Origin of the sequence: Thalassovita sp., assembly GCF_965218685.1 — a bacterium.
Taxonomy (GTDB): Bacteria; Pseudomonadota; Alphaproteobacteria; order Rhodobacterales; family Rhodobacteraceae; genus Thalassobius.
Genome location: NZ_OZ244657.1, coordinates 2,728,227 through 2,953,313, shown reverse-complemented (window position 1 = coordinate 2,953,313; position 225,087 = coordinate 2,728,227). Strand labels below are relative to the sequence as shown.

General features: G+C 60.2%; 211 protein-coding genes, 1 tRNA gene and 2 riboswitches (2 of these 214 running past the window's edge). Of the genes, 99 read left to right on the top strand and 113 right to left on the bottom strand.

Translation table 11 applies throughout. The annotated features are described in order from the left end of the window. The 4 genes from ACOQOQ_RS14495 to ACOQOQ_RS14480 all read left to right on the top strand — a co-directional run. Window positions 1-533, top strand: partial view of a hypothetical protein gene (locus ACOQOQ_RS14495; protein WP_420567702.1) — the 3' portion only. 301 nt of this gene lie to the left of the window's left edge; 533 of the gene's 834 nt are visible here — the last part of the coding sequence; its start codon lies beyond the left edge, outside the window; its stop codon occupies window positions 531-533. Then, window positions 526-951, top strand: a complete 426-nt coding sequence (locus tag ACOQOQ_RS14490) for a hypothetical protein (protein WP_420567701.1) — start codon at window positions 526-528, stop codon at window positions 949-951. The genes ACOQOQ_RS14495 and ACOQOQ_RS14490 overlap by 8 nt, the downstream gene beginning before the upstream one ends. Before the next feature lie 5 nt (window positions 952-956). After that, window positions 957-1,466: a GNAT family N-acetyltransferase gene (locus tag ACOQOQ_RS14485; protein ID WP_420567700.1), complete on the top strand. Its 510-nt coding sequence runs from the start codon at window positions 957-959 to the stop codon at window positions 1,464-1,466. Between the two features lie 410 nt (window positions 1,467-1,876). Further along, window positions 1,877-2,083, top strand: a complete 207-nt coding sequence (locus tag ACOQOQ_RS14480; RefSeq protein ID WP_420567699.1) for a hypothetical protein — start codon at window positions 1,877-1,879, stop codon at window positions 2,081-2,083. Window positions 2,084-2,125: 42 nt separating this feature from the next. Here ACOQOQ_RS14480 and ACOQOQ_RS14475 read toward each other — a convergent pair whose 3' ends face one another. From ACOQOQ_RS14475 to ACOQOQ_RS14450, 6 genes are read right to left on the bottom strand one after another with little or no spacing between them, the layout of a single operon-like run. Further along, window positions 2,126-3,922: a GmrSD restriction endonuclease domain-containing protein gene (locus tag ACOQOQ_RS14475; protein WP_420567698.1), complete on the bottom strand. Its 1,797-nt coding sequence runs from the start codon at window positions 3,920-3,922 to the stop codon at window positions 2,126-2,128. Between the two features lie 9 nt (window positions 3,923-3,931). Continuing rightward, window positions 3,932-4,684, bottom strand: coding sequence for an HNH endonuclease (locus tag ACOQOQ_RS14470; protein WP_420567697.1), 753 nt, complete (start codon window positions 4,682-4,684; stop codon window positions 3,932-3,934). Continuing rightward, the gene (locus ACOQOQ_RS14465; RefSeq protein WP_420567696.1) at window positions 4,684-8,688 is read right to left on the bottom strand and encodes an Eco57I restriction-modification methylase domain-containing protein; all 4,005 of its coding nucleotides are present in this window, start codon (window positions 8,686-8,688) and stop codon (window positions 4,684-4,686) included. The genes ACOQOQ_RS14470 and ACOQOQ_RS14465 overlap by 1 nt, the downstream gene beginning before the upstream one ends. Window positions 8,689-8,690: 2 nt before the next feature. Then, window positions 8,691-11,402, bottom strand: a complete 2,712-nt coding sequence (locus ACOQOQ_RS14460) for a DEAD/DEAH box helicase (RefSeq protein ID WP_420567695.1) — start codon at window positions 11,400-11,402, stop codon at window positions 8,691-8,693. 56 nt (window positions 11,403-11,458) lie between these two features. Beyond that, window positions 11,459-16,639: a DEAD/DEAH box helicase gene (locus ACOQOQ_RS14455; protein WP_420567694.1), complete on the bottom strand. Its 5,181-nt coding sequence runs from the start codon at window positions 16,637-16,639 to the stop codon at window positions 11,459-11,461. Then, window positions 16,636-17,523, bottom strand: a complete 888-nt coding sequence (locus ACOQOQ_RS14450) for a WYL domain-containing protein (protein WP_420567693.1) — start codon at window positions 17,521-17,523, stop codon at window positions 16,636-16,638. The genes ACOQOQ_RS14455 and ACOQOQ_RS14450 overlap by 4 nt, the downstream gene beginning before the upstream one ends. A gap of 601 nt (window positions 17,524-18,124) precedes the next feature. Here ACOQOQ_RS14450 and ACOQOQ_RS14445 point away from each other — a divergent pair. The 6 genes from ACOQOQ_RS14445 (at window position 18,125) to ACOQOQ_RS14420 (ending at window position 26,988) form a co-directional block, all read left to right on the top strand. Then, window positions 18,125-18,493, top strand: a complete 369-nt coding sequence (locus ACOQOQ_RS14445) for a hypothetical protein (RefSeq protein ID WP_420567692.1) — start codon at window positions 18,125-18,127, stop codon at window positions 18,491-18,493. Beyond that, window positions 18,490-20,982: an Hsp70 family protein gene (locus ACOQOQ_RS14440; protein WP_420567691.1), complete on the top strand. Its 2,493-nt coding sequence runs from the start codon at window positions 18,490-18,492 to the stop codon at window positions 20,980-20,982. Before ACOQOQ_RS14445 ends, ACOQOQ_RS14440 begins: the two co-directional genes overlap by 4 nt. Before the next feature lie 4 nt (window positions 20,983-20,986). After that, complete coding sequence (locus tag ACOQOQ_RS14435) at window positions 20,987-22,423, top strand: ATP-binding protein (RefSeq protein WP_420567690.1); 1,437 nt, start codon at window positions 20,987-20,989, stop codon at window positions 22,421-22,423. Between the two features lie 555 nt (window positions 22,424-22,978). Next, entirely contained in the window at window positions 22,979-25,129 is a 2,151-nt protein-coding gene (locus ACOQOQ_RS14430) for a hypothetical protein (RefSeq protein ID WP_420567689.1), read from the top strand. A 17-nt stretch (window positions 25,130-25,146) separates the two neighbouring features. Then, complete coding sequence (locus tag ACOQOQ_RS14425) at window positions 25,147-25,797, top strand: hypothetical protein (RefSeq protein WP_420567688.1); 651 nt, start codon at window positions 25,147-25,149, stop codon at window positions 25,795-25,797. Window positions 25,798-26,058: 261 nt separating this feature from the next. Next, a complete protein-coding gene (locus ACOQOQ_RS14420; RefSeq protein ID WP_420567687.1) occupies window positions 26,059-26,988 on the top strand; it encodes a hypothetical protein in 930 nt (309 codons plus the stop codon). Window positions 26,989-27,009: 21 nt separating this feature from the next. On the opposite strand, the gene ACOQOQ_RS14415 is transcribed toward ACOQOQ_RS14420, so the two are convergent. The 6 genes from ACOQOQ_RS14415 to ACOQOQ_RS14390 all read right to left on the bottom strand — a co-directional run bounded on the left by ACOQOQ_RS14415 (window position 27,010) and on the right by ACOQOQ_RS14390 (window position 32,824). Further along, entirely contained in the window at window positions 27,010-27,924 is a 915-nt protein-coding gene (locus tag ACOQOQ_RS14415) for a metallophosphoesterase (RefSeq protein ID WP_420567686.1), read from the bottom strand. Between the two features lie 54 nt (window positions 27,925-27,978). Beyond that, window positions 27,979-28,608, bottom strand: coding sequence for a hypothetical protein (locus ACOQOQ_RS14410; protein WP_420567685.1), 630 nt, complete (start codon window positions 28,606-28,608; stop codon window positions 27,979-27,981). A gap of 274 nt (window positions 28,609-28,882) precedes the next feature. After that, window positions 28,883-29,485: a hypothetical protein gene (locus ACOQOQ_RS14405; protein WP_420567684.1), complete on the bottom strand. Its 603-nt coding sequence runs from the start codon at window positions 29,483-29,485 to the stop codon at window positions 28,883-28,885. 46 nt (window positions 29,486-29,531) lie between these two features. Further along, window positions 29,532-29,634, bottom strand: a riboswitch (SAM-I-IV-variant riboswitch). A 276-nt stretch (window positions 29,635-29,910) separates the two neighbouring features. Then, on the bottom strand, window positions 29,911-30,783 hold the full coding sequence (locus tag ACOQOQ_RS14400) for a substrate-binding periplasmic protein (RefSeq protein WP_420567683.1): 873 nt from the start codon (window positions 30,781-30,783) through the stop codon (window positions 29,911-29,913). Further along, window positions 30,774-31,127, bottom strand: a complete 354-nt coding sequence (locus ACOQOQ_RS14395; protein WP_420567682.1) for a c-type cytochrome — start codon at window positions 31,125-31,127, stop codon at window positions 30,774-30,776. Before ACOQOQ_RS14395 ends, ACOQOQ_RS14400 begins: the two co-directional genes overlap by 10 nt. Before the next feature lie 56 nt (window positions 31,128-31,183). After that, window positions 31,184-32,824, bottom strand: coding sequence for a pyrroloquinoline quinone-dependent dehydrogenase (locus tag ACOQOQ_RS14390; RefSeq protein ID WP_420567681.1), 1,641 nt, complete (start codon window positions 32,822-32,824; stop codon window positions 31,184-31,186). Between the two features lie 231 nt (window positions 32,825-33,055). On the opposite strand from ACOQOQ_RS14390, the gene ACOQOQ_RS14385 reads away from it, so the two are divergent. Beyond that, window positions 33,056-33,805: an SDR family NAD(P)-dependent oxidoreductase gene (locus tag ACOQOQ_RS14385; protein ID WP_420567680.1), complete on the top strand. Its 750-nt coding sequence runs from the start codon at window positions 33,056-33,058 to the stop codon at window positions 33,803-33,805. 34 nt (window positions 33,806-33,839) lie between these two features. Here ACOQOQ_RS14385 and ACOQOQ_RS14380 read toward each other — a convergent pair whose 3' ends face one another. From ACOQOQ_RS14380 to ACOQOQ_RS14260, 25 genes are all read right to left on the bottom strand, one after another. After that, window positions 33,840-34,196, bottom strand: coding sequence for a Lin0512 family protein (locus tag ACOQOQ_RS14380; RefSeq protein ID WP_420567679.1), 357 nt, complete (start codon window positions 34,194-34,196; stop codon window positions 33,840-33,842). A 1-nt stretch (window position 34,197) separates the two neighbouring features. After that, window positions 34,198-34,542 (bottom strand): Lin0512 family protein, encoded by a 345-nt coding sequence (locus tag ACOQOQ_RS14375; RefSeq protein ID WP_420567678.1) that lies wholly within the window; start codon window positions 34,540-34,542, stop codon window positions 34,198-34,200. A gap of 35 nt (window positions 34,543-34,577) precedes the next feature. Beyond that, window positions 34,578-35,312, bottom strand: coding sequence for an ABC transporter permease (locus tag ACOQOQ_RS14370; protein ID WP_420567677.1), 735 nt, complete (start codon window positions 35,310-35,312; stop codon window positions 34,578-34,580). Continuing rightward, window positions 35,309-35,974 carry a TenA family protein gene (locus ACOQOQ_RS14365; protein WP_420567676.1) on the bottom strand — a complete coding sequence of 222 codons (666 nt, stop codon included), beginning with the start codon at window positions 35,972-35,974 and terminating at the stop codon, window positions 35,309-35,311. The genes ACOQOQ_RS14370 and ACOQOQ_RS14365 overlap by 4 nt, the downstream gene beginning before the upstream one ends. Then, window positions 35,974-36,696 (bottom strand): ABC transporter ATP-binding protein, encoded by a 723-nt coding sequence (locus ACOQOQ_RS14360; RefSeq protein WP_420567675.1) that lies wholly within the window; start codon window positions 36,694-36,696, stop codon window positions 35,974-35,976. The genes ACOQOQ_RS14365 and ACOQOQ_RS14360 overlap by 1 nt, the downstream gene beginning before the upstream one ends. Continuing rightward, window positions 36,693-37,364, bottom strand: coding sequence for a thiaminase II (tenA, locus tag ACOQOQ_RS14355; RefSeq protein ID WP_420567674.1), 672 nt, complete (start codon window positions 37,362-37,364; stop codon window positions 36,693-36,695). Before tenA ends, ACOQOQ_RS14360 begins: the two co-directional genes overlap by 4 nt. Next, on the bottom strand, window positions 37,361-38,299 hold the full coding sequence (locus tag ACOQOQ_RS14350) for an ABC transporter substrate-binding protein (protein ID WP_420567673.1): 939 nt from the start codon (window positions 38,297-38,299) through the stop codon (window positions 37,361-37,363). The genes tenA and ACOQOQ_RS14350 overlap by 4 nt, the downstream gene beginning before the upstream one ends. A 15-nt stretch (window positions 38,300-38,314) precedes the next feature. Further along, entirely contained in the window at window positions 38,315-39,289 is a 975-nt protein-coding gene (locus ACOQOQ_RS14345) for a ThiF family adenylyltransferase (protein WP_420567672.1), read from the bottom strand. Next, the gene (locus tag ACOQOQ_RS14340; protein ID WP_420567671.1) at window positions 39,268-39,864 is read right to left on the bottom strand and encodes a thiamine phosphate synthase; all 597 of its coding nucleotides are present in this window, start codon (window positions 39,862-39,864) and stop codon (window positions 39,268-39,270) included. The genes ACOQOQ_RS14345 and ACOQOQ_RS14340 overlap by 22 nt, the downstream gene beginning before the upstream one ends. Then, window positions 39,861-40,634, bottom strand: a complete 774-nt coding sequence (locus ACOQOQ_RS14335; protein WP_420567670.1) for a thiazole synthase — start codon at window positions 40,632-40,634, stop codon at window positions 39,861-39,863. Before ACOQOQ_RS14335 ends, ACOQOQ_RS14340 begins: the two co-directional genes overlap by 4 nt. A 1-nt stretch (window position 40,635) precedes the next feature. Continuing rightward, entirely contained in the window at window positions 40,636-40,833 is a 198-nt protein-coding gene (gene thiS / locus ACOQOQ_RS14330; protein WP_420567669.1) for a sulfur carrier protein ThiS, read from the bottom strand. Further along, window positions 40,817-41,797 (bottom strand): FAD-dependent oxidoreductase, encoded by a 981-nt coding sequence (locus tag ACOQOQ_RS14325; RefSeq protein ID WP_420567668.1) that lies wholly within the window; start codon window positions 41,795-41,797, stop codon window positions 40,817-40,819. The genes thiS and ACOQOQ_RS14325 overlap by 17 nt, the downstream gene beginning before the upstream one ends. Then, a complete protein-coding gene (thiD, locus tag ACOQOQ_RS14320; RefSeq protein ID WP_420567667.1) occupies window positions 41,794-42,591 on the bottom strand; it encodes a bifunctional hydroxymethylpyrimidine kinase/phosphomethylpyrimidine kinase in 798 nt (265 codons plus the stop codon). Before thiD ends, ACOQOQ_RS14325 begins: the two co-directional genes overlap by 4 nt. 62 nt (window positions 42,592-42,653) lie before the next feature. Next, window positions 42,654-42,754: riboswitch (TPP riboswitch) on the bottom strand. A gap of 6 nt (window positions 42,755-42,760) precedes the next feature. Beyond that, on the bottom strand, window positions 42,761-43,822 hold the full coding sequence (locus ACOQOQ_RS14315; RefSeq protein WP_420567666.1) for an ABC transporter ATP-binding protein: 1,062 nt from the start codon (window positions 43,820-43,822) through the stop codon (window positions 42,761-42,763). Further along, window positions 43,822-44,940, bottom strand: coding sequence for an ABC transporter ATP-binding protein (locus ACOQOQ_RS14310; protein WP_420567665.1), 1,119 nt, complete (start codon window positions 44,938-44,940; stop codon window positions 43,822-43,824). Before ACOQOQ_RS14310 ends, ACOQOQ_RS14315 begins: the two co-directional genes overlap by 1 nt. Window position 44,941: 1 nt before the next feature. Beyond that, entirely contained in the window at window positions 44,942-45,883 is a 942-nt protein-coding gene (locus ACOQOQ_RS14305) for a carbohydrate ABC transporter permease (RefSeq protein WP_420567664.1), read from the bottom strand. Continuing rightward, window positions 45,880-46,737 (bottom strand): carbohydrate ABC transporter permease, encoded by an 858-nt coding sequence (locus ACOQOQ_RS14300; protein ID WP_420567663.1) that lies wholly within the window; start codon window positions 46,735-46,737, stop codon window positions 45,880-45,882. Before ACOQOQ_RS14300 ends, ACOQOQ_RS14305 begins: the two co-directional genes overlap by 4 nt. Window positions 46,738-46,814: 77 nt before the next feature. Continuing rightward, window positions 46,815-48,440 (bottom strand): ABC transporter substrate-binding protein, encoded by a 1,626-nt coding sequence (locus ACOQOQ_RS14295; RefSeq protein WP_420567662.1) that lies wholly within the window; start codon window positions 48,438-48,440, stop codon window positions 46,815-46,817. A 136-nt stretch (window positions 48,441-48,576) separates the two neighbouring features. Continuing rightward, a complete protein-coding gene (locus ACOQOQ_RS14290; RefSeq protein WP_420567661.1) occupies window positions 48,577-50,307 on the bottom strand; it encodes a sigma-54-dependent Fis family transcriptional regulator in 1,731 nt (576 codons plus the stop codon). Between the two features lie 206 nt (window positions 50,308-50,513). Continuing rightward, window positions 50,514-50,993 (bottom strand): redoxin family protein, encoded by a 480-nt coding sequence (locus ACOQOQ_RS14285; RefSeq protein ID WP_420567660.1) that lies wholly within the window; start codon window positions 50,991-50,993, stop codon window positions 50,514-50,516. Between the two features lie 9 nt (window positions 50,994-51,002). Then, the gene (locus tag ACOQOQ_RS14280; RefSeq protein WP_420567659.1) at window positions 51,003-51,335 is read right to left on the bottom strand and encodes a carboxymuconolactone decarboxylase family protein; all 333 of its coding nucleotides are present in this window, start codon (window positions 51,333-51,335) and stop codon (window positions 51,003-51,005) included. Between the two features lie 58 nt (window positions 51,336-51,393). Continuing rightward, entirely contained in the window at window positions 51,394-52,494 is a 1,101-nt protein-coding gene (locus ACOQOQ_RS14275; protein WP_420567658.1) for an acetoin dehydrogenase dihydrolipoyllysine-residue acetyltransferase subunit, read from the bottom strand. Beyond that, window positions 52,491-53,522: an alpha-ketoacid dehydrogenase subunit beta gene (locus ACOQOQ_RS14270; RefSeq protein ID WP_420567657.1), complete on the bottom strand. Its 1,032-nt coding sequence runs from the start codon at window positions 53,520-53,522 to the stop codon at window positions 52,491-52,493. The genes ACOQOQ_RS14275 and ACOQOQ_RS14270 overlap by 4 nt, the downstream gene beginning before the upstream one ends. Window positions 53,523-53,549: 27 nt before the next feature. Then, on the bottom strand, window positions 53,550-54,530 hold the full coding sequence (locus ACOQOQ_RS14265; RefSeq protein ID WP_420567656.1) for a thiamine pyrophosphate-dependent dehydrogenase E1 component subunit alpha: 981 nt from the start codon (window positions 54,528-54,530) through the stop codon (window positions 53,550-53,552). A 26-nt stretch (window positions 54,531-54,556) separates the two neighbouring features. Continuing rightward, on the bottom strand, window positions 54,557-55,585 hold the full coding sequence (locus tag ACOQOQ_RS14260) for an ATP-NAD kinase family protein (RefSeq protein WP_420567655.1): 1,029 nt from the start codon (window positions 55,583-55,585) through the stop codon (window positions 54,557-54,559). 136 nt (window positions 55,586-55,721) lie between these two features. On the opposite strand from ACOQOQ_RS14260, the gene ACOQOQ_RS14255 reads away from it, so the two are divergent. The 3 genes from ACOQOQ_RS14255 (at window position 55,722) to ACOQOQ_RS14245 (ending at window position 60,540) form a co-directional block, all read left to right on the top strand. Further along, the gene (locus ACOQOQ_RS14255) at window positions 55,722-56,999 is read left to right on the top strand and encodes a hypothetical protein (protein WP_420567654.1); all 1,278 of its coding nucleotides are present in this window, start codon (window positions 55,722-55,724) and stop codon (window positions 56,997-56,999) included. 179 nt (window positions 57,000-57,178) lie between these two features. Next, a complete protein-coding gene (locus ACOQOQ_RS14250; RefSeq protein ID WP_420567653.1) occupies window positions 57,179-59,164 on the top strand; it encodes a CRTAC1 family protein in 1,986 nt (661 codons plus the stop codon). A gap of 41 nt (window positions 59,165-59,205) precedes the next feature. Continuing rightward, window positions 59,206-60,540 carry a cytochrome-c peroxidase gene (locus tag ACOQOQ_RS14245; protein ID WP_420567652.1) on the top strand — a complete coding sequence of 445 codons (1,335 nt, stop codon included), beginning with the start codon at window positions 59,206-59,208 and terminating at the stop codon, window positions 60,538-60,540. Window positions 60,541-60,697: 157 nt separating this feature from the next. On the opposite strand, the gene ACOQOQ_RS14240 is transcribed toward ACOQOQ_RS14245, so the two are convergent. Next, entirely contained in the window at window positions 60,698-61,570 is an 873-nt protein-coding gene (locus ACOQOQ_RS14240) for a cytochrome c3 family protein (protein WP_420567651.1), read from the bottom strand. A gap of 336 nt (window positions 61,571-61,906) precedes the next feature. Here ACOQOQ_RS14240 and ACOQOQ_RS14235 point away from each other — a divergent pair, with 336 nt between their 5' ends. The 3 genes from ACOQOQ_RS14235 (at window position 61,907) to ACOQOQ_RS14225 (ending at window position 65,540) form a co-directional block, all read left to right on the top strand. Further along, window positions 61,907-63,400, top strand: coding sequence for a ferric reductase-like transmembrane domain-containing protein (locus ACOQOQ_RS14235; protein ID WP_420567650.1), 1,494 nt, complete (start codon window positions 61,907-61,909; stop codon window positions 63,398-63,400). 285 nt (window positions 63,401-63,685) lie between these two features. Next, entirely contained in the window at window positions 63,686-64,651 is a 966-nt protein-coding gene (gene dusA, locus ACOQOQ_RS14230; protein ID WP_420567649.1) for a tRNA dihydrouridine(20/20a) synthase DusA, read from the top strand. A gap of 67 nt (window positions 64,652-64,718) precedes the next feature. Then, on the top strand, window positions 64,719-65,540 hold the full coding sequence (locus ACOQOQ_RS14225; RefSeq protein WP_420567648.1) for a sulfite exporter TauE/SafE family protein: 822 nt from the start codon (window positions 64,719-64,721) through the stop codon (window positions 65,538-65,540). On the opposite strand, the gene ACOQOQ_RS14220 is transcribed toward ACOQOQ_RS14225, so the two are convergent. Genes ACOQOQ_RS14220 through ccmI form a run of 3 tightly spaced genes read right to left on the bottom strand, consistent with a single transcriptional unit; the run spans window position 65,537 to window position 67,469 of the window. Beyond that, window positions 65,537-65,767 carry a DUF1289 domain-containing protein gene (locus ACOQOQ_RS14220; RefSeq protein WP_420567647.1) on the bottom strand — a complete coding sequence of 77 codons (231 nt, stop codon included), beginning with the start codon at window positions 65,765-65,767 and terminating at the stop codon, window positions 65,537-65,539. The genes ACOQOQ_RS14225 and ACOQOQ_RS14220 overlap by 4 nt on opposite strands. Further along, a complete protein-coding gene (ruvX, locus tag ACOQOQ_RS14215; protein ID WP_420567646.1) occupies window positions 65,764-66,240 on the bottom strand; it encodes a Holliday junction resolvase RuvX in 477 nt (158 codons plus the stop codon). The genes ACOQOQ_RS14220 and ruvX overlap by 4 nt, the downstream gene beginning before the upstream one ends. Next, a complete protein-coding gene (ccmI, locus tag ACOQOQ_RS14210) occupies window positions 66,240-67,469 on the bottom strand; it encodes a c-type cytochrome biogenesis protein CcmI (RefSeq protein ID WP_420567645.1) in 1,230 nt (409 codons plus the stop codon). Before ccmI ends, ruvX begins: the two co-directional genes overlap by 1 nt. Before the next feature lie 189 nt (window positions 67,470-67,658). Here ccmI and ACOQOQ_RS14205 point away from each other — a divergent pair, with 189 nt between their 5' ends. The 5 genes from ACOQOQ_RS14205 to ACOQOQ_RS14185 are packed head-to-tail and all read left to right on the top strand — an operon-like array spanning window position 67,659 to window position 73,285. Next, window positions 67,659-68,903: a sarcosine oxidase subunit beta family protein gene (locus ACOQOQ_RS14205; RefSeq protein ID WP_420567644.1), complete on the top strand. Its 1,245-nt coding sequence runs from the start codon at window positions 67,659-67,661 to the stop codon at window positions 68,901-68,903. Further along, window positions 68,903-69,385, top strand: coding sequence for a hypothetical protein (locus ACOQOQ_RS14200; protein WP_420567643.1), 483 nt, complete (start codon window positions 68,903-68,905; stop codon window positions 69,383-69,385). Before ACOQOQ_RS14205 ends, ACOQOQ_RS14200 begins: the two co-directional genes overlap by 1 nt. Window positions 69,386-69,427: 42 nt before the next feature. Beyond that, on the top strand, window positions 69,428-69,757 hold the full coding sequence (locus ACOQOQ_RS14195) for a sarcosine oxidase subunit delta (RefSeq protein ID WP_420567642.1): 330 nt from the start codon (window positions 69,428-69,430) through the stop codon (window positions 69,755-69,757). Beyond that, window positions 69,754-72,732: a sarcosine oxidase subunit alpha family protein gene (locus ACOQOQ_RS14190; protein ID WP_420567641.1), complete on the top strand. Its 2,979-nt coding sequence runs from the start codon at window positions 69,754-69,756 to the stop codon at window positions 72,730-72,732. Before ACOQOQ_RS14195 ends, ACOQOQ_RS14190 begins: the two co-directional genes overlap by 4 nt. Beyond that, window positions 72,725-73,285, top strand: a complete 561-nt coding sequence (locus ACOQOQ_RS14185; RefSeq protein ID WP_420567640.1) for a sarcosine oxidase subunit gamma — start codon at window positions 72,725-72,727, stop codon at window positions 73,283-73,285. Before ACOQOQ_RS14190 ends, ACOQOQ_RS14185 begins: the two co-directional genes overlap by 8 nt. A gap of 4 nt (window positions 73,286-73,289) precedes the next feature. Here the strand turns inward: ACOQOQ_RS14185 and ACOQOQ_RS14180 are convergent, their stop codons facing one another. Further along, window positions 73,290-73,568, bottom strand: coding sequence for a lipocalin-like domain-containing protein (locus ACOQOQ_RS14180; RefSeq protein WP_420567639.1), 279 nt, complete (start codon window positions 73,566-73,568; stop codon window positions 73,290-73,292). A 246-nt stretch (window positions 73,569-73,814) separates the two neighbouring features. Between ACOQOQ_RS14180 and ACOQOQ_RS14175 the strand changes: the two genes are divergently transcribed. Further along, entirely contained in the window at window positions 73,815-74,414 is a 600-nt protein-coding gene (locus tag ACOQOQ_RS14175) for a superoxide dismutase (RefSeq protein ID WP_420567638.1), read from the top strand. Window positions 74,415-74,562: 148 nt separating this feature from the next. Then, a complete protein-coding gene (gene rarD, locus ACOQOQ_RS14170) occupies window positions 74,563-75,513 on the top strand; it encodes an EamA family transporter RarD (protein ID WP_420567637.1) in 951 nt (316 codons plus the stop codon). On the opposite strand, the gene ACOQOQ_RS14165 is transcribed toward rarD, so the two are convergent. Beyond that, window positions 75,420-75,971 carry a TIGR00730 family Rossman fold protein gene (locus ACOQOQ_RS14165; RefSeq protein ID WP_420567636.1) on the bottom strand — a complete coding sequence of 184 codons (552 nt, stop codon included), beginning with the start codon at window positions 75,969-75,971 and terminating at the stop codon, window positions 75,420-75,422. The genes rarD and ACOQOQ_RS14165 overlap by 94 nt on opposite strands. A 103-nt stretch (window positions 75,972-76,074) precedes the next feature. On the opposite strand from ACOQOQ_RS14165, the gene ACOQOQ_RS14160 reads away from it, so the two are divergent. Both ACOQOQ_RS14160 and ACOQOQ_RS14155 read left to right on the top strand, forming a co-directional pair. Continuing rightward, window positions 76,075-77,415, top strand: a complete 1,341-nt coding sequence (locus ACOQOQ_RS14160) for a LysM peptidoglycan-binding domain-containing protein (protein WP_420567635.1) — start codon at window positions 76,075-76,077, stop codon at window positions 77,413-77,415. A gap of 168 nt (window positions 77,416-77,583) precedes the next feature. Next, window positions 77,584-79,404 carry an ABCB family ABC transporter ATP-binding protein/permease gene (locus tag ACOQOQ_RS14155; protein ID WP_420567634.1) on the top strand — a complete coding sequence of 607 codons (1,821 nt, stop codon included), beginning with the start codon at window positions 77,584-77,586 and terminating at the stop codon, window positions 79,402-79,404. Between the two features lie 55 nt (window positions 79,405-79,459). Here ACOQOQ_RS14155 and ACOQOQ_RS14150 read toward each other — a convergent pair whose 3' ends face one another. Together ACOQOQ_RS14150 and ACOQOQ_RS14145 are read right to left on the bottom strand one after the other, a co-directional pair. Further along, window positions 79,460-83,050 carry an efflux RND transporter permease subunit gene (locus ACOQOQ_RS14150; RefSeq protein ID WP_420567633.1) on the bottom strand — a complete coding sequence of 1,197 codons (3,591 nt, stop codon included), beginning with the start codon at window positions 83,048-83,050 and terminating at the stop codon, window positions 79,460-79,462. Beyond that, window positions 83,050-84,312 (bottom strand): efflux RND transporter periplasmic adaptor subunit, encoded by a 1,263-nt coding sequence (locus tag ACOQOQ_RS14145; RefSeq protein WP_420567632.1) that lies wholly within the window; start codon window positions 84,310-84,312, stop codon window positions 83,050-83,052. The genes ACOQOQ_RS14150 and ACOQOQ_RS14145 overlap by 1 nt, the downstream gene beginning before the upstream one ends. 246 nt (window positions 84,313-84,558) lie before the next feature. Here ACOQOQ_RS14145 and ACOQOQ_RS14140 point away from each other — a divergent pair, with 246 nt between their 5' ends. The 3 genes from ACOQOQ_RS14140 (at window position 84,559) to der (ending at window position 88,126) form a co-directional block, all read left to right on the top strand. Next, window positions 84,559-85,230: a hypothetical protein gene (locus ACOQOQ_RS14140; protein ID WP_420567631.1), complete on the top strand. Its 672-nt coding sequence runs from the start codon at window positions 84,559-84,561 to the stop codon at window positions 85,228-85,230. A 95-nt stretch (window positions 85,231-85,325) separates the two neighbouring features. Continuing rightward, the gene (locus tag ACOQOQ_RS14135; protein WP_420567630.1) at window positions 85,326-86,612 is read left to right on the top strand and encodes a PQQ-binding-like beta-propeller repeat protein; all 1,287 of its coding nucleotides are present in this window, start codon (window positions 85,326-85,328) and stop codon (window positions 86,610-86,612) included. 50 nt (window positions 86,613-86,662) lie between these two features. Beyond that, the gene (gene der / locus ACOQOQ_RS14130; RefSeq protein ID WP_420567629.1) at window positions 86,663-88,126 is read left to right on the top strand and encodes a ribosome biogenesis GTPase Der; all 1,464 of its coding nucleotides are present in this window, start codon (window positions 86,663-86,665) and stop codon (window positions 88,124-88,126) included. A 173-nt stretch (window positions 88,127-88,299) separates the two neighbouring features. On the opposite strand, the gene serS is transcribed toward der, so the two are convergent. Both serS and ACOQOQ_RS14120 read right to left on the bottom strand, forming a co-directional pair. Continuing rightward, window positions 88,300-89,592, bottom strand: coding sequence for a serine--tRNA ligase (serS, locus tag ACOQOQ_RS14125; RefSeq protein ID WP_420567628.1), 1,293 nt, complete (start codon window positions 89,590-89,592; stop codon window positions 88,300-88,302). A gap of 39 nt (window positions 89,593-89,631) precedes the next feature. Beyond that, the gene (locus ACOQOQ_RS14120) at window positions 89,632-90,840 is read right to left on the bottom strand and encodes a pentapeptide repeat-containing protein (protein ID WP_420567627.1); all 1,209 of its coding nucleotides are present in this window, start codon (window positions 90,838-90,840) and stop codon (window positions 89,632-89,634) included. A 77-nt stretch (window positions 90,841-90,917) separates the two neighbouring features. Here ACOQOQ_RS14120 and yajC point away from each other — a divergent pair, with 77 nt between their 5' ends. The 11 genes from yajC (at window position 90,918) to ACOQOQ_RS14065 (ending at window position 98,641) form a co-directional block, all read left to right on the top strand. After that, on the top strand, window positions 90,918-91,199 hold the full coding sequence (gene yajC, locus ACOQOQ_RS14115) for a preprotein translocase subunit YajC (protein WP_420567626.1): 282 nt from the start codon (window positions 90,918-90,920) through the stop codon (window positions 91,197-91,199). A gap of 69 nt (window positions 91,200-91,268) precedes the next feature. Next, the gene (gene secD / locus ACOQOQ_RS14110; RefSeq protein WP_420567625.1) at window positions 91,269-92,933 is read left to right on the top strand and encodes a protein translocase subunit SecD; all 1,665 of its coding nucleotides are present in this window, start codon (window positions 91,269-91,271) and stop codon (window positions 92,931-92,933) included. A 1-nt stretch (window position 92,934) separates the two neighbouring features. Then, window positions 92,935-93,903: a protein translocase subunit SecF gene (gene secF / locus ACOQOQ_RS14105; RefSeq protein ID WP_420567624.1), complete on the top strand. Its 969-nt coding sequence runs from the start codon at window positions 92,935-92,937 to the stop codon at window positions 93,901-93,903. After that, a complete protein-coding gene (locus tag ACOQOQ_RS14100) occupies window positions 93,896-94,648 on the top strand; it encodes a sulfite exporter TauE/SafE family protein (RefSeq protein WP_420567623.1) in 753 nt (250 codons plus the stop codon). The genes secF and ACOQOQ_RS14100 overlap by 8 nt, the downstream gene beginning before the upstream one ends. Window positions 94,649-94,666: 18 nt before the next feature. Beyond that, window positions 94,667-95,020, top strand: a complete 354-nt coding sequence (locus tag ACOQOQ_RS14095; protein WP_420567622.1) for an Mth938-like domain-containing protein — start codon at window positions 94,667-94,669, stop codon at window positions 95,018-95,020. 81 nt (window positions 95,021-95,101) lie between these two features. Beyond that, a complete protein-coding gene (gene ccmA, locus ACOQOQ_RS14090; RefSeq protein WP_420567621.1) occupies window positions 95,102-95,719 on the top strand; it encodes a heme ABC exporter ATP-binding protein CcmA in 618 nt (205 codons plus the stop codon). Next, entirely contained in the window at window positions 95,716-96,372 is a 657-nt protein-coding gene (ccmB, locus tag ACOQOQ_RS14085; RefSeq protein WP_420567620.1) for a heme exporter protein CcmB, read from the top strand. The genes ccmA and ccmB overlap by 4 nt, the downstream gene beginning before the upstream one ends. A gap of 46 nt (window positions 96,373-96,418) precedes the next feature. Continuing rightward, entirely contained in the window at window positions 96,419-97,153 is a 735-nt protein-coding gene (locus ACOQOQ_RS14080; RefSeq protein WP_420567619.1) for a heme ABC transporter permease, read from the top strand. Beyond that, window positions 97,150-97,308, top strand: a complete 159-nt coding sequence (gene ccmD / locus ACOQOQ_RS14075; protein ID WP_420567618.1) for a heme exporter protein CcmD — start codon at window positions 97,150-97,152, stop codon at window positions 97,306-97,308. The genes ACOQOQ_RS14080 and ccmD overlap by 4 nt, the downstream gene beginning before the upstream one ends. Further along, window positions 97,301-97,843, top strand: coding sequence for a DsbE family thiol:disulfide interchange protein (locus ACOQOQ_RS14070; RefSeq protein WP_420567617.1), 543 nt, complete (start codon window positions 97,301-97,303; stop codon window positions 97,841-97,843). Before ccmD ends, ACOQOQ_RS14070 begins: the two co-directional genes overlap by 8 nt. A gap of 96 nt (window positions 97,844-97,939) precedes the next feature. Then, window positions 97,940-98,641, top strand: a complete 702-nt coding sequence (locus ACOQOQ_RS14065) for a DUF1223 domain-containing protein (RefSeq protein ID WP_420567616.1) — start codon at window positions 97,940-97,942, stop codon at window positions 98,639-98,641. On the opposite strand, the gene ACOQOQ_RS14060 is transcribed toward ACOQOQ_RS14065, so the two are convergent. The 9 genes from ACOQOQ_RS14060 to ACOQOQ_RS14020 all read right to left on the bottom strand — a co-directional run bounded on the left by ACOQOQ_RS14060 (window position 98,638) and on the right by ACOQOQ_RS14020 (window position 107,811). Further along, window positions 98,638-99,519, bottom strand: coding sequence for a lysophospholipid acyltransferase family protein (locus ACOQOQ_RS14060; protein WP_420567615.1), 882 nt, complete (start codon window positions 99,517-99,519; stop codon window positions 98,638-98,640). The genes ACOQOQ_RS14065 and ACOQOQ_RS14060 overlap by 4 nt on opposite strands. A 7-nt stretch (window positions 99,520-99,526) precedes the next feature. Continuing rightward, window positions 99,527-100,384 carry a DMT family transporter gene (locus ACOQOQ_RS14055; protein WP_420567614.1) on the bottom strand — a complete coding sequence of 286 codons (858 nt, stop codon included), beginning with the start codon at window positions 100,382-100,384 and terminating at the stop codon, window positions 99,527-99,529. A 78-nt stretch (window positions 100,385-100,462) separates the two neighbouring features. Beyond that, window positions 100,463-101,560 (bottom strand): flagellar motor switch protein FliG, encoded by a 1,098-nt coding sequence (locus tag ACOQOQ_RS14050; protein ID WP_420567613.1) that lies wholly within the window; start codon window positions 101,558-101,560, stop codon window positions 100,463-100,465. 69 nt (window positions 101,561-101,629) lie between these two features. Then, window positions 101,630-101,782: a carbohydrate-binding module family 14 protein gene (locus tag ACOQOQ_RS14045; protein ID WP_420567612.1), complete on the bottom strand. Its 153-nt coding sequence runs from the start codon at window positions 101,780-101,782 to the stop codon at window positions 101,630-101,632. Between the two features lie 65 nt (window positions 101,783-101,847). Beyond that, window positions 101,848-103,155 (bottom strand): adenylosuccinate lyase, encoded by a 1,308-nt coding sequence (gene purB / locus ACOQOQ_RS14040; protein WP_420567611.1) that lies wholly within the window; start codon window positions 103,153-103,155, stop codon window positions 101,848-101,850. Window positions 103,156-103,248: 93 nt separating this feature from the next. Continuing rightward, window positions 103,249-104,457 (bottom strand): alpha/beta fold hydrolase, encoded by a 1,209-nt coding sequence (locus ACOQOQ_RS14035; RefSeq protein ID WP_420567610.1) that lies wholly within the window; start codon window positions 104,455-104,457, stop codon window positions 103,249-103,251. Window positions 104,458-104,642: 185 nt separating this feature from the next. Next, window positions 104,643-105,692, bottom strand: a complete 1,050-nt coding sequence (locus tag ACOQOQ_RS14030) for a hypothetical protein (protein WP_420567609.1) — start codon at window positions 105,690-105,692, stop codon at window positions 104,643-104,645. A 340-nt stretch (window positions 105,693-106,032) separates the two neighbouring features. Continuing rightward, window positions 106,033-107,439 (bottom strand): type I glutamate--ammonia ligase, encoded by a 1,407-nt coding sequence (glnA, locus tag ACOQOQ_RS14025; protein ID WP_420567608.1) that lies wholly within the window; start codon window positions 107,437-107,439, stop codon window positions 106,033-106,035. Between the two features lie 33 nt (window positions 107,440-107,472). Then, a complete protein-coding gene (locus ACOQOQ_RS14020; RefSeq protein WP_420567607.1) occupies window positions 107,473-107,811 on the bottom strand; it encodes a P-II family nitrogen regulator in 339 nt (112 codons plus the stop codon). Window positions 107,812-107,985: 174 nt separating this feature from the next. Here ACOQOQ_RS14020 and ACOQOQ_RS14015 point away from each other — a divergent pair, with 174 nt between their 5' ends. Together ACOQOQ_RS14015 and ACOQOQ_RS14010 are read left to right on the top strand one after the other, a co-directional pair. Continuing rightward, a complete protein-coding gene (locus ACOQOQ_RS14015; protein ID WP_420567606.1) occupies window positions 107,986-109,650 on the top strand; it encodes an NAD(P)H-hydrate dehydratase in 1,665 nt (554 codons plus the stop codon). Between the two features lie 73 nt (window positions 109,651-109,723). After that, a tRNA-Leu gene (locus tag ACOQOQ_RS14010) sits at window positions 109,724-109,808 on the top strand. 441 nt (window positions 109,809-110,249) lie between these two features. Here ACOQOQ_RS14010 and ACOQOQ_RS14005 read toward each other — a convergent pair. The 12 genes from ACOQOQ_RS14005 to ACOQOQ_RS13950 form a co-directional block, all read right to left on the bottom strand. After that, window positions 110,250-111,263 carry an ABC transporter substrate-binding protein gene (locus tag ACOQOQ_RS14005; protein WP_420567605.1) on the bottom strand — a complete coding sequence of 338 codons (1,014 nt, stop codon included), beginning with the start codon at window positions 111,261-111,263 and terminating at the stop codon, window positions 110,250-110,252. 55 nt (window positions 111,264-111,318) lie between these two features. After that, complete coding sequence (locus ACOQOQ_RS14000; RefSeq protein ID WP_420567604.1) at window positions 111,319-112,119, bottom strand: ABC transporter permease; 801 nt, start codon at window positions 112,117-112,119, stop codon at window positions 111,319-111,321. Then, window positions 112,116-112,991: an ABC transporter permease gene (locus ACOQOQ_RS13995; protein WP_420567603.1), complete on the bottom strand. Its 876-nt coding sequence runs from the start codon at window positions 112,989-112,991 to the stop codon at window positions 112,116-112,118. Before ACOQOQ_RS13995 ends, ACOQOQ_RS14000 begins: the two co-directional genes overlap by 4 nt. Next, window positions 112,988-114,061, bottom strand: coding sequence for an ABC transporter ATP-binding protein (locus ACOQOQ_RS13990; RefSeq protein ID WP_420567602.1), 1,074 nt, complete (start codon window positions 114,059-114,061; stop codon window positions 112,988-112,990). The genes ACOQOQ_RS13995 and ACOQOQ_RS13990 overlap by 4 nt, the downstream gene beginning before the upstream one ends. A 54-nt stretch (window positions 114,062-114,115) precedes the next feature. After that, window positions 114,116-115,714, bottom strand: coding sequence for a GMC family oxidoreductase (locus ACOQOQ_RS13985; protein ID WP_420567601.1), 1,599 nt, complete (start codon window positions 115,712-115,714; stop codon window positions 114,116-114,118). A 369-nt stretch (window positions 115,715-116,083) separates the two neighbouring features. After that, the gene (gene argE, locus ACOQOQ_RS13980) at window positions 116,084-117,229 is read right to left on the bottom strand and encodes an acetylornithine deacetylase (protein WP_420567600.1); all 1,146 of its coding nucleotides are present in this window, start codon (window positions 117,227-117,229) and stop codon (window positions 116,084-116,086) included. A gap of 12 nt (window positions 117,230-117,241) precedes the next feature. Then, window positions 117,242-118,177 (bottom strand): LysR family transcriptional regulator, encoded by a 936-nt coding sequence (locus ACOQOQ_RS13975; protein ID WP_420567599.1) that lies wholly within the window; start codon window positions 118,175-118,177, stop codon window positions 117,242-117,244. A gap of 28 nt (window positions 118,178-118,205) precedes the next feature. Then, window positions 118,206-119,702 (bottom strand): aldehyde dehydrogenase, encoded by a 1,497-nt coding sequence (locus tag ACOQOQ_RS13970; protein ID WP_420567598.1) that lies wholly within the window; start codon window positions 119,700-119,702, stop codon window positions 118,206-118,208. Window positions 119,703-119,715: 13 nt separating this feature from the next. Next, window positions 119,716-120,390 (bottom strand): DUF1028 domain-containing protein, encoded by a 675-nt coding sequence (locus ACOQOQ_RS13965; protein ID WP_420567597.1) that lies wholly within the window; start codon window positions 120,388-120,390, stop codon window positions 119,716-119,718. Window positions 120,391-120,435: 45 nt separating this feature from the next. Next, complete coding sequence (locus ACOQOQ_RS13960) at window positions 120,436-120,852, bottom strand: RidA family protein (RefSeq protein ID WP_420567596.1); 417 nt, start codon at window positions 120,850-120,852, stop codon at window positions 120,436-120,438. A gap of 17 nt (window positions 120,853-120,869) precedes the next feature. After that, a complete protein-coding gene (locus ACOQOQ_RS13955; protein WP_420567595.1) occupies window positions 120,870-122,147 on the bottom strand; it encodes a flavin-containing monooxygenase in 1,278 nt (425 codons plus the stop codon). Between the two features lie 197 nt (window positions 122,148-122,344). Beyond that, window positions 122,345-123,127 (bottom strand): helix-turn-helix transcriptional regulator, encoded by a 783-nt coding sequence (locus ACOQOQ_RS13950; protein ID WP_420567594.1) that lies wholly within the window; start codon window positions 123,125-123,127, stop codon window positions 122,345-122,347. Window positions 123,128-123,241: 114 nt separating this feature from the next. Here ACOQOQ_RS13950 and ACOQOQ_RS13945 point away from each other — a divergent pair, with 114 nt between their 5' ends. Continuing rightward, window positions 123,242-124,624, top strand: coding sequence for an aminotransferase class III-fold pyridoxal phosphate-dependent enzyme (locus ACOQOQ_RS13945; RefSeq protein WP_420567593.1), 1,383 nt, complete (start codon window positions 123,242-123,244; stop codon window positions 124,622-124,624). Window positions 124,625-124,637: 13 nt separating this feature from the next. Here the strand turns inward: ACOQOQ_RS13945 and ACOQOQ_RS13940 are convergent, their stop codons facing one another. Further along, window positions 124,638-125,489 (bottom strand): 1-acyl-sn-glycerol-3-phosphate acyltransferase, encoded by an 852-nt coding sequence (locus ACOQOQ_RS13940; RefSeq protein ID WP_420567592.1) that lies wholly within the window; start codon window positions 125,487-125,489, stop codon window positions 124,638-124,640. A gap of 166 nt (window positions 125,490-125,655) precedes the next feature. On the opposite strand from ACOQOQ_RS13940, the gene ACOQOQ_RS13935 reads away from it, so the two are divergent. Beyond that, window positions 125,656-126,573: a bile acid:sodium symporter family protein gene (locus ACOQOQ_RS13935; RefSeq protein WP_420567591.1), complete on the top strand. Its 918-nt coding sequence runs from the start codon at window positions 125,656-125,658 to the stop codon at window positions 126,571-126,573. A gap of 3 nt (window positions 126,574-126,576) precedes the next feature. On the opposite strand, the gene ACOQOQ_RS13930 is transcribed toward ACOQOQ_RS13935, so the two are convergent. From ACOQOQ_RS13930 to ACOQOQ_RS13905, 6 genes are all read right to left on the bottom strand, one after another. After that, on the bottom strand, window positions 126,577-127,425 hold the full coding sequence (locus ACOQOQ_RS13930) for an energy transducer TonB (protein ID WP_420567590.1): 849 nt from the start codon (window positions 127,423-127,425) through the stop codon (window positions 126,577-126,579). After that, complete coding sequence (exbD, locus tag ACOQOQ_RS13925) at window positions 127,422-127,868, bottom strand: TonB system transport protein ExbD (RefSeq protein WP_420567589.1); 447 nt, start codon at window positions 127,866-127,868, stop codon at window positions 127,422-127,424. The genes ACOQOQ_RS13930 and exbD overlap by 4 nt, the downstream gene beginning before the upstream one ends. Window positions 127,869-127,871: 3 nt before the next feature. Continuing rightward, complete coding sequence (exbB, locus tag ACOQOQ_RS13920) at window positions 127,872-128,696, bottom strand: tonB-system energizer ExbB (RefSeq protein WP_420567588.1); 825 nt, start codon at window positions 128,694-128,696, stop codon at window positions 127,872-127,874. A gap of 2 nt (window positions 128,697-128,698) precedes the next feature. Next, the gene (locus ACOQOQ_RS13915; RefSeq protein WP_420567587.1) at window positions 128,699-129,382 is read right to left on the bottom strand and encodes a Fe2+-dependent dioxygenase; all 684 of its coding nucleotides are present in this window, start codon (window positions 129,380-129,382) and stop codon (window positions 128,699-128,701) included. Between the two features lie 68 nt (window positions 129,383-129,450). Then, window positions 129,451-131,862 carry a TonB-dependent receptor gene (locus ACOQOQ_RS13910; protein WP_420567586.1) on the bottom strand — a complete coding sequence of 804 codons (2,412 nt, stop codon included), beginning with the start codon at window positions 131,860-131,862 and terminating at the stop codon, window positions 129,451-129,453. Window positions 131,863-132,024: 162 nt separating this feature from the next. Continuing rightward, on the bottom strand, window positions 132,025-132,936 hold the full coding sequence (locus ACOQOQ_RS13905; protein ID WP_420567585.1) for a LysR family transcriptional regulator: 912 nt from the start codon (window positions 132,934-132,936) through the stop codon (window positions 132,025-132,027). Between the two features lie 171 nt (window positions 132,937-133,107). On the opposite strand from ACOQOQ_RS13905, the gene ACOQOQ_RS13900 reads away from it, so the two are divergent. The 4 genes from ACOQOQ_RS13900 to ACOQOQ_RS13885 all read left to right on the top strand — a co-directional run bounded on the left by ACOQOQ_RS13900 (window position 133,108) and on the right by ACOQOQ_RS13885 (window position 139,831). Beyond that, window positions 133,108-134,772: a GMC family oxidoreductase gene (locus ACOQOQ_RS13900; protein WP_420567584.1), complete on the top strand. Its 1,665-nt coding sequence runs from the start codon at window positions 133,108-133,110 to the stop codon at window positions 134,770-134,772. A gap of 73 nt (window positions 134,773-134,845) precedes the next feature. Continuing rightward, window positions 134,846-137,821 carry a CHAT domain-containing protein gene (locus tag ACOQOQ_RS13895; protein WP_420567583.1) on the top strand — a complete coding sequence of 992 codons (2,976 nt, stop codon included), beginning with the start codon at window positions 134,846-134,848 and terminating at the stop codon, window positions 137,819-137,821. A 136-nt stretch (window positions 137,822-137,957) separates the two neighbouring features. After that, the gene (gene tig / locus ACOQOQ_RS13890; RefSeq protein WP_420567582.1) at window positions 137,958-139,292 is read left to right on the top strand and encodes a trigger factor; all 1,335 of its coding nucleotides are present in this window, start codon (window positions 137,958-137,960) and stop codon (window positions 139,290-139,292) included. Window positions 139,293-139,414: 122 nt separating this feature from the next. Then, window positions 139,415-139,831 (top strand): DUF1330 domain-containing protein, encoded by a 417-nt coding sequence (locus ACOQOQ_RS13885; RefSeq protein ID WP_420567581.1) that lies wholly within the window; start codon window positions 139,415-139,417, stop codon window positions 139,829-139,831. 74 nt (window positions 139,832-139,905) lie between these two features. Here ACOQOQ_RS13885 and rplI read toward each other — a convergent pair whose 3' ends face one another. The 3 genes from rplI to rpsF are packed head-to-tail and all read right to left on the bottom strand — an operon-like array spanning window position 139,906 to window position 141,142. Next, the gene (rplI, locus tag ACOQOQ_RS13880; protein WP_420567580.1) at window positions 139,906-140,523 is read right to left on the bottom strand and encodes a 50S ribosomal protein L9; all 618 of its coding nucleotides are present in this window, start codon (window positions 140,521-140,523) and stop codon (window positions 139,906-139,908) included. Between the two features lie 12 nt (window positions 140,524-140,535). Further along, window positions 140,536-140,763 (bottom strand): 30S ribosomal protein S18, encoded by a 228-nt coding sequence (gene rpsR, locus ACOQOQ_RS13875; protein WP_026756163.1) that lies wholly within the window; start codon window positions 140,761-140,763, stop codon window positions 140,536-140,538. Window positions 140,764-140,788: 25 nt separating this feature from the next. Next, the gene (gene rpsF / locus ACOQOQ_RS13870) at window positions 140,789-141,142 is read right to left on the bottom strand and encodes a 30S ribosomal protein S6 (protein ID WP_420567579.1); all 354 of its coding nucleotides are present in this window, start codon (window positions 141,140-141,142) and stop codon (window positions 140,789-140,791) included. 247 nt (window positions 141,143-141,389) lie between these two features. Here rpsF and ACOQOQ_RS13865 point away from each other — a divergent pair, with 247 nt between their 5' ends. Together ACOQOQ_RS13865 and ACOQOQ_RS13860 are read left to right on the top strand one after the other, a co-directional pair. After that, window positions 141,390-141,857, top strand: coding sequence for a hypothetical protein (locus ACOQOQ_RS13865; protein ID WP_420567578.1), 468 nt, complete (start codon window positions 141,390-141,392; stop codon window positions 141,855-141,857). A gap of 126 nt (window positions 141,858-141,983) precedes the next feature. Continuing rightward, window positions 141,984-142,562 (top strand): YceI family protein, encoded by a 579-nt coding sequence (locus ACOQOQ_RS13860; protein ID WP_420567577.1) that lies wholly within the window; start codon window positions 141,984-141,986, stop codon window positions 142,560-142,562. A gap of 71 nt (window positions 142,563-142,633) precedes the next feature. On the opposite strand, the gene ACOQOQ_RS13855 is transcribed toward ACOQOQ_RS13860, so the two are convergent. Beyond that, complete coding sequence (locus ACOQOQ_RS13855; RefSeq protein ID WP_420567576.1) at window positions 142,634-143,842, bottom strand: cytochrome b/b6 domain-containing protein; 1,209 nt, start codon at window positions 143,840-143,842, stop codon at window positions 142,634-142,636. A 197-nt stretch (window positions 143,843-144,039) separates the two neighbouring features. Between ACOQOQ_RS13855 and fabD the strand changes: the two genes are divergently transcribed. From fabD to ACOQOQ_RS13825, 6 genes are all read left to right on the top strand, one after another. After that, window positions 144,040-144,984 carry an ACP S-malonyltransferase gene (gene fabD, locus ACOQOQ_RS13850; RefSeq protein WP_420567575.1) on the top strand — a complete coding sequence of 315 codons (945 nt, stop codon included), beginning with the start codon at window positions 144,040-144,042 and terminating at the stop codon, window positions 144,982-144,984. A 51-nt stretch (window positions 144,985-145,035) separates the two neighbouring features. Beyond that, a complete protein-coding gene (gene fabG / locus ACOQOQ_RS13845; RefSeq protein WP_420567574.1) occupies window positions 145,036-145,773 on the top strand; it encodes a 3-oxoacyl-[acyl-carrier-protein] reductase in 738 nt (245 codons plus the stop codon). 367 nt (window positions 145,774-146,140) lie between these two features. Next, window positions 146,141-146,374 (top strand): acyl carrier protein, encoded by a 234-nt coding sequence (locus ACOQOQ_RS13840; RefSeq protein WP_420567573.1) that lies wholly within the window; start codon window positions 146,141-146,143, stop codon window positions 146,372-146,374. 227 nt (window positions 146,375-146,601) lie between these two features. After that, window positions 146,602-147,861 (top strand): beta-ketoacyl-ACP synthase II, encoded by a 1,260-nt coding sequence (gene fabF, locus ACOQOQ_RS13835; RefSeq protein WP_420567572.1) that lies wholly within the window; start codon window positions 146,602-146,604, stop codon window positions 147,859-147,861. A 4-nt stretch (window positions 147,862-147,865) separates the two neighbouring features. Continuing rightward, complete coding sequence (mltG, locus tag ACOQOQ_RS13830; protein WP_420567571.1) at window positions 147,866-149,020, top strand: endolytic transglycosylase MltG; 1,155 nt, start codon at window positions 147,866-147,868, stop codon at window positions 149,018-149,020. A 190-nt stretch (window positions 149,021-149,210) separates the two neighbouring features. Further along, a complete protein-coding gene (locus tag ACOQOQ_RS13825) occupies window positions 149,211-149,471 on the top strand; it encodes a DnaJ family domain-containing protein (RefSeq protein WP_420569775.1) in 261 nt (86 codons plus the stop codon). 69 nt (window positions 149,472-149,540) lie between these two features. On the opposite strand, the gene ACOQOQ_RS13820 is transcribed toward ACOQOQ_RS13825, so the two are convergent. Both ACOQOQ_RS13820 and ACOQOQ_RS13815 read right to left on the bottom strand, forming a co-directional pair. After that, entirely contained in the window at window positions 149,541-150,785 is a 1,245-nt protein-coding gene (locus ACOQOQ_RS13820; protein WP_420567570.1) for a saccharopine dehydrogenase NADP-binding domain-containing protein, read from the bottom strand. 36 nt (window positions 150,786-150,821) lie between these two features. Further along, entirely contained in the window at window positions 150,822-151,913 is a 1,092-nt protein-coding gene (locus ACOQOQ_RS13815) for a carboxynorspermidine decarboxylase (RefSeq protein ID WP_420567569.1), read from the bottom strand. Between the two features lie 328 nt (window positions 151,914-152,241). Between ACOQOQ_RS13815 and ACOQOQ_RS13810 the strand changes: the two genes are divergently transcribed. The 19 genes from ACOQOQ_RS13810 to cysK all read left to right on the top strand — a co-directional run bounded on the left by ACOQOQ_RS13810 (window position 152,242) and on the right by cysK (window position 168,303). Then, a complete protein-coding gene (locus ACOQOQ_RS13810; RefSeq protein WP_420567568.1) occupies window positions 152,242-152,583 on the top strand; it encodes a hypothetical protein in 342 nt (113 codons plus the stop codon). Between the two features lie 19 nt (window positions 152,584-152,602). Continuing rightward, window positions 152,603-153,859: a DNA-packaging protein gene (locus ACOQOQ_RS13805; protein ID WP_420567567.1), complete on the top strand. Its 1,257-nt coding sequence runs from the start codon at window positions 152,603-152,605 to the stop codon at window positions 153,857-153,859. Between the two features lie 94 nt (window positions 153,860-153,953). Continuing rightward, window positions 153,954-155,141, top strand: a complete 1,188-nt coding sequence (locus ACOQOQ_RS13800; RefSeq protein WP_420567566.1) for a phage portal protein — start codon at window positions 153,954-153,956, stop codon at window positions 155,139-155,141. Continuing rightward, on the top strand, window positions 155,131-155,358 hold the full coding sequence (locus ACOQOQ_RS13795; protein WP_420567565.1) for a GTA head formation protein, RCAP_rcc01685 family: 228 nt from the start codon (window positions 155,131-155,133) through the stop codon (window positions 155,356-155,358). Before ACOQOQ_RS13800 ends, ACOQOQ_RS13795 begins: the two co-directional genes overlap by 11 nt. 13 nt (window positions 155,359-155,371) lie before the next feature. Further along, entirely contained in the window at window positions 155,372-155,914 is a 543-nt protein-coding gene (locus ACOQOQ_RS13790) for an HK97 family phage prohead protease (RefSeq protein WP_420567564.1), read from the top strand. A 32-nt stretch (window positions 155,915-155,946) separates the two neighbouring features. Then, a complete protein-coding gene (locus tag ACOQOQ_RS13785; protein WP_420567563.1) occupies window positions 155,947-157,128 on the top strand; it encodes a phage major capsid protein in 1,182 nt (393 codons plus the stop codon). A gap of 151 nt (window positions 157,129-157,279) precedes the next feature. Further along, complete coding sequence (locus ACOQOQ_RS13780; RefSeq protein WP_420567562.1) at window positions 157,280-157,879, top strand: head-tail connector protein; 600 nt, start codon at window positions 157,280-157,282, stop codon at window positions 157,877-157,879. Next, window positions 157,876-158,214: a head-tail adaptor protein gene (locus ACOQOQ_RS13775; RefSeq protein WP_420567561.1), complete on the top strand. Its 339-nt coding sequence runs from the start codon at window positions 157,876-157,878 to the stop codon at window positions 158,212-158,214. Before ACOQOQ_RS13780 ends, ACOQOQ_RS13775 begins: the two co-directional genes overlap by 4 nt. After that, window positions 158,211-158,621 (top strand): DUF3168 domain-containing protein, encoded by a 411-nt coding sequence (locus tag ACOQOQ_RS13770; protein WP_420567560.1) that lies wholly within the window; start codon window positions 158,211-158,213, stop codon window positions 158,619-158,621. The genes ACOQOQ_RS13775 and ACOQOQ_RS13770 overlap by 4 nt, the downstream gene beginning before the upstream one ends. Window positions 158,622-158,646: 25 nt before the next feature. Then, window positions 158,647-159,063: a phage major tail protein, TP901-1 family gene (locus ACOQOQ_RS13765; RefSeq protein WP_420567559.1), complete on the top strand. Its 417-nt coding sequence runs from the start codon at window positions 158,647-158,649 to the stop codon at window positions 159,061-159,063. Window position 159,064: 1 nt separating this feature from the next. After that, the gene (locus ACOQOQ_RS13760) at window positions 159,065-159,388 is read left to right on the top strand and encodes a gene transfer agent family protein (protein WP_420567558.1); all 324 of its coding nucleotides are present in this window, start codon (window positions 159,065-159,067) and stop codon (window positions 159,386-159,388) included. Beyond that, window positions 159,385-159,594 carry a rcc01693 family protein gene (locus ACOQOQ_RS13755; protein ID WP_420567557.1) on the top strand — a complete coding sequence of 70 codons (210 nt, stop codon included), beginning with the start codon at window positions 159,385-159,387 and terminating at the stop codon, window positions 159,592-159,594. The genes ACOQOQ_RS13760 and ACOQOQ_RS13755 overlap by 4 nt, the downstream gene beginning before the upstream one ends. After that, entirely contained in the window at window positions 159,581-160,240 is a 660-nt protein-coding gene (locus ACOQOQ_RS13750) for a phage tail tape measure protein (protein ID WP_420567556.1), read from the top strand. Before ACOQOQ_RS13755 ends, ACOQOQ_RS13750 begins: the two co-directional genes overlap by 14 nt. A 15-nt stretch (window positions 160,241-160,255) precedes the next feature. Beyond that, window positions 160,256-160,888 carry a phage distal tail protein, Rcc01695 family gene (locus tag ACOQOQ_RS13745; protein ID WP_420567555.1) on the top strand — a complete coding sequence of 211 codons (633 nt, stop codon included), beginning with the start codon at window positions 160,256-160,258 and terminating at the stop codon, window positions 160,886-160,888. Further along, on the top strand, window positions 160,885-161,763 hold the full coding sequence (locus ACOQOQ_RS13740) for a DUF2163 domain-containing protein (protein WP_420567554.1): 879 nt from the start codon (window positions 160,885-160,887) through the stop codon (window positions 161,761-161,763). The genes ACOQOQ_RS13745 and ACOQOQ_RS13740 overlap by 4 nt, the downstream gene beginning before the upstream one ends. Next, the gene (locus ACOQOQ_RS13735; RefSeq protein WP_420567553.1) at window positions 161,760-162,200 is read left to right on the top strand and encodes an NlpC/P60 family protein; all 441 of its coding nucleotides are present in this window, start codon (window positions 161,760-161,762) and stop codon (window positions 162,198-162,200) included. Before ACOQOQ_RS13740 ends, ACOQOQ_RS13735 begins: the two co-directional genes overlap by 4 nt. Next, window positions 162,200-166,108 (top strand): baseplate multidomain protein megatron, encoded by a 3,909-nt coding sequence (locus ACOQOQ_RS13730; protein ID WP_420567552.1) that lies wholly within the window; start codon window positions 162,200-162,202, stop codon window positions 166,106-166,108. Before ACOQOQ_RS13735 ends, ACOQOQ_RS13730 begins: the two co-directional genes overlap by 1 nt. A 117-nt stretch (window positions 166,109-166,225) precedes the next feature. Continuing rightward, window positions 166,226-167,032 (top strand): serine O-acetyltransferase, encoded by an 807-nt coding sequence (gene cysE / locus ACOQOQ_RS13725; protein ID WP_420567551.1) that lies wholly within the window; start codon window positions 166,226-166,228, stop codon window positions 167,030-167,032. A 203-nt stretch (window positions 167,033-167,235) separates the two neighbouring features. Beyond that, a complete protein-coding gene (gene cysK, locus ACOQOQ_RS13720; protein WP_420567550.1) occupies window positions 167,236-168,303 on the top strand; it encodes a cysteine synthase A in 1,068 nt (355 codons plus the stop codon). 65 nt (window positions 168,304-168,368) lie between these two features. Here cysK and ACOQOQ_RS13715 read toward each other — a convergent pair whose 3' ends face one another. From ACOQOQ_RS13715 to ACOQOQ_RS13700, 4 genes are all read right to left on the bottom strand, one after another. After that, entirely contained in the window at window positions 168,369-169,682 is a 1,314-nt protein-coding gene (locus ACOQOQ_RS13715; RefSeq protein WP_420567549.1) for a pyruvate dehydrogenase complex dihydrolipoamide acetyltransferase, read from the bottom strand. A 12-nt stretch (window positions 169,683-169,694) separates the two neighbouring features. Next, window positions 169,695-171,071, bottom strand: coding sequence for a pyruvate dehydrogenase complex E1 component subunit beta (locus ACOQOQ_RS13710; RefSeq protein WP_420567548.1), 1,377 nt, complete (start codon window positions 171,069-171,071; stop codon window positions 169,695-169,697). 12 nt (window positions 171,072-171,083) lie between these two features. Then, complete coding sequence (pdhA, locus tag ACOQOQ_RS13705; RefSeq protein ID WP_420567547.1) at window positions 171,084-172,073, bottom strand: pyruvate dehydrogenase (acetyl-transferring) E1 component subunit alpha; 990 nt, start codon at window positions 172,071-172,073, stop codon at window positions 171,084-171,086. Window positions 172,074-172,224: 151 nt separating this feature from the next. Next, entirely contained in the window at window positions 172,225-172,524 is a 300-nt protein-coding gene (locus tag ACOQOQ_RS13700; protein ID WP_420567546.1) for an FtsB family cell division protein, read from the bottom strand. Between the two features lie 193 nt (window positions 172,525-172,717). Between ACOQOQ_RS13700 and ACOQOQ_RS13695 the strand changes: the two genes are divergently transcribed. After that, window positions 172,718-174,334, top strand: a complete 1,617-nt coding sequence (locus tag ACOQOQ_RS13695; protein ID WP_420567545.1) for an acyl-CoA dehydrogenase family protein — start codon at window positions 172,718-172,720, stop codon at window positions 174,332-174,334. A 9-nt stretch (window positions 174,335-174,343) separates the two neighbouring features. Here the strand turns inward: ACOQOQ_RS13695 and ACOQOQ_RS13690 are convergent, their stop codons facing one another. The 3 genes from ACOQOQ_RS13690 to ACOQOQ_RS13680 all read right to left on the bottom strand — a co-directional run bounded on the left by ACOQOQ_RS13690 (window position 174,344) and on the right by ACOQOQ_RS13680 (window position 177,121). Then, window positions 174,344-174,844 carry a GNAT family N-acetyltransferase gene (locus ACOQOQ_RS13690; protein ID WP_420567544.1) on the bottom strand — a complete coding sequence of 167 codons (501 nt, stop codon included), beginning with the start codon at window positions 174,842-174,844 and terminating at the stop codon, window positions 174,344-174,346. A gap of 65 nt (window positions 174,845-174,909) precedes the next feature. After that, complete coding sequence (locus ACOQOQ_RS13685; protein ID WP_420567543.1) at window positions 174,910-175,803, bottom strand: fructose bisphosphate aldolase; 894 nt, start codon at window positions 175,801-175,803, stop codon at window positions 174,910-174,912. A 124-nt stretch (window positions 175,804-175,927) separates the two neighbouring features. Further along, complete coding sequence (locus ACOQOQ_RS13680) at window positions 175,928-177,121, bottom strand: phosphoglycerate kinase (RefSeq protein WP_420567542.1); 1,194 nt, start codon at window positions 177,119-177,121, stop codon at window positions 175,928-175,930. Window positions 177,122-177,247: 126 nt separating this feature from the next. Here ACOQOQ_RS13680 and ACOQOQ_RS13675 point away from each other — a divergent pair, with 126 nt between their 5' ends. From ACOQOQ_RS13675 to ACOQOQ_RS13645, 7 genes are all read left to right on the top strand, one after another. Next, entirely contained in the window at window positions 177,248-177,754 is a 507-nt protein-coding gene (locus ACOQOQ_RS13675) for a peptidylprolyl isomerase (RefSeq protein WP_420567541.1), read from the top strand. Then, on the top strand, window positions 177,747-178,295 hold the full coding sequence (locus ACOQOQ_RS13670; RefSeq protein WP_420567540.1) for a peptidylprolyl isomerase: 549 nt from the start codon (window positions 177,747-177,749) through the stop codon (window positions 178,293-178,295). Before ACOQOQ_RS13675 ends, ACOQOQ_RS13670 begins: the two co-directional genes overlap by 8 nt. Before the next feature lie 146 nt (window positions 178,296-178,441). Continuing rightward, entirely contained in the window at window positions 178,442-179,413 is a 972-nt protein-coding gene (locus ACOQOQ_RS13665) for a DUF3179 domain-containing protein (RefSeq protein ID WP_420567539.1), read from the top strand. 185 nt (window positions 179,414-179,598) lie between these two features. Continuing rightward, a complete protein-coding gene (cysS, locus tag ACOQOQ_RS13660; protein ID WP_420567538.1) occupies window positions 179,599-180,981 on the top strand; it encodes a cysteine--tRNA ligase in 1,383 nt (460 codons plus the stop codon). Continuing rightward, window positions 180,978-182,594, top strand: coding sequence for a citramalate synthase (gene cimA, locus ACOQOQ_RS13655; protein WP_420567537.1), 1,617 nt, complete (start codon window positions 180,978-180,980; stop codon window positions 182,592-182,594). The genes cysS and cimA overlap by 4 nt, the downstream gene beginning before the upstream one ends. Before the next feature lie 17 nt (window positions 182,595-182,611). Then, window positions 182,612-183,589 (top strand): alpha/beta hydrolase, encoded by a 978-nt coding sequence (locus ACOQOQ_RS13650; protein WP_420567536.1) that lies wholly within the window; start codon window positions 182,612-182,614, stop codon window positions 183,587-183,589. Then, window positions 183,579-184,358: a squalene/phytoene synthase family protein gene (locus tag ACOQOQ_RS13645; protein ID WP_420567535.1), complete on the top strand. Its 780-nt coding sequence runs from the start codon at window positions 183,579-183,581 to the stop codon at window positions 184,356-184,358. Before ACOQOQ_RS13650 ends, ACOQOQ_RS13645 begins: the two co-directional genes overlap by 11 nt. Here the strand turns inward: ACOQOQ_RS13645 and ACOQOQ_RS13640 are convergent, their stop codons facing one another. Together ACOQOQ_RS13640 and cobA are read right to left on the bottom strand one after the other, a co-directional pair. Then, window positions 184,359-185,576: an MFS transporter gene (locus ACOQOQ_RS13640; protein WP_420567534.1), complete on the bottom strand. Its 1,218-nt coding sequence runs from the start codon at window positions 185,574-185,576 to the stop codon at window positions 184,359-184,361. A gap of 57 nt (window positions 185,577-185,633) precedes the next feature. Then, complete coding sequence (gene cobA, locus ACOQOQ_RS13635; protein WP_420569774.1) at window positions 185,634-186,485, bottom strand: uroporphyrinogen-III C-methyltransferase; 852 nt, start codon at window positions 186,483-186,485, stop codon at window positions 185,634-185,636. A gap of 67 nt (window positions 186,486-186,552) precedes the next feature. Here cobA and ACOQOQ_RS13630 point away from each other — a divergent pair, with 67 nt between their 5' ends. Both ACOQOQ_RS13630 and ACOQOQ_RS13625 read left to right on the top strand, forming a co-directional pair. Continuing rightward, window positions 186,553-187,182 carry a DNA-3-methyladenine glycosylase family protein gene (locus ACOQOQ_RS13630; RefSeq protein ID WP_420567533.1) on the top strand — a complete coding sequence of 210 codons (630 nt, stop codon included), beginning with the start codon at window positions 186,553-186,555 and terminating at the stop codon, window positions 187,180-187,182. Further along, complete coding sequence (locus tag ACOQOQ_RS13625; protein ID WP_420567532.1) at window positions 187,179-187,844, top strand: alpha/beta hydrolase; 666 nt, start codon at window positions 187,179-187,181, stop codon at window positions 187,842-187,844. Before ACOQOQ_RS13630 ends, ACOQOQ_RS13625 begins: the two co-directional genes overlap by 4 nt. Here the strand turns inward: ACOQOQ_RS13625 and ACOQOQ_RS13620 are convergent. Further along, on the bottom strand, window positions 187,841-188,251 hold the full coding sequence (locus ACOQOQ_RS13620) for a VOC family protein (protein ID WP_420567531.1): 411 nt from the start codon (window positions 188,249-188,251) through the stop codon (window positions 187,841-187,843). The two genes, ACOQOQ_RS13625 and ACOQOQ_RS13620, sit on opposite strands and share 4 nt — an antisense overlap. Before the next feature lie 203 nt (window positions 188,252-188,454). On the opposite strand from ACOQOQ_RS13620, the gene ACOQOQ_RS13615 reads away from it, so the two are divergent. Further along, on the top strand, window positions 188,455-189,039 hold the full coding sequence (locus tag ACOQOQ_RS13615; protein ID WP_420567530.1) for an HNH endonuclease: 585 nt from the start codon (window positions 188,455-188,457) through the stop codon (window positions 189,037-189,039). Window positions 189,040-189,102: 63 nt separating this feature from the next. Here ACOQOQ_RS13615 and ACOQOQ_RS13610 read toward each other — a convergent pair whose 3' ends face one another. From ACOQOQ_RS13610 to ACOQOQ_RS13595, 4 genes are all read right to left on the bottom strand, one after another. After that, window positions 189,103-189,588, bottom strand: coding sequence for a bactofilin family protein (locus tag ACOQOQ_RS13610; protein WP_420567529.1), 486 nt, complete (start codon window positions 189,586-189,588; stop codon window positions 189,103-189,105). Beyond that, on the bottom strand, window positions 189,578-190,915 hold the full coding sequence (locus ACOQOQ_RS13605; RefSeq protein WP_420567528.1) for a DUF5930 domain-containing protein: 1,338 nt from the start codon (window positions 190,913-190,915) through the stop codon (window positions 189,578-189,580). Before ACOQOQ_RS13605 ends, ACOQOQ_RS13610 begins: the two co-directional genes overlap by 11 nt. A 180-nt stretch (window positions 190,916-191,095) precedes the next feature. Further along, window positions 191,096-191,926, bottom strand: a complete 831-nt coding sequence (locus ACOQOQ_RS13600) for a ferritin-like domain-containing protein (protein WP_420567527.1) — start codon at window positions 191,924-191,926, stop codon at window positions 191,096-191,098. Then, the gene (locus ACOQOQ_RS13595) at window positions 191,923-192,384 is read right to left on the bottom strand and encodes a peroxiredoxin (RefSeq protein WP_420567526.1); all 462 of its coding nucleotides are present in this window, start codon (window positions 192,382-192,384) and stop codon (window positions 191,923-191,925) included. The genes ACOQOQ_RS13600 and ACOQOQ_RS13595 overlap by 4 nt, the downstream gene beginning before the upstream one ends. Window positions 192,385-192,502: 118 nt before the next feature. Between ACOQOQ_RS13595 and ACOQOQ_RS13590 the strand changes: the two genes are divergently transcribed. The 5 genes from ACOQOQ_RS13590 (at window position 192,503) to lpdA (ending at window position 200,448) form a co-directional block, all read left to right on the top strand. Beyond that, entirely contained in the window at window positions 192,503-195,793 is a 3,291-nt protein-coding gene (locus tag ACOQOQ_RS13590; RefSeq protein ID WP_420567525.1) for an AsmA-like C-terminal region-containing protein, read from the top strand. A gap of 5 nt (window positions 195,794-195,798) precedes the next feature. Next, entirely contained in the window at window positions 195,799-196,851 is a 1,053-nt protein-coding gene (gene queA, locus ACOQOQ_RS13585) for a tRNA preQ1(34) S-adenosylmethionine ribosyltransferase-isomerase QueA (RefSeq protein ID WP_420567524.1), read from the top strand. A gap of 116 nt (window positions 196,852-196,967) precedes the next feature. Beyond that, window positions 196,968-198,233 (top strand): MFS transporter, encoded by a 1,266-nt coding sequence (locus ACOQOQ_RS13580; protein ID WP_420567523.1) that lies wholly within the window; start codon window positions 196,968-196,970, stop codon window positions 198,231-198,233. A 96-nt stretch (window positions 198,234-198,329) separates the two neighbouring features. After that, entirely contained in the window at window positions 198,330-198,905 is a 576-nt protein-coding gene (locus tag ACOQOQ_RS13575; RefSeq protein ID WP_420567522.1) for a DUF924 family protein, read from the top strand. Window positions 198,906-199,053: 148 nt separating this feature from the next. Beyond that, on the top strand, window positions 199,054-200,448 hold the full coding sequence (gene lpdA, locus ACOQOQ_RS13570) for a dihydrolipoyl dehydrogenase (RefSeq protein WP_420567521.1): 1,395 nt from the start codon (window positions 199,054-199,056) through the stop codon (window positions 200,446-200,448). A gap of 59 nt (window positions 200,449-200,507) precedes the next feature. Here lpdA and ACOQOQ_RS13565 read toward each other — a convergent pair whose 3' ends face one another. Then, window positions 200,508-200,867, bottom strand: a complete 360-nt coding sequence (locus ACOQOQ_RS13565; RefSeq protein WP_420567520.1) for a rhodanese-like domain-containing protein — start codon at window positions 200,865-200,867, stop codon at window positions 200,508-200,510. A 221-nt stretch (window positions 200,868-201,088) separates the two neighbouring features. On the opposite strand from ACOQOQ_RS13565, the gene uvrA reads away from it, so the two are divergent. After that, window positions 201,089-203,947, top strand: coding sequence for an excinuclease ABC subunit UvrA (gene uvrA / locus ACOQOQ_RS13560; protein WP_420567519.1), 2,859 nt, complete (start codon window positions 201,089-201,091; stop codon window positions 203,945-203,947). Between the two features lie 34 nt (window positions 203,948-203,981). On the opposite strand, the gene ACOQOQ_RS13555 is transcribed toward uvrA, so the two are convergent. The 7 genes from ACOQOQ_RS13555 to ACOQOQ_RS13525 all read right to left on the bottom strand — a co-directional run bounded on the left by ACOQOQ_RS13555 (window position 203,982) and on the right by ACOQOQ_RS13525 (window position 210,863). Beyond that, entirely contained in the window at window positions 203,982-204,164 is a 183-nt protein-coding gene (locus tag ACOQOQ_RS13555) for a YgaP family membrane protein (protein ID WP_420567518.1), read from the bottom strand. A 67-nt stretch (window positions 204,165-204,231) separates the two neighbouring features. After that, on the bottom strand, window positions 204,232-204,891 hold the full coding sequence (locus tag ACOQOQ_RS13550) for a Crp/Fnr family transcriptional regulator (RefSeq protein WP_420567517.1): 660 nt from the start codon (window positions 204,889-204,891) through the stop codon (window positions 204,232-204,234). Continuing rightward, on the bottom strand, window positions 204,888-205,763 hold the full coding sequence (gene mmsB / locus ACOQOQ_RS13545; RefSeq protein ID WP_420567516.1) for a 3-hydroxyisobutyrate dehydrogenase: 876 nt from the start codon (window positions 205,761-205,763) through the stop codon (window positions 204,888-204,890). Before mmsB ends, ACOQOQ_RS13550 begins: the two co-directional genes overlap by 4 nt. A gap of 3 nt (window positions 205,764-205,766) precedes the next feature. Further along, the gene (locus tag ACOQOQ_RS13540) at window positions 205,767-206,807 is read right to left on the bottom strand and encodes an enoyl-CoA hydratase/isomerase family protein (protein ID WP_420567515.1); all 1,041 of its coding nucleotides are present in this window, start codon (window positions 206,805-206,807) and stop codon (window positions 205,767-205,769) included. A gap of 7 nt (window positions 206,808-206,814) precedes the next feature. Then, entirely contained in the window at window positions 206,815-207,960 is a 1,146-nt protein-coding gene (locus ACOQOQ_RS13535; protein WP_420567514.1) for an acyl-CoA dehydrogenase family protein, read from the bottom strand. A gap of 83 nt (window positions 207,961-208,043) precedes the next feature. After that, window positions 208,044-209,177, bottom strand: coding sequence for a carboxylate-amine ligase (locus tag ACOQOQ_RS13530; protein WP_420567513.1), 1,134 nt, complete (start codon window positions 209,175-209,177; stop codon window positions 208,044-208,046). A gap of 186 nt (window positions 209,178-209,363) precedes the next feature. Beyond that, the gene (locus ACOQOQ_RS13525; protein WP_420567512.1) at window positions 209,364-210,863 is read right to left on the bottom strand and encodes a CoA-acylating methylmalonate-semialdehyde dehydrogenase; all 1,500 of its coding nucleotides are present in this window, start codon (window positions 210,861-210,863) and stop codon (window positions 209,364-209,366) included. Window positions 210,864-210,968: 105 nt separating this feature from the next. On the opposite strand from ACOQOQ_RS13525, the gene ACOQOQ_RS13520 reads away from it, so the two are divergent. The 3 genes from ACOQOQ_RS13520 (at window position 210,969) to coaD (ending at window position 212,981) form a co-directional block, all read left to right on the top strand. Next, a complete protein-coding gene (locus ACOQOQ_RS13520) occupies window positions 210,969-211,859 on the top strand; it encodes a LysR family transcriptional regulator (RefSeq protein WP_420567511.1) in 891 nt (296 codons plus the stop codon). 120 nt (window positions 211,860-211,979) lie between these two features. Then, a complete protein-coding gene (locus tag ACOQOQ_RS13515; RefSeq protein WP_420567510.1) occupies window positions 211,980-212,414 on the top strand; it encodes a CBS domain-containing protein in 435 nt (144 codons plus the stop codon). Between the two features lie 72 nt (window positions 212,415-212,486). Continuing rightward, a complete protein-coding gene (coaD, locus tag ACOQOQ_RS13510; RefSeq protein WP_420567509.1) occupies window positions 212,487-212,981 on the top strand; it encodes a pantetheine-phosphate adenylyltransferase in 495 nt (164 codons plus the stop codon). A 49-nt stretch (window positions 212,982-213,030) separates the two neighbouring features. Here coaD and ACOQOQ_RS13505 read toward each other — a convergent pair whose 3' ends face one another. The 3 genes from ACOQOQ_RS13505 to gap all read right to left on the bottom strand — a co-directional run bounded on the left by ACOQOQ_RS13505 (window position 213,031) and on the right by gap (window position 215,270). Beyond that, a complete protein-coding gene (locus ACOQOQ_RS13505; protein ID WP_420567508.1) occupies window positions 213,031-213,975 on the bottom strand; it encodes an alpha/beta fold hydrolase in 945 nt (314 codons plus the stop codon). A gap of 78 nt (window positions 213,976-214,053) precedes the next feature. Then, complete coding sequence (locus ACOQOQ_RS13500) at window positions 214,054-214,197, bottom strand: hypothetical protein (RefSeq protein WP_420567507.1); 144 nt, start codon at window positions 214,195-214,197, stop codon at window positions 214,054-214,056. Between the two features lie 71 nt (window positions 214,198-214,268). Continuing rightward, window positions 214,269-215,270: a type I glyceraldehyde-3-phosphate dehydrogenase gene (gene gap / locus ACOQOQ_RS13495; RefSeq protein ID WP_420567506.1), complete on the bottom strand. Its 1,002-nt coding sequence runs from the start codon at window positions 215,268-215,270 to the stop codon at window positions 214,269-214,271. A 199-nt stretch (window positions 215,271-215,469) separates the two neighbouring features. Between gap and ACOQOQ_RS13490 the strand changes: the two genes are divergently transcribed. Further along, entirely contained in the window at window positions 215,470-216,438 is a 969-nt protein-coding gene (locus tag ACOQOQ_RS13490) for a DUF808 domain-containing protein (RefSeq protein WP_420567505.1), read from the top strand. An 81-nt stretch (window positions 216,439-216,519) separates the two neighbouring features. Here ACOQOQ_RS13490 and tkt read toward each other — a convergent pair whose 3' ends face one another. Next, entirely contained in the window at window positions 216,520-218,538 is a 2,019-nt protein-coding gene (gene tkt / locus ACOQOQ_RS13485; RefSeq protein WP_420567504.1) for a transketolase, read from the bottom strand. A 203-nt stretch (window positions 218,539-218,741) separates the two neighbouring features. On the opposite strand from tkt, the gene ACOQOQ_RS13480 reads away from it, so the two are divergent. Then, window positions 218,742-219,266, top strand: a complete 525-nt coding sequence (locus ACOQOQ_RS13480) for a hypothetical protein (protein ID WP_420567503.1) — start codon at window positions 218,742-218,744, stop codon at window positions 219,264-219,266. After that, entirely contained in the window at window positions 219,259-219,654 is a 396-nt protein-coding gene (locus tag ACOQOQ_RS13475) for a cell division protein ZapA (protein WP_420567502.1), read from the top strand. Before ACOQOQ_RS13480 ends, ACOQOQ_RS13475 begins: the two co-directional genes overlap by 8 nt. On the opposite strand, the gene ACOQOQ_RS13470 is transcribed toward ACOQOQ_RS13475, so the two are convergent. The 6 genes from ACOQOQ_RS13470 to ACOQOQ_RS13445 all read right to left on the bottom strand — a co-directional run bounded on the left by ACOQOQ_RS13470 (window position 219,651) and on the right by ACOQOQ_RS13445 (window position 224,833). Continuing rightward, window positions 219,651-220,268 (bottom strand): DedA family protein, encoded by a 618-nt coding sequence (locus tag ACOQOQ_RS13470; RefSeq protein WP_420567501.1) that lies wholly within the window; start codon window positions 220,266-220,268, stop codon window positions 219,651-219,653. The genes ACOQOQ_RS13475 and ACOQOQ_RS13470 overlap by 4 nt on opposite strands. Further along, window positions 220,265-220,618, bottom strand: a complete 354-nt coding sequence (locus ACOQOQ_RS13465) for a hypothetical protein (RefSeq protein WP_420567500.1) — start codon at window positions 220,616-220,618, stop codon at window positions 220,265-220,267. The genes ACOQOQ_RS13470 and ACOQOQ_RS13465 overlap by 4 nt, the downstream gene beginning before the upstream one ends. A 41-nt stretch (window positions 220,619-220,659) precedes the next feature. Then, a complete protein-coding gene (gene grxD / locus ACOQOQ_RS13460; RefSeq protein ID WP_420567499.1) occupies window positions 220,660-221,022 on the bottom strand; it encodes a Grx4 family monothiol glutaredoxin in 363 nt (120 codons plus the stop codon). 41 nt (window positions 221,023-221,063) lie between these two features. Beyond that, a complete protein-coding gene (locus tag ACOQOQ_RS13455) occupies window positions 221,064-221,300 on the bottom strand; it encodes a BolA/IbaG family iron-sulfur metabolism protein (RefSeq protein WP_420567498.1) in 237 nt (78 codons plus the stop codon). Window positions 221,301-221,451: 151 nt separating this feature from the next. Next, window positions 221,452-223,611 carry a phosphoribosylformylglycinamidine synthase subunit PurL gene (gene purL / locus ACOQOQ_RS13450; protein WP_420567497.1) on the bottom strand — a complete coding sequence of 720 codons (2,160 nt, stop codon included), beginning with the start codon at window positions 223,609-223,611 and terminating at the stop codon, window positions 221,452-221,454. Window positions 223,612-223,924: 313 nt separating this feature from the next. Continuing rightward, window positions 223,925-224,833, bottom strand: a complete 909-nt coding sequence (locus tag ACOQOQ_RS13445; RefSeq protein ID WP_420567496.1) for a LysR family transcriptional regulator — start codon at window positions 224,831-224,833, stop codon at window positions 223,925-223,927. Between the two features lie 169 nt (window positions 224,834-225,002). On the opposite strand from ACOQOQ_RS13445, the gene ACOQOQ_RS13440 reads away from it, so the two are divergent. Continuing rightward, a protein-coding gene (locus ACOQOQ_RS13440; RefSeq protein ID WP_420567495.1) for an indolepyruvate ferredoxin oxidoreductase family protein crosses the window boundary here: on the top strand, window positions 225,003-225,087 show its 5' end (the start). It continues 3,335 nt past the right edge of the window; the window shows 85 of its 3,420 coding nt (coding positions 1-85); the start codon lies at window positions 225,003-225,005; its stop codon lies beyond the right edge, outside the window.

The following is a 225,087-nucleotide window of genomic DNA, read 5'->3' as shown; positions in this document are numbered from 1 at the left end:
CAGTCACGGTTCTTGACGGGGCGAACATCGAGGCGGGTGACGGTATTGCCATCACCAATACGGGGCTGGGGGGCACCGGCACTCAGAAGTTCACCTTCAGCGCGACATCCGGTTTGCCATCGCTTACGGCGGGCGCGAACATTCGAAGTCGCGTCGATGGGCAAACCAATACCACCAGTACCAGTTGGATCACCCGTCATACGTTCGAGTTTCTTCAAGGGGGTACGATCCGCGTCGTGCATGATCTGATGCGGTCTGGAAGCTCCGGGCCACAAACCCGTATCAGGCGTTTACGCAATGGGTCTTGGACCACAATCGCCACCTATACCGCGACGACCAGTTGGGTCACGAAAACTGCCGATGTCGCCGTGAAAATGGGGGACCAGGTGGCCGTTCAGTACAAGGGAGCGACCACCGGGACCGGAAAAGACATTCAGTATCACAACATCTACATCCGCAATGTCCGGTTCCAGACAGGAGGTGCAGATCTCTACCCCGGCATCTCGAAAGCAGTGGAGGGCAACAGTGTATAATCCGCGTTTCTTGACGGAAGATGGTGACTTGATCGCTGTCGATGTCGATCCCGACACGATTGCGACATTCGAAAAGGGAGTGAATCCGGAATACGATTCCGCCTTGGTAGGCGGCTTCGGATCTGTCGCGCCATATGCACCGGTGGCGGATGATGGTCCCGCCACGCCAGACCCGGTCGTTTCCCGTTTCCAGGCCAAGGCAGCGCTTCTTCAGATGGGACTCCTTGATCAGGTTGAGAATTTAATGGCGGGCATGGACCCTATGACCCGGCTTGCCTGGACAGAGGCGGTAGAGTTCCGTCGTTCAAGTCCGCTCCTCAATAGCCTTGCGCCGTATTTGACATGGCCGGATGGAGCAGCGCTCACCGAGCCCGATTTGGACGAACTGTTCAATCTTGCCCAAACCATCGAGGTGTAATCCAGATGCGCTATGAACAGATCCGGCTTGCTGAGGCCGCGCCGCATTTTGAGGCGATCGCAGAGATCGTGACCGCCGTGCGCGAAACCAAGACCTTACCGCCCATCGACGCTCTGGCGGCGCTGCTGAGTTTTGCCAAACGTGGCGACACTGCTGCGCTGGCTTGGGAGGGAGACCGCATTGTCGGTTGCGTCTGCCTTGCGGCTTGTCATCACTTTATCACAGACCCCGACTGGGTGCCGGTCAAGGTTCGGCTTGTCCGTGACGGAATTGATCTCGCAAAAGTTGGATGCACGCATTTCGTCTATTTGCATCCCGATTATTGGAGGCAGGGAGTGACGCTGGCGCTTACGGACCATGCGCGACGATCGAACCCGATGTTTACCCATACGTTGCTGCATGGGTTTGCGACGAAGGAACTTCAGAATTGGGCTGCGGGTCTTGATGGGGTGGTCGACGTTGGTACGCGGCAGGGGAGAAGCGTATTCGTGCGCGGTATTGCCAGGGCATCCTAGAACCGGGTTTTCGGTGACCAGTCTATTGCTCGCACTCAGACTTAGTTCCAATGATCTCGGGCCAATTCGCTATCCTGGTTGTCGCCGAGAGCCGGTTGACAGGCTGCGGTGATGACGGGTTTTCAAGCAGGTGGCGAGGGGCAAGCACGCCGATCTTGGCGTATAGCGGGGAGTTTGAGGCGCTGGCGACTGAGAAGTTAGTGCAGCTTCCGGAGGGATTGGTCGGTTTCGGGATAATGGGCGACTTCGCGGTGATGCGAGATCAGTCGCCGGCATGCAGCGTGTAAACGGACATCCTATTCATCTGCAAAATGTTGCCTTCGCAACCACGGTTGACGGCTGGAGTTAGAGAGGGTGTTCGCTTGCGCCTCGTTTATGTGCTTGAATCTAAATATAAAAAGAGCGTCATTATGGCCATGAAGCCCAAATACCCCGAACTACGCGTTCTTTTGTCCGAACAGAATGGCAATGCCTTCCTGATCATGGGCGCCTGCCTAAAGGCCGCCAGGGATGGCGGCTTGCCGCAACACGAAATCGATGAGTTCTTGAAGGAAGCGACCAGCGGAACATACGAGGAACTGCTTCAAACAGCCATTCGGTGGTTCAGCTGCCACTAGCCCAAACGCAGCGGTGATCTGCGATTTCGGAATGCGCTATCGCTACAGGGATTTGAAAAAGAGGTGGATTTTTCCCGCCATCATCTTTCTGCGCTCTTCCAGGAAATCATCATATTCTGGAATCGGGCCGTTCAGCACCGAAGATGGAACGCAATTTGTTTGAAGGTTGGCTTGCAACTCGTCGATGTCCGTGATGCCACCATAACGTTGGGGTCCACCGGAACATTGATCGGCCAATTCAGAGAAGTAGACGTCGGGCGCCTTGTCGCCGATCGCAATGTTGATTTCGCTTTGCGCGATCACGAAATTCGCGACCTGATTGTACCGAGCAGCCGTAAATCCGCGCCCCTTCAGATAATTCTTGGGAAAAACATGGTGGACATCGCTGCGGTTCAATAGCAGGTCTCGCACTGTTATGTCCCTGGACAAGAAACCGAGATCCCCCAGCTTTGCTTGCGCCGCCTTGAAAACCACAAAGGACGGGGTCGTGGACGCAGAGGAGTTGAATTGCTGCGGCAGAAGGGCTGACCAGTAGTCCTCCGACAGTTCAGATTGAATGACAGCGTTGGCATATTTCGCCAACCCGTTCATCTCGATTTGCCGAATGTCGTAGTCGAAAGAGCTTTCAGCATTCCCCGAGTAACGTCCTCGAAGAACAGACATGACGTACCAGCGTCGAACAAGGCGTTCGAGTGACGCGGCATCCATGTTTTCGGCTCGACCGCGCAGGTAGATGATGTACGCAAAATTGACCGCGTTCTTTGAACGGATCAGATTTGACGTCACGAAGCCGGCCGAGCGAAGGATCATCGTTAGCCGGTCGAAATGGGTCTTGCTCATGAAGTTGAAGACGCCTTTCTTGAGACGCTCGAACGACGCCTCCGCGATCTCCTCCTCATAATCCCGGGTCTCGAAGTTACGACCGGACAGCAAGGCCACAAGATCCTGCAGTTTCCCGCGTCCGAACTCCGAGGTGAAGGCAACCCTCAGCATGTCCGTGTAGGACGGGTCGTAAAGATCGTCGTTGACGTTGCTCAGCCAACGCATCTTCTGGAAGTATTCGGATTTCACAAATTCCGTATCATTCTTCTCGATCCTCGGCATCGCTTCGGGGGCAACGGCCAGATGGCAGAAATAGTCGATCGCCTTGCGCAGCTGATTGCCGCCATTCCGTTCGTCCGCAGCGATCTTTGACATGACGAAATCCGCCTGGCTCAGCTGCGCGCCGGCCGAATTCACTCGGATGAAAATCTCGGTCACCGTTTCAATGTCCAGGTCCTCGGCCAGTTCGATCACCCCGACATGGTTGTTCGTGATCTGCCACAATCGTTGCAAGATGCCCGAAATCTCTTTCCGGTCCGCTTCAGGGTTCCGAGCGAGATAATCGTCCATCACGCCGATCAGCCCAATCTCGGGCGAAAACACGTCGGCAATGTCGGCAATCCAGGTGGAATCCTTCTGGATCGCCGGGTTCGTCACCTCGAACTTCTGCTCAAGTGGGTTGAAGGCGATCCGGATCCGCCGCGTGCGGTAATCCTTGTCGACGACTTCCTGCCCTAGAAGCGCCGCCATCAGCGCCGTTACCCGTTGCTGCCCGTCGATCAGAATCCGCTTGCCCGACGAGGTCGTGCCATCCTTCAGCCGCACCGTCGGGTTGCGCCAGGCGATCAGATAGCCGACCGGATAGCCATTATAGAGCGAATCCAGCAGGTTCCGCACCTTGGTCGCATCCCACACGAAAGGGCGCTGGATCTCGGGGATGGCGATCTCGCCAGACTTGACCCAGGTCAGCAGGGTTTCGATCGGATGCGGGGTGACGGAATAACGTTGGGTGGCCAAGGGTCTTTCCTATTGCTGATCTTGCTGAAAAAGTGTGGCGCGGTGCCAGGCGAGCCGCTTGCGGTGCTCGGGGCCGAGCGGGATCGGGGCGTTCCAGAGCAGTGCCTCGCGGGCGCCGTCGCTGAGGCCAGGCGAAAACGTCGGTCGCCCGTCGTCGTCGAAGCTGACCAGCCCCTTGTCAAAGGCCGCGTCCCACAGCGCCGACAGCAAGAGCCCGTTATGCACGTTCAGCCGCTCGGCATCCGTGTCGCATTGCTTCCACGGGATGATGTGGCTGGCGCGCAAAAGCGCCGCGTCGGAAATCCCGGTCAGCGGGCAGCAACCTTGCCAATAATCCATCAGCGAGGCGCGAAAGATGTCCTGGCCCACGCGTTGCATCACCAACCGCTCGGCCTCGGTGCTGTGCGGCAAGTTTTTCACCCTTTCGCGGAACACTGCCAGCGGCGCGTCGGGCAGGCTGGCGGCAAGCTGATAGAGGCGGGGCATCACCGCATAAAGCGCGCCGAGCTCGCCAAAGGCAAAACGCGCAAGGCCGGGGCCATCGACATCGGTGGGCGGCAGCCCGATTTCGGCGATCACGCCGCCATGGTCGAGCGCCAGCAGCCAGTCGCCGCCCCGCGCAAGCCAGATCGACCCTTGCGCAGTGGTTGAGGTATAATGCCGCCAGCCGTCAGTTTCGCCATGCGTCCGGCGAAACCCGTTCTGGAATGCAATCTTGTCGCACTCTTGCCGCGTGACAAAGGTTTGGGGCGCTTCGACCATCACATCCCCATCGCCGTGAATTCGCCGTTGGCTTCCATCCGGTCCCAGGCGGCGAGGACGAGGCGGCGGGTGCGGTATTCGCCGTGTTGGCGGATTTCCTTTTCCTTGAGGACGCGGAAGGTTTCCGAGGGGTAGTCTGGGCCCTTCACGTCGGCGGGGTCGAGGATGTAGCACAGCTCGTCGCGGGTCAGGCCGTAGGCCCGGGCGTAGAAGGCGTCGAGCTCGGCGCGGAGGAGCGCGCGTCGGTCCTCGTCCCAAGCGAAGGGCGGGCCGTCATGGCCTAGATCGCGGGCAAAGGGAGCGAGGCTGTGCGAGGTGTAGGTGAGTTCCAGCACCTTGGGCACAATGAACCCAATTTGATTTTCTGAATAGAAGTCTGGTGGCAGCACCGGGAGTTGTTTCACGATATTATACTTAAGGTGCACATATGCGATCTTTTGCCGGGTCGCATAATCAAAGGTCAAAGAGGCCCAATTCGCGTACATGCACGCCAGTTCGCTTGTTGATCTTTCCGAAAAAGCCAGGAGAAACGTATCACCCACAGCTGCCCTCGGGATGATGCACGGAACCATTGTTCTTTCGGCGCGGGCAGTCGTTACATCCCTCCAGCCGAAAAGGAAATTCCGCTTTCCAGCCTTTTCAGCAACCTTTGCTTCAACGTCTGACTTGGCGAGCCAGTAGAAAGGCTCGACCTCGAAATCGGGATTGATGTAGTCCTTCAGTTCCGTTGGTGGCAGAACGCGATGTCCTCGCTCGTCACCCCGAGTGTGGTACGATGTTGCCCGGTGGTCGAAATGCCAAGTCATCTTCGCTTCGTAGAGCGGGACATAGCGATTCCGGCTGTGTGGTCCGCCACTCTGAAGATTGAAAGAGCCAGCGCCCCCGCCTTCTACAGCCAATGTTGCTTGTGCGGGACGCACACCTTCAGCGACCCAGTCCATGCCATCACGCACAAATCCTGCGGCTTGTAGATCTGCTGCAGAACGGAACAGCTCGCTGTCCGTCGACATGTCGAAGAGACGCGCAAAGCTTATCCCCCAAGCGTTTCCGCTGGGCCCTTTGCCATCCTCAATCAATACAACAGAATTTTCGTAGATCTTCGCCGTTAGTTCAGCATCTGCTCTTGATCTAAATACCGGCGCCGTCTTCGTATTAGGGTTGATGGCAGAAATTTGCTCCGGAGCCAGGGTGAAGTTTCGCTCCGGTTCAGAAAGTTGAGCAGTCACAGTCAAAAAGAATGCGAAGCGGGCCTCGGGCTCATTACGACCCAATGTAAGAAGGCAAAACTTAAAGCTTCGGTGTACTGATGGAAAGACGGGAGCGGAGTTTTCGAAGTCCACAAGGCTTGCGATCCGCTTCTCTTCGACGAGCCAAGCGAAGAATGGTGCAGTGGTCGCATCTGTTGCAATGCCCGTGGGCACAATCACTCCGGATCGACCTTTGGGGCCAACCAATCGTGCAAACAGTTCGGCAAAAAGTGCATAGGTGTTGACGTCACCAGTGCCGGTCAATGCGAAACGTCCGCCTTCTTCACCCTTGACGCGAACGAAAGTGGAAGTCGCTTCGCTTAAACGCTTTTCCTTCTGGAACTCTTCAAAAAGGGCCCGTTTGGCCGTGCCCTTCTCTGCGGCGCGCAATGATTTAATCAGTTTGTCGCGCGCTGCTTTGTTCGCTGCCGTTGCTATTTCTGCATCGCGGGCAGCAAAAAATTCTTTCTCTTGCAGCTTGATCCGCTCCCATGGTGGATTGCCAAGCACCACGTTAAACCCGCCGCGCCCGATGATGTCCGGAAACTCCAAAGGCCAGTGTAATGCCCGCGCCTGCGTCGCCGCCTTTGCGTTCTCCATGATGGGCTTCCGCCCTTTGCCCTGACCGACCGCGAGCCAGACATCCTGCGAGGTCGGCACGGTCCGTTCGGAATCGCCGCTCGGCACCTCTCCCGTCTTCGGCAGCAGGAATGCGGCCGTGTAAAGGTTGCAGCCCATGCGCGCGCGCAGGAAGGCGTCCTGCTTGCGGAGCGAGCGGTAGGCCTTTGCTTTGGCTTCGACGTCTTCCACCGTGTCTTCGGGCAGATCGCGCAGATCGGAGAACTCGGCCGAGAGCGGCGCGGTGGGCAGGTCGGACCGGCCACCGGTGAAGTCGAATGTGCCCTGGCCCATTTTCGCGTCCTTGTTGGCGCGGTCGTAGAACTTGGCGACATCCTTGTCGTCGCCGGTCAGCGGCTTGTAGGCGGCATCGGGGATGCCATCCTCCAGCACCTTCAGATCGAAGACCCCCAGCAACGCATCGCCGCAGCGGATCTGCGCATCGAAGAAGCCGAGGGGAAGGCCCGGGTCCACCGTCTCGATCCAGAGCGCGACCTTGGTCAGTTCCACGGCCATCGGGTTGCGGTCCACCCCGTGGATGCAGCAGCGCGCGACATCGCGCAGGGCGTGGCGGAAGTCGGCTAGCGAGGGCGTGCCCTCGGCCCGGATGCGGGCAAGCCGCGTGGCGATGCGGCGGGCGGCGGCCAGCAGGAAGTGGCCCGAGCCGCAGGCGGGGTCGATAACCGAAAGCTTCAGCAGCGCCTTGGCGGGATCGTCTGCCTCGGCCTCGGTCTTGTCGAGCACGGGGTCGAGTGCTGTGTCGAGCAGCGCCTGCACGAGGCTGTCGGGCGTGTAGTAGGAGCCGGTGGTCTTGCGCTGGTTGCCCTTTTGCTCGGCCGCCTCGGAGGCAAAGACGAGCGTCTTGCCGTCGTCCCCCAGCTGGGGCTGAAGTTCGAGGAGGGATTCATAGACCGAGCCCAGTTCCTCGGTCTCCATCGCGCGCCAGTTGACGGGGACCATGCCAGTCTTGTCGGCAAGCCAGGAGAGGCGATAGAGCGCCTCCATGAAGGCGCGGTTGCGCAGACGGGCGGTCTCGAGGTGGGGCAGCCTGTCGTCGGCGAAGAGGCCGCCAAGCGCCGGGAGGGCGAGCGCCTCCTGCCCGTGGGCGAGTGCTCGGAAGACGATCTTGATGCCCTCGTAGCGGTCGTGGTGCTTGTCCCACGTGGCGGCGCGGTAGCACTGCTTGCGCAACGCCGCGAGGCTGTAGCCCTCGGCGTAGAGCGCCCGGGCCTCGGCCTTCGACTTCGCCGGGTGGAGGAGGTTTCTGTCCTCGCCGACCATCAGGAAGATCAGCCGGTAGACGAGGCGGAGGAGTTCGTTGAACCAGGTGGTGAGGTTCACCTCGCCGGATTTCAGTTTGGCCGCGAGCTCGGGGTTGGCCTCGAGGAAGCCCGAGCCCAGCACCTTGAGCGCGATCTGGACCTGGTCAGCCAGGCGGTCACGCGCGGCCTCGCCCTCGCGAGAGCCTGCCTCACGCCACCGCTCGAGCGGACAGTCGGTGGCCGGGGTGTTGGCGGCGCCGAAGCGTGACCGGTGAATGATGAGCCAGAGCGCGGCAAACGACGCGATGTCCTCGGTCGAGAAGATCTGGGCGAGGTCCGCTTCGATGTAGGCGGGGCGAGTAAGGGAAGCGTTGTCACGCATGAGGCGCAGGTGGGAGCCGTTGGTGACGATGCCCCATAGTGCTTCCTCGGAGTCGTTGAGGTAGTCCTGAAGCGCGAAGGCGGGCGAGCGGGAGCGATCGACGGAAAGGGTCGGGCTGCGGCGGTCCAACGTCTCGCTCGGCGGCACGACTACCAGCGGAACCCTCCCGCTGGCGATCAAGGCGAGCGGCGCATCGGCCGGTGTCAGGTCGTGGAACCCGAAGGTCTCCTTGAAGAGGCCGACGATGAAACGCCGTGTGGCGTCCTGCGAAGGAGCCTCGAGCTTCGCGAAGGCATCGAAATGAGATTGGCCGACCCGGAATGCCGTCGAGATTTCCTCGCGGATCGTGAGGCCCTTGCGGACGGCGTAGTCCTCCGGCGCCTGTTCCGGGGCATCCCGCTGGTCGATCCTGGCGATCATCGCGGGCGCGATCAGGTTGCCCTCAAGGCCGAGCGAGGGCCATGCAGACATGTCTGAGATTGGTTTGCGCGCCATGATCACACCTCGCCCGGCATGAGGACGAACAAGCCGATCACGTCCGGCGGAAGGACCGCTTCGACGCTGACGCGGGAGATGGATCCGGCCGCAGCACGCAGACGAGCGTGATCCTCGACGAGTTCCGCGGCCCGCTGTTTGACGAAGTCCGCCAAGGGTCCATTGAGCAAATCGGGCAGGTCCGCCTTGGCGGCATTGATCATCCGATCTCGTGCGATCGCCGCGAGATCGGCAGTGGCCGGCGTGCTGAGCATGTTGCGGACGTCTTCGCCGGTCGCCACGACGCCTGTGCCCTGGAGGGCAACCAGCGCTGCTTCTTCGGCCAGAAGCAGCCGCTCCTTTCTGGCGTGGATCGTGAGCTTGTACCGAACACGCAGCAGGGCAACGCGCGTCATCGCCGAGACCGCTGTTGTCGGCCAAGCACCGACGCGGCCAATGCCAAGGTCTGGAAGTGCCTCCTGATCCAACGACGCCTCGACAAGGCTCTCGGCGAGCGATGCTGTCAGCGGATGCGTTCTCGTCAAGAGTGAAGTGCCAGAGGGAGCAGGCTCCGCGGTTGCGAGCCTCACGGATTTCTCAAGGCCGCGCTGTTCAAGCTTCTCCTTCAAGGTCTGCTGTAGCGCGTGCACGTGAGCGATGTAGATGTGCCGTTTCTTCTCGAGCGGGACACCGAACCGCGACATCGCGCGCTCAATGAAAAGCTTAGTGTCCTCGGGTGAGCCGAGCAGGCTTCTGACCTTGTCCCACTCCGGCGCCACCTCAGCGGGCTTCATCGCGTTCTGCGCGAATCTAGCACGCGATTTTTTCTCGTTCTCGCTGGCATCGCGCCAACGCGCTTCCATGACCTTCGTGCCATCCTCGAGGCGAAGGTCGAGAGTCAACTGCTTGTGCCCACCACGGCGGAGCATCATTGCGGACATCAGCGCGTCTGTGACCGGTCCGCGCTCGTCAGGCAGAGGAACCGTCACCCCGGTAGCCTTCCTGATTTCCTCGGCTTTCCGCAGGATCACATCGAGGACGGCACCATCGATGGCACTGTCCGGCGAGAACATCATGATCGAACGGACCAGCTCGGCCGGTTGACCGAAGCGGTCCACCCGTCCTTCACGCTGTTGATGTCGGGTCGGATTCCACGAAAGATCGTAATGAACAACCATATCGAAAAGTTGCTGCAGGTTGATGCCTTCTGAGAGGCAGTCAGTCGCCACTAGAACTCTCTGCGCACTTTTTTCCGCATCCTCCAGCGCCATCTCCGCGACGCGATCGCGGCGCTCGTCCGGGGTCAGCTCTCCAGTTACGGACTCGATGATCAGCTTTGGGAAAGCTTTCCGCAGGCCTGATTTCACGTGTTCGGCGGTGGCCAAGTACCTGCAGAAGACGACCGGGTTTGCACCACTCTTGATCAGCGGCTTGAGCGCACCGACGAGAGCATCGAGTTTCGGATCCTTCGCTTCGAAGAGATCGCCAGCCTGATCGATGAGTGCATGGAGTGCGGGATCATCCGAGAATGCCGTGCTCGGTTCGATGTCCACGGCATCTTCGTCGTCACCGTCCTCGTCATAGATCTGCGGTTCGAGACGCTCTGCTTCGTTGGCGGCACGATTTCTCAGCGCACTCAACGCCGCGGCGGGCGAGGAACCGACGCAGCGCATGAGAGCGAGAGTGCCCCAGAACGCCAGACGCTGATCCCTCTTTTGCTCTCCCGCTTTCGAGACAACCTCGAGGCAATAGTCCAGAACGGCTTCCTGGAACGCCAGGTGCTCTGGCGAGAGCCGATAGGCGTGCTCAGTAGTTTCGTGTTTCGGGAATGATCGGTCCTCGTGCCAATCGCCCTCGACGAGGTCCACGCGACGCCGCTGGACAAAGTGCCTCGCAAGGCGCTCTCGGTATCTCGCGCTTTCGAAATCCAGCGTGGCGAAGTCCTGGTCGATCAGTGAGAGCAGTCTTGCAAATGCTTCCTCATCGCCCGAATGCGGTGTGGCCGTGAGCATGATGAACCGGCGCTCCGCGTCCTTAGCGAGTCCCTGTAGCAAATCGAAACGCTGCTGTTTGCCTTTGTGGGTGCCCACACAAGCGTGGGCTTCATCAACGATCACGAAGTCGGGACAGGCCCGCGCGAACCCCTCCCGTCGCTTCTCGGCCTTAATGTAATCGAGACTGACAACCGTGTAAGGGTAAGCGTCGAAAAGGGTCTGAGCGAGCGGCAGATTTCGCTCGAGACGTGCCGCTGTGCCGGAAGTCACCGCGGCTGCGTCGATTCCGAACCGATCCTTGAGCTCGATGATCCACTGATCCACGAGGTGGGGCGGGCAAAGAACCGTGAATGCATCAACTTCTCCGCGGTCCATGAACTCTCGCAGGATCAAGCCTGCTTCTATGGTCTTGCCGATGCCAACATCGTCCGCGATCAGCAGACGTGGCACCTGCAGCCTGAGCGCCATGAGCAATGGCACAAGTTGATACGTGCGAGGTTCGAATGCGAGCTGCGCGGCAGATCGGAATGGGCCAGCGCCACGGCGAAGTGTGAGCCGCAGCGCGTCCGCCAAGAGCGCAGCCTTGGCCTGGACAGTGGTGCGCGCGTCCTCGGGGAGGTCGAACCGCGCCGCTTCAACCGACGCGATTTCCAGTTTGGGATCAAGGACAACAATGTCGTTTTCGTTTCCCGACAGCGGCCGAAGCGCAAGAACCCCCGCGCGTGGGGCGGGAAGGGCCACCCATTCTCGGCCTCGAGCCCGAACCAAATCACCTGGTGAGAAACTCAGCACAAGGATTACCCTTTCAATAGATCAAGTAGCTGTTTGGGGACGCCGGCCTCGGCCGATGCTGGAAGAGCGACCAATTCCCAGCCTTTGTTGGCTGCTTCACTGGCCATGTCTGCGGAAACCGCCTGGCTCGTTGCGGCGACAAAGTGCCCGCGCCATACGAATTCCGCTTCCGCACCGGCAAAGCTGAGGCCAATGGTGTCGACCTGCGGGAGACCAGCAGCCTCAAACGCCTTCAGCCACGGTGACGACGCGCCGTCTGGCGCGGCACGCCGCTCAAGGACCGTGCGACCGCGCGCAAGGTCAACCAACAGCTGGGTAACCTCTTCGCTGCCGCGGTCAATCTGCTCATGGTCCGGCTGGTTGAAGTACGACAACAGGCAGCGGTAGCACCCTCTGACGCAGGCATCGTCGGCTTTCTCCGTCAGCATGCTAGCGTCTCCGCTTGCGACAGCCGCATCGATGTTTTCGAAGTGCATGAGCCCGAGTGCCGTCCGCGCGACCTCGCTGATCGCTTCTGGATTATCCATCAAGCGCGTAAGAACACCGGCCCCTCCTTCCGTGGCTTCGTAGGCAAGGATGGCGCGGCGGTTATCGCGAGCTGGAAGCGGCTCACTTAGAACTTCGCCTTCTTCAAGCTGGTAGACGACCTCGATCCCACGCAAGAGCGCATGCTGAACGGTGGTGATCGTGCTTGGGTCAAAGTTTTCCGGCTTCTTGAAGCGGAATAGAAGCGCGTTCTTGCGGTCCCTGACGATCGGCACGATCCGCACTGGCTTGACTACATCGGGCGGAGTGTCGGTCTCCGCATCCTCGTCCTCAGATTTTGCCCAGTAGCCTGTACGGGGATCGATATTGAAACCGAAAACCGTCTGGTCCTTTCGGCGCTTCAGACCCTTGTTCAGCCGACTAATCTCGGCGCTGTTGGCGTATTGCAGTGCGAGCAGAGAAGTCTCGCCACATTTGAATTCTGCGTTCGTGACCTGTAACTGATCGTCCTTCTTCGGCCACGAAAATACGGTCTGGATGTCGAAGCCCTGTCGCACGCGCTCTTCATCGTTCGCGGTGATGCGTTCAGTGGGGGCGGCTTCCACATTGTCGATGCGGAGCGTGCGCTTAATGGGCACCTCTCCGGCCATGTGTGCGTCGCAGCCATGGCAGCGCTCTACCTCTCCTTCGTGGCAGGCTCCGCAGTTGGCGCAAATGTAGATGTCCTTGGTCGCGAGTTCCGATCCGTCGCCTTCGCGAACCTCTGGAGGGAGCTTTGCCTTCATCACCCGGTAGGCGCGACCTTCGTGGTAGATCAGACTGCGCGGTCCAAATTCCGATATCGCAAGAAAGCGCGCGCGAGAGAGGAACGAGCCGGTTTTTCCCTCGCCAGGCACGAATGCATAGAGCGGCAGGCGCGGGAAATTGTAGCCGGGAAGGAAGCCCTCCGTCGCGAGGTAGCGATACGAATAGAAGTCCGATCCGTTCGATGCCTTTCCTTGTTCCAGGATCGCAATCTGGTCGCTGGCCTGCATCTGTGCGGCCTTGATCTTGCGGCGGTCGACAGCCGAGAGCCCTGTTATCTCTGATCGGGCATTGGCTTCGGCCAGCTGAGTGCGAGCAGAATTGTAGAGCTCGCGCCAACGGTCAAACGCGCGGTCGAATTCCTTCGGCGCGTTCATTGCCACGTGAAGCACAAACTCTTCCGGATCCTCCATCCAGACAGGCAACACTCCTTGATCGGCGGCCAAAATCTGCTCGAGCACCCGCTGCATTGGTGCGCGCGCGCGGGAGACAAGATCCGATTTGGAAATGGTGGTTAGGATCTCTTCCTTCAGCGGATAGCGGTCGCCACCAAGGTCGAGGATATCCGGGATGTCTGGTTTGAGGGCCAGGCGGCTCTCAGCAAGCCAAACCGCATGCAGGTGCGAACGCACCAGTTCCTCGTTCGTGATGTCCAGCGCAGGTGGCCGCACGACACCCGCCACCATGTCATTGCGACGCTCGAAGAAGTATTGGTCGTGTGGAGAACCCGATGCGCAGTACGTCACCACAACCGCTGCCTGGCCAGACCGGCCCGAGCGGCCAGCGCGTTGCGCGTAGTTGGCGGGCGTTGGGGGGACGTTCCTGAGATAAACTGCATTGAGCGCCGAGATGTCGACCCCAAGCTCCATGGTCGGCGAGCAGAACAGCGCTGGAAGGAACTGGTCGGATTCACCGGTGGTCTTGATTTCGGTCCGATACTCCGAGGTGTTGAGATTTTCGAGGTCGTCGTCTTCATACCTGAACCGCCACTCACGCCATTCACGCTGCCTTTGGGAAACCTGCGCGGTGTGCTCGCGCCCCTCCAGCCCCCAATAAGCACTATGACCCGATGCCAGATCGTCCGCAATCGATGCGTACAGATCGTGGAAGTATCGGTTTCCCCGCTGGCTTTCGTCGGAAAGCGCGGGACCGGGCACAAGGCGGACGGCAGAGGGTGTCAGCCTCCAGCCTACGAGATCAGCGTCGAGCTCAACCGGGACTATCAAGCCCTCATCGGCGAATAGCTCAAGGAGGCGCGAGAAGAACTCGAGGTAGTCGTCCCGCCCGAGCTTTGCACCCAGCACGCTTTTCTTGTTGATCAGCCGAGCTATGCGCGAGTTGTGGCCAGCGCGCAGTAGCGTCTGCTCCTCCCGAAGTCCCACGGCGTTCTTGCCTGGCGCGCGCAGAAGCAGCGACGACCGTCCGCGCGGGTTCTCCTTGGCATCTATCGCCCACGGAGCGCGCAACAGCGAACGTGATTTCTGCGCGACGCCGTCCAGGACAGTCAGGTCGAGGGCTTCCGTATTTACGGCCAGCCCTTCGAGCATTGCGCCCAGCACGGTCTTTAGCAGGATGGCTCTCTGTTCTTCTGATTGATCGCCGAGCTCGGGCAGGGCTGTCATCAGCCTTCCCCGGTCTGATGCCATGTCGGCGACGCCGACGAACTCAACATCGAGAAGCTTCAGAACGGAGAGGCTGGGGTTGGTGTAGCGCCAACCCCTTCGGAGATCAGTCCAGACTCGGTGGGCCAGGACTTTTGCGAGAGCGCGCTGGGCATCTTCGCGAATTACGGCACCAGCCGATGGGTCGAGCATCCAATGAGCGCGCGCGTCCTTGTTAGCAGACGTGAAGCCGAGTGCCTTGACGACGCTGAGACCGAACTCGTCCTCGGCCAGCCCATCGGAGCCTGCTGCCATTATCGCCCGCAGAATGGCCCCACGCAGGAGGCTCACGAACAGAAAATCGTTGAAGTGGCCGGACTGAAGCGCCGCGTCTTGCCGATTGTCCGTAAACCCCAGCAGCTTGCGCTTTGTCTTTGGAACACCGCTCGTCGGCTTGTTCATCCACTCGAGAGCACTGGACACGAGAAGGGTCGTCGCGGAGCTCCTCCCTTCGCCAGAGAGGCCCGCCAGCTTACTGCGCTCACGCATCCCCTGGTTAGGCTCGTCCTTGCAGCAGAGGCAGAATGCAAATTTACCGGGGATGAACCAGAACGCTCTCCCACCGGCGCCATGCCGGCCGTCTGGCGTCACTACATAGGAGATGGGCGCGCGCTTCTTGCGATAGGACCGCAGCCGTTCGATGCCATTGCGCTCTTCGAGCCAGCTCTCCGGGTAGCCGTTCAAGTCGCCATCGAAGGCGAAATCAGGATAGTTGTCTGGAGCCGGGCAGAGATATCCCGCCACATCATCGTCGTCTTCGGTTTCCAGCGGCGTATCGTCGATATTGCGGGGGAGAAACCTGATGTGGCCGTCATCCTCGTTCTTGGTGACGACGTGGTATTCGTGTCCGCAGTTTCTGCAGAAGCGTGTTGGGTAAAGCCGGTTACCCGGAGCATCGGGATCCTCGAGTTGACCCTCGAAAAGAACGGTGCGCGGCTTGTCCGTAAGCGTGGTGAAGACCTCGCCAGCGCCGGAGATGAACCTGTGCAACTTGAATGCGAGAAACGCTCCGTCCCCCGTCCCACCGCGCTGATCTGCGGGAAGGCTTACCAGCGTCAGGAAGCCTTCTAGCTGTGTCCGACACCGCTCCGCGTCGACCCCACTGTCGTCGGCCAATCGTCTGACGGCGTCCTCGAAGGGGATGGGCTTCTTTCGTTTCAGCTCCAGCCCGTCATCGAGTCCGAGCGCAAGCTCGGCCCATACCGCGAGCGGGTGCTTCTTGAGTTGCTCGTCATCCAAGCTCGTCGGGAGAGGCTGTCGCAACGCATCAGCCAGCGCGGCGGTCGCTTGCGCGAGAGTGATGTTGTCGTCGGTGGCCCGTTGCAGGGACTCGTCGATTACGGCATCCGGGCCGATCTCGGAGCCGAAGAGCCTTGTCGCGACTTTGGCCACGGCGACCGCTCGGCTTTCTTCGGTGCCTTCTGAAGCCATCGTCGCCGATGTACCTATGCAGATCGGAGCCTTGTCAGGGGAGCAACGGTCGCGCAGCCGCCGAACGAGCACCGCCACATCCGCACCTTGGCGCCCTCTATAGGTGTGGAGTTCGTCGAGGATGATGAATTCAAGACCGGTCGCGTTCTTGACCACTTGGGCGTCCAGGTCGTCTTGGCGGGTCAGCAGGAGCTCCGCCATCATGTAGTTCGTGAGCAGGATATCTGGCGGATTGGCCGCGATCCGTTGACGTTCCTCTTGGCTTTCTTGCCCAGTGTAGCGTTTGACAACTGGCTTGAGGGCGTCCGGAAGCCCTGACTGCCCGATGAATTTCTCGATTTCCTTCATCTGGCTGTTCGCCAGAGCATTCATTGGATAGACTATAATTGCGCGAGTTGTTCGAGGCTTACCGATGCGCAGAGCCCGAATGATGGAATCGACCACCGGCACGAAGAAGCATAGCGATTTGCCAGAGCCCGTGCCCGTTGTGACCACATAGCTTTTCCCCGACTTCGCCTTGGCAATAGACTCCGCCTGGTGTCTGTGAAACCGCAGAGGTGTTTCGCCAAAGCGGAATACTCTGCCGGTCCCTTCGTCCAAATCGCCAGACAGGACGAGATCATCCACGGTGGGGCCTGAGAGGTACCGCGGGTTCAACGACAAGAGCGCGTCCGGCCAAAATCGTCCAGCATCATACTGCGCGTCGATTTCTGTACGAAGATCTTCGGCACGAATGGCGCTGAAAGAACGCGAGAAACGCTCATAGGACCCGATTAGGTGATGGTCAAAATCGAAGGCCTTCATGTCTGATCCTTGAAGCTACTTGCTGCTTCGCTGTGGGCAAAGATGGCTTTGCGGTTCAGAAGAACAATCTGCTGGTCTTGCGGCATCCTCGCCGCCGGATCCGTGTCGAGGCCAAGCCTTTTCAGCGCGTAATAGAGAAGTGCGCGCCTGACCTTGATCATCGCCTTGCCGCTTCGCATGCCGTAGTCGAGCGCGATAACCTTTGCTTGCGTATCCGAGAGGTCGGGGTGGGGGGCGATCTCCAGCGTGACATCGGAGTGCCAGTCGCTGTCGTCGGCGGCCGAGGCTTCGGTCTCCTGTGCACCTCGGATCTTCAGCATCCGGGACAATAGGAAGTCCTTGAAGCACTCATCGTTCAGACAGAACGCTCGCGTGTGCCAGCGGAAGCCGTCGAACGCGATGGCGTGGGGCGCAATCCAGCGCCAGCGGGGCTCCGGGTTGGACAGAGACTGGTACTTCACCTCGACCGCCTCTGACCGACGTATGGCGCCAACGACCGAGCGGAGGGTCACCGGGTTGACGCGACGCACTGGCGTTGGGGCAGAAGCGTAGGGCGGGAGATTGGCTATCCAGGAATCCTCGCGGTCGAGGATTCCGTCAGAGAGTGACCGCAGCTGCGCGAGGTAGCGGCTCGCATCGGGCTCTAGGAACTGCGCCTCGAAGTCCAAGCCGCGGACATAGGTCCGAGCGCTCTTATCGTAGACCATGTTGTCCGGCGCGAAGCCGATGTAGCGGTTCAGATCGGCGGACGCTTGGTTCACCGACAGTCCAAACTGCTCCATCAAATCGCTTCGGTTCACATGCCCCTCCCAAAACAAACGGAACTCGATGAATTCGAGGCGCTGCGCGACTCCCCAACGAAGCTCTGGCTTGACGTTTTCCACTTCGCACTCCCAACTCGGCGCGTACGATTATTGTACGCGCCCATTTTTTGTGCTGACTTCACGCTAGCGGGTAGTCGTCTAGGGTTCAATCGAAATGCTTCGAAATCAAGGGAAGGATGTCGTCGAATGCGCGGTTTTTGCATGGAAACGGCAATTGCTGGGGCGGCCAGTCACCGGACCAGACCACAGCGCAATTCGCTCACCTCGACGCAGAGCTTATGCGGATAGCGACGGATGCATTGGCTGCAATCCTCGACAGAACTTGGGAAAATCGCGAGCCAATGCGCTTCTTTACGATTGCTCGCGCTGTCCCGCGTAGCTACAGTACAGGACAGAACAGAAATTGGACGCGCACAGTTCGAGTGCGCACAGGGCTGGGCGGGAGCGGAGCATGGACAGGAGCAAGACTGAACTATGCCGGGGGATCGAACAGCGTCTCAAGTTCGTTGAACCTCGATTGTTCTGGGAGGGGCGTTTAAGCATTACATGCTGCTGAGAGTGCAATGACCATATGCAAGGAAATGCATCGATAGAAAAAAGTGACTCGAGAATGAATACTCTTGGATCAGAAAGCGTAAGGAAAGCGTAGGAGCGAGAAGTGGTGGAAATTTCGGAAAGAGAAGAAAAAATGCGCTCCTCGCTGATCGAGATGGCAATTGAGGGTTGGAGGTTTTCAAGAACATTCTCTCGAATGATAGAAAAGCTCGATGCTGGAGAATCCAATCGATACGTGAATCAACTTAGATACTACCAGAAACGATTGGCAGAAAATTTGGAGGGTAACGGCTTACGGATCGTTAACCTAGAAGGTCAGCCGTATGACCCAGGTCTTCCCGCTTCCGCCCTCAACATAACAGATTTTGGACCAGACGACGTATTGATTGTCGATCAAATGGTGGAGCCGATTGTAATGGATGAAGAGGGGGTGCGGAAGTCTGGTACCGTGATGGTGAGGAAAGTGGAACAATGAAGTATGTCGGGATCGATCTGGGCACCACGAACAGTGCCATTTGCTCTTATGACGGCGAAGTCGTCCGGCTCTATAAGAGCCCAGAGCAACATGACGTTACACCTTCAGCAATCTTTATAGATCGGCGCGGCAATAAATATGTGGGCTCCAGGGCTTACAATAATGCTGCCCGTAATCCTGATAACGCCGCAACACTCTTTAAGCGGCTGATGGGAACCAGCACCCCTATCAAGCTTCCAGCTGTTGACATTGTTTTAACGCCTGAGGAATGCTCTGCCGAAATTCTCCGTGTTCTGTTCGGCTATCTTCCAGAAGAAATCCGAGGCGATGGCGATACGGGGACCGTGATTACTGTGCCCGCTGCATTTAATCAGATGCAGAAGGATGCGACAATGTCAGCTGCGGACTCAGCTGGGATAGGGCGAGTGGCTTTGATGCAAGAGCCCGTCGCTGCGGTGATGAGCGTCATGCAGCAGCGAAAGTCCGACGGCATTTTTGTGGTTTATGACATCGGCGGTGGTACTTTGGACGTCGCTATCGCGGAAAGCATTGCTGGCCGGGTAAATCTCCTGGCGCATGGCGGGATCGCCATGTGTGGAGGACGTGACTTTGACCGGATTCTCTTTGACAGTGTTATAAAGCCATGGCTCTTTGAGAATTTCAGCCTTCCCGACGACCTTGTCGTCAACGGCAAATACAAATCGCTATTACGGATGGCGACTTGGGCCGCAGAAAAGGCTAAGATCGAACTTTCACAGAGAGAAAGTGCGATAATAAGTCTTCCCGAAACAGAGCTTGGCGTTCGGGATGAAGCGGACGAAGAGATGTACATCGATATTACCGTCGGGCGCGACCTCTACGATTCCCTGATTGCGCCAAAGGTTGATGAATCAATCATGGCAACTCGGGAAACGCTCGAAAAAGCGGGATTATCGCCCCATGATGTGGAAAGAATAGTATTTGTTGGTGGCCCTGCACAATACAAGCCACTGCGCGACAAGGTTGCATTCGAGCTCGGCATTGCGGCATCGACTGAGGTGAACCCAATGGCTGCAGTCGCTGAGGGAGCGGCCGTTTTCGCGGAGTCGATTGACTGGTCGTCACAGGGGCGGGGACGAAAGAGCTCAAGAGGCGCAATTAGCGCTGGTGCGCAGCTGGATCTCAATTTCAATTATATTGCTCGGACGCCCGACACCCGCGCACGTGTCGTCACGAAGGTTGGAAGTGTTTCGCCGGACGGCCTCGAATTTCAGATTGATAGTCTCGACACCGGCTGGTCATCGGGGCGTCAATCACTGACTGACGGTGCATCGGTAGAACTGTCGCTTTCGAAGCCCGGTCAAAATGCCTTCAAGGTATTTGTTTTCGATTCAAATGGTGCGCCGATAGCCCTGCAAGAAGACAGGATCATAATTACGAGGACCGCGGCGAGTGTTGATGCTATTCCTGCATCTCACTCGATTGGAGTTGAGGCGAGAGAGAAGGTCGGCGGCCGTGCAGTACTTGACTACCTAGTGCGAGAAGGTGATCAGCTTCCGAAGAGAGGCAGAAAGGCCTTTAAGGCTGCGGAGTCATTAAAATCGGGCAGCTCAAGTTCGATCAAATTCAAAATTTGGGAAGGGGATATTTCGGAGCCAATCACCGACAATCGATTTGTAGGCATGTTAGAAATTAAGGGTTCAGATTTCGATGATGGAGTGATTGCGGCTGGAGCTGAGCTCATTTGTGAGTACGAAATGTTGGATTCGGGTGGTATCCGCTTAGAGGTGGAGGTTCCATCAATTGGGGCATCATTTGAAAATACTCGCAACTTCTACTCGAGCCAGGAAGGGAGAATTGACTACACCAATCAAGCCAAGAACATCCAAGAGCAGACTGATCAAACTTTGGATCGCTTGAATGAGATTGCTTCCACGGTCGCTGATGAGAGATTGGATCAGGCGCGGCAAAAGCTTGAAAGCGCTACTTCAGCGCAGAGCAACCAAGGGGATCCTGAAGCCGCAAAGCAAGCGATGGACGATGTGCAGGAAGCTCGGAGGCTCTTGGCGCAGACCCGCAATAGCCATCGCAGGGAGATACGCCAGCTTGACTTGGACAAAACGATCGGAGTTTTTGACTCTGTAGTTCGGGGCATGGCTCGTCCGACCGAAGTGTCCAGTTTCGATAACCTAGCCAGAACGGCGCAAAGATCGATCGACAATGGAAGTAGCGATTTTGAGAGTCTACTCGACGATCTACGTGGCCGTGTGGCTGCGATCTTGTGGCGGCAAGACGGTTTCGTAATCGATCGATTTAGGTGGATGAGCCAAGAGCCCCACCTCTTCCCTGACCAAGAAAAACATGCAGAACTCGTGGCAGAAGGGACGGCAGCACTTAACGCTGACGATATGGATATGTTGCGTGCGGTGGTCGCCCGATTGGACGGCGAGCGTATTGGGGCCGGTCCTGAGGATGATATGCTGGCAAGCGCAAATATCCTTAGGAGTTAACGCGATGACGAAGGACGCTTGGCTCCCCGTGGGATTTCGTTTGGTGGACGGTACTTGTGTCCAGAATGTGCAGTTCCAAGGAGCTGACTGGCAAATTGTTGGCTTAGTCGATGGGGGGCGCGGCCTTCTTGCTCGCGACGAACTTTTTAGAAAATGGCTCGAAGGCGGTTTGGTAGATGAAGGTGTGTTCAGTTGTTTTGAATTCGGTCACGAAAGGATCTGGTTCGCCTCAAGTGGATGGGAGCAAACGTTGCGGCCTGTTACCGAGCCCTCGGCGATCAAGTCGAAGTCAGATGCTTTGTCATTCGCGCTTGCTCTGAAAGCTACGAGGCAGGCAGGTTGCGAAGATGGGCTGCAAGATGCCATATTCTTTGAAAAAATAACGAGGTTGCTTCCAACCTATAGCATTTCTGCAATGACTTCAGATGATTTTGTCCTTGGTTATTGGATGACCGGAGGCCGAAATATTTCCGCATCATCAATAAGGCGGCTGGACCAGTCAATTGTTTGGTTGAGCGCCTCCCAAATACGCGATGTTGTAGTTTCAGCGGGCTTCCAGCCGAATGAAGTAGTAATTAATGAGGTCGATAAAGGCGGCGTTGATGCGGTTAGCAACAAGAACCTGACATATGCGAAAAAAGATGATGAAGAGAATCTGCCAGCCGCGGCGGAGTTTGAACTTCCCGGACGCCCGGAATTGGCGAAATTCTTCAACGAACACATTGTCGATCTGATAAGGCATCAGGAGAGATATCGAGCGCTGGGGATAGATTTTCCTTCAGCGGTTATCCTTCATGGCCCCCCTGGATGTGGCAAAACCTATGCGGTCGAGCAGCTCGTTGAGTTTCTGGGCTGGCCGAGCTTTCAAGTAGATGCCTCCAGTATTGCCAGTCCATATATCCATGAGACCAGCAAGAAGGTCGCCGAGGTATTTGAGAGGGCGATGGATAGTGCGCCATCAGTTCTCGTTATTGATGAAATGGAGGCTTTCCTGGCGGATCGTGACATGGGCTCAGGGCATCACCGCGTTGAGGAGGTTTCGGAGTTTCTGCGACGAATCCCAGAAGCGGTTGCGCACCGGGTCCTAATCATTGCCATGACAAACCGGATTGACATGATTGATCCTGCGATCCAGCGGAGAGGTCGTTTTGATCACATTGTGAAGGTTGATTTTGCGAGTGAAACTGAAGTTTTGGCACTTATGGAGAAGCTAGTTGGCTCGTTGCCCGTCGCTGAAGATGTAAACGTAGCGCCATTGGCTAAAGAGCTGCAAGGTCGCCCCTTGTCAGACGTAGCATTTGTCGTGAGGGAGGCAGCGCGCCTTTCTGCCAAGTCTGGAAGAGCAGACATCGATCAAGCAAGCCTTGTCCAAGCTTTGAACTCAGTACCAGCGCGTGAACGTGAGGGTGGTGAGCAAAAACGAAAGATTGGATTTATCTGAGGAGGAAGCTCTTGAGCGAAAATGGCGACGAAAAGAAGCCCGGCAAGAGAGGATTTTCCGGCCTCAACTCTTTGGTCTCCGAGGTAGACCAAAAGGCACTGGAGTCCTCGAGTGCCAGAAAGAAGCAATCGGCTCCATCTCCAGGAGTTCAGAAACCCCATAGGCAAAACCCTGAGCCCAACCGATCTTCGGAAGAAGGACGTTTGCCAGCCAGTCCCAGATCGGGAAAACCTGCCTCAACTTCGTCTACAAAAAAGTGGCTCGTTGGAGTAGCCTGCCTGGTTGGTATTATCTGGTGGATAAACGAGTCCTCTGTCGGACCAACATCGCCATCCGGAGGGTACCAGACTTCGCCAAGACCGACGGTCGCGAGCCCATCAACTCTAAGTACGCCGAGTCGCCCCGCAGAAGTGCGTCCTCCCGTTGGCGACAACAACGTGCTTTCCGTCACACAGTTACATTATTGCCTAGCAGAGGACATCCGATTGGAAGGAGCACGAAGTTCGGTGAACAACTACGACGGTGCCGCGGTTGATCGTTTCAATGCGATGATAAGTGACTACAACATCAGATGTGGAAGCTTTCGCTACCGTGCTGGAAGCCTCGAGCGCGCCCGTCGTGCAGTGGAAGCGTTCCGGGCACAGTATGTTTCCGAAGGTCGGAACAGATTCTGATGGCAGGAAAGAACAGAATTATATGAGCTTCGCAATTTGCTATAAATGTGGTGCAAGAAAATCCGGGGCACTCGTCGCCTGCTCTCAATGTCAAGCGGTGCCGCGTAATATTCAAGAAGCTTCCCTATCGCTGGCGCTGTCGGATTCTCTATCAAGCGAACACGAGCTCTCTGTTTACTCAGGGGCCATTAAGAGCGGAGAACGCTTGTCGATTCCTGGTGATGTCTTGTCACGCGCTTCCGATGCGATGTCTGACCCGCAGCTGAAGTCAATGATACTCGGTGAAACACGTGAAGCGGCAGCCGCAGATATGGTGCCGGCAACCAAAAGCCGAACCACGCCAGCACTTGAGGCCAGTTCGGTCGCGAAGGTGACCAAGCCTCAATATCATCTTGAGACTACCGACCTGCATCAATCTCCGTTTGCGATCCTCGGCGCAACAATACGAGATGATCGTCGCCGCATTGTCGAACTTGCTGAAAACAAATCCTTGGAGCTTGACTATGACGTTTGTCAAAAGGCTCGTGGTGATCTGACCAATACTCGTACCCGATTGAATGCAGAGATGGCATGGCTGCCCGGCGTCTCGCCAAGAAGAGCAGAGCAGTGCTTGCAGCAGTTGTTGAATGACCCAATGGCCATTCGTGAGGAGTTCGGGCTGCCGACACTCTCTAGCTTGAATCTGCAATCAGCAGCATTTTCCGCGGTTGACGAGGATCACGATCCCGATGACTTGGTCGATTTTATCGTGGATTTCGCGCATTTGGCCGAGGATTTGGACGCGGAAGAACTAATTCGGGACATAAATGAAGAGCGGGCGGTATCTGGCTTTCCCCAAATTAACAATATTACTCAGATCGAATCCGAATTGCTGGAGCGGCGGCGTTATTATCGAAATACAGTGAAAGACTGTCTTAATCGCCTTCCGCCACGATCTTTGATCAGCGTGATGACTAAGCTTCTCGAAGAAACAACATTTGGGGGTGAGGAGCACGCGCCGCACTTGGTGGACGATCTGGTGGATAGTTATGAAACAGAAACGCAGGGAGTGCTTGAGGCGGAAGCGGACAATATTCAGAAGCTGTTGGATAGTGCAAATAGGGCTGCTCCTACTGGCGAGGTTGCCACTAAACCTATCATCGACAATCTTCTTGAGGTGGCTCGGAACTGGGATAGCATCGCGCAGCCAATTCAATTGAGTGCAAAGGCAAGAGGTATCGATCACATCCCAAGTATGGATATTGCATATAGCATTCGGGGATTGGCCATTGATCTATTCAACGAGTACGGCATGCTCGAGCAGTCGCGAAGACTGACAACGCTGCTACAGGAACTGTTTGTTGAACTGCCAGAGGTTTCAGAGCACCTAGAAAACGACGCTGACGCTCTGGCCGACATCGCGTCCGCACAAGCTCAAGCCAAGGCGAACAGGGCGCAGTGGGAGCGCGATATTGCCTACCAAGTTGATGTGGGTGCGGTTTTCAAGGAAACTTTGAGCATCTCATCTACGGGAGTTTCGTGGAAAGGAAAGAACTACCCGCTTGAAGCAATCACTCGCATCCGATGGGGCGGCGTTCGTCACTCCGTCAATGGAATTCCTACTGGCACCAATTTTTCGGTGGCCTTCGGTGACAGGAGGTCGGAAGCTGTTGTCAATATCCGTAGAAAGGAGACCTACGGCACATTCGTGGACAAGCTTTGGCGCGCCGTCGGTGTCCGGCTCATTTCGGAAATGATGGAGGATCTCAAGGCTGGACGTACGATTACGATTGGTGCGGCCGTGATCCATGATGACGGTGTGCTTCTAGAAAAGCACAAGTTTTGGGGCGCCAACGAGAAGGTTAAGTGCTCGTGGTCGCAAGTTAAGATTTGGAGTGCGGACGGATCATTTTGTATAGGCTCGAAGCAGGACGAGAAGACTTATGTTGCGCTTTCTTACATTGATGTCGCGAACACTCATTTGCTTGAGCAGATTATCCGTATGGCATTCAAAAAACCTGGCATGAAGAGAATAAGCGATCTGCTAACGTAGCGAACAGGGAGGCGTACATGAAGTTCCTTTCCAAGATTTTTGGTGGCGGCGAGGCAAAGAGGGATGACGCAGCTCTGCGAGCTGCATTTGATCGCATCCAGCGCATTCTGGAAGATGAAGATTTTCAGCTTGAAATGGTTAATCCCGCAATTCGAGATATGCTTAAAACTGCTCCCGCCTACGATAAAAAGCCGGGTGGAACAGGAGAGTTTGGATACTCAGAGACTAACCCAGTGCCAGTGAATGGTCCTATTGGCGAACTCGCCTATCTTTCAAGATTAGAGGCCGGGCCTGGAAAGCGATTGATGTTTCACCGTCTGGGGTCATTGGACACGCTGGATGTTTTTGAGGCGGTTACTTTTGATGGCAGCCAGTGGTTCATTCTCTATCTCGACATGTATCACTCTAAGAGATCGAAGCTGGCTCCCGAGGGGCTGCACTTCACCAGCGAAGTTCCGCAATTCTCTGGATTCCACACATACTGTAAAGGCTTCCCTTATGATTTTATTGAAATGAAGGGTGCGGAACAGAGTTCCGATCTCAGTTTTGCGTACATTCCTATCAGCAAGGTATCACGCTATCTGGAGGAAAGAGTGTTTAACAGGCCTCTCGCGCACAAAGCGAAACTGGAACTGCTGGAGCCGCGCTTATCGAGGTTCATTGCATAACGGCTCGCGGTTGCTAAAGATACCGCCACCCACACTCGTCGAGCGGACAAGCGGATCAGTGCGACGATATTCGACTCTCCACGAGGCTGTTGCAGTTGTAGAGGCCAGCTATTGCGAATCCTTGCTATAATCGGCCTCTCAACATTCCTTTCACTTTGGGCAAAAAACACCAACGTGACCGCAATGAAACGGTCGGAAAATTAGCCAAAGATCCTACCAGAGTTTACGCGATGCAAGTTATCGGCAAATTCCTGAGGTCCCATGTTCCCCAAAAAGCCATCCCCTAAACCACGCGGCGTTCCTCTCGACGACCTGGAAGCTGCTCTGGCACCGACGACACTAAAGGCAACGAGGAAGGGGGACGCACTCATCGTCGTGAACGACAATCTCACGACGCGAGTAGAGGTCGAGGCTCCCGATAACCCCGATGCCGGGGATGCCGTGATATCTGCGATCGTGACGATCAAGACGCAGCTGCCGTCACAGCTTGCTGCGCTGACAGGGAAGCCGGGCTTCGCAAACATGATCAATCGGATGGCTACTCTTGGCGCCGTGACTGAGGAGAGCGGCCAATTCTATATTGGTTCTCGGCTTACAGTCTATGAGGGAGAAAACGCGTGGGACGTGCAGTTCGGCCTCATTCTGTTTACGATTATCGCAGCCGCGGACACCATGCTGGGTGCAATGCGTCGCACGTTTTCAAGTGAACCACCTCGCAAGTCCGAGCCCTCTTCTTGGACTGAGCAAGACTTTCGCTTCGCACAAGAACAGCTCTCAAGGATTTGTGTCTGCACTCCTGGTGGCCTCAGTTTGACCGCCGAATTTGGCCTTCGTTCGGGCGAACTCAGCGCCGCAGTCGGCGACAGGCATACCGCTCTTTGGCAGATGATGGCGGACCAACCTCACCCTGAAATGGGCAGCGGGCTCTTCTGCCTTCTGAATATGCCGCAGACTTTTGAGGACGAAAACAAGCTAAGCTCTGTCCTCGCTGAGTTGAATCGCATGGAAATGAAGGGGCACGATCTTCCACCGCACTTCGGCGCTTGGTGCGTTGGTGGTAGGCAGAATAACCCAGCCTACGTAGCCTTTCTGCCAAACGCGTTGCATTCATCGCGCGGGATTGCACTCAACATGTCGATTTGGGCGATGAATCGGGCTCAGATCGCTGATGCGATGTTGCGGACATTGTAAAATTGTTGAGCTAATAGGCAGCTAATGCACCCGAAGGTGCTCAAGCGAAATGGAATTTTGCCCCGGCCGAGCATGATAGGTGACGAGGGGCCCATCGAGTCCTGCGGAGTAGTCCAGACAAAGTGCATTTTCAGCCTGCATAAGCGGGCTACCCGTCATCCAGTAATGGCCAAAAAATACGGGTGCTGCGTCGCTTGGGTAGGCGGAGGTCAAAACATCGTCAGGCAGTTCACGGTCTGGTAGCTGTTCTGGATTTGGCACCGAGATTGCAATGTCGCGCCATGAAACCGCTCTTCCGTCCCACCACTTCCTGCGAACCTCTCGTCTCTCGTGACCACCCTTGTCGACGAAGAAGAAGCCATCGGGCAGCTGAAGTTCAGGGCCTTTGAGAGCGGTTTCGACAAACTCGAACAGCGCATGCCCTTTGTCCGCGGCCTTGATCAGCTGATCCTCTGACATGACGCCGTTCCTGGTCAGCGCTTTCAATTCTTGGATGCCTGCTTCGTTCCAGCACGCATGTACCGCGCGGAAACCGTCGAACTCGAGATAAAGAGGAAGGGTTCGCATCCAGGCGATGGCTTCATGGGCGTCTGACGACCCCAATGGGAACTCCTGCAGAAATGACGCGTGCTGAGCCATGTTCTTTTCGGAGTGAGCCCTGAGAGGCCCGTTCTCATCCCAGGTGTGGAAATGTATCGCGTTCAGTTCATGGTTTCCCATCACAGCAGACGCAGAGCCGGCATCGATCATTCCCCGAACGATACGGATGACCTCCCGGTTGTCGGGTCCACGGTCAATGAAATCACCAAGAAAGACCGCATGACGCTTCGGGTCACGATGCCGCCACGCACCGCGCCTTTCGGAGTATCCAAGACCGCGGAGAGCCCCTCTCAGTTTTCCTGCCTGTCCGTGAATGTCAGGAATTATATCGTACATTCAGCGTTCCTTTCATTATTTTTGGTTTCTGCTCAACGCCCTAATTGACGCTTCTCATTCGTCGTCATCGTTTGAAGACTGTCTGATTTGCTCTTCGAGCCATTTTTCATTTTGGTGATCGAAGTATGCTGCGAGCTCGGGGTAAAACTCTGAGGACGCTGTCGCAAAATTGAAGATTTCGTCGGCATTGGACCCATCGAAGTTCAAATCCCTGTAGTCATTGATGAGCCCGTTTTCGTCGATGATGGAAATCACCTGGCGCATCGACAGTGGGCTCTTGGCCCATCGCGGCTTGACGACGAACCGTTCTGGCGGTTCCTGCTCCATGTATTCATCGACCAGTCGGAAATAGATCCGTTCCCCAGAGCGCCGTGCCCTTATCGAAAAGACGTCCATCGTTACCGATCGCAAGGTGACCCGCGCTATCTCCACTTCATCCGGGCGGAGAGGGGGGAGATACTCCCCGCCCATGAGCCAGGGATGGATTGAACCTTGTATTGATCGGGCCGTGCTATCGAGCGTTGGTTCGGTGGGCACGGCGAGGTCTGATCCCGAGGCAGCCTCATTCTTGGCTGCTTGCCTCCGAAGCTCTCCGGTGATGTGGCTTCCGAAGTAGGAAGCCAGGCTTTGTGGGCCCCAGTAGGATTTTGGTCTGAAATCGAGATCGAACTCTTCGAACATCATGGATTCTCCAGCATTTTTTGCATCTTTTCCAAATTTCAATGTTCAGGCAGCCAGCCTTGCTGTCTGGCGTACGTGGCGGCGCCTACAGCCGGCAGATGGGCCCAGTTGAGATCCGACGGCCGCATCTCGATGCCGTATTCTTCGTTCCAGGCCCGCCCACATCGGTTGCACTTGTGGCCATCGGTCAAGCCGTGCATCCAGATCATCTCGACGTCCCAGCTTCCGCAAATACACAACGCCCGCGGGGGAAGGGTGCCTTTTCGTACACAGCAGGTCATCGTTCCGCCTCGCCGAAAGCGTTGCCGTCGTCGATGACGAGCCAACTCGTACGCTCAGCCACTTCAGCCCGGAGATGAGGCAGACACCAGTCACCATCGAGCTTGGCCGTCGCGTATCGCGGTGTGCTCGGGTGTTCTCCCAGTTCAAGCCCTACGTCCGGGATACGGGCGCCAAAGGGGCCGGTGATTTGATCCCTGAAGAGATCGTAGAGAAGGTCGTGAGCTTCTGTCTCGGGCCTGTAGTTTGCATGCCAGATACGAAAGGCGGGATCTTCGAATTCGGTCGGCTCGTAGAGATCGTCTTCCGCAAACCAGCCCTCTTCGATCATTCGCCAGTGATCCGGCTGTTGCAGGACGAGTTCAGTGCCGGGGCCGAAAGCCCGCTCAAGGGCCTCTGGCTTGATCAGTTTCGATGGCGATTCTGAGCCGTCGCTGAAAAGCAGTAACCGGCCGTCACCAGTTGGCTTCGTGAACAGTGTCCGTACCCGCGGCTGGGCCTTCAGAGGCAAACGGACGTCCCGTTCGTTCGCCGCATGAACAGCCAATGGGCTCGATGCCGTTGCAGCAGTTGTGACGATAAAATCTCGACGTGTAATCATAGCGGTCTCCTCGTTCGAGACCGGCAGGACAATCGCTTGTGGATGAGGCCAACCCATTCGTTGCCGATCTGGCCGCATCCCCTTTCGGGCGACCACCTTGCCGGGTTTGGCAGGTTGGCGGAGGCATAGCCTCACTCTTGATGCACTACTTGATCTATGCGCGATCGCTCCGAATTTCAATGGTCGGGTGCCGATCGATATGTTTCTTTCCGCAGCTTTTCGAAAGGATACGCAGTAGAGGACACTGGCAGCGGAGAGAGTTCGCTACTAGTTCGATTCCCACCGCCATCCACCCCGAACGGCATTTTCTTAATTGAACATATGTGCTGCTGTTATGCGGTGCGCCTTCGGCGCGCTGGATGTCTCGTCGCCCGCCGGTGGCGGGCTCCTCGGGGCTGGGGGCGGTGCCCCCAGGGTGCGCGTGGTCAGCGGGACTGCCTGCGCACGCGGTCTTGCAGCTCTTCTATGATGTCCCGGCGGACGGTGACGCCCTGGGGTTCTGACAGGCTGTCGGGGACCTTGGCGTAGGGGTCGTCGAAACTGGCGCTGAGGGTTTGACCATAGCGTGTCAGGATTTGTTGCAGGCTGCCATCGTTGCGCATTTGGGTCAGAAGCTCTTGGAAATCGCTTTCGGCCAGGCTGTCCATGTGGCGCAGGGCGATGGTCAGGGGATAGCGCGCTTCGATGTCCAGAATGTCCGTCGAACGGGTGTCAAAACGCAAGTCCGGGTGTTGGCTGCGGAACCAGCCGAGTGCGAGTGAGCTGACGACCCCGGCCTGCACCTTACCAGCAGCGATCGCGGACAGGATGGCGCTGTCAGACCGATAGGCGACTCGCGGGTCCGCGCCCAGATCCAGCAGGCGGAAATGCGCCAGCGTGGTCGAGGGCACGGCCACAAGCATGCCCGCCAGGTCCTGCGGTGTGTCCAGCCGGGTGCCGGGCGCGAAGGCGAGCAGAATCTCGACATCTGTTAGGCTTTGCAAGTAGCGCGCAAACCCGCCCGGTTTGGGGTCGCGCGCGACGCCCAGGATCATGTCGCATTCAGTATAGCGCGCCTGATAGCCCGCCCAGATCCACTCGATCCGCAATCGGACGCCCAGCCGCTTGGCCATTTCCTGGGTGATTTCCAGCTGATAGCCGGGGTTTTCGCCATCGCTGCTGACGGGCAGGGCATCGCGGTTGGCGCAGACGGTCAGCACGCCGGCTTGCTGGATGTCCTTGGCGTCACGCGCTGCCAAAGGCTTGGCCATTGGTGTGGCCAGCGTCAGGATCAGGGCGGTCAGAAACGCTAGTCGCATGTTTCCAGCCGTCCCAGCGACATCAGGAAGGCGACCAGCTCCCAGCGTTTTTCCTCGCTGAACGCATCCGCCCATGGGGGCATGAAGAACGAGCCGCTCTCTAGACCTTCAGAGATGGTGAAGAACAGATACTCGGGGTCGAAATCGCGGCATTGCAGTTTGCGGTGTTTGCCGCCGATGCCGTTGGCGCCATGGCAATAGGTACAGTTCTGGGCAAAGCGCAGGCTGCCGTTGTCGATATGATCTTGGGCCATCAGGTCGATGGGGCTGTTGGCCTGTGCGGGCAGGGCAGGGGTCGTCGCGGTGACCAGCGCCATGCCAAGGGTTGCGATCAGGTTTTTCATGGTGGGGCCTCTGGTGTTGGGAAGGGGCGGGCCGCATGTGGCCCGCCCCGTTGTCATCAATTCAGGGCAAAGGCGATCAGAGCCGCACCGCCCGGCAGGCCGACAATGTCGGGGAAAGCCGAGGCCATAAAGCCGGGCGCATGGCTGCCAAGACCCGACGGGACCAGCAGATATTGCTTGCCATCCGCGCCATAGCTGACGATGCCCGAGCGGATGCCCGATCCGGTGTTGAAGCTCCAGACTTCGTCGCCGGTCTGGTCGTTATAGGCACGCACAACACCGTGCACGTCGCCGTTGAAGACCAGCCCGCCAGCCGTGGCCAGAACCGAGCCCAGACCGGGGATGTCATAGTCAACCGACCATTTGACCTCGCCGGTGATCGGATCGCGCGCGTCCAGACGGGCGCTGGCTTTCTGACCCGGAGGATCAACGGCTTCCAGCACGGAAACACCCAGGTACAGACCAGCCAGGCCGACCTCTTCGTGGTCCTGGGCCGAGGCGACGATGCGGTTACAAACCTCCATCGCGTTGGTGTACCAAAGCCCGGTATCGGGGCTATAGGCGCCGTGGTTCCAGCTGCGAACGCCCAGCAGATAAGGGCACAGAGTGATTTCTTCGCCCTCTTTGGGTTCGTTGCGGCCGTGCAGCTCGCCGGTTTTGGGATCAATGCTTTCGACCCAGTTATAGGTCTGAGACAGCGGCCAGACATTGACAACCGAGCCGTCCTCTTTGTTCAGCACAGACACGAAACCACCTTTGTTCAGGTGAAAGATCACATCCTTGCCATCATGTTGGATGGTCACGGCCTCGTAGGCGGAATCGTAGTCCCAAACGTCGTGCGGCACCTCTTGGTGGAACCATTTCAGATCGCCCGAGGGCGCGTCGATGGCCAGAACCGAGGCGGTGTATTTGTTGTCGCCTTTGCGGGCCTTTCCGAAAAAGTCAGGCGCCGCGTTCGAGGTGCCGATGATGATCGCGTCACGCTTGGCGTCATACTGGCCGGGCATCCATGCGCCGCCGCCGCCAACCTCGCCGGTATCACCGGGCCAGCTTTCAGGATCATCGGAAATGGTGTCGAAGGTCCAGGCCGGTTCACCCGTCAGGGCATTCACGGCATAGATCTTACCACGCTGAGGCTGGTCGCCCCCGGTGGTGCCGCCATAAAGGATGTCGCCTGCCAACTGGGGCGGCGACGAGAACAGGCAGCCATAGCATTCTTTCAGGTTGGTGATCTGGCTGGACCACACGACCTTGCCGGTTTTCTGGTCCAGCGCGATGAAACGCCCATCAAGCGAGCCCAGATAGACCTTGCCATGGCCTACCGTCACCCCGCGCGAGGCGGCCTGGTAGAACACCCGGCGCACGATCGGGTCCAGATCGGGCTGATAGTGCCAGATGGTTTCGCCCGTGGTGCCGTTCACGGCATAGACGTTGTTGTTGGGGCCAACGTAATACACGATGCCATCCACCACGATGGGCGTGGCCTGCAACCCGTGCTGGATGTCGCCGGGTTGGTGAATCCAGGCGACCTTCAGGTCCTTGATCGTGTCGGCGTTGATCTGGTCCAGCGGGCTGTAGCGCCAGCCATCATCGGTGCGGTGATACTTGGGCCAGTCCGCGGCGTTGTCGGCGCTGGCCACCAACGGCACCAGCGCGGTAAGGGCCGCGGCTGCGGTGCCGATTATACGGTTCAACATAGTTTCCTCCCTATGGTTTCGCGGCCCCGCTGGGTGCAGGTCCGCGTCAATAGGGCAAGCAACAGCCGTGCCACGCCGCATCTAATCAGGGTAATGCGTCTTTAAAAGCAAAGACTTGTGCCTGGTGATCCGGTGCCAGAAGGCTGTTGGCACAACTGTTGCTCGTACTCGCCTGACGGGTTTTGTCTGCGAAACATGCAGCCCGACCCGTCGCCAATTGGGAGGAAAAGAATGAATCAATCAGAAACTCAATCGCAAAGCCTGGCCGGAAAGACAGCCCTTGTCACCGGGGGCAGTCGTGGGATCGGCGCCGCCATCGCGCAGCGCCTGGCGCAGGCTGGGGCGAATGTTGTGATCACCTATCAATCCAACGCCGAAGCCGCAGACAAGGTTGTGGCCGCGTGCAAGGGTTCTGGCGCTCAGGCGCGTGCGGTGCAATGCGATGCGGGGGACGTCAAATCCGGGCAAGCCTTGGTGGCCGATCTGGGCTCGCTGGATATCCTGGTGAACAATGCGGCCGTGCTGACGGCGGTGGACCTGAAAGAATGCGACGAGGCCGCCTTTGACCAAAACATTGCGGTCAATCAGAAGGGTGTTTTCTTTCTGACGCAAGCAGCGGCCAAGGCGATGGGCCCGGGCGGGCGGATCGTCAACATCGGCTCGATTTTCGGAGAAACCGTGCCCTTTCCGGGGATTGACCTGTATTCAATGACCAAGTTTGCCATGGCCGGGCTGACCCGTGCCTGGGCGCGCGATCTGGCCGAGGATGGGATCACCGTGAACTGCATCCAGCCGGGGCCGATCAATACGGACATGAACCCCGAGGACGGTGCCCTGGCCGAGGCGATGCTGCCGCGCAGCCCCATCGGCCGCTATGGACGCCCCGAGGAGATTGCCGAGATGGTTGCTTATCTGTGTGGGCCCAACACCGATAATGTCACGGGATCCGTGCTTAACAATGATGGGGCGTGGAACGCGTGACCTAAAAAGAGGGCGCAGGAAACTGCGCCCTTCGTCATTTCAGCCGGAACGGATGTCCCGAGGTGTCCAGACGCGCTTTGACAGCGGCGGTGACAAGGGTGATATCCTCGGCCCCGCCCATGCCGACATCGGTCAGACCGCCTTTGACCACGGTCACGTCCACGCTGCCAAAGGGCAGGGCATCTGCCACGGCCTGACGGTCCAGACCATCGGGATCGGGCGTGCCAATCGTTACTTCGACCTGCATTTCCGAGGGGTGTTTGTAGCTGTAGAACACGGTTAAAGAGCTGTGCCGGATCGCGTCAGAGATCGCGCGCAGCGCGGCTTTGGTCTGGTCTTTGCCATGAACATCGGCGCCCATGCCCAGCTCCAGGATCAAGGGTTCTGTCATCTCAGCTCTCCTTTTCGACATCGAAGGACACCGAGACGATGGCATTGGCCACGATGGTCACGCCGCCTCGCATCTCGACATCCAGACCGCCCTGAACCGCCTGGGCGCTGACGGTACCAACAGGGGCACGGGCGCGGACGGCCTCAAGATCGACCAGGTCCGGCTGGCCAACGCCGACGCGGATATCCACGATCATCGCCTCGTGCGGAAACCCAAAGGCGGGGGCGACGGACAGGAAATTGCGGTGCAGGGCATCGTCAACAGCGCGGCAGGCAGCCTTGGTATAATCCTGCCCCTTCAGATCCGTGCCCATGCCCATCTCAACAGCGAATTGTGTTTTCGGCATCTCTCTCCTCCGGTTTGGACGCCGCAAATGGGCGTCTACTCTTTTTCCAGCAACACTCGTGCCAAGTGGTGAACGGCCGTGTGAAGCAGTACCGAAAACAGCGCCAGAACGATCAACGCGGCGAACATCAGGTCGATTTTTGCCCGTCCATTGGCCAGCAACATCAGATAGCCCAGCCCCTTGCTGGCGCCGACCCATTCACCGATCACCGCGCCGATGGGGGCATAGACCGCCGCCAGACGCAGCCCCGAGGCAAAGCCGGGCAGCGCGGCGGGAATGCGGATGTGCCACATCATTCGCCAGGGGCTGGCGCCCATCACCTTGGCCAGCCCCAGCCAGCCGGGGTTGGGCCGCATCAACGCATCAAAGAACGAGGACGTGACCGGGAAATAGATGATGATCAGCGCCATCAGAACCTTGGACCAGAGGCCAAAGCCGAACCAAAGCGTCAGGATCGGGGCCAAGGCAAAGACAGGGATCGCCTGGCTGAACACCAGCATTGGCCGCACCAGCGCCCGCGCCATGGGCGAGGCCGCCAATGCGATGGCAGACAACCCGCCCAGGATTGCGCCCAAGGCCAGTCCGATCAGCACCTCGGTCAGGGTGACAAGACTGTGCTCCCATATCAGGGCGCGGCTTTTCCACAGGGTTTCGGCCACCAGCAGGGGGCCGGGCAGGATAAAGCGCGGCAGCTCGCCGATCCAGACGATGGCTTGCCACAGCGCGATCGCGATCAGGGCCGAGGCCGCACCGGCCTGCCAGGGTTTCATGCGGGCACCATGCCGGCAACAGGAAAGCCCGCCCAAGCGGCGTCAAAGAAGTCCCGCTCCAGCCGAACGGCCGTTTGGAAGGTCTGTTCGACCTCTGCTTTGGCTGCGTCATCCAGCGTGGGCCAGACCTGGTCCAATTGGCCGCGCAGATACTCGACTACGCTTTCAAACCCTTTGCCCGCGTGCAGCGTGATCCACTCGCCCAGCCAGAAAGGAAGTTCGTCCGCGCGGTCCTCGAACGGGCTGGCCCAGTCCAGATAGATCCATTCGGCCACCACCAGAACGGCCAGCATAATCTCGTACCGGCCCGAGTGGCGGGCGTCCGCCATCAGCTGTTGGAAAGCCAGGGTCTGAGGTTCGGGCAAAGCATCAGATTCGGCTGACAATTCTTTGAAACTTCGTAAAAAATAGGTGTTTTCAGGGCCGGTAATGACGGCCAGAAATTGCGCGGCGGGAACACTGTCGGCCAGCGTGGGCGCATGGGCAATGGCCGAGGCCAGCAGGCGCACAAATCCGTCGATAAACAGGTAATCTTGTTGCAAGTACCCCACCATCCGTTCGCGCGGGATCGAGCCATCAACCAGCGCATTGGTGAATGCATGAGTGCTCGCGGCCTGCCAATCCTCGGCGGCCAGGGATTTCAGGTGGTCGGTCGGGCGCATCAGTCGTCCTCTCTTAGGCGTGTCAACAGGCGGGCCTGGGTTTGCAATACTTCGGGCGCGTCCACGGCGCGGGGAACGGGGCCGGGCGGCGGCTGGAATTCCTGCATAGCGTCAGGGGACATCAACAGGATCTGGTGGCCCAGACGCGCTGCCTCGGCCGGGTCATGGGTGACCAACAGAACGGTGCGGTCCTGCAAAAGTTCGGCAGCCAATTCCTGCATCCGGGCGCGAGTGCGGGCGTCCAGCGCCGAAAAGGGCTCGTCAAGCAGGACCACCGGGCGGTCCTCCATCAGGGTGCGGGCCAGGGCCACGCGCTGGCGTTGCCCGCCAGATAATTGCGAGGGTTTGGCCATGGCACGATCCCCCAGCCCGACACGGGCCAGAACGTCGGAAACGCGGGCCGGGTCAGCACGGTCGCCGCGCAGTTTCGCGCCCAGACCCACATTGCCGGCAACAGTCAACCAGGGCATCAGCAGATCATCCTGCGCCATCAGCGCCACGCGGCCAGCCAGCGGGCCATCTGTGGCGCCCAGATCGCCCTTGAACGTGATGGCCTGCGCCAGGTCTGCAAACAGGTTCAGCACCGTGGATTTGCCCACCCCGGACGAGCCCAGAAGGCAGGTCCACTGACCCGCGGGGATGGATAGATCCAGCCCCGAGAACAGCGGCGTGCCGTCATACCACGCCGATCCACGCAAGAAGAGGCCGGGGGGCTGGGTCATGGTTTCAGCCCCATGTCCCAGAATCCGACTTCAAGTCGTGTGGCCGTGGTAAAACGGTCGCACAGGGCCTGCCAGCGTGGCGATTGCTCGGGGGTGTCCCCGATACGGTTGGCGACAGCCATGTCGATCAGGGCGCCCACTTCGGTGCAGACCCCTTGGTATTCAGCGCCGCCATAGGTGCGGATCCAGTCGCCATACGCCGAGCTGTCCGCATGGGGCAGCAGCGCCGCGCCGATCTCTCCATAGCCCAGAACGCAAGGGGCCAGGGCGGCCAGCAGGTCAAGAAAATCACCTGAATGGCCTGCATCCAGCACATAGCGCGTATAGGCCAGGTTTTCGGTGTGTTCTTCGGTGGCGAACAGCTGATCCTCGGAGATGCCAGCCGCCGCGCAGGTCTGAATATGCAGGGCGATTTCTTCGTTGATCAGCGCGTTCACCGTGCCAGCGCACAGACGCATTTCCTCGACCGTCTGCGCCTTGGTGATCGCCAGCGCCCAGGCGCGCGAGAAATGGATCAGGAAAACGTAATCCTGTTTCAGATAGTGCAGGAAAGCGTCACGCGGCAGCGATCCATCCTGAAGCCCCTGAACAAAGGCATGGCGGGTGTAGGCGGGCCACTGGGGACCCGCCGCATCGCGCCATTTGGGAAAGACGGTGCCGTAGCTCATTCCGCCCCCAGATCCACGGCCAGATCAGACACCGCGCGGGTGCCCTCGACCAGACCAGCCTCGGCCAGGAAGGCCTCGAAGCGGGTATAGCGGCCCTCGTCCAGCGCCTCGGGGCGCAGGGCAAAGCGGGGCAGGGTGTCGGCCCAGGCCATCTCGTTCAGCTGGTCCTGCAGCTCGGTCGAGGTGCCCGAGAAAATCTCCCAGCTTTCTTGCGGGTGGTTGACGATGAACTGGGTGGCCAGTTCGGTTGCGCGCAGGAAACGGCGCAGCTGATCGGCGTCCATTTTGTCGGGGTTGGCGACATAGATCAGCTCGTCATAGGTGGGCACGCCTTCCTCTTCGATGTAGAAACACTTGCCCTCGACGCCCTCAATGGTCATCTGGTTCAGCTCGAAATTTCGGTAAGCGCCCAGAACGGCGTCAACCTGCCCCGACATCAGCGAGGGCGACAGCGACCAGTTCACGTTCACCAGTTCGATGTCCGACATGGTCAGCCCGTGCTTTTCCAGGATCGCGGTCAGCAGGGCCTCTTCCACGCCGGCAACCGAATAGCCGATCTTGCCGCCCTTCAGATCGGCGATGTTTTTGATCGGACCATCCTCAAGCACCAGCAGACAGTTCAGCGGGGTCGCGACCAGCGTGCCAACGCGTTTCAGCGGCAGGCCTTGGGCGACTTGCAGGTGCAGCTGCGGCTGATAGGAAATCGCCAGTTCAGCCTTACCCGCAGCCACCAGTTTCGGCGGGTCGGACGGATCAGCGGGGGCCACGATCTCGACCTCAAGGCCCTGATCGGCGAAATAGCCCTTTTCCTGCGCCACGATGATCGGCCCGTGATCGGGGTTGACGAACCAGTCCAGCAGGACGGTCATCTTGTCGGCCGCAAAGGCCGGGGTCGCGGCCAGCAGGGCGGCGCTTGTCAGTAGGTGTTTCAGCATGGGGTCTTCTCCTGTTTAGTCGGTGCTGTCGCCAAGGGCGATCAGCGCGATGTTTCCGTCCCAGTTTTGTCTAAGCCGTTCCGCAGCCTGCCAGGCACGCAGACCCGAGCGGCAGGCCAGAACGATACGTTCTGCATTGGGGGTCAGGTGGTCGAAATCGCTCACCTCGTGGCGGGTGGCACCGCGCAGGGCGGGGCCGGGCTCGTCCGCGGCGCGCAGGTCCACCAGAAAATCGGTTTGGGTAATGTCACGGGCGGCGATGAAGCTATGGCCCATGGGCGGCTCTTCGGCCTTGTCAAAGCGGAAACCGCCAAAGCGCAAGGCAGTGGCGTCATAGCTGACGAGCTTGCCCATCGGGGTGCGGTCGCCGGTCAGAACGGACATGGCCATCTGTACCTGCAGGCTGCCGATCACCCCGACCGAGGCGCCCATCACCCCATCCGCATCGCAGCTGCCCAGCCGGGCGGGCAGATCGGGGAACACCGCCCGCAACGAGGGCGCGCCGCCGCAAAATCCGCCGCAATAGCCCTCGGTTCCCACAACCGAGGCGCTGATCAGCGGGATGCCCGCGCCAAGGCAATGGTCCGAGGCCACGTATGAGGCGGCGAAACTGTCGGCGCAGTCCAGCACCAGGTTCATGCCATCGCACAGATCGGCCGCGCTTTCGGGGTCAAAGGCGGTAACAAGCGCCTCGACCCGGCTGTCGGCATTCAACTGCCGCAGATGCGCCGCGGCGGCCAGCGCCTTGGGTTGGCCGATGTCGCCCGCGCGAAACAGGGTCTGGCGGTGCAGATTGCTGAGCTCGACCCGATCAGGATCGACCAGACGGATATGGCCCACGCCAGCGCCAACAAGGTATTGCAGCGCCGGCGCACCCAAGCCGCCCGCACCGATCACCAGCACACGGGCGCGGCGCAGGGCGTCGTGCCCATCTGGGCCAATAACGGCGATCTGTCGGGCATAGCGGCTCAAGATGTTGCCCTCAGCCATTCACGGACGCGATCCTCGGGGGCGTCATTCAGGGTGATGTCGGTCACGGCCGAAACCACGTCCGCGCCAGCATCAAAAGCGCCTTGGGCGCGGTCCACCGACATGCCGCCGATGGCGATCAGGGGGATATCGCCGATGATCTGTTTCCACTCGGTCAGCTTTTCCAGCCCCTGCTGGTGCCATTTCATTTTCTTCAGGATCGTCGGATAGACAGGGCCAAGCGCGACATAGTCGGGGTTCAGGGCAAGCGCGCGGTCCAGCTCGGCCCGGTCATGGGTGGAAATGCCCAGTTTCAGGCCCGCTGCGCGGATCGCGTCAACGTCAGCTTCGTCCAGATCCTCTTGGCCCAGATGCAGCCAGTCGCAGCCCAGCTCGATCGCCAGTTGCCAATAATCATTCACCACCAGTGTGGCCCCATGTTGCGCGCACAAATCGCGCGCCTCGGCCAGTTGGGTGCGCACCCCGTCCAGGGGCTGATTCTTGATCCGCAGCTGTACCAGTTTCACGCCCAAGGGCAGCATCCGGTGCAGCCATTTGACGTCGTCAAAGATCGGATAGAAGGGATGCAAGCTCATGCCAGGAACGCCTTTCCCAAAACGGGGGTCGAGGGCGCGGCCATGTCGCGCGGGGTCATCGGATCGGCCTCGTATGCCAGCCGACCAGCGTCCACCGCACGCCCGAATGCCTCGGCCATCGCCGCGGGATCACCCGCCTTGGCAACGGCGGTGTTCAGCAGCACTGCGTCAAAGCCCATCTCCATCGCGTGGGCCGCCTGGCTGGGCAGGCCAAGGCCCGCATCAATCACCAGGGGCACGTCCGGGTAATGCGCGCGCAGGCTGCGCAGCCCGTATTTGTTGTTCAGCCCCAACCCGGTGCCGATGGGTGCGCCCCAGGGCATCAGAACCTGGCACCCGGCTTCCAGCAGGCGGTCACACAGAACCAGATCCTCGGTGCAATAGGGGAAGACCTGAAACCCATCGTCGGTCAGGATTTTCGCTGCCTCGACCAGTCCGAACGGATCGGGTTGCAGGGTGTCGGCATGGCCGATCACCTCGAGCTTGATCCAGGGCGTGTCGAACAGCTCGCGCGCCATCTGGGCGGTGGTCACGGCCTCGCGCACGGAATGGCAGCCAGCGGTGTTGGGCAGAACGGCGACGTCCAAGTCTTTGATCAGTTGCCAGAAATCCTGACCGGCGCGGTCGCCGCCAGCCTCGCGCCGGACCGATACCGTGGCGATCCCTGCGCCCGAGCGGCGGAAGGCATCGGCCAGAATGGCGGGCGAGGGGTACTGCGCCGTGCCCAGCATCATGGGCGATTGGATCGTGGTTCCGTAGAATGTGGGCATGTTATCCTCCTTGTCGCGGGGCGACGATTTCCACGCGATCCCCGGCTTCCAGCGGGGTGTCGGCGCGGGCGGTGGTGGGGACGAAATCCTCGTTCAGGGCGGTGGCCAGCTTGGCGCCTGCATGGCCCAGTTCGACCAGCAGATCGGCCATATTCGTGGCCGCAACTTCGGTTTTTTCGCCGTTAATCGTGATCTTCATGCCAAATCTCCGGAAGTTTGCCGTCCAGCTGCCAATCGGCCAGCATCACCGCGAGCGCGGGCGCCAGAAGATAGCCGTGGCGGAACAGGCCGTTCACGTAAACCACCCCGTTTTTCTTGCGGATACGGGGCATGTTGTCAGGAAAGGCGGGGCGCGCATCAACGCCTGTTTCCAGGATCTCGGCCTCGCCAAAGGCGGGGGTCAGGGCATAGGCCGCGGATAGCAGCTCCATTACCGAGCGCACCGTGGCACGAGAGCGTTCACCGCTTTCGATCTGGGTCGCGCCCAGCATGAACACACCGTCACCGCGCGGCACGATATACAGCGGAAAGCGCGGATGCAGCAGACGCACGGGCCGGTCCAGCGACACGTCGGGGGCGTGCAGGATCACCATCTCGCCTTTTACTCCGCGCAAATCGGGCAGGGCGTCCTTGGCGGCCAGACCGCGGCAGTCGATCACCTGACCGCTGGGTGTGCCTTGCGATTGGACATGGACGCCGCGCGCCTCAAGCTGATCGCGCAGGTGGGTCAGGGCAAGGCGCGGGGTCACGTGGCCCTCGGCCGTCATGTGCAGGGCGGTGCCAAACCGTTCAGCCAGCTGAGGTTCCAGTTCGGTCAGACCGGCGCGATCCAGCGTGACGTGATTTTCCGTGCGGCGTTGAAAGCGTTGCAACTCAGCCGTGTCGCGCGACAGGGCCACCACGACCGAGCCGTTATAGGTGACCTGAACCCCCTGATCCTGCCACCACGCGGCGGCGTTGCGGCCATGGGCGACGACAGCAGGTTCGGCAGTCTCGCCCTCGCAATCGGGGGCCAGCATGCCGCCCGCCCACCATGAACAGCCATGCGGGCCGGGGCCGCCATAGGGGTCGATCATGGTGACCGAGGCGCCGCGTTTGCTGAGCTCGGATGCGACGCACAGGCCGGCGACGCCTGCGCCCAGAATGGTGAATTCGGTGCTCATGCCCAGACCCCGTGAAAGTGATGCACCGGGCCGTGACCATGCCCCACGCTCAGATCATCCGCGTGCAAAATCGCCTGATGCAGCCAGCCATGGGCGGCATGCACGGCGGTTTCCAGCGATTTGCCCCGCGCCAGCCCTGCCGCAATGGCCGAGGACAGGGTGCAGCCGGTGCCGTGGGTGTTCTTGGTGGTGATCCGGTCCGCCTTCAGTGCCTGTGCACCTGCAGCAGAGATCAGCCAATCGGTACATACAGCGCCCAGCCCGTGCCCGCCCTTCATCAGCACCGCGCCGGGACCCATGTCGAACAGCGCCTGGCCCTGACGTTGCAGCCCGCAGGCCGTCAGTTCCTCGGGCTGGTCCAACAGTTTGGCAGCCTCGGGGATGTTGGGGGTCAGCACTGTGGCCAGCGGCAAAAGATGGGTGCGCAGGGCCTCGAGCGCCTCGTCCGCCAGCAGAGTGGCGCCGGATTTGGCGACCATCACCGGGTCCAGCACGATGGGGCCGTCAAAGCCATGCAATCGTGCGGCCACGGCCCGGATCAGGTCAGGCGTGCCCAGCATCCCGATCTTGATCGCCTTGACGTCCAGATCGCCCAGCACCGCATCGATCTGCGCCTCGACCACGTCAATCGGCACGGGATGCACGGCGGTGACATCGCGGGTGTTCTGCGCGGTGATGGCGGTGATGACGCTGGCGCCATAAACGCCAAGCGCCGAGAATGTCTTCAGATCTGCCTGGATACCGGCGCCGCCGCCGCTATCCGATCCGGCTATGGTCAGGGCAATTGGGGCCACTGTATCTTCCTTAGGTGCGTGGTCAGGACCGAAAAGGAAGAGAATGGTCCCCGGATGTCAGATGGATCCGAGGTACTGTTCCCTCCGCCGGTCCTAACCGGTTCAGGTTCAATGGGTTCGCTTGCGCATCTCAGCCCCGCAAAGGGCACCCCAACAGAATGCGGTCAGCCTACAGGCGCTGACCGTCGGCGTCAAACAGATGCAAGCGCCGTTGATCGAACGAAGCCTGCACCGTGTCGCCCGGTGCCAGGTCGGTCTGACCGGGGGCACGGACCTTGAGGATCTGGTTGCCCAGCATCACGTTGACGATGGTGTAACCGCCCAACGGCTCGATCGAGCTGACGGTGACGGCGACACTGAAATCCTGAGCGTCAGCATTCAGCCAGATATCCTCGGGGCGGATGCCCAGGGTGCCTTCGCCGCCCTGTTGCACCGCTTGGTCCAGGGGGCAGCTAAGCTGGGGCGAAGTGCTTTCGAACCGTGATCCATCCGCCGAGAAACGGCCATGAAACAGGTTCATCGGCGGCGAGCCGATCACCTGCGCTACGGCCAGCGCGTTGGGGCGGCTGTACACGTCATCCGGCGTGCCGATCTGGGCGATCTGTCCGTCAATCACAACCGCCACCCGGTCCGAGATCGCCATGACCTCTTCTTCGTCGTGGCTGACATAGACGAAGGTCTGGTTGTTCTCGCGTTGCAGGCGCTTCAGCTCGACTCGCATTTCCTCGCGCAGACGGGCGTCCAGTGCCGCAATGGGTTCGTCAAGCAGCATGGCGCGGCTGTCGGCGGCAAAAGCGCGGCCAAGCGCGATCCGCTGACGTTCCCCGCCCGACATCTGCGAGGGGTTTTTGTGCAGGATATGGCTGACATGCAGCACCTCGGACACGAAATCCAGACGTTCGGCAATCTCGGCCTCGGGCGCACCGCGTTCGGTCAGCGGAAAGATAATGTTCTCGCGCCCTGTCATGTGGGGAAACAGCGCAAGGTTCTGGAACACCATGGAAATGTCGCGTTCAGCCACGTCCAGATCGGCCCCGTCGCGGCCCGACAGGACCACCTGGCCGTCATCGGGATCCAGCAATCCAAGGATCAATTTCAGGATCGAGGTCTTGCCCGTGGACGGAGGGCCAAAAATCCCGAAAAATTCCCCTTGACGTATGGTCATGTTGATCGGGCCCAGATCAAAGCCCGGATAGGACTTGGTGGCGTTCTTGATCTCGATGGCGTTCATCAGTTCACTCCTTGGAATTGGTCGCCCAGACGGCGGCCCGATTGCAGGTCGAAGGCCATGCTTTTCTGCGGCGGCAGGAAGAACGGAACCTCGGCCCCCAGTTGCAGCTGATCCTGATCGTCAAAGGCCAGGAACATGGTTTCCAGCACTTGCAGATAGGCCAGACGCTTGGGACCGACGCGTTCCAGAACCTCGACGACGCCGTGCAGCTCGATGTCCTCGGACGAGCGGCGCTGCCCAAAGTAGATATCCTGCGGGCGAATACCGAACGAGCCGCTGTGCACTTTGGCATCACCGGTAAAGTCCTGACGGATTTTCCCGGTCAGAGGGATTTCTGCCCCTCCATGCACCATCAGTTTCAGCTTGCCGGCCTCGTCGCGCAATTCCCCGTCGATCAGGTTCATGCGCGGGCTGCCGACGAAATTGGCCACAAAGCGGTTCGCCGGGTTGTTGTAAATCTCCAGCGGGGTGCCGTATTGCATCAGCTTGCCCTGATCGATGATGGCGATCTTGTCGGCCAGGCTCATGGCCTCGATCTGGTCATGGGTGACATAGATCATCGTCTGGCCGAACTCGTGTTGCAGCACTTTCAGCTCGGCCCGCATATAGGCGCGGAACCCGGCGTCGAGGTTGGACAGCGGCTCGTCCAGCAGGAAAATCCGCGGCTCGACGATGGCCGAGCGGCCGATCGCCAGTTTCTGCATCTCGTTGACCGACAGGCTGGAGGCGGGCTGATCCAGACGATGCGTGATGCTCATCCGGTCGGCCATGGCGCGGACACGGCGGTCGATCTCGGGCTTGGGGACCTTCTTGACCTCCAGCCCATAGGACAGGTTCTTGTAGACCGTCAGATGCGTGAAGATCGCATAGTTCTGGAACACGAAGCCGATGTTGCGGTCCTGGATCTTGGTGCCGGACAGGTCCTGTCCGTCGAACAGGATCGACCCTTCGGTCACGTCCTCTAGTCCGGCGATCATGTTCATCGTAGTGGTCTTGCCGCAGCCCGAGGGGCCAAGCAGCGCGACGAACTCGCCTTCCTGGATATCCAGGCTGATGTTGTCGACGGCGGTGAAGTCGCCAAAGCGCTTGGTGACGTTGTTGATTTGGATGGATGACATGTTAGCCTCCGTTCTTCTTGGCCATGTAGGACAGGCCTTTTGCTGCGATGACGCTCAGGACAAACAGGATGGTCAGGCCGATCGCGGCCACATAGGCCCATTCCAGCTCGCCAAAGGTTTGCTTGTAGAGGAAGAGCGAGATGGTTTCGGTTTGAACACCGGGTCCGCCCTTGGTCATGATGAAGATCAGGTCGAAGATCTTGAAGCATTCAACAGCGCGCAGCACCAGGGCGATGATGATCACGGTTTTCATGCGCGGCAGAACGATCTTGATAAAGTTCTGCCAGTTCGATCCGCCCAAAAGGCGCGCGGCCAGCAACTGATCGGACGGCACCCCCAGCATCCCGGCCAACAGGATCAGGAACATAAGGGGCGTCCACTGCCAGATATCGGCAATGATGACCGAGATCATCGCGCGGTTCACATCCGTCAGCCACGAGAAATCCGTAGGCAGGCCAAGGTGGTCATTGACCGGCCCGGTGCCCTGGAACAGCAGGAAAAACATCAGGCCAACCACGGCGGGGACCACCATCATCGGTGTCAGCATGATCGAGTAGAAGATCTTGCGCCCTGCGAAATTGTCCACGAACAGATAGGCCAGCGCCATGCCCAGAAAGAACTGGATCGGAACGGCGATGCCCATGATCACCACGGTGCGCCACAGGGCACCCCACAGGCGGCTGTCGGTCAGCAGGAACCAATAGTTTTCGCCCCAGTTAAAGACCTCCCAGGCGCGGTACCAGGCGATCCCTTCCAGCGGGGTCCACCAGGTGATGGACAGGTACAGCTGCATGAGCAGCGGAAAGACCACGATGAACAGAAGCAGCAGCAAGGCGGGCAGAACGAACCAGAAGCCCATTTTGTTGCCATCTCGGGCCACCTGCGCCCAATAGCCTTGGCGCTTGGAGGAGGGAGCGGGGGTGTTAAGCTTGGTATCGGTCATTGTTTCAGTGCTCCGAAGGTCAGGCCGCGGACAAGGTGTTTCTGGATCATCAGGCCAAAGACGACGGGGGGGATGGCGGCAATGACGCCCAGGGCGGCTTTCATCCCGTACATCTGGCCTCCCATGGCCGAGGTCAGCGTCGCCATATAGACGGGCAGGGTGACCCATTCCTTCTGCGTCAACAGCAGGGCCAGAAGGTAGTCCGACCAGTTCAGGATGAAGACGAACAGCGCGCAGGTCGCAAGGCCGGGTTTCACGATCGGCAGGGTGATGCGATAGAACACGCGCCAGTAGGAACAGCCGGACACGCGGGCGGCATCCTCGATCTCAACCGGGACCTCCTCGAAGAAGGTTTTCATCAGCCAGAAGGCAAAGGGCAGCGTCACGATCCCATAGATCAGCGACAGCCCCCACCAGGTGTCAACGGCGCCAATAAAGGCCCACATCACCATGACGGGGATCATCACCGCCAGAGGCGGGAACAGGCGCAATTGCAAAACCGACAGGGGCAGCGATTGCGCCAACCCGAACCGCACCACCGCGTAGGATGACAGGGTGCCGGTGACCACGGCAAGCAGCGTGCCACAAATGCTGGTGACAAGGCTTGCGATCAACGGGCTTACGATGGTGCGGTCCAGGCTGACAACCAATCCTTCGGCCTGGCCGAAGAATATGAACTCAAAGTTTTGCAGCGTGGGATTCTTCGGGAACCAGGTCAGCCCCGATACCGTTGTCCATTCCGGGTATGGCTTGAAGGCCATCGTGACCATCCACAGCAGCGGATACAGTACGACCGCACTGGCCAGAAGGACAAAGAAATATTTCAGCGCCAGGGCGCTTGGGGACGTCTTCACCGGACTCCCTCCCATGTTGAATGTTCAGGGGGCCGGACCAGCGAGGAGGCGCTGGTCCGGCGGGGTTTGGGTTTGGATCAGGCCGGATCGACGATGGTGGGCCAGGTCGTACGGCTTGCTTTGATGGCGTCGATGATGCCATTGCGCTTTTGCCGTTTGATGATCCGCTCCCATTTGCGCTGGGCGCCGTCCATGGCCTCGCGGGCGGTCTTCTGCCCGGTGATTGCGGCCTGGATTTCTTCGTCCAGTGCATTGTCCAGCGCGGTTTGGCCGGCGAAGTTGATCGACGGGACCGAGCGGGCGATGGTCGCGGGAATGGTCTCCATCGCATAGGGGTGGTAGGTCGAGGCGACCAGCGGTTCCTTGAAGTTGGCCTGCTGCATCGGATCGAAGTACCCGCCGGGGTTGCCGGCCATCCAGGTATAGGTCCGGGTCGAGCTGAGCCATTGCAGGAACAGGTACACGGCCTCGGGGTGTTCGGACTTGGACGAGATCCAAGCCGTGATGTGATAGTACAGCACCGAGCGGCGGTTGATCTTGTCGCCATAGCGGCGGCCCACCGGCAGGTGGCTGTCGATCATGCCCGTGGCCTTGGATTTGGCGGTGCCATCGGCATTATAGCCATCCCCGAATTTCACCAGGTTGGTATAGATCGCGGTGTGCGGGATCTGCAGGTTCCACATGCTGGCATAGGCCTCGGCCCAGGTGAAGGTCAGCGCATCCGGCGGGCACCATTCGAACGAGCGTACGTGCTCTTCGGCGCATTGAATACCCAGATCGCTGTTCAGGTTCGGGTTCCCGTCTTCGTCAAAGAAGTGGTAGTTCGGGAAATCCATCGAGGCAAAGCGCGCATAGAACGTGGCCAGACCCCAGAACGGGCTCATCAGGTTGCCGTTGCCATACATGGTGCCATTGCCGAAATCCTTGCCGGTGAAGAACTTCGAGATCCGGTCAACCTCGTCCCAGGTGTCCGGGACAGTCAGCGCGTGGCCGGTTTCCTTCATGAAGGCTTCTTGAACGTCTTCACGCTCGTAGATGCCTTTCAGGTAGAACCAGGTCTGGAAATCGCCATCCAGCGAGAAGGAATAGTAATCGTCTGCATAGGTATACAGCAGCTTTTCCATCTCGGGGGTGGGGGTGCCGCGTTCGGGATCACCCCAGTCGGGCTGGTACTTGGCCACGAAATCCGAGCAATTGGCCGCGCCGCCCGACGACACCAGATCGCCGGTGGAATTCCACGGGCCGGTATAGATATCGAACGAGCCGTCACCGGTGGTGACGTCCTGCATCACCTTCTTAAAGATGTCCTCGGCGGGGGCGCCAATGATGTCGATTTCGATCCCGGTTTCACGTTCCCAAACCTCTTTGGCCGAGGGCGCGCCTTCGGGGAAGGGTTTGGTGATCTGGCCGATGGCGCCGTCCGTCAGCAGCATCGAGATTTTCTTGGGCGCCTTGCCCGCTGCCTGAAGCGCCTTGATGCCTTCAATGGCGCGGCCTTCGGACATGGTGTTGTTGTACTGGAAACGTTCGGCCCCGTCGAAGCCGGTCGGCCCGCCGGTCATCCCGGCCGCATATGCGTTGGCAAAGGCCGGTGCGGCGATGAATGATCCCAGCCCTCCCAAGCCGGTTGCAGCCGCCGCTGCGGTGGTGGATTTCAGAAACTCGCGTCGCGTTGGGCTTTGGCCCAGGTTGGTCTTGGTCATATTTTCCTCCCATGTGGGCAGTTTTGGTGCCCGCTTGGAATAAGCAACGACCGTGCCATGTGGATCAGAAGGCTGAATACAAAAGAAAAACCGCCCCAAATCGGGGCGGCCTTGGAGTCATCGCGCTGGGCGGGGATCAGCCCAGAATGTTGTCCGGCAAGTCCTCAAGCTCGACCACGCCGCTTTCGCACAGGGCGACGCACAGCTCGAATACGTTGATCATCTCGCGCACGTTGCCGGGCCAGTCATAGGCGCACAGCGCGGCCTCGGCTTCCTTGCTGAAACGCAGCGGCTGATCTTCGGAGACAAGCGCCGCGATCTGCCGGATGATCCAGCTTTTGTCCTCGCGGTCGCGCAGGGCAGGGATGGATAACACGACGCCGTTCAGACGGTAGTACAAGTCCTGCCGGAACTGGCCCTTGTCGACCAGTTCCTTTAGATTCCGGTGCGAGGCCGAGATCACCCGGATGTCCACCGGAACGGGCTTGGTGGCGCCCACGGCCATGACCTCGTGCTCGGCCAGAACGCGCAGCAAACGGGCCTGCAGAACCAGGGGCATGTCGCCGATCTCGTCCAGGAAAACGGTGCCGCCATTGGCCTGTTCGATCAGGCCCTTCTTCCCCTTGGCGTGGGCCCCGGTGAACGAGTTGGGCGCATAGCCGAAAAGCTCGCTTTCGATCAGGGCCTCGGGCAGGGCGGCGCAGTTGATAGCCACGAAGGGCCCCTTTTTCTTGCGGGCCTCGTGCAGGGCCTGGGCCACGAATTCCTTGCCCACACCGGTTTCGCCCTCGAGGATGATGCTGATCTGTTTGTCCACCACACGTGCGGCCCGTGTTGTCAGCCGTTCCATCCGGCTGTCGCCCCCGTGTACGCGGGCCAGCGGGGCGGGCAGGCGAGTCGAGTTCGCGTGTTTCACCGGGGCCACGGGCGCTTGAACGTCGGCAAACAGGATCTGCCCGTCGCGCGTTTCCAACGCTTGCTCGCCGGGGGTGCTGGCTCCGATCAGGCAGGGCAGGTCGTTGAAATCAAACTCGAAAACGTCCTCGAAATTGCGGCCAACCAGCGATCCAGGGGCCTTCCAGTCCACGCCCAAGGTCTGCGCGATCATCCGGTAAGCCCCGTGTGTCAGCCCCGAGATCGTGCCGTCATCGGCGATCGATACGGCGCAGTTGGGATCGACGCCCAGAAACTCGGACGAGCTGTTCAGGCGCAAGATCCAGTCGCTTTTGCGCGAGGCCATGAGGTTGGCCAGCTCGATCCGACGCACGCAGGATTTCACCACCTCCAGTGTCAGCGCCTGACTGTATTTTTCTGTGGGTGACATCAGCAGCGACACGTCCAGAACGCCCTGTAAAACGCCAGACGGATTATAGATCGGTGCGGCGGTACAGCTGAGCGGTGTATGGGCCATATCGAAGTGGTCGGTCTGATGGATGGTGATCGCCTCGCCCGAGGTCAGGCAGGCGCCCACACCGCAGGTTCCGGCGTTCTTCTCGCTCCATTCCGAACCGATATACAGCCCCGCGCGTTTCAGCTCGTGATCGACCTTTTCATCGCCGATAAAGTCAACGGTCACGCCTTTTGCGTCCGTTAACAACAGGACGTAACCCATTGAATTCACGCGGCGATAAAGATCTTCCATACCAAAGCGAGCGATCGACAGAAGGTCTTCGGCTTCTTGTTGGTGTTCCTTGAGGACATATTCGGGAACGATACGCGCCTCGCCCTTGTGTTCGGGGTCAAGGTTGTAATCGTTCAGGCATCTAAGCCAGGATTGAACCACACCGGGATCGCGACCTGTGGTCCCTCCCTCGGCGGCGGTGACGATTTCTTGTACGTGTTGCGCGAAAGCGCCTGCGACGGCCATTGCTGCACTCCTCCCAAAGTAGCGGCAATCCGGGGTTCCACCGGTTTTCCAGCTGTGCAAGCCTAGTCCATCCGCGCGGTTTCACCAAGCATTTCTGTGAGAAATGGCCTTATTTTTATAGGTACTTTAGTCGATATATACTTCAGGTTGACCTTGGGGCAATCCGGTCGCGCCGGATTGCCCCATTGAGGGTCAAACGAGGTGGCTTACAGGTGGGACAGTACCGCCTCGGCGCCCGAAATTGTCACTTCGGTCGCGACAGGTTCGACCCAAAGATCAGTGATTTGACCGTCCGACAGTACGGCGGCGTAGCGCTCGGTGCGGACGCCCAGACCCATGTCCGTAAGATCCAAATCCTGTCCCATGGCCTTGGTGAAACCACCGCTGCCATCAGCCAGGAACCGCAGCTTCCCGTCAGGGTTCATCTGGTCCGACCAAGCCTTCATGACGAAGAAATCATTGGGGGCGACAACCAGTATTTCATCTGCTCCCTTGGCCTTCAACGCGTCGGCCTGAGCCAGGTATCCGGGTACGTGGACCTCGCCGCAGGGCGGGGTAAAGGCGCCGGGCACCGCGATAAGCAGCAGTTTGCGGCCTTGGCTAAGGGCATTCAGGTCGACCTGAACAACGTCGCCATCGACCAGTTCCTGAACCGGTGTTGCGGGGATGGATGTGTTCGCGCTCATATCCGTCCCCTACAGGTTATCAAAGGCGTCCAGCGCCTTGGCGGCATAGACCGCGCCGGGGCCACCAGACATTTCGATGGTGACAGCGATGACTTCTAGCAGAGTTTCGCGGTCGGCGCCGTGTTTCTTGGCCTCTTCGACGTGGTAGACGATGCAATCATCACAGCCACGCGCAGCAGCGATAGCCACGGCGATCAGCTCTTTCATCGCGGTGGACACGTTGCCCTCGCGCACGGCGGAATCGCTAAGCGATTTGAAGGCCAGCATGGTTTTCTGATCGGCCTTGAACAGGTTCATCAGACGGCCGTTGGCCTCGGCCAGTTTTTGTTTTGCAGTAGTCATTGGGTCCTCGAATTCATAATTGGTGCGCCCGTACGGGAGCGCGGGCGCACCATGCGGGTCAGAGTCGCGCTTTGATTAACTCATTGACCCGGTTCGCATTTTCCATCTGAACCATGTGGCCCGCATCGTCGATCACGACGACATCGGCGCCAGTGATGGCCTTTGCGTGGGCGACGGGGATGACAGCATCCTCGGCCCCCCAGATCACCAGGATCGGCAGGTCCATCGCTTCCAGACCGCTGGCCACGCTGACCGCTTGCTGCCCGTCATCGAACAGGGCGGCTTTGAGCGCTTCCAGATAGGCCTGCACGCCGTCGATCCGCTTGTATTTTAGCAGATCATCCACCATCGAGCGGTTCACCAGGCTCTTGTCGGCAAACAGGTGATGCAGCTTGGGCTTCAGCTCTTTGCGGCTGGCGGCCGAGACGAAACCGTCGATGTAATCGGCGTTGATTTCGGTGCCCAGGCCGGCCGAACAGATCAGCGTCAGGGACGACACGCGCCCCGGATGGCTGATCGCCGTTTGACCGGATACGAGCCCGCCTTTCGAGTGACCCACCAGATGCGCCGTGTCGATCTTCAAGTGATCCATGAAGTCGATGATCGTCGCGACCAGTTTGTCCAGATCAGGCTGATCCACGGTTTTCACCGATTGGCCGTGTCCGGGCAGGTCCAGCGCATAGACGGGCGCGTGTTCTGCCAGTGCGTCGATGTTGAACAGCCAGTTGTCCAGATCCCCGCCGAAGCCATGGATCAGGATGATGGGCGTGCCTTCACCGGGGCGCTCGGCATAGCGGATCTTGCCAATCGGCAGGTCCGCGAACTCGTAGGTCGGGCCGGTGTCTTCGTCCTCTTCGACCACGGGCAAAACGTAGGCCTCGATATAGGCGTCGATCTCGGCGTCGCTGACCTCTTCGGGGGCCAGAACCCCCAGCAAGGCGCGCACCGGATAGACTTCGCCCGCGTCGCCGACGCGCCGCCGCAAGAGGCCACCATCGGCGGCCTCCACGACATTTGCGATCTTGTCGGTTTCGACATCCATGATCTCATCACCGGGATTGATCTGGGTGCCTTCCTCGACATGCCATGCCGCCAGGGTGCCTTCGGCCATCGAAAGCCCCCATTTTGGCATGAGGATTGGGGTGATCAGGTCGCTCATTGTGCGGCCACCCCAGCCTGGCCTGCGCCCATCGTCCTGCGCACGGCGTCAGCGATGCGGTCAGGCGAGGGGATGTACAGGTCTTCCAGAGACGGGCTGAACGGCACCGGCGCGTGGGGCGCGGTCACCATTTCGATCGGCGCCTTCAGTGCACCAAACGCATCCTGAGCCACCACCGACGAGACGTCCGATGCGATCGAGCAGCGCGGGTTTGCCTCGTCCACACAGACCAGACGGCCGGTTTCCTCGACGCTTTCGATCACGGTGTCCATGTCGATGGGCGACAGGGTCCGCAGGTCGATCACCTCGACATCGATGCCCTCTTTCTTCAGCGTTTCGGCTGCTGTCAGCGAGTTCGCCACCATCAGACCATAGGTCACGATGGTCACGTCGCTGCCTTCGCGGGCGATGTTCGCCTCGCCGAACGGGATGGCATAAGGTTCCTCGGGGACGTCGCATTCGGACGCATAGAGGTTCTTGTGCTCCAGGAAGATCACCGGATCATTGTCGCGGATCGCCTGGATCAGCAGCCCCTTGGTGTCATAGGCGTTCGAGGGGCAGACGACCTTGATGCCGGGGATATGGGTCAGCATCGGGGTCAGCATCTGGCTGTGTTGAGCCGCCGCGCGGAACCCAGCGCCACACATGGCGCGGATCACGACAGGGGTTTCCGCCTTGCCGCCGAACATATAGCGGAACTTAGCCGCCTGGTTATAGATCTGGTCCAGACAGACGCCCATGAAGTCGATGAACATCAGCTCGGCCACGGGACGCAGGCCGCAGGTTGCAGCGCCAATCGCCGCGCCGACATAGGCGCTTTCGGACAGAGGCGTGTCGATCATCTGCTTGGGGTGCTTGGCATAGAGCCCTTTCGAGACCCCCAGAACACCGCCCCAGGCGTCGTCTTCGCCCGCAGCGCCGGCACCGCCGACAATGTCTTCGCCCATCATGATCACCGTGGGGTCGCGGGACATTTCCTGGTCCAGTGCCTCGTTGATCGCGTCTTTCATGCTCAATGTACGTGCCATGATAATTCTCCTTTCTTTTCAGTCGTGTCAGTAGGACACGTACACGTCCGTGGTCAGTTCTTCGGGGGCGGGCAGCGGGGCGGCCTTGGCCTCTTCCACGGCTTCCTCGATCAGTTGCAGAACCTCTGCGTCGATGGCGTCCAGTTCGGCATCGGTCAGTACACCGGCCTCGGTCACCTTGGCGCGGAAGATCTTCAGACAGTCGCGGTTCTTGCGGTTGTCTTCGTTTTCGCCGGGCGCGCGATAGGTCTGCGCGTCGCCTTCGAAGTGGCCGAAGAAGCGGATCATCTTGCATTCCAGCAGGGTCGGGCCAGCGCCTTCGCGGGCACGTTTGACGACCTCGCCGGCGGCTTCGTAGACGGCGAAGAAATCGGTGCCGTCAACGGTGATGCCGGGCATGCCAAAGCCGGTCGCGCGGTCCACATAGCTGTCCGAGGCCACGGCGTAGTCCACCGAGGTCGATTCCGCATAGCCGTTGTTTTCCACGACAAAGATCGCGGGCAGGTTCCAGATAGCGGCCAGGTTCATCGATTCCAGGACCGTGCCCTGGTTCGAGGCACCGTCACCGAAGAAGGTGATGCCGACGCCGTCGTGGCCCAGTTTCTGTGCGGCCAGTGCAGCGCCGCAAACCAGCGGTGCGCCAGCGCCCAGGATGCCGTTGGCACCCATCATGCCCTTGGACAGATCAGCGATGTGCATCGAGCCGCCCTTACCAGCACAAGAGCCGGTGGATTTGCCGTAGATCTCGGCCATCATGCCTTTGACGTCGACGCCCTTGGCAATGCAGTGGCCGTGGCCACGGTGGGTCGAGGCGATGCGATCATGGTCTTCCAGATGCATCATGATGCCGACACCTGCGGCCTCTTCGCCCGCATAAAGGTGCACAAAGCCGGGGATGTCCCCGCGGCCAAAATCGACATGCAGACGCTCTTCGAATTCGCGGATCGTCTTCATGCGGCGATAGGCTTCCAAAAGCCCATCTTTCTTAAGTGGGAACGGGTTGCTCATTATGTCCTCCCTTGGTTTTCAGAGCGTCACGAGGCGGTCGCCGCCTCGCGGGTTAGAAGCCCGCGCTTGGCCGCATAGGCCATGCACGCGGGCACGTTGATGGTGCGGAATGCGTCGGTCAGCAGGCGGATGCTGACATCGTCGATTTCCGAGAAAGTAAGCTCGCGTTCGCCGTCCACCGCGATCGATCCGGCAGAAACGCTGGGCAGGAAAACCGCGCCGGGCTGCATTGCCTCGACTGTGCCGACACCGACTTTTTCGATCAGGCCGGGGGCAATGGGGGCCACGATCTGTACGCGGGCCTGTTCAGGCGGCAGCAGATGAACGTGGCGGCCCTCGGGGGTCTCTCGGTCCAGCGGGGCCAGCAATCCGACGATCGAGGACATGCCAATGCCCTCGGGCAGGCCGAAGGTGGTATACAGATCGCGGAAGTTGGCGGTTTTCCAGATCGCCCGCGCGCCGATAAACCGCTCGGCCACCACGGCGACGTCAACCAGCGCGATCTCGCGCTGATCGTTGACCTTTACCTCAAGGATCTTGTTGTCCGAAAAGCCAAACTCATGCGGCACCTGCCCGGTGACAGCCAGCCCCACGGCCAGACCTGTGATCGTCGGCTCGCGCAGTTCTGGAAATGCGTTGTTGGTGCCGGTGGACACGCCCGAGATTGGCGTGTTCCCGCAGTTCTGTACCACCACGCGGTTGGTGCCATCCCCGCCCAGAACGACGATGGCGCCAACACCGGCCTTGTGCATCTTGCGCGCGGCAAGGGCGCTGTCGTCAGCGGTGCAGGTAACAGGCATGTCCAGATAAGTGATCTTGGGGAAACGCAGCCCGCCCATATTGGTCTCGCGGGTGATGGTGCGCATTAGCTGGGTGCGGATGCCGCCGTTTTCCGGCATGATCAGCACTTCGTCCACACCAGCCGTGGCAAGCCCCGTCAACATCCGCAGAACGATGTTAGCGCGGTCGTTGATGGGCAGGTTCCCTGCATGAGATACAATGCGGCGGATGTCCCGCGCAGATACCGGATTGGCGATGATCCCGACTTTGGTCACGTTTCTCACTCCCTTTGGCGGATTGACAAGCAACGATCGTGCCAACAGGATCGGGGTCTGCGACCAAGGGCCAATTTGACGGAACGGGAAGGGCTGGCTCAGTATATATGCGTCGCTTGGGGAGAGGCGGCACGTCATGAAGCAGACCCAGACTCAGACGATCCGGCAGAAGATGGCGCTGACGCAGCATATGCGCAGCTCGCTATCGCTGTTGCAGATGGGCGCGGACGAGGTGGTGCGCGCGGTCGAGGAAGAAACCCGCCGCAATCCGTTCCTGAAACCTGTGCCTGCTGCGCCCTCAGGCGGGGGGGCAGCGCCCGACCAGACGGCACCGGATGTTGCTGCGGCCCAGAGCGTGTCTGATGACTTGATCCGCCAGATCGGTTTGGTGCGCTGGGGTACAGGACAACAACAACTGGCCGAGGAACTGGTGCATTGTCTGGACCCGCGCGGATTTTTCGAGGACCCACCAGAAGAGATGTGTGGCTATCTGAATACGCAGCCCGGCGCCCTGCATGCGGTCGTCGCTAAACTGCAAGAAGCGGTGGAGCCCGCCGGAATTTTCGCCTGGGGCCTGGCCGACAGCTTTGCCGCTCAGCTGCGGGCAAAAAACCTCTATGACCCTCTGATTGCACAGCTTTTAGGTCGGTTGGATCTTGTCGCCACGCAGGATATCCCCGCGATTTGCGCGCTGTGTGAAGTTGATGCAGAGGACGCGGCCGATATGCTGTCAGACATCCGCGCCCTGACGCCAGCGCCGTTGTCTCCTCCCCCCGATCTGGCCACCGAGGCCCGCGCCCCCGACCTGATCATGCGGCCTACGCAAGACGGGGTTGAAGTCGCGCTGAACCCTGCGGCATTGCCCGATATGCTGACGGATGATGCACTGTTCAGCGCGGTGAAAACCACCGAAACAGATGTCGAGGCGCTGGCTTATTATCGCGATTGCTATCGTGGGGCAGGGTCCTTTGTCGTGGCGATGCAAAAACGCGCGAACACGCTGTTACGCTTGGGTCGGCACATGGCCGAAGTGCAAGAGAAATACCTGCGCACCGGGCGCGCTTTGGATCGGTGCCCGTTGACCATGGGCAGCCTGGCAGAGGCGCTGGGTCTGAACAAAAGCACGGTCAGCCGCGCCCTGAACAATTGCCTGATCGATGGGCCGAACGGGGTTTTTGCAGCGACTGATTTGCTGGTGCGGCCCCTGAATGACGGGGCGGGACAGAAAACCCGCGACCACGTGTTGCGCCGTCTGTCCCTACTGATCAAGACCGAGGATAAAGGTGCGCCTTTGTCTGATCAGGACCTGTGCGAACAACTGGCGCGGCTGAACCTTTCGGTCTCGCGACGGACCGTTGCCAAGTATCGCGGCTTGATGGAGATCCCCAATGCTCAGGGGCGACGCAAACGTTAAAAACGCTTGCTGTCCGCCATTGCAACAGCTTGGGATCGCACGGGGTGATCGCGCCCGTATGCGCCATACGACAGGAATTTTCGGTTGAAATCCAAACCTGATTGACAAATGGTTGCGGCATTACCGATAGCATGCAGTTGCCTCTCCGGATTTGAGTAGAGAGCGCCAGGGGAGAATTGATGGCCCGAAATTTCTTTCACAGAGCCCATCTGGGCCCTGTCCATGCCCTGATACTTGTCACCGTTTCAATTTTTGGCGCCGGCCCTACGGCGGTTGAGGCCGAGGAAATCGTGTCAGATCGCGTGGTCACCGTCACCTCGCGCCCCTTTGCCGCTCGTTCACCGGCCCACGAAACAGTCTTTTCTCGCGTCGAGGGCTGGACCCATGGCATCGACAAACCGCTTGAGTTTTCGATCAAGGACATGTGGCCGCCGTTCTGGGAGGGGCGCAGCGTTTCGACCGGTGACATTGATGATGACGGCGATCTTGACCTGGCAATCGCGTCGACCGAGCGGGGCGTTTACATCTATGAAAACGACGGCGCGGGCCATTTTGCCCGCTGGCAGGGTAACCTGGGCCCGGTCGGCGATCTGGATGTGTTCAATGCCGCGTTGGTCGATATCGACAATGATGGTTGGCTTGACCTCTTTCTTACCACCTATCTGGACGGCAACTTCGTTGTTCTGAACCGGCAAGGTGAGTTCGATATGGCCAACCCGATACCAGTGGCCAACCGCGATGATGCGATGCTTTCGATCTCGATGAGTTTTGCCGATGTCGATCGCGATGGCGATCTTGACGCAGCGCTTGGCAACTGGGCGGCGGGCTGGTACCGGCGCATTCCCGGTGAAGAGTCGCGCAACCGGCTGATTTTCAACGATAATGGGGTCATGGATGGCAGCCATTTCGCAGATCTTCCAGGGCTGCCGGGTGAAACGCTTGTTACGCTGTTCAGCGATATTGATTTGAACGGCACCGCCGATCTGCTGATTGGCAACGATTTCGAATTGCCGGACTACGTGTATCTTGGCGATGGTAAAGGTGGCTTTACCGCTGTGACACGGGATGACAAGCTGATCCCGCACACCACCAACACCACCATGGCCATCAAGACTGCGGACCTGCACAATGACGGCGGCCCGCCCGAGATTTACTTTGCGCAGATCGCCGGGCGATCCTCGCGCGTGTCCGAGCGGCTTAAGATGCAACCCCTTTCGCAGTACTGCGATGGTATCCAGCACGCCGAGACCAAGGCGCTTTGCATCCGCAACATGGAGATCAAGGGTTGGTACAAATCCGGCAACCGGTTCGACCCCAGCTATTCCGAAAAATGTCAGCAACTGACAGGGACATTGCAGACCGAATGCAAGGCGATGCTGGTCAAGGACCTTGCGATCCAAAAGCAGGACCCCTCGATCTGTGCCTTGATCCCGGTCGAGCAGAAGACAACCCGCGCCCTCTGCGACATCCACTTCAAAACCTTTACGTCTCCGTTGATGGAGGTTTTTGACACCACGATCCGGCAGATCATGCGGACCAATGTTCTGTTGAACATGCAAGGCGACGCTTATGTTGATACCGCCCGCGACGCCGGGCTTGAGATCGGAGGCTGGTCCTGGGACACCAAGATCGCGGATTTCGACAATGACGGCTGGCAGGATGTCTATATCGTCAATGGCACCTGGGTTCCGAACGAGGTAAGCCCGACGAACCTGTTCTTCCGAAACAACGGTGATGGAACCTTTGCCGCCGAGACCTTTTCGTTCGGTTTGGACGACTACTTGATGACAGCGTCTGCGGTCGCCTTTGACATGGACCATGATGGCGACTTGGATATCCTGACGCACACTGTGAACGGGCCATTGTCGTTGTTTGTGAATGGATCGCAGACCGGCAATGCCATCGCGTTTGAATTGCGCGACAAGCACGGCAACAGTCACGGGGTGGGCGCGCGTTTGGTCGCTGAATTGCCTGACGGCACGACAATGATGCGCGAGCTGCAGTCGGGCGGCGGGTTCATGTCCTTCGATGCGCCGGTCGCGCATTTCGGCCTTGGGGATGCGCGCGAAATCACCGGGCTTACCGTTCATTGGCCCGACGGAGGCCAAACCGACATCACCGGCCCGCTGGCGGCTGGCGCCAGCTATCTTATTGCGCGCGAATAGCGGCAAATGACCCTCTGGAGCACATTCATGGGAACGATCAGGTGAAACACGCTCGACATAAGTTTATTGCGTCTCTGCTTTCTTTGATGCTGGCAACACCGGCCTTGGCGCTGGACGATTTGCCGGATCCGTTGACACTGAATGATTTCATTCAGTTCGATCAGGCGCAGGTCAAACTGGGTCAGTTGCTGTTTTACGACAAGATCCTGTCAGGCAATCAGAATATCGCCTGTGCCACCTGTCACCACCACGATTTCAACAGCGCCGACGGTGTCAGCCTTGGTATCGGCGAGGGCGGAACCGGGCTGGGAATTAAGCGCACCGGGGGGACGGGCGCCGACCAGATCGAGGAGCGTGTGCCACGGAACGCGCCTGCGCTTTGGAACCTGGGGCACAGGGACATCCAGTTCATGTTCCATGATGGCCGGGTCGAGGTCTCGGACGATTTCGGCAACGGGTTCAGAACCCCTGCGTGGATCTTTTTGCCCGAGGGGCTGAATTCCGCCATGGCGGCACAGGCGCTTTTCCCGATCACCTCGGAAATCGAGATGGCGGGGCAGCCGTATGAAAACGCTATCGGCGGGGCCGCCTATGATGCTCCGCATTATGTCTGGCCGCTTGTCGCCGACCGTGTGCGTGGCATCGACGCCTATGTGCCGATGTTCATTGACGCCTTTGACGATGTGAGCAACGCCGAAGACATCACGATTGTTCATATCGCCAACGCCATTGCCGCCTTTGAAGGCACCGAGTTTCGCAACTTTGACAGCCCGTTCGACAAATACCTTAGCGGTGACGAAACCGCTTTGAGTGAGCCACAAAAACGCGGGATGGAGCTGTTTTACGGCAAAATCGGCTGCTCGGATTGTCATGCAGGTCCGCTTTTGTCGAACCAAAGCTTCATGGCGTTGGGGCTGCCGACCTTTGGTCCGGGCCTTACACCGTTGAACGACCCGATCCCACGCGATGTTGGCCGCATGGCTGTGTCCGACGATATGGAAGACGCCTACAGGTTTCGTGTGCCATTTTTGCGCAATGTCGCGTTGACCGCGCCTTATGGCCATAACGGGGCGATGCCGACGCTTGAGGCGATGGTGCGCCACCACTTCAACCCGCGGCAAAGCAATACCAACTGGCAGACCGAAATGGCCCAGCTGCCGCCGGTTCCATGGCTTGCCTCGGGGGATTTCGCCTTGCGCGAAAACACGGCCGAGAACGACCGGATCCTATCCAAAATCGATATCGAGCTTCCACCTGCGACCGATGCCGAAATCGCCGACATCGTGGCCTTCCTGAATGCCTTGACCGGGGAAACCGCGTTGGACCGCCCGATGGGTCGGCCTGATACAGTGCCCAGCGGCTTACCGGTAGATTAGGACTGTTCGAGTGTCGACGCCGAGGATTTCGATCCCTTCTGTGATCTGGCGCTGCTCATTTGCCAGCGCCTTGCCCCAAGTTTCCCGTTAATCGGTAAGGGGGGGCAGTTGATCCGGCGGACACTTTTCACATCACGTCGCTGACGCTTAAGAAACGTCACGGACGAAGCAATCGCCCGTGGTCGATCTCGATCCGCTCCTCAAGGCTTGCGATGCTGTCGTGAAGCAGTTGGAGGGCGTAGGCCGGGTTGTGCGCCCATGCTCCGCCATCCTTGGCGACGACCTGGTAATTATAGGCAGCCATCAGCAGTCGCGGGGTCCATGTCGCGTACCGGTTCGGAAAAATGGCCTCATCGGGTCCAATGCTTCCGTCATTGTCGCTGTCGTTGAAGAAGTAGGGATACCGATCCGCAGCATAGCCGATTGGCGCATCAGCAATCTTGCGGGCATATGTGGTGATCGCATCACCCAGGATGGCGTGCAGGCCGTCGATCTCGGTGATGATACCCCCGCTGGACGTGCCGTCGCCGTTGAAGTCTGCGTGACGCGTGCGGATGGCGGTGATCTTGTTGACGCCCTGGTGACAAGCAAAGCATCCCTCGCTCTTGACCTCGGTCGTGTGCGGATCGTGGCAGGCGACACAGGTGCCCGCGCGAGGCACATGGGTAAAGCGCCCGGCATAGGCAAGGTTCGGATACTGGAAACCGCCCCGCACGTCGGCGCCATGCATCATGGCGGCGGCCACGCCGTAATGAACGTTGATGAAGCCAAGATCAGGCGACACGGTATCAAGATCCATCCCGCCGGTTGCGGAAAGAACGGTATCCGTCGAAGCACGGCCCTGATGGCACATCGTGCAGGTCGCAGAGGCGCCCAGACCATCAACCGTCACACCAGAGACGAACGGAACGGCGTCAAGGGCCTCGGCCTGGGAAACATGGCACGAGGCGCAGCCGATCACGGTGTTGATCGTGCCGGGATGTTCTACCGTCAGGGGTGCGCTTTTGTCGGCGCCAAGCCAGTCAAGCATGCCCGTCTCGGAATGACAGGCGGCGCAGGCTTGCGGAACCTCTCCGTCCTCGTTCCAGTGGGTAAATGACGGTGAATTATAATCGCTGTGCGGCCCTTCGAGCCACGCTTCGGTGGTCTGTGTGAGGTCGGACTCTTGGGCGGCAAGCGGGCTGGCGGCCACAATCACGGACGCCGCGAGTTGAAAGAGCAAGCGGGCTATGGTCATGACGGTCTCCCTCACACAAGATACGGGGGCAAATGTTTCACATACTGGCCGGACGACCTTAACCCAGATCATTGACACGGACCACGTAGCGAGAGAACGAATCGTGTGAGGCCACCAAGGAGCAGCCCTATGCAGAACGCACGGACGGGAACCGAAACGGCGAATGCGCGCCAGATGCCGCGCCCGCCAGCGGGCGTTGTGACGGTTTCTTATCTCGCGATCTGTATCGCGCCGCTTGTGCTGGCATCAACGCGCAGCGTCGCGCCATCGGTCGCTTGGGACCTTTTCGCGGCTGGTCTTGGGCTTGTCGGTCTGGCCACGCTGGCCGTGCAGTTCGTGACGTCAGGGCGTTTCCAAATCGTTTCCGGGAAAATTGGGATCGATCATGTCATGGCCTTTCACAAGACTGCCGCCTGGTGGGTCCTGCTGGCCCTTGTGCTTCATCCGGTGGTCTATGTCGTCCCGACCTTTCTGGCCGAGCCCGCGCTTGGGTACGAGAGGCTCTGGGCCTATCTCACGCTGCCGCACTACCGCGGCGGTGTCATCGCGGCTTCGGCGCTGATCCTGCTTGTCCTGAGCGCGGGCTTCCGCCGTCGTCTTCCGCTGCGCTACGAGATATGGCGCGGCGCCCATCTGGTGCTTGCGGCCGTGGCGCTTGGCGCTGGGCTGCACCATGCGGTCACCGTGGGCCGTTTCAGCGCCGCAGGGTTTCTCAATGGCTATTGGTGGGCTTTGGGTATCGCTGCCGCGGGCGTCATTGCCGTCCTCTATGGCTGGCGCTGGGCGCGATTGCATTTGCGGCCTTGGCGGCTTGTGTCTGTCAGCAAACTGGCCGACCGGACGTGGGAGCTCGATATCCAGCCAGGGCCAAGAACTCCACCGCTTGGCTACCGCGCAGGTCAGTTCGTCTGGATGACGGAAGGAGCGCGGCGCTTTCCGTTGTTCGACCATCCGTTTTCCATCGCAGATAACCCCGCACGTCCGGGCCTGAGCCTGATCGTCAAAGAAGCGGGCGATTTCACCAACCGCATCGACGAACTGTCCCCAGGCACGTTGATCGGGATCGACGGGCCCTATGGCCATTTTATCATCGAAAATCACGCCGACGACGCTGTCCTGCTGATTGCTGGCGGTGTGGGCATCGCGCCGATCATGGGGCTTCTGCGTGATCTGGTGGCACGCGGGTATCGGCATCCCGTAAGGCTGGCCTACGCCGCCGGCGCACCCGAGAACTTTGCCTGCATTGACGAGATCTCGGCGGCCGGAGCAACGCTTGATCTTCGGACACTTCTGCTAAGCGAGACGCCGGGCCAAGGCTGGACGGGCGAGACAGGTATGCTGGATCGGGACAGGCTATCGAATATGCTGGAAGGCCTCGACCGGCAGCGCACGGTCGCGCTTATTTGCGGACCGGGCCCGATGATCACAGCGGTCGCGGACGGCCTGATCGACCTTGGAATGCCGATGGACCGGATCAAATACGAACGGTTCGACTATTCAGCCGGCGCCTCGCGGCTTGACCGTCGGATGCAGCGGCGTTTCATGCTTCTGGCGCTCGGGCTTGCGGTCGGCATCGCGGGCTTTGTCCTCATCATGATCGAGGATCTGGTGCTCGCGCTGTGACGCAGGGCAGGGGTATTCACGTGCAGCTTCCAAGACATTCGATTTGGGGCTTATCGCTTTCTGGTGAAGGTCAACTCTTTCTTTGGCCAACATAAACACGACTTTGCGCATGGCGATCTTGATCAATTAACGGCTTATCCAATCGCTGCGGGGAATGCTGGCCAAGTGCTCTTCGGGACTGATCTAGGAGAGTGCGCCCGCCCTCTTTCTTTTCCTTCATTTTTTTGAGAATGAAGGGATTGAAAGGTCTCGCGCGTGCCCGAATCAGCTAGAAAACATGACAGTATGCGACTTAGCGTTGCGCCGATGATGGACTGGACCGACCGTCATTGCCGGTATCTGCATCGGCTGCTGTCGGCCCGGACGTTGCTGTACACAGAAATGGTGACCTCGCCCGCGCTGGTGCGCGGAGGGGCGTTGCATTTGCTGGACTATTCGCCCGCAGAACATCCGGTTGCGCTGCAACTGGGGGGCTCGGACCCAGAGGAATTGGCCAAGGCGGCCAGGTTCGGCGCGGATGCGGGCTATGATGAGATCAACCTGAATGTTGGCTGTCCCTCGGATCGGGTGCAATCGGGCACGTTTGGCGCAGTGCTGATGCGCCAGCCCGATCTGGTGGCTGACTGCGTGAAGGCCATGCAGGACGCCGTGGATGTCGAGGTGACGGTAAAATGCCGGATCGGCGTGGATGATCAGGATCCCCAGCAGGTGTTGCCCGCATTTCTGGAAACCGTCAGCGCGGCGGGGTGCCAACGGTTCTCCATCCATGCGCGCAAGGCGTGGCTGCAAGGGCTGAGCCCGAAAGAAAACCGCGATATACCGCCGTTGGATTATCCGCTGGTGCTGCGGATGAAAGAGCAGTTTCCCCATTTGCACCTGTCGATCAACGGAGGCATCACCAGCCTGCAGCAAGCTCAAGAGCTGCTAAAGGCCGGAATGGACGGTGTGATGATCGGGCGGGCGGCCTATCACCAGCCCGCCGATATTCTGTGTCAGGCCGATCCGCTGATCTACGGCACAGGGCAGGCCAGCGATCCGGTGCAAGCCGTTCAGCAGATGCTTCCCTATATCGAGGCGCATCTGTCCGGGGGCGGCAAGCTGGGCCAGGTGACGCGCCATATGCTGGGCCTGTTCGCCGGGCGTCCGGGCGCGCGGCAGTGGCGGCGTATCTTGTCCGAAGGCGCCCACAAACCCGGTGCTGGCCCCGAGCTGGTGCAACAGGCGCTGGACCAAATTCCCCAAGCTGCGTGAATTTCCCTGTCGCCCTGCGTGCCTATGGGGCTAAGTAGGCGCGGGTGAGACACAAAGGAGAGCCGCGATGGACCTGACCCTGCTGGCCATGTTGGTCGTGATGCTGATGGCAATTGGCGCCTTCGCCGGGGTGCTGGCCGGGCTGCTGGGCGTCGGAGGCGGCATTGTTCTGGTGCCCTCGTTCTTCTATGCGTTCAAGGCTTTGGGCTATGACGGCCCGCAGCTAATGCAGATCTGTCTGGCAACGTCGCTTGCAACGATCATCGTGACGTCGGTCCGTTCTGTGCTGAGCCACAATAAGAAAGGCGCGGTCGATTGGGAAATCCTCAGGACATGGGCGCCGGGCATTGCCGTTGGCGCGGTGCTGGGGATGCTGACGGTGGCTTCGCTCCGTTCGTCCACGCTACAGGGGATCTTTGGCGGGCTGGCTTTCGTGATCGGGCTGTATATGGGCTTTGGCCGGTCGGAATGGCGATTGGGCCAAGCGATGCCCAAGGGGCCGCTGCGGATCGCTTTGTCGCCCGCGGTCGGATTCCTGTCGGTGCTGATGGGGATCGGAGGGGGCAGCTTTGGCGTGCCGCTCATGAGCCTTTATAACACGGCCATCCATCGCGCCGTCGCCACCGCCGCAGGGTTCGGAGTGATCATTGCCGTACCCTCGGTCATTGGGTTCCTGATGGTGCAAATCGACCCGGCCCATCGTCCGCCCTTTACCGTGGGGGCCGTGAATCTGCCGGCGTTTGGGCTGATCATCATGATGACGCTGCTGACGGCCCCGCTGGGGGTCAGGCTGGCGCATGCGATGGACCCCAAGCCGCTAAAGCGGGTGTTCGCGTTCTTCCTGATCCTGGTTGCGCTGAACATGCTGCGTAAGACGATCTGGGCCTAGCGCGAAAGGCGTGCGGCCCGTCCGCCGCGGCGTTTTTTTAGCAGGCTTTCCCGCGAGGGCAGCTCGTCCATAACCGCGCGGCGTTGGTCATCGGACATGCGTGACCAGCCGGTGATTTCCTCGATCGAGCGCAGGCACCCCGTGCACAGGCGGGCTTCGGGGTGCATCACGCAGATTTTCACGCAAGGGGATTGGACCTCGTCGCGTTTCCAGACGGCGTCGCTCATGCCGGGCCTCCCATGTGGCGCATCCGGTCCAGAGCGCCCTGCAGGATATAGCTGGCCGCGACATTATCGATCAGCTCGGCCCGCCGCTTGCGCGAGGTGTCCGATTCCAGCAAAGCGCGTTCGGCAGCGACGGTGGACAGGCGCTCGTCCCAAAAGCCAATTGGCAATTCGGTCAGTTGAGACAGGTTGCGCGCGAAGGCGCGGGTCGACTGGCAGCGCGGGCCCTCGGACCCATCCATGTTGCGCGGCAGACCCAGCAGAATACCTGTGGCGTTGCGGTTTTGGGCAATCTCCAGCAGTCGGGCGGCATCCACGCCGAATTTCTTGCGCTTGACGGTCTCCAGCGGCGTAGCCACCCCGCGCAGCACGTCCGACAGGGCGACGCCGATGGTCTTGGTGCCCAGATCCAGCCCCATCAGCGCTCCGTTTGGAGGCAGCGAGGTGGCAAAGGCTTCAAACTCGTCCAGAACCATTATTCCAATCCTGCGCGCGCGGCGCCTGCACGGACGGTGGCCAGCGCCTGCGGGCGGTCTTTGAAGACCTGCTGAGCCTCGGTCCAGATAGCCGAGGCACGCTCGGGTTCGCCCATAACGCCATAGGCGGCGATCAGGCGGGCCCATTCTTCGGGGGTGCCGCCCTCGTTGGCCAGACGGTCCGACAATTGCGCGACCATGCCACGGATCATTTCCTGCCGCTCCTCGGGCGTCATGTCCTGCGCGGCCTGCATGTCATCGGCCGAGGGACCGGCCAGGGCGGGCGCGTCGGCGGGCAGGGTATAGTTCACGTTCCCGGCCAGGGCGGCAATTTCCTCGATCTGAGCCCGGATGGGGGCGATCCAGGGCGCGTCGGCGGGCCCTTCGCGCAGCAATGCGTCCCATGTGCGGAAAGCGCGGTCAGGCCGGCCGGTCTGGGCCATCATCAACCCGATGTAATAACGCGCCGAGGCATTGCGCGGCTCCAGCGCCAGAGCGTCCAGCAATGCCTTTTCCGCCTCGGGCGAGACATAGCCGTTGGTCGCCAGGATCAGCAGGTCGGCATGGTCTACGTGGTCACGTGCGGTGGCGGTATCGCCCTTCAGCGCCAGCACTTTGGCCTGAGCTTGATGCGCGGCGGTGAAATTGCCCAGCTGTGCCTCGTTGCGGGCCAGCAGCATATAGCCCTGAACCTCGTCGGGGCGGCTGGCCACGGCCTGACGCAGTTTCTCGACCAGTTCCATGTATTCAGGCGCGGGATCGCCCATCGGCGGCGAGGGGGGAAGCTGCGCCTCCATCTCGGCCTGGGTGGGGCGGGTGTCGTGCCGTTCCTTGGCCTTTTCGATCCGGGTTTGCAGGCTCAGATCGCTATAACCCGGCGCGCCCAGTTTCCAGTACAGCCCCAACGAGCCCGCGACCAGCGCCAGCCCCAGCACCACGGCCAGACCTTGGCCCAGCCCCTTGGGTTGACCGCCCGTTTCATCGCCTGCCTTGATCTGGGCGTCGGCTGTCAGGATCCGCCGGCCAATCTCGGCCTTGGTGCGCTCGGCGTCCTCGGCGTTGATCACGCCGCGGGCCAGATCCTTTTCAACCTCTTTGAGCTGATCGCGATACACGCGCAGATCATAGGCGGCAGGCGGCTCGGCGCCGGTGCGGCCCAGAACAAGAGCCCGCGCCAACAGTGCTGCAGCCACGAATGCAAGAACGCCGATGATGATCCAGAACAGCATGAGATCTCCTATTGCTTGAGGCAAACATGTATATCCCGCGCCGCATTGGAAAAAGGGCAAACTGACGCAATGCCCCACCATGTCGCAATCGTGACCGAAAATGACGCTTCAAAACGGGGGTGAATCCGCAGATCAGTCCAGTAAGGTACTAAGCAACAGACATTTCCGGTATTAAGGTCCCGTTCCACGATGAGACGCTACTCTGCTTTTGCCATTGCCCGCGAGGCCGCCCGGTACCATTCGGGCTGGGAACGCGCCTGGGCGTCGCCCCAGCCCAAGAAGAAATACGATGTGATTATCGTTGGTGCAGGCGGGCATGGGCTGGCGACGGCCTATTACCTGGGCAAAAACTTCGGCATCACCAATGTGGCGGTGATCGAAAAGGGCTGGCTGGGCGGCGGCAATACCGGGCGGAATACCACGATCATCCGCTCGAACTATCTTCAGGATCCCTCGGCTGCGATCTATGAAAAAGCCCGCTCGCTTTATGAAACCATGAGCCAGGATCTGAACTATAACGTCATGTTCAGCCCGCGTGGCGTGATCATGCTGGCCCAGACCCATCACGAGGTCCGCGGGTATCAGCGCACGGCACATGCCAATGCCTTGCAAGGGGTTTCGACCGAATTCATCGCGCCCGAAAAGGTCAAGGAACTGGTGCCGATCATCAACATCGACGGGCCGCGCTATCCGGTACTGGGTGGACTGTGGCAGCCGCGTGGGGGCACTGCGCGTCATGATGCGGTGGCCTGGGGCTATGCGCGGGCGTGCTCGGACATGGGGATGGACATCATCCAGCAATGCGAGGTCACCGGCGTTCGGCGTGACGGTGACAAGGTCGTGGGCGTGGATACCACCAAGGGCGCGATTGATTGCGATAAGCTGGGCATCGTCGTAGCCGGCCATTCAAGCGTGATGGCCGATCTGGCCGGTTTCCGTCTGCCGATTGAATCGCTGGCCCTGCAGGCGCTGGTCAGCGAGCCGATCAAACCCTGCATGGACGTGGTGGTGATGGCAAACACCGTGCATGGCTACATGAGCCAATCGGACAAGGGCGAGATGGTCATTGGCGGTGGCACCGATGGGTTCAACAACTACACTCAGCGTGGCAGCTTCCATCATATCGAGGAAACGGTGCGCGCCCTGATCGAAACCTTCCCGATGATCAGCCGCCTGAAGATGCTGCGCCAGTGGGGCGGGATCGTGGATATGACCGGTGACCGCTCGCCGATCATCTCGAAAACGCCGGTGGATGGTATCTTCGTCAACTGCGGCTGGGGCACCGGCGGGTTCAAGGCGATCCCCGGGTCCGGGTGGGCCATGGCAGAACTGATGGCGAAAGGTTATTCCCCTCTTGCAGATGAATTTGGTCTCAATCGCTTTGCCGAGGGCCGCTTCATCGACGAAAGCGTTGCAGCAGGAGTGGCCCACTAATGAAGCTTATTACCCTTTTCGCCCTATCCATGTCCTTGCTGAGCGTGTCCGCTCCGGCCATGGCCGAGCCCTTTGAGTATGTCCTGCGTGCGGACGCCCATTCGAAAACCTGTGTGGCGCGTCACGATGGCCGAACCCAGGCCGGGCGCGCGGTAAGGGTGCAGTTTTTTGCGTTACCCAACGGACGGTTCGTTCTGCAGATGATGCCCGAAGGGCTGGAGAGTAACCGGATTGCCCGACGGCCCGTCATTTTTTCCTTCGAGGATACGCTGAAAATCGACGCCAAGGCCATGCTGCACAAGGGCACCTACCAGGTGGATCTGCGCACGGGCGATGGCTCGTCCGATCTGCTGGTGGGGCTGGTCAATCGCGTGCGCATGGAGACCCGCTTTCCCGACGCGCCAGATGATGCGCTGATCCTGTATCTGGAAGGCGTACCACAAATGATCGAACGGGTGCTGAGCTGTCAGGAACAACTCTGACAACGCACCCCAGTCGCAACTTTAACCGGCACGGAGCTGCCCATGCTGACCCTCAAATGCCCCTATTGCGGCGTTCAGGCCGATGAAACCGAGCTGCACGCAGGCGGCGAAGCCCACCTGAAACGCTTTGGCCCCGGTGCTTCGGATGCCGAGTTCGAGGCCTACATGTTCCAGCGGGAAAACCCCAAGGGCGTGCATTTCGAACGTTGGCGGCATGTCTATGGCTGCGGCAAGTGGTTCCACGCCGCGCGCTGCACCATGACGCTGGAGGTGTTCGGCACCTATGGCGCGCAGGTCAGCGAGCCTCCGCAGGACATCAAAGACGCCATCACCGCCAAAAGACCCGGCTGGCGCTGGAGGGACATCGCATGAGCACTCGATTGGCCAATGGCGGCCGTCTGCTGAACACCGGCAAACCGCTGCGCTTTACCTTCAACGGCAAACACTACAAGGGTTACGAGGGCGATACGCTGGCCTCGGCCCTGCTGGCCAATGACCAGATGCTGGTGGGCCGCTCGTTCAAGTATCACCGTCCGCGCGGCATCATCGCCAGCGGCGCCGAGGAACCCAATGCCCTGGTGGGGCTGGGCCGCGGCCCCGGTTTCGAGCCAAACCAGCGCGCCACCACGACCGAGCTTTTCGACGGGCTGGAAAGCGAAAGCCAGAACCACTGGCCGTCGCTGGAATTCGACGTGGGCGTGGTGAACAATTATGCGGCGCGGTTCTTGCCCGCGGGCTTCTATTACAAGACATTCATGGCACCTCGTGCCGCGTGGAAACATCTGTTCGAACCCATCGTTCGCCAGTCCGCAGGTCTGGGTAAAGTGCCACGCGATCGCGACGGCGATACTTACGAGCATTTCTACGCCCATGTGGATGTGTTGGTGATCGGCGGCGGTGTTGCCGGTCTGCAGGCGGCTAAAATTGCTGCCCAGGGTGGTCAGAAAGTGCTGCTGCTGGAGCAGACAGCCCATTGGGGTGGCCGCGCGCCGGTGGATGGCGGTCAGGTGGATGGTCAGGACGTGGCCGAATGGATCGCGCAGACCGTTTCGGACCTTAAACAGATGTCCAATGTCACTTTGCGCAGCCGTTGCATGGGGGCGGGTGTCTATGACCATGGCTATGTGCTGGGTTATGAACGTCTGACCGATCACGCGCCCGCGCAGGGCGGCCCGCGTCACCGTCTGTGGCGCATCCGTGCGGGCAAGATCATCACCGCCACAGGTGCAATCGAGCGTCCGCTGAGTTTCGCGGGCAATGATGTGCCCGGCGTGATGCTGGCCTCGGCCGTGCGGGACTATGTGGTGAACTACGGCGTCTCGATCGGGGACCGTACGGTGGTCGTGACCAACAACGATGACGCCTATCGCACTGCGATCGCGCTGCATCGGGCCGGGCTGATCGTGCCCGCCATTCTGGACGCGCGTCCCGGGGGCGGTGGCGCACTGGCCGCCGAAGCACGCGAGCTGGGAATCCGTGTGGAAACCGGCAAGGCCATCGCCAAGGTGCACGGCGGCAAGCGGGTCTCGGGCGTTTCGATCTGCTTGCAAGCAGGCGAAGGTGCGACCCTGGAAGAGATCAAATGCGACGCGGTTGCCATGTCCGGTGGCTGGTCCCCCGTGGTGCACTTGTGGTCGCATTGCGGTGGCAAGCTGCTGTGGGACGAAGGCTTGGCCATGTTCCGCCCCGATCCGGCGCGTCCGCCATTGGGCGCGGACGGGCAGGGGTTCGTGACTACGGCTGGCGCGGCCTCGGGGGCGATGCAGCTGGCGGATGTGATGGCTGATGCGGTAGTTGCGGCCGGCGGCACACAGGCCCCCGACGTGCCCTCAACCACCGATGCGCCGATGTTGCCGGTGTGGATCATGCCGCAAGGTGCGAACGCCAAATTGCGGATGAAATCCTGGCTGGATTATCAGAATGACGTGAAGGTCAGCGATGTTCAGCTGGCCGCCCGTGAGGGCTATGAAAGCGTTGAACACACCAAGCGCTACACCACATTGGGAATGGCGACGGATCAGGGTAAGCTGAGTAATATCAACGGACTGGCGGTGCTTTCTGATGCATTGGATCAAGAGATTCCGCGCACCGGCACCACCACGTTCCGTCCGCCCTATACCCCCATCAGCATGGGCGCGATTGCCGGTGAGGCGCGGGACGAGATTTTCCAGCCCTTGCGCCGCACGCCGATGCATGACTGGCACGAAACGCACGGTGCGCATTGGGAACCTGTCGGCCATTGGCGGCGGCCCTATTGCTATCAGCGCGCGGGGGAATCCGTGGAAACCGCTGTGAACCGCGAGATCCTGCAAGTGCGAAACTCGGTCGGGATGCTGGATGCTTCGACCCTTGGGAAAATCATCGTCAAAGGGCCGGACGCGGGCAAGTTCCTGAACCTGATGTACACCAACGCGATGGCCGGTCTGAAGCCGGGCAAATGCCGCTATGGGCTGATGTGCAGCGAAAACGGTTTCTTGTCCGATGACGGCGTTGTGGCGCGGATCGACGAGGATACCTTCCTGTGTCACACCACCACCGGCGGCGCGGATCGCATCCATGCCCATATGGAGGAATGGCTGCAGACCGAATGGTGGGACATGCAGGTCTATACCGCCAACGTGACCGAGCAATACGCGCAGATCGCGGTGGTCGGCCCCAACGCCCGCAAAGTGCTGGAGAAACTGGGCGGCATGGATGTCTCGCGCGAGGCACTGGCCTTTATGGAATGGAAAGACGGCGAACTGGCGGGCATTCCGGTGCGGGTTTACCGGATCTCATTCTCGGGCGAGCTGAGCTATGAAATCGCCGTGGATGCAGGCCGCGGGCAGGAACTCTGGGACAAGATCGCCGAGGCCGGGGCCGAGTTCGATATCATGCCTTACGGGACCGAGGCGCTGCACGTGCTGCGCGCCGAAAAGGGCTTTATCATGATTGGCGATGAAACTGACGGCACGGTGATCCCGCAGGATCTGGGGCTGGACTGGGCGATTTCCAAGAAGAAGGATGACTTCATCGGCAAACGCGCGCAGGAACGCAGCCATATGACCGATCCCAAGCGCTGGAAACTGGTGGGGCTGGAGACGCTGGATGGCTCGGTTCTGCCGGATGGGGCCTATGCGGTGGCGGACGGCACCAACGCCAACGGACAGCGCAACATGCAGGGGCGCGTGACCTCGACCTACTATTCGCCGACGCTGGGAAAGGGGATTGCCATGGGGCTGGTGCTGAACGGCCCGGACCGCATGGGCGAGGTGATCGACTTCCCCAAGGTGGACGGCCACATCGTCAAGGCGCGGATTTGCGATCCGGTTTTCTATGACAAGGACGGGGAGAAGCAGAATGTCTGAGGCCATCACCGCATTGCAGGGGGCCCAGACCCATGGCGCCGTCACCCTGACCGAGATCGGGCCGCAAGGGATGATCACCCTGCGCGGCGAGCTGCCTGCCTTGGGGGACGTGCTGAGGCAAGTCGGGCTTACGCTGCCCGGCAAGCGCCAGATTGTGCATGCAAAGGACCGTTCTGTCGCGTGGATGTCCCCGGACGAGCTGTTAATCCTGCTGCCTTATGCCCAGGTCCCCGAGGCGCTGCAGACGTTGGAAACGACCCTTTCGGGCACGCATTTCCTTGCTGCCAATGTGTCGGATGCACGGGCGATGTTCACACTAAGCGGTACTGCAGAGGCGGTGCGGGAAACATTGGCCAAGCTGGCCCCGGCTGACCTGTCGCCGGGAACATTTGAGCCGGGTGAGATTTCCCGCACGCGCATCGCTCAAGTCCCGGCCGCATTGTGGCTGACCCAGGACGGTGAGGGCCGGGTGGTCTGCTTCCGATCAGTTGCGCAATACGCTTTTGACGTGCTTAGCGCAGCCTCAGAGGGGGGCAGGGTCGGCTACTTCTGAATGCCTACTTGATGGTATAGGTGTTTGCGCGGCCATTTTTGCTGTGGAAGGTGGCCGTGTTGCCCTCCAGATCGACCTTCTGGCATTCCGTGCCGGCAAATTTCTTGGGCTCGGTCAGGGTGCGGCACCATTTATTGCCCTTGATCTTCCACGAGCCTGAAAGTCCTTTGCCCTGGATCGTGCCATCAGCGTTGATCTTGATCGTCTGCTTATTCTTGACGTGAACAATGGTTTTGCCTGATAGCGCGGCTTTTAATTCCTTGCCGGTGGCAGCTTCGGCCATTCCAATTGGAATGACTACGCTCAAGGCAGTGGTAGTAAAATCTTATGCATGGATATTCTCCAATATGAACGAAAAATACTCGCGCATAGACTGTATCATATTTTGGCGCATCGCATAAGCCGAGCCCAGATGGTCGGCTGCTTATCCGAGTAAATCCCTCAATTTCGCGTTTTCGCTCTTGACCTTTGCGCACTGCGGCAGACATTTAGAGCCAGTCTAAAACGCATTTGAACAGGGAGCCCCACAATGGCTTTTGAACTTCCCGATCTGCCCTATGCCCACGACGCGCTGGAATCGCTGGGCATGTCCAAAGAGACGCTGGAATACCACCACGACCTGCACCACAACGCCTATGTGACCAACGGTAACGCGGCCATCGCGGGCACCGAGTGGGAAAACAAGTCGATGGAAGAGATCATCGTTGGCACGTACGACGCAAACGCTGTTGCCCAGAACGGGATCTTCAACAACATCAGCCAGCTGTGGAACCACAACCAGTTCTGGGAAATGATGGGCCCCAACCAGACCGCCATGCCCGGCGAGCTGGAAAAAGCCATCGTGGAATCCTTTGGTTCGGTTGACGAATTCAAATCGCAGTTCGCTGCTGCTGGCGCTGGTCAGTTTGGCTCGGGCTGGTGCTGGCTGGTCAAGGACGCCGATGGCGGCCTGAAAGTCACCAAGACCGAGAACGGCGTGAACCCGCTGTGCTTTGGCCAGACCGCTCTGCTGGGCTGTGACGTGTGGGAACACTCCTACTACATCGATTTCCGCAACAAGCGTCCGGTTTACCTGACCAACTTCCTGGACAAGCTGGTGAACTGGGAAAACGTGGCCTCGCGCCTGTAATTTTCCCTTCAGTTACAGGCTGCTGTCAGTATGACAAGTTTCTAAACCTCGCCCATCTGGGCGGGGTTTTTCTTTTTGGTCAAATTTCTCTTGTGGCCATGATCGCTCCGCGCCACTGTGGCCTTGAAGGCGCAAGGGACAAGGTGACATGAGCGACGGAAAAAGCGGTATCCTGGCGCTGGTCGGCGCCTGCACGATCTGGGGCCTGTCGCCGCTGTATTACAAGCTGCTGGCGCATATCCCCCCGATCGAGGTTCTGGCCCATCGAACCCTTTGGTCCTGCCTGTTCTTCGCCATCGTTCTGGCCGGGCAGGGGCGGCTTAGGCAACTGCGTGGGGCGCTTGGCTCGGTCAGGTCCACGCTGCTGGTGGGGGCGGCGGCGCTGCTGATCTCGACCAACTGGTTTTTCTTCATCATGTCCATCCAGATTGGCAAGGCGGTCGAGGCCTCGTTGGGGTATTACATCTTCCCGCTGGTGGCCGTGCTGATCGGAGTCGTTGTGTTCCGCGAAAGCCTGGGCAGACTGCAAATCCTGGCGGTGTCCTTGGCTTTGCTGGCGGTTGTCGTGCTGACGCTGGGGCTGGGGGTGGCGCCGTGGATCGCGCTGGTGCTGTCGGGAACGTTTGGCCTGTATGGATTGATCAAGAAACGTCTGCCCGTGGCGCCCCTTGTGTCCGTCACGGCCGAGGTTTTGCTGCTAAGCCCCATCGCCCTTGTCGTTCTGGCTTATGGCTGGGATCAGGGTCACGCGGCCTTTGGTCAGGGGACGCAGGATTTGCTGCTGCTGATGTTCTCGGGCCTTTTGACCGGGACGCCGCTGATCCTGTTTTCTGCCGCGACGAAGCGGGTCAGCATGGCCACGGTCGGGCTGGTGCAATACCTGAATCCGACCCTGCAGTTCCTTTGTGCGGTGCTGATCTTTGCCGAGCCTTTCGGCCAGTGGCATGCCATTGCCTTTGCGCTGATCTGGACGGCGCTTGCGATCTATTCGTTCGCCGCCATCCGTCACGAACGGGCGTTGCGCAGAACCTCTTCGGCAGCGGCGGGGGTGTCGACCACCGTGATCAGCTCCAGCAGCGAGGGATCGGCAAAGCCCTGATCCACCACGTGATCCAGCAGGGCGGTCAGCGGGCTCCAGTAGCCTTCAGAGTTCAGCAGCAAGATCGGTTTGTCATGCAGGCCCAGCTGGCGCCAGGTCAGCACCTCGAAAAACTCGTCCAGCGACCCCGCGCCACCGGGCAGCACCACGATGGCGTCCGAATTCATGAACATGACCTTTTTGCGCTCGTGCATATTTTCGGTCACGACAAAACGGGTAAGGTCGGTTTTGCCCACTTCCCATTTCATCAGGTGGGTCGGGATCACACCAAAGGTGTCGGCACCGGCATCCTGCGCGGACCGCGCAACGGCCCCCATCAGCCCAACATCGCCCGCGCCATAGACAAGCCGCCAGCCATTGGCGGCAAGAATGCGGCCCAGTTCTTCTGCATGTTGCTGATAAACCGGGCTTTTCCCGGGGCGTGAGCCACAATAGACACAGACTGAAAAGCTTTTCATGGGATTCGCCCTTTAACACCTTTGACGGTTTTGACCCCTGATACCCTTGTTGTTATGTTCGCTCAACCGCTGGGGATGAGTTGAGCGGGCTGGAAGGAATAAGATGAGCAAATTTGCAGGAGCGATGGGCGGTCAGGCCCTGACAATCACGGGTGCGATCGTGGTGGTCGCTGGCGTTGCGGGCGCCTATCTTTCGGGGGCATTCGACCCCAAGGCCCCCGCGCCAGAGCCAGCGGTGCAACCCGCACCAGTGGCCGCGCCCAAACCCGAACCCGCGCCCAAGCCCGCACCAGTGGCTGAACCTGCGGCCGAGGCGCCAGCGCCTGCACCGGCGCCCGAACCAGAGCCCGTCGTCTATGACCCGCCGCGCTTTGATGTTGTGCGCGTCGAGCCTGACGGTTCGACCCTTGTTGCCGGTGTGGCCGCCGTGGGCGCCAAGTTGGACGTGTTGCTGGATGATGCCGTTCTGGAACAGACGCAGCCGGGCGAGGACGGCAAATTCGCCGCGTTCCTGACCATCGCCCCGTCCGAGCAGCCTCGGGTTCTCAGCCTGTTGATGCGGATCGACGGACAAGAGATCGCCTCGGATGGTTCAGTGATCATCGCTCCGGTGGTGCAGGTCGCAGAGGCCCCCGCCGAGTCCGGGCAAGAACCTGCTGTGCAGCCCGATACTGCTGCGACCGAACCCGCAGAAGACGCGCCGAAACAGGACGAGCCCACCCAACCTGCTGCCAGCACGCCAGAGCAGCCCGTTCAAGTGGCCGAGGCTCCGACCGAAACGCCAGCAGAAAAGCCTGCCGAACAACCCGCGATACCCGACGCGGTCGAGGCGAAACCCGAACCCAAGGCACCCGCCGTCATTCTGGCCGACAAGGATGGTGTTACCGTCGTGCAGCCAGCACAAGCTGCGGATGCCCCGGCGTCTGATATCACCGTCGCGATCGACGCCATCAGCTATTCTGCGCAAGGGGATGTGACCATCGCCGGGCGCGGCAAGCCAGCCAAGTTCGTGCAGATCTATCTGGACAACGCACCCATTGGCGGGACCGGCATTGACGAGGCTGGCAAGTGGGACACAATCCTGACCGGCGTGGCTCCCGGCATCTATACCCTGCGTGTCGACGAGGTGGACGAAACCGGCAAGGTCCTGTCGCGGATCGAAACCCCGTTCAAACGCGAGGCCCCTGAGACGGTCGCCACTGCGCCGATCGCAAAGGCTGATGCGCCCGCCACCGACGCGCCTAAGGCCGAGGCCACGGAACCCGCCGCGTCTCGGCCCAAGGTTCGGGTAGTCACGGTGCAGCCGGGCTCGACCCTGTGGGCGATTGCACGGGACAAGTATGGCGATGGCGTGATGTATGTCCGCGTCTACGAGGCCAACAAGGACCGTATCCGCGACCCCGACCTGATCTATCCCGGCCAGGTTTTCGTGGTGCCGGAATAAGCCAGAAAATGTTGCCCTGCCTCTGGAACGGGCGGCGGGGCGACATATATCTGATGTATCTTCCTCTGCGGGGCGCTTTTGGCGTCCCGTTTTCCTTTGGGGTTGCGGGTCTCTGGCAATTCTTGGCGCCGCGCTCTATGTCTTTGCCGAAGCAAAGGAATATGACCCATGCGCAGCATCCACGGTGGCACACCCTCTGACATTGATCCGTCCCAGGCCGAGGTGAAAGGCTGGCGCACTGTTCGCCGCGTTGCCCCCTATCTGTGGCCCGAGGATCGGACGGATGTGAAGGTCCGCGTCGTTGTGGCGATGGCCCTTTTGATGCTGGCCAAGGTGGTCACCGTGCTGACCCCGATGATCTACAAAGAGGCCGTGGATGCGCTGGCCGGCGAGGGCACCTCGACGCTGGTGCTGGGGGCAGTCGGTCTGACCGTGGCCTATGGTATGGCGCGGCTGATGATGAACGGGTTCCAGCAGGCGCGCGATGCAGTGTTTGCGATGGTCGCGCAGCGGGCATTGCGTAGTCTTGCGCTTGAGACCTTTACCCATATTCACCGTCTGTCCATGCGCTATCACATCACCCGCAAAACCGGCGGTCTGTCCCGCATCATCGAGCGCGGCGTGAAAGGCGTGGAATTCCTGCTGCGGTTCATGCTGTTTTCCATTGGGCCGCTGATCCTGGAACTGCTGATGGTCGCGGTGATCTTTTTCGTGCTGTTCGACGTGTGGTACCTGGTTGTCGTGGCCGTGACGATCGCGGCCTATGTCAAGTTCACCTTTTCGGTCACGGAATGGCGCGTAAAGCTGCGCCGCAAGATGAACGAGCAGGACACCGACGCCAACCAAAAGGCCATCGACAGCCTGCTGAACTTTGAGACCGTCAAGTATTTCGGTGCCGAGGGCCGCGAGGCCGCTCGTTATGACAAGGCGATGGAGGGATATCAAAAAGCTGCGCTTTCAACGGCTTACTCGCTGTCTTTCCTGAACTTTGGTCAAGCGTTCCTGATCACCTGCGGCCTGGTTGCCGTGATGGTCATGGCCGCGATGGGCGTGGAGGACGGAACGCTGACTGTGGGCGATTTCGTCATGGTCAACGCCTACATGATCCAGATTACCATGCCGTTGAACTTCCTTGGCACGGTCTATCGCGAGATACGCCAATCCCTGGTCGACATGGCCGAGATGTTCAATCTGCTCGAACAACCCTCTGAGGTAACGGATAAGCCAGGCGCCCCCGAGGTGAAGGTGTCGGGCGGGCATGTGCGTCTGGACGGGGTGAACTTTGGCTATGATCCCGAACGGCCCATCCTGCGCGGCGTGGATATCGACGTACCCGCGGGGCAAACGGTGGCCATTGTCGGCTCGTCCGGGTCGGGCAAATCCACCATCGGGCGGCTGTTGTTCCGGTTCTACGATGTGCAGGGCGGCGCGCTGAGCATCGATGGTCAGGATGTGCGCGACGTCACGCAGGAAAGCCTGCACAGCGTCATCGGCGTTGTTCCGCAGGACACGGTGCTGTTCAACGACACGATCCGCTACAACATTGCCTATGGCCGCGACAATGCCACCGAAGCCGAGGTGATCGAGGCCGCCAAGGCCGCGCAGATCCATGATTTCGTGCTGTCTCTGCCCGAAGGCTATGACACGCAGGTGGGCGAACGTGGGCTGAAGCTGTCAGGTGGGGAAAAGCAGCGCGTGGGCATTGCGCGGACACTGCTTAAGAACCCACCGATCTTGTTGCTGGACGAGGCGACCAGCGCGCTGGACACTGATACCGAGCGGGAAATTCAGGGCGCCCTGGCGCGCGCCGGGCAGGGCCGTACGGTGATCACCATCGCGCACCGTCTGTCCACGATCGCGGAGGCCGACCAGATCATCGTTCTGGAAAAAGGCGAGGTGGTCGAGCGCGGAACTCATGCGCAGTTGCTGTCGGGGCAGGGGCGTTACTACAGCCTGTGGACCCGCCAGCAGAACGAAGAGGCGGCCTGACCCGACCCATCTGCACGAAACCGAAAAAGGCCGGGCGCTTTGCCCGGCCTTTGTCTTATTCGGCGGCTTTCAGTCCTGATTTTCCCTTGGGCGGGGCAGGTGGCGTTTCAGCCAGATCGGGAACCATATCATCCCAGATAATCTCAGGAGCTTTCAGCTTGCGGGCTGCACGCTGCAGGGCGAAGTCCTGCGCGGTACGGCTTGCCTTGCCCAGGGCCATAGCGGCCAGCGCGCGCGCGATCCACTGCACATAGGTGCTGGCCCAGACCCGGATCGCCAGCATGGACGGGGTAAAGATCAACGTCAGCACCGTCGCGATGCCCAGGCCGAACACCACAGCCGTGGCCAGCTGTTTCCACCACAGCGCCGTCGGGCTGTCGATCGAGTAGCCACCACCGATAAAGTCCAGCGACAGGCCGAACATCATCGGGGCCAGACCGGCCATCGTGGTGATGGTGGTCAGCAGCACCGGGCGGATGCGTTCCTCGGCGGTGCGGACGATCGCCTCGATCCGCGGCATATAGGACGAGTATTCCTGGTAGGTGTCGATCAGAACAATGTTGTTGTTCACCACGATCCCGGCCAGCGCCACGATGCCAGTCCCCGTCATGATCACCGAGAAGGCCTGATCCATCACCATCATCCCGATCAGTACGCCAGTGGTGGACAGAACCACCGCCAGCAGCACCAGAACCGAGTTGTAGAAGCTGTTGAACTGGGCCAGCAGGATGATGAACATCAGCGCCAGCGCGGCTGCGAATGCACTGGACAAGAAGGCCTGGGATTCGGCCTGATCCTCTTGGTCGCCGGTCCATTCCCATGCGATCCCTTCGGGCAAGGGGTTGGTGTCCAGCCACTTGGTCAGCAGTTCGATCCGCTCGTTGGCGGTGATCGGCACCTCGTTGGTCGATCCATCCGCCCTGGTCACGGTCTTGGTCAGCCCGTCAGTCAGCGCGGCCTTGATGTCGAAATAGCGTTTTTCATCCACGCGGTTGATCTGGGCCAGCTTGGGCACGGGCACGCGGGTGATGAAATTTGCCAGCGGAACCAGCCCGTCCTGCGTGCGTACTTTCAGCGTGTCCAGCGTGGACAGCAGGCGGTATTCCTCGGGCAGACGGACGCGGATCTCGATCTCTTCGTCCGAGCTGTCCACGCGCATGGTGTCCAGCAAAATGCCGCGTGTGACCAACTGCACCATCGCGCCCACCGTGGCCACGTCAGCGCCGTAAAGCCCAGCCTTTTCGGTGTTTACGTCAATCTGCCAGTCGATGCCGGGCAGGGGAAGCGTGTCCTCGATCAGCTCCAGCCCTTCGGTCTGATCGAATTGGGCGCGGGCCAGGCGCGTGGCCTCAAGCAGGTTTTCCCAGTTGTCACCCTTAAGGCGCAGGTGGACCGGCTTGCCGCTGGCAGGGCCGCGCGACTGGGCCAGGATTTCGATCTTGATGCCCGGAATTTGCTCCAGCTCGGCGGTCAGCTCGTCGATGACCAGATCGCCGTCCAGATCGGGCCGGTCAGAGCGTTCCTCCCACGGGATGGTCTCTAGCTGTACCTGACCGATCGTATCGCGGGGCGGTTGCGCGCCTCCGGTATTGTTGTTCAACCCGCCCTCGCCGGTGAAGGCAAAGGCGTTCAGAACACCCGGATGGGCCAGTACTTTTTCTTCGACTTGCCTGACCAGTTCATCCTTTTCGTGCACCGACAGGTTTCCGCGCGCACGGACGTAAACGATGGCTTGCTCAGGCTCGGACTCCACGAAGAATTCTACGCCATTGTTGTTCTGGCCGAAGGTCATGAAGGTCATTGCGACAAAGCCGATCACCGCAGCCACGGCGAGCAGAGGCATGATCGGATTGCCCGCGATGAACTTGATGAAAACCCCAAAGGGGGTGCGTCTGTGCCCCGCGCGAATGCGGCGGCGGCGTTTCCAGGTGATCTTGGCCGCACCCAATGCCACCGAAGCCCCAAAAGCCATGGCAAAGAACAGGACCGAGCCCACGGCCAGTGCAATGCCGGGTTTGTCAGCCAGCGAGGGCGACAGATAGGCGGGGTTCAGCACCTGCATCGCACCGATGAACATGCCCATCCAGGTGACCGGCACCAGCGCCGCACGCGCCCACCATGGGAAATGACGGATCAGGAAGGCCGAGCCGAACTCGAACCGGCGGCTCAGGCGGCCGGACACGCCGCCCATCACGGGCAGATAGATCAGCGCAACCACAAGGCTGGCGGACAGAACAAAGATCAGCGTCACCGGCAGCATTCCCATGAACTCGCCCGGCACACCGGGCCAGAACAGCATGGGCAGAAAGGCACACAGTGTCGTCGCCGTGGAAGAAACGATGGGCCAGAACATCCGCTTAGCGGCCTCGACATAGGCATGCATGGGGCCAACGCCCTCTTTGATGCGTTTGTCGGCATATTCCACGACCACAATGGCGCCATCCACCAGCATCCCCACGGCCAGGATCAGACCGAACATGACGATGTTGGAAATGGTCACGCCCATCATTGCCAGCAGCACGAAACACAGCAGGAACGAGGTCGGAATGGCAAAACCCACCAGCAATGCGGCCCGGCTGCCAAGGCTGGACAAAACCACGATCATCACAAGCGCGATGGCCGTCAGAACCGAGCCTTCCAGCTGGCTGACCATCGAACCGACAACGCGGCTTTGATCGTTCGAGGTGCCCACGCGCACAGCGGCCTTCAGGTCATCGGGCCATTCGGCATGAACGTCTTCGACGACCTTGCGGACCTCTTCGGTGGTGTCCAGCAGGTTAAAGCCCTTGCGTTTGACCACCTGCAGTGCGACCGTCGGCTCGCCGTTGAAACGGGCCAGTCCGGCGCGGTCCTCGAAGGTCAGACGGATATCGGCCAGATCGCCCAGGGTCACGACGCGCTGGCCGTTGATCTTGACGGGCAGGGCATAGATGTCACGCGGCTCGTCAAAGGACGAGGGGATCTTGACCGCAAAGCTGCCCTGATCGGTCTTTACCTCGCCGGCGGCAACCAAAAGGTTGTTGTTCTGAACAACATTGATCAGCTCGCCTGCGGTGACGTTATAGGATTCCAGTCGCAGCGGGTCGATCACGACCTCGACCATTTCATCGCGCGATCCGGCAATGCCGGCCTCAAGCACCGCATCCAGGCCTTCGACCTTTTCCTGCAACTCCTTGGCGATCCGGGTCATGGTGCGTTCGGGCACATCGCCGGTCAGGTTCACGATGATGATCGGAAATTCCGAGAAGTTAATCTCGTTGATCGAATATTTCTCGACCCCATCAGGGAAAAACCCTTCGGCGGTGCCCATCGCGTCGCGCACCTCGGCAAGAACTCTGGCCTTGTCCCAGCCAAATTCAAACTCCAGCGCGACCCCGGCATAGTTTTCCGCAGCGGTCGAGGACATGGATTTCAGCCCGTCCAGATCGGAAAGCTCGGTCTCCATCGGCTTAACCAGAAGCGTTTCAGAATCCTCGGCCGAAATGCCGGGGAACTGGACGCTGACAAACAGGGCGGGGATGTCGATATCCGGCTCGCCCTCTTTGGGCAGGCCAAAATAGGCATAGGATCCTGCGGCCAGAGACAGCAGGATAAACGCCATGATCATACGGGCGCGCGCGGCGGCCCAATCGACCATACCAGTCATTACTTGGCCTCCCGGAAGGTCGGCGCGACTTCGACGCCCTTGGTCACATATTCCTGACCAACGACGATCACATCGGCGGTTTCATTCAGGCCGGTGACCCAGACGCCGTCGATCGTGTCGCGGATCAGGTTGACGGGGACAAAGTCGACGATGTTGCCGTCCCCGACCACACGGACGCCAAGTGCGCCGTCATCATTCAGCGTCAGCGCCGATTGCGGCAGAAGGTGCGCCTTGGCGCCGTCGGCTGCGATCAGGATCTCGGCAGTCTGGCCGTCGCGGATTTTCAGGTCCGGGTTCGGCACGTCGATGTCCACGCGGAAGGTGCGCGTTTGCGGATCGGCCGAGCGTGACAGAAAGCTGACCGTGCCGCGCAGCTCGGCTCCGTTGGCAAGACGTGCTCCGGTCAAGGCGCCCAGCGTGACGCGGTCAACCTCGGTTTCGGGGACGTAGCCGACCAGTTTGATCGGGTCCAGTTGGATGATGGTGGCGCAGGTGGCCCCCGCGCTCAGCAAGCTGCCCAGCTCGGCGGTGTCGGATTCTAGCAGGCCCGCAAAGGGGGCCGAGATCGTGACACGCTGCATTTCCTTTTCGGCCTTGGCCACGCCGGCCTGCGCAGATTGCACACCCGACTGGGCCGATTCCAACCCCGAGCGCGCAGATTCGACCGATGCTTCGGCTGATTTCACCGCCGCCTCGGCCGATGCCAGACGAGTTTCAGCCGCATAGCCCGAGTCGTTCAGTTTCGATGCCACGTTATAGTTGATCTGGGCCTCGTGCAGGCGCGCTTCGGCCTCTTTCAGCTTGGCTTGTGCAGCCGGCCCCGAGGCGCGGGCGTTGGCCAGTGCCGCCTGAGCTTCGGCCAGGGCGGCGGGACGGGTGCCCGGATCCAGGCGGCACAGTTCCTGGCCTGCCTCAACCGAGGTGCCGCGGCGAAGCGGTTCGGTGATCACGATCGCGCTGGTTTCCGCACGGACATTCACCTGGCGCACGGCCTGGGTTTCGCCGCGCATAATCACTGCGCTGTCAACGGTTTGCGCAATCGAATGCTGGGCAATAACCCCGATCAGGGCGCGCGGTTCATCGGGTGCCTTTCCAGCAGTATCGGCCGTTTCAGGGTCGGTTGTGCCGCCTTCCTGGGCCACCTCGGCTGCCTGCTCGGAATCACCGGACAGGGCAAAAGCGGTCAGGGCGTCTCGCTCCATCACGAGTACATACAATAAAGCGGTCACCAGAATGGCGGTGAGAACCGGAATGGGTCGCATCTTACAACTATGTCCTTTTCGCGCGCAAAGACTCGGGGGTGGTTCGTAAATAGACGGCAGAGCCCCGAAAACAACAAAGCGGCCCAGTAATAGTCCTGAACCGTTTAGTTCAGTTTAGGATGTTAAACCGCTTCACGCAAGTGTGCAGGTGCAGAATGGCTCTGGTCCCTCTCAAAGGCTTCGCAGGCCTTGGCAGTCAGGGGACGACACGCTAAGAGAGGGCAAAGTCATCGAAAGGGCCTGCGCGTGAGCGATACCGACAGTTTCATTGAAGAAGTCACCGAAGAAGTGCGCCGCGATCGTTTGTTCGCGATGATGAAGAAATATGGCTGGATCGCGGTTCTGGCCGTGGTGCTGATCGTGGGCGGTGCGGCTTATAACGAATGGCGCAAGGCGCAGACAGCGGCGGCGGCGCAGCAGTTGGGTGACGAAATCGTCGCCGCGCTTGAGGCCGAAGACGCCAATGCCCGCTCTGCCGCGCTGCAAGGTATTCAGGCGGATGATCCCGCAGCTCAGGCCGTTCTGGCGATGCTGAGTTCTTCGGAACTGGCCGAGGCGGGGGACGGCGCAGGTGCGCTGGCGCTGCTGGATGGTGTGGCCTCGAACGGGGACGTGCCGCAGATCTATCGTCAGGTGGCGTCGTTTAAATCGCTGCTGATCGAAGGTGACGCGCTTAGCGTCGCTGACCGTCGCACCCGTCTGGAAGGGATCGCGCAAACCGTCCCCGCACTGCGCCTTGCTGCACAAGAGCAGCTGGCGCTGTTAGACATTGATGCCGGCCAGACCGACGCCGCGATCGAGCGGCTGCAGCGTATCCTTGCCGATGCCGAGGTCACGCAGGACTTGCGTCGCCGCGCGTCTCAGTTGATTGTGGCGCTGGGTGGCCAGGTGCAACCGGCACAGCAGTCGGGCAACTAAGCCCCCTGCGCCGGACCGTGATGTGCCCGGCGCCAGTAAGAAAGGTGAGGGCAGGCCCCGTGAAGACAAGCGTTCTATTTCTCGGCGTAGCGGGATTGGCAGTTTTGGCCGGTTGTGCTGAAAAAGAAGAGATCCTGGTCGGCAAACGTGAAAGCATCTATTCGGTGCTCAGCTCGGGTGTCGAGCCTGCCTCGGCTATCGCAGAAAACAAATCCCAGTCGATCCGGCTGCCTTCGCAAAAGGCCAATGCCGAATGGACCCATGGCGCGGGCTCGCCGCAGTATCGCACCGCGCATCCCGCTTTGGGCGCAGCACCGACCCTGGTCTGGAGCGCACCAATTGGCGCCGGGGACAGCAAGCGGAACCGGATCGTGGCCGATCCCGTGGTGGCTGGTGGGCGAATCTTTACCCTTGATGCCCACGCGACCGTTGCTGCGACCTCTACCGCGGGCGCAGCTGTCTGGAGCACCGATCTGACCCCGCCTCGTGACAGCGCTCAGGACGCAACCGGCGGCGGGTTGGCCTATGGCGATGGCAAACTGTTCGTCAGCTCGGGCTTTGGCCTGCTGACCGCCCTGGACCCCGCGACGGGTCAGCTGCTGTGGCAACAGGACCTGCTGGCCAGCGGTTCCGGCGCGCCGACCTATTACAAGGGTCTGGTCTATGTCACCAGCGGGGACGATACCGGCTGGGCGATCGAGGCCGACACCGGCCGCGTGCGCTGGCAGTTGGGTGCCTTGCCCGACACCGGCAATATCCTGGGCGCCCCGGCGCCTGCAGTGAACAACAAGTTCGTGATCTTCGGCTATGGCGATGGCGAGGTGCAGGCCGCTTTCCGCAAGGGCGGTATGCGGCAGTGGGTCTCGCAACTGGCCGGCAGCCAGCGTGACCGTGCGCTGACCCGCCTGAATGACATCACCGGCGAACCCGTGATCGAGGGCAAATCCGTATATGTCGGCTCGAATGCGGGTCGGATGGTTGCCTTGGATCTGGATACGGGCGAGCGTAAATGGACCGCCAAACAGGGCGCCATCGGCACCATGTGGCCGGTGGGCGGCTCGGTCTTTGCGATCAACCTGCAAAACCAGCTGATGCGCCTGAATGCGCGCGATGGCAGCGCGATCTGGTCCGTGCAACTGCCCAATTACGTCAAATACACCCAGCGCAAGGCCTCTGAGGTTTATGCCAATTACGGGCCCGTCGTTGCCGGTGGGCGCGTTATCGTTGCCACCAATGACGGGCTGCTGCGCTTTTTTGATCCCACCGATGGTCAGCAGGTCTATCAGACCGAAGTGCCCGGCGGTGCCAGCACCAGCGCGGTGGTGGCAGGGCGCACGCTTTACGTGGTGTCCTCGAAGGGCGAATTGCACGCTTTCCGTTGACTTCAGATTGGTGTAACAGGGCGCCTTGATCCGTATCGGAGCCTGAGACAATGAGTTTCACCCTAGCCATTGTGGGCCGCCCAAACGTGGGCAAGTCCACGCTGTTCAACCGTCTGGTCGGCAAGCGCCTTGCGCTGGTCGATGACCAACCCGGCGTGACCCGCGACCTGCGCGAGGGCGAGGCACGCCTTGGCGATCTGCGCTTTACCGTGATCGATACGGCGGGGCTTGAGGAAGCCACCGACGACAGTCTTCAGGGCCGGATGCGCCGCTTGACCGAACGCGCCGTTGACATGGCCGATGTGTGCCTGTTCATGCTGGACGCCCGCGTCGGTGTGACCCCCACGGACGAGATGTTCGCCGAGATTCTGCGCAAACGCTCGAAACACGTGATTTTGGCCGCGAACAAGGCCGAGGGTCGCGCGGCCGATGCTGGCGTGATCGAGGCTTACAGCCTGGGTCTGGGCGAGCCGCTGCGTATGTCCGGCGAACATGGCGAGGGCCTCAGTGAATTGCTGAGCGAACTGATGCCCCTGGCCGAAGAGCACGAAAAACAGGCCGAGGAATACCGCCCCACAGTCAACGTCACCCTGCACGAGGATGATGAAGAGGGCTATACTATGCCCGTTCCGACGCGGGAAAAGCCCCTGCAAGTCGCGGTGATCGGCCGTCCCAATGCGGGTAAATCCACCCTGATCAACAAGATCCTGGGCGAAGACCGCCTGCTGACCGGCCCCGAGGCGGGGATCACCCGTGACGCCATTTCTCTGACCATCGACTGGAACGGTCTGCCCGTGCGCATGTGGGACACCGCGGGCATGCGCAAACGCGCCAAGGTTCAGGAAAAGTTGGAAAAACTCTCGGTCTCGGACGGGCTGCGCGCGGTGAAATTCGCCGAAGTTGTGGTCATCCTGCTGGACGCGGCGATTCCTTTCGAACAACAGGATTTGCGGATCGCCGATCTTGCCGAACGCGAAGGGCGCGCTGTCGTCGTGGCCGTGAACAAGTGGGACGTCGAGGACGAAAAGCAGGAAAAACTGCGCGACCTGAAGGAAAGCTTTGAACGCCTTCTGCCGCAGCTGCGGGGCGCGCCGTTGGTGACCGTTTCCGCGAAAACAGGCCGCGGCCTGGAACGCCTGCGCACGGCGATCGAACGCGCCTACGAAACCTGGAACCGTCGTATCCCTACAGCCCAGCTGAACCGCTGGCTGGCGGGCATGATTGAACAGCACCCGCCGCCAGCCCCCGCGGGCCGGCGGATCAAGCTGCGCTACATGACGCAAGCCAAAACCCGCCCGCCCGGGTTTGTGGTGATGTGTTCCCTGCCAGACAAAATGCCCGAAAGCTATTCACGTTACCTGGTGAACGGGTTGCGCGAGGATTTCGATATGCCCGGCACGCCCATCCGGCTGACTATGCGCGGGCAGGGCAACAAGAACCCCTATAAGGGCAAGCGCGAGAAAAACTCGGGCGCCCTGCGCAAACATTTGGGCAAAGCCCCAAAAGGGCGGTAGGCGCATAAAAGAGAAGGAGGGGGCCTGCCCCCTCTTGGCCTCTGGCCAATTCACCCCCGGAGTATTTCAAGAGCAAAGAAAATGTGCGCAGTCGGGTGCGGCTTGTCCCCGCCCGAGGCCGAAGCCGCAGGCGAAGGACGAGATATCGTGGGCGCCGTAGGCGCTCTTTTGGATTATGACAAAGAGCCGTCCGCTGCGAGGGTGGTTTTCCCGCCCAGATAGGGATGCAGCGCCTCGGGCAGGGTGATCGAGCCATCCTCGTTCTGACCATTCTCCAACACAGCGATCAACGCACGGCCCACGGCCAGGCCCGATCCGTTCAGCGTGTGCACGAATTGTGGCTTGCCACCCTCGGCGGCTTTGAAGCGCGCATTCATCCGGCGTGCCTGGAAATCCCCGCAGACCGAGACCGAGCTGATCTCGCGATAGGTGTTCTGACCGGGCAGCCAGACCTCGATATCGTGGGTTTTCGTGGCGCCAAAGCCCATGTCCCCGGTGCACAGCACAACGGTGCGATAGGGCAGGCCCAGTTTTTCCAGGATACCTTCGGCGCAGCGGGTCATGCGGTCGTGCTCCTCCAGAGACTTGTCCGGGTGGGTGATCGAGACCATTTCCACCTTTTCGAACTGGTGCTGGCGCAGCATGCCTGCGGTGTCACGTCCGGCGCTGCCTGCTTCGGAGCGGAAGCATTGCGTGTGGGCCACGTAGCGGCGGGGCAGGTAGCCCTCTTCGATGGTCACCCCGTTGACAATATTGGTCAGGGTCACTTCGGCCGTCGGCACCAGCCACCAGCCTTCACGGGTCTGATAGCTGTCTTCGCCGAACTTCGGCAGCTGCCCGGTGCCCAGCATCATTTCCTCGCGAACCAGAACGGGGGTCCAGGTTTCGGTCAGGCCGTTTTCCTCGACATGGGTGTTCAGCATGAACTGGGCCAGCGCGCGGTGGATGCGGGCGACACCTGCCGACAGCACCACAAAGCGCGATCCGCTGAGTTTCGCGGCCGTTTCGAAATCCATCCCCGGTTTCACGCCGTCCAGTTCGAAATGTTCCTTGGGCTGGAAATCGAAGGTTTTGGGCGTGCCCCAGCGGCGGATTTCCACGTTATCCTCTTCGTCCGCGCCTTGGGGCACGTCCTCCAGGGGAGTGTTGGGCAGGGTCATCAGCAAGTCGGTCAGCTGCTGGTCCAGTTCCTTGGCTTCGGTCTGCATGGCGGCGACCTCGGCTTTTTTCTCGGCGACCAGCGCGCGCAGGCGTTCGAATTCGGCCTCGTTCCCGCTGGCCTTGGCGGCGCCCACTTCTTTGGCGGCTTTTTTTTGATCGGCCTGCGCGGTTTCCGAGGACAGGATCTTGGCGCGGCGGGCCTCGTCCAGTTGCAGGATCTCGGACGACATCGGCGCAGCCCCGCGGCGGGCAAGGGCCGCGTCAAAGGCGGCAGGGTTTTCGCGGATGGCACGGATGTCATGCATGGGTCTGCTCCGGGTGTTGAGTCGTGTCTGTGCGCGTTATTACGGATTTTTGGGCGGTTGGAAACCGATCTTGGCCTGCCAGGCGCGCCAGGCGGTTTCGAAGTCGTCCCAGTCCAGCATTTTCTTGGGCCAATGGGCGGGCCAATCGGGGTGATCGGGGCCATGGCCACCGGGAAGAGTGGTGGAACCGTCGCCGAACATAGTATGGAGCTGATCTATGGTTATGGTAGAGTCGGTAAAATCCACCGCAACACAGGAAGAGGCCGAAAAATTGGCTTCCTGTGTTGCGGTGGATTTGTCAAACTTCACGCCCCCGAGGTACGCCCCCTGCAACTCCGCGCCCCCGAGGTACGCCCCCTGCAATTGTGCATTCATCAGAATCGCATCCGTTAGGTCCCTAAAGCTAAGATCAAGGGAATGGAACGGGGCGCGTTCGAGGCCAAGGCGATAGCCGTTCCCATTGTTATAGGCTTTTTCAATCGCTTTGCGGCTGTCATCGCGGCGTTCAATGATTTTCAGGGCGACGTCCACGTCCAATGGCAGATGCGTGCGGTTCGCCACTCCCCATGCTCTCCAGCCTTCTTCTGGCTCCTCGTCTGGCAGGGCGGGGCTGTGGCGGTCGGCGTTGTTGCGGATATAGGCGCAGAGGATTTCCATGACATTCACGTGGTCGCGATCACTGTCCTGGCTGATGCGTTCCAGCGCATAGAGCGCGCCGATGCGGACCTCGAGGTTGGGTTCGGTTTGATCGACTCCGTCGCGTTTTACTGTTTTCTCGGCCCCCAGCCCCTCGACCGCCTTGTTGATACGGTCGGTGATGTGGCCTTGTTCGGTGACGTCCACCTGTTTTTGGGCAACAAAGCTGCGCCAGATCAGAAATGGCACGCCGAATACCGCACCCGTGGCGAGACCGTAGTTGCGTATATCCTCGGCAGGGTTGGTGCCAATGGGCAGGAAGATTGATTTGACAAGCCAGCCAAAGACGCCAAAACCGATGGCAACCAAAAGCAGGACAGCTGCCGAAAATAGAAAGCCGATCACATGGCCCACGAATTTCGGAGCGGTCGCATAATCAGGCTTGGTGTTTATCCCAATCCAGTCCCAGAAATCCGGTCTTCCATTTTTAGACATGAGGCCCTCGTACACACTCTGGTCCCGCAACCATGCCGTGATTTTCGGGATGGGTAAACCCGTGGGTGTCGGGTGGGGCGGTTTGACTGTCGGGGCAGGGGCTTTGACGCCTTGCAAATGCCCGCTTGCGCACATAGGTTCCGTGCAAAATCCTGGGGCCGGTCTGGCTCCTCTCATGTATAAGGACCACCAACATGGACGCCATTGGCCAGTTTCTCCCGCTTATTCTGATCTTCGGGATCATGTATTTCCTGCTGATCCGCCCGCAGCAGAAAAAGATGAAAGAGCACCAGAACATGGTTGCTGCTCTGCGCAAGGGCGACCAGGTGGTCACCCAGGGTGGCGTGATCGGCAAAGTGGCGCATGTCAGCGATGATGAGCTGAAAGTCGAGATTGCCGAGGGCGTGAAAGTGCGCGTTGTGCGCTCGACCGTGACCCAGGTTCTGAGCAAGACCGAGCCGGCAGCAAACGCCTGATCCCGGTTTGTGGGCGCCCGTGCGGGGCGCCCCTTTTCGTTGTAACGATCCCTAGCGAAAGCAGTTCTCATGCTTCAGATTGATCTGTGGAAGCGCATCGTGATCTGGGCCGTTTGTGCCTTTGGATTGGTGATGGCGCTTCCGAATGCGTTCTACACGCGCGTGGAAACCCACAATGACGCCGTTGCCACGATCGAGTCCGGCGCAACCGCCGAAGGGCTGGATGCTCTGGTGGCTCAGTGGCCGGGTTTCCTGCCCTCGGGACTGGTCAATCTGGGGCTGGACCTGCGCGGCGGTGCACATTTGCTGGCCGAAGTTCGCGTGGCCGACGTTTATGCGGCCCGTCTGACGGCCATGTGGCCCGAGGTGCGCGATCTGCTGAAAAAAGAGCGTGACACGATTGGCACAATCCGCCTGCAACGCACCGAGGGTGCCGAACTGCGGGTGCGCCTGAACTCCAAGCCCGACATGGCTGAACGCGCGGCTGAACTGGTGCGTGGGCTGGCCCGCCCGGTGACCACGCTGACCGGGGCAGGGTCCTCGGATATCGAGGTCATGGTTGATGGCGCCGAGATTGTCGTGCGCCTGTCCGAAGCCGAGCAACTGGCCACCGATGATCGCACCGTTCGCCAGTCGCTGGAAATCATCCGTCGCCGGATCGACGAGGTCGGCACCCGAGAACCCACCATTCAGCGCCAGGGTGACACGCGGATCCTGATCCAGGTGCCGGGCATCGGCAGCGCCACCGAGTTGAAAGAAATCATCGGCACCACCGCGCAGTTGACCTTCCAACCCGTGGTGACGCGGACCTCGAACGCGGACATGCCTCCGGGTGCGGGTAACGAATTGCTGCCCTCGCTGGACGAAGAGGGGCTGTTTTACGTTCTGGAACAGGCCCCTGTCGTGACCGGCGAAGAACTGGTCGACGCGCAGCCCTCGTTCGATCAGAATGGCAGCCCCGCTGTGTCCTTCCGGTTCAACACCACTGGCGCGCGCAAGTTCGGAGATTACACGGCCGAAAATATCGGCAATCCCTTCGCCATCGTGCTGGACAAAGAGGTGATCAGCGCGCCGGTGATCCAGGCTCATATCGGCGGCGGTTCCGGCATCATCACCGGCAATTTCAGCGTCGAGGAATCGACCAATCTGGCGGTCCTGCTGCGTGCAGGTGCATTGCCTGCCGGTCTGGATTTCCTGGAAGAGCGGACAATCGGCCCCGAACTGGGCGCTGACAGTATCGAGGCGGGCAAGATCGCCTGCCTGGTCGCCTTTGGGGCCGTGCTGGTGTTCATGGTGCTCAGCTATGGTCTGTTTGGCGTTTTTGCCAATATCGCCCTGCTGATCAACGTGGCGCTGATCTTTGGAGCGCTCAGCCTGATCGGGGGCACGCTGACACTGCCGGGTATCGCGGGCATCGTGCTGACCATCGGTATGGCGGTGGACGCCAACGTGCTGGTGTTTGAACGCATCCGCGAAGAGCTGCGCACGGCCAAGGGGCCGGCCCGCGCGATCGAGCTGGGCTATGACCGCGCGCTTTCGGCCATTGTCGATGCCAACATCACCACGTTCATCATCTCGGTGATCCTGTTCCTGCTGGGCTCGGGCCCGGTGCGGGGCTTCTCGATCACGCTGGGGCTGGGGATCATCACCTCGGTCTTCACGGCGATCTTCGTGACGCGTCTTCTGATCGTCATGTGGTTTGAACGCCGCCGTCCGAAAACCCTGGAGGTCTGATATGCGCCTGCGACTATTCCGCGAAGTCCCGAACTTCGACTTTTTCCGCCTTCGCAACCTGACCATGGGTCTGTCCGCTGTTGCGATGGTTCTGTCCCTGGCCAGCTGGCTGTTTATCGGGCTGAACTTCGGCATCGATTTCCGCGGTGGTACCACCATTCGGACCGAATCCACGGCATCTGTGGATGTGGGCGCCTATCGCGACGCCCTGACCACGCTGAACCTGGGGGATGTGTCCATCACCGAGGTGTTCGATCCCACCTTCGGCCCCGAGAAGAACGTCTCGATGATCCGTATCCAGGCCCAGGAAGGTGAGGAAAGCGTTAGCCCCGAAACCATCCTGTTGATCGAAGAGGCGCTGCAAAGCGTCGATCCCTCGATCAGCTTTCCGTCTGTGGAATCGGTTGGCCCCAAGGTCTCGGGCGAGCTGATCTGGACCGCCGTTATGTCGCTGGCGGCGGCTGTGGCGGCGCTGTTGTTCTACATCTGGCTGCGTTTTGAATGGCAATTCTCGGTCGGTGCCGTGGCTGCGCTGATCCATGACGTGGTGTTGACCATCGGTGTTTTCTCGGTGTTCCAGATCCGGTTTGACCTGGCGACCATCGCGGCGCTGCTGACCATCGTGGGCTATTCGATCAACGACACCGTGGTGATCTTTGACCGTCTGCGCGAGAACCTGATCAAGTTCAAATCTACGCCGCTGACCGACCTGATGAACCGTACCGTGAACGAGACCCTCAGCCGGACGCTGATGACCTCGGGGACCACGCTGCTGGCGCTGATCGCGCTTCTGCTGCTGGGTGGGGACGTGATCCGGGGGTTTGTCTTTGCCATCACCTGGGGCGTTATCGTAGGCACCTATTCGTCTGTCTATGTCGCGAAAAATGTGGTGCTGATGCTGGGCGTGAAACGCGACTGGTCCAAGCCGGATAACAACCAGGGCAACCAGTTCTCCAACGTGGATGCCTGATCTGATCACGGCCATCCTGGCCCAAGAGGGGCTGGTCTGGCTGATCCTTGCAACGTTTATCGCAGGGGCCGTGCGAGGCTTTACCGGCTTTGGCACGGCCCTTGTGTATCTGCCCATCGCCGGGCTGTTCTTGCCACCGGTCTGGGCACTGACCACGCTGGTTGTGATGGACGTGCTGGGGCCGTTGCCGAACATGCCCGCCGCCTGGCGCACAGGCCGCCCGCGGGACGTGGGCCTGTTGTGGCTTGGGGCTGCGCTGGCGCTGCCGGTGGGGCTGATGGTTCTTTACGCCGTGGACCCGGACGTGTTCCGCTATGCCGTTTGCGTGGCCGCTTTGCTGGTGCCTGTGCTGCTGGCTTCGGGGCTGCGATACAGGGGCCAGCCGCGCGGGGCCATGCTGGCCGGCACCGGGGTGCTAAGCGGGTTTCTGGGCGGCGTTGCCGGGGTGCCGGGGCCTCCGGTGATCCTGCTGTATCTTGCCTCCAGCGGGCCGGCGCGGGTGATCCGGGCGAATATCATGATGTATCTTGTGGCGTTCGATGCCTCGCTTTTGGCGCTGTTTGGTGTGCAGGGGCGGCTTGAATGGGTGCCCATTTTGCTGGGGATCGGCCTTGCGTTACCGAATCTGCTGGGCAATCTGGCCGGGGCCGCTATGTTCCGGCCCGACAGGCAGGGAATGTACCGCATTGCCGGTTACAGCGTGACCATGGCCGCGGCGGTGCTGGGCCTGCCGCTTTGGGACTAAATCAAAGGAGGCGCCGGAATGGAGCTGAACGAGATTACCTATACCGACGCGGTGCCCTTTGACAGCTACGGGCCGGGGTTCTTTCGCGTGGCTGGTCACGTGATCGAGGGCCCGGCCTTGGTGACCCTGACCTCGGCGCGCAGCTGGGGCGGGTTTGAAGATCTGGCCGCGCTTGAGGCATTGGCCGGTGAAGTGGACGTGATTTTCCTTGGGATGGGCCCCGAGATCGCTCATGCCCCGGCAGCCCTGCGCACCCGCATCGAAACGCTGGGGATCGGGCTGGAGGTCATGGCCAGCCCCGCAGCCTGCCGCACCTATAACGTCCTCGCCTCGGAAGGGCGCCGGATCGCAGCGGCAGTGATGCCGGTTTGACGTGACGCACGGGTGCGAAAATATCCACGGATGGCCGCGCTTTTGGTTTTCGCAACGCCGCCAATCAGGTAGGACAACTGCATGGAGTTGAACGTTTCTGATCTGGCCGTCGCGCGTGGCGGTGTTCCGGTGCTTGAAGGGGTTTCCTTCCGCGTCAAAGCGGGCGAAGCCTTGGTGCTGCGCGGGCCCAATGGCTGCGGCAAGACCACGCTGTTGCGCACCATCGCCGGTCTGCAGCCCGCCTTGGCCGGTGAAATCGGTCTGGAGCGCGAGGCAATGGCCTATGCCGCCCATGCCGACGGGCTGAAGGCCGTGCTGACGGTGCGCGAGAACCTGCAATTCTGGGCGGATGTCTTTGGCACCGAAACAATCGAGCCGGCGCTGAAAGCGTTTGATCTGCATGGGCTGATTGACCGGCCAGCTGGATCCTTGTCTGCAGGGCAAAAGCGCCGTCTGGGACTGGCGCGTATGGTGGTAACAGGCCGGCCTGTCTGGGTGCTGGACGAGCCGACCGTGTCGCTGGATGTCTCAGCCGTTGCGATGTTTGCCGATGCGGTGCGGGCGCATTTGCGGGGCGGTGGGCTGGCGCTGCTGGCGACGCATATTGATCTGGGTCTGGACGAGGCGCGCGTGCTGGACGTGGCGCCCTTCAAGGCCAAGGCGCCCGCTTTGGATGACTTTGACGGAGCTTTCTTGTGATAGCGCTTTTGATCCGTGACATGCGGCTGGCGATCCGCGCGGGTGGGGGCTTTGGCCTTGGCTTGGCGTTTTTCCTGATCGTGGTGGTGCTGGTGCCTTTTGGCGTCGGGCCGCAATCGGCGCTGCTGGCCAAGATCGCCTCGGGGATCTTGTGGCTGGGGGCGCTGCTGGCCTGCCTTTTGTCGCTGGACCGCATCTTTGCGCTGGATTGGGAGGACGGATCGCTGGATCTGCTGGCCACGGCACCTGTACCGCTTGAGGCCGCAGTGTCGATCAAGGCACTGGCCCATTGGCTGACCACAGGGCTGCCACTGGTGATTGCGGCGCCGGTCTTTGGCGTCCTGCTGAACCTGCCCGCGCCGGGATATGGCCCGCTGGTGATCTCTTTGCTGCTGGGCACCCCGGCGCTGAGCGTGATCGGTACCTTTGGCGCGGCCCTGACCGTCGGGATCAAGCGCGGCGGTCTGCTGCTAAGCCTGCTGGTGCTGCCGCTTTATGTGCCAACCCTGATTTTCGGGGCCGAAGTTGCGCGGCGCGGCGCGGAAACGATGGACTATGCCACGCCGTTGTTGATGCTGGCCGGGATTACCTGCGGCGCTATCGCGCTTTTGCCTTTTGCCTCGGCTGCGGTACTGAGGGTGAACCTACGCTAACGCGGATGTGAGTTGCGTCCGCGCCACGAAGAATTAGGAAAAAGACATGGCCTCGATCTGGGAATATGCCAATCCGAAGAAGTTCATCGCCACCACGGACAAGCTTTTGCCGTGGATTTCCGTGCTTGCGCTGGCCGCGCTGGTTTCGGGGCTGATCTGGGGCTTCTTCTTTACGCCCGATGACTACAAGCAAGGCTCGACCGTGAAGATCATCTTCCTGCATGTGCCCTCAGCTTTGATGGCGATCAATGCGTGGATCATGATGCTGGTAGCCTCGCTTGTGTGGATCGTGCGGCGGCATCATGTTTCGGCGCTGGCGGCCCGTGCGGCCGCGCCCGTGGGCGCCGTGATGACGCTGATCGCGCTGGCGACCGGGGCGATCTGGGGCCAGCCCATGTGGGGTACCTGGTGGGAATGGGATCCGCGCCTGACCAGCTTTTTGATCCTGTTCCTGTTCTATCTTGGCTACATGGCCCTGTGGGCCGCGATCGAGAATGACGATACGGCGGCGGACCTGACCTCGATCCTGTGCCTTGTGGGATCGGTCTTTGCACTGCTCAGCCGCTATGCCGTGAATTTCTGGAACCAGGGGCTGCACCAGGGGGCGTCGCTGTCGCTGGACAAAGAAGAACACGTGCACGACGCCTTTTATAATCCGCTGCTGCTGTGTATCGCGGGCTTTGTGCTGCTGTTCATTGCGCTGGTGTTCCTGCGCACGCAAACGGAAATCCGAGCGCGCCGGATGCGCGCGCTGATGGCTCGGGAAAGGTTGGGGCAATGATTCCGGATCTTGGCAAGTACCAGACCGAGGTTCTGTCCTCGTACGCGGTGTCGATCACGATGATCGTGCTGTTGGTGGTGGTAAGTATCTTGCGCGCGCGCAAGGCAAAGGCCGCGCTGGAAGAGGTTGAACAAAGGGGTCGCAAGAATGGCTAAAATCTCACCTTTGATGATCGCTCCGCCGCTGGTGTTTGCTGGTTTGGCCGTGATGTTCATGGTTGGGATGCAGCGCGAAAACCCTGACGAGTTGCCCACCGCCTTGGCCGGGAAACAGGCCCCCGCGGTGCAGGCCATTGCCTTGTCGGACCTGCCCGAGTTCACGGATGCAGCGCTGCGCGACGGGCAGGTGAAACTGGTGAATTTCTGGGCCTCGTGGTGCGCCCCTTGCCGGGTCGAGCACCCCAACCTAGAGGCTCTGGCCGATCAGGGCGTGCCGATCTATGGCGTGAACTACAAGGACAAGCCAGAAGCCGCGCTGAAATTCCTGGCCGAATTGGGCAACCCCTATGTGGCGGTCAGTCAGGACGATACGGGCCGTATGGGGCTGAACTGGGGCGTTTACGGCGTTCCTGAAACCTATGTGATCGATGGCGAAGGGCGCATCCTGATGCGTCACGCGGGCCCGATCACTCAGCGCGTCATCGAAGGTAAGCTGGGCGAAACCATCAAGGCGGCGACAGCGGCCCAGTAACCAAACAGATCACCGGGGGCTGACGAAACCTTGATTGGTTATTTCAAGTCCAAATGCCTAAGACTAAGCTCAGGACTAACCGGGGATCGATGCATCATGCGTAAACTTGTCAGATGGATTGCGGCTGCTTTTCTGGGCGTGGCTGCCTTGCCGGCCATGGCCGATGACCATCCTGTACTGGTCGAGCTTTATACCTCGCAGGGGTGTTCGTCCTGCCCGCCCGCCGATGCGTTCATGAACAAGCTGGCCAAGCGTGACGACGTTATCGCCCTGGCGCTGCACGTGGATTACTGGGACTATATCGGTTGGCCGGACGAATTTGCGCAGGCCAAGTTCACCAAGCGACAGAAATCCTATGCGGTTTCGGCTGGCCGGCGGTCGATCTATACGCCCCAGATGATCGTTGGCGGGCAAGAGCACGTTGTTGGCAACCATCCGATGGATGTGAACGACCTGATCAGAAAACATGCGGCCAAGGAGCCTGCAGTTTCTGTCGGGTTGAAGCGTCAGGGTGATAGACTGACCATCACGGCCAGCGCCGATCGTCCCCTGAATGAGCCGCTTTTGGTGCAGATGGTGCGCTATATGCCCGGCAAGCAGGTGATGATCCGCCGCGGAGAGAACGCGGGCCGGACAATCCAGTATTCAAACATCGTGACCGATTGGAAACTGGTCGGTGAATGGGATCCGCGCGCGCCTTTGTCGACGACGGGCAAGATCACGGGTGATGCACCGGTGGTGGTGATCGTTCAGCGTCACGGCCCCGGCGAGGTGCTGGCCACGGCGCGCCTGCGCTAAAGCGTCTTGCTCCAGCGGCGGTGAATCCAGAACCATTGTTCGGGGTGATCCTTGATCCGTTCTTCCAGCCTCTCAGTCATTTCCCGCGTCATTCTTTCGGCCGTGGTGTGTTCAATCGGAGCGTCGATCTGCACGTCGAATGTCAGCCCGTCCGCGCGACGAATGGCGAAGAACGGGATCAGTAAGGCCTTGGTTCTAAGGGCAATATCCGCCGCCGAGGTCTGCGTCATCGCGGGTTTGCCCAGGAATGATATTGGCCGCCCCCCAGCCGCGTAGATATCGAACAGCAAAACGCCCATGCCGCCCTTGAGGATATGGCGGACCAGCCCCATCGTGCCCTGCGCGCCCTGCGGGAAAACGGGGCCTGACAGGCGCTCCATATTCTTGGCGTAGTGGGCGTTGAAATAGGGGTTAGAAAGGGGCCGGTACAGCCCGCCGATCTGGAACCCACGATTGACCAGGGCGGCGCGCGGAACCTCGAAATTGGCGAAATGGGCTGTCACCATCATGACAGGACGCCCCTCGGCGCGGGCCTGTTCCAGGGCGGCCAGACCGGGCCCCGAGATTACCTGATCCTTGGTACGCTCCAAAAGGCCCTGAGTGTCGTAATTTTCGATCATGGTGCGGCCGGCGTTGTCGGCGACGGCATCGGCGATCTGGCGGCGGCGCGTTTCGGGCATGTCTGGGTAGATATAGGCCAGGTTGGCCATCGCCCGATCCCGGTAGCCCACCATCGGAGCCAGAATGCGGCGGACGAACCAGCCGATAAAGCGGACACGCAGGCTCCAGGGCAGGGCCAGGGCCGTGCCGATCAGACCACGCAGAATGCGGTCAAAGACCCAGTCTTGCCAGGTTCCGGTTGGTTTTGCTTGTGCCACGCGGCCTCTAGGCTCTTGTTTCCCGATGCCACACATAAATCCCGGACACGGCGATCACAAGGGCGCCAATGACCGTCCACAGGTCAGGATATTCCGCAAAGATCGAAATTCCCCAGAAGGTGGCGAAGATCAGGCCGGTATATGCAAAGGGGGCCAGCATCGCGGCCTCGCCTATGGACAGCGCCCGGATCAGAAGCAACTGCGAGATTGTGCCAAAAAAAGCCAGCACCAGCATCAACCCGATGGCCGTGGGGCTGGGCGATTCCCAGAAAAACGGTACCGCCAAAGAGAACCCGACAGCACCAATCACAGCAGTGTAGAAAAGCGAGGTCCACGGATCCTCGGACCTGCCAACATAGCGTGTAATCAGGCTGAAGCCGGTATAGCAGCAGGCAGCAGTCAGCGGGAACAGCGCCCAGACAGACAGAACGCCCGAGCCGGGGCGGATCACGATCATCGCGCCGATCAGGGCCGCAATGACACCGAACAGGCGCCGTGGTCCAAGGCGTTCGCCCAGAAAAAGCGCCGCCCCCAGGGTGATCAGCACCGGGTTGATGTTCATAATCGCCGTCGCCTCGGCCAGATCTATATGTGCAAGGCCGGTGAAAAAACACGAGGTTCCGATCATCAGGAGGAGTGAACGGGTGACCTGCAATACCGGAAAATTGGTCTTGACCACCTGTCTTAGCCGGGGCGCAACGAAGATCAGCACCACCAGGCCTTGGCCCGCATACCGCGCCCAGACCATGGGGATGATGCCGACGTGATTATTCAGTTCCTTGGCTGTCGCGTCCATGGCCGAAAGGCAGAAGATGGCGCCAACCATCATGAGGATGGCCTTGGCATTGGGCGAGAGGCGGCTCATACAGATGTCCTGAGGAATTGAATTCCCCAGAATGTTATGAGCTATATCAATTCGTGTCCAGCCAGTTCGGTGGTGAATTTATTCGTCGTCGTCGCTAATCATCTCCAATTCACCGGCGTCAGCGAGGGACCGGATGGCCACGATCACCGCGGTCATCGCCTCTTCCCCGGCTTTGGGTTTGATCGTGCCAGCCTCTGAAATTTCGTCTCGCAGGGAATCGGCCATGCGGGACGAAAGGTTGGACAGGATATATTCGGCCACCGCCGCATCTTCGGTCGTTTGGGCATGGGCAAGGGCGGTGACAAGATCGGCCTGATCGACCGCACGGGTGACTTTGGCGACGTCCAGCGGAGCGATCCGCGCGGGGATATCCTTGAAAGTAAAGATGGTTTTTCGCACGCGTTCGGCAAAATCCTGATCCTCGCCCTCAAGCGCGGACAGCAGGGTATCGCGGGTTTCGGTCGACGAGAAATTCAGGATCGCCCCCACGCGTTTTTCCGGGCCGTCTTCAAAAGCGCGTTCTGGGCGGGCGTCCATTTGCGCGGCCAAAGACAGGCCGATCCGGTCCACCGTGTCAGGGGTCACCGCACCGGTCTGGGACATTGCATAGGTGATGCGGCGCGCGCGGTCGCCCGGCAACAAAGAAAGCATCTCGGCCGCGTGGGGGACCTCTAGTTTTGACATGACCACGGCGGCAATCTCGATCGCTTCGGTTTCGAAAATGGGCAGCAAAGCCTGCGCGGTCATGGCGCGAATCCGGTCCCACGGATCAGCATATTGGCGCACACCTGCCTGAGAGCGCAGGCGCGCAGCGGTGCGCGGATGAATACGCCCGTCCAGAATGGTCAGCGCACCGGCAAGATCATGGGGAAAGGTGACGCCGATCTGCTCCAGTTGCCCGGCGAATTCCGCAACGACCGCCGCAAGGGTATCGCGGTCAACCAGACGCATGTCGCCGATTTGGCGGGTCAGTTCGGCCTGAAGGCTGTCGGGCAGGCTGCGAAAATCCAGATCCGCCCCTTCAGACAGCAGGAATCGCACCATGATCGCTGCCTTCTGTTTCCGGGTAAGCCCGGATTTGCCCTTGCGCAGGCTGCGCGCAGGGGAAGAAGACGCCGGAACGGGAATTTCTTTCCGGACGGGTGTGATGCGGGCTAGTTGGGTCGAGTTGCTCATCCATCCCTCGTTTCTGTCAGCAGAGACAGATAATCAGGCAAGGGTGAACAAAGGCTTAGCCCGTTTGAATTAGCCGGTCGCGCTTGTGCAGCTTTTCGAATCCTTGTCCCAAATCATGCCGTCGGCACAGGACATGGCCTGCTGATGGCCGCGACTACATTCGGCAATAGCCAGAGCCGGGGCGCTGGCCAGAACAAGGGCTGCAAGAATGGTTCTGATCATGAAAAACTCCCTGCCATGATGTGACATGGCAGGGAGCATAGCATATTTGGGCGATTCTGGCGAAATCAGCTGTCGCCGAAGACCCGTTTGAAAATCGTGTCGACATGTTTGGTGTGATAACCCATGTCGAATTTTTCGTTGATGCCATCGACGCCCAGGGCTTTGACAACCTCTTCGTCGGCCAGCAGCAGCTCGCGGAAATCCAGGCGTTCTTCCCAGACTTTCAAGGCGTTACGCTGCACCATCGAGTAGGCATCTTCGCGCGACACACCGGCTTGGGTCAGCGCCAGCAGCACGCGCTGCGACATCACCAGACCGGGGAATTTGTTCATGTTGTCCAGCATGTTCTCGGGGAAGATCAGCATCTTGTCGACAACACCAGCCAGGCGGTTCAGGGCAAAATCCAGCGTTACGGTGGCGTCGGGGCCGATGCCGCGTTCGACGGACGAGTGCGAGATGTCCCGCTCGTGCCACAGGGCGACGTTTTCCATCGCGGGGATCACGGTCATGCGCACCAGACGGGCCAGACCAGTCAGGTTTTCGGTCAGCACGGGGTTTTTCTTGTGCGGCATCGCGGACGAGCCTTTCTGGCCCATCGAGAAGAATTCCGCGCCTTCCAGAACCTCGGTCCGCTGCATGTGACGGATCTCGATGGCGACGTTCTCGATCGACGAGGCGATCACGCCCAGAACGGCAAAGAACATGGCGTGGCGGTCACGCGGGATCACCTGCGTGCTGATAGGTTCGGGCGACAGGCCCAGCTTGGCGCAGACATGCTCTTCGACGCGGGGGTCGATGTTGGCGAAGGTGCCAACCGCACCGGAAATCGCACCGGTGGCAACCTCTTCGCGGGCCTGTTGCAGTCGGGCCTTGTTGCGGTCCATTTCAGCATAGAACCGGGCGAAGGTCAGACCCATGGTGGTGGGCTCGGCGTGGATGCCGTGGCTGCGGCCGACGCGCACGGTGTCTTTATGCTCCAGCGCGCGCTTTTTCAGCGCGGCCAGCAGTTTGTCCATGTCTTCCAGCAGGATGTCTGCGGCGCGGACCAGCTGCACGTTCAGGCAGGTGTCCAGCACATCCGACGAGGTCATGCCCTGGTGCACGAAACGTGCCTCTTCGCTGCCTACATGTTCGGCCAGGTGGGTCAGGAAGGCGATGACGTCATGCTTGGTGACGGCCTCGATCTCGTCGATACGGGCCACGTCGAATTCCACGTCCTTGGCTTTCCACACAGCGTCAGCGTTTTCACGCGGGATCACGCCCAGATCGGCCATGGCGTCACAGGCATGAGCCTCGATCTCGTACCAGATTTTGAACTTGGTGGCGGGTTCCCAGATGGCGGTCATCTGCGGGCGGGCATAACGGGGGATCATCGGCGGTTCCTCGGGGAATTTCGGTTTCGCCGTGTCTTTACCCCCGGTGGCCCCGCGCGGCAAGGGTCGCGAGGTCACATGTCCCCTCAGGGATCACTCGGCCAGTACCGTTTTCACCATGCTGGAGCGGGTCAGGGTATGATGCACCGGGCATTTATCTGCAATTTCCAACAGGCGCTGGCGCTGGTCCGGGGTCAGCGGCCCATCAAGATGGATGACGCGGGTGAACTGATCGATCTTGTCACTGCCACCGGCATCCTGGGCGTGCACTTTGTTCTGAGTGATATCGGCGCGCACATGGGTCAGCGGCCAGCCCTTGCGGCGGGCATACATGCGGATGGTCATGGTGGTGCAAGCGCCCAGACCGGCGGACAGAAACCCATAAGGCGTCATGCCCCGATTCGTGCCGCCATAGGCCAGAGGCTCGTCCGCGACTGAATGGTGATGCGGGCCGGACTGGATGTCCTGCAAGAACCCGGCCGGATCAGCCTCGGAGACGCGGACCACACCCTCGGGCGCGCCGGGGGGCGGGGCAGGGTGGCGCAGGTCCAGATAGCGGCTGGCCCAGGTCGAGATCACCTCGGCCGCGTAATCGGCATCCGCGCCATCCGAGATCAGGTGATCCGCATCATCCAGCGTAACAAAGCTTTTGGGGTGTTTGGCGGCCACGAAAATGTCTGTCGCGTTTTCGATCCCAACGACCTGATCCAGCGGCGCATGCAGCACCAGCAGCGCGGCATTCAGCTCGGTGATCGCCTTGTGCAGCTTGCTGGCTGAAACATCGTGAATGAACTCTCGCGTGATTGGGAATTCTCCGTGCCCCAGTTGAACTTGAGCCTGACCCTCGGCCTCGATCCGGTCCAGATCACCATGAAAGGCATGCAGAACATGGGCCGGATCCGCTGGTGCGTTCAGGGTGGCCACGGCCTTGATCCCGTCAATCTGACCCGCCGCGCGCAACACGGCAGCCCCGCCAAGCGAGTGACCGATCAGCAGGCTGGGGGGCATGCCGCGTCCCGTCAGATGCTGGGCGGCGGCAACGATATCGGCCACGTTCGAGCTGAACGTGGTATTGGCAAATTCGCCTCCCGAATGGCCTAAGCCTGTGAAATCAAAACGCAAAACCGCGATTCCCAGTCCGGCCAAACGCTGACTGATCCGGCGCGCAGCAGCGATATCCTTGGTGCAGGTAAAGCAATGGGCCAGGATCGCGGTGGCCTGGTGCGGCCCCTCGGGCAAATCCAGTCGCGCGGCCAGTATGTCCCCGTCATGGCCGTCAAAGGTAAGGCGTTCGGATGGCAATTGGTGTCTCCGGTAAGTGGCTGCGGTCAGGACTGTCAGACTAGGGTGGCGGACCTCACACCGCCAGACGATGTGTCAGCAAATAACGCGAAGTTGAGATTGGGTGTGCACCACAAAAAAAGGCCACCGCCGAAGCGATGGCCAGTATCCCAGTACAAGGGATAAGGGACGCATTGGATCGTGGGTCAGCCCGCGATCTGGGTGATGAACTGCATCACGTCGGCGGTCGCGCCACGCGCGCTGAGCGCGGTGAACAAGCCGGTCAGCGACAGGGCATGGGCGGCCAGGCGGAAATCTTCGCCGCGGAACAGGTTATAGACCATCAGGAAGGCCGCCAGCGGCAAGGAGAAGACGCCGACGGTGATAGCCAGGAACCATGTTGCCATGCGCGCCACGCTGTTGCGGGGCGAGGCAATGCCAGAAGCCTCGAGGGCGGCGTCATCCTCGGCGTCGAAAGAAATGCGCAGGTCAGACAGCTCGTGCAGGTCGGACTGGTCATTGGCCAGGCGATTGCGGCGGTCATATTCGGTTTCCAGCGCGCGCGAAGTAGAATCGACATCCGGAAAACGCGTTGCCGCACGGGCGGTCTGCGGGCGGTTGGGATCACGGGTGGGCAGCGTCGGGCGGACGGGCGTGTCCGCAACAACAGCAGCGCCTTGCACCGCAGCGACGGGCTGCGCCTGCGCCTCTGCCAGCGGTTGCGCCTGAACCAGCACCGGGCGGGTTGAGCGCTGCATCCGGCCGGGTTTCTTGCGTTTGACACGGCGGGGCATCACGCGGGCCACGGCCTTGACGAAATCCTTGGTGTCCAGCAGGGACCCTTCGTTCAGCCAGTGCACGTAGTCGGGCTCCAGCCAGATCGCCATCTGGCACGTCAGGCTGGCCAGAGTGGCCTGGGTATTGCGGCGAGCCGGTACGGCGACTGTATCATCCTGTTGGCTCAGCGACAGCTCGATGATCAGCGCGGCACTGTCCAGCACCTCCTGGCTCGAGTGGGTCTCGGCCGTGGGCATTACATCCTGGGTGCGCGGTGCGGTTTCGGGAACCGAAAGCTCCAGCGTCAGCACGTCCGAGGTTACCTGAACATGGCTGTCCGACAGGACCTGCACACTGCAGATGCGATGGCCGTTGGCTTCCAGCACCCGCTGCATGCTGGCGCTGAGTTCCAGCGTGTCGCAGCTCCGCGAGGCCATGAAGACAAGCCCTGAGGTAAAGCGGTTTTCATCCATGTTCATAACAGATCTCCGGTCTGTACTCGTTGCTCAACCCAAAGGTGACCGAAGAAAAGGGAAAGAATATGGCCGGAATTTGCTGGTTTGCGGGTAATTGCCCCAAAGGCGTGGGATTGTTCTGCGTCTCAGAACAATTCACAAAACTTTCTTAAGTCTTGTGGCTGAAATCCGGGCAAACGAGCGGTGCAGGCCGGATGGTCGCCGGATCAGCCTTTAAATTACCCGTTGATTCGTGGGTCGCAAGGCTGACCTGTCGTGATGGTTAACAAAGCATTGAAGTCAGCCGCACAACAGAAAAGGGCGCCGACCAGCGGCGCCCTTCCCAAAGCTTTCCGAACCGGAATTAGCAGCTGTAGTACAGCTGGAATTCCATGGGGTGCGGGGTGTGCTCGTAAGCTTCGATTTCTTCCATCTTCAGATCGATGTAGCCTTCGATCTGGTCTTTGGTGAACACGTCACCGGCCAGCAGGAAGTCCATGTCGGCTTCCAGCTCTTCCATGGCTTCGCGCAAGCTGCCACAGACGGTCGGGATGCCGGCCAGCTCTTCTGCGGGCAGGTCGTACAGGTTCTTGTCCATGGCTTCGCCCGGATCGATCTTGTTCTGGATGCCGTCGATACCGGCCATCAGCAGAGCAGCGAAGCACAGGTAGGGGTTCGCCGAGGGATCGGGGAAACGTGCTTCGACGCGCTTGGCTTTGGGCGATTCCGCGAAGGGAATACGTACACAACCCGAACGGTTCGACGCCGAGTAGGCGCGCAGAACGGGGGCTTCGAAGCCCGGGATCAGACGCTTGTAAGAGTTGGTCGACGGGTTGGTGAAGGCGTTCAGCGCTTTGGCGTGCTTCAGGATACCACCGATGAAATACAGGGCTTCCTGCGACAGGTCAGCGTATTTGTCGCCTGCGAACAGGGGCTTACCGTCTTTCCAGATCGACATGTTCACGTGCATGCCGGTGCCGTTGTCGCCTGCGATGGGCTTGGGCATGAAGGTTGCCGACTTGCCGTAGGCTTGGGCAACGTTGTGGACGATGTACTTGTACTTCTGGATCTCGTCAGCCTGTTTGGTGACGGTGCCGAAGACCAGGCCCAGCTCGTGCTGACAGGACGCCACTTCGTGGTGGTGCTTGTCAACTTTCATGCCGATGCGCTTCATGGTCGACAGCATTTCCGAACGCAGATCATGCGAGTCGTCGATCGGGTTCACGGGGAAATAGCCGCCTTTGACGCCGGGACGGTGGCCAGTGTTGCCCATCTCGTAGTCGGTGTCGGTGTTCCAGGATGCGTCCAGAGCGTCGACTTCGTAGGACACTTTGTTGATCGAGTTCGAGTACTTGACGTTGTCGAACAGGAAGAATTCAGCTTCGGGGCCCATGAAGGCCGAGTCACCAATGCCCGAGGACTTCAGGTAGGCTTCGGCTTTTTCGGCGGTACCGCGGGGGTCGCGCTCGTATGCTTCGCCGGTGTCGGGTTCGACGACCGAGCAGTGAATGCAGAGCGTTTTCTCGGCATAGAAGGGGTCGATGTAGACAGACTCGGTGTCGAAGACCAGTTTCATGTCCGACGATTCAATCGACTTCCAACCAGCAATGGAGGAGCCGTCAAACATGAAGCCGCCTTCCAGGAAGTCGGCGTCAACTTCGTCGCAGATCACGGTCACGTGCTGCAGCTTGCCGCGCGGATCGGTGAAGCGAACGTCCAGGTACTCGACCTGCTCGTCTTTCATGAGTTGCAGGACTGCGTCAATGCTCATTCCCTTAATCCCTTTCGTTATCTTTGGGGTGTATTACAGAGCGTCCGAGCCGGACTCGCCGGTGCGGATGCGGATCGCTTGTTCGACAGGGCTGACGAAGATCTTACCATCGCCAATCTTGTCGGTTTTCGCAGCGTCGATAATCGCCTCGATGGCGCCATCGACCAGATCATCGTCCAGGATGACCTCGATTTTCACTTTGGGCAGAAAGTCCACGACATATTCAGCGCCGCGATACAGTTCCGTATGGCCTTTTTGACGGCCGAACCCTTTGACTTCGATCACGCTCAGGCCTTGGATTCCGGCCTCTTGCAGCGCTTCTTTTACTTCATCCAGCTTGAAAGGCTTGATGATGGCTTCGATTTTTTTCATCGACTTTGGTCTCCTCGCCAGCACGTGTCCCAAGCGACAGAACACTTTCCCTAAGGGACCACAATTGGCTATCATCTCAGTGCGTAATTGGGGGTTTCGAAAGCCCTGGTGAAGGCTAAAAAATAGTCAAGTTGATGAAAAAATAGTCACTTTGAAAACAAAAGGTCCATATTTATGACCGAAATTTTGACAGCTGCACAAATGCGCAGCATCGAGCAGGCCGCCATCGAGTCGGGGCAGGTCACAGGCCTTGAATTGATGGAGCGGGCCGGTCGTGGTGTGGTCGAGGCCGTGTTCGAGGAATGGCCCGAATTGGCTCAGGCGCCCCACCGCGCCGTGGTGCTCTGCGGTCCCGGCAACAATGGCGGCGACGGGTTCGTCATCGCGCGTTTATTGAAGGAATGGGGCTGGGAGGTCGAGGTGTTTTTGTATGGGGACGCCGAGAAACTGCCACCGGATGCGCGGGTGAATTATGAGCGGTGGGACGGACGCGTTGGCACTTTTGCGGATTATGATAAACGCCGAATCTGGCAATGTGACCTGTTGGTCGATGCGCTGTTCGGAACTGGGCTGAAGCGTGGGCTGCAACCACTTGGAAAGCTATTTTGGAACATGGAGGATATGATCGACTGTTTTGCAGTTGAACCCGGGCATGAGCTGGGGCGTCCCGCAATTGTCGCGGTCGATGTACCAAGCGGAATTTGTTCGGACAGCGGGCGGGACTTTCCGCATGGTGACGAACATTACCGTTTTGCGGGTGCAGCGCATCTGACAGTAACTTTCCATCGCCCCAAGTTGGGGCATGTGCTCGACGAGGGGGCGGACGCGTGCGGGAAGCTTGTCGTGAAATCAATTGGTTTGGTTGAGACAAAGGAATTGGCTGCCCGTGCAGTAGAGACAATGAAAACGCGGAATGTGGCCAAGATCGAAGGGGAGGCAGCTTGGCGTTCCAAGCAGCGCCAGATTTGCAAAACTGTTGGGCAAATACATCCGAGTTGGCTGAGAAAAAATCCTGATGTGCATAAGTATTCTCACGGCCATGCTCTGATCCTTTCTGGCGGGGCGGGCAAGACCGGGGCGGCGCGGTTGGCGGCGCGGGGGGCTTTGCGGATCGGGGCGGGCTTGGTGACTTTGGGTGTGCCGGGGGCGGCGCAGCAAGAGGTTGCCTCGCAGGTGACGGCGATCATGCTGCAAAGGGCCGGAACCGAGGAGGAGTTGGCCTCGGTGCTAAAGGATACCCGTCTGAATGCGCTGTGCCTGGGGCCGGGCATGGGGGTCTCGCGGGCGCGTGATCTGGTGCCGGTGGCTTTGGCGGCGGGCCGCGCCACCGTATTGGATGCGGATGCTTTGACCGCCTTTGCCGATGACCCCGAGGCGTTGTTTGATCTAACGCGCGGCACGCAGACTGTTCTGACACCCCATGGCGGCGAATTTGCGCGTCTGTTCCCGGATATTGCCGCCAAGCTGAAGGCCGTGCCCACCGCGGGTCCTGCGTACTCCAAGGTGGACGCCACGCGCGAGGCCGCCGCGCGGGCGGGATGCGTGGTGCTGTACAAGGGGCCGGACACGGTGATCGCCGCGCCAGACGGGCAATGCAGCATCAATGCAGCGGTTTACGAGCGAGCCGCGCCCTGGCTGGCAACCGCCGGGTCGGGGGACGTGCTGGCCGGGTTCATCACGGGGCTGTTGGCGCGGGGGTTCAGCCCTCTGATGGCGGCCGAGACCGGGGCCTGGCTGCACGTTGAGTGCGCGCGTGCCTTTGGGCCCGGTCTGATTGCCGAGGATCTGCCCGAGATGCTGCCTGCGGTCTTCAGATCGATTGAAAATCCGAAGGCGTAAAGATGATTTTTGCTCTCGCCTTCGGAAAAACTCTTTGCTAATCATCGCCGGACCAGCCCAAGGGCTGTCCAGTGCGGGTGTGGCGAAATTGGTAGACGCACCAGATTTAGGTTCTGGCGCCGCAAGGCGTGGGGGTTCAAGTCCCTCCACCCGCACCATTTTTTAAATATAGGTTAAAAACCAATTGCTTAGGTATGGCGGGCGGGTTTCTGTCCACCGTTTTGCCCACCCTTGAGTGTTTTATGCGCGCTTCTTGTCGCGGTCACCCGGGTTTATGTGTGCCTTTGAGGGCTCGCTAGGATTGCTCAACGCACTGTCGCCGGGACTTCTTGGGTGACTTGGGGGGAGCGGACCGTCAATGCAAACGCGATGTTTTGTATAGTTCCCCCGAAAGCAGACATCGCACGAGGTGTGATGGTTATCGGCGAGCCCCTATTTGAGACGGGCATCTCGTACTTGTTAAGCACTATTCGCGATCTTCGCGGTTTCACATTTTATTTTCTAATGACGAACCGGGCGGGTTTTTCAGATTGAGCCAGCAGGCACTCAATTTACGCTGGGGGTGATCCCCCCGCCTTTCGGCGGGAGGAGTGTTTGCGTTACTGAAGCAGATCGGTCCAGACTTTGGTGACGAGGTCCTGTGCCTCGGCGCTGCAAGCCTGCGCAAAGATGACCGGCACATCTGGGAACAGCTCGGGGGCGTTTTCCTGAGTGTAAACCGCTTTGCTTTCGTCAATTTCAACCGGGGCCGAGTGGGCGTAGTAATTGTACTGCACGGTTGCGTTTTCGACGGTGGACATGAACTCGATGAATGCCTTGGCGTTGTCGACATTTGCGGCCCCTGCAGGAACGACAAAGCTGTCCAGCCAGCCAACCAGCCCTTCCTTGGGCATGGCGAATTCGATATTCGCACCCGAGTTGCGCAGACGCAGGGCGTTACCGTCCCACCAGAAATGCGCGCCAACATCACCCGAGCCGATCCGGTTTTCGATGTTGTCCGAAGTATAGGCCACGACGGCGGGTTTTTGGGCGGCCAGAAGGTCATAGACCTTTTTCATGTCGGCCTTGCTTTCGGTGCAATATTCAACCCCCAGATACAGCTGAGCGGCCGAAACGACCTCGTCGGGGTAGGACAGAAGCGCGATGGAGCCCGCCAGATCGGTCGGCTCGAACAGAACCGACCAGCTGTCGACCGGGCCGTCGTATTTGTCGCGGTTCACAGCGAAACCGGCCGTGCCATATGCCAACGGGATCGAATAGTCATTGCTGGGATCCCACCATTGGCCTTGCCAGCGTTCGTCCAGCTGGTTGTAGGCGTTCAGCGCGTGGGCGTCGATGTCTTCCAGCAGACCTTCGTCGATCATGATCTTCACGAAGTGCTGCGAAGGGGTGACCAGATCGTAACCCGATGCACCCGATTGCAGCTTGGTCAGCGCGTCTTCGTTCGACGAGAAGCTGTCAACGTTGACCTCGATGCCGGTCTCTGACGTGAACTTTTCGATCAGGTCAGGAGCGATCGAGTCGGCCCAGACGTAGATGTTAAGCGATCCTTCGGCAGACGCAGTGCCTGCCAACGGCAAGATCATGGCAGCAGTCATTAGTAGTTTTTTCATTATAGATACCTCCTTGGTAACTGTTGGTGTTGGTGTTGGTGTACGGATGTGGGGCTCATCCACGTCGCAGGGCCCTGGCGTTCAAGACAAGGACAAGGGTTGCGAGCAGAAGAGATGCGGCGATCAACAAAGTTGAAACGGCATTCAGTTCGGGCGTTGTGCCCTGGCGGATCAGGCTGAAGATATAAACGGGCAAGGTCGTTGCCCCGCCCGAGTTCAGCAGGTTCGATGTGATGAAATCGTCCATAGAGATCACGAAAGCGGTCATCGCACCGGCAAAGATGCCCGGCATAATCATTGGCAAGGTGACCCGATAGAAGGCGACGAACGGGGTTGAGTACAGATCGCGCGCGGCCTCCTCGAAATCCATCGACATGCCTTGCAGTCGGGCCCGGATCGGAAGGAAGGCGAACGGCGTGCAAAACGCGGTATGAGCCAGCGCCAATTTCAGCAGACCATTGGTGATCCCGATTTGCGAGAACACGATCAGCACGGCCACAGCCAGCACGATTTCGGGCAAGAGCAGCGGTAGGTTGATAACTGTCTCTGACACTCGCCGGAACTTCATGTCCGTGGCGCGGGTCAGCACGATCGCAGCAAGCAGGGCGATCAGCGTGGCGCAGACCGTCGCGATTACCGCAACGATCAACGAGACCTTCAAGGCGCTCATCAAAGAGGTGTTTTCGAGCGCCGCCGCGTACCATTTGGTGGAAAACCCGCTCCAAACAGAGACCAGACGGTTTTCGTTGAAGGACAGAAATACCACGACCCCGATCGGCAGGTAGAGCCAAAAGAAAAAGAGGATCGAGAGGAGGCGCAGCCCGGGATAGTGGCGAACGTTGGCATGGCGGCTCATTGGACGACCTCCGAGCGCAGCGCTGCCCGACGTGCGTTCAGCAGCAGGAACAGGATGACCAGCGTCAGCAGGACCATTGCGACAGCCGCGCCGAAGGGCCAGTTGCGTGCACCGCCGAATTGGGTCTGGATCAGCGTGCCCATCATGAGTTGCTTGCCACCACCCAGCAGCATCGGTTCCAGCACCGTGCCAAGGCAGGGTACAAAGACCAGGATGCCACCGGCGACAAGGCCCGGCGCTGCCAGCGGCAGGATCACTCGGCGCAAAGCAACCCAGCGGCTGCCATAAAGATCATGGCTGGCTTCGATCAGCGAAGGATCGATCTTTTCCACGCTGGCATAGACCGGCAGGATCATCAGCGGGACATAGCTGTAGACCATGCCCGTGATCATCGCGCCCGGAGTGAACAGAAAGCCCTGGATATCTGGCCCGCCAAAAAGCTGGAACACTTTTTCCAGTATCCCGTCATTTCCCAGGATGATCAGCCAAGCATAGACCCGCACGATCATCGAGACCCAGAAGGGCAGGGTGACTAGATAGAGCAGAGCGATCTTAAGGCCCGAGTTCTGCAACGCAATGAAATAGGCAACCGGCAAGGCCAGAAGCGTACAGATGATCGTTGTGATGCCGGCGAACAGCAGGGTCCGCCCAATGATCAGCAGGTATTTGGGATCGAATTCCAATTCGTCCGTCCACCCCACGGTGAACAGAATCTGACGATAGGATGACAGGTCAAAATCCCAGTTGAAACCACCATAGGAACCGCGCTCGGCCACACTGACTCCAGCGACAACGAAAATGGGTAGTATGAGCATCAGCAGCATCAACACCCAGGCAGGGACCAGACCCCAGAAGCGGAAGGACTTGCTCATCGGCCCAAAATCCTTGCGTTTGCGTCTTTGAAGCCAATCTGGGTCTCACTGCCAATCTCCAGCGCGTGCTGCTGCGATTGGGCATTCCTGCGCGACAGGCGCAGCTCGACGTCACCGACTTTGATGGTGTAATGCGTGAACCCGCCCATGTAGTTCCGCGAGACCACGCGGCCGGTAAAGACCTGGCCTTCGGCCTGATCGCCCACACCGATTTTCTCGGGCCGGATCGACATGGTCGCAGGCCCCTTGCCGTCAACGCTTTGATACGTGGTCGTAATGTCAGCACCAAGTGAGGTGCGAATAGTCGCCCTGTCGCGCTCGAGGTTTATGATTTCACCTTCAAGGAAATTCGTGTCCCCGATGAAGTCTGCGACGAACCGGTTCTTGGGGTCTTCGTAGATGTCTTGCGGAGATCCGATTTGCTGCACGCGGCCTTTGCCCATGACCGCGATACGGTCAGACATATCCAGCGCCTCTTCCTGGTCGTGAGTGACAAAGACAAAGGTGATGCCGGTTTCGCGTTGCAGCGTGCGCAACTCATCTCGCATCGCCTGGCGCAGCTTCAGGTCCAGTGCGGAAAGCGGCTCGTCCAGCAGCAGCACCTCGGGTTCCGCTGCAAGGGCTCGGGCCAAGGCGATCCTCTGGCGTTGCCCCCCGGACAGCTGGTCAGGCTTGCGGCTTGCGAATTGTTCCATGTGGACCATTTCAAGCATCTGTCCCACACGCGCCTGGATGCGTGACTTGTCCCAGCCAAGGTTTTGCAGTCCGAAGGCAATGTTCTGGCTCAGCGTCATATGCGGGAACAGGGCGTAGTTCTGAAAAACCGTGTTCACGGGCCGCTTGTGGGTTGGGATCTGATCGATCTCTTGCCCGTTCAGCAACAAGGAACCGGAAGAGGGGCTTTCAAATCCCGCAATCATCCTGAGCAGCGTTGTCTTGCCGCATCCCGAGGGACCCAACAGCGTGAAGAATTCGTTCTGATGGATCTTGAAATCGACGTGGTCCAAAGCGGTGTAGCTGCCGAAATTCTTTGATACGTTCACCACCTCGATGGCTGATGTCAGGGTCATGGATGTAATCCTTTGTAGCTCCGACGCGGCGGAGGATCTGTGTCATGTCTCAAGCTAGGGGCAGGCGGCTTCGGCCAGGATCATGCGGGCGCATTTCTCGCCGATCATCATCGACGGCGCGTTGGTGTTCCCGCCGATCAGTGTCGGCATGATCGACGCATCCGCGACCCGAAGCCCGTCGACCCCGTACACTTTCAGCGATGCTGGATCGGTGACAGCCTTGTCATCTGTGCCCATTTTGCAGGTGCCCACAGGATGAAAGACGGTCAGCGCGGCGTCTTGCAGATAGGCGAGGATGTCTTCATCGCTCTGGATGTGGTCACCGGGCAGCATTTCCCTGCCTCGGATGGTGTCAAAAGTCTGGTCGCCCAGAATTTTCCGCGCGGTTTTGATACCCTCGACCAGAACCTTTGCGTCCTGCGGGTCCGAAAAAAATCTGGGGTCGATTTCCAGTTCGCCGGAGGACGAGAGTCTAACTTCTCCAATGGACTTGGGGCGCAGCACGCAGGTGTGGACGGCATAACCATGGCCGTATTCAATGATCCGGCCGCGGTGACTGCGATATCCCGGCACAAAGTGGAACTGGATGTCAGGTTCTTTGCCGGCTAATTCTGTGCGGGCAAATCCACCGGATTCAACATAGTTGGTGGTGAACATCCCCTTGCGGCTGGCAACCCATTTGAACGGCGCGGCAAGGATCGATGGCAAATTGCGGAAAGAGAGGCCCAAGGTCTTGGTCGAGCGGGACCGGACCGTGATCATCCCATCGATGTGGTCTTGCAGGTTTTGCCCCACACCGGGCAGGTCACAGACCACGGGCACACCCGCGCCTTGCAGCATTTTCGCGGGCCCGACCCCGGATTTCAGCAACAGTTCGGGCGAATTAAACGCACCGGCGGACAAGATAACCTCGCGTTTGGCCTTTAGAATGCGCGTGCCGTTTTTATCGGAGACTTCGACGCCTACGGCCTTACCACCCTCGATCAGCACGCGGTTGGTGGCTGTCCCGGTCAGGATGGTCAGGTTTTCGCGGTGGCGCACCGGGTGCAGAAACGCCCGGTAGGATGACCAGCGCATGCCATCATTCTGGGTCACGTTGTAGATCCCCAGACCTTCCTGGCGTGGCCCGTTCATGTCCCTGTTTTCGGTCAGGCCGACAGCTTGGCCCGCGTTGATGAACATCCTGGCGACAGGGTTCGGATCGCGGTGCAGGTTGACGTGCAATTCACCGGCCGTGCCGTGATAAGCGGCATCCTGTCCAATGTGGTTGTTCTCAAGATCCTTGAAGATAGGCAGGACATCATTCCAGCCCCAGCTTGCGCAGCCAAGATCGGCCCAAGCGTCATAGTCCGACGCGGCCCCGCGAATGTAGAGCATGGAGTTAATCGCAGACGAGCCCCCCAGTGCTTTGCCACGGTTCAGCGGGATGCGGCGGTTGTTCAGTTCGGGCTGGGGAACGCTGTAATAGCCGTAGTCGTATTTTGGGTCGTTGTACAAAGACAGAATTCCCGCAGGAATCCGGACACGCAAAGAGCTGTCCTTGCCGCCCGCTTCCACGATACAGATCCGAATATCAGGCTTCGATGACAGCCGGTTGGCGAGCACACACCCCGCCGAACCTGCGCCAACAATAACGTAATCGAATTCTTCCACGCGCGCATTTCCTTTGCATTTTGTCCTTTTCGCCTAATGCCAGCGCGCGCCCTGTTTTACCTATTCACAAGAACCGACCCCCGGATTAGGGCCTGCCTAAATTTAGTGATAACAACGCGTTACAAGGGGATTGCTTCTGTGGTCTGCGCGGGTCCGCCTATCAACTGGGCGTGATAAGCGGCTTTGCTGATTCATTATGCAGGCTGACAACGGCAGGCCGGAGCCTCTGGAGGCGGAGATCGGCATCGGGAAATCTATACTCGTTGAGAAATGCCAAGCGTAACGGGGCCACAGGTCCATCTTCTGCGGACGCCTTGCGCGGGCTGGACAGGTCAGGCGGTTTGGACACGAGGGGCTAGTTGCCACTCCTCATGCAAGGTCATCTATGATCCGCTGCATCATTTGCTCGCAGCTGTGCAGCTGAGAAAGCTCGATGCACTCGTCAGGCTTGTGACCTTGCCGTTCCATCGATCCCGGACCGCAGACAACGGTGGGGATGCCGAGCGCCGCAAAAAAACCGGCCTCTGTCCCAAAGGGAACTTTGGTAACCCCGTTGGCATTGGCCAGGGTCAGAGCCGTGTCGACGACCTGCGATGTGGGGGCAACATCGAGGCCCGGATAGGCATTATAGCGGTCGATCTCGATCTGTACGCCGGGCCAGGCCGAACGATAGCGATGACAGATATGTTCGGCAGCGGAATGGATCTTGGCCAGAATGTTCTCAGAGGAATCTGCTGCCAGATGACGATACTCAAAGGTCAGTTCCGCGCGGTCCGGTACGATGTTCAACGCGGTCCCGCTTGTAAGCTTGCCCACATGCACGGTGCTGTAGGGGATGTCATAGTCTGCATCTTGGGCGCCGTGGTTTTGCAACCAGGCTTGTAGCCCCCTGAGATCGGAAACCATGTCCGTCGCCAAATGCAGAGCGTTGACGAACTTGGGCGCCAGTGCTGAATGGCCGGTCTGTCCATGACAGATCGCGCGCAAGGCAGCTTTGCCCTTGTGCCCTACCGCGACCTGCATCTCGGTCGGTTCGCCGACAAAGCACGCCCGTGGCTTCCCCAGCAAGGGGGCAAGCTGGCCGATCATGTTCTGAATGCCGACACAGCCAATCTCTTCATCATAGGAAAAGACAAGCTTGAGCGGTTGGGACAGCTGCACTTTCGAGGCCAGGTCCGCCGCGTATAGCATCGCCGCGACATAGCCTTTCATATCGGTTGTCCCCCGCCCATACAGGCGATCACCGTCGCGTGTCAGAGAGAATGGATCGCGTGTCCAGACCTGGCCCTCGACCGGAACGACATCGGTGTGCGCCGACAGCAGGATACCGTCACCAGCGGGTCCAATCTCGGCATATAAACCGGATTTCTCCCCGGTTTGATCCGGGATGCGCTGCAGCCGGAACCCACGATCTGCCAGGAAGTCCTCGATAAAGTCGATGATGCACAGATTGGATCGGGCGCTGACCGTGTCAAAGGCGACCAGCCGCGCAAGAACGTCTATTGTCAGGGACATGTATCACTCATTCTACAGACCGGAACCGCCGGCCAACTCTGGAAGAACACCGCCTTCTTGCAAGCTCTTGCAATGCGCTACGAAAGCCCGGACCACGTTTGCGCTTTCGACATCCTTGGCCATCAGCAGCCCCATCCGCATGGGGCGCACGTCGCCTTCGAACGGCAGGAACTGGAGCTTTTTACCATCAGGTGCGACACCCCTCAGGGGCCGCACATTGGCTATCGAATAGCCAAAACCATTGCCCACCATACTGCGCATGACGGCCATATCGCGGGTGCGCTCTGCGATGATCGGTTTGGCCCCAATCTGCGTGAAGAAAGACAGGAAATAGTCCGAGCTAAGCGGAAGGTCGAGCAGCACCATGGGATGCGGCACAAGATCCTGAACCGTGACCGAGTCTCGACCGGCCAAGGAATGATCTTCATTGACCAAAACGAAGGGCGGCAGATCCAGAAGGGGGACGAAATTCAGGTCTGCCGGCACATCCAGATCATAGGTCAGTGCCAGGTCAATCTCGGCCCGGCGCAGACCGCTGAAAATCTCAAGCTGGTTCAATTCATATTGCCGGACACGGACGTCGGGATAGGTGGTCACAAAACTGCGGCGGACTGCAGGCAGCACCATCTGGGCAAACGTCACCAGACAGCCAACCGATAAAGGCCCCCGAACCGTCCCTGAAATATCGCCCGCGAGATCCACCAGACCGGCGGATTCGTTCAGCACATTCTTGGCCTGTTCAAACATCTGTTTTCCGGCTGTTGTCAGCGACAGGCCCTGCGCATGTTGGCGCACAAAAAGAGGCAGGCCAAACTCACGCTCAAGCTGCGTAATCGCCGTCGAGATGGACGGCGACGACACGTTGACCATCTCTGACGCCTGGGCTATTGACCCGGCTTCTCCGACGGCAACAAAATATTCCAGTTGTCTCAGCGTGAACCTAAGCATATCGCTCCTTTGAGCGGGAGTTGGCAGATCAGGCCCGGTACTTGATCCATGTGGTTTTCAGGGCAGTGTATTTCTCAAGCGAATGCAAAGACAAGTCGCGGCCAAATCCGGATTGTTTCATGCCTCCGAATGGGGTCTGCGCGGACAGGGCATCGACCGTGTTGACCGATACGGTCCCCACCTGAAGCCGGTCGGCCACACGGCAGGCCCGTGACAGGTTGTCGGTCCAGACCGAGGCTGCCAGCCCGTAGATTGAGTCATTGGCCATAGCAACCGCCTGGTCCTCGCTCTCGAATGGAACAATGGACAGGACCGGCCCGAAAATTTCGTCGCGGGCGAGGGGGTCGTCGTGGGCAACGTCGTCAAATATGGTGGGCTGCACGAAACAGCCCTTGCCCTCAACGGTAACGCGCTCTCCTCCAGCAACCAGATTTGCTGTCTTACGACCTGCTTCAACGAAACCCATGATGCCTTGGGTTTGCTTTTCGTCGACAATGGCCCCCATTTTCGATCGCGGGTCCAGCGGATCTCCGGGCTGCATTGCCTCTGCACGGGCAATCATCTTTTCGACAAATGCGTCCTTGATCCTGCGGTCGACATACAGCCGCGAATTCGCCGAACAGACCTCGCCCTGATTGAAGAATATGCCAAAGGCGGCCATGTCGGCGGCCGCATCGAGATCTTCGCAATCGGCAAAGATCAGGTTGGGGGATTTCCCGCCGGTTTCCGGCCAGACCTGTTTCAGGTTCGATTGGCCGGAATACTCCATGAACTTCTTGCCAATCACTGTTGAGCCGGTGAAGGCCAGACAGTCGACGTCCATATGTAGACCCAGGGCCTGACCTGCAGTGTGGCCAAAGCCCGGAACCACATTGAAAACCCCATCGGGCACACCCGCCTCGGATGCCAGCTCGGCCAGGCGCAGAGCCGAAAGCGGAGATTGCTCGGCCGGTTTCAGAACCACTGAATTGCCAGCGGCAAGCGCGGCTGCAGCTTTCCATGTCGCCATGTCCAACGGAAAATTCCAGGGCGTGACGGCCCCGACAACACCCAAGGGCACGCGGCTGATCAGCGCCAAATCACCCGGTCCGGTCGGCGCGACCTCGTCATAGACCTTGTCGATGGCCTCGGCATACCATTGGAAGAAATGGGCCGAGCCAGGCGCGTCGATCGTCGCCGCATCCGTGACCAGTTTCCCCATATCCAGCGAGTCGAGCAGCGCCATTTCTTCAAGATTGGCGCGGATTAGCTCTGCCAGTTTGAGCAAAACAGCCTTGCGGTCCCCTGGCGCCATACGCGACCAGCGCCCGTCCTCAAAGGCGCGGCGCCCGGCTGCAACAGCCAGATCAATATCCGCCGCGTCGCATTCCGCCACCTGTGTCAACACCTCTCCGGTCGCGGGATTTATGCTGTCGAATGTCTTGCCCGAGACCGCATCAACAAACCTGCCATCAATAAAGGCTTTGCTGCGAAAACCGATCTGGCCTGCGCGTGATTTCCAATCCTCGTGGGTATAGTCCAGCATGTCTGTTCCTGACTTATTCGTCGCCTGGAACGCCGTAGGACGGCGCTTGGCGGGGGTCGAGGGCGCGCTGGATATAGGCCTCCAGCTGCGGTTTGTAGATTTCCCAGGCGGTTGAGATGTTTTCGATCGGGCAGTCCTCGGTCCAATCGCAGCGTAGATCTGCCACCGGCCAGCTGACCTTGTCGACGATCATCATGCCTGCGGAATGCACTGGCCCGGCTTCACCCCCTGCGGCGAGCCCCGCGCGCATCGCGGCGATCAGGCGATCCCCAAGGTGCCCCTTTGCGCCGGTGAACCCATCGACGATGGCCTGTGGAACGCCATCATTGGCCAACAGGTTGCCGCCAGACGCCACGTCTGTGCCTTCGGCCTGCGTCCAGATCCCGAGCGAGTTTGGGCCCGAGTGGATTGATGTCACGCCGGCCACATCCACGGCCAGCACCTGCCGGTAGTCGATGAAACGGCCCCGTGCGACAACCTCGGCAATGGCCTCGTTCGCGGTCATCCCCTGTTCCATCAAATCCAGCGTCAGAGGCCCGAGTGACGGGTCTGTCACGTTTTGAGAAGCCACCGCGCCGACGCCCGCCCGGGCATAAGAACAGCGGGCAGCCACCGCCGGAGAGGACGACGAAATCGCCACTCCGAACATTCCAGTTTCCGCACATCGCGCGACCAGAGAAAATGTCATTTCAGCTTTGTCCTGTTTTGTCCTGAAAAGCGCCTGGGACTTGGGTTAGTCGGGAATGACAGCGGTGCCGTCGATTTCAACCAGCCATTCGGGGCGCGCCAATGCCTGCACCACCAGACCGGTCGAAACCGGGTACACGCCTTTGATGTATTCGCCCATTGTGCGATAGACGGCTTCGCGGTGACGGACATCGGTGATGTAGACCACCACTTTGACCAGATGCTCCATCGAGCCACCGGCTTCTTCGATCAATTGCCGGATATTCTGCATCACCTTGTGCGTCTGCTCGACCGGATCGTGACTGTCGATATTGACCGCGTCCTCCAGGTTTTGAGGGCATTGCCCCCGCAGATAGACCGTTTTCCCGCCCTGTGTGACCACCGCCTGACACAGATCGTTGTCGAGGTTTTGCTCGGGATAGGTCTCCGAGGTGTTGAACTTGCGAATGCGTGTATGTGCCATTTTCTACTCTGCCTTTGTCATTCCGCTGCCGCTGGGACAATCGCGGCTTGTCCGTCATAGTCCAGATAGGCGCGCTGGATCGCGATTTGATCGGCAACATGTTTGGCATCGTGCCAGACGCCCCACAAAAAGGCCGAGCCGCGGCGCGACTGCCAGGGCAACCCAAGGAAATAGACATCCGGAGCAACCGAAACACCCCGCTGATGGATTGGTGCGCCTTTTTCGTCAAAAGCATCAACCTTGAGCCAGTCGAAATCCTGCCGGAAGCCCGTTGCCCAGATGATCGCGCTTACGCCTTCGGCGGCCAGGTCAATCTCGCTCAGCGGATTGGTCAGGCATTCCGGATCTGGGAAGGTTTCGCGCGCTTGGGGTTCTTCGGGCAGGTCCAGTCCGTTGCGTGCGACATAGGCATCTGCCAAGTCCAGCATTTCAAGATAGTTTGCATCTCCACCCGCAACATTCGCTTGCAGATCGTCCGAGAAACTCAGAACACCATCCGAATAGGCGTTTGTGCGGCCTGTCAGGATCACACCTTCACCGGCCAGACGGCGGAAATCCATGGTCCGGCCACCATAAGCGCCACTGACCGAAATGGTCACGTGCTCGGTGCCGGGTTCAAGCGCAGCAACGTCCCAAAGCCCCAGGACGCCCAGCCACCAGACGAAATCACGCCCACGATAGCGGCGCGGAGGACGGTCGTGCGGACCAACAGACAAGAACACCTTGCGGCCAGCGCGGTTCAGCTCATCAGCGATCTGCGCGCCTGACGACCCGGCGCCAACAACCATGACCGCCCCGTCGGGCAGCGCGTCAGGGTTCTTGTAGTTGAACGAGTGAATTTGCTCGACGCCGACTGTCTCTGGAACGATCGGAGGGATAACCGGGTGCTGAAAGGCGCCGGTCGCCGCAACAATTCGTTTTGCGATAATCTCGCCTTCGCTGGTCTTGACGCGAAAGCCTGCTTCGCCTGCCAGGCGATCTGCCTGCAAGACTTCGACACCTTCGCGGATCGGGGCTTTGATCATCGCGGCATAGTCGATCAGGTACTCGGCAAACCGATCCTTGGTCACGAACTCATCGGGGTTATTGCCTTGGAACGTCAGATTTGGAAACCGGTCGTGCCATGCAGGTCCATTTGCAACCAACGAGTCCCAACGCCCGGTGCGCCATGCCTCGGCTGTACGGTTTTTTTCCAGAACAATATGCGGCACCGCATGTTTCGACAGGTGTTCGCTCATCGCGATGCCTGCCTGACCGCCACCAACGATAAGCGTATCTGTCTGTTCAGTCGACATTATTTCAAGTCCTCTACCTGGCGTTTGAGCGCCCGTCTGCCATGTCTGATGAAGACAATGTGCCAAGATCAACAGCAAATTCAAACGGGTGCTCGCGTTTCATCGGCTAAGTCTCACAGGGTGCGAGATGACAGAAAGCACTGTTTCGCTCAGCGTTGATTTGGCATTCCCTAAGCTTGAGGATATCGGGTGCGGTATCAGCGTAAAGAACCGTTCAAGCGGGGCATCAAGAACGAAAACAGTTCGGACTGAGACGAGATATTGCAGCGCCTATATAGTTGTTTGCGAAAGACTTTCACGGTCTGAGGAGACAGATTCAAATTCAACGCAGCCGAGTTGGTCGAATGCCCCTGCAGGATCAGCACTGCGACTTCGGCCTGGCGAGGTGTCAGCAGGATGCCATCTTGCTGCGCCAAAGATTTACGCAGTTGTTCTGAAAAAGAGGCGTCTTTTGATCGCTCACCAAGGCCGGATGGCAGGGACGTCCAATTCTGTTCGATCAAAGCCACCACAACCGGCGCGATGGTCCGCGCCCTGCGCATGTCATGGGACGAAAAATATTTGGCTGTTCGGCTAAGACACAGATGCACCGAAGATGCGTCAGAGGGGCGGCACACAAAAGCCAGCTCATCCATCATGCCGGACCGCTGATAGAATTGCAGGTAATAAGCATTTCGCTCGAACCGATCCGGGGCAATCGCGCGCAACACATAGGCCCCGGCGGCCGCGTTGTTCAGATGCAGCTCATAGAACGGATCCAACTGGTAAATACCCGAGGCATAAAATTCGTTCAGATGCCGGTTTAACTGCCGGTCTGTGACAGAACTATACAGGACTTCAGGCGGTGTTGACGCGTGATAGGACAACACGCTGACATTGTCGGCCTGGATATGAGTGTTCAGCCATCGGAACAGGCATGGGGCGAATTCTGGTCGTCCCAGGTTTGCGATGACTTCTCCTAGTTCTTCAAAGTTCGACATGAGTACCCCCCTAGGGGTATATACCCCCAGATGATCAATTAGTACCACTCAGTTTAAAAATAGGGGGTATATATCTGCCGCCCCTGACATGAACAGCTCAACTGAGGACGCGACATGACGCAAGATCGGATCAATCTCGACACTGACACCATTCTTGAAAAGGATGCCCACCTGATTCAATCCTTTGCCGATCTCAACTTTCTTAAGGACAAGTCGGCCCGAACCGTGATCTCCAAGGCCGATGGGACACGGGTCTGGGATCATGACGGGAACGAGCTGATCGACGGGATTGGCGGCCTGTGGTGCGTGAATATCGGTCACCGCCGCCAAGAAGTGATCAGCGCCATCAACGAACAGCTCAACACGCTGGACTATTATTCCACCTTCTACAACTTCACCCATCCCACGGCGGTGCAACTGGCGGAAAAGTTGGTTTCGCTGGCGCCCGCGAACCTGACCCGCGTGCATTTTGGCAATTCCGGTTCGGTCGCAAATGACAGCGCGGTGCGCATTTTGCACCATTACTACAACCGCATCGGCAAGCCACAAAAGAAAAAGATCCTGTCGCGTCAGGGCGCTTATCACGGGTCGACCTATCTGGCGATGGCCATGACTACGCCCGCTTATAGCGATGGCTGGGATTGCGCGCGCGATCTGGTCACCCACTTGCGGTGTCCCCATGCTTTGCGCGAGGCAAACGGTGCAACCGAGGCAGAGTTCCTTGATTTGCTCATGACCGAAATGCGCGACAAGATCGAAGAGGTCGGAAGCGAAAATATCGCGGCCTTTATCGCCGAGCCGATCATGGGGGCGGGCGGAATCATCGTTGCCCCCGAAGGCTATCACAAGCGGGCCATTGAGCTTTGCCGCGCTTATGACATCAAATATATCTCGGACGAGGTTGTGACTGCCTTTGGGCGTCTGGGGCACATGTTTGCCTCGGAAGACGTGTTTGGAATTCAACCGGATATGATCACCACGGCCAAAGGCCTGACGTCGGGCTATCAGCCGCTGTCGGCCACGTTGTTTACCGACGAAATCTATGATGTGATCGCTGGCGAAGGCGCAATGTTCCTGCACGGCATGACCTATTCGGGTCATCCTGCGGCATCGGCCGCAGCGCTTGCCAATATCAAGGTTCTGGAGACCGAGCAGATCCCTCAACGCGTGCGGACAAGCGGTAAAAGGTTCGAAAACAACCTGCGCGCCCTGTCGGATCTGGATCTGGTCGGCGATGTCCGCGGCAGCCACTTCATGATGGGGATCGAGTTCGTAAAGGACAAGGCGACAAACGAAAGCTATCCCGACGCGGCCAAGGTTGGACTACGTGCAGCGCGTCACTGTCAGGCACGGGGTTTGATCGCCCGCGCTTTGGGCAACATTCTGATCTTGTCTCCGACCCTGGTTTTGACAGACGAGGAGATTGACGACATCGCGCGCATTTTGCGGGAAAGCATCATCGCGACGCGGGCTGACCTCAACATGGAAGGCTTCTAAGGTTCCGCCGCGATTATTGCCGTCCATAAAGGCCGGGCACCAGCGACTCGGCCAGTTGTTTAAGGGTCTCGGGGGCAGTGCCTGGCGCGACGGCCGGGCCATAGTGCACGTGATAGTGCCCCCCCAGTTTTGCCAGAAGTTCGGACACATATCGCAGCGAGGCAACCGTGCGGCCAAAATCATCATTTCCGCCGCTCAGAATGCGGGCAACGTCGCGTGTCCGGTAATAGTGCCGCGAATTGCGCATATCGGCCGAGGCAGGCACGATCGGCGCCCCGGAGGCGGCAGACATGCGGGTGATGCCCGTACGCCATTCAGGCTCGATCAGCAGCCCCTTTGACATTCGTGGCACCCGACCTGAACCAAACACCAGCAGGGCTCCGCCGTCTTCAAGATGATCTTGCATGCCCGCGCGTGTTTGGCGGGCGCTCAATACCTTGTCCCTGCGGTCGAAATCCACCGCGATGATCCGGTCCGCGCCCAGGAAACGTTCGGCCTCGCGGTTGGCGACGACCTTCATGTCGGGGCGGTGATCCAGCAAGGCGCCCGCATGGGCCAAAAAGTCGAACGTGCCGATGGGGTGGGTCGATCCGATGACAACCGCGCCACTGGCGGGCACGTGGTTCAGCCCATGCGGCGTGATCGTGGTGCCGCCCTTCATCGCCATGACTGCATGCACCAGATCAGGGCCGCGCTTGTCGCCCAGTTCGATCAACACCTGCTCGGCCTCGCGCAGGGCGAAAAAGGCCTGCCCGCTGGTCGTCCGGCTGACGAAATCCACCGAGGACATCAGCATCCGCAGCGCCTTTAGCCGCATATCCGCGCCCTCGTGCACGCGCAAACGGGCGCGCAGCAATTCGTCCATGGGGGTGTCTTTGGTCTGTCGGGCCACGGTTTGCCTTGTCGTTCATTCGTTGGTTCGGGCACGCTAGCACGGCGGTGCCAAGGACGCATCCCCCAAGCACCAGACTTGCTTGGCTGACAAAATTGGTCCACAAATCCAATAAGATAGATTTTCCCCGGAGAGCATCATGAACATCCCGGCCCCCGCAGGCATTGACCAGGTCATGCTGAATTTCTCGCCTGCCAGCCTTCAGGTGCTGAACGCGGTGCTTGCGGTGGTGATGTTTTCCATCGCGATTGATCTGAAACCTACGGATTTTCAGAAACTGGTGCGCAACCCCAAGGCGCTGTTGACCGGGCTGGTATCGCAATTCGTGCTGCTGCCGGTGGTGACCTTTGCGATGATCCTTGCGACGACCCCGCCGCCCTCGGTGGCGCTGGGGTTGATGCTGGTGGCGGCCTGTCCGGGGGGCAATATCTCGAACTTCATCACCCACCGGGCCGGGGGCAACGCGGCGCTGTCAGTGTCGATGACGGCCTTTACCACGATTGGCTCGATCCTGCTGACACCTCTGAATATTGCCTTTTGGGGCAACCTTTATGCCCCCACGCGCGAGATCCTGAGGGCGACCTCGATCGATCCGATATCCGTGATGATCACGGTGGGGGTGATGCTGGTGTTGCCGCTGTGCCTTGGCGTGCTGCTGAACATGAAACGGCCCGCATTGACCAAGCGTTTAAGGACACCGCTGCAATACCTGTCGATGGGAATTTTCGTGGCCTTTATCGTGATTGCCCTGGCTGCGAACTGGGGGCTGTTCCTGCAATTTGCCGGTGCGGTGGCGCTGCTGGTGATGCTGCATAACGCGCTTGCGCTGGCGACGGGCTATACAGCGGCCAGCGTGATGCGCCTGCCCGAGTTTGATCGCCGCGCCATCATGATCGAGACAGGCATCCAGAATTCGGGTCTGGGTCTGGTGCTGATCTTTGGTTTCTTCGGAGGCATGGGCGGAATGGCCGTCGCGGCGGCCTTTTGGGGGATCTGGCACGCGGTTTCGGGGATAGCGCTGGCCGGGGTGCTGGCGCGCCACAAGGCCGCGCGCTAGCGGTTACCTGATCCCGTAACTAAGCGGCACCAACAGGGTAAAGCTGTCCTGCTGCAGCACCGTGGGCGGGGTGGGGAACTTGCCGATCTTGCGCAGCACCTTCAGTGCTGAGTTGTCCAGCACAGGCGCGCCCGAACTGTCCTGCACCCGCGCCGTTAACAGGTTTCCATAACTGTCCAGCGTGAACAGAACACGTACCGTGCCCTCGATCCGCTTTTTGCGGGCCTCGGGGGGATAGGACTTGGCCTTGGCGATGGTCAGCACCACGCTTCTCTGCCAATCCTCAATCCGCGCCTTGTCCTGCGCGGTCAGCCCTTCGCTTTGCGCCTGGGCCTTTTCGGCCACGCGGGGGGCCTCTTGACCGGACACCGACGCCTGTGCGGCCACGCTGTCGGTTGCGCCCAGCTGGCTGTTCTTGTCCACCTGTTCGGGCGTGTATTCGGTTGCGGTTTCCTGGGCGGTCTTTTCGGTCTCATTGGCGGGTTCAGGACTGGCGACGCCGAATTTCAGCTCGTCGTCCAAGACCTCGTGAGGCATCTGGTTCAACAGCGGCTGGTCTGCGGCCTTGGCGGGCTCCACGGCCTCGGTGGCTTGTGTGACGGTGGGCGCCTGTTGCGAGGCGATCTGGGCCGCGCTGTCCTCGCCCGCGTCGGACGGGGCGGCGATCAGGTCCGAAAGATCGAACATGATGGCTCCGGTGACGCCAGCGGTGTCTGCGGTGGGTGGTTCTGGCGGAGGGGCTACGGCGTCAATCAGCCCAAGCGGCAGCCCAAGGTGCAACGCCAGACTGCCTGCAGCGGCAAGGCTCCAGAACAGAGCGCAGCCTTTTGCCTGCGGATAGGCAAGTGTCATTGGCTGGGCTCCTGGGGGGTGACGGTAGTTTCGTCCAGCCCCACAAGCCCCACCTTCAGATAGCCATCCGAGCGCATGATATTCATCACTTTCACCAGTTCACCATACGGAACCGACTTGTCCGCACGGATGTAGATCCGGGTGTCGCGGTTCAGCATGGTGGCGATGCCCAGCTCCATCACCAGCGTCTCTTGGGGAACTGGGGTTTCGCCCAAGGCAAGGCTCTGGTCTTCCTTGATGGTCAGGAACACAGGCTCGGCGGGACGTTGCGGTGCATCGGCCACGGCCACCGGTAATTCAACGGGAATATCCACCGTGGAAAGCGGCGCGGCGACCATGAAAATGATCAATAGCACCAGCATCACGTCGATGAACGGGGTGATGTTGATCTCGTGATTTTCGGCGAATTCCTCGCCGCTGTCTTGTCCCAAACGCGCGCCCATGGATCACTCTGCCGTTGCTGCCAGTTTAAGATCGGGCCGGTTGGTTTCCAGTTTGCCAAGATCCAGATCCCGAGAAAGAGTGCGTTCGACCAGCGCTGCGCTGTCGGTCAGCATCAGCCGGTACCCGGTGATCGCGCGAGTCACGAGGTTATAGAAGATCACGGCGGGGATCGCGGCAACAAGGCCGATGGCGGTGGCCAGCAAGGCCTCGGCGATACCGGGGGCGACCACGGCCAGATTGGTGGTGTTGCTTTCTGAGATCGAGATGAAGCTGTTCATGATGCCCCATACGGTGCCGAACAGCCCCACAAAGGGCGCGGTGGACCCGATATTGGCCAGGATGCCCACGGCTTTGCCCTTGCGGCGGGCGGCCCCGGCCTCGATCCGCGCCAGCTCTGATGCGACGCGGTCCTTGATGCCCGGCGCCAGCGCGGGTTTGGTGCCGGTCCGGTCTACCTCGCGCAGGGCGGCGGCGATCATGTGATTAAGGACGCCCTTTTCCGTGCGGCCCTTGTGACTGGACAGGCTGGCCCGCTGATCCAGGGACCGATAGGCGCGGGTCAGGCGGCTGCGTGACCACGCAATATCCAGCATCCGTGCGGCAAAAATGGCCCAGGTGACAACCGAGGCGAAGACCAGCGACAGCATCACCGCTTTCACCACCCAATCGGCGGCCATGTACATGCCCACGGGGCTAAGGTGGTCGGCGCTGGCGACCTGCAACCACTGGGCCGTTTGGGCGCGCCACGCAGCGGGGTCAAATTGCTGAGCCGCCGCAGATTGCGCGCTGGCCGCCCAGAGGAAAGCAAGAAAAGAAAGCTGTCGCATGATCAAACATCCGTCCATTGGCGGATCAGGTTGTGGTAGATGCCGGTCAGATCGACGACCTGTGGATCGGTGATGCCCAGTCGGGCCGTCAGGGCTTGAATTGTGGTGTCGAGGTCAAACAACGTGCGGCGCTGGATGTCCGAACGCACCATGCTTTGCAGCCAGAAAAACGCGCTGACGCGGCTGCCCGAAGTGACGGGGGTGACCTGGTGAATGCTGGTCGCGGGATACAGAACCAAATCCCCGGCCGCCAGCTTAACGGCCTTCTGACCATAGTAATCCTCGACCATCAGCTCGCCCCCGTCATAGCTGTCCGGCTCGGACAGAAACAGCGTCATCGAAAGGTCCGTGCGCAGGCGTTCCTGGGTCAAGGGATTCACCCGGATCGCGTTATCCACGTGTTTGCCAAAGTTTTCGGCTTGTTCGTATTTGTTGAACATCGGCGGCAGGATCCGCGCGGGCAGGGCGGCGGACATGAAGCGGGGCTGCTTGGTCAGCGCCTGCACGATGAACTGGCCTGCGGTCTGCGCGGCCTCGCTGGTTGGGGGCAGTTGTCGGTTGTGCTTTACTGCGCCGGATTGTGCGCCGGCTGTCTTGCCGCCGTCCTCCCAGTCGGCGGCATCCAACAAGGCGCGGATCTGGGCGACTTCGCCCTTGGTCAGAACTTGGGGAATGGTCAGGAGCATGAGTTTGCCTTGATAGAAAAAGAGGGCAAGGGCGCGAACGCCCTGCCGGTGGTCCTTGGTCGCGGGGATCAGAACTTCATTTCCAGCGCGACCGAGATCTCGCGGCCGGGGGCCACATAAGTGAAGGGTGAGCCCGAGCGATAGGCCGCGTCGTAGTACAGCGTGTCCATCACGTTGGTGACACCGAACTTGACCGAGGCGGTTTCGCCCAGGTCATATTCCCCCAACACGTCCACCACGAAGGACGATGCAAGAGTGTTGCCATTGGACGCGGTGCCGCCCAGATCGCGCTGTCCGGTATAGGTGGCGCGGGCGCCCAGCATCAGCTTTTCTGTCACGTCATAGGTGCCCAGAAGGCTGAACTGCTCGTGTGCGATGTTGGCCAGCGATTGGCCGATCGCCGCGCTGTCCACGCTGTCCCTGATCTTGCTGGACATCAGCGTCGCGCCGCCAAAGACGGCAAAGCGGTCGGTGACTTGACCGGCCAGTCCCAGTTCCAGCCCACGGATGTAGTATTCAAGCGTGTCGGTGGTCACAGCATCGGGGCCGCGGCCCTGGGATTCACGCGCCTTATCCTTGGTGGTCTGGAACAGCGCCGCGGTAAACAGCAGGTCCGAGTTGACGTTGTACTTGGCACCCAACTCGACCGAGGTGTTTTGCTCGGGTACAAGGTTCTGACCGCTTTCGTCCAGACCGCCGTACCAGCCCCCACCCGAGGCGATTTCCTGCCCCTGGGGGTTGGTCGAGGTGGCAACGGCGCCATAGACATTCAAGTCGTCATTGACCGCATAGGTCGCCCCGAGGTTCCAGTTCACCATCGTGTCTTCGCGCGAATAGGCGTAAGCCTCGTCCGAGCGTCGATCAACGCCGCTGCGGTCGATCTGGTACAGGTCCAGACGCACGCCGCCGTTCAGGGTCAGGCGGCTGTTAAGATCAACGGTATCCTGAAGGTAAAGTGAGACCGTGTTGATGGTTGTATCGGTGGAATTGGCGCCCAGCACAGGATCTTCGCCGGACCAGCAGCCTTCGGCCACGGGGTCGGGGTCAACCACCGACACCACGCATCCGCGAACGCCGTCGGGGGCGTCGTAATCCTCGCTGATCAGACCTTCATAGCTCCAGGTGCGGGCCTCTTCGCGGCTGACGCTCAATCCCAGAACATAGTTGTGATCCAGCCCGCCGGCGGACGCGGTGCCAGACAGCTCGTTCACATTGGCAAGAACATCGGTTTCCTGATAGCTGCTTTTGAAGCTGACCGCGACGTCCCAGTCGTTGATATCAGTGGAATCGTTGGTGATCAGGCTGCTGGGCGCGGTCAGAATCCAGTCGTTGACCGAACGCTGCGCCCGCAGTGTGTTGGTCAGCGTCATGCCGTTATCGAAATCGTAGGTCGCCTTGACGGTGCCAAGGGTCTGTTCGACCTCTTGGAAATCGCGCCCCACAACACCGTAGAAGGTGCCCCGGTCCACGCCAAATTCTGTCACAGGGCCGCCGTCGTCGCCGACATAAGGCACGCCCCAGTCGGGCAGCTGTTCGATCTCAGTGTGCGAAAAATCAACTTCCAGCGTCAGTTGATCCGTCATTTGCCGCTTGATGGCCAGCGCGGCGCCCTTGCGGTTGTCATAAGTATGGTCACGGCCAGCGACGGCGCCGTCCTGCATCATACCGTTGAAGCGGACCTGTGTGCCGTCTGACATCACGCGGTTGATGTCCATGGTCTGGCGCACGGTGCCGGCGCTGGTGGCTTCGGTTTTGAAGATGGAAAAATCGACGTCCTGCGGCGATTTCGAGACGATGTCCAATGCGCCACCGGTGGTGCCACGGCCACCCACGGTGCCAGCAGGGCCTTTGACGATCTCGACCTGCTCGGTGTTGAAGGTTTCATGAACCGAAATGCCGGTGTCGCGAATGCCATCCTGGTAGATGTCATTGTTGGCCTTGAAGCCGCGGATATAGAGGTTGTCGCCAAACGAGTTTCCACCCTCGCCAAAGCCCAGGGACAAGCCGGGGGTGGAGCGGGCGATCTCGCGTACTGACGTGGTGCCGGTGGTTTCCAGAACCTCTTGGGTGATCGCGGTCACGGAGCGCGCGATGTCCCGGGTTTCACCGGCAAGGCGGCTGTTGGACAGGGTGTTGGCCTTGAACGGCGCATCCGGGTCAGCGAATGAGCTGGAGCCTGCGTGGGCCTTGGCCTCGGCCAAGGCGGCGGCTTCGGCCTCTTGGCGGGCGGTCTCGGCAGCGGCAGCCTCAGCGGCTGCGCGGCGTTGCGCGGCAGCTTGATCCGCACGGCCAGAGGGTTGTTCGGCGGTGGTTTCAACCTCGACTGTTGGCAATACGATCGGCAGGGCATCCTGCGCGGCCGCGCTTGTCACCGAGGTTGCGAAACAGGCGGCTGTCAGCGACGCGCCCAAGGCAGTTTGCATCGCGCCAAGCGCCGCAGAAGACCGAAGATCGGCCGGAGTCTTTGGAAGATTTGACATGTGTCCCACTTTCTAAGCCCCACGTAACGTGGTGTTTTTGCTGGCTTACCAAAGCGGGTCGCTTGCTGGTTTTAATGGCGGGACTGATAATCGAGTGAAACAGTCAAGTAAATGGGGTTTTGGAATGAATCTTTAAAATCTTCGGAAATTCGGCGATTTTGCTTACCACGTACGCTCCAGCAGGGCGTAAAGCGCGGATATTGCGGGGCTGTCTGTTCGGTCCTGCAAGGTGATGAAACTCAGGCAGGCGGGCACCGAGACGGATTCGCAGACCGCCAGTCCGAACGATTGGCGTTGATGCAGGGCGATCGATTCCCGGCACAGCGACAGCCCAACGCCCGAGCGCACCATTTCCAGCATCGAGGCCTCTTGATCCACCAATGCCACCACGTTCTGCTGGCAATCGTGCTGCGTGAATATCTGCGCCAAAAGCCGATGGTGAGCCGAAACCTCGGGAGTGCCGATCCAGGGCAGGGCGGCCAGCTGCGGCCAATGGGCATTGGCAATACGATCCTGCCAGCCCGCCGGAGCGATGACGCGATAGGTAAAATTGGCCAGCCTTTCGGCGTGGATCGGGGCGTCCTGATCCTGCCCCAGGGCCTCCAGATCGCCGGGGCCGGACAGATAAAAACCGGCATCAATCTGGCCGCGTCGTAGGCGCAACAGTGTCTCGCCACTGACGCCGTGGACCAGCTCGGTCTGGATGTCGGGAAAATCCGTTCGCATTTCCTTCAGCAGGCGGCCAAGTCGGATGAACTCGGGGTCCACGATGGTACCGATCTTCAACTTGCCGCTGATCCGTCCCGAGCGTTGCCGGGCGCTGCGGCGAAATTCGGACAGGGCGTTCAGCACTGCCTCGGCTTTTTCGATCAAGGCGGCACCGTCTTCGGTCAGGGTCAGCCCGCGCGGGCTGCGAGTGAAAAGGGTGATCCCGGTTTCGGCTGCCAGTCGTTTCAGCTGATGGCTGACTGCCGGTTGCGTCAGGTTCAGCACCTCGGCCGCGCGCGAGACGCTGCCCTCGTGGGCGACGGTGACAAAAGCCAGCAGTGTGTTCAGGTTAGAAACGCGATCCATATAAAAATTATTTATAATGATCTGTGAGATTCGTCATTAGCTTTCTGTAATCCACGCGCATACCTTGCCGAAAACGCAAAATACGGGAGGTTTTTGCCCAAACGGTGATGCTGCATATGCATCCTGTTTATGTAAAACGCGCCCGATCAAGCCAAGGCAAAGGACGGACGCATGGCCGGGACACAGGTTTTTGACTATATCGTGGTGGGAGCGGGTTCGGCCGGATGCCTGATGGCCAACCGGCTGAGCGCAGACCCCAAGAACCGCGTTTTGCTGCTGGAGGCTGGCAAGCCCGATACCTATCCGTGGATTCATATCCCTGTCGGGTACCTGTATTGCATCGGCAATCCGCGCGCTGATTGGATGTACAACACCAAGCCGGCCAAGGGGTTGAACGGGCGCTCGTTGATCTATCCACGGGGCAAGACGCTGGGTGGATGTTCCTCCATCAACGGTATGATCTACATGCGTGGGCAGGCACGGGACTATGACAACTGGGCCCGCCTGACCGGCGAAGAGGACTGGAGCTGGGAAAACTCGCTTGAAGATTTCAAGGCGCACGAGGACCACTATAAGCTGGATGACGGGGCCGATCCTTTCACAGGCTCGAACAGCAAGTTTTCAGACATGCATGGCAATGGCGGTGAGTGGCGCGTTGAAAAGCAACGCCTGCGCTGGGATGTGCTGGATGGGTTCATGGATGCCGCTGTTCAAAACGGAATTCGGAAGACCTCGGATTTCAACAACGGGGATAATGCCGGGATCGGCTATTTCGAGGTGAACCAACGTTCAGGCTGGCGGTGGAATACGTCAAAGGCGTTCCTGCGCCCCGCGAAAACCCGCCCGAACCTGACCATCTGGACCGAGGCCCAAGCCGAAAAGCTGACTTTTGCCCGTGGCGATGACGGCGCATTGCGCTGCGATGGCGTGCGGGTCAATCGTGCGGGGCAAAGCGTTCAGGTCAGCGCCACCAAAGAGGTCGTGCTAAGCGCGGGTGCCGTGAACTCTCCTCAGATTTTGCAGCTGTCGGGCGTGGGTCCGGCGGCCTTGTTGCAGCAGCACGGGATCGAGGTGGTGCAGGACACCCCCGGCGTGGGCGAAAACCTGCAAGACCACCTGCAAATCCGCGCGGTTTACAAGGTCAAAGGGGTCAAGACACTGAATACATTGGCTAACTCTCTGGTTGGGAAGGCCAAGATCGGTTTGGAATACTTGCTGAAACGCTCGGGTCCGATGAGCATGGCTCCAAGTCAGTTGGGCGCCTTCACCTGCTCGGACCCCGATCAGCCGTATGCCAACCTTGAATATCACGTGCAGCCGCTGAGCCTTGAGGCGTTTGGCGAGGACTTGCATGATTTTCCTGCGATGACCGTCAGCGTGTGCAACCTGAACCCCACCAGCCGGGGCCATGTGCGTATCACCTCGGGGGATTTCCGTGTCGCGCCCGAGATCGCGCCGAACTATCTGAGTACCGATTCAGATCGCCAGATTGCAGCGCAAAGCCTGCGGCAGGTCCGTGAGATCATGGCCCAGCCCGCTATGAAGGAATACGCCCCCGAAGAATTCAAGCCCGGCGTTCAATTCCAATCTGACGAAGATCTGGCCCGCTTGGCCGGGGATATCGCCAGCACCATTTTCCACCCGGTTGGCACCATCAAGATGGGGCGTGATGATGACCCCTTGGCGGTGTTGGACCCGCATTTGCGCCTGCGCGGCATTGCCGGTCTGCGGGTGGTGGACGCCAGCGTAATGCCCGAGATTACCAGCGGCAATACCAACGCACCCACGCTGATGATCGCCGAGAAAGCCGCAGGCTGGATGCTGTCAGGGCAGTAATTGCCCGCTGGGGCGTTGCATCTTTGGGCGGGGCGACGTTTCATGGCGCGGTCCGCCAAAAAGGAGCCCGCCCTTGAAAACCCTGTGTCTTGTCATCCTGTTGCTATGCACCCCGGTGCTGGCAGGGGCCCAGACGTTTTACTATGACGAAATGGGTGCCGCGCAGAAACAGGCGCAAACGGGCGATATTCAGGGCGCGGCCGACCGGATGCGGGGCCTGCTTGCTGCTTTCAGGGACGAGGGCCAGACCGACAAGTGGATGCTGGCCGATATCTATTATGTGGCCGCCTACATGGTGGCCGCGACCGGCGACACCGCAGCCGCTTTGGGTCTGATCGACGAAGCGTTGCAGGACGCTGATCTGGTCAAGAACCTGCCGCATATGTACGAGCTGCAGGGGGTGTTGTTCCAGAAAATCGCAGCCTTTAGTGCCGCGGCGGTGTCCTATCAGCAAGCGATCGCCTTTATGCAAATGGAAAGCTGGGCGCAGGGCTTTGATCCGGTGCGGGTGGCCAAGGCTCGGCTGCAGGGCGCTTATGCTCAGGTGCGTGGGGCCGGCGGCGTTTTTCTTGATCAGTCCATGGTCCAGGCCCGCGCGGCCATAGAGGTTCTGAACGAGGCCGGGCAGGGCGGTCTGGCCAATGACTATTATCTGCCGCGCATGTCGGAAATCGCTGGCGATCTGTTCGAAGCCCGCGATGCCTATGCTCGTATGGCCCAGCACGCGGACACGGCAATGACCCCCATTTTGCAGCGAAACATCGCCCTGATCGATTGGCAGTTGGGGGATTACAAGGCAGCAGGCCCGCGGGCCGAAGCCGCGTTGCGTGGGCTGGAAGCCGCAGGAGGGACAGCTGCAGAAAAGCTGTTGATGCGGACGATCGCAGTACTTTCGCCGATGATGAATGGCACGACCCCGGTCGATGAGGTCCAGCTTGAGGCGTTGCTGGCGCAGACAAGTGATCTGGATATGACTGACCCGTCGCAGTTGATCTGGTTCCTGTATTGGACCGAAGCGATGATCAGCCTTCTGTTGGAAACGGACGGCCTGGGCGTTGATTGGGTCTTGCAACTGGATCTGAACATTTTCAGCTATGAAAACACTGCGCAGGATGCCTTGGCCACGCAGGTAGTCACGCGTATCCGCCTGGGCGCCGCGCTGGCATTGGAACGGCTGGGCCAAAAGGCAAATGCCTATGAGCTTTACACTTCGGTTTGGCTGCGCAATTCCCAGTCTCACCGGATCGCGGCCGAAGCGCAGGCCGGCCGTGCGCGCACCGGTGATTTCACGTATTGGGAGCAACAGAGCATCGCGCTGGCTGGGGCCGTTTCGGCGCGCGAGGTGGTCGCGGATATACCTGCCCGTCAGGGCCGGGCCGCGCGACGGCAGCAGGACAGATTTGCGCAGTTGTTCGAGCTTGCGTTCCAGGCCAGCTATGACCGGTTTCAGAAAGACCCGCCTTTGCGGATGGTCAGGGCCGAGTTTGGCCGGGTCCCCAAGCCGATGCAGGACACGTTCATTTTTCCATGGACTGAAAACCCAGATTTTCTGGATACGGCTGACGGTCTGGTGACCGGACGAACCCTGTCCGAGGCTTTTGAAATGCTGCAGCTGGCCCGACAGTCCGAGGCCGGTCATGCGATCGCGGCGATGACGGCGCGGCTGGCCTCGGGGTCGGGGGATCTGGCGCGATTGTTGCGTCAGCGCGACCAACTGTTGCAACAACGAGAGCTGACTGCCCAAGGGGCAGGAGACGCGCGATTGGCCGAGGTTGACGCTCTGTTGGATCGGATCGAGTCCACTCTGGACGCGGATTTCCCTGGCTATCGCCAGGCCGGGGCCCCGACACCGCTGAGCTTATCCGAGGCACGCGATCTGCTGGGCCCATCCGAGGCGATGGCGGTGATGCTGGCGCGGGAGGACGGGTTGCACACCTTTCTGGTCACACCGGATTTTGTTGGTTGGCACCGCGCGGATGTCTCGCGTGGTGATCTGACGGATGGGGTGCGCAAGCTGCGCCTGGCGCTGGACCCGACCGAGGCCGCGCGCGCCGGTGTTGCGCTGAACAAGCGTTCCAAGGCCAAGGAGTTTGACCTGAATCTGGCGCATCGGATATGGCAGCAAACTCTGGGTCCGCTGAGCGCATATTTGCCCGCGGACACAACGGTTTTCCTGGTGCCCGACGGCGCGCTGCAGTCTCTTCCGTTCTCGATGCTTTTGACGCGCGCCCCCAAGACGGCGCCTGGGGCGGGCTATGCGGCGCAGCCCTGGGCCATCAGGGACTACAGTTTTGCCACCTTGCCCGTACCAGCCAGCTTGCGCGCTCTGCGTCAGGCGGCGCCCGTGCAGGTTCCCTCGGTTCCGTTCATCGGTGTGGGGGATCCGGTGTTGGGCGGGCATGGCGCCGCAGATACGCGCGGCGTACTGGACAATCCTGAAACGCTGATCGCTTTGGCCCCGTTGCCCGAAACCGCGACCGAACTGCAAGAGTTGAACCGGATCGTGGCAGCCGGTAAAGGGCAGCTTTTTCTGGCCGAGGCCGCGCGCGAGCCGGCGCTGAAATCCGGGGCTTTGGGAGACGCGCAGGTGCTGGCCTTTGCGACGCATGGCCTGATGGGCGGCGAGCTGGAAGGCATCACTGAACCCGCGCTGGTGCTGACGCCCCCGACCCAAGGCAGCACAGACGAGGATGGCCTGCTGTCCGCCAGCGAGATCGCCCAGCTTAGCCTGAACGCCGATTGGGTGCTTCTTTCGGCCTGCAATACCGCTGTTGGCGCGGGCGGGGGCGAAGCCGAGGGGCTTTCGGGGCTGGCGCGTGCGTTTTTCTATGCCGGTGCGCGGCGGTTGCTGGTCTCGCACTGGTCGGTGCAATCGGATCCGACCGTGGCTTTGACAACGGGTATGTTCCGCGCAAAACCCCTTGTGGGCGACGACCCAACGGGCGCGCGGGCGCTGCGCCACTCGATCCTGGAAATGATCGACAATCCGGCGCGGGCAGGGTGGAGTCATCCCGCAGCCTGGGCGCCCTTTGTGACCGTTGGCGGCTGATGCCGCAGCGCAGAGCGTGATTTGCCCTGAAACGTTACGGATTCACGCTTGCGCCCATGCCGTTCTGTCCTTAGAACACGGCGAGATTTCGGCGCCTAAGAAGGCTGCCCAGACGATACCGAAAAGGAAAAGACACATGCAGGTCACCGAGACCCTGAACGAAGGCCTGAAGCGCGGCTACGAGATCACCGTGACAGCGGCCGAACTGGACGCGAAAGTCACCGAGAAACTGACCGAAGCCCAGCCCGAAGTCGAAATGAAGGGCTTCCGCAAGGGTAAGGTGCCGATGGCGCTGCTGCGCAAGCAATTCGGCCAGCGTCTGTTGGGCGAAGCCATGCAGGAAACCATCGACGGTGCGATGAATAAGCACTTCGAAGACAGCGGTGACCGCCCCGCAATGCAGCCGCAGGTCACCATGGTTGACGGCGAAGACTGGAAAGAAGGCGACGACGTCAAGGTCACCATGTCCTACGAAGCTCTGCCTGAAATCCCCGAAGTCGATTTCTCGGGTATCGAGCTGGAGCGCATGGTCGCCAAAGCCGCTGACGCCGACATCGACGAAGCCATCGCTTCGCTGGCTGAAACCGCTCAGGATTTCAAAAAGCGCCGCAAGGGTTCGAAAGCCAAAGACGGCGACCAGATCGAGATGGATTTCGTCGGTAAGGTTGACGGCGAAGCGTTCGAGGGCGGCTCGGCCGAAGATTACCCGCTGGTTCTGGGGTCGAACTCGTTCATCCCCGGCTTTGAAGAGCAGCTGGTCGGCGCCAAGGAAGGCGAAGAGGTTGAGGTCAACGTGACCTTCCCCGAAGAGTATGGCGCCGAAAACCTGGCCGGCAAAGAAGCCGTGTTCACCTGCACCATCAAAGCTGTGAACGAGCCCACCGCCGCTGAAGTCAACGACGAGCTGGCTCAGAAATTCGGTGCCGAAGACCTGGCCGCGCTGAAGGCTCAGGTTGCCGAGCGTCTGGAAGCTGAATACGTCGGCGCCGCGCGTGCTGTGATGAAGCGTTCGCTGCTGGACCAACTGGACGGTAAAGTGTCGTTCGACCTGCCGCCCTCGCTGGTCGAGGCCGAAGCTCAGCAGATCGCGCATCAGCTGTGGCACGAAGAAAACCCCGAGGTGCACGATCACAATCACCCCGAGATCGAAGCCACGGACGAGCACAACAAACTGGCCGAGCGCCGCGTGCGTCTGGGCCTGCTGCTGGCCGAGATCGGTCAAAAGGCCGAGGTTGAAGTCACCGATGCCGAGATGACCCAAGCGATCATGAACCAGGCGCGTCAGTACCCGGGTCAGGAACGCCAGTTCTTTGAATTCATTCAGCAAAACGCTCAGATGCAGCAGCAGTTGCGCGCGCCGCTGTTCGAAGACAAAGTTGTCGATCACGTGGTCGAGCAGGCCAAAGTGACCGAAAAAGAGGTCTCGAAAGACGACCTGCAAAAGGCTGTCGAGGCCCTGGAAGACGAATAAGTCTATCCTTATATTGCTTAGCGAAGGCCACCCTGCGGGGTGGCCTTTTGCGTTTCTGACGCCGGGGCGCGGTTGACGGGGCAGGGGCCGCGCATTCAGGATCAGCGCAAAGGGAGAACTTCATGAGCTATATCGGTTTCGACAAGGAACAGTTCGAGGCGTTTCGTGGGATCGACCGTGCGGGCCCCATTCACATGCTGAACCTGGTCAAGCTGCGCGATCAGGCGGAATACTCTGACGGACGGAGCGCCACCGGGGCCGAGGCCTATGCCGCCTATGGCGCGGGCAGCCAAAAAGTGCTGGAACGGCTGGGCGGGCGGATCGTTTGGCGCGGCGCGATGGAACTAATGCTGATCGGCCCGTCTGAGCGCGACTGGGACCTGTGCTTTATTGCCGAATATCCCAGCACGGATGCCTTTGTCAGCATGATCAAGGACCCGGAGTACCGCGAGGCGATGGAGCATCGTCAGGCGGCGGTTATCGATTCCCGGCTGATCCGCATGAATCCCCTGCCCGTGGGGCAGAATTTCGGCGGCTGATCCATCAATCGGGCAAAAAGAAACCGCGCAAGGGTGGGCCCTGCGCGGTCTCGGTTTCCAGCAAGTGGAAACGCTTACTCTTCGTCGTCCGAAGCAGCTTCTTCGGCCTCGGGGGCCAGGTCTTCGTCGTCCGAAGCGGCGCTGCCGATATCGTCGAACAGTTCCGAGATTTCGAACTCGGCGGCTGCCTCTTCTTCGGCTGCCAGTTCCTGGATCGACTTACCTTCGGCCTGCAGCTCGGCTTCTTCTTGCGAGCGTGCCACGTTGACTTCGACGGTGGTCGAAACTTCGGGGTGCAGAACGACGGTCACGGTGTGAACGCCCAGAGCCTTGATCGGCAGTTCGATCACGACCTGTTTGCGGTCAACGGTGAAACCTTCGGCGGTTGCAGCGTCTGCGATGTCGCGGTTGCTGACCGAACCATACAGGTTGCCGCCATCCGAAGCCGAGCGAATCACGATGAACTGCTCGCCGCCCAGCTTTTCGGCCAGGGCGTCTGCTTCTTTTTTGGTTTCCAGGTTGCGCGCTTCAAGCTGAGCTTTCTGCGCTTCAAACGATGCAACATTGGCAGCCGACGCGGTCAGTGCCTTGCCCTGCGGCAGCAGGAAGTTGCGGGCGTAGCCGGATTTGACATCGACCACATCGCCCATCTGACCCAGTTTGGCCACACGTTCCAGAAGGATAACTTGCATTGTGCTTTCTCCTTACTTCACGGCGTAGGGCAGCAGGGCCAGGAAACGGGCACGTTTGATGGCACGGGCCAGCTCACGTTGTTTCTTGGCCGAGACGGCGGTGATCCGCGAGGGTACGATCTTGCCGCGTTCGCTGATGTAGCGCTGCAGCAGTTTCGTGTCCTTGTAATCAATCTTGGGTGCATTGTCGCCCGAGAAGGGGCAGACCTTGCGGCGGCGGAAAAATGGTTTCGTAGCCATGGTTTAGCGTCCTTTTCTCAAGCGATCAGCTGCGACGGCGACGGTCGTCGCGCTCGTCACGTTTCTGCATCTGGACCGAGGGGCCCTCGGCGTGCTCGTCGACCTTGATGGTCAGAACGCGCATCACGTCGTCATGCAGGCGCATCAGGCGTTCCATTTCCTCGATCGCCGACACGGGTGCGTCGGTTTTCAGGAAGGCATAGTGGCCCTTGCGGTTTTTGTTGATCTTGTAGGCCATCGTTTTGACGCCCCAGTACTCGGAATCAACCAGCTTGCCGCCGTTGTCCGCAAGTACGGTGCCAAAATGTTCGATGAGACCTTCAGCTTGCGCGTTGGACAGATCCTGGCGCGAGATGAAAACATGCTCGTAAAGCGGCATGTGCACTCCATTCATTTTCAGGCGCATTTCATAGGAGGGTCTGACCTTCCGCGACCCATCCACGAGAGACTGCGCGGTTCAAGAAAAACTACGGAAGGAACCGCGCGTATACGATGGTTCGCCAAGATGCGCAAGCCCATGTTCCAGTACGTCGCAAAGGCGAAATCTTCACAAAACTTCGCCTAATTCTTGCCTCTTTTTAAAGGGCATTCTTGGGAAACAACAGTTGCCAGGGAAGAACGCCATCATGACCAAAGCCAGCCACGAAAACAGCCGCCCGCTTGCTCAGGACACCGATGCGCGTCACATAATGCAACACACGTTGAAATTCTTCAGCCTGGTTCTGGGGCTTGCTGCAATCGGGATGTGGCTGGCGCCGGGCGCTGCAGATGATGGGGCCGAGGCCCTGGTGCGGTTGGTCGTGTCGTTCCTGTTTCTTGGGATTGGCGCCGGTCTTTGGGGGGCTGGGCGCCCGCGCTTTGAAGAGGAATTCCATCTGGACGTTGTCAATCACCGCCTGACCCATGTGCTGCGTGGCCGGGACGGCATTGCGCGCACGCAAGAGCAGTTCGGCATGGACCAGCTGGACCTTGAAGGCGGTGTTCTGACCGCTCGCAAATCCGGAGGTCAGAGCCTGCGCCTGCCGATTTCGGACTGTCTGGACGCGCGCGCATTGGAACTTCTGGCGGGAATGCGCAAGCGCACTCTTGCCTAAAATGGCCCTAAGGGAATGTGCGCGTGCGCACAGGGCCTGTGGTTTCATAGCGAATTGTCTTGTCATGCCGCATAGCGATTTCTTGGGGGCATCTTTTTGATCGCGACTCGTAACAGGAGCCCCCTCATGAAAACCTCGATCTTCGCCGCCGGTCTGGCCGCTGCCATCCTCAGCGCTGGTGCCGCCTCTGCCGCTGACAAATACGTATTGGATTCCGGCCACAGCCAGATCGTCTTCTCGTACAACCACCTGGGTTATTCCACCAGCTATGGCCTGTTCTCGGGTTTTGCCGGTGACATCATGTTCGACATGGAAAACCCCGCTGCTTCGAGCGTGTCGGTTTCGATGCCCGTCAAATCCATGCTGACCGGCTGGGAAGAGCGTTTCGCCCACTTCATGTCGCCTGACTTCTTCGACGCGACCGATGACGAGATGGTTTCGTTCACCTCGACCGGCATTGAAGTCACTGGCGAAAACACCGCCCTGATCACCGGCGACCTGACCCTGAATGGCGTGACCAAAAGCGTTGTTCTGGACGCCAAGCTGAACCTGGCAAACGATCACCCGATGGCTGGCAAGCCCTGGGCTGGTTTTGACGCCACCACCACTTTGGTCCGCTCGGACTATGGCCTGGGCAAATTCGCCCCCTATGTCAGCGACGAAGTGTCGGTGATGATCTCGGTTGAGGCGATGAAAGCCGAATAATCCGGACCTGCAGAACAAAAGAAAGGCCGCCGAACAATTCGGCGGCCTTTTTCGTTTCGGCGGGCCGGAGCTCAGGACCGCGTGGCCGTCAGGGCAAAGTCGATCGTCACCTCGAAGGCTAGCGTGCCTGCGTCCGTCACCGTTTTGCCCATGCCGTAGTCCAGCCGGTTCACCTGTCCGCTGCCCGACGCCGTGGCCACGCCATCGGCAATCTCAAGCGTAAAGGGCAGGCTGAGCGGGATTGAGATGTCCTTGATGGTCAGCGTGCCCTCGGCCACCAGCCCGGTGTCGCGGCGCAAAAGGTCGGCCTGGAACACCGCGGTCGCAAATTGCGCCGCGTCAAAGTAATCGGGGCCCATTGCCTGCTGCGTCACCGATCCCAGCGTCAACGAGGGAATGGCGATGGTGACGGTGACTTCGCCATTCTTTTCGACGCTTGTGTCCTCGGCATAGCTGATCTGGGCGGTCCAGTCGGCAAAACTGCCTTGGACCGTATTTCCCATTTGCAGGATCGAGATGTTCAGGCTGCCGTCCTGTACCTGCCAGTCGCTGGCGACCTGTTCCAGCTTTGGGCCGGTCTGTGCGCCGGTGGCGAACCAACCCGCAGCGAAGGCGCCCAAGGGGACGATCACCCAGATCGCCATAGCGGCCAGAACCGGCAGCGCGATCGAATGTTTGCCGGGTTGACCAGCGGCCACTCCGCGCGCCATGCGCAACAGGGTGCTATCCTTGTCAATCAGGTGGTGTTTCACCGTGCCGGCGATATGCAGTGCCAAGGCACCGATCAGCACCCAAATGGCAAGGAAGTGCAGCACCGAAAAGACCTGCGATAGAGCGGCGTCCTGTGGCACGAAAGGCAGCGTCTGGCCAAAGGGCCACCAGATGGGTGCAAACCCCGTGGCCGCTGCGTGATGCAGCCATCCGCTGAGCGGCACAAGTACCAAGGCGCCGTAAAGCGTATAGTGGACCAGCTCGGCCGCGAAGTTTTCCAGCTTGTTTTCAGGGTGCAACGAAACAGGTTTGGGCTGGGTCAGCATCCAGACTAGCCGGATCAGGGCCAGAAAGAATACCAGAACACCGGTGGTTTTATGTAGCGAAAACAGGGTAATAACCTGCGCCATCTGCGAATCCGTCGGGGCTGCGCCAGGCGCGTTGATGGCATGGGCCATATTCTCAGCCACAAATCCCAGCGGGATCATCGCCAGGATCAGCAGGGCCATGGTCCAGTGAAGCAACCGCGAGATACGGCCAAAGCTGTTGAAGGTGTTGCGAGCGTTCATTGAAATACCTGGAAAAAAGCAAGAGAGGGGCCCATGCAATATAGCGGGCAACGACATGGGGCACACCGCCCGGGCCTGTGCAGGTCTGCACAGCGACCCTGCATTCCAGAAGAGTCGCGCCCAAATGGCTGTTTTACTTGTGGTCAAGGACCGGGGCGGATACATCATCAGAAACCGTAATTGGGACGAGGACGACCATGACCACAGCTTTCGTTTTCCCCGGCCAGGGGGCGCAGACCATCGGAATGGGCAAGGCTCTGGCCGACACCTATCCGGCCGCAAAAGCCGTTTTCGACGAGGTGGATGAGGCCCTGGGCGAAAAGCTCAGCCAGTTGATCTGGGAAGGCGAGCAGGACCAGTTGACGCTGACGCAGAACGCACAACCGGCGCTGATGGCGACCTCGCTTGCGGCGCTGCGTGCGCTGGAATCTGAAGGTCTGGTTTTGAAAGATGTGGCCAGCCACGTGGCAGGTCACTCGTTGGGGGAATACTCGGCGCTGGCTGCGGCCGGATCTTTGACCATCGCTGACGCGGCCCGCCTGCTGCGCACGCGCGGCAAGGCCATGCAAGAGGCCGTTCCGGTGGGCCAAGGCGCCATGGCGGCCCTGTTGGGGCTGGATTTCGCCACCGCCCGCGCTGTCGCTGAAGAAGCGGCAAAGGGCGAAGTTTGCCAAGCCGCCAACGACAATGACCCGGCGCAGGTCGTGGTTTCGGGCCACAAGGATGCCGTTGAACGTGCGGTCGAGATCGCCAAGGAAAAGGGCGCCAAGCGCGCGGTTCTGCTGCCCGTCAGCGCCCCGTTCCATTGCGCATTGATGGAGCCCGCCGCCGCCGTAATGGCCGAAGCCCTGAACGCGGTGCATATCGAACGCCCCGTGGTGCCCTTGGTGGCTAATGTGGTGGCGGAATCGATCACCGATCCGGCCACGATCCGCTCGTTGCTGGTGAACCAGGTGACGGGCTCGGTCCGGTGGCGTGAAAGCGTTATGTTCATGGCCGCCGAAGGTGTGGATGCCGTGTGGGAGATCGGCGCAGGCAAGGCGCTGTCCGGCATGATCCGCCGCATCGACCGCTCGATTGCCTGCACTGCTGTTGGCACGCCCGAGGATGTGGCCAAGGCCGTTGCCTCGTTGAACGGATAACCAATCTCTCTTGGGTGGGGCAGGGGTCCGGCCCGGATGAAAGGAACTGAAATGTTTGATCTTACTGGAAAAAAAGCTCTGGTTACCGGCGCTTCGGGTGGTATCGGCGGAGAGATCGCCAAGGCGCTGCACGCAGCTGGTGCCACGGTCGGCCTAAGCGGCACCCGCGTCGAGCCGCTGGAGGCTTTGGCCGCTGAACTGGGCGAGCGCGCCCATGTGCTGCCCTGTAACCTGTCCGACCCCGAGGCCGTGGATGCGCTGCCGAAACAAGCGATCGAGGCCATGGGCGGGCTGGACATCCTGGTGAACAATGCGGGTATCACTCGCGACCAGATTTTCATGCGTATGTCGGATGACGAATGGCAGTCGGTGATCGATGTGAACCTGACCTCGACCATGCGTCTGTGCCGCGGCGTGATGCGTCCGATGATGAAGGCGCGCTGGGGCCGGATCATCAACATCAGCTCGATCGTGGGCGCCACGGGTAACCCCGGGCAGGTAAACTATGCGGCCTCTAAGGCTGGTATGGTTGGTCTGACCAAGTCGATCGCCTATGAGGTTGCCAGCCGCGGCATCACCGCCAACGCTGTTGCGCCGGGCTTTATTGCGACCGCGATGACCGACAAGCTGACCGATGATCAGAAAAGCAAGATCAACACGCAGATCCCTGCCGCGCGCATGGGCAACCCCGAGGAAATCGCAGCTGCGGTGCTGTACCTGGCCAGCCCCGAGGCGGGCTATGTCACCGGCACCACGCTGCACGTTAACGGCGGCATGGCGATGCTGTGATTCTCTGCCGCGCCGAGAAATTGGGCCCGTTTCACACAATCGGGCCCATTATTTTCCGGCGGGGCGTGCGTAGGCCGGGCAGGCAGGTTTCCGGCTAAGGCATTTGGGTAGAGGAGATATCCGGCGGCCGCTATTGCTGTTGTTGATTGCTTTTTCCCGTATGGGGTGTCGATGCCCCTGTGAAAACATTTGCCTCTAGCGCGCCATGTGTTATAGGCCACGCAGATTTGCCGGGGCGGAAACGTTGCCGGATATCCCGCTTGCGGGACGACGAGCCGCCCGGTACACCGGGCACATCATTGAGGCCCACCCAGCGGGCGAGGGCAAAGAACCGGGCAGATGCCCAAGAAGTTATGAGGACTTTGAAATGAGCGATATCGCAGACCGCGTGAAAAAGATCGTTGTTGAGCACCTGGGTGTGGAAGAAGACAAAGTGACCGAAACCGCTTCGTTCATCGACGATCTGGGCGCAGACAGCCTGGACACCGTGGAACTGGTTATGGCCTTCGAAGAAGAGTTCGGCATCGAGATCCCCGATGACGCAGCCGAAACCATCCAGTCGTTCGGCGACGCAGTGAAGTTCATCACCGAAGCTTCCTAATCTTACGATCCTTTCTGGATTGAATTTGAAGCGGCGCTCTTACAGGGCGCCGTTTTTCTTTGGCCGTTGGCGGTGGGTGCAGATTTCAACTTGGGTCTGACTGGCGCGAACGTGCCGACAGGGGCGCAGCAACCGGCAACATGACGGTGAAGGGGCCTCATGCTCTTGCCCCTGGGGTAGATTGCAGGGTATGAGCGGATAAAGACTGCTGAGGAAGGGCAATAATCATGCGTCGTGTCGTCGTTACTGGGCTTGGACTGGTCACTCCGCTGGCTTGCGGTGTGGAAGAAACTTGGAAGCGCCTGCTGGCCGGAGAATCCGGCGCGGGCCCCATCGAACGTTTCGACGCGTCACAAATGGGCACGCAATATGCGTGCGAGCTGCCCCGTGGTGATGGTACTGACGGCACGTTCAACCCTGATGACTGGATGGCGCCGAAAGAGGCCCGTAAGGTCGACGATTTCATCCTGTACGGCATTGCTGCTGCAACGCAGGCCGTCGAGGATTCGGGCTGGATGCCGGAAGACACCGAAAGCCTGGAACGGACCGGCGTGATGATCGGCTCGGGCATCGGTGGTCTGAAGTCCATCGAAGAGGCTGCGATCACCCTGAAAGAGCGCGGCCCGCGGCGGATTTCGCCGTTCTTTATTCCGGGCGCGCTGACCAACCTGGTGTCCGGCCAGGTCAGCATCAAATACGGCTTCAAAGGCCCGAACCATGCGGTTGTGACGGCCTGTTCGACTGGTGCACATGCAATTGGTGATGCAGCGCGTCTGATCCAGTTCGGTGATGCCGAAGTTATGGTCGCCGGTGGCGCCGAGGCCGCGATTACCCCGCTGGGTATTGCAGGTTTCAACGCCTGTAAGGCCCTGTCGACCAAGCGCGCCGACGATCCCAAGGCGGCCAGCCGTCCCTATGACATCGACCGCGACGGTTTCGTGATGGGCGAGGGCGCGGGCATCGTGGTTCTGGAAGAATACGAACATGCCGTGGCACGCGGTGCCAAGATCTATGGCGAGGTTCTGGGCTATGGCCTGTCGGGCGATGCCTATCACATCACGGCCCCGTCCGAAGATGGCGATGGCGGGTTCCGCTCGATGAAGGCTGCGCTGGCGCGGGCCGGTGTGACCCCCGATCAAGTTGACTATATCAACGCCCATGGCACTTCGACCATGGCGGACGTGATCGAGCTGGGCGCAGTTGAACGTCTGATGGGCGATGCGGCTGGCAAGGTCACCATGTCCTCGACCAAATCGTCAACCGGGCACCTGCTGGGCGCTGCCGGCGCGATCGAGGCGATCTTCTCGATCCTGGCGATCCGTGATCAAGTGGCGCCGCCGACCATCAACCTGGAAAACCCGGCCGTTGAGACGCCCATCGACCTGGCACCGAACGTCAAGCGCGAGCGCGAGATCAACATTGCCCTTTCCAACAGCTTTGGCTTTGGTGGCACCAATGCCAGCGTTGTGTTCGGTAAAGTGAGCTAATCTTATGTGGCGAGCCATCGCGTCTAACGCGCTGACGGTCCTGATCGTGGCGCTGTTCCTTGTGGGCGGCCTTATCCTTTGGGGCAAACGCGAATATCAAAGCGCGGGTCCGCTGACCGAGGCGATCTGCCTGCGGGTCGAGGTTGGCTCGAACTTCAAGAAAGTCAGCGAACGTCTGGAAAAGGACGGCGCGATCAGCAACGGCGTGATCATGCGCCTTGGCGTAGATTACACTGACAAGGCCAGCAAGCTGAAGGCTGGCAGTTTCCTTGTGCCCAAAGGGGCCTCGATGGAGGAAATCGCCGACATCGTCACCCGTGGCGGTGCGTCCACTTGCGGTGTCGAGGTCGTTTACCGCGTTGGTGTGACCCGTATGGCCGTGGTTGTCCGCGAGCTGGACCCGAACACCAACCGCTATGTCGAAAAGGCCGAGTTCGACCCGGCGCAGGGCGAAACGCCTGAAAAATACACTCAGGTGCGCGGCCAGTCGGATACGCGCTATCGCATTGCGCTGGCCGAAGGCGTGACCAGCTGGCAGATTGTCGAAGCCCTGAAAGGGATCGACCTGCTTGAGGGTGACGTGGCTGAACTGCCTGCCGAGGGCACCTTGTCCCCTGACAGTTACGAATTGCGTGCCGGTGACACCCGTGCTTCGGTTCTGGCGCGTATGAGCGAGGCTCAGGACATCATCCTGCAGGACGCATGGCAGAACCGGGCTGATGGTTTGCCCTTGGATAGCCCCGAAGAGGCGCTGATTCTGGCTTCGATCATCGAAAAGGAAACCGGCATTGCTGATGAACGCCGCACGGTGGCGAGCGTTTTCGTCAACCGACTGAACCGTGGGATGCGCCTGCAGACCGATCCCACCGTGATATATGGCATCACCAATGGGCAGGGCGTTCTGGGCCGTGGCCTGCGTCAGAGCGAGTTGCGCCGGGAAACCCCTTGGAACACCTATGTGATCGACGGGTTGCCGCCGACCCCCATCGCCAACCCTGGTTTAGCCAGCATTCAGGCTGCATTGAACCCGGCGGACACGAACTATGTGTTCTTCGTTGCGGATGGGTCGGGCGGACACGCCTTTGCGGAAACACTGGACGAGCATAACCGCAATGTTGCCAAATGGCGTCAGATCGAACGCGAGCGTGCCGCTCAGTAGTCGATACGTCGCATTGGTTTGGGCGGCCGAAGGGCGCTACCTACTGGGTGTATGAAAGTTATCAATTTTCGCCCTATCGTTCGGTGATACCCGGCGCTAGACTGCTGTTGAAAGGGGTCTGACCATGCGTTTTGACAAGCTTGCCGAATGGCAGATTCAGAAGGCCAAGTCCAAAGGGCAGCTGGAAGGGCTGAAGGGCGAGGGAAAGCCACTCAAGCTGGGTTCCTTGGAGGGCGATGCTGCCGAAGCCGCTGGTTTTCGCATGATGGCGGACGCTGGAGTTTTGCCGCGCGAAATGGAGCTTAAAAAGGCTGCTGACGCGCTGCGCGAACAGATTGCTGCCGCGGAAAGTGCCGAATTGCGCCGGGTCCTGATGGCCGAGCTTGGCCAGATCGAGATGCGCCGGGCGATCGAGTCGGAAGCTCGGCGTAAATACATGAAACACGGATAGGCACTGAAGCGTGCAAATCAAAAGGCCCGGGACATCATGCCCGGGCCTTTCGTTTGTGGACAATACGCTTTACGCGTTCCAGGCTTTGTCTTCGCCGCCCAGTCCACCGATCTGAACGCGCGTCGGCAGGCCGATCCGGTCCAGAATGGTGAAGAAGGGCTTGGGGTCCAGTTCTTCGACGTTCTTCATGGTCTTGGCGTCCCATTCGCCCGTGGCCACCAGCATGGCCGCAGCAACGGGTGGCACACCGGCGGTGTAGGAAATACCTTGGCTGCCGACCTCGTTATAGGCGTCTTTGTGGTCCGCCACGTTGTAGACGAAAACCTCGAAGTCTTCGCCATCCTTGGTGCCTTTGACCAGATCGCCAATGCAGGTCTTGCCGGTATAGCCGGGCGCCAGCGAGGCAGGATCGGGCAGCACGGCCTTGACCACTTTCAGCGGGATGACCTCTTGGCCCTCGGCGGTGGTGACGGGCTGTTCGGACAGCAGGCCCAGCGATTTCAGCACGGTGAAGACGTTGATGTAGTGATCGCCAAAGCCCATCCAGAACCGCACATCGGCATGGGGATAGTTTACGGCCAGGCTGTGCACCTCGTCATGGCCGGACATATAGGCCTGGCTTGGGCCGACGACGGGCAGATCCCAGAGCTTGCCAACCTCGAACATCTTGTTTTCCTGCCAGGCGCCTTCCTGCCAGCTGTACACGGTGCCGGTGAATTCGCGGAAGTTGATCTCGGGGTCGAAATTCGTGGCGAAGTATTTGCCATGATCGCCCGCGTTGATGTCGACGATGTCTATGGATTTAACCTCGTCCATCATGTCGATGGCAAAGCGCGCATAGGCGTTCACCATGCCCGGATCAAAGCCTGCGCCCAGAATGGCGGTAACGCCTTTTTCGGCGCACAGATCGCGTTTCTTCCATTCATAGTTGGCGTACCAGGGCGGGGTTTCGCAGATCTTGTCAGGCTCTTCGTGGATGGCTGTGTCGATATAGGCAGCGCCGGTTTCGATACAGGCATCCAGCACGTACATGTTCACGAAGGCCGAGCCGACGTTGATCACGATCTGCGCGCCGGTGTCCCGGATCAGAGCGGCCACGGCGGGTGTGTCCATGGCGTTGACCTGATGCGCGGCCAGAACGCCCTCGACCTTCATTGCGTCCTTTTCACGGACGGACTCAAGGATCGCTTCGCATTTGGCAAGCGTCCGGCTGGCGATGTGGATATCTCCCAGCACATCGTTGTTTTGCGCGCATTTATGCGCCACGACCTGAGCGACGCCACCGGCGCCGATGATGAGAACGTTCTTTTTCAACTGAGGGAACCCCCTTTGGTTCTTGGATGGATGGCCCTAGGATAGGGCCGAGGCAAAATCAGAGTAGTCGAACTGGCGTTGCACGGTGATGGTGCCGTCCAGCTCGCGAATGGCAATGGCGGGCATGGCCACGCCGTTGAACCAGTTTTTCTTGACCATGGTATACCCGGCGGCGTCGTCGATGGTGACACGATCGCCGATTTGCAGCGGAGCGTCAAAGCGCGCTTCGCCAAAGATGTCGCCAGCCAGACAGGTTTTCCCCGCGATTTGATAGGCGTGAGCGCCGGTTTGCGGCAGCTTGGCGGTTTCGCGATAGATCAGCAGGTCCAGCATGTGCGCCTCGATGCTGCTGTCAACAATGGCGACTTTTTTGCCGTTGTCGATGATGTCCAGAACCGTGGTTTCCAGCGTGGTCGAGTTGGTAATCGTCGCCTCGCCGGGTTCCAGATAGACTTGAACGCCGAGGGTGTCGCTGAAGGCTTTCAGCCGGTCTGACAGGCGATCCAGCGGGTAGCCTTCGCCGGTGAAATGGATGCCTCCGCCAAGGCTGATCCAATCAAGGCGTTTCAGGAAGGGGCCGAATTCTGTTTCGATGCGGGTCAGTTGATCCGAGAAGAGGTCGAAGTCGTCATTCTCGCAATTATAGTGGATCATCACGCCGTTGATGCGGGTGGCGGCTTGCTCCAACCGATCCATGTCCCATTCGCCAAGGCGTGAAAATGGGCGCGCTGGGTCGGCCAGATCAAATCCGCTGGTGGAAAAGCGCGGGTTCAGACGCAGGCCCGTCTGTTTGTCGGTGCGATCCCCGAAACGGTCCAGCTGGCCCAGCGAGTTGAAGATCAGTTTGTCGGCGTAGCGCGCCGCCTCGTCAATCTCATGATCGGCCCAGCCGACGGAATAGCCGTGGGTTTCCTTACCGAACTTCTCGGCACCCAGGCGCAGTTCGTAGAGCGAGGACGAGGTTGTGCCATCCATATAGTCCCGCATGAAATCGAACACGCCCCAGGTGGAAAAGCACTTGAGCGCCAGCAGTGCCTTGGCGCCGGAAGACTCGCGCAGATGGGCGATCTTTTCCAGGTTGGGCAGCAGTCGAGCCTTGTCGATCAGGTAATAGGGGGTCTGCAGCATCGGCGGGATCCAGTTGGGGGCAAAACACGCGGAGCCTTTGAGGCGGTGGATTTCCCTTAAGGCGGAGGCGGGGTTGACGCAATTGATTATTGCGTCAGGCACGGAATTTTCTGCATCCCCTCCGGTGGCCTGTGAATTGAATATTAAGAAATAGGTAATGATTACGGGCGTTTACAGATTGTTCCGGATTGACTCGGCGAACGGTCCCGCGTAGTGTTTATGGCATGCTAGAAGAAGTGGGCAAGCGGCTTTGGGGGTGACCTCGGGGGCCGCTTTTCTGTTTCTCTCGTGCGGAGTGTCTTCAACGCATGAGGTTGAGCGAGCACTGATGACATTGATCACAACAGACGAAAGCGCCTTTCCGCTGGGCGAAAGCCTGGAAGATATCAGGGACCAGCTGGGCGCGTTGCGGGCAGAGATGTCCGACCTTCAGTCACGGCTGAGGGATGGAGAAATTGCGGCCGTCAAGGACGCTCAGAGGACCATACAGGAGATCCGCCAGTGGTTGCGGACCGCCATAGATCTGGAGATGGAATTTGCCAAACGACAGCAAAAACAGGCCGGAATTACCCAAGGATACGCAATCGACTTTGACGAGGCCCGACAGAGTATCCGGTGCCGGCTGGATCGCCTGCGAACCTGTCGAGGTTCAAAACGAATTCCTGGATAACCTGAGTGAGGGAGAGCTGATGGCTCTCCCTTATTTGTTCGAGTTCTGGGCAATGGAGCATCAGCGACCGCCTGAAGGGGACTGGCGCAGCTGGGTGATCCTGGGCGGGCGCGGGGCGGGCAAGACCCGCGCTGGCGCCGAATGGGTACGCGACATGGTCGAAGGGGCGATGCCGTTGGATCCGGGCCGCGCGCAGCGGGTGGCGATCATCGGCGAGACCATGGATCAGGCGCGCGAAGTGATGGTGTTCGGTGAAAGCGGTATTCTGGCCTGCAGCCCGCCGGATCGAATGCCGGTTTGGAACGCTGGGCGGCGGATGCTGACATGGCCAAATGGCGCCACGGCGCAGGTTTTCTCGGCCTATGACCCCGAGGCGCTCAGGGGGCCTCAGTTCGATGCGGCCTGGGTGGACGAGCTGGCAAAGTGGCCCAAGGCGCAGGACACCTGGGACATGCTGCAGTTCGGGCTGCGGCTGGGGGATGCGCCGCGTGTGTGCGTGACGACCACGCCGCGAAATGTACCGGTGCTGAAACAGGTGTTGAAGCAAAGCTCGACCGTGGTGACGCACGCCCCGACCGAAGCGAACCGGGCCAATCTGGCCGACAGTTTCCTGACCGAGGTGCAGGAACGCTATGCCGGCACACGGCTGGGGCGGCAAGAGTTGGAGGGCGTTCTGGTCGAAGAGGCCGAGGGCGCGCTGTGGACCGCCGCCATGCTGGAGGCAAAGCGGGTGGAAGAGGTGCCCGATCTGGATCGCATCGTTGTGGCCGTAGATCCACCAGTGACCGGGCATTCAGGCTCGGACGAATGCGGGATCATCGTAGCGGGGGTTCGAATGAGCGGTGCCCCACAGGATTGGAAGGTCTATGTGATTGCCGATGCCTCGGTTCAGGGTGTGGGGCCGACGATCTGGGCCAAGGCCGCCGTGGACGCGATGGTGGATTGGGGCGCAGACAAGCTGGTGGCCGAAGTCAATCAGGGGGGCGATCTTGTCGAAGCGGTGATCCGCCAGGTGGCCCCCAATGTGCCCTTGCGCAAGGTCCACGCCAGCAAGGGCAAAGTCGCGCGCGCCGAACCCGTGGCTGCCTTGTACGAGCAGGGGCGGGTGCATCATGCGCGCGGGTTGGCAGAGCTTGAGGACCAGATGTGTGCCATGACCCTGCGTGGTTATGAAAACAAAGGCAGCCCGGACAGGGTCGATGCGCTGGTCTGGGCGCTGCATGAACTGGTGCTGGACCAACGTCGGGACGGCCGCCCGCAGCTGCGTTCGCTCTAGTTCACCTTTCTTAAACTTTTAACCTCAGGTTTGCCTTCAACAGCCGACGGGTGCGGCAGTCAGGCATCCCAGAGGAACAAGGAGCAAGGACCGAATGATTATGGACTTCTTCAAACGCGGTGAGGCCCAACAGGTGCCCGAAACCAAGGCCAGCGCAACGGGCCCGGTGGTGGCGTTTCAGGGCGCAGGCCGCGTCGCCTGGAGCCCGCGGGACACTGTGTCGTTGACCCGTACGGGGTTTGCCGGCAACCCGGTGGGCTTTCGCTGCGTGAAAATGATCAGTGAGGCAGCCGCGTCACTGCCTCTGATCCTGCAAGACCGGCGCCAGCGTTATGACGTGCATCCGGTGATGGATCTGGTGCAGCGCCCCAATCCGGCTCAGGGCCGGGGGGAGCTGTTCGAGGCGCTGATTGCCCAGCTGCTGCTGACCGGCAACGGCTATGTCGAGGCCGTAGGTGGTGAGGATGGCGCCCCGTGCGAGCTGCACGTGCTGCGCTCGGACCGGATGGCGCTGGTGCCCGGTGCGGATGGTTGGCCGGTGGCGTATGACTATAGCGTCAACGGCCGTAAGCACCGGTTTGATGTGACCGGAGTGACGCCTCCTATTTGCCATATCCGAAATTTCCACCCGCAGGATGACCATTACGGGTTCTCGCCCATGCAGGCCGCAGCGCAGGCGTTGGATGTACATAACTCGGCCTCACGCTGGTCCAAGGCGCTTTTGGACAATGCGGCGCGGCCCTCGGGGGCGATCGTGTACAAGGGCGCGGACGGGCAGGGCAGCCTTGCGCCGGACCAGTATGATCGCCTGGTGACCGAGATGGAAAGCTATCACCAGGGGGCTCGGAATGCGGGGCGGCCCATGTTGCTGGAGGGCGGTTTGGATTGGAAGCCCATGGGCTTTAGCCCCTCGGATATGGAATTCCAGAAAACCAAGGAAAGCGCAGCGCGCGAGATCGCCTTGGCCTTTGGGGTGCCGCCGATGATGCTGGGCCTGCCGGGGGACGCGACCTATTCCAATTACCAAGAGGCCAACCGGGCGTTCTATCGCCTGACGGTGCTGCCCCTGTTGCAGAAGGTGACGGCGCGCATGGCCGATTGGCTGTCGGGCTATGTCAACGAGCGACTGGAGCTGCGCCCTGACCTAGATCAGGTTCCGGCGCTGGCCATTGAGCGCGAGGCACAGTGGCGCCGCGTCGCCGATGCGGATTTTCTAAGCGGCGTGGAAAAACGCCGGATGCTGGGCCTGCCCGTGTTCGAGGACGGCTCGGATGAGGGATGAGCGCGCAGGTTTCGAGCCGTTCGACTGCGCTCCGGCGCTGCGGCTTGAGGCGCATGAGCGCGTCAGCAAGCTGCATCAGGACGCGTTCGACCGGCGGCTGGAAAAGATGGAAGAGATGATGGAGAAACTGGAAAAGCGCTTGTGGCTGACTGTCTATGGCGTGGTGGGCACGATCCTGGCCCAGGCTTTTCAGTCGATCCTGACAGCGACTCCGTAAGTGAGAGGTAGCAATGGAATTGGAACATAAATTCTGCCGTTTCGACAGCGATGAGATGTCGGTCGAAGGGCTTGTGATCGAAGGCTATGCGAGCCTGTTTGGCCAAACTGATCAGGGTAAAGACGTGGTCCAGAAGGGGGCCTATGGCAAGTCGCTTGTGGACCTGGAAAAGGCCGGACGTAGCGTGAAAATGCTGTGGCAGCACGACCCGGCGCAGCCCATCGGCGTGTGGGACGACCTGCGCGAGGATGACAGGGGTCTGTACGTGAAAGGGCGCTTGTTGGATGGCGTGGAAAAGGGGCGCGAAGCCGCCGCCCTGATCGAAGCAGGCGCGATCGAGGGGCTGTCGATCGGGTATCGCACCAAACGGGCGACCAAGACGCCCGACGGCAAACGTGTTCTGACGGAATTGGAGCTTTGGGAAGTCTCGCTGGTGACCTTCCCGATGCTGCCAAGCGCACGGGTCGCCGCCAAATCTGAGGATTTGGACGGAGATTTGCTGCGGGAAATGGCGGCCGCCTTTGATGGTGCGCGCCAGCAGATGGCGCAAGGCTAGCGCCGGCATCACCACCAGAAAGGAAAATTGGGATGACCAAGACCGAGCAAGAGTCTCGGACCGGAGAAGCTGTGTCTCCGGCCGCCGAGGTGAAATCCGCAATTTCGGGTTTCATGAAAGAATTCAACGGCTTTCGAGCCAATATTGACGCAAAACTTCAACAGCAGGAAGAGCGACTGACCATGCTTGATCGTAAATCGTACAACCCGGCGCGTCCGGTTCTGGCAACCTCGGCTGAAATCGAGGCTCCCCACCAAAAGGCGTTTGATGCCTATGTCCGTCATGGCGATGATGACGCCCTGCGCGGTCTGGAGCTGGAAGGCAAGGCCATGTCCACCGCCGTTGTCTCGGATGGTGGCTATCTGGTCGATCCGCAGACGTCGGCCAACATTCAAAGCGTTCTGAAATCCAGCGCTTCGCTGCGTCAGGTCGCCAATGTGGTGAACGTCGAGGCGACCTCGTATGACGTGCTGGTCGACCACACCGACGTTGGTCACGGCTGGGCCGACGAGACCACCGCAACTGTCGAAACCGGCACGCCCTCGATCGACCGCATTACCATCTCGTTGCACGAGCTGTCAGCTTTGCCCAAAGCCTCGCAGCGGCTGCTGGATGACAGCGCGTTCGACGTCGAGACCTGGCTGGCTGGCCGCATTGCGGACAAGTTCGCCCGCGCCGAAGCTTCGGCCTTTATCAACGGCGACGGTTCGGACAAACCCACCGGCATTCTGACCCACCCCGCCGTGGACAACGATGTTTGGACCTGGGGCAACATCGGTTATGTGCCCACGGGCACCGACGGTGATTTCGGCTCGGCGGATGCGATCATTGATCTGGTTTACGCGTTGGGTGCGCAATACCGCGCCAATGGCACTTTCGTGATGAACAGCAAAACTGCTGGCACTGTGCGCAAGCTGAAGGACGCTGATGGCCGTTTCCTGTGGTCGGATGGTCTGGCCGCGGGCGAGCCGGCGCGTCTGATGGGCTATCCTGTGCTGATCGCCGAGGACATGCCTGACATTGCCTCGGGTGCTGACGCGATTGCCTTTGGTGATTTCGGTGCCGGTTATACCGTCGCTGAGCGCCCCGATCTGCGCATCCTGCGCGATCCGTTTAGCGCCAAGCCCCATGTCCTGTTCTATGCCACCAAGCGTGTGGGCGGTGACGTCAGCGACTTTGCCGCGATCAAGCTGCTGCGTTTCGCCATCTCGTAAGGGGTTGGTGAAAAGGGGGCGGGCCGAATGGCCCGTCCCAGGGCGCGTGCTGTCGGAACGTGGCGTTGTCTAGCTGCTCCCTCCGTCCGAGCAACGCGGATGGCGCGCGCCCGATCCGAAGGATGGAGACATGAGAATGCGGAGTTTTTCCATGATGTTAGTCGAAGAGACCCAGGTGCCCCAGGCGGTGCTGCCGGTCGCTGATTTCAAGTCTCACCTGCGGCTGGGCAGCGGTTTCGCCGAGGACAGCGTGCAGGACGCGGTTCTGGAAAGCTTCCTTCGGGCAGCGATGGCCGCAGTCGAGGCGCGCACCGGCAAAGTGCTGATCGAGCGCGAATACAGCTGGACCCTAAGCCATTGGCGCGATGCCAGTGGGCAGGGGCTGCCGGTCGCTCCGGTCAGTGCGATTTCTCAAGTGGTTCTGGTAGACCGCACCGGAGATGAGACCACACTTGATGCGGGCCGCTATGCGCTGCGTGCTGACATGCAACGCCCCCGTTTGTGCCCCGTATCGGGGATGCTGCCCACGGTTCAGACGGGTGGCAGCATTCGGATCGGATTTCTGGCTGGCTATGGTCCGGAATGGTCGGACCTGCCTTCGGATCTGGCGCAAGCTGTAATGATGCTGGCGGCTCATTATTATGAATACCGCCATGAAACGGCCTTGTCCGGGCGCTGCATGCCGTTTGGAGTGACCAGCTTGCTGGAACGTTATCGCAACGTGCGAGTCTTCGCCGGGGGGGCGTCATGAAAGCCCCGCGCCTGAACAGGGCGCTGGTGTTGGAAGAGGCCGTAAACGTGGCCGATGGCGCCGGTGGGTTCAACCAAAGTTGGTCTTCGTTGGGACAGCTTTGGGCGGATGTAAGCTTTCGGTCGGGCCGCGAGGCAGGCCGGGGCGGCGGTGCCGTTTCGCTGGCCTCGTACAAGATCACGGTACGCGGGGCGCCGGTCGGCAGTTCGCGGCGGCCGCGGCCAGACCAGCGGTTCCGCGAAGGCACGCGCCTGTTCCGCATTCTTTCGGTCGGAGAGTTCGACGCAGAGGGACGCTATTTGACCTGTATCGCCAAAGAGGAGGCCGCAGCATGAGCTATGCGATGTCCGCGGCCCTACAAGGCGCGGTTTTTCAACAGCTGATCACGGATACCACTTTGGGCGGGCTGGTTGGTGCCAATGTGTTTGACGCGGTGCCTGCGGGCGAGGTGCCGGACACCTATGTCAGCCTGGGCCCCGAGCTGGTGCGGGACCGTTCGGACAAGACAGGCGCGGGGGCCGAGCACGAGTTCACCGTCACTGTCTATACGACCGAGGCAGGGTTCAGCGGCGCCAAAGAGGTCGCCGCGGCGATCTGCGATGCGCTGGTGGATGCGCCATTGGCCCTTTCGCGGGGGCATCTGGTGGCGATGAACTTCTTCAAGGCCCAGGCGGTCCGCGACCGTACGGGATCCGGGCGGCGGATAGACCTGAAGTTCCGCGCCCGCGTCGAAGACAACTGAATTTTCAAATGATGGAGTGAGTGAAATGGCTGCTCAAAATGGCAAGGATCTGTTGATCAAGGTGGACCTGACCGGGGACGGCGCGTTCGAGACCATCGCGGGGCTGCGCGCCACGCGGGTGAGTTTCAATGCGGAAAGCGTGGATGTCACCAGTCTGGAAAGCCAGGGAGGCTGGCGCGAGCTGCTGGGGGGCGCCGGGGTGAAATCGGCTTCGATCTCTGGGTCGGGCGTGTTCAAGGATGCGAACACCGACGAACGGGCACGGCAGATTTTCTTTGACGGGGAAACCCCTGATTTCCAAGTGATTATCCCAGATTTCGGCATCGTCGAAGGGGCGTTTCAGATCACCGGGATCGAGTATTCGGGCAGCCACAACGGCGAGGCGACCTATGAGATGTCGATGGCCTCGGCCGGGGTGCTGACCTTTACTGCGGACGCCTGAGATGGCGAACCCGTGGGCAGGTGAAGTGGATCTGGTCCTCGATGGCCAGCGCCGGGTGTTGAAGTTGACACTGGGGGCGCTGGCCGAACTTGAGGTGGCGCTTGAAACCGGATCGCTGGTGCAACTGGTCGAACGTTTCGAGGGCAGCGCCTTCACTGCGCGGGATGTTCTGTTGCTGTTAGCGGCAGGGTTGCGCGGCGGCGGCTGGGATGGGACGGCCTCGGATTTGGCGAATGCGGATATCGAGGGTGGGCCGATGGCGGCCGCACGTGTTGCAGCCGAGCTGCTGGCGCGCGCCTTTGCCATGCCCGGCCACCCGAAATGAGCGGGTTTGACTGGCCCACGTTAATGCGGGCGGGGTTGCGGGGTTTAGGATTGTCGCCAGCAGAATTCTGGCGGCTGACCCCGGCCGAGCTGCAACTGCTTTTGGGGGCCAGTCCTGGCAATGCGCCGTTGGCGCGCGCGCGTTTGGACGAGCTGCTGGCGGCCTATCCGGACACAAAGAAGGAGACGGAAAATGGCGGAGTTTGACGGATTGGACGACTTGAACGATCAGGTCGATACGCTTGAGGATACGCTGGGGGCGGCCTCGGTTATGGCGGCCGGGTTCGAGGCCGAGCTGCGCCGCGTGCAATCGGCGATGGGCGCCACGACCGTGGATGTTGGCGCCTTGGAAAAGGGATTGAGCAAGGGGCTGCGCAAGGCTTTTGACGGCGTCATATTGGATGGCGATAAGCTGTCGGATGCGCTGGACACGGTGACGCGCTCGATGCTGGACGCAGTCTATGCCTCGGCGGTGAAGCCCGTGACGGACCATTTTGGTTCGGTGCTGGCACAAGGGATCGGCGGGCTGATGTCCGGGATTTTGCCCTTTGCGGATGGCGGCTCGTTCAGCCAGGGGCGGGTCATGCCTTTTGCCAATGGCGGTGTTGTCAGTGGTCCCACGTATTTTCCCATGCGTGGTTCGACCGGCCTGATGGGCGAAGCTGGCCCCGAAGCGATCATGCCCCTGACCCGTGGGCGCGACGGCAAGCTGGGTGTGCGCAGCGAGGGCGGCGGCAGCACGACGGTCGTGATGAATGTCACCACGCCCGATGTCGAGGGGTTCCGCCGCTCACAATCTCAAATCGCAGCGCAAATGGGGCGCGCGCTTGGGCGCGGCCAGCGCATTCGTTGATCAGAGGGCAAGCAGATGCAGTTTCACGAGGTAAGATTTCCCGCCAACCTGAGTTTTGGCGCAATTGGCGGTCCCGAACGGCGCACCGATGTGGTGACGCTGGTGAACGGCCATGAAGAACGCAACACCCCTTGGGCGCATTCCCGGCGGCATTACGATGCAGGCATGGGAATGCGGTCGTTGGACGATGTCGAGGCGCTGATCGCATTTTTCGAAGCGCGTCGGGGCCAGATGTACGGATTCCGATGGAAAGATTGGTCGGACTACAAATCCTGCCTGCCCTCGCAAACCGTGGCCTATGACGATCAGGTGATCGCCTACGGAGACGGCGAGAAGACTCAGTTCCAGTTGGTGAAAAATTACCGCTCGGCCGAGCATGTCTATGCCCGTCCAATTACCAAACCTGTACTGGGAACCGTGCGTCTTGGCATCGATGCGGATGAGCTGCGCGAGGGGGTGCATTATTCGGTCGACGTGTCGACGGGCGTGGTCTCGTTGGCTGTTGCGCCGGGTGAAGGCGAGGAGATCACCGCCGGGTTTGAATTCGACGTGCCGGTGCGATTTGACACAGATCGCATCCGATCAAGCGTGGCCAGTTTCCAGGCGGGCGAGGTGCCGGATGTGCCGGTGATCGAGGTGCGGGTATGACGATGAATGCGGAAATGCAGGCTCATCTGGCGACTGGAGTTACCACCTTGTGCCGGGTTTGGGCGGTAGAGCGCTCAGACGGGCATGCCTTGGGTTTCACGGACCATGACCGGGACCTTGCCTTTGACGGGATCACCTTTCGGGCGGATACCGGGCTCACGGCCATGGCGTTGCAGCAGGGGACGGGCCTGTCGGTTGATAACACCGAGGCCATGGGCGCGCTGAGCGATGCAGCGATCTCGGAGGCGGATATCGAGGCTGGGCTTTATGACGGAGCCGAGGTCCGGTGCTGGTTGGTCAACTGGGCGGATGTAAATCTGCGCGCCTTGCAGTTTCGTGGACAGATTGGCGAGATCCGCCGCGACGGAGGCGCCTTCGAGGCCGAGTTGCTGGGCCTGACCGATCTGTTGAACCAACCGATGGGGCGGGTGTACCAGGCGCCTTGTGCGGCTGTTTTGGGGGATGCGTCTTGCGGCAAGGACATCTCTGAAGAAGGCTATCAGGCTGAGGTCGAGGTTCTGTCCGTCGAGGGCAATATCCTGACCTTCGCTTCGATGCCAGGTTACGAGGTGCAGTGGTTCCAACGCGGTGTCCTGGAGGTTCTTAGCGGCTCTGGCGCGGGACAATCCGTGCCGATCAAGCGGGACTGGGAAACTCAAAACGGCCGCGAGATTACCTTGTGGACGGCTATGGGTGCCCCTGTGAGCGCGGGGGACACCGTTCGTTTGACTGCAGGATGCGACAAAAGGATGGAGACCTGCCGCAACAAGTTCAACAACCTGATCAATTTTCAGGGTTTCCCAGACATTCCGGGCAATGACTGGACCGTCGCCTTTCCGGCCTCGGAAACCGCTACGGGGGGAAGCCGCCGATGAGCCATCCCCAAGTTGTGGCGGCTGCACGGGGCTGGATTGGCACGCCTTATCGACATCAATGCAGCACCCGTGGCGCGGGAACCGATTGCCTGGGGTTGCTGCGCGGTGTTTGGCGCGAGTTGATCGGCCCCGAACCCGAAGTGGTCCCAAACTACACGCGCGACTGGTCAGAACCTGACGGCACCGAGGAACTGTGGCGCGTTGCGACCAGTCATCTTGTGCACAAGGACCTGACAGACGAAGCCCCGGGCGATGTTCTGTTGTTTCGGATGCGCGCAGGCAGCGTGGCCAAACATTTGGGTATTGCCGCTCGTGTCGGAGACACCGCCTCATTCATTCACGCCTATTCGGGCCATTCGGTTGTCGAAAGCCCGCTTAGTATCCCGTGGCGACGCCGTATCGTTGCCCGGTTTTCATTCCCCAAAGGAGACATGTGATGGCAACTATTCTGCTTTCTGCTGCCGGCGCTGCGGCCGGTTCGGCCATGGGGGGATCGCTTGCAGGGCTGTCGATGGCGACGGTCGGGCGTTTTGTCGGAGGCTCGTTAGGTCGTGTGATCGACCAATCGCTTATGGGCGGAGGCTCGGATGTTGTCGAAAGCGGGCGGGTGGACCGTTTCCGCTTTACCAGCGCGGGCGAGGGCGACGCGATCGCACGCAGCTATGGCAGGATGCGCCTTGGTGGACAGGTGATCTGGGCCAGCAAGTTCACCGAGCATGTCGAGACGAACTCGGGCGGGGGCAAGGGCGGCCCGCCGCAGCCTGACACCAACACATATCACTATACCGTCAACCTGGCCGTGGCCCTATGTGAGGGGCAAATTGATGGCGTGGGGCGGATCTGGGCGGATGGCTCGGAAGTCGCGCCGACTGATTTGAATATGCGCGTCTACCCTGGAAGCAGCACCCAGTTGCCGGACCCCAAGATGGAAGCGATCGAGGGCGCGGGCGCGGTGCCTGCCTATCGCGGTACCGCCTATGTCGTTTTCGAGGATCTGAACCTGTCGGTCTTCGGCAACCGGGTGCCTCAATTCTCGTTCGAGGTGCTGCGCGCGGACCGCGTGTACGAGGGCCAGTCAGATGCCGAACCTGCCCGCGCCGTGCAGGGTATCGCCCTGATCCCCGGTACGGGTGAATACGCCTTGGCGACTGAACCGGCCGTCATCGAGCATGGTCTTGGTCAGAGCGTGACGTCGAATGTGAACAGCCCTTCGGGGAAACCCGATTTTTTGACCTCAATGGATCAGCTGGAGCAAGAGCTGCCCAGTTGTGATGCTGTCTCGTTGATTGTCAGCTGGTTCGGCAATGATCTGCGCTGTGGTGAATGCGAGATCCGCCCTATGGTCGAACAAACCGAACATGATTCCGGCAATATGCCGTGGCAGGTAGCGGGCCTTACGCGTGCAGCGGCCCAGGTAGTGCCCGAGCTGGATGGTCGCGCAGTTTACGGCGGAACTCCGACCGATCAGTCGGTCATCCAGTCGATCAGCGAAATGGCAGCGCGCGGGAAACGGGTGATGTTCTATCCGTTCATCCTGATGGACCAGCTTGAGGGCAACGGCCTGACCGACCCTTATGGCGCGGACGAACAAGCTTCGTTGCCTTGGCGAGGTCGGATTACGGGTGCCATGGCACCGGGGCAGGATGGATCGCCAGACGGAACGGCACTGGCCGAGGCCGAAATTGCCGCTTTTTTCGGGACTGCCCAGGCCAGCGATTTCAGCATTGCAGATGGACAGGTGACCTATGCCGGGCCGGCCGAGTGGTCCTATCGTCGGTTCATCTTGCATAACGCCGCGCTGTGCGCCGCTGCAGGGGGCGTCGAGGCGTTCTGTATCGGTTCGGAAATGCGCGGTCTGACACAATTGCGCGGCGCCGGAAACAGCTTTCCTGCGGTGTCTCAGCTGGTTGCGCTTGCGGCCGAAGTGCGCGCTATTCTGGGGCCAGTTGTCAAACTGGGCTACGCCGCTGATTGGTCTGAATATTTTGGCTATCATCCTCAGGATGGGTCTGGCGATGTGTTCTTTCATCTTGATCCGCTGTGGGCCGATGACGAAATCGATTTCGTGGGAATTGACAACTATATGCCCGTTGCTGATTGGCGCGACGGAATGGACCACTTGGATGCGGACTGGGGCTCGATCTATGATCTGGGCTATCTGCGCAGCAACATCGAGGGCGGCGAGGGCTTTGCGTGGTATTACCATTCGGATGCAGCACGTCAGGCCCAAATCCGAACCGACATCACCGACGGTGCGCATCAAGAGCCCTGGGTCTTTCGTTTCAAGGACCTACGCAATTGGTGGGCCAACGACCACCATGAGCGTGTAGGCGGTGTGCGTTCGGAAACTCCGACCGGATGGGTGCCACAATCTAAACCACTGTGGTTTACCGAGCTTGGCTGCGCAGCCGTGGACAAAGGTGCGAACCAACCGAACAAGTTTCTGGACAAAAAATCCTCGGAATCGGCGCTGCCGCATTTTTCTTCGGGTCAGAGGGATGACTACATGCAGATGCAATATCTGCGTGCGGTGCTGGGGTATTGGGCGGATGAAGCCGTCAATCCGATCTCGGAAGAATATGGCGGGCCGATGCTGGATCTGTCTAACGCCTATGTCTGGGCTTGGGATGCGCGACCCTATCCACATTTCCCTGCCAACGAGGCTCTGTGGTCGGACGGGGCAAACTATCGAAAGGGGCATTGGCTGAATGGGCGCGGATCATCGCGCAGTCTTGAGTCCGTTGTGCGAGAGATTTGCGCGGAATCTGGTGTTACGGCGCTGCGAACCGAGCGCCTGCATGGTGTCGTACGCGGCTATATGGCCGATGACGTGGCCACAGCGCGCGCGGTTTTGCAGCCCCTGATGCTTCGTCACGGCTTTGATGCGATCGAGCGTGACGGTGTTCTGGAATTTCGTACCCGTGATGGACGCGCGGACCAGGTTGTCCACCCCAACGGCCTTGCCGTGACCAGTGACGCGCCGAATGGGTTGGCCAAATTGCGCGAAAATGAAAGTGAAATGGTCGGCCGGGTCCGTTTGCGTTTTGTCGAGGCCGAGGGTGACTTTGCGACCATCGCCGAGGAAGCGATCCTGCCGGACGAAGCCAGCCACGCAGTATCGTCTTCGGAAATGCCTCTGGTGATGAGCCGCGCCGAGGGGCGGCAGGTGGTCGAGCGCTGGCTGACCGAGGCACGGATCGCCCGCGACACGGTTCACCTTGCCCTGCCTCCCTCGAGCGGTGCCTTGGGGGCGGGGGATGTCGTGCAACTGGCCGATGGTCATCGCTACAGGTTGGACCGGGTGGAGACTGGCACCTCTCTTCTGGCCGAAGCGGTGCGGGTTGAAGAGGAAACCTATCGCCCCGTGGATATCGACGAAACACCGGCCTCGGTTGCGCCATTCATCGCGCCTTCGGTGGTATTCCCGCTATTCATGGATTTACCCTTGCTGGTTGGCGATGAAGAACCGCATGCCCCTCATGTTGCGGCAACTGCGCAGCCATGGCCGGGGACCTTGTCGGTCTATCGTGGGGTTGAAGACAGTGGGTACAGTCTGCTGCAATCGCTGGACGCGCCAGCCACGCTTGGGCAGCTAACAGCACCTTTGTTTGCGGGACCCGTGGGCCGGTTCGACCGCGCCAATGTAATCGAGCTTGACCTGGTGCGCGGCGAACTGACCGGCATTTCCGAGCTAGCCTTGCTGAACGGGGCGAACGCAGCGGTGATCGGCGATGGCAGTCCGGAAAACTGGGAGGTCATCCAATTTCAGAACGCCGAATTGGTTGGGCCGAGCAGCTATCATCTTAGCGGTCTGTTGCGTGGACAATCGGGCAGCGACGGCTTGATGCCGGATGCATGGCCCGCGGGCAGCTACTTCGTTTTGCTGAACGGGGCACCGCAGCAATTGGCGGTGCGCTTGTCCTCACGTAATGTAAGTCATCACTACAGGATCGGACCCGCAGGGCGCAGCTATGACGATCCCTCGTATCAGCATCAGGTGCAGGCATTTGCGGGTATCGGCCTTAAACCCTATGCGCCAGCACATCTGAGCGCCACAGACGTGGGCCCGGATCTGGAACTGAGTTGGATTCGCCGCACCCGGATCGACGGCGATAGCTGGGAATCCGTCGAAGTGCCCCTTGGGGAAGAAAGCGAATCCTACTTGATCCGCGTCCTGCAGGGCACGACCGTGATCCGACAGGAAATGGTCTCGGCGCCCGCTTGGACCTATACCGCGGCCATGCGGTCCGCAGATGCCATTAGCGGGATTTACCGCGTCGAGGTGGCGCAAATCTCGGCCAGGTTTGGTGCGGGATATGCCGCCCGACTGGACCTGAGTGCCTGATCTTGTCTGACCCGCCCCCGTGGCGGGTCATTCTTTTTCGTGATCATCCCCTTCAAAGCTTTGCATTTTCCCTGACGGTCCTATCTGCTATAGTCTATCGGACCGGAGGGCCAAATTATGGTTGAAACACGCGCAAAACTGACCGAGCTGGATCCCGTTTGGTCGCGGATCATTGCCGAAGCCGAGCAAGCCGTCGAAGACGAGCCGCTGCTGGGCGGTCTTTTGCATTCCAGCATTCTGCATCACAACTCGATCGAAAAGGCGCTAGCGTATCGGATTTCGCTCAAGCTGGCCTCGAACGAGATGTCCGAGCAGTTGTTCCGCGAGATTTGCGATAGCGCCTACAAGGCTGACCCGGACTTGGCCCTGTCCGCCCGCGCTGACATCGTTGCCGTGTACGAGCGTGACCCGGCCTGCCACCGTTTTGTCCAGCCTTTGATGTTTTTCAAGGGTTTCCAAGCCGTTCAAGCCTATCGTGTTGCCCATTGGCTGTGGGGAGAAGGCCGTCGTGACATGGCCTATTTTTTCCAGATGCGTATCTCGGAAACCTTCGGTGTGGACATTCACCCGGCTGCCAAGATTGGCAAAGGGATCATGATTGACCATGCGCACTCGATCGTGATCGGGGAGACCGCCGTGGTGGGCGATAATGTCAGCCTGCTTCATTCGGTTACACTGGGCGGGACCGGTAAGGAAGACGAGGATCGTCACCCCAAGATTGGCGACGGCGTTCTGATCGGTGCGGGCGCGCATGTTCTGGGCAATATCACGATCGGCCATTGCTCTCGTGTGGCTGCCGGTTCGGTCGTGCTGCATGACGTGCCGCCAAAAACCACCGTGGCCGGGGTGCCCGCCAAGGTGGTCGGTGAGGCCGGATGCGAGACACCCTCGGTCACCATGGACCAGTTGATCAGCACCCGCTGAACGTCCCAAACCCCAAGATCAGGACCGCAATGCCGACTCGGGCTTGCGGTCCATTTTTTTGGTATGCGCGAATTGGTCGGCGTATCGCGTCATTTTGTTCTTTGCATTCACCCATATTTGGAACCGCTTTCCAAAACTTCTGATTGTGGTGATTTTGCACGCTGCCTACCATATCCGCAAAATCACCCATCAGGAGACGCGACATGACACGACAGACCCAAGGGCGCGGGCAGCTGTATGGCTCGGTTCTGGAGACCATCGGCGACACCCCGGCCATTCGCATCAACAAGCTGGCCCCGGACCATGTGAATCTCTATGTGAAGGCCGAGGCGTTCAACCCTGGCGGCTCGGTCAAGGATCGTCTGGCGCTTAGTATCATTGAGGCCGCCGAGGCCTCAGGGGCGCTGAAGCCCGGCCAGACGGTCGTCGAGGCGACCAGCGGCAACACCGGCATCGGCCTGGCCATGGTCTGTGCGGCCAAGGGCTATCCTCTGGTCATCACCATGGTGGAAACCTTCAGCGTTGAACGGCGTAAATTGATGCGGTTCCTGGGCGCCAAGGTGATCTTGACCCCGAAAGAGGAAAAAGGCACCGGCATGTATCAAAAGGCCAAGGAACTGGCCGAAAAGAACGGCTGGTTCTTTGCCCGCCAGTTCGAAACCGAAGCTAATGCCGATATCCACGAGAACACGACCGCACGCGAAATCATGAATGATTTCAAGGATAAAGGCCTGGACTATTTTGTTTCAGGCTTTGGAACGGGTGGCACCATCACCGGGGTCAGCCGGGTTCTGCGCGCCGAAAGCCCGGACACCAAGATCATCCTGACCGAGCCGACAAACGCCGCCTTGATCCAAAGTGGCGCCGTGCAGGATCGCACGGATGATGGCGAACCTGCGGTCAGCCATCCGGCGTTCCAACCGCACCCGATCCAAGGCTGGACACCTGACTTTATCCCGCTGGTTCTGCAGGAACTGCTGGACAAGAACGGCTATGACGAACTGTTGCCTGTGGCGGGGCCCGATGCCATCGCCGCCTCGCAGGCCCTGGCGCGGGACGAGGGGGTCTTTACCGGAATTTCGGGGGGCGCCACCTTTGCAACCGCTCTGAAAGTTGCCGAAACCGCGCCCGAAGGCTCGACCATTTTGGCGATGCTGCCGGATACCGGCGAACGGTACCTGACCACGCCACTGTTCGAGGGCGTCGAGGCCGAGATGACGGACGAAGAGATCGCACTGATGCAATCCACGCCCGGTTATCAGATGGGCTGAGCCACAATCGAAAAACAAAAACGCCGGGGCGAAACCCCGGCGTTTTCTTTTGTATTCAGAAGGCCTTAGGCCAGCATGGTCATCGGGTTTTCCAGGTTTTCCACGATAGCTTGCAGAAGGTTCGCGCCCAGGGCACCGTCGATCACGCGGTGATCCACGGACATGGTCACCGACATGACTGTGGCCACGGTCAGCTCGCCGTCGGCGCCGACAACCGGCTTTTTCACGCCCGAGCCAACGGCCAGGATGCCCGAATGCGGCGGGTTCACGATGGCGTCGAAGTTGTCGATGCCGAACATGCCCAGGTTCGAGATGGCAAAGGTTCCGCCCTGATACTCATGCGGCGCCAGTTTGCGGTCACGAGCACGGGCCGCCAGGTCCTTCATCTCGGACGACAGGGCGGACAGCGACTTCATGTCCGCGTCCTGCAGAACCGGGGTGAACAGACCGCCTTCGATCGCGACAGCAACTGCCACGTCCGAGGGCTTAAGCTGCAGAACACGATCACCGGCCCAAACAGCGTTACATTCGGGCACCGCTTGCAGGGCGTTGGCAACGGCCTTGATGATGAAGTCGTTAACCGACAGTTTGACCCCACGGCCTTCCAGCTGTTTGTTCAGCTGGCTGCGGAATTTCAGCAGGGCGTCCAGCTGAATGTCACGGCGCAGATAGAAATGCGGGATGGTCTGCTTGGCCTCGGACAGGCGCGCGGCGATGGTTTTGCGCATGCCGTCCAGCTTGACCTCTTCGAAGTCGCGATCCGCGTACATTTTCAGCACGGTATCGGTCGACGGGCCGGTGGGGGCAGCTGCGGCAGCCGGGGCAGGCGCAGCGGTGGCAGGAGCAGCTGCAGCCGCTGCAGGCGCCGGTTTGGCCGTGGCATTTTCCACGTCCGCCTTGACGATACGGCCACGGGGACCCGAGCCAGAGATCTGCGACAGGTCCAGACCCTTGTCAGCCGCGATGCGACGCGCCAGGGGCGAGGCGAAAATGCGCGATCCGTCCGCAGCAGCAGGTGCCGCCGGGGCAGGGGCCGAAGCAGAGGGAGCGGCGCCCTCAGCGGCGGCAGGCGCCGCCTCGGCCGCCGCTGCGGCAGGAGCCGCGGGCGCGCTGGTGTCGATGTCATCGGCGCTTTCACCGTCTTCCAGCAGGACGGCGATTGGTGTGTTCACCTTGACCCCTTCAGAGCCATCGGCGACCAGGATCTTGCCGATCACGCCATCGTCCACGGCTTCGAATTCCATCGTCGCCTTGTCGGTTTCAATTTCGGCCAGAAGGTCGCCCGATTGCACGGTGTCGCCTTCTTTGACCAGCCATTTTGCCAGCGTGCCTTCCTCCATGGTGGGGGACAGGGCGGGCATCAGGATTTCGGTAGGCATCAGAAATTCTCCTTACCGGTAAGTGACTTGGCGAACGGCGGCGATCACTTCGTCTGTGGTGATCAGCGCGTGGCGTTCAAGGTTTGCTGCATAGGGCATGGGCACGTCCTTGCCGGTGCAGTTGATCACGGGGGCGTCCAGGTAATCGAAGGCGCGTTCCATGATCGTGGCCGACAGGTGGTTGCCGATCGAGGCGACGGGGAAGCCTTCCTCGATGGTAACGCAGCGGTTGGTCTTCATGACCGAGGCCAGCACGGTGTCATAATCGATCGGGCGCAGCGTGCGCAGGTCGATGACCTCTGCCGAAATGCCGTCTTCGGCCAGCTTGTCCGCGGCTTCCAGCGCATATTGCATGCCGATACCGAAGGAAACCAGCGTCACGTCGGTGCCTTCGCGCCAGACGCGGGCCTTGCCGAAGGGAACGGTGAAATCATCCATGTCCGGTACATCGAAGCTGCGGCCATAGAGGATCTCGTTTTCCAGGAAGATCACGGGGTTGGGGTCACGGATCGCAGTTTTCAGCAGACCCTTGGCATCCGAGGCCGAGTAGGGGGCCACGACTTTCAGACCGGGGATCTGGGCATACCATGCCGAATAGTCCTGGCTGTGCTGCGCGCCCACGCGGGCGGCCGCACCGTTCGGGCCACGGAACACGATCGGGCAACCCATCTGGCCACCGGACATGTACAGCGTTTTCGCAGCCGAGTTGATGATGTGGTCAATTGCCTGCATGGCGAAGTTGAAGGTCATGAACTCGACAATCGGGCGCAGGCCGCCAAAGGCCGAACCCACGGCGATCCCGGCGAAACCATGCTCGGTGATCGGGGTGTCGATGACGCGTTTCGATCCGAACTGATCCAGCAGACCCTGAGAGATCTTGTAAGCGCCCTGATATTCGGCGACTTCTTCGCCCATCAGATAAACGCTTTCGTCACCGGTCATTTCTTCGGCCATCGCGTCGCGCAGTGCTTCGCGGACCGTTTGCTGTTTCATCGGCGTGCCTTCGGGCCAGTCAGGCTCCAGCTCGACTGTGGGCACAGGCGTTGCAACCGCGGCAGGGGCCGAGGCCAGTTTGCCTTCTTCGCCTTCCAGAACGGTCGGCACGGCGGTGCTGCTGTCTGAAACCTGGATGTCGTCAGCGCTTTCACCTTCTTCAAGCAGGATCGCGATGGGGGTGTTCACTTTCACGCCCTCGGTTCCGTCCTCGATCAGGATCTTGCCGACGATACCTTCGTCAACCGCTTCAAACTCCATGGTGGCCTTGTCGGTTTCAATCTCGGCCATGATGTCACCGGATTGAACAGTGTCGCCTTCCTTGACCAACCATTTGGCCAGGGTGCCTTCCTCCATCGTGGGGGACAGCGCGGGCATCAGAATTTCGGTAGCCATATCTCTGTCTCCTTACGCGTAGATGTCGGTCCACAGCTCTTCGAGCGCGGGTTCGGGGCTGGTTTTGGCGAATTCCGCCGAGGCGTTGACGATTTCCTTGATCTCTTTATCGATCGCTTTCAGGTCGTCTTCGGTGGCGTGCTTGCCGCTTAGCAGCAGTTCGCGCACGTTTTCGATGGCGTCACGCTCTTCGCGCATTTTCTGGACTTCGTCGCGGGTCCGGTATTTCGCCGGGTCCGACATCGAGTGGCCGCGATAACGGTAGGTTTTGACCTCAAGGATATAGGGGCCCTTGCCCGAACGGCAGTGGGCGACGGCCTTCTCGCTGGCGGCTTTCACGGCCAGAACGTCCATGCCGTCGACCGCTTCACCGGGGATGCCGAAGGCTTCGCCGCGGGTGTACAGCTCGGGGGTCGAGGTCGAGCGCGCCTGGGCGGTGCCCATGGCGTATTGGTTATTCTCGATCACGAAGATCACCGGCAGGCTCCACAGGGCGGCCATGTTGAATGTCTCATAGACCTGGCCCTGGTTGGCGGCGCCGTCACCGAAATAGGTAAAAGTCACGCGACCATTTTCGTTGTATTTGTCCGCAAAGGCCAGACCGGCGCCCAGCGGCACCTGTGCGCCCACGATGCCGTGGCCACCGTAGAAATGCTTCTCTTTGCTGAACATGTGCATCGAGCCGCCCTTACCCTTCGAGTAGCCGCCTTCGCGGCCGGTAAGTTCAGCCATCACACCGTTGGGATCCATGCCGCAGGCCAACATATGGCCGTGATCGCGGTACGAGGTGATGCGCTTATCGCCTTCTTCAGTCGCGGCCTCCAGACCGACAACAACGGCTTCTTGGCCGATGTACAGGTGGCAGAAACCACCGATCAGGCCCATGCCGTACAGCTGACCGGCTTTTTCTTCAAAACGACGGATCAGCAACATGTCGCGGTAGAACTGCTTCAGCTCGTCGGCTGAAACGTTCGACTTACTTTGGGTTTTTCTGGCAGCCATGCGGCGTTCTCCTCCCGGGTTGAGCAATAGTTTAGTGTTAAACCAATTTATACAGCATCGAATCTATTTGTGCGAGCGCAAATTGACGCAAGGGCGCAATTCTTGGAATTGCACCTGTAAACAAAGATTTAGATGTAGATGGAGGAGGATGTTAGCGAATAACCAACTCGTCCGCGCGCAGCATCCCCAGAACCGAGCGTGCTTGCTCGTCCAAAAGATCCAGATCCAGATAATCGTCGGACAGGCGCTTGGTCAGGTTCTCCATCCGGGTGACTTCGGCGCTCAGACCGGCCAGTTCGACTTCAAGATTGCGGGTTTCGGCTGTGATCTCGGCGCGGCGAAACACACCAAAGCTACCTTGCACGGCAGCAAAGGTAAAATACGCCCCGGCGGCGAATGCCAATGAAAAGAAAAGCCAAGCCCCAAGTGCGGGGGTCCTGCGACGTGCCATGTGATCTGCCTCTGGTTCCGCCTCTGACGGGCGGTAGAGCTAGAATGCCACAAGTGATTCGCTTTGTGAATCCCCGAAATGCCCCATTACCAAGACTTTTTTCGACCTAAGGGAACCCAGCCTTGGACGTTGCGTTACGGTGGATCGAACGCCCCTGTGCGCCCATGTTGCCGACAGGCGAAGGGAGGATCGCATGACAGTTTCCGGGCATGGTGCGCTTAATACGCATGAAGTGGCCAATCAACCACAACCGCGGTTGTCGCGGAATTTCTGGGCTGAGGATCAGCCGCTGCGCGAACAGGCCGCGCATGCCGGGGCGGATACTTCTGTTCTGGCGCAGGCCGGGCATGACTATGGCACAGAGCAGATGCTTCATGCCGCAGAAGAGGCCCGCCGCGATCCCCCGCGTTTGATCTCCTTTGGCCGTGATGGCCGGCGCCTGGACGAGGTTCACTTCAACGCGGGCTATCATGCGGTGATGGCTTTGGGCGCAAAAAGTGGCTATGCCGCCTTGCCGTGGGAGGGTGCAGCAGGGGGTCATGCAACCCACGCGGCCCTGACCTATTATATGGCGCAGTTAGAGCCAGGCATCTCGTGCCCGTTAACCATGACTTATGCGGCAGTGCCTGCCTTACAGAACGATACAGATCTGGCCGCCCTATGGACCCCCAAGCTGACGGCGCGCGACTATGATCCGCACATCGCCCCCTTGTCGCAGAAGTCCAGCGCCACCATGGGGATGGCGATGACGGAAAAACAGGGCGGCTCGGACGTGCGGGCCAATGCCACGCGTGCCGTGCGCGATGGCAGCGACTATCGGTTGATCGGTCATAAATGGTTCTGTTCGGCCCCGATGTGCGATGGGTTTCTGACGCTGGCGCAGGCCCCCGGCGGACTGACCTGTTTCGTCGTTCCGCGCTGGTTGGAGGACGGCTCGCGCAACACGATGCATGTGTTGCGGCTGAAAGAAAAGCTGGGGAACCGGGCTAATGCGTCGTCCGAGATCGAGTATGACTATGCGCTGGCCCATCGTTTGGGCGAAGAGGGGCAGGGGGTTAAGACCATCATCGAGATGGTGCATCACACCCGTCTGGACACGGCCATTGCCCCGGCAGGTCTGATGCGCGCAGCGCTGAGCGAAGCGAAATGGTGGGTTGCAGGTCGCAGCGCGTTTCAGCGGCGCTTGATCGATCAGCCGTTGATGCAATCGGTGATGGCCGATCTGGCACTGGACCAAGAGGCCGCCCTGGCGCTGGCCATGGGCTGTGCGCATGCCTTTGACGGGCAGACGGATGAGGATCGCGCCTTTGCCCGCATCGCGGTGGCTTTGGCTAAATACCTGTCCAACAAACGTGCGCCGGGGGTGATCTATGAGGCCATGGAGTGCCTGGGCGGTATGGGATATATCGAGGAAACCCCGATGCCGATGCTGTATCGCGAGGCGCCGCTGAACTCGATCTGGGAAGGGTCAGGCAATGTGATCTGTCTGGACATTCTGCGGACCCTCGCGCGGGCGCCCGCATCGGCCGAGGCGCTGATGGCCCGTTTGCAGCGGGTTTTGGGGCAGGATGCGCGGTATGATGCGGCCCTGCAGGCCCATTCCGAACGCTGGCCCGGAGTCCCACCCGAGGCCGAGGCGCGCTGGTTCACCGAAAGCCTGGCCACGCTGCTGGCAGCGTCGATGCTGTTGGAAACTGCGCCGAATGCGGTGGCGGACGGGTATATCACCACGCGGATTGCCGGGCAGCGCGGCGCGACGGCGGGGGCGGTCAGCGGCATAGATTGCGCAGCGATCATGGCGCGGATTTAGGGGGCCGTTCTAGGGGGCTGGGCGGTCGTCCAGCGCCAGCTGGAGAAACGCCAGGTCCAACCATCGCCCGAATTTCTGCCCCACCTCGGGCATCAGCCCGGTTTGGGTGAAACCCAATCGTTTATGCAGAGCGATCGAGGCAGAGTTTTGGGCCTCGATCCCGGCGACCATTACGTGCAACCCGTCGGCGCGGGCCTGCGTGATCAGTGCCTCCAGCAATCGGCGACCAATCCCGCCGCCCTGGGCCTCGGGGGCGACATAGACGGAATGCTCGACCGTTTGGCGATACCCATCAAAGGCGCGCCACGGCCCGTACGAGGCATAGCCCTGCACGCCTTCCTGATCCCACACAAGCACGGGCATGCCCGCGGCAAACCTGTCCTGCATCCAGATCGCGCGGTTTTCCGCATCGACAGAGACATCATTCCAGATCGCGGTGGTATGCGTAACCGCGTGGTTATAAATCGCGGCGATGGCAGGGGCGTCGGTGGGCGTAGCGGTACGGATCATGGGGGGCTCATGTACAAAGGGCGGCCCCAACGGAACCGCCCTTTGCATAAACTGTCAAGTCAGGCTTAGCCTGCGATCGACGCCTTGTAGATTTCGTCAACGGTTCCGGCCAGGGTCTGATCAAATTCCGTGTCTGCCTGCTTGGCCGACAGTCCTTCGGTCAGCGCGCGCGAGAAGCTGGCGATGATGCCGGTGTTTTTCGACAGGCGGTCGTTCGCCTCGGAGCGCGAATAGCCACCCGACAGGGCCACGACACGCATCACGCGGGGGTGGTCGACCAGCGGCTTATAGGTATTCTCGGCTTCGGGCAGGGTCAGTTTCAGCATAACCTGTGCGTCTTCGGGCAGGGCATCCAGACCCTTCTTGATCTCGGCCAGCAAGATCTGCTCGGCTTCGGCCTTGTCGGCGATGGAAATGGTCACCTCGGGTTCGATGATCGGAACCAGTCCGTGGTCCAGGATCTGCTTGCCGATGGCGAATTGCTGATCAACGACCTTGGCGATCCCCGTGGGCGTGGCCGCGTTGATAACCGAGCGCATCTTGGTGCCGAAAATCCCTTTGGACACGGCCTTTTCCAGCAGGGCGTCCAGATCGGGCATGTCTTTCATCACGCAAACGCCGTCTTCTTCGTCAGCCAGTCCCTTGTCGACCTTCAGGAAGGGAACGACGTGACGCTCTTCCCACAGGTAGGTCGCCGAGGGTTTGCCGCCGATGTCGCTGTCCATGGTGCGTTCGAAAAGGATCGCGCCGATAATCTGCTTGCCGGTGAATGCGGGCGAGTTCACGATGCGGGCGCGCATGTCGTGGATCAGGCCGAACATCTCTTCGTCGTTGCTATAGGCGTCCTCTTCGACACCGTACAGTTTCAGCGCCTTGGGGGTCGACCCACCGCTTTGGTCCAGCGCTGCAATAAAGCCATCGGCGCTGGTGATCTGTTTGGTTTGCTGTTCGTTGGACATCGTCGTTTCCGTTCAAATCTCAGTAACAATACGAGGGGGCGCCTCGGGAACTCGTCGCGAACTTAGGTCAGTCGCCCCCGAGGTGCAATTGTGGTCGCGCTAACGACCATGCAGTTGGGCGAATTCAGGCCGCGGGGGCCTCGAGTGCCGCAACACCGGGCAGTACCTTGCCTTCCATCCATTCCAGGAAAGCGCCGCCCGCAGTCGAGATATAGGTGAAATCTTCGGCGGCGCTAGCTTTGTTCAGCGCAGCGACGGTGTCGCCGCCCCCCGCAACCGAGGTCAACGCGCCGGATTTGCTTAGCTCGGCGGCCTGTTTGGCCGCAGCATTGGTGGCCGTATCGAAGGGCTCGATTTCAAAGGCGCCCAGCGGGCCGTTCCAGATCAGCGTCTTGGCACCGCCCAGAACTGCGCTGATGCGCTGAACACTGGCGGGGCCAGCGTCCAGAATCATCTTGTTGGCAGGGCAGGCGTTGGCGGCCACGGTGCAATTTGCAGCGCCGGCTTTGAATTCGGCGGCCACGACCACATCCGAGGGCAGCACGATATCGCAGCCAGCGGCCTTGGCCTTGCCCATGATCTCGTTTGCGGTGTCAGTCATGTCGTGTTCGGCCAGCGATTTGCCCACGTCAATGCCCTGGGCGGCCAGGAAGGTGTTGGCCATGCCGCCGCCGATCACCAGGTGATCGACCTTGGCAACCAGGTTGCCCAGCAGCTCCAGCTTGGTCGAGACTTTCGCGCCGCCCACAACCGCAACGACGGGACGGACGGGTTTACCCAGCGCGGCTTCCAGGGCCTCAAGCTCGGCTTGCATCAAGCGGCCCGCACACGAGGGCAGCAAGCGCGCAATCGCCTCGGTCGAGGCATGGGCGCGGTGGGCCGCCGAAAACGCGTCATTGCAATAGACATCGCCCAGCTTCGCCAGACGCGCGGCAAATTCAGCGTCGTTCTTTTCTTCACCAGGATGGAAGCGGATGTTTTCCAGCAGAGTGACTTCGGCGTTCTTGACCTCGTCGGTGGGGGTTTCTGCCCCTTCCAGCGTTTCCACGAAGGCCACTTTGCGGCCCAGGGCTTTTTCCAGCGCGCCCAGCGTTACGCGCAGCGACATGTCCAGAACGACCTTGCCCTTTGGACGGCCGAAATGCGCCATCAGGATCGGGCGGCCACCTTTGGCCAGGATGTCATTGACGGTGGGGACGATCCGCTGGATCCGCGTGGCGTCGGTCACTTCGCCATCGCGTACGGGGACGTTGATATCCACGCGCACCAATACGCGCTTACCGTCCAATTCCATGTCATCCAAAGTCTTCCAACCCATCGTGGTCTCTCCGCGCAATAAATTTTGCTCTCTCTTGGCGTGAAGCCGCCCTATCGTCAAGCTCTGGCTTGGCAAGCGCGGCGATGCGCCTTAGGAAAGTGCCAACACCAAACGAAGGAGCCCCCAATGGCCGAGATCAAAGACCCCGAAAACACCATCCTGATGGAACTGAAAAACGGTACCGTCGTGATCGAGCTGCTGCCCGACGTAGCGCCCAAACATGTCGAACGCATGAAAGAGCTGGCGCGCTCGGGTCAATATGACAACGTGGCCTTTCACCGGGTCATCGACGGTTTCATGGCCCAGACCGGCGACGTGCAGCATGGCGACATGGAAGACGGGTTCAACCTGTCGCGCGCGGGTACTGGCGGGTCGGACCTGCCTGACGTGCCGGCTGAATTCTCGAAGATCCCCCATGCGCGCGGCAGCCTGGGCGCGGCGCGTTCGATGAACCCGAACTCGGCCAACTCGCAGTTCTTCATCAACTTCAAGGACAATGACTTCCTGAACGGTCAGTACACCGTGTACGGCCAGGTCATCGAGGGCATGGAGCATGTCGACGCCATCACCCGCGGCGAACCCCCTGCGAACCCTGACCGCATGATCAGCGTCAAGGTGGCGGCAGATGCGTAAGCTGGCATTCGCTTTGGCCATGCTGGCCAGCCCGGCCGCGGCAACCGGTCTGAACATCCAGATCGAAGGCGAGGGCGCCAATGGCACCGTCGTTATCGACCTGTTCGAAGATCTGGCGCCGGGCCATGTTGAACAGATCGCCGCGCTGGCCGCAGAAGGCGCTTATGACGGCGTCGTCTTCCACCGCGTGATCGAGGGCTTCATGGCCCAGACCGGCGACGTGAAATTCGGCAAACTGGGCGAGGATATGCGCCGGGCAGGGATGGGCGGTTCGGACCGTCCGAACCTGAAGGCCGAATTCTCGGATGCGCCCTTTGATCGTGGTATCGTGGGCATGGCGCGGGCAGCTGACCCGGACTCGGCCAACTCGCAATTCTTCATCATGTTCGCACCGGGCCATTTCCTGAACGGTCAGTACACCGTCATTGGCCAGGTGACCGAAGGGATGGAGGTCGTCGACCAGATCAAGCGCGGCAAAGGCCGCAACGGCACGGTTGTCGGCCAACCGGACGTGATGACCAAGGTCACTGTCACCGAATAAATGCGTCATATGGCGTGTCTTGGACCCGGCCAGTTCTGGCCGGGTCTTTGCGTTTCTGGCCTCTCACACCCGGTCACGATCCTGTGCGGGGGCTATCTATCGGGCGACTGCAGCGGCATCCTTGGTCCCAACGCCGGAGGAGACCCATGCGCCAACTGCTTGCTGCCCTTGCCCTTACCGTTCTGACTGCCGCGCCCGCTCAGGCGCAGGCCCCGTTCTGGGAATACGAATGGCCCAACACCAATTTTGAAAAAACCAGCATCACCGACTGGTCCGAGATCATGTCTGGCGGCCCCGGCAAAGACGGAATCCCGGCGCTGACGGATCCCGAATTCAAACCCGCAGCCGAGGAAACGCGCTTTACCCAGACTGAGGCGGTGATCCTTCTGGAGTCCGATAAAGGCCCCGCGCGGGCGTATCCTTTGCGCTATCTGATGTGGCATGAGATCGTGAATGATCGGGTGGACGGGCAGGCGGTGGCGGTGACCTATTGCCCGCTGTGCAACTCGGCCATGGTGTTTGACCGTACGGTGAAGGGGCAGGAACTGGAGTTCGGTGTCTCGGGTAAGCTGCGCAACTCGGACATGGTGATGTATGACCGGCAAACTCACAGCTGGTGGCAGCAGGCCATCGGTACAGGTATTGTCGGGGATCTGACCGGGGTCGAGCTGCAAACCCTTCCGGCCCGTATGGTTGGCTGGGCGCAGTTTCTAAAGGCGCATCCCGATGGGCTGGTGATGAAACAGCCCGCCCATGCGCGCCCGTATGGGGCCAATCCTTACCGATCCTATGATCTGGCCCAACGTCCATTCCTGTATAGCGGGGAAAATCCGCCGCATGGGATCGCTCCGCTTGCTCGTGTCGTGCGCGTCGGGGATCGCGCCTGGCCGCTGGAACGTCTGGCCGAACTGGGCCAGCTGACCGAGGCAGGCGTAACCCTGCAATGGACCTCTGGCCAAGCCTCGGCCCTTGAGGCTGGCGCAGTGGGCGAGGGGCGTGATGTCGGCTCGATCCGGGTGCTGGACGGGCAGGGGCGGGATATGGCCCATGACGTTCTGTTCGCCTTTGCCTTCCACGCTTTCTGGCCCGACGGGCAATGGATGTTGGGCGGCGGTTAATTCCGTCGTTGCCTGCCCCGCGCCCCTGCGCTACACACGTCGTTATGAAACGGACCATCTGCATTATCTGCTGCATTATCTGCTGAGCATCTCCAGCGGGCCGTTCTTCTATTCCAAATCAGTGTCGAAGTTGCTAAGCCCGCCCGCAAAGCCGTGGTGGCGTCTGCACGCGCATGAGGACACGAATGACGACGATCAAGCTGCACAACTCGAAAACCCGCCGCAAAGAGGTTTTCACCCCAATCGACGATAAAAACGTGCGGATGTATGTCTGTGGGCCCACGGTTTATGACCGGGCTCATATCGGCAATGCGCGCCCCGTGATCGTGTTCGACACGCTGTTCCGGCTGCTGCGCCATGTCTACGGGCCCGATCACGTGACCTATGTGCGCAATTTCACCGACGTGGATGACAAGATCAACGCGCGCGCGGCGGAAAGTGGCCGTTCGATTGCCGAGATCACCGCCGAGACCACGCAATGGTATCTGGACGATATGCGGGCCGTTGGGGCGATGGATCCCACGGAAATGCCGCGCGCGACGCAATATATCCCCCAGATGATCCAGATGATCGAGAAACTGATCGCGGACGGGTTTGCCTATGCCAAGGACGGGCACGTGTTGTTCCGGGTGAGGTCCTACAAGGACTATGGCGCACTGTCTGGCCGCTCGGTCGATGACATGATCGCCGGCGCGCGGGTCGAGGTTGCGCCCTACAAAGAGGACCCGATGGATTTCGTGCTGTGGAAGCCCTCCACCGATGATCTGCCGGGATGGGAGTCACCTTGGGGTCGTGGTCGTCCGGGCTGGCACATCGAATGCTCGGCCATGTCCTATGAATTGCTGGGCGCCAGCTTTGACATCCACGGCGGCGGCAACGACCTTATGTTCCCGCACCACGAAAACGAGATCGCCCAAAGCTGCTGCGCCCACCCCGAGGGCGGTTTTGCCAATGTCTGGATGCACAACGAGATGCTGCAGGTCGAGGGCAAGAAGATGTCCAAGAGCCTGGGCAACTTCTTTACCGTGCGGGATTTGCTGGATGGGCACGATGGCCAACCCGGCGTTCCCGGCGAGGTGATCCGCTTTGTCTTCCTGTCCACGCATTACGGCAAGCCGATGGACTGGACCGCCAAGAAAGCCGCCGAGGCCGAGGCCACCTTGCGCAAGTGGCGTAAGCTGACTGAGGGTGTGGAGGCTGGCGCTCCTGCCGCTGCGGTGATCGAGGCACTGGCCGACGATCTGAACACCGCCGGGGCGATTGCTGAACTGCACAAGCTGGCGAATGCCGGTGACGCGGCAGCGCTGAAGGGCTCGGCAGCGCTGTTGGGGCTTCTGGGCGAGGATCTTTCCGGGTGGGAGGTCAGCGATGTCGTCGATCTGAGTGCCCAGGCCGAAGCATTTGCAGGCGTGCGCAAAAAGGCAATGGAAACCAAGGACTTCAGTGAGGTGGACCGCCTGAAGGCGCTCTATGTCTCTGCCGGGGTCGAAGTACGCATGAGCAAGGAAGGGGTCGAGTTGATTGCAGGCCCCAACTTCGACGCGTCCAAGCTGGAGGGCCTGAAATGACCGAACGGATCTATATCTACGACACCACCTTGCGCGATGGGCAGCAGACGCAGGGGGTGCAGTTCTCGACTGCTGAAAAGCAGGAAATCGCCGAGGTTCTGGACGCTCTGGGTGTGGATTATATCGAGGGCGGTTGGCCCGGCGCGAACCCCACAGACAGCGATTTTTTTGAAACCAAGCCCAAGATGGACGCCGTCTTTACCGCCTTTGGGATGACCAAACGGGCCGGACGCTCGGCTGAAAATGACGACGTGCTGGCTGCGGTGATGAATGCAGGGACACCGGCCGTGTGTCTGGTGGGCAAAACGCATGATTTCCACGTGGAAACCGCTTTGGGGATCACGCTGGCCGAGAACACGGAAAACATTGCGCGCTCGGTCGAATATCTGGTGGCGCAGGGGCGCGAGGCCTTGTTCGATGCCGAGCATTTCTTTGACGGGTACAAGGCCAACGCGGCCTATGCGCTGGAGGCCGTGAAGGCCGCCTATGACGCGGGCGCGCGTTGGGTCGTGCTGTGTGACACCAACGGCGGGACGATGCCGCAGGAAATCCACGACATCACCAAGGCGGTGATCGCGGCGGGGATTCCGGGCGATCATCTGGGCATTCACACCCATAATGACACGGAAAATGCGGTGGCTGGGTCCTTGGCCGCGATTGATGCGGGCGCGCGGCAGGTGCAGGGCACTTTGAACGGGTTGGGCGAGCGGTGCGGCAATGCCAACCTGACCACGCTGATCCCGACCTTGCTGCTGAAGGAACCCTATGCCAGCGCCTATGACACCCGTATCAGCCACGAGGCGCTGACCGGGCTGCTGAAGGCCAGCCGCAAGCTGGACGATATCCTGAACCGTGTGCCCTTCCGTCAGGCGCCCTATGTGGGCGCCAGCGCCTTTGCGCATAAGGCGGGGCTGCACGCCAGCGCGATCCTTAAGGATCCGTCGACCTATGAACATATTGATCCGGCTGTGGTGGGCAACGCGCGCATCATCCCGATGTCCAATCAAGCAGGGCAGTCGAACCTGCGCAAACGTCTGGCCGAGGCCGGGCTGGAGGTCGCCGCCAAAGACCCGGCGCTGGCGCGTATTCTGGACGTGATCAAAGCCCGCGAGGCCGAGGGCTATACCTATGACAGCGCGCAGGCCAGCTTTGAGCTGCTGGCACGGGCCGAGCTGGGCCAGCTGCCGCAGTTCTTCGAGGTGAAGCGCTATAAGGTTACGGTCGAGCGGCGCAAGAACAAGTACAACAAGATGGTCAGCCTGTCCGAGGCCGTCGTGGTGCTGAAAGTCGACGGCGAAAAGAAGCTGTCGGTGTCGGAATCCATGGACGAAAACGGCTCGGATCGCGGGCCGGTCAATGCGCTGTCCAAGGCACTGGCCAAGGATTTGGGGCGCTATTCGGACGTCATTCGTGACATGCATCTTGTGGACTTTAAAGTGCGGATCACCCAAGGCGGCACCGAGGCCGTCACGCGCGTCATCATCGACAGCGAAGACGGACAGGGGCGGCGCTGGTCCACTGTGGGCGTGTCCCCGAACATAGTTGATGCAAGCTTTGACGCTTTGTTGGATGCGATTAACTGGAAACTCCTGCGCGAGATGGGCGCAAGTTAACGAACGGGAAATTGTTAATGATTGGTAAGGTTGCGTTCTCGTTGGCCATGTTTGCGGTCGTGCCGGGGGCAATTGCCCTTGGGCTGATTGCCTCGCAAGTGCCGGGCACGGTGGATGGCTCGGGAGGGCTGGATTTCAACAAGCAGCTAGAGCGCGGGCTGGCCGAACCGCTGCCCATGGTCCCGGTGCAGATGCGTGACGGATTCCCGCTGCAAGTGCGTCATCTGGAGGGCCCAAAGGGCGCGCCGCTGTTGGTGATGGTGCATGGCTCGGGCTGGCAGGGTGCGCAGTTTGACAGCCTGGCGCGCGAATTGTCTGCGCAGGCCGAGGTGCTGGTACCAGACCTGCGCGGTCATGGTGCGCAGCCCGGACGGCGCGGTGACGTGGACTATATTGGCCAGTTCGAGGATGACCTGGCTGATCTGATCGACGCCTATCGCAAACCTGATCAGAAGGTCATCCTGCTGGGTCACAGCTCGGGCGGGGGGCTGGTCGTGCGGATGGCGGGCGGCACCCATGGCGCGCTAATGGATGGCGCCGTTCTGCTGGCGCCTTTCCTGAAATACAACGCCCCCACGACGCGAGCCAATTCGGGCGGTTGGGCCACGCCGCTGACCCGCCGGATCATCGGGCTGACCATGCTGAACGCGGTTAAAATCCGTGCGCTGAACCACCTGACCGTGATCCAGTTTGCCATGCCACAAGCTGTTCTGGACGGGCCTTTGGGGCACACTGCGACGACGGCCTATTCTTATCGCCTGAACACCTCGTATGCGCCGCGCAATGATTATGAGGCCGATATTGCCGCTCTGCCGCCCTTCCTGTTGGTTGTGGGCGACCAGGACGAGGCGTTCGTGGCCGACGGATTCCAGCCGCTGATGTCCGCGCAAACCGACCAGGGGCGCTATGCCCTGATCCCTGATGCGGCCCATCTGGATGTGGTAGACGATCCGCAAACCCTGTCCGCAATCAAAGGATTCCTGCGTGAGTTTTGATGACCCCGACATGATCGCCTGCGCCGAGCTGGTGCAGCGTGCCGACCCAGACAGGTTCCGCGTGGCGATGGCCGCTCCGGTGTCCGCGCGGCTGGTGCTGTTCCCGCTTTTCGCGGCGAATGTCGAGGTCTCACGCGCCCCTTGGGTGACGCAGGAACATCTGATTGCGGAAATGCGCTTGCAATGGTGGAAGGACGCGTTCGAGGAAATCGCCGCGGGTGGCAATGTCCGTCGGCACGAGGTGGTGACGCCTTTGTCGCGGGTACTGGATGCGCGCGGCGCGCAGCTGATGCTGGACCTGGCCGAGGTCCGCAGCTGGGATATTTATCGAGATCCCTTTGAAGACGCTGCACATTTTCAACGCTACATCACCGCCACGTCTGCCAATTTGATGCTGGCGGGTGCGCGGGCCCTGGGGGATGTGGATGACGGCGCTGTACTGGATATGGGCTATGCCACCGGGCTGGCCAATTATCTGACTGCTGTGCCTGCCTTGGAGAAGGCCAAGCGCGTGCCCCTGTTGGATGGCCGCCCCGAGGCGGTCGCAGAATTGGCGCAGGACGGTCTGGACCGGCTGAAACGAGCACGCTCGGCGCGGACGAAAGTGTCACGCGCGTCCGTTCCGGCCATGTTGCTGGGCTGGAAGGTCGAGGGCATTCTGAAACGCGCCGCAGCGCAGCCCGGGCGTGTGGCCGAAGGCGCGCTGGCCGGCTCTGAATTCAGCGACAATGCCGGCTTGATGCTGCGCGCGATGACCGGGCGCTGGTGATCACGCCTCTTTCGGGCGCAGCAGCAACCAGATCAGCGCGCCACCAGCCAGCATCAGGAATGGCGCCATCGCCAGGTTGACCGAGGTCCAACCCACTTGCGCAGTGCCGCCCGAACAGTTCATCAACCCGCCCGAGGCCAGCGACGCAAAGGTCACGCCGCCAAATACCAGCAGGTCATTCAGGCCCTGCATCCGGCCCCGCTCGTGCGGTTCATGGGCGCCAGCCAGCATCGAGGTCGCCCCGATGAAGCCGAAGTTCCAGCCCACGCCCAGCAGGATCAGCGCGATAAAGAAATTCTCCAGTTCGACCCCTTGCAGGGCCACGGCACCGGCGCCAGCCAGAATGATCAGACCGGCTGCGATCACCTTTTCCACGCCGAAACGCGCGATCAGGTGCCCGGTGAAAAAGCTGGGCACGAACATGGCCAGCACGTGGGCGGACACGACATTGGCGGCGGTATCCGTCTCAAATCCGCAGCCCACAACGGCCAGGGGGGTCGAGGTCATCACAAGGTTCATCAGCGCATAGCTGACCATGCCGCAGATCACGGCGACCAGGATGCGTGGTGTGGTGATCAGCTCCCACCGGGTGCGGCCTTTTGGGGCGTCCTCGGCCGGGGCTTCGGGTGTGGGGATGTCCAGGAAGAAGAACAGCAATGACCCAAAGATGTTGACAGCGATCACGGCCAGATAGGTGCCCACGAAGGGGATCACCATGGCGTCCACCGTCACTTTGACCAGCTGAGGCCCGATAATGGCCGAGGCCAGACCGCCCGCCATGACATAGGAAATCGCCTTGGGGCGGAATGCGTCCGAAGCCGTATCCGCCGCAGCAAAGCGGTAAAACCCTTGCGCGGACATGTAGACCCCGGTGATCAGGCTGCCTAGCAGGAACACTGGGAACGAGGCGATATACAGCCCATAGGCCCCAACGGCACCGCCCAAAGCGCCCGCCGCCGAGCCGATAAAGAATCCGGCACGCCGTCCAAACGTCTGCATTGCCCAGGACAGAGGTGTGGCCGACATCATGCTGCCCAGCACGATCAGCGAGATCGGCAGGGTCGCGAAACACAGGTTCGTCGCCAACGCCTGACCGGCCAGACCACCGATGGTAAAGATCATCGGCATTTGCGCGCCCAGAATGGCCTGGGCCAGAACCAGGATGGTCACGTTACGCTTGGCGCGGGCATCGTCGGGGATATATTCGGAACTGCTCATGCGAGCAGTGCTATCGGCTTGGGCAGACCCGCGCAAGCCGGATATTTACGGTGTCAACTAACGATCCGCATCTGTGCGGCCCGTGTTTAGCGGGTCCAGGTTGCGCGGGGGACGCCCTGCGATCATTCCCTGCCAGTCCAGCACCTGCCGCATCAGCACGGAACGGCCAATGCACAGGATGGCTGGCGGCGTCAGACCTGAGGTCGCGATATCCGCCTCAAGCTGGTCCAGTTGCGTTTCCAGTACCTGCTGGTTGGGCGTGCTGGCTTGGGCAACCACGGCGCAGGGCTCGTCCGGGGCGCGGCCACCATCAATCAGAGCCCTCGAGATGCGCCCGGCGTGTTTCATGCCCATGTAGATCACCAGCACCTGCGCACCTTTGGCCAGGGCCGACCAATCCAGCGCACTGGGGGTCTCGCCGGTGTGGTCATGCCCGGTCACGAAGACCACCGACTGGTTAACATCACGGTGCGTGACCGGAATGCCAGCATAGGCCAGCCCTCCGATGCCCGCGCTGATGCCCGGAATGATGCGCACGGGAATGCCGGCCTGCACCAGCGTCTGCGCTTCTTCTCCGCCGCGGCCAAACACAAATGGATCGCCACCCTTAAGTCGCAGCACGCGCTTGCCTTGTTTGGCCAGCTCGATCAGGCGCAAAGAGATGTCTTTTTGCTTGGCCGAAGGTTTGCCGCCGCGCTTGCCTGCGTATTCCAGCTCTGCTTGCGGGGCCCATTTCAGGATCGCCGGGTCCACAAGTGCGTCATAGACCAGGACATCGGCCTGTCTTAGCGCGTTTAGTGCGTGCAGCGTCAGAAGGCCCGGATCACCGGGACCAGCGCCGCACAGCCAAACCCAGCCGGGTTCCAATTCAGGCCAATGATAGTCGGGCAGAGGAGGAGATTCGATCATTTCCCTTGTATGGGCGGTTTTCCCGTGTTCGAAAAGAGGCAACACCCAGTAAACCAAGGGGGACAGCATGGCCGAGCGTATCATCCAGTCACCTGAGTGCGTGGCCGAAGGCGCGGCGTGGCTGTGCTCGGCCGATCCGGCAATGGCGCGGGCCTATGCGGTAACGGGACCCTTGCCTTTGCGCTTGCGGCCAGATGGGTTTGCGCAGCTTTTGAACGCGATCGTCAGCCAACAGGTCAGCGTTGCCTCGGCTGGTGCGATCTGGGCGCGGCTTGAAGGGGCAGGGATGACTGACCCCGCGGCGCTGAGCGGCACAAGTGCCGAGGATCTGCGCGCGTTGGGGCTGAGCCGCCAGAAAGCACGCTATGCCAAGGCCCTGGCCGAGGCCGGGATCGACTATGCCGGTTTACGCGCAGCGCCCACCCAGCAGGTGATCAGCACCCTGACCGACATTACTGGCATCGGTGTGTGGACGGCGGAAATCTACGCGATGTTCAGCCTTGGGCGCGCAGATGTGTTCGCGCCGGGCGATCTGGCCTTGCAGGAGGCCGCCCGTATCCTCTACGACCTACCCGAACGGCCGCGTGAAAAGGCGCTGAGGCAGATGGCGGGCAGATGGTCCCCCTGGCGCAGTGTGGCGGCGCGGATTCTATGGGCCTATTACAGGCTGAAAAAACAAAGGGAAGGGATCAGATGACTCGCGTGTTGAAAGCTGGCCGGGTGGAACCAAAATCAGGAGAGGCGCGCTCGGTCGTGGTGTTCCTGCATGGCTATGGGGCCAATGGCGCGGATTTGCTGGGCCTTGCTGACCCCTTGGGAGATCATCTGCCCGATACCCTGTTCATCGCCCCCGACGCCCCCGAGGCCTGCGCCGGCGCGCCCATGGGGTTTCAGTGGTTCCCGATCCCGTGGATCGACGGCTCGTCCCAGGAAGAGCAAGAGCGCGGGATGCAGCAAGCCGTCGAAGACCTGAACGCCTTTTTGGATGGGGTCTTGGTCGATAACGACATGCTGCCTGAACAAATGGTGCTGTTCGGATTCTCGCAAGGCACGATGATGTCTTTGCACGTTGCCCCCCGTCGCGAAGACGAGGTTTCGGGTATCGTCGCTTTCTCGGGTCGTCTGATGTCGCCCGAGCTGTTGAAGGACGAGGCGATCAGCAAGCCGCCGATCCTGCTGGTTCATGGCGATCAGGACGACGTGGTGCCCGTGCAATCGTTGCCCGAAGCCGCTGAAGCCCTGCAAGAGGCGGGCTTTAAAGAGGTTTATGCCCACATCCAAAAAGGTACCGCGCACGGTATTGCACCCGACGGGCTGTCGGTTGCGCTGGCCTTCATGCGCGACAAGCTTGGGCTTTAAAATCCCCACAAACGCGGCTCGGCGAATTCCAGGGAATTGCCTGCCGGGTCGCGAAAATACAGGGATCTGGCCCCGTTCGGCCAATCAAACTCTGCCTCGATCCTGACCCCAAGAGCGTTCAGCCGGTCGCGCCATTCATTGATTTGGTCACGGCTGGCCGCGAAACACAGATGCCCCGGCCCGGTTGCGCCGTGTGGCGGCACGGGCATCGAGGCATGCTGGCTGGGTTGTGCTGTTTGGGCGGGATTGAACAGCAGCAAGATCCCCCTTTCCAGCTTAAAGAACGCATGCCGATCCCCGGCGCGGGTTAGCAGATCCAGGTTCAGCACGGTCTCATAAAACTCTTGCGCGGCGTCCAGATCGGGCGCGTACAGGGCGGTTTCCAGTATGGCAGCAGGTGTCAGCATGCATCCACCATACCCCCGACAGCACTGCCTGTGAATTGGGCGCACCGCGTCATCTGTTTGTCATTTCCGCACATTAGGCTCGATGGCAGATCATGGGGGTTGCCCCATTGTCACCACGAGATATAGTTGTGGATAAATTGGGGCGGAGACTCCCCGCCCTGATTCCCAAGCTGATTTTGGACAGGCAGGGAGACGTTTTGCCGATGGACGGAGATTTCAGGACCGAGTTTGTCAGAGACCCTGGCGCGTTAAGACATCACCCTGCGCTGGTGCTGAACGCCGACTACCGGCCCTTGTCCTATTACCCGCTTTCGCTGTGGCCCTGGCAAGAGGCAGTCAAGGCGGTTTGGCTGGATCGGGTCGATGTAGTGGCCGAATATGACACCACGGCCCGTAGCCCCAGTACCCAGATACGCATCCCCTCGGTGGTCGTTCTGAAAGATTTCGTAAAACCTCAAAGGCGCGTGGCATTCACGCGCTTTAATTTGTTTTTAAGGGATGAATTCCGCTGCCAGTATTGCGGAAGCCGCGGGGATCTGACCTTTGACCACGTGGTGCCGCGCGCCTCGGGGGGGATTACAAGCTGGGAAAACGTGGTGGCCGCGTGCTCGCCCTGCAACCTCAAGAAGGGCTCGAAATCTCTGCGCCGGGCGGGCATGCATTTGCGCAAGGTGCCCCGGCGTCCATCGTCTGGAGAGATGCAGAACATGGGCCGCAAATTTCCACCAAACCACCTGCACGATAGCTGGATGGATTTCCTGTATTGGGATGTGGAACTGGAAGCCTGAAACGCAAAACGCCGCCCCTGGAATGATCCGGGGCGGCGCTGCATTAGGGGTGTGCCCCGTGGCTTAGCCTTCGGCTTTGGGGGCCGGTTTGGCCGCACCTTTGGTGGTCAGCGGGTCGTCCTGACGCTGCACCGAACCTTCGAAATGCGCACCGCTTTCGATCGCGATAGTCTTGTGGATGATGTCGCCTTCGACGCGTGCGGTCGAGGTCAGGCGGACCTTCAGGCCACGCACACGGCCCACGACGCGGCCGTTCACAACCACATCGTCCGCGATCACTTCGCCCTTGATGGTGGCGGTTTCACCCACGGTCAGCAGGTGGGCGCGGATATCGCCCTCGACTGTGCCTTCGACCTGAATGTCACCGGTGGTTTTCAGATTGCCGGTGATGGTCAGATCCGAGGACAGGATCGAAGCCGGGGGTTTCGCCTTGGGGGCCGATGCCTTGAAATCAGACTTGGGCGCCGCAGCCGGAGCTTCGGGCGCTGCCGGTTTGGCGGTTTCGGTGGCCTTGGGGGCGGGTTCGTTGATTTTGCTCTTAGAAAACATCTCGTGCTGCCTTGATAAAGATCATCGGATTGACGGCTTTTCCGTCCACTCTCACTTCATAGTGAAGATGGGGTCCGGTAACTCGCCCAGAGGCTCCCATATCACCAATACGCTGTCCGCGCGATACCTTTTGCCCCTCTTTAACGATAATTTTAGACATATGGGCGTATCGCGTCTCGATTCCAAACGCGTGCTTGATTTTTACCAGCCGACCATATCCCGAGGACCAGCCCGCGTGAACCACGACACCATCGGCTGTCGCGTGCAGGGGGGTGCCGACGGGGCCGGCGAAATCCACACCGCGGTGCATGCGCTTGCCGCCGGTCTTGGGATCGCGGCGATAGCCGAAGCCGCTGGTAAAGCGATAGGCACGGTGCACCGGGGTGGCAAAGGGCGCGCCCTCGGCGGCGATGCGATAAAGGTTCAACTGATCCATCTGGTTCAGCAGCCGGTTGGCGCGATCCAGGTCGGGGTGGGTGTCTTCGCCGCGGGTCGAGAATGACAGCGGCATCAGCGGGCCACCCTGGCCGTTATAGCCCTGCCGCACTTGCGACAGGATCGAGTCCGTGTTCATGCCGGCGGCGCGGAACATCTTGTCCAGCGGCTGCACCGATACGGCCATCGCGTCCTCAAGCTGGCGGAAGATCTGCTCGTTCTGATCCTGCATCAGGCGCAGCTCTCGCGTCAGTTCCTCGGCACGGGTCAGCGCGCCCTGCGCGTCGGCGATGATCTGGTCACGTTCGACGGCGGTGTCACCAAGGGCGGTCACCAGAAAGTTCATGGTCTCAGAAGTTTCGGGCGAGGCACTGGCCAGCGCGCCGCCGTTTTCGCTGTCAGCCTGCTGGATTTGCAGGTCGGTCAGCTGAGTGCGCGCGTCATCGCGCTCGTGCATGGTGCGGCGCAGGGTGTTCTGGATGACCTCGATCCCGGTCTCCAGCTCGCGTCGGCGGGTTTCAGATTCCAGCAGCTGCGATTGCATCACCGAGATCTGCTCGAGCGCCTTGCTGAAACGATCCTGCGCGGCAAGGGCTTCGTGGGCGCGGGTGTCGCGCTCGTCCGCCAGGATGTTCAGGCGGGTTTCATAGGTGACGCGGTCGCGTTTTGCCTGCTCGCGGAAATTGCCCGATCCGATCGAATCCATCAGCAACACGGCTGTTGCGACGATCGCCCAGGCCACCAGCATGGCCGAGCCGGTAAAGCCGATCAGCTGCGTGACCGGACGCAGGCGTATGAAACGCGTGTCCGTGTCGGATCGCAGAAATACGCGGCGTTCGGGAAACAGCTTTTCCAGCGTCGCGTCGAATTTAATTGCCAGTCGTGTTCGCACCAGACTGTCCTTACCTTTCATCCCCAAGTCACAGCGCGGCCTTTTGGTCTGATGCCAGCCTGCGCCGAGAATTTGATTAGCGGCGACTGTCGCAGAGGGCAAGGAGTTTAACCCATTGGAAACCTTTGGGCGGACAAAACCCGCCTCTGCCCGGAAATCCCGGCGAAAACTCGCCGAAACTCAGCGGGCATGAGGCGGAGGCGTTTCGTCTGAAAGCGGCCAGTAGAAATCGGGCGGAAGGCCCGCCTCGGCGCGCTTTTCCTCGTTGAAGGGTGGTTTCAGCGGCCCGTGGAAATACTTGCGTACCAGATCGTGAAACACCTGTTTGGGGTCCTTGTCATGACGCCCGCACAGGAAATGGAACCATTTGGACCCGTATGCAACATGCCCGACCTCTTCGGAATAGATCACGTTCAGTGCGTTAACCACGTCGTCCTGCTTGGCGTTCTGGAATATCTTGATCATGCCGGGGGTGACGTCCAGGCCGCGGGCCTCAAGCACCATTGGAACCACGGCCAAGCGGCCCAGAATGTCATCCACTGTGTCCTCGGCGGCGCGCCACATGCCGGCGTGGGCGGGCAGGGCACCGTAGTGGCTGCCCATCGCCTCGAGGCAATCACAGACCAGGTTATAATGCTTGGATTCTTCGTCAGCCGATTTCACCCAGTCATCATAGAACCCCATGGGCATCGGGATGTGTCCGAAACGCGCGACGATATCCCAGTGCAGATCCACTGCGTTCAGTTCGATATGAGCGACCGCGTGCAGGATCGCCGTCCGCCCCTGAACGGATCCGGGACGGCGGCGTGGCACGTCGCGCGGGTCCAGCAATTCGGGTTTTTCGGGGCGCGCAGGGCGCAGCGGCGGGTAGGCTGTGCCCACGGGGATCGACACGCCTGCGTCCCGAGCGGCAAACCAAGTGGCGGCATGTTTGTGCGACAGGGCGGTTTTTTCGCGCCCATCGGCGGTGGTCAGAACCTCGACCGCCATTTCCGTCAGGGTCTTGGTCATAGGGCGCGCGCGGCCTCCAGCACCTCGTCGACATGACCTTTGACCTTCACCTTGCGCCATTCGCGGGCGATGTTGCCATCAGCGTCGATCAGGAAGGTCGAGCGGACGATCCCCCAGAAGGTTTTGCCGTACATCTTCTTTTCCTGCCACACGCCCAGACGTTCGCTTAGGTCGCTTTCTGCATCCGACAGCAGCGGCACGCCCAGTTCTTTTTTCTCACGGAATTTTGCATGGCTTGCGAGCGAATCCTTGGATACGCCAAAGACCTTGACGCCCAGCTTTTCGAACTCGGGCAAAGCGGCGGTGAAATCGATCGCCTCGGTGGTGCAGCCGGGGGTGTTGTCTTTGGGGTAGAAGAACAAAACGACAGGAGCAGGGCGCAGTTCCGACAGGGTTACTGGGTCGCCACCATCCTGAGGCAGGGTGAAATCGGGGGCCGGGGTCTTGGCGTCGGTCATTTTGCGCTCCTTTTGGGGCTGTGGGGGTGCGTCGCGGTTTGGGCTGTAGTAATAGAGCGTTAAGCAAAAGAATAAAGACCATGTTCCGCCACGGGCGGCCCGCAAGCGCAAGGCAGAGATGAGCAAAGACGACAACACACCAGACACCACGACGGCGGGTGCCCATCCGCGCCGCCACTGGGGATGGCTGTGGTGGGTGCTGATCTTCGTCGGTCTGCTGATCGCGGGCGCGGGGGGCGTTGTCTATTTCCACGCAGACAGGCCCATCAAGGCGCCCGAATGGCTGCACTCCCGTGTCGAGGCGCGCCTGAGTGATGCCTTGCCGGGCTCGGACATCAATTTCGGCGATATCTCATTTCTGGTGCCGCGCGGCGGGCGCCCCAGGATTCAGTTCCGCGACGCCGAGATCACCGCCGAGGACGGCCGCCCGGTTCTGAGCCTTGCCAACCTTGAAGCGCGGGTGGCGTTTGAACCTTTGCTGCGCGGGGATATCTTGCTGAGCAAACTGGTGCTGAGCGGCGCCACGGTGAACGTACGGCGCCGTGTGGATGGATTCTTTGACCTGTCCTTTGGCTCGTTCGAGCAAACTCAGGAGGCCGCCAGCGTCGCCGAGCTGATCGCCAGCCTGGACGCCCTGCTGCTGACACCCGAACTGGCCGCGCTGACCCGTGTCGAAGCCGAGGCGCTGACCCTGCGCTATGAAGACGCCCGCGCAGACCGGGCCTGGACGGTGGACGGCGCGCGTTTTGTCCTGGACCGCGACGGCGAAGACCTGCGGGTGCGCGGCGACATGGCTTTGCTGGGGGGCTATGACTATGCCACTACGGTCGAAGTCAACTATGAAAGCCAGATCGGGGCGCTGGATGCCAAGTTCGGCATGTCCTTCGAGGACATGGCCTCGCGCGATATTGCCAGCCAGGTGGGTGCGCTTGCCTGGTTGGAAGCGATCCGGGCGCCGATCAGCGGCGCTTTGCGGGTGGGCGTGGATGACCAGGGGCAACTGGGCCGCCTGTCCGGCACATTGCAGATCGGGCAGGGGGCGCTGCAGCCCAATGACCAGACCCGCCCGATCGCGTTCCAGTCCGCACGCGCCTATTTCGGTTTTGATCCCGAAACGCAACTGATCACTTTTGACGATCTCTCGGTGAAAAGTCCCCAGTTTAGCGGCCGGGCCGAGGGAAAGGCCCTTTTGGTCGGCGCCAAGGGGGGCTGGCCGACGCAGCTGCAGGGGCAATTCTGGATCTCGGGGGCACAGGCCAATCCGAACAACCTGTATCCGCAGCCCGTCTCGCTGGATCATGCGGACATGACCTTTCGGCTGGATCTTGATCCGTTCGAGTTCACCTTGGGCGAGCTGAACCTGTCAAAGGACGGTCATGTGCTGGTGGTCGATGGCAAGATGCGCGCCGATGATATCGGTTGGAACCTGGCCCTGAACGGGCAGGTCGCGGACCTGAGCGAAACCACGGTGATGGATTTCTGGCCCGAAACGCTAAAGCCCAAGACCCGGACATGGGTTTCCCAGAACATCGCGGCGCTTACGCTGACGAACACACAGCTGGCCCTGCGCGCGCAGCAAGGTAAAAAGCCCAATCTCTATCTGTCGACCGAGTTCACTGACGGCGATATCCGGTTTCTCAAGCATATGCCGAACATTAAAAACGCGGCAGGCCGGGCTGAATTGCTGGGGTCGCGTTTCGTGGTAACCGCCGAGCGGGGCACAGTCACGCCGCCACAGGGTGGCCAGATTGACGCCACCGGCACCAGCCTGATCATTGATGATGTGCGGATCAAGGGGCCACCGGCCGAGGTGCGACTGAACACCCACAGTACCATCACCGCTGCCCTGTCGCTGCTGGATCACGAACCTTTGCAGGTGATGACCAAGGCCGAACGGCCCGTGACGCTGGCCGATGGCATGGCGCGGGCTCAGGGCTCGATCTTCTTGAGGCTGAAAAAGAAACTTCCGCGGTCCGAAGTGCGCTATGACATCTCGGCCCAGCTGGAAAATGTTCGCAGCACCAAGCTGATCCCCGACAAGGTATTTGCTGCCGCAGGGCTGGACGTAAAGGCGTCGAACCAGAACGTCACGATCAGCGGCCAAGGGCGCATCGGGCAGGTTGGGTTCCAAGGGCGGTGGGTCTCGGCCATCCAGGACAATCCGCAAAAGGTCAGCCGGGTCGAGGGCACTCTGACCGTTTCGCCAACCTTTTTGGATGAGTTCAACATTGCTTTGCCACCCGGAACGATTTTCGGCGCGGGTCCTGCGCGCTTTGCGATCGATCTGAAACAGGGGCAGGCGCCAAGGTTCAGCGGTACGTCCGATCTGGCCGGGATCGGGTTGCGCATCCCCGAGCTTGGCTGGAGCCTGCCCAAATCCCGCACCGGCGACTTCGCGATCGCTGGCACTCTGGGCAAGGTTCCCCAAGTCGAACGTATGAGTTTGCAGGCCAAGGGCCTGAGCGCCGAGGGGTCGGTAACGCTGAAAAACAATGGCGGCCTGGGCCGGGCCGAGTTTTCCTCGGTCAAGGCGGGGGCGTGGCTGTCGGCCCCGATCACGCTGGTCGGCCGCGGCAAAGGCGCAGCACCGGCTGTTGAAATCAATGGCGGATGGCTTGATCTGCGCCGTATGGGGCAGGGCGCGTCCAGCGGGTCCGGGAAATCCTCGGTCGTTCCGATGGACGTGCGTCTGGACCGGTTGCAGATCACCGAAAGCCTGTCGCTGACCGGGTTTCGCGGAGAGTTTCAGGCCCACAGCGGCGGCATGACCGGCCGCTTTGTCGGCGCAGTGAACGGCAAGGCCAGCATTACCGGGCAGATGACCCCCAAGAATACCCGAAGCGCCTTCACCATTACGTCGAACGAGGCAGGTGCCGCGCTGGCCGCGGCCGGTTTGCTGGATCAGGCGGACAAGGGGCAGATGCACCTGACCCTAAGCCCCGTGGGCGCCGACAGCTATGACGGCAAAATGACCATCAAGTCGGTCTGGCTTAAGGATGCCCCGGCCATCGCGAACCTTTTAAGTGCGGCCAGCATCGTGGGCCTGCTGGAACAGATGAGCGGCGGCGGCATTCATTTCGGCGAGGTCGAGGCCGATTTCCGCATCACGCCCGCGCAGGTCGTCATCACCAAAAGCAGCGCAGTCGGAACCTCGATCGGGCTGTCCATGGATGGAATTTATGACATTGAAAACAAGGTGATGGACATGCAGGGGGTCTTCTCTCCGATCTATGCGCTGAATGCCATCGGTTCGGTGTTAACGCGCAAGGGCGAAGGGCTGCTTGGCTTTAACTTCACAATGAAGGGCCCCAGCGATGACCCGCGCGTGGGGATCAATCCACTCTCGATCTTTACACCTGGCATGTTCCGAGAGATATTCCGCCGCCCGCCTCCCAAAGTGACTCAGTAACACCGATGAAACTGTCTGATTTCGATTTCGACCTGCCCGAGGACCTGATTGCCACGCGGCCCGCCAAGCCGCGCAGCTCGGCGCGATTACTGGTGGCGCAGGGGGATCAGATCACGGATGCGCGGGTCACGGATATTCTGGATTGGTTGCGCCCCGGAGACCGGCTGGTGCTGAACGATACCAAGGTGATCCCCGCGCGCCTGTCGGGAATGCGCGCACGTATGGGCGCCGAGGGGCTGACCCGGGCCCGGATCGAGGTCACCCTGCTGGAGCCGCGCCCCAACGGACAATGGGCTGCGCTGCTGAAGCCGCTCAAGAAAATCCGCGAGGGCGAAGAGATCGTATTCTCGGATGCGCTTTCGGCGCGGCTTGAGGCGAAAGAGGACGGGCAGGGTGTGTTGTCCTTCAACCTTACCGGCGAAGATTTTGATGCCGCGCTGGCCCAGGCGGGCGCGATGCCCTTGCCGCCCTATATCGCCGCCAAACGGGCCGCGGATGCGCAGGACAAGACGGATTATCAAACAGTCTGGGCGCGTGCCCTGGGGGCTGTGGCCGCGCCCACGGCCAGCCTGCATTTCGACGAACCACTGCTGCAAAAGATCCGCGATATGGGGGTCGATCTGACCTTTGTTACCCTGCATGTCGGCGCGGGTACGTTCCTGCCGGTGAAGGTCGAGGACGTGACCACTCATAAGATGCATGCCGAATGGGGCGAGGTCAGCGCTCAGGCCGCTGCCGATATTGCCGCGACCAAGGCCAAGGGCGGGCGGGTAATCCCCGTTGGCACCACCGCCCTGCGCCTGATCGAAAGCGCGGGCCGCAGCGGACAGATTCAGCCCTGGCGCGGTGAAACCGACATCTTCATTTACCCCGGTTTCACGTTCCACGTGGTAGACGCGCTTATGACCAATTTCCATCTGCCCAAATCCACCTTGATGATGCTGGTTTCGGCGCTGATGGGGGCGGATCGGGTGCGCAAGATCTATGATCACGCCATCGATCAGAGGTATAGGTTCTTTTCATACGGGGATGCCTCGATCCTGTTTCCGGGCGACTAAAAGCCCGAATGTCGCGAACAGAACATTTCGTGTCGCAAACACGCAGGTGAAACGGCGTCAGCCCTGACAAACGGGGGCTTTTCAACCGTCACCCGAACCGCCGCGAGGATCGCGCCATGCTAAGCACTCTGTCCAATGTTTGGGCCCTGCTATTGGGTATCATGTTGCTGATGGTTGGGAACGGCCTTCAGGGCACGCTTTTGGGTGTCCGCGGCGAGCTGGAAGGGTTTTCCACTTACGAGATGTCCATCGTGATGTCAGCCTATTTTGTGGGCTTTCTGGGTGGCTCGCGCATGGCGCCCGAGATGATCCGCCGGGTGGGGCATGTGCGGGTGTTCGCTGCGCTTGCCTCCTTTATCTCGGCGGTTCTGATCCTGTATCCGACCGTTGCAAACCCCTGGGTCTGGACGCTGGGGCGTGTGGTTATCGGGTTTTGCTATTCGGGTGTGTACGTGACCAGCGAAAGCTGGCTGAACAACGCCGCCACGAACGAGAACCGGGGCAAGGCGTTGTCCATGTACATGATCGTGCAGATGGTGGGCATCGTGCTGGCGCAGGCCTTGCTGCTGACGGCGGATCCTTCGGGCTATGTCCTGTTTGTCATCCCCTCGGTGCTGGTGTCGATCTCGTTTGCGCCGATTTTGCTGTCGATCTCGCCCACGCCGGCGTTTGAAACCGACAAACCCATGAGCCTGCGCGAGATCATGAAAACCTCGCCCCTGGGCAGTGTGGGCATGTTCCTGTTGGGGGGCGTCTTCGCCTCGCAATTCGGGATGGCAGCGGTTTACGGCGGCGAGGCGGGGCTAAGCCTGCCCGAGATTTCGATCTTCGTGGCCGCATTCTATGTGGGGGCGACCATCCTGCAATATCCTTTGGGCTGGCTGTCCGACATGATGGATCGCCGCGTGCTGATCATGCTGACCTCGGCTGCGGGCGGGATCGGCGCGTTGCTGGGCATGATAATGGGCGGGCATTTCCCGTTGCTGCTGGTTTCGGCCTTCCTGATCGGCGGCACGTCCAACCCGCTTTATTCGCTGTTGATCGCCTATACCAACGACTTCCTTGAACCCGAGGATATGGCCGCTGCTGCGGGTGGTCTTATATTCATCAACGGGGTCGGGGCGGTCGCGGGCCCGCTGATCACTGGGTGGCTGCTTGGGGCGTTTGGTCCGCCGGGCTATTTCGCGTTGATTGCTGTGCTGTTGCTGGCGCTGGCCGGATACGCGGGGTATCGCATGACGCAACGCGCGACACCGGACCAGGACGAGACCGGTCACTATATGCCCGTTATGCCCTCGGCGTCGCCGGTTGCGGTGGAAATGGCGCGCGAATATGCCCTTGAATCAGCGGAAGAAAGTGACGCTAGCGCTACCAACACGTAATATGACGCTCCTGACGTAATAAGTGATTGTAAACAGGGCCGTATGGTTTGTAACGTTTTGATAACGGAATGTTTTGGCCTTTAAAGGGAGGTTCCGATGGTCAGCGCGGATGAGGTTCTGAAATTCTGGTTGGACGACGTTGGGCCCAGCGGGTGGTACGCCGTAGACGACAAGTTGGACCAGACGATCCGGGATAAATTCCTGGTTGCCTGGCAAGAGGCTAAAGACGGTGCCTATAGCCTGTGGTTAACCTATCCCAGCGGGGCGCTGGCCTATATCATCCTTCTGGACCAGTTCTCGCGTAATATGTTCCGAGGGTCAGGGGATGCCTTCGCCATGGACGAGACCGCCCTGGCGGCCGCGAAGTCGGCGATCGACCATGGCTGGGACCTGAAGATTGACGAGCCCGCGCGCCAGTTCTTCTATCTGCCGCTGATGCATTCGGAAAACCTCTGTGATCAGGAACGTTGCGTACGCCTGATGGCTGAAAGGATGCCGGGCTCTGGGGAAAGCAACCTGCTGCACGCCAAGGCGCATCGCCACGTGATCCGCGTCTTTGGACGATTCCCCTATCGCAACGAGGCGCTTGCGCGGCGTACCACCGCGAGCGAACAAAGCTATATCGATGATGGAGGCTATGGTCAGACCATCCGAGAGCTGCAGACGGCATAATCGTTTAAGAAGTGAACGAATTTTAACTCTCTGGAATCAATGCTGTAACCCCCGTAGGCGCGTCAAAGCGCTGCGGGGGTTTTGTTTTTGTTGAGCGGGTGGGAAAAGTAGTTTAATGTCAAACTAAATTATGAATCGGAGGAGACGCATGTCTGCCAAGACGTTTGATATGATCGTGATCGGGGCTGGCCCCGGTGGTTACGTAGCTGCCATTCGCGGCGCTCAGCTGGGCCTGAAAGTGGCCGTGGTTGAACGCGAGCATCTGGGGGGTATCTGCCTGAACTGGGGATGTATCCCCACCAAGGCGCTGCTGCGCTCGTCCGAAGTGTTCCACCTGATGGAGCGCGCCAAGGATTTCGGCCTGAAGGCGGACAAGATCGGCTATGATCTGGACGCCGTGGTGAAACGCTCGCGCGGGGTTGCTGCCCAGCTGTCCGGCGGTATCGGCCATCTGATGAAAAAGAACAAAGTCACCGTGGTGATGGGCGAGGCTTCGCTGCCTGCCAAGGGCAAAGTCAGCGTCAAGACCGATAAGGGCACTGAAGAGCTGACCGCCAAGGCCATCGTTCTGGCAACCGGCGCCCGCGCGCGTGAGCTGCCGGGTCTGGAGGCTGACGGTGATCTGGTCTGGACCTACAAACACGCGCTGAATCCGCCGCGGATGCCGAAAAAGCTGTTGGTCATCGGGTCGGGCGCGATCGGGATTGAATTCGCCAGCTTCTACAACACACTGGGCGCCGACACGACCGTTGTCGAAGTCATGGACCGCGTTCTTCCCGTGGAAGACGCTGAAATCAGCGCCTTCGCCAAGAAGCAGTTCGTGAAACAAGGCATGACCATCATGGAAAAAGCCATGGTGAAACAGCTGGATCGCGGCAAGGGCAAGGTGACCGCGCATATCGAAACCAAGGGCAAGGTCGAAAAGGTCGAATTCGACACTGTGATCAGCGCCGTTGGGATCGTGGGCAACGTGGAAAACCTGGGGCTCGAAGGTCTGGGTGTCAAAATCGACCGCACTCATGTTGTGACGGATGAATTCTGCCGCACTGGTGTGGATGGTCTCTATGCGATCGGTGACATCGCCGGCGCGCCTTGGTTGGCGCACAAGGCCAGCCACGAAGGCGTCATGGTGGCCGAGTTGATCGCGGGCAAACATGCTCATCCGGTCAAGCCCGAAACCATCGCGGGCTGCACCTATTGTCACCCGCAGGTGGCCAGCGTCGGTTATACCGAAGCCAAGGCCAAAGAGCTGGGCTTTGACATCAAGGTCGGCCGCTTCCCCTTCATCGGCAACGGCAAGGCGATCGCTTTGGGCGAGCCTGAAGGCATGGTAAAAACCATCTTTGACGCGAAAACCGGCGAACTGCTGGGCGCTCATATGGTTGGTGCCGAGGTGACCGAGATGATCCAGGGCTATGTGATTGGCCGTCAGTTGGAAACCACCGAGGAAGACCTTATGAACACCGTCTTCCCGCACCCGACGCTGTCCGAGATGATGCACGAAAGCGTACTGGATGCGTTCGATCGCGTCATCCACATGTAAGCGATTGTGATACAATAAGAAAAGGCGGTCCCTTGGGGCCGCCTTTTTCTGTTTGGGTCTTAGGCGCGCTCGATCGGTCCGCCTGCAGCCGCCCAATGGCTGAGACCGCCCAGATTGTGCACGTCTTCGTAGCCCAGTTGCCGCAGCATCCCCGCGGCCATGCTTGAGCGCGCGCCCGACGCGCAATACAGCGCAATGGGTTTCGGCGCTTTCAGGTCGGGGTGGAAATCCGGATGGCGCGGATCGGCCATATCGGCCAAACGCATCATCGGAATGTGCAGTGCGCCTCTTGCCTTGCCCGATGCTGCAATTTCACCATGATCGCGGATGTCGATCAGGATCATCTCTCCGTCAGCAACTTTTTGAATCGCATCGGCAACGGGCAGGGCGGGTGCGGCTTGTCGCATGAATCCAAACATGGGCGGGTCCTTTTTAATCTGCGTCGCGTTTCAGCCTATTTTGGAGGTGAGAGCGATTGCTTCAAGGGAGTTATAGCAAATAAATTCTAAAAACGGAATATTAATGTGCTCTGCCGGGCGTTTTGCTTAAATCCGCGACGATGTTCGTTAAATGTTCTTCTTTTTTTCTTGGAGTCTCGGCCCGGCTCTACTATCTGTTAACCACTGATGGCGAGGGATCCATGGCTGAGCTGAAAAATATCGAGGTGCGCGGCGCGCGCGAGCACAATCTGAAAAGCATCGACGTGGACATCCCGCGCGATCAGCTGGTGGTGATTACCGGGCTGTCTGGTTCGGGCAAGTCCTCTTTGGCGTTCGACACGATCTATGCCGAGGGTCAGCGCCGCTACGTCGAATCGCTGTCCGCCTATGCACGGCAGTTCCTGGACATGATGGAGAAACCGGACGTCGACCACATCAGCGGCCTGTCCCCGGCCATTTCCATCGAGCAGAAGACAACCAGCAAGAACCCGCGCTCGACCGTTGGGACTGTGACCGAGATTTACGACTATATGCGTCTGCTGTTCGCCCGCGTCGGCACGCCCTATTCCCCCGCCACCGGCCAGCCGATCGAGGCGCAGCAGGTGCAGGACATGGTTGACCGCGTCATGACGATGGAGGAGGGCACGCGCGCCTATCTGCTGGCTCCTATCGTCCGCGACCGTAAAGGCGAATATCGCAAGGAATTCTTAGAGCTTCGTAAACAAGGCTTCCAACGGGTGAAGGTTGACGGTGAATTCCACGAACTGGATACACCGCCCACGTTGGACAAGAAATTCCGCCATGACATTGATGTGGTCGTTGACCGGATCGTCGTGCGCGAAGGGCTGGAAACGCGGCTAGCCGACAGCCTGCGCACGGCTCTGGATCTGGCCGACGGGATCGCTGTACTGGAAACTGCTCCGCGCGAGGGCGATCCTGAACGTATCACGTTTTCAGAGAATTTTGCCTGTCCTGTCAGTGGTTTCACTATCCCCGAGATTGAACCGCGCCTGTTTTCGTTCAACGCGCCGTTCGGGGCCTGTCCGTCCTGTGACGGGCTTGGGGTCGAGCTGTTTTTCGACGAACGGCTGGTGGTCCCGGACCAGAACATCAAGATTTATGACGGCGCACTGGCCCCGTGGCGCAAGGGGAAATCCCCCTATTTTCTGCAAACGATCGAGGCGCTGGCGCGGCACTATGGCTTCGATCAGAACGACCGCTGGAAGGACCTGCCCAAGAAGGTGCAGCAAGTGTTCCTGTATGGTTCTGGCGACGAGGAAATCGAGTTCCGCTATGACGAAGGCGGGCGCGTTTACCAGGTAACGCGCGTGTTTGAAGGCGTCATTCCCAATATGGAGCGCCGCTATCGCGAGACGGATTCCAACTGGGTCCGCGAAGAATTTGAACGCTATCAGAACAATCGGCGTTGCGGCGATTGCGGCGGATACCGTCTGCGCGAAGAGGCACTGGCGGTCAAGATCGCGGGCCTGCATGTCGGACAGGTCGTCGAGATGTCGATCAAGGAAGCTTATGACTGGTGTCAGGCCGTCCCTGAGCATCTGACCGACCAGAAAAATGAGATCGCACGAGCCATTCTGAAGGAAATTCGCGAGCGCTTGGGCTTCCTGAATAACGTTGGATTAGAATATCTTACGATGAGCCGCTCAAGTGGAACATTAAGTGGCGGCGAAAGCCAGCGCATCCGTTTGGCCAGCCAGATCGGCTCGGGCCTGACCGGGGTTTTGTATGTGTTGGATGAGCCCTCGATCGGGTTGCACCAGCGGGACAATGACCGGCTGATCGGTACGCTGAAGAACCTGCGCGATCAGGGCAACACGGTGATCGTGGTCGAGCATGACGAGGATATGATCCGTCAGGCCGACTATGTGTTTGATATCGGTCCAGGTGCCGGGGTGCATGGGGGGCAGGTGGTGTCCCAAGGCACGCCGCCGGCGATTTCAGGTGATCCGGCCAGCCTGACCGGTCAGTACCTCAGCGGCGCGCGCGAGATTGCGGTGCCCTCTGAACGGCGCAAGGGCAATAAGAAAAAGGTCAGCGTTGTCAAAGCGACTGGGAATAACCTGCAGAATGTCACGGCGGACTTCCCTTTGGGTAAATTTGTCTGCGTCACCGGCGTATCGGGCGGCGGAAAATCCACGCTGACGATTGAAACCCTGTTCAAGACCGCCTCGATGCGGTTGAACGGCGCGCGCCAGACGCCTGCGCCTTGCGAGACGATCAAAGGGCTGGAGCATTTGGACAAGGTGATCGACATTGATCAGCGGCCCATCGGACGTACACCGCGTTCGAACCCCGCGACCTATACCGGTGCGTTCACGCCGATCCGCGATTGGTTCGCCGGACTGCCTGAAGCCAAGGCGCGTGGTTATAAGCCCGGGCGCTTCAGTTTCAACGTCAAAGGCGGGCGGTGCGAGGCCTGTCAGGGCGATGGCGTCATCAAGATCGAGATGCATTTTCTGCCGGATGTGTATGTCACCTGCGAGACCTGCAAAGGCGCGCGCTACAATCGCGAGACTTTGGAAATTCAGTTTAAAGGCAAAAGCATAGCTGACGTTCTTGATATGACGGTTGAAGACGCTCAGCAGTTTTTCCAGGCTGTTCCCTCGATCCGGGACAAGATGGATGCGCTGATGCGTGTGGGGCTGGGATACATCAAGGTCGGCCAACAGGCCACGACCCTTTCCGGGGGCGAGGCGCAGCGGGTGAAACTGTCAAAAGAGCTGGCCAAACGCTCGACCGGGCGGACGCTGTATATTCTGGACGAACCGACCACGGGCCTGCACTTTGAAGACGTGCGCAAGCTGCTCGAGGTGCTGCACGAGCTGGTCGATCAGGGCAACTCGGTGGTTGTGATCGAGCATAATCTGGACGTTGTGAAAACCGCCGACTGGATTATTGATATCGGCCCCGAGGGCGGGGATGGCGGCGGTCAGATTGTGGCCGCGGGCACGCCCGAAGACGTTGCCAAGGAACCACGCAGCCACACCGGGCGTTATCTGGCGCCGATGCTGGGTATGTCGGCTGCAGCGGCCGAATAAGGATCGGCCCCGGCTATAACAGGGGCCTTCTGTGTCACTTGTTTGGGCAGGTGTTGACGCCGACCAGCTTGTACAGCGGGCAAAAGCCAGACAGGCCCGTCAGCAGCGGCACTAGGCCGATCCACATCCAGATGCCATAGCCCATCAGCGCGCCAACGATCAATGCGGCCCCAATGACGATGCGCAGGATTTTGTCGATACCACCAACGTTTTTCATGTCAGTCTCCTTTCGTGTTCGATTGGGGACAGACTAGCGAATCTGCACGCGTTTGTCTGTGACAGTGTCACACAGCCTCGGCGGCCACGGCATGCAGGGCGTCCGGATCCAGAATTTCGATCGTTCCGCGCCCCGTGCGCACCCATCCACGACGGGACCAATTTTCAAGCCGCCGGGATACAACCTCGCGGGCTGTTCCGATCTGCGTGGCCAGTTCCGATTGAGTAAGATGCAGCGGATTTTCGGCGTCTGACAGGGACAAAAGACGTTCGGCCAGGCGGCATTCGACGCGCGTAAAGGCTACTTTTTCAAGAAGTTGCATCATGTTCTGAAAGCGTTTTGCAAAGGCCTGAAACACCAGCGCGCGAAAGGCAGGGTCGCTGTCCATCATCCCCAGAAACATCGGTTTCGGCAGTAGTACCAGACGGGTATCGACGGTCGTTTCCGCCTCGGCGGTGTAATCATCCCCGCCCAGCAGCCCCATCGTCGTCTGGATGCAGGACTGGCCAGGCTCGACCGAGTACAGCAGCATTTCACGCCCCGAGGTGCCGGTCATCGACACATCTACGCGGCCAGACAGGATCATGGCATAACCCTGCACAGCGTCCCCGGCGTGGAACAGCGGGGTGTGGGCGGGCAGGGTGACCGGCGCAAGCGAGCCAAGCCGCAGCCGCGATTGCGGCGCCAGCGCAGCCAGTTGAGAAGCGCCCGTCACCCAGTCATTCATGCGCCGCGCCCGCGTTTTTCGAACCGGGGCAGCATGGCGCTGAAGTCCATGCCCCTGCCGTCTTCGTTTTCGACGAACTGTTCGTACAGCGCCGAGGCCAACTGACCCATGGGCGTGTCTGCATCCGCGCTTTCGGCGGCTTGCTGGGACAGGCGCAGGTCTTTCAGCATCAGCTCGGATGCAAAGCCGGGCTTATAGTCATTATCGGCGGGGCTGGTGGCGCCGACGCCGAGCGCGGGCGTATAGGCGTTCATGGTCCAGCTATACCCCGACGAGGTGCTGACCACATCGAACATCTTTTGCCGATCCAGACCCAGTTTGTCGGCCAGGGCAAACGCCTCGCAGGTGGCGATCATGGTGACGCCCAGGATCATGTTGTTGCAGATCTTGGCGGCCTGGCCTGCACCGCTTTCGCCGCAATGGACGGCCTTTTGACCCATGATTTCGAACAACGGCTCGGCCACGGAAAAGGCTTCGGCGCTGCCTCCGGCCATGAAGGTCAGCGTGCCGCCTGCAGCGCCGCCAACCCCGCCTGACACAGGCGCGTCCACGGCCATAAGACCCGCCGCGATGGCTTGATCCGCGACCGCGCGGGCGCTGTCCACGTCCACTGTTGAACAATCCACCAGCGTGGCGCCGGCCTGCATCGCGGGGATCACCTGATCGGCCACGGCGCGCAGGATGGCGCCATTGGGCAACATGGTGATCACCACCTCGGCGCCCGAGACGGCGTCCTGAACGGTGGCGGCGTTGGTCACGCCCTCGGCGGTGGTGCCCGCGGTGTCAAAGCCGGTGACGCTGTGGCCCGCGGCGGCCAGGTTGGCGGCCATCGGCGCGCCCATGTTCCCTAGTCCGATGAATGCGATCTGCATGACTTAGTCCTCCTCAAAGCCGAGTTTGTCAGCGCCCAGCGGCATCAGCATCTGCGATACAGCGACAGTCGGTACGCTGTCATGGGCATGTTTCCAGTTGGGATTGCGGTCCCGGTCGATGATCTGGGCGCGGATGCCTTCCAGGAAATCCCCGTGCTCCATGATCCGATGTGAGACACGGTATTCCATCTCCAGTGCCTTGCGGATGGTCAGGCCAGGACCGCGCAGGCGGTGGATCATCTCCAGCGTTACGGCCATCGACAAGGGGGCGTTATGCATCAGGGTTTTCAGTGACTTGGCCGCCAAATCAGAGTCGCTGGCGCGCAGGGTATTCAGGATGTCCTGTAACCCTTCGCCATCGAACAGACCGTCAATAACCGACTGCTGTGCGGCCATCGGGCTGTCCGGTGCGGGCTGGGCGGCTTGCTCCAGAGGGGTCAGATCGCCAGTTTCGGTCAGGGCTTGAATTAGCGCAGGCCACCCTTCCTGCGGAATAAAGTGATCGGCAAAGTCCGCGTGGATCGCGTCCCCAGGCCCCATACGCGCCGCCGTTAGACCAAGATATTCGCCTAATCGGCCCGGTGCCTGTGCCAGGATAAAGCTGCCACCCACATCCGGGACAAAGCCGATCCCACATTCAGGCATCGAGATTTGCGAGCTTTCGCAGACCACCCGCGCGCCCACATGACCGCCCAGACCCACGCCGCCACCCATGGTGAAGCCGTGCATCAGGCTGACGATGGGTTTGGGATACTCGGCCAGCTTGGCGTTCATGCGGTATTCATCCCGCCAGAACTTGCGGCCATAGTCATAATCGCCCGCCATGCCGGTGTGGTACATCTCGGCGATGTCCCCGCCTGCGCAAAAGGCTTTGGGCCCCTCGGCGTCAATGATGATCAGGTTAACATCGTCATTGTTGCGCCAGTCGTTCAAAGCCTGATCGACCGCCATGCACATTTCATAGCTGAGGGCATTCAGCGCCTCGGGGCGGGTCAGGGTAATGCGGCCGGCGCGGCCCTCGATGCGGATATTGGTTTGGCTCATGCCTGGGTTAACCTCTGTCACTTAGCAATTGGCGCGCAACGATCAAGCGCATGATTTCATTGGTGCCTTCCAGGATCTCGTGGACACGCAGGTCGCGTACGATCTTTTCAATCCCGTAGTCGGCCAGATAGCCATAGCCGCCATGCAGCTGCAGGCAGTCATTCGCCACTTTCGATCCGGTTTCCGTCACGAACCGCTTGGCCATGGCGCAGAATTTGGTTGCGTCGGGCGCACCGTTGTCCAGCTTCCACGCGGCCTGGCGCAGGAAGGTGCGGGCGGCCTGCAGCTCAATTTCCATGTCCGCCAGGCGGAATTGCAGTGCCTGGAACTGGTCGATGGATTTGCCGAAGGCCTTGCGCTCGCCCATATATTGCAGGGTTTGCGTCAGGGCGGCCTGAGCGGCGCCAAGCGAACAAGCCGAGATATTCAGCCGTCCGCCATCCAGCCCCATCATCGCGTATTTAAAGCCATCTCCCTCGGACCCGACCAGGTTTTCCGCGGGGATTTTGCAATCGTCGAACTGCACCTGCCGCGTGGGCTGCGATTTCCAGCCCATTTTCTCCTCAAGCCCGCCAAAAGACAGCCCGTCGGTGCCGTCCTCGACCACCACGGTGGAAATTCCCTTGGGGCCGTCATCGCCCGTCCGGCACATCACCACGTACGCGTCAGAATATCCGCCGCCTGAGATGAATGCCTTGGTTCCGTTCAGCGTATAGCCGTCATTCGTGCGCTCGGCGCGGGTTTTCAGCGCGGCGGCGTCACTGCCCGATCCGGGTTCGGTCAGGCAGTAGGACAGCACGGTCTCCATGCTGATCGCCGGGGCCAGATAGCGCGCTTTCACCTCATCGCTGCCGAACGCGTCCAGCATCTTGGCGCACATGTTGTGGATCGACAGGAACGACGCGACCGAGGGGCAGGACTGGCTCAGCGCCTCGAAAATCAGGGTCGCATCCAGCCGCGTCAGGCCCGATCCGCCCGAGTCCTCGGACACGTAAATCCCGCCCAGCCCCAGCGCGCCCAGTTCGGGCCACAGCTCTTTGGGGATGGTGCCTTGTTTTTCCCATTCGGCCGCATGGGGGGCGATGTTTTCCAGGCCAAAGGCCAGCGCCATGTCGTAGATGGCGGTTTGTTCCTCGGATAGTGCGAAATCCATGGGTCTCCTCCCGGATCGGCTGGGTATTTGAACGTGTGTTTATTTCTCAACCATTGCAGAAATTTTGCAGAGGCGGGGTTGGGTCACAAATCGTGGTGATATTCCTCGATCAGATGGCGAACGACGGCTTTCAACGCGTCCGGCTGGGTGTCCTCGGCGTGCAGCGCGTCCTGATACACGGCGCGTTGCCGGTCGGCCGAGTTGCCGCGCTTGAGAATGGTACGCAGGTTTTCAATCTCGGCGGTGCAGCCCATGGCTTCGGCATCCTCGGCGGTCAGTTCGATCATTTCCTCGACCAGCTGATCAAACGGCGCAATCGAGCGGTCGCCAAAGTCGATCATCCCGCCCGCCAGCCCGTAACGCTGCGCGCGCCAACGATTTTCCGCGATCAGAAAGTTGTCATACAGCCGCCAGCGCTGGTTTTTCTGGCTCAACCGCCACAGCATCCGGGTCAGGCATTGGATCAGCGCGGCAAGGGTCAGTGTGGTCTCTAGCCGGGGCGAGACATCGCAGATCCGGGCCTCGATCGTCGGGAAACGGGCCGAGGGACGCAGATCCCACCAAATTTTGGAACTGTCCTCGATCAGCTCCAGATCCACCAGCGCCTGGACCGAGCGTTCGTAGCTGCTCCAACCGTCAAACTTCGGTGGCAGCCCGGTGCGGGGCAAGTTGTCGAACACAGTCAGGCGATAGCAGCTTAGCCCCGTATCCTCGCCCTGCCAAAACGGAGAAGACGCCGACAGCGCCAGCAGATGCGGCAGGAAATAGCTCAGTTGGTTCATCAGGTCGATGCGCTGATCGGGGTAGGGGATGCCAACATGCACATGCATCCCGCAAATCAGCATGCGCCGGACCACGCCCGCCAGATCGTCCCGCAGGTTGTTATAGCGGTCTTTGTCCGTGTGATGCTGGTCGCGCCAGTTGGAAAACGGGTGGCACGAGGCCGCGATGGGCGCCAGGTTATAATCCTTGGCGATGTCCGCGACCGTGCGGCGCAGATGCTGCAATTCGCTGCGGGCTTGCGCCACGTCTGCACAAACCTTGGTTCCGATCTCGACCTGGCAATTCAGAAATTCAGGGCTGAACTGGCCTTCCAAAGCGGTGCCGCACCGGTCCATCAACTCCGGAGGCGCCGGGGCCAGGTCCAGCGTGTCCTGATCGACCAGAAGATATTCTTCCTCGACCCCGATGGTAAAGTCCGGCTGTGGAATGGGCATAGGTTCCTCCCGCGATTGGTCCTGTCTGAAACAGACCAGATTGTCCGCGCGGCGGCAACCGCAACAGGCCAGACAGTCAGGCAAACAAACACCTGACATTCGGGCGATTTGGCCGAGGAGGAGCGCCAAACCGCCCGAAGGGCTGATCAAGCGCGCGCGAAGGCGCGCTCAATCGGATCCGAAGGATCAGTCCATCGCTTTGAAGGCAAACTCGCCGCCTTCTTTGATGCCCGAGAACCAGCGCGAGGTGACGGTTTTCGTCTTGGTGTAGAACCGCAGCGCGTCAGGGCCGTACTGGTTCAGATCACCAAAGGCCGATTTTTTCCAGCCGCCGAAGGTGAAATAGGACAGCGGAACCGGGATCGGGAAGTTGATGCCAACCATGCCCACGTTGACCTTGCTGGCAAAATCACGCGCCGTGTCACCGTCTGCGGTGTAGATCGCCGTGCCGTTGCCGTAGTCATTCTTGATGATCAGATCCAGCGCTTCCTCGTAGGTGTCCATGCGGACAGTCGACAGGACCGGGCCAAAGATTTCCTCTTTGTAGATGTCCATGTCGGGGGTCACGTTGTCGAACAGCGACGGGCCGACAAAGAAACCGTCCTCATAGCCCTGCATGGTGAAATCGCGGCCATCCACGACCAGATTCGCACCCTGATCCACACCTGAGTTGACCAGGCCCTCGATCCGGGCTTTGGCGGCGCCGGTGATGACGGGCCCGTAATCCACGTCGTCGCCCGCGGTGTAGGGGCCGACCTTCAGCGCTTCGATGCGCGGGATCAGGCGTTCGACCAGCGCGTCGGCGGTTTTCTGACCGACAGGCACAGCCACCGAGATCGCCATGCAGCGTTCGCCAGCCGCGCCAAAGCCTGCGCCGACCAGCGCATCGGCGGCCTTGTCCAGATCAGCATCGGGCATGATGATCATGTGGTTTTTCGCACCGCCAAAGCACTGCGCGCGTTTGCCGTTCGAGCAGGCGCGACCATAGATGTACTGCGCGATCGGGGTCGAACCGACAAAGCCCACGCCCTGAATGGTTTCGTTGTCCAGAATGGTGTCCACGGCCTCTTTGTCGCCGTGCACAACCTGCAGAACGCCATCGGGCAGGCCGGCCTCTTGGGCCAGTTCGGCCAGACGCATCGCGGTCGAGGGCACGCGCTCGGACGGTTTCAGGATCATTGCGTTGCCGCAAACCAGCGCGGGGGCCATTTTCCACAGCGGGATCATGGCGGGGAAGTTGAAGGGGGTGATGCCCGCAACAACGCCCAGCGGCTGGCGCATGGAATACAGGTCGATGCCGGGGCCGCCGTCGTTCATATACTCGCCCTTCAGCAGCGCAGGAGCGCCCATGCAGACCTCGACCACTTCCAGGCCACGCTGAACGTCGCCCTTGGCGTCGGGGATGGTTTTGCCGTGCTCACGGCTCAGCATTTCGGCCAGCTCGTCCATGTTCTCTTCGATCAGCGCAGCCAGCTTCATCATCACACGGGCGCGGCGCTGCGGGTTGGTGGCGGCCCAGGCGGGCTGTGCCTCGGCAGCGGCAGCGATGGCGGCGTCCATTTCGGCCGGGGTGGCCAGCGGCACCTTGGCGATCTGTTCGCCGGTGGCGGGGTTAAAGACCTCGGCAAAGCGCCCCGAAGTGCCTTTGACGTGCTGACCGTTGATGAAATGCGCGATTTCTTGCATGGGGAAACTCCTCCGATGAAATTTGAGCCTAGATTAGACTTGCAAAATTGATCCGAAAACAGGCAAGTTCCCAAAAGGGTTTTGCAAAAATGCAAAGGTAGAGTGATGAACTGGGATGACCTGAAGGTGTTTTTGGCCGTGGCGCGCACCGAAAGCCTGTCTGGCGCCGGGCGCGGGCTGAAGGTTGACCCGGCAACGGTGGGCCGGCGCATTGGCCGGTTGGAGGAACAACTGGGCGCCCCGTTATTCGCCAAATCCCCACAGGGCTATGCGCTGACGGATGCGGGTCAGCGCCTGTTGGCCCACGCGGAACGCGCCGAACAAGCGATGCAGGCCGCAAGCGAGGAATTGGCAGGACAGTCAGGTGGGTTGTCGGGGCAGATTCGCATCGGCGCTCCGGACGGCTGTGCAAACTACCTGTTGCCACAGGTCTGTGCCCGCATCGCCGAGGATAATCCTGATCTTGAACTACAGATCGTCGCCCTGCCGCGGGTGTTCAACCTGTCCAAACGCGAGGCCGACATGGCCATCGGGGTAAGCCCGCCTTCGGCCGGGAGGCTGACCGTGCAAAAGATCACGGACTATAAACTCCATCTGGCCGCGCACGAGGATTACCTGGCCCGCCACCCCCCGCTGCGCGGGTTGGAGGACCTGAAGGGCCACCAGATGGTTGGCTATATCGCGGACATGATCTTTGACAAGGAACTGGACTACCTCAGTGAATGCGACGTTGAACGCGTGCCGCTGGCCTCGAATTCGGTGTCGGTGCAGTTCAACTGGATCAGACAGGCGGGAGGGATCGGGATCGTGCATGATTTTGCCATCCCGTCGACCACGCGCATCCGAAAAGTACTTGAGGATAAACTCAGCCTGCGCCGTAGTTTCTATATGATCCGCCACTCGGATGATCGGCGGCTGGAGCGGTTGAACCTGTTGGCGCAACAGATCAGTGACGGGCTGCGCGCTGAGGTCTCTCGCCTTGAGGCGATGTGCTGATTTCAGCCAGCTGCAAAGCCTAATGCCGCAAATGCAAAGAGATTTGTCACAAGTGCTTGACAGTTTGTCACAGTCGGGTGACGCTGGGTCCACGAAATATTATTGCGGAGGAGACCCATTATGCTTGTCCATCAGATCCTGAAAGCCAAAGGCGACGACGGTGTTGTGACTGTGAAACCGGGGACGTTGATCTCGGACGTGTCGCAGATTTTGGCTGAACGCAGGATTGGTGGCGTGATCGTCTCGAAGGACGGGCAGGTTGCCTCTGGGATCGTGTCTGAACGTGACATCGTTCGTGCGCTGGCCGTCAAGGGCGCCATCTGCCTGACCGAGAAAGTCGACGACATGATGACCCGTAACCCGGTCTGCTGTGCGCGAAATGACACTGCGGATGACGTTCTGACCCGCATGACCGACGGCCGTTTCCGCCATATGCCTGTGGTCGAAGATGGCGTTCTGGTTGGCATTGTCACCATCGGTGACGTCGTCAAAGCACGCCTGCAAGAGCTGTCCATGGAAAAGGATGCGCTTCAAGGCATGATCATGGGCCATTAACGCTTGCATTCCCCCGCGCAATAATGTTGCGTGCGCGGCAAGAATTCTCTGTTCTTTTGGGAGGAGCATCTGATGCGTATCGGTCTGTATCCGGGGACCTTTGATCCAATAACCCTGGGCCATGTCGACATCATTCGCAGGTCAGCCACATTGGTGGACCGTCTGGTCATTGGAGTCGCGATCAACCGCGACAAGGGCCCGTTGTTTTCATTGGAAGAACGCGTGGCGATGATCGAGGATGAAACGGGCAAGCTGTCCGAGGAAACCGGGACCGAGATCATCGTACACCCGTTCGAAAACCTGCTGATCGATTGCGCTCATGATGTGGGCGCCCAGATGATCGTGCGCGGCCTGCGCGCCGTGGCGGATTTCGAGTACGAGTTCCAGATGGTCGGCATGAACCGGGCCTTGGATAACAGTATCGAAACCGTGTTTCTGATGGCCGAGGCCAAGCATCAGGCGATTGCCTCGAAACTGGTCAAGGAAATCGCGCGACTGGGCGGGGATGTCTCGAAATTCGTGACGCCTGCCGTGAATGCCAAGCTGATGGCCAAGCTGGACAGGTAAGCCACCTTGGACTGGAACAAAGGCCCCCTCAATGCGGAGGGGGCCTTTTTTATTGTGAATATTTTCGAATGAATTCCAAGGTTTGCGCGATATGCGTAAGGGGCAGCATATGCCCGCCGTCAATCTGGTGCAGCGTGATATGCGGGTGTTTTGCCACCAATGCCTCGCCATGAACAGCTGCGTCCAGCACTTGGTCTTGGCGGCCGAAAAGAATGCTGACCGGGACCTGAAGGCCCGCATATCCCTTGACCATGAATCCAAGGTCCTTACCCGAGGCCAGGAAATCGCGGCTGGTATTACGGAAAGAGACGGGGCGCAGACCCAGCATCCCACCGCCCTGGACGGCATATTCCGCCGGAACCGCGTCAGGGCCGAAAATCGCGGCCATGTTCTGTTCGGCCATGCGGATCGTGGTGGGGATCGCAAGGGTTTCCGAGACCAATCGGCGTATCCAGGCGCGGCGTAGATTCAGGCCTGCGAATACCTCGGCCGGGGCCTGGGTCGGCATGGTTAGCGGCGCCAGCAAGGCAAGGCCGCGGATCTTTTCAGGAAAATCCAGCGCCAGGCACATCGCGATGGCCCCTCCCAATGAATGGCCGACCACCAGTGGTTTATCCAGGTTCAGGGTGTCGATCACCTCGGCAACCAGTGCGGCCTGTGCGCGGGGCGAGGCCGGTGCGTCCTTGGGGCGGTCGGACCACCCCATGCCGGGGCGGTCGATCGCAATCACGCGGAAGTCCTTGGCCAGATCGTCAGCCAGCCCGGTATCGAAATTCCCCAGCTGCGCGCCCAGACCATGCACCATCAGGATTACCGGTCCCTGTCCCTTGTCGATATAGTGCAACTGCCCGGTCGATATCTGAATGAAATTGCCTCGGGGGGGGACCGCTTGGGCCACGTTGCGGGCGGTCTTTTGGGTGATATGCGCGTTCCAGCCCAACCAGACCAGCACTAACAGCACGAATATCACGATTGCCCACGCAAGAATGGTCATGTGTCGCTCCGATTTTTCAATAGGCGCAGGATACGAGAGGGCCGGTCAGGGACAAGCGTGGCGTGAAGTAACGCAGCGTCAGCGCCAGAATGCCATGTATTCGACAAGGTCCCAGAACTTCTTGAGCAGGAAAATCAGATAGGTGCCCTCGTTCTGGGTGATGTCCAGGATGATCAGGGCGACGATGATCAGGCCCATGTAAAAGGCGATACGATTGGTCATGGTTTCCCCGAAACGAAAAAGGCGCTCCGGCAACTATGCCGAAGCGCCCATGATCCCGCAAGGGACGGAATTTACAGCAGTTTACCCATCGCCACGGCAACGTCAGCCATTCGGCACGAGAAACCCCACTCGTTGTCATACCATGCCAGCACGCGCACCAGGCGGTTGCCGATGACTTTGGTCTGGTCCGCTGCGAAATACGAGCTTTCCGAGCTGTGGTTGAAATCAACCGAGACCAGTTTTTCCTCGGTGTAGCCCAGGATGCCTTTCATCGGGCCGGCGGCGGCTTCGGCCATCGCGGCGTTGATGTCGGCCTCGGTCACGTCTTTCTTGGCGACAAAGGTCAGGTCCACGGCCGAAACATTCGGGGTGGGAACGCGGATCGCTGAGCCGTCCAGAACACCGTTCAGTTCGGGCAGAACCAGACCCAGGGCCTTGGCAGCACCGGTCGAGGTGGGGATCATCGACATCGCAGCGGCGCGGGCGCGGTACAGGTCCTTGTGGCGGCGGTCCAGTGTCGGCTGGTCACCGGTGTAGCTGTGGATCGTGGTCATGATGCCACTTTCGATGCCGAAATTGTCGTTCAGCACCTTGGCGACGGGGGCTAGGCAGTTGGTGGTGCACGACCCGTTCGAGATCATGGTGTCGCCTGCGGCCAGTTGGTCGTCATTCACGCCCATCACGATGGTTTTCTGCACATTCGAGGCCGGGGCCGAGATCAGAACCGACTTGGCGCCGCGCTCGATGTGCTTGGCGGCTTTCTCACCGTCGTTGAAGTTGCCGGTACATTCCAGAACCACGTCGACACCGGACCAGTCCAGCTCGTCCATGTCATAGGTCGACTGCACTTCGAAAGCGCCGCGGCCCATGTCCATGGTGCCTTCACCGATGGTGACTTCGTTGGGGAAACGGCCATGAACCGAGTCGTAGCGGATCAGGTGCGCTGCCGTGTCCAGCGGACCAGTGGCGTTAATCTTGACCACCTTGATGTCTTCGCGCGCGCTTTCCGCGATATGGGACAAAGTGCAGCGGCCAATGCGGCCAAATCCGTTGACGCCGACGGTGATGGTCATGATTTTCAACTCCTGAAGAGAAATGATTTTCGCGCGTCGTATAACGGCCATGGGCGTGTGCCGAAAGGTAAAAAGCGTCGCAATACAAAGGTGTTAGCGCAAAACCGGAGTGATTGCGCTAACGATTGCGGCGAATGTGGCCTTGTTCCTTTCGCTCTATCAATTAGATTGAGCGCGAACCGAAAAAACGAGGTGCGGTATGAGCGGTCTTCTGGCCCTGTTGGATGATGTGGCAGGTATTGCCAAGGTAGCGGCGGCCAGCGTCGATGATGTGGCCGCTGCGGCGGGCAAGGCGGGGGCCAAAACCGCGGGCGTGTTGATTGACGATGCGGCCGTGACCCCAAAATACCTGCAAGGTTTCGCCCCCGCGCGCGAGCTGCCGGTGATCTGGAAAATTGCCCGGGGCTCGTTCTTTAACAAGCTGGTGATCTTGCTGCCGGTGGCCATGCTGCTTTCGAATTTCGCACCATGGCTGATCACGCCCTTGCTGATGCTGGGCGGGTCCTATTTGTGCTTCGAGGGCGCCGAGAAAATTTTTCACGTGCTCTTTCCCCATGGGGACTCCCATATCGAAGAGGACATGGACATCAAGGATCCCACGCATCTGGAAGAGCAGAAAGTCGCGGGCGCCATCAAGACAGACTTCATACTTTCGGCCGAGATCATGACCATCGCGCTTTCGGTGATCCCCGATGGCTCGCTTTGGATGGAGGCCGCAACCCTAGCCGTGGTTGGTATCGGTATCACCATCACCGTTTACGGCGTCGTGGCGCTGATCGTGAAAATGGACGATGTGGGCCTGTACATGTCCCAGAATTCTGGGACCGGGCTGGGTCGCGGGTTGGGGCGCGGGCTGGTCAAGGGCATGCCCTGGCTGCTTAAGCTGCTTTCGGTCGTGGGCACGGCGGCGATGCTGTGGGTCGGGGGCTCGATCATGATCCACGGGCTGCACGATCTGGGGATGCATCACCCCTATGAAGAAATTCATCACCTGTCCGAGCTTGCCGCTGCTGCCATGCCGGCGAATATCGCGGGTTTCATCGGTTGGGCCGTTACCGCGCTGTGTGATGGCATTCTTGGGCTGCTGTATGGGTTCATTCTGATCCCGATAGCGACGCGCATCGTCAGCCCGCTGATCAGCGCTGTAACCGGCAAAAAGGCCCACTGATACGTAATTCGACACGCTGGTCCCCAACAAAAAACGCCGCGCAGATAGCGCGGCGTTTTAGATTGCATGGGCCGGTTTGCCTTATTTCAGCAGCGACTTGGCTTTTTCGGCCACGGCCTCGGCGGTGATGCCGAATTTTTCGTACAGAACGTCCGCAGGGGCCGATGCGCCGAACGAGGACATGCCCACAAAGCCAGCCTTGGCTTCACGGCCACGCTCGCCCAGCAGCCACTTGTCCCAGCCCTGGCGCACGCCAGCCTCGACAGCGACGCGCACGGGGCCTGCGGGCAGAACGCGCTTGCGATAGCTTTCTTCCTGCTCTTCGAACAGCTCCATGCAGGGCATGGACACAACGCGGGTGCCGATGCCTTCGGCCTGCAGGATGTCGCGGGCTTTCAGCGCGATTTCCACCTCGGAGCCAGTGGCGATCAGGATGGCCTGACGCTTGCCTTCTGCCTCGGCCAGAACGTAAGCGCCCTGAGCGACCAGGTTCTTCTGCTTGTGCTCGGTCCGCACGGTCGGCAGGCCCTGGCGGGTCAGCGACAGCACCGACGGGGTTTCCTTCGAGGTCAGGGCAATCTCCCATGCCTCGGCGGTTTCCACGGTGTCGGCGGGGCGGAACACATAAGTGTTCGGTGTTGCGCGGCTGATTGCGACATGTTCCACCGGCTGGTGGGTCGGGCCATCCTCGCCCAGACCGATCGAGTCGTGGGTCATCACGAACACCGACGGAATGCGCATCAGTGCGGCCAGACGCATCGCCGGGCGGGCATAGTCAGTGAAGGCCATGAACGTGCCGCCATAGGGGCGGAAACCACCGTGCAGCGCCATGCCGTTCATCGCAGCGGCCATGCCGTGCTCGCGGATACCCCAATAGATATAGCGGCCCGCGCGGTTGTCGGTATCAAAGATGCCCAGATCACCGGTCTTGGTGTTGTTCGACCCGGTCAGGTCAGCCGAGCCACCAACGGTTTCAGGCATAATCGGATTGACCACTTCCAGAACCAGCTCGGACGATTTGCGGGTAGCGTATTTGGGCTGCTCTTCGCTGATCTGTTTTTTCAGGGCACGGATGGTGCCGGACAGACGCTTGGGTGCCTCAAGTGCGTAGATGCGGGCGAATTCGGCTTGCTTGCGTTCCGAGATCGAAGCCAGGCGGGCTTCCCACTCGGCGCGATCAGTGGCGCCGCGCGATCCGATGGCTTCCCATGCTTCCTTGATATCGGCAGGCACTTCGAACGGGCCGGATGCCCAGCCATAGGCCTCTTTGGTGTCGGCAATCAGCTTGGGATCGGTCAGCGCGCCGTGACCCTTCGAGGTGTCCTGAGCGGACGATCCCAGAGCGATATGTGTTTTGCACGCAATCATCGAGGGTTTGTTGGTCGATTTCGCCTTGGCGATGGCAGCGTCGATCGCCTCGGGGTCGTGACCGTCGATTTCCTGCACATGCCAGCCCGACGCCTTGAAGCGCTGAGGCTGATCGGTGCGGTCCGACAGTTCAACGGTGCCGTCGATGGTGATGTTGTTGTTGTCCCACAGCACGATCAGCTTGCCCAGCTGGTGACGCCCGGCCAGGCCGATGGCCTCTTGGCTGACGCCTTCCATCAGGCAGCCGTCACCGGCGATGACATAGGTGTAGTGATCGACGATCTTCTTGCCGTAGCGCGCGCGCTGAATTTCCTCGGCCATGGCGAAACCCACAGCATTCGAGATGCCCTGACCCAGCGGGCCAGTGGTGGTCTCGATGCCCTCAGCGTGGCCGTATTCGGGGTGCCCGGCGGTTTTCGCGCCCCACTGACGGAAGTTGCGCAGCTCGTCCAGGGTGATGTCCTGATAACCAGTCAGGTGCAGCAGCGAATACAGCAGCATCGAGCCGTGGCCCGCCGACAAAACGAAGCGATCGCGGTCAGGCCAGCGCGGGGCCGAGGCATCAAACTTCAGGTGTTTTTCAAACAAAACGGTGGCAACGTCAGCCATGCCCATCGGCATGCCCGAGTGCCCCGAGTTTGCGGCGTGGATGGCATCCAGTGTCAGGGCACGGATGGCAGCGGCCTTGAACCAGTGGTCGGGATTGGTATTGCGCAGTGCTGTGATATCCACGGCGAATGTCCTTTGATCGAGATCTGAGTGATTGCAAGCTCAATACCAGCCCGATAGCAGAGTGCAAGCACGCCGTGTAACCCATTGGCCCAGAAGGGGGCGCATTTTAACGGGGCTTTGGGTAAACTTGCCCTAAACCAGAGCCAAAAATGATTCGTCCGCTTTTTAGTCAGCGGAATCACAAGAATTGAAAGTTGTAGGCCATGAGCGACATCAACACATTTGAAGGGCGCATTACCTCGGCGCTGGATCGGATTGCCAAGGGGCTGGATGCACTGCCAGCAGCAGCCGAGGCACAGGCGGAAACTCAGGGAATGTCCCCCGAAGCCGAGGCCGAGATCGCCCGCCTGACCCAGCTGCTGGAAGACGAGCGCACAGTGACCGCTCAGCTGGAAGAGAGGGTCAAGGCGGTCAAGGACAAGCTGGACGAACGCGACGCCGCGATGACCCAATCGCTGGAAGAGGCCCAGGCCTCAGTTACCGCGCTGGACACCGAGCTGCAGCAACTGCGCGACGTCAACGAGAAGCTGCGTGAAAGCAACGTGGCCTTGCGGGACGCGAACGCCGCCGGGCTGGCCGACCCCGAGCTGATCAACGCCGCAATGATGGCGGAACTGGACTCCATGCGTGCCGGCCGCGCAGCAGACGTGGCCGAGATGGGCGCCGTTCTGACCCAGCTGGATGCTATTCTGGGCAAATCCGACAACGAGGAGAGCTCTGATGCCTGAAGTTGAAATCAAGATCGGCGGCCGCGGCTTTGATGTCTCGTGCCAGGAAGGCGAGGAACACTATCTGCATTCGGCCGCCAAGATGCTGGATGACGAAGCCCAGGCCCTGGCCGCTCAGATCGGGCGTTTGCCTGAATCGCGGATGCTGCTGATGGCGGGGTTGATGCTGGCCGATAAAACCGCCGGGGTCGAAGACCGCCTGCGCGAGATGACCGCCGAAATGGACACGCTGAAGGCCGAGATCGAGGCGTTGAAGAACCGCCCCGAGCCCGATCCCGTGCGGGTCGAAGTGCCCGTGGTGCCTTCGGAAGTGATGGATACCCTGGCCGAGGTCGCTGCCCGCGCCGAGGCGCTGGCAAGCCAGATCGAGGAAAAGGCCGACAGCTAAGGGCCTTTGGTGGGGCGTTCCTGCTCGCGCAAGCGCAGCAGGTGATGCGCCCTCAGGGCCAGTAGCGCGGCGATTGCCAGCGCGGCCAGGACCCCCAGAACATCGCTGATCAGCGGCCAGTACAGGATCAGGGTTTGACCCGCTCCGGCGCCTATGGCGATATAGCTGGTGACCCAGATCGCCTCGCCCAGCAGGCTGCCCACGGTGAAGTGGTGCCATCTTAGGCGCGCGGCCCCTGCAGCGAAATTTACGTAAGGCCCCAAGGGGCTTAGCAGCCAACGCGACAGGAATACCGCCCAGATTCCATGCTCGCGGGTCATCCGGGTTGCATGGGCCAGCGCCCGGGCCTGACGCGTCTGGCGCGTCTCGATCATTGTGATGACTGAACTGCCGCCCTTGCCCAGTTGAAACCCGATCTGATCCCCCAAAAGCGCACCGGCATAAGGGAAGATTAAAGTGGCAATCGCCGAGAGGTCTCCGGCAGCCATGAACCCGCCAGCGGTCATCATCATCAGCGAGGCTGGAATTGGCAGGGCCAGGCAGCTGAGCAAAGTGATCACCCCAAGGATCGGCGCGCCGTATTGAGGCAGCAGGCTGAGCAGCGTGTCGCTCACTGCGGGGTCTCTTGCTGCTGGATCAGGAAAACGGTCAGTTGCGCGATCAGCTCGTCAACCGAACGACCCTGCGCCCTGGCGATCTCGGCGATCGAAGGGCGTTTGTCTGTTTGTTGAAACTGCAGGAAATTGGCCAGCCTGTCCGGGGGAACGTCCCAGGATTTCGCGATGTAGCGCGGGGTCATCCATGGCTCGATCGGCGGGTTAGAGGCGCGGATCTCGTGCCAGTCATGCGCATGATTGACAAAGCGCAGCGCAAAGAAAATCGCCACGGCCAGGGACAGAACGATCAGCAGCAGCGTTGGCTTGTGGTGCTGCCACAAAAACCGCAGGGGGGCAGGTCGTTTCATTGTCCTGCCCCCCTGAATTTCGTTCTCATGATCGCGGTGCCTTAGGCGTTGGCTTCGCGGATCTTGTCGGCGGCTTCCTTGTTGTAGGCCACGCCGTTTTCTTCGAAAAGGGTATCCAGCTCGCCCGAGAGGGTCATCTCGGTGACGATGTCACAACCGCCCACGAATTCACCCTTCACATACAGCTGCGGGATGGTCGGCCAGTCCGAGTAATCCTTGATGCCCTGACGGATTTCATCGTCTGCCAGCACGTTCACATCGGCATAATCCACGCCCATGTAGTTCAGCACCCCGGCCACACGGCTGGAGAATCCACATTGCGGCATGTCCTTGGTGCCCTTCATGTACAGAACCACGTCATTGGATTTGACGATCTCGTCGATGCGGGTATTTGCGTCGGTCATTTTGCGTTTCCTTCTAAGCCCTTGGGGCGTAAACCTGTTCGTTATTCCGGGGCGCGGGTGGTCAGCGCCAGCGCGTGCAGATCGCCGTCAGGGCCGTCCATTTTGCCCTTGAGCGCGGCATAAACGGCGCGTTGTTGCTGCACCCGGTTTTTACCGCGAAAGCTTTCGTCCACGACCATGGCGGACATATGACGACCGTCGCTGCCCTCGACCACAATCTGGGCGTTGGGAAAGCTTTCGCGAAGGATTTCTTCGAGTTCCTGAGCGTGAACGGGCATTGATGTCTCCGGTTGGGTTCTGTCTTTGGGTGAATCTAGGGCGCAGGGCAGGGCTGTGCAAGTCGTCCGGCGCCGGTTCTGTGCGTGGGTCAGAAAAAAGGGCCGCAGCAAGCATTTTTGCGCGGCCCTTGGGGTTTCAAGTGGTCAGGCGTTAACCGACGGCGGCTTCAAAGCTGCCACGGTACAGCGCGGCCAGCTCGGACAGGGGCGCCTCGGCAGTGCCCAGTTTCACGGTATCGCCGGTGAATTTGCCCACGGTGGCGATCGGAACGCCTGCGGCGGCGGCAGCGGTCATCAGTGCCTCGGCCTGATCGAAGTTACAGGCGATCAGGTAGCGGGCCTGATCCTCGCCGAACAACTGAGCCATGTCGGCCTCGTCGATCTGTACGCCCACTCCGCCCGCTTCGGCCATTTCAAAGGCCGCGACGGCCAGACCGCCATCAGACAGGTCCGAGCACGCCTTGATCAGTTCGTGATTGGCACGGATGAAGTCACCGTTGCGTTTTTCAGCGTCCAGATCCACGGCGGGGGCGTCGCCTTCTTCGCGGTTAAAGACCTCGGCCAGCAGGGCCGATTGACCCAAGTGACCAGCAGTTTCACCGACCAGCAGGGCGACATGCCCGTCACGCGCGGTGCCGATAATGGCTTTTTCAGGCGAGTCAATCAGGCCAACGGCGCAGATGGTCGGCGTGGGCAGGATGCCTTGGCCGTCGGTTTCGTTATACAGCGACACGTTACCCGACACGATCGGCACGTCCAGCGCAGCGACGGCCTGACCGATGCCTTGGATGGCGCCGACGAACTGGCCCATGATCTCGGGCTTTTCGGGGTTGCCGAAGTTCAGGTTGTCGGTGGTGGCCAGCGGCAGGGCGCCGACGGCGGTCAGGTTGCGATAGACCTCGGCCACCGCCTGTTTGCCGCCCTCGACGGGGTTGGCCTTGACGTAACGGGGGGTCACGTCGCTGCTGAAGGCCACGGATTTGTCGGTGCCGTGGATGCGCACGATGCCCGCACCCAGACCGGGGGCCTGAACGGTGTCGGCCATCACCATGGTGTCATATTGTTCATAAACCCACTGTTTGGCACCATAGTTCGGGCTGCCGATCAAGGCCTTCAAACCGTCGATGGGATCAATTGCGGGCACGTCCTCCAGCGGGGCTGCGGCGGGGGTGGCGACCCAGGGACGGTCATATTCAGGCGCCGAGGAGCTGAGTTTCGACAGCGGCAGGTCCGCCTTTACGTCATTGCCGTGCAGGATCAGGAAACGGTCCTCGGCGATGGTTTCACCGACGATGGCGAAATCCAGATCCCATTTTTCAAAGACAGCGCGGGCTTCGGCTTCAAGCTCGGGCTTGAGGACCATCAGCATGCGTTCCTGGGATTCCGACAGCATCATTTCGTATGCGGTCATCGCCTCTTCACGCTGGGGCACGTCGTCCAGTTGCAGTTTGACGCCCAGCTGGCCCTTGTCGCCCATTTCCACGGCCGAGCAGGTCAGACCCGCCGCGCCCATATCCTGGATCGAGATCACAGCGCCGGTTTGCATCAGCTCCAGCGTGGCCTCCATCAGGCGTTTTTCGGTGAAGGGGTCGCCCACCTGAACGGTGGGGCGCTTTTCCTCGATGGTGTCGTCGAACTCCGCGCTGGCCATAGTTGCGCCGCCGACACCGTCACGGCCGGTTTTTGCACCCAGGTAAACCACGGGCATGCCGATGCCGCTGGCCGCCGAATAGAAGATCTTGTCCGCGTCGGCCAGACCGGCGGCGAATGCGTTCACTAGGCAGTTGCCGTTATAAGCGGGGTGGAAACGCACCTCGCCACCCACGGTGGGGACGCCGAAACAGTTGCCGTATCCACCGATGCCTTCGACCACGCCGTGGACCAGCTGTTTGGTCTTGGGGTGATCCACCTCGCCAAAGGACAGCGAGTTCATTGCCGCGATGGGACGCGCGCCCATGGTGAACACGTCGCGCAGGATGCCGCCCACGCCGGTGGCCGCACCTTGGTAGGGTTCGATGTAAGAGGGGTGGTTGTGGCTTTCCATCTTGAAGACGATGGCCTGACCGTCACCGATATCGATCACGCCGGCGTTTTCACCCGGGCCGCAAATAACCTGAGGGCCGGTCGTCGGCAGGGTGCGCAGCCATTTCTTGGAGGACTTATAAGAGCAATGCTCGTTCCACATCGCGCTGAAGATGCCCAGCTCGGTAAAGGTGGGTTCGCGTCCGATGATCTCGAGGATGCGGTCGTATTCATCCGGGCTCAGGCCGTGGGCGGCGATCAGGTCGGGCGTGATGGCAGGGTCTTGCATGTCTCTCTCCGCTGGCGCGATGTTTGGGCGTTCTTTAGGCCATCCGAGGGCAGGGGAAAAGAGGCAAGCACACATGTTTATGGCGTGCGATTGCCGCATCATGCGATTTGGGGCCGATCTCGCGTGGATTATGGCCAAAAAAAAGGCCGAGCACTAAGCTCGGCCGAAGTCCAACAGGGAGGTATGAGGATGATGCGAGATGTCTCAGCATCACCGTCACGGCATGAAATAGTGATCTGCCCTGTTTCGATCAAGGTTCAAGATGCCGCAGGTGCAGCATGTCCGCTATGCGTTTTTTGCATGGCTGTCTAATTTATGAGCTAACAGACTGATTTTTCATCTGTTTGCGATAGGCGATGATCTCTTCCTGAACGAAATCACGGAAGGCTGAAATGCGTTTCGAGTGTCGCAACTCCTCGGGGTAGGCCAGAAAAACCGGCACTTCGATCGAAGAAACATCCGGTAAGACCCTGATCAGATTCGGAAAATCCTGCATCAGATAGTCCGGCAGCACCCCGATTCCCAGATCGTGGTCCACGGCTTGAAGCACCCCGAAATAATTATTCACCGTCAAGGTGGAATGTATGTCGTAGGTCAGCAGGTGTTGAACCAGGTTGGCGCCGGCGCCGACCTGAGCCGAGTTCGGGTTCTGACAGATCAGCCGGTGGTTGCTGATATCCTCGATGGTTTCGGGGGCGCCGTATTTTTTCAGATAGGTTTCCGACGCGTATAACAGCATCCGCACCGACATCAGCCGTTTGCGAATCAAATCAGCCTGGCTGGGTTCCTTCATGCGGATCGCCACGTCTGCTTCGCGCATGGGCAGGTCCAGCACACGCTCTTCTAGCATCAGATCGATCTTCAGGTCGGGGTATTTTTCGTAAAGCGCGGGCAGGCGCGGGGCCAGCCAAAGCGAACCGAATCCGGTGGTCGTGGTCACGCGCAGCTCGCCAAAGACCTCTTCTTCGCTGTCGCGAATACGTGCGGCGGCGGTGTCCAGGCGTTTGGTCATGGCGCGGGTAGCGTCGAATAGAAGCTCGCCCTGTTCGGTCAGAATCAGTCCGCGCGCATGGCGGTGGAAAAGGGTCGTGTTCAGGCTTTCCTCGAGCGCCCGAACCTGCCTGCTTACCGCAGATTGTGACAGATGGAGGACGTCTCCCGCATGGGTAAGGCTGCCTGCGTCGGCAACTGCATGGAAGATTCTTAATTTGTCCCAGTCCATACGGGCAACTTTCGGTTTGTTTTGCGTGTCGATACGTAACACATTTCAATTATGGGCCATAACTTCCTTTAACACGACCCAATGTCAAATTTTTATGTAGCTAGGTCAGTTTTTATGACCTAATATTGCCCTATAGTTAAGCACACAATTCAGCGTTGGGAGGCGCGGAATGACCAGCCAGACTGTTTCCTTGAATGATAGGTTCGACCTGTCGAAGCCTCAGATTTTGCTAAACGGCACACAAGCGCTTGTGC

Excerpts from the sequence above, each read along its gene's own strand:
- ACOQOQ_RS13945 (WP_420567593.1), top strand. The coding sequence starts at position 123,242 with ATGACGCAAGATCGGATCAATCTCGACACTGACACCATTCTTGAAAAG.
- ACOQOQ_RS13680 (WP_420567542.1), bottom strand. The coding sequence starts at position 177,121 with ATGGGTTGGAAGACTTTGGATGACATGGAATTGGACGGTAAGCGCGTA.
- yajC (WP_420567626.1), top strand. The coding sequence starts at position 90,918 with ATGGACGCCATTGGCCAGTTTCTCCCGCTTATTCTGATCTTCGGGATC.
- ccmA (WP_420567621.1), top strand. The coding sequence starts at position 95,102 with ATGGAGTTGAACGTTTCTGATCTGGCCGTCGCGCGTGGCGGTGTTCCG.
- thiS (WP_420567669.1), bottom strand. The coding sequence starts at position 40,833 with ATGAAGATCACGATTAACGGCGAAAAAACCGAAGTTGCGGCCACGAAT.
- ACOQOQ_RS13590 (WP_420567525.1), top strand. The coding sequence starts at position 192,503 with ATGAGCAAAGACGACAACACACCAGACACCACGACGGCGGGTGCCCAT.
- ACOQOQ_RS13855 (WP_420567576.1), bottom strand. The coding sequence starts at position 143,842 with ATGAACGCTCGCAACACCTTCAACAGCTTTGGCCGTATCTCGCGGTTG.
- ACOQOQ_RS13755 (WP_420567557.1), top strand. The coding sequence starts at position 159,385 with ATGAGCGGGTTTGACTGGCCCACGTTAATGCGGGCGGGGTTGCGGGGT.
- rpsF (WP_420567579.1), bottom strand. The coding sequence starts at position 141,142 with ATGCCGCTTTACGAGCATGTTTTCATCTCGCGCCAGGATCTGTCCAAC.
- ACOQOQ_RS13600 (WP_420567527.1), bottom strand. The coding sequence starts at position 191,926 with ATGACCAAGACCCTGACGGAAATGGCGGTCGAGGTTCTGACCACCGCC.
- rarD (WP_420567637.1), top strand. The coding sequence starts at position 74,563 with ATGAGCGACGGAAAAAGCGGTATCCTGGCGCTGGTCGGCGCCTGCACG.
- coaD (WP_420567509.1), top strand. The coding sequence starts at position 212,487 with ATGCGTATCGGTCTGTATCCGGGGACCTTTGATCCAATAACCCTGGGC.
- ACOQOQ_RS13815 (WP_420567569.1), bottom strand. The coding sequence starts at position 151,913 with ATGCTGCAGACCCCCTATTACCTGATCGACAAGGCTCGACTGCTGCCC.
- ACOQOQ_RS13970 (WP_420567598.1), bottom strand. The coding sequence starts at position 119,702 with ATGCTGGACTATACCCACGAGGATTGGAAATCACGCGCAGGCCAGATC.
- ACOQOQ_RS13860 (WP_420567577.1), top strand. The coding sequence starts at position 141,984 with ATGAAAACCTCGATCTTCGCCGCCGGTCTGGCCGCTGCCATCCTCAGC.
- ACOQOQ_RS13550 (WP_420567517.1), bottom strand. The coding sequence starts at position 204,891 with ATGAATGACTGGGTGACGGGCGCTTCTCAACTGGCTGCGCTGGCGCCG.
- secD (WP_420567625.1), top strand. The coding sequence starts at position 91,269 with ATGCTTCAGATTGATCTGTGGAAGCGCATCGTGATCTGGGCCGTTTGT.
- ACOQOQ_RS14380 (WP_420567679.1), bottom strand. The coding sequence starts at position 34,196 with ATGACAGAACCCTTGATCCTGGAGCTGGGCATGGGCGCCGATGTTCAT.
- ACOQOQ_RS13580 (WP_420567523.1), top strand. The coding sequence starts at position 196,968 with ATGCTAAGCACTCTGTCCAATGTTTGGGCCCTGCTATTGGGTATCATG.
- ACOQOQ_RS14395 (WP_420567682.1), bottom strand. The coding sequence starts at position 31,127 with ATGAAAAACCTGATCGCAACCCTTGGCATGGCGCTGGTCACCGCGACG.
- pdhA (WP_420567547.1), bottom strand. The coding sequence starts at position 172,073 with ATGGCTGCCAGAAAAACCCAAAGTAAGTCGAACGTTTCAGCCGACGAG.
- ACOQOQ_RS13810 (WP_420567568.1), top strand. The coding sequence starts at position 152,242 with ATGACATTGATCACAACAGACGAAAGCGCCTTTCCGCTGGGCGAAAGC.
- exbB (WP_420567588.1), bottom strand. The coding sequence starts at position 128,696 with ATGCGACAGCTTTCTTTTCTTGCTTTCCTCTGGGCGGCCAGCGCGCAA.
- purL (WP_420567497.1), bottom strand. The coding sequence starts at position 223,611 with ATGCAAGACCCTGCCATCACGCCCGACCTGATCGCCGCCCACGGCCTG.
- ACOQOQ_RS14095 (WP_420567622.1), top strand. The coding sequence starts at position 94,667 with ATGGAGCTGAACGAGATTACCTATACCGACGCGGTGCCCTTTGACAGC.
- ACOQOQ_RS13565 (WP_420567520.1), bottom strand. The coding sequence starts at position 200,867 with ATGTTTGGATTCATGCGACAAGCCGCACCCGCCCTGCCCGTTGCCGAT.
- ACOQOQ_RS14205 (WP_420567644.1), top strand. The coding sequence starts at position 67,659 with ATGAGACGCTACTCTGCTTTTGCCATTGCCCGCGAGGCCGCCCGGTAC.
- exbD (WP_420567589.1), bottom strand. The coding sequence starts at position 127,868 with ATGGGCGCGCGTTTGGGACAAGACAGCGGCGAGGAATTCGCCGAAAAT.
- cimA (WP_420567537.1), top strand. The coding sequence starts at position 180,978 with ATGACCGAACGGATCTATATCTACGACACCACCTTGCGCGATGGGCAG.
- purB (WP_420567611.1), bottom strand. The coding sequence starts at position 103,155 with ATGATCCCCCGTTATGCCCGCCCGCAGATGACCGCCATCTGGGAACCC.
- ACOQOQ_RS14265 (WP_420567656.1), bottom strand. The coding sequence starts at position 54,530 with ATGAGCAACCCGTTCCCACTTAAGAAAGATGGGCTTTTGGAAGCCTAT.
- mmsB (WP_420567516.1), bottom strand. The coding sequence starts at position 205,763 with ATGCAGATCGCATTCATCGGACTAGGGAACATGGGCGCGCCGATGGCC.
- ACOQOQ_RS14360 (WP_420567675.1), bottom strand. The coding sequence starts at position 36,696 with ATGACCCAGCCCCCCGGCCTCTTCTTGCGTGGATCGGCGTGGTATGAC.
- ACOQOQ_RS14390 (WP_420567681.1), bottom strand. The coding sequence starts at position 32,824 with ATGTTGAACCGTATAATCGGCACCGCAGCCGCGGCCCTTACCGCGCTG.
- ACOQOQ_RS13710 (WP_420567548.1), bottom strand. The coding sequence starts at position 171,071 with ATGGCTACCGAAATTCTGATGCCCGCGCTGTCCCCCACGATGGAGGAA.
- ACOQOQ_RS14325 (WP_420567668.1), bottom strand. The coding sequence starts at position 41,797 with ATGAGCACCGAATTCACCATTCTGGGCGCAGGCGTCGCCGGCCTGTGC.
- ACOQOQ_RS13780 (WP_420567562.1), top strand. The coding sequence starts at position 157,280 with ATGATGTTAGTCGAAGAGACCCAGGTGCCCCAGGCGGTGCTGCCGGTC.
- ACOQOQ_RS13770 (WP_420567560.1), top strand. The coding sequence starts at position 158,211 with ATGAGCTATGCGATGTCCGCGGCCCTACAAGGCGCGGTTTTTCAACAG.
- ACOQOQ_RS13555 (WP_420567518.1), bottom strand. The coding sequence starts at position 204,164 with ATGAAAAACGTTGGTGGTATCGACAAAATCCTGCGCATCGTCATTGGG.
- ACOQOQ_RS13505 (WP_420567508.1), bottom strand. The coding sequence starts at position 213,975 with ATGACCATTCTTGCGTGGGCAATCGTGATATTCGTGCTGTTAGTGCTG.
- ACOQOQ_RS13960 (WP_420567596.1), bottom strand. The coding sequence starts at position 120,852 with ATGGCACATACACGCATTCGCAAGTTCAACACCTCGGAGACCTATCCC.
- ACOQOQ_RS14350 (WP_420567673.1), bottom strand. The coding sequence starts at position 38,299 with ATGCTGAAACACCTACTGACAAGCGCCGCCCTGCTGGCCGCGACCCCG.
- ACOQOQ_RS14485 (WP_420567700.1), top strand. The coding sequence starts at position 957 with ATGCGCTATGAACAGATCCGGCTTGCTGAGGCCGCGCCGCATTTTGAG.
- ACOQOQ_RS13475 (WP_420567502.1), top strand. The coding sequence starts at position 219,259 with ATGCCTGAAGTTGAAATCAAGATCGGCGGCCGCGGCTTTGATGTCTCG.
- ACOQOQ_RS13500 (WP_420567507.1), bottom strand. The coding sequence starts at position 214,197 with ATGACCAATCGTATCGCCTTTTACATGGGCCTGATCATCGTCGCCCTG.
- ACOQOQ_RS13910 (WP_420567586.1), bottom strand. The coding sequence starts at position 131,862 with ATGTCAAATCTTCCAAAGACTCCGGCCGATCTTCGGTCTTCTGCGGCG.
- ACOQOQ_RS14020 (WP_420567607.1), bottom strand. The coding sequence starts at position 107,811 with ATGAAAAAAATCGAAGCCATCATCAAGCCTTTCAAGCTGGATGAAGTA.
- ACOQOQ_RS14410 (WP_420567685.1), bottom strand. The coding sequence starts at position 28,608 with ATGATGTTCGAAGAGTTCGATCTCGATTTCAGACCAAAATCCTACTGG.
- tenA (WP_420567674.1), bottom strand. The coding sequence starts at position 37,364 with ATGAGCTACGGCACCGTCTTTCCCAAATGGCGCGATGCGGCGGGTCCC.
- ACOQOQ_RS14045 (WP_420567612.1), bottom strand. The coding sequence starts at position 101,782 with ATGATCAGAACCATTCTTGCAGCCCTTGTTCTGGCCAGCGCCCCGGCT.
- ACOQOQ_RS14065 (WP_420567616.1), top strand. The coding sequence starts at position 97,940 with ATGCGTAAACTTGTCAGATGGATTGCGGCTGCTTTTCTGGGCGTGGCT.
- ACOQOQ_RS14340 (WP_420567671.1), bottom strand. The coding sequence starts at position 39,864 with ATGAGCTTGCATCCCTTCTATCCGATCTTTGACGACGTCAAATGGCTG.
- ACOQOQ_RS14425 (WP_420567688.1), top strand. The coding sequence starts at position 25,147 with ATGAAGTTCCTTTCCAAGATTTTTGGTGGCGGCGAGGCAAAGAGGGAT.
- ACOQOQ_RS14415 (WP_420567686.1), bottom strand. The coding sequence starts at position 27,924 with ATGTACGATATAATTCCTGACATTCACGGACAGGCAGGAAAACTGAGA.
- ACOQOQ_RS13915 (WP_420567587.1), bottom strand. The coding sequence starts at position 129,382 with ATGCTCCTGACCATTCCCCAAGTTCTGACCAAGGGCGAAGTCGCCCAG.
- ACOQOQ_RS14180 (WP_420567639.1), bottom strand. The coding sequence starts at position 73,568 with ATGGCCGAAGCTGCCACCGGCAAGGAATTAAAAGCCGCGCTATCAGGC.
- ACOQOQ_RS13790 (WP_420567564.1), top strand. The coding sequence starts at position 155,372 with ATGGAATTGGAACATAAATTCTGCCGTTTCGACAGCGATGAGATGTCG.
- ACOQOQ_RS14200 (WP_420567643.1), top strand. The coding sequence starts at position 68,903 with ATGAAGCTTATTACCCTTTTCGCCCTATCCATGTCCTTGCTGAGCGTG.
- ACOQOQ_RS13865 (WP_420567578.1), top strand. The coding sequence starts at position 141,390 with ATGACCAAAGCCAGCCACGAAAACAGCCGCCCGCTTGCTCAGGACACC.
- ACOQOQ_RS13480 (WP_420567503.1), top strand. The coding sequence starts at position 218,742 with ATGAGCGACATCAACACATTTGAAGGGCGCATTACCTCGGCGCTGGAT.
- uvrA (WP_420567519.1), top strand. The coding sequence starts at position 201,089 with ATGGCTGAGCTGAAAAATATCGAGGTGCGCGGCGCGCGCGAGCACAAT.
- ACOQOQ_RS14400 (WP_420567683.1), bottom strand. The coding sequence starts at position 30,783 with ATGCGACTAGCGTTTCTGACCGCCCTGATCCTGACGCTGGCCACACCA.
- ACOQOQ_RS14280 (WP_420567659.1), bottom strand. The coding sequence starts at position 51,335 with ATGACTACTGCAAAACAAAAACTGGCCGAGGCCAACGGCCGTCTGATG.
- ACOQOQ_RS13685 (WP_420567543.1), bottom strand. The coding sequence starts at position 175,803 with ATGTCCAACGAACAGCAAACCAAACAGATCACCAGCGCCGATGGCTTT.
- ACOQOQ_RS13640 (WP_420567534.1), bottom strand. The coding sequence starts at position 185,576 with ATGAGCAGTTCCGAATATATCCCCGACGATGCCCGCGCCAAGCGTAAC.
- ACOQOQ_RS14155 (WP_420567634.1), top strand. The coding sequence starts at position 77,584 with ATGCGCAGCATCCACGGTGGCACACCCTCTGACATTGATCCGTCCCAG.
- ACOQOQ_RS13930 (WP_420567590.1), bottom strand. The coding sequence starts at position 127,425 with ATGACACTTGCCTATCCGCAGGCAAAAGGCTGCGCTCTGTTCTGGAGC.
- ACOQOQ_RS13630 (WP_420567533.1), top strand. The coding sequence starts at position 186,553 with ATGGCCGAGCGTATCATCCAGTCACCTGAGTGCGTGGCCGAAGGCGCG.
- tig (WP_420567582.1), top strand. The coding sequence starts at position 137,958 with ATGCAGGTCACCGAGACCCTGAACGAAGGCCTGAAGCGCGGCTACGAG.
- ACOQOQ_RS14315 (WP_420567666.1), bottom strand. The coding sequence starts at position 43,822 with ATGAACGCCATCGAGATCAAGAACGCCACCAAGTCCTATCCGGGCTTT.
- ruvX (WP_420567646.1), bottom strand. The coding sequence starts at position 66,240 with ATGGTTCTGGACGAGTTTGAAGCCTTTGCCACCTCGCTGCCTCCAAAC.
- queA (WP_420567524.1), top strand. The coding sequence starts at position 195,799 with ATGAAACTGTCTGATTTCGATTTCGACCTGCCCGAGGACCTGATTGCC.
- ACOQOQ_RS13670 (WP_420567540.1), top strand. The coding sequence starts at position 177,747 with ATGCGTAAGCTGGCATTCGCTTTGGCCATGCTGGCCAGCCCGGCCGCG.
- ACOQOQ_RS14420 (WP_420567687.1), top strand. The coding sequence starts at position 26,059 with ATGTTCCCCAAAAAGCCATCCCCTAAACCACGCGGCGTTCCTCTCGAC.
- fabF (WP_420567572.1), top strand. The coding sequence starts at position 146,602 with ATGCGTCGTGTCGTCGTTACTGGGCTTGGACTGGTCACTCCGCTGGCT.
- ACOQOQ_RS13735 (WP_420567553.1), top strand. The coding sequence starts at position 161,760 with ATGAGCCATCCCCAAGTTGTGGCGGCTGCACGGGGCTGGATTGGCACG.
- ACOQOQ_RS14220 (WP_420567647.1), bottom strand. The coding sequence starts at position 65,767 with ATGAGCGACGCCGTCTGGAAACGCGACGAGGTCCAATCCCCTTGCGTG.
- ACOQOQ_RS13445 (WP_420567496.1), bottom strand. The coding sequence starts at position 224,833 with ATGGACTGGGACAAATTAAGAATCTTCCATGCAGTTGCCGACGCAGGC.
- ACOQOQ_RS13530 (WP_420567513.1), bottom strand. The coding sequence starts at position 209,177 with ATGCCCATTCCACAGCCGGACTTTACCATCGGGGTCGAGGAAGAATAT.
- ACOQOQ_RS14000 (WP_420567604.1), bottom strand. The coding sequence starts at position 112,119 with ATGAGCCGCCATGCCAACGTTCGCCACTATCCCGGGCTGCGCCTCCTC.
- serS (WP_420567628.1), bottom strand. The coding sequence starts at position 89,592 with ATGCATGACATCCGTGCCATCCGCGAAAACCCTGCCGCCTTTGACGCG.
- cysK (WP_420567550.1), top strand. The coding sequence starts at position 167,236 with ATGACACGACAGACCCAAGGGCGCGGGCAGCTGTATGGCTCGGTTCTG.
- ACOQOQ_RS14440 (WP_420567691.1), top strand. The coding sequence starts at position 18,490 with ATGAAGTATGTCGGGATCGATCTGGGCACCACGAACAGTGCCATTTGC.
- ACOQOQ_RS14310 (WP_420567665.1), bottom strand. The coding sequence starts at position 44,940 with ATGTCATCCATCCAAATCAACAACGTCACCAAGCGCTTTGGCGACTTC.
- ACOQOQ_RS14370 (WP_420567677.1), bottom strand. The coding sequence starts at position 35,312 with ATGAAACCCTGGCAGGCCGGTGCGGCCTCGGCCCTGATCGCGATCGCG.
- ACOQOQ_RS13665 (WP_420567539.1), top strand. The coding sequence starts at position 178,442 with ATGCGCCAACTGCTTGCTGCCCTTGCCCTTACCGTTCTGACTGCCGCG.
- ACOQOQ_RS14145 (WP_420567632.1), bottom strand. The coding sequence starts at position 84,312 with ATGCGACCCATTCCGGTTCTCACCGCCATTCTGGTGACCGCTTTATTG.
- ACOQOQ_RS14365 (WP_420567676.1), bottom strand. The coding sequence starts at position 35,974 with ATGCGCCCGACCGACCACCTGAAATCCCTGGCCGCCGAGGATTGGCAG.
- ACOQOQ_RS13760 (WP_420567558.1), top strand. The coding sequence starts at position 159,065 with ATGGCGAACCCGTGGGCAGGTGAAGTGGATCTGGTCCTCGATGGCCAG.
- ACOQOQ_RS13525 (WP_420567512.1), bottom strand. The coding sequence starts at position 210,863 with ATGCAAGAAATCGCGCATTTCATCAACGGTCAGCACGTCAAAGGCACT.
- ACOQOQ_RS13490 (WP_420567505.1), top strand. The coding sequence starts at position 215,470 with ATGAGCGGTCTTCTGGCCCTGTTGGATGATGTGGCAGGTATTGCCAAG.
- ACOQOQ_RS13625 (WP_420567532.1), top strand. The coding sequence starts at position 187,179 with ATGACTCGCGTGTTGAAAGCTGGCCGGGTGGAACCAAAATCAGGAGAG.
- ACOQOQ_RS13595 (WP_420567526.1), bottom strand. The coding sequence starts at position 192,384 with ATGACCGACGCCAAGACCCCGGCCCCCGATTTCACCCTGCCTCAGGAT.
- grxD (WP_420567499.1), bottom strand. The coding sequence starts at position 221,022 with ATGACCGACGCAAATACCCGCATCGACGAGATCGTCAAATCCAATGAC.
- ACOQOQ_RS14250 (WP_420567653.1), top strand. The coding sequence starts at position 57,179 with ATGGCCCGAAATTTCTTTCACAGAGCCCATCTGGGCCCTGTCCATGCC.
- ACOQOQ_RS14190 (WP_420567641.1), top strand. The coding sequence starts at position 69,754 with ATGAGCACTCGATTGGCCAATGGCGGCCGTCTGCTGAACACCGGCAAA.
- ACOQOQ_RS13695 (WP_420567545.1), top strand. The coding sequence starts at position 172,718 with ATGACAGTTTCCGGGCATGGTGCGCTTAATACGCATGAAGTGGCCAAT.
- ACOQOQ_RS14470 (WP_420567697.1), bottom strand. The coding sequence starts at position 4,684 with ATGGTCGAAGCGCCCCAAACCTTTGTCACGCGGCAAGAGTGCGACAAG.
- ACOQOQ_RS13995 (WP_420567603.1), bottom strand. The coding sequence starts at position 112,991 with ATGAGCAAGTCCTTCCGCTTCTGGGGTCTGGTCCCTGCCTGGGTGTTG.
- ACOQOQ_RS13455 (WP_420567498.1), bottom strand. The coding sequence starts at position 221,300 with ATGCCCGTTCACGCTCAGGAACTCGAAGAAATCCTTCGCGAAAGCTTT.
- ACOQOQ_RS13690 (WP_420567544.1), bottom strand. The coding sequence starts at position 174,844 with ATGATCCGTACCGCTACGCCCACCGACGCCCCTGCCATCGCCGCGATT.
- ACOQOQ_RS14255 (WP_420567654.1), top strand. The coding sequence starts at position 55,722 with ATGAAGCAGACCCAGACTCAGACGATCCGGCAGAAGATGGCGCTGACG.
- ACOQOQ_RS14335 (WP_420567670.1), bottom strand. The coding sequence starts at position 40,634 with ATGCCCACATTCTACGGAACCACGATCCAATCGCCCATGATGCTGGGC.
- ACOQOQ_RS14285 (WP_420567660.1), bottom strand. The coding sequence starts at position 50,993 with ATGAGCGCGAACACATCCATCCCCGCAACACCGGTTCAGGAACTGGTC.
- ACOQOQ_RS13940 (WP_420567592.1), bottom strand. The coding sequence starts at position 125,489 with ATGGACGAATTGCTGCGCGCCCGTTTGCGCGTGCACGAGGGCGCGGAT.
- fabD (WP_420567575.1), top strand. The coding sequence starts at position 144,040 with ATGACCACAGCTTTCGTTTTCCCCGGCCAGGGGGCGCAGACCATCGGA.
- ACOQOQ_RS13535 (WP_420567514.1), bottom strand. The coding sequence starts at position 207,960 with ATGGATTTCGCACTATCCGAGGAACAAACCGCCATCTACGACATGGCG.
- lpdA (WP_420567521.1), top strand. The coding sequence starts at position 199,054 with ATGTCTGCCAAGACGTTTGATATGATCGTGATCGGGGCTGGCCCCGGT.
- ccmI (WP_420567645.1), bottom strand. The coding sequence starts at position 67,469 with ATGCTGTTCTGGATCATCATCGGCGTTCTTGCATTCGTGGCTGCAGCA.
- fabG (WP_420567574.1), top strand. The coding sequence starts at position 145,036 with ATGTTTGATCTTACTGGAAAAAAAGCTCTGGTTACCGGCGCTTCGGGT.
- ACOQOQ_RS13740 (WP_420567554.1), top strand. The coding sequence starts at position 160,885 with ATGACGATGAATGCGGAAATGCAGGCTCATCTGGCGACTGGAGTTACC.
- ACOQOQ_RS14015 (WP_420567606.1), top strand. The coding sequence starts at position 107,986 with ATGACCGAAATTTTGACAGCTGCACAAATGCGCAGCATCGAGCAGGCC.
- cysS (WP_420567538.1), top strand. The coding sequence starts at position 179,599 with ATGACGACGATCAAGCTGCACAACTCGAAAACCCGCCGCAAAGAGGTT.
- ACOQOQ_RS14235 (WP_420567650.1), top strand. The coding sequence starts at position 61,907 with ATGCAGAACGCACGGACGGGAACCGAAACGGCGAATGCGCGCCAGATG.
- ACOQOQ_RS14295 (WP_420567662.1), bottom strand. The coding sequence starts at position 48,440 with ATGACCAAGACCAACCTGGGCCAAAGCCCAACGCGACGCGAGTTTCTG.
- ACOQOQ_RS13805 (WP_420567567.1), top strand. The coding sequence starts at position 152,603 with ATGGCTCTCCCTTATTTGTTCGAGTTCTGGGCAATGGAGCATCAGCGA.
- ACOQOQ_RS14100 (WP_420567623.1), top strand. The coding sequence starts at position 93,896 with ATGCCTGATCTGATCACGGCCATCCTGGCCCAAGAGGGGCTGGTCTGG.
- rplI (WP_420567580.1), bottom strand. The coding sequence starts at position 140,523 with ATGCAAGTTATCCTTCTGGAACGTGTGGCCAAACTGGGTCAGATGGGC.
- ACOQOQ_RS14480 (WP_420567699.1), top strand. The coding sequence starts at position 1,877 with ATGGCCATGAAGCCCAAATACCCCGAACTACGCGTTCTTTTGTCCGAA.
- ACOQOQ_RS14225 (WP_420567648.1), top strand. The coding sequence starts at position 64,719 with ATGGACCTGACCCTGCTGGCCATGTTGGTCGTGATGCTGATGGCAATT.
- ACOQOQ_RS13520 (WP_420567511.1), top strand. The coding sequence starts at position 210,969 with ATGAACTGGGATGACCTGAAGGTGTTTTTGGCCGTGGCGCGCACCGAA.
- ACOQOQ_RS14160 (WP_420567635.1), top strand. The coding sequence starts at position 76,075 with ATGAGCAAATTTGCAGGAGCGATGGGCGGTCAGGCCCTGACAATCACG.
- cysE (WP_420567551.1), top strand. The coding sequence starts at position 166,226 with ATGGTTGAAACACGCGCAAAACTGACCGAGCTGGATCCCGTTTGGTCG.
- ACOQOQ_RS13840 (WP_420567573.1), top strand. The coding sequence starts at position 146,141 with ATGAGCGATATCGCAGACCGCGTGAAAAAGATCGTTGTTGAGCACCTG.
- rpsR (WP_026756163.1), bottom strand. The coding sequence starts at position 140,763 with ATGGCTACGAAACCATTTTTCCGCCGCCGCAAGGTCTGCCCCTTCTCG.
- ACOQOQ_RS13950 (WP_420567594.1), bottom strand. The coding sequence starts at position 123,127 with ATGTCGAACTTTGAAGAACTAGGAGAAGTCATCGCAAACCTGGGACGA.
- glnA (WP_420567608.1), bottom strand. The coding sequence starts at position 107,439 with ATGAGCATTGACGCAGTCCTGCAACTCATGAAAGACGAGCAGGTCGAG.
- ACOQOQ_RS14030 (WP_420567609.1), bottom strand. The coding sequence starts at position 105,692 with ATGAACATGGATGAAAACCGCTTTACCTCAGGGCTTGTCTTCATGGCC.
- ACOQOQ_RS13935 (WP_420567591.1), top strand. The coding sequence starts at position 125,656 with ATGAACATCCCGGCCCCCGCAGGCATTGACCAGGTCATGCTGAATTTC.
- ACOQOQ_RS13795 (WP_420567565.1), top strand. The coding sequence starts at position 155,131 with ATGAGGGATGAGCGCGCAGGTTTCGAGCCGTTCGACTGCGCTCCGGCG.
- ACOQOQ_RS13975 (WP_420567599.1), bottom strand. The coding sequence starts at position 118,177 with ATGCTTAGGTTCACGCTGAGACAACTGGAATATTTTGTTGCCGTCGGA.
- ACOQOQ_RS14080 (WP_420567619.1), top strand. The coding sequence starts at position 96,419 with ATGGCCTCGATCTGGGAATATGCCAATCCGAAGAAGTTCATCGCCACC.
- ACOQOQ_RS13675 (WP_420567541.1), top strand. The coding sequence starts at position 177,248 with ATGGCCGAGATCAAAGACCCCGAAAACACCATCCTGATGGAACTGAAA.
- ACOQOQ_RS13785 (WP_420567563.1), top strand. The coding sequence starts at position 155,947 with ATGACCAAGACCGAGCAAGAGTCTCGGACCGGAGAAGCTGTGTCTCCG.
- ACOQOQ_RS14055 (WP_420567614.1), bottom strand. The coding sequence starts at position 100,384 with ATGAGCCGCCTCTCGCCCAATGCCAAGGCCATCCTCATGATGGTTGGC.
- ACOQOQ_RS13765 (WP_420567559.1), top strand. The coding sequence starts at position 158,647 with ATGGCTGCTCAAAATGGCAAGGATCTGTTGATCAAGGTGGACCTGACC.
- ACOQOQ_RS14050 (WP_420567613.1), bottom strand. The coding sequence starts at position 101,560 with ATGAGCAACTCGACCCAACTAGCCCGCATCACACCCGTCCGGAAAGAA.
- ACOQOQ_RS14455 (WP_420567694.1), bottom strand. The coding sequence starts at position 16,639 with ATGAAGGCCTTCGATTTTGACCATCACCTAATCGGGTCCTATGAGCGT.
- ACOQOQ_RS13700 (WP_420567546.1), bottom strand. The coding sequence starts at position 172,524 with ATGGCACGTCGCAGGACCCCCGCACTTGGGGCTTGGCTTTTCTTTTCA.
- ACOQOQ_RS13965 (WP_420567597.1), bottom strand. The coding sequence starts at position 120,390 with ATGACATTTTCTCTGGTCGCGCGATGTGCGGAAACTGGAATGTTCGGA.
- dusA (WP_420567649.1), top strand. The coding sequence starts at position 63,686 with ATGCGACTTAGCGTTGCGCCGATGATGGACTGGACCGACCGTCATTGC.
- ACOQOQ_RS13515 (WP_420567510.1), top strand. The coding sequence starts at position 211,980 with ATGCTTGTCCATCAGATCCTGAAAGCCAAAGGCGACGACGGTGTTGTG.
- ACOQOQ_RS14270 (WP_420567657.1), bottom strand. The coding sequence starts at position 53,522 with ATGGCACGTACATTGAGCATGAAAGACGCGATCAACGAGGCACTGGAC.
- ACOQOQ_RS13800 (WP_420567566.1), top strand. The coding sequence starts at position 153,954 with ATGATTATGGACTTCTTCAAACGCGGTGAGGCCCAACAGGTGCCCGAA.
- ACOQOQ_RS14150 (WP_420567633.1), bottom strand. The coding sequence starts at position 83,050 with ATGACTGGTATGGTCGATTGGGCCGCCGCGCGCGCCCGTATGATCATG.
- ACOQOQ_RS13715 (WP_420567549.1), bottom strand. The coding sequence starts at position 169,682 with ATGCCTACCGAAATCCTGATGCCCGCCCTGTCCCCCACCATGGAGGAA.
- ACOQOQ_RS13615 (WP_420567530.1), top strand. The coding sequence starts at position 188,455 with ATGGACGGAGATTTCAGGACCGAGTTTGTCAGAGACCCTGGCGCGTTA.
- der (WP_420567629.1), top strand. The coding sequence starts at position 86,663 with ATGAGTTTCACCCTAGCCATTGTGGGCCGCCCAAACGTGGGCAAGTCC.
- ACOQOQ_RS13750 (WP_420567556.1), top strand. The coding sequence starts at position 159,581 with ATGGCGGAGTTTGACGGATTGGACGACTTGAACGATCAGGTCGATACG.
- ACOQOQ_RS14240 (WP_420567651.1), bottom strand. The coding sequence starts at position 61,570 with ATGCTTGACTGGCTTGGCGCCGACAAAAGCGCACCCCTGACGGTAGAA.
- ACOQOQ_RS13990 (WP_420567602.1), bottom strand. The coding sequence starts at position 114,061 with ATGACCCTGACATCAGCCATCGAGGTGGTGAACGTATCAAAGAATTTC.
- ACOQOQ_RS13610 (WP_420567529.1), bottom strand. The coding sequence starts at position 189,588 with ATGTTTTCTAAGAGCAAAATCAACGAACCCGCCCCCAAGGCCACCGAA.
- gap (WP_420567506.1), bottom strand. The coding sequence starts at position 215,270 with ATGACCATCACCGTCGGCGTCAACGGATTTGGCCGCATTGGCCGCTGC.
- ACOQOQ_RS13730 (WP_420567552.1), top strand. The coding sequence starts at position 162,200 with ATGGCAACTATTCTGCTTTCTGCTGCCGGCGCTGCGGCCGGTTCGGCC.
- ACOQOQ_RS14465 (WP_420567696.1), bottom strand. The coding sequence starts at position 8,688 with ATGGCGCGCAAACCAATCTCAGACATGTCTGCATGGCCCTCGCTCGGC.
- ACOQOQ_RS14290 (WP_420567661.1), bottom strand. The coding sequence starts at position 50,307 with ATGGCCGTCGCAGGCGCTTTCGCGCAACACGTACAAGAAATCGTCACC.
- ccmD (WP_420567618.1), top strand. The coding sequence starts at position 97,150 with ATGATTCCGGATCTTGGCAAGTACCAGACCGAGGTTCTGTCCTCGTAC.
- ACOQOQ_RS13905 (WP_420567585.1), bottom strand. The coding sequence starts at position 132,936 with ATGGATCGCGTTTCTAACCTGAACACACTGCTGGCTTTTGTCACCGTC.
- ACOQOQ_RS14345 (WP_420567672.1), bottom strand. The coding sequence starts at position 39,289 with ATGGCTGAGGGCAACATCTTGAGCCGCTATGCCCGACAGATCGCCGTT.
- ACOQOQ_RS14005 (WP_420567605.1), bottom strand. The coding sequence starts at position 111,263 with ATGAAAAAACTACTAATGACTGCTGCCATGATCTTGCCGTTGGCAGGC.
- cobA (WP_420569774.1), bottom strand. The coding sequence starts at position 186,485 with ATGATCGAATCTCCTCCTCTGCCCGACTATCATTGGCCTGAATTGGAA.
- ACOQOQ_RS14275 (WP_420567658.1), bottom strand. The coding sequence starts at position 52,494 with ATGAGCGACCTGATCACCCCAATCCTCATGCCAAAATGGGGGCTTTCG.
- ACOQOQ_RS14070 (WP_420567617.1), top strand. The coding sequence starts at position 97,301 with ATGGCTAAAATCTCACCTTTGATGATCGCTCCGCCGCTGGTGTTTGCT.
- secF (WP_420567624.1), top strand. The coding sequence starts at position 92,935 with ATGCGCCTGCGACTATTCCGCGAAGTCCCGAACTTCGACTTTTTCCGC.
- ACOQOQ_RS14405 (WP_420567684.1), bottom strand. The coding sequence starts at position 29,485 with ATGATTACACGTCGAGATTTTATCGTCACAACTGCTGCAACGGCATCG.
- ACOQOQ_RS13465 (WP_420567500.1), bottom strand. The coding sequence starts at position 220,618 with ATGAAACGACCTGCCCCCCTGCGGTTTTTGTGGCAGCACCACAAGCCA.
- ACOQOQ_RS14305 (WP_420567664.1), bottom strand. The coding sequence starts at position 45,883 with ATGACCGATACCAAGCTTAACACCCCCGCTCCCTCCTCCAAGCGCCAA.
- ACOQOQ_RS14375 (WP_420567678.1), bottom strand. The coding sequence starts at position 34,542 with ATGCCGAAAACACAATTCGCTGTTGAGATGGGCATGGGCACGGATCTG.
- ACOQOQ_RS13900 (WP_420567584.1), top strand. The coding sequence starts at position 133,108 with ATGGCCGGGACACAGGTTTTTGACTATATCGTGGTGGGAGCGGGTTCG.
- ACOQOQ_RS13540 (WP_420567515.1), bottom strand. The coding sequence starts at position 206,807 with ATGAGCCAAACCAATATCCGCATCGAGGGCCGCGCCGGCCGCATTACC.
- argE (WP_420567600.1), bottom strand. The coding sequence starts at position 117,229 with ATGTCCCTGACAATAGACGTTCTTGCGCGGCTGGTCGCCTTTGACACG.
- mltG (WP_420567571.1), top strand. The coding sequence starts at position 147,866 with ATGTGGCGAGCCATCGCGTCTAACGCGCTGACGGTCCTGATCGTGGCG.
- ACOQOQ_RS14185 (WP_420567640.1), top strand. The coding sequence starts at position 72,725 with ATGTCTGAGGCCATCACCGCATTGCAGGGGGCCCAGACCCATGGCGCC.
- ACOQOQ_RS13775 (WP_420567561.1), top strand. The coding sequence starts at position 157,876 with ATGAAAGCCCCGCGCCTGAACAGGGCGCTGGTGTTGGAAGAGGCCGTA.
- ACOQOQ_RS13620 (WP_420567531.1), bottom strand. The coding sequence starts at position 188,251 with ATGCTGACACCTGCTGCCATACTGGAAACCGCCCTGTACGCGCCCGAT.
- ACOQOQ_RS14165 (WP_420567636.1), bottom strand. The coding sequence starts at position 75,971 with ATGAAAAGCTTTTCAGTCTGTGTCTATTGTGGCTCACGCCCCGGGAAA.
- ACOQOQ_RS14195 (WP_420567642.1), top strand. The coding sequence starts at position 69,428 with ATGCTGACCCTCAAATGCCCCTATTGCGGCGTTCAGGCCGATGAAACC.
- ACOQOQ_RS13575 (WP_420567522.1), top strand. The coding sequence starts at position 198,330 with ATGGTCAGCGCGGATGAGGTTCTGAAATTCTGGTTGGACGACGTTGGG.
- ACOQOQ_RS13885 (WP_420567581.1), top strand. The coding sequence starts at position 139,415 with ATGAGCTATATCGGTTTCGACAAGGAACAGTTCGAGGCGTTTCGTGGG.
- ACOQOQ_RS13650 (WP_420567536.1), top strand. The coding sequence starts at position 182,612 with ATGATTGGTAAGGTTGCGTTCTCGTTGGCCATGTTTGCGGTCGTGCCG.
- ACOQOQ_RS13745 (WP_420567555.1), top strand. The coding sequence starts at position 160,256 with ATGCAGTTTCACGAGGTAAGATTTCCCGCCAACCTGAGTTTTGGCGCA.
- ACOQOQ_RS14435 (WP_420567690.1), top strand. The coding sequence starts at position 20,987 with ATGACGAAGGACGCTTGGCTCCCCGTGGGATTTCGTTTGGTGGACGGT.
- ACOQOQ_RS13955 (WP_420567595.1), bottom strand. The coding sequence starts at position 122,147 with ATGTCGACTGAACAGACAGATACGCTTATCGTTGGTGGCGGTCAGGCA.
- ACOQOQ_RS14385 (WP_420567680.1), top strand. The coding sequence starts at position 33,056 with ATGAATCAATCAGAAACTCAATCGCAAAGCCTGGCCGGAAAGACAGCC.
- ACOQOQ_RS14175 (WP_420567638.1), top strand. The coding sequence starts at position 73,815 with ATGGCTTTTGAACTTCCCGATCTGCCCTATGCCCACGACGCGCTGGAA.